General features: G+C 59.9%; 205 protein-coding genes, 1 tRNA gene, 1 other RNA gene and 2 pseudogenes (2 of these 209 only partly in view). 106 read left to right on the top strand and 103 right to left on the bottom strand.

Going from position 1 to position 229,897, the window contains the following annotated elements:
- Positions 1 to 517, bottom strand: the 5' portion of a protein-coding gene (locus ACK6BI_RS04420; RefSeq protein ID WP_409316126.1) for a penicillin-binding protein activator. The gene continues 1,295 nt to the left of window position 1, outside the view; the window shows 517 of its 1,812 coding nt (coding positions 1-517); its start codon is at positions 515 to 517; its stop codon lies off the left edge, out of view.
- Positions 518 to 694: 177 nt separating this feature from the next.
- Between ACK6BI_RS04420 and rsmI the strand changes: the two genes are divergently transcribed.
- The 18 genes from rsmI to lpxC all read left to right on the top strand — a co-directional run bounded on the left by rsmI (position 695) and on the right by lpxC (position 20,248).
- Positions 695 to 1,600: a 16S rRNA (cytidine(1402)-2'-O)-methyltransferase gene (gene rsmI / locus ACK6BI_RS04415; protein ID WP_409316147.1), complete on the top strand. Its 906-nt coding sequence runs from the start codon at positions 695 to 697 to the stop codon at positions 1,598 to 1,600.
- 73 nt (positions 1,601 to 1,673) lie between these two features.
- Positions 1,674 to 2,027: RNase P RNA component class A (gene rnpB, locus ACK6BI_RS04410), an RNA gene on the top strand.
- Between the two features lie 403 nt (positions 2,028 to 2,430).
- The gene (gene mraZ / locus ACK6BI_RS04405; RefSeq protein WP_003205355.1) at positions 2,431 to 2,886 is read left to right on the top strand and encodes a division/cell wall cluster transcriptional repressor MraZ; all 456 of its coding nucleotides are present in this window, start codon (positions 2,431 to 2,433) and stop codon (positions 2,884 to 2,886) included.
- On the top strand, positions 2,883 to 3,830 hold the full coding sequence (gene rsmH / locus ACK6BI_RS04400) for a 16S rRNA (cytosine(1402)-N(4))-methyltransferase RsmH (protein ID WP_409316125.1): 948 nt from the start codon (positions 2,883 to 2,885) through the stop codon (positions 3,828 to 3,830). Before mraZ ends, rsmH begins: the two co-directional genes overlap by 4 nt.
- A complete protein-coding gene (gene ftsL / locus ACK6BI_RS04395; protein WP_409316124.1) occupies positions 3,827 to 4,120 on the top strand; it encodes a cell division protein FtsL in 294 nt (97 codons plus the stop codon). The genes rsmH and ftsL overlap by 4 nt, the downstream gene beginning before the upstream one ends.
- Positions 4,120 to 5,859, top strand: a complete 1,740-nt coding sequence (locus ACK6BI_RS04390) for a peptidoglycan D,D-transpeptidase FtsI family protein (RefSeq protein WP_409316146.1) — start codon at positions 4,120 to 4,122, stop codon at positions 5,857 to 5,859. The genes ftsL and ACK6BI_RS04390 overlap by 1 nt, the downstream gene beginning before the upstream one ends.
- Positions 5,859 to 7,322, top strand: a complete 1,464-nt coding sequence (locus tag ACK6BI_RS04385; RefSeq protein WP_409316123.1) for a UDP-N-acetylmuramoyl-L-alanyl-D-glutamate--2,6-diaminopimelate ligase — start codon at positions 5,859 to 5,861, stop codon at positions 7,320 to 7,322. Before ACK6BI_RS04390 ends, ACK6BI_RS04385 begins: the two co-directional genes overlap by 1 nt.
- Positions 7,315 to 8,682: a UDP-N-acetylmuramoyl-tripeptide--D-alanyl-D-alanine ligase gene (murF, locus tag ACK6BI_RS04380; protein WP_409316122.1), complete on the top strand. Its 1,368-nt coding sequence runs from the start codon at positions 7,315 to 7,317 to the stop codon at positions 8,680 to 8,682. The genes ACK6BI_RS04385 and murF overlap by 8 nt, the downstream gene beginning before the upstream one ends.
- Positions 8,682 to 9,764 (top strand): phospho-N-acetylmuramoyl-pentapeptide-transferase, encoded by a 1,083-nt coding sequence (mraY, locus tag ACK6BI_RS04375; protein ID WP_015096766.1) that lies wholly within the window; start codon positions 8,682 to 8,684, stop codon positions 9,762 to 9,764. Before murF ends, mraY begins: the two co-directional genes overlap by 1 nt.
- A gap of 5 nt (positions 9,765 to 9,769) precedes the next feature.
- Positions 9,770 to 11,116: a UDP-N-acetylmuramoyl-L-alanine--D-glutamate ligase gene (gene murD, locus ACK6BI_RS04370; RefSeq protein ID WP_409316121.1), complete on the top strand. Its 1,347-nt coding sequence runs from the start codon at positions 9,770 to 9,772 to the stop codon at positions 11,114 to 11,116.
- Positions 11,113 to 12,330: a putative lipid II flippase FtsW gene (gene ftsW, locus ACK6BI_RS04365; protein WP_085709351.1), complete on the top strand. Its 1,218-nt coding sequence runs from the start codon at positions 11,113 to 11,115 to the stop codon at positions 12,328 to 12,330. Before murD ends, ftsW begins: the two co-directional genes overlap by 4 nt.
- Positions 12,320 to 13,390, top strand: coding sequence for an undecaprenyldiphospho-muramoylpentapeptide beta-N-acetylglucosaminyltransferase (gene murG / locus ACK6BI_RS04360; protein WP_409316120.1), 1,071 nt, complete (start codon positions 12,320 to 12,322; stop codon positions 13,388 to 13,390). The genes ftsW and murG overlap by 11 nt, the downstream gene beginning before the upstream one ends.
- Positions 13,383 to 14,843, top strand: coding sequence for a UDP-N-acetylmuramate--L-alanine ligase (gene murC, locus ACK6BI_RS04355; protein ID WP_409316119.1), 1,461 nt, complete (start codon positions 13,383 to 13,385; stop codon positions 14,841 to 14,843). Before murG ends, murC begins: the two co-directional genes overlap by 8 nt.
- The gene (locus ACK6BI_RS04350; protein WP_409316118.1) at positions 14,840 to 15,814 is read left to right on the top strand and encodes a D-alanine--D-alanine ligase; all 975 of its coding nucleotides are present in this window, start codon (positions 14,840 to 14,842) and stop codon (positions 15,812 to 15,814) included. Before murC ends, ACK6BI_RS04350 begins: the two co-directional genes overlap by 4 nt.
- A gap of 4 nt (positions 15,815 to 15,818) precedes the next feature.
- A complete protein-coding gene (locus tag ACK6BI_RS04345; RefSeq protein WP_169431854.1) occupies positions 15,819 to 16,685 on the top strand; it encodes a cell division protein FtsQ/DivIB in 867 nt (288 codons plus the stop codon).
- Positions 16,686 to 16,700: 15 nt separating this feature from the next.
- The gene (gene ftsA / locus ACK6BI_RS04340; protein ID WP_065261511.1) at positions 16,701 to 17,960 is read left to right on the top strand and encodes a cell division protein FtsA; all 1,260 of its coding nucleotides are present in this window, start codon (positions 16,701 to 16,703) and stop codon (positions 17,958 to 17,960) included.
- A gap of 67 nt (positions 17,961 to 18,027) precedes the next feature.
- Entirely contained in the window at positions 18,028 to 19,224 is a 1,197-nt protein-coding gene (gene ftsZ / locus ACK6BI_RS04335) for a cell division protein FtsZ (protein ID WP_409316117.1), read from the top strand.
- 112 nt (positions 19,225 to 19,336) lie between these two features.
- Positions 19,337 to 20,248 (top strand): UDP-3-O-acyl-N-acetylglucosamine deacetylase, encoded by a 912-nt coding sequence (gene lpxC, locus ACK6BI_RS04330; RefSeq protein ID WP_065261513.1) that lies wholly within the window; start codon positions 19,337 to 19,339, stop codon positions 20,246 to 20,248.
- Between the two features lie 90 nt (positions 20,249 to 20,338).
- Here the strand turns inward: lpxC and ACK6BI_RS04325 are convergent, their stop codons facing one another.
- The 7 genes from ACK6BI_RS04325 to ACK6BI_RS04295 all read right to left on the bottom strand — a co-directional run bounded on the left by ACK6BI_RS04325 (position 20,339) and on the right by ACK6BI_RS04295 (position 30,107).
- Positions 20,339 to 21,844, bottom strand: coding sequence for a sensor domain-containing diguanylate cyclase (locus ACK6BI_RS04325; protein WP_409316116.1), 1,506 nt, complete (start codon positions 21,842 to 21,844; stop codon positions 20,339 to 20,341).
- 110 nt (positions 21,845 to 21,954) lie between these two features.
- Entirely contained in the window at positions 21,955 to 23,271 is a 1,317-nt protein-coding gene (locus tag ACK6BI_RS04320; RefSeq protein ID WP_409316115.1) for an OprD family porin, read from the bottom strand.
- Between the two features lie 196 nt (positions 23,272 to 23,467).
- On the bottom strand, positions 23,468 to 23,689 hold the full coding sequence (locus ACK6BI_RS04315; protein WP_065261516.1) for a hypothetical protein: 222 nt from the start codon (positions 23,687 to 23,689) through the stop codon (positions 23,468 to 23,470).
- Positions 23,690 to 23,808: 119 nt separating this feature from the next.
- Positions 23,809 to 25,173: a heavy metal sensor histidine kinase gene (locus ACK6BI_RS04310; RefSeq protein WP_409316114.1), complete on the bottom strand. Its 1,365-nt coding sequence runs from the start codon at positions 25,171 to 25,173 to the stop codon at positions 23,809 to 23,811.
- Positions 25,163 to 25,840 (bottom strand): heavy metal response regulator transcription factor, encoded by a 678-nt coding sequence (locus ACK6BI_RS04305; RefSeq protein WP_065261356.1) that lies wholly within the window; start codon positions 25,838 to 25,840, stop codon positions 25,163 to 25,165. Before ACK6BI_RS04305 ends, ACK6BI_RS04310 begins: the two co-directional genes overlap by 11 nt.
- Before the next feature lie 8 nt (positions 25,841 to 25,848).
- Positions 25,849 to 28,950, bottom strand: coding sequence for a multidrug efflux RND transporter permease subunit (locus ACK6BI_RS04300; RefSeq protein ID WP_409316113.1), 3,102 nt, complete (start codon positions 28,948 to 28,950; stop codon positions 25,849 to 25,851).
- Positions 28,947 to 30,107, bottom strand: a complete 1,161-nt coding sequence (locus ACK6BI_RS04295; protein ID WP_409316112.1) for an efflux RND transporter periplasmic adaptor subunit — start codon at positions 30,105 to 30,107, stop codon at positions 28,947 to 28,949. The genes ACK6BI_RS04300 and ACK6BI_RS04295 overlap by 4 nt, the downstream gene beginning before the upstream one ends.
- Before the next feature lie 890 nt (positions 30,108 to 30,997).
- Between ACK6BI_RS04295 and ACK6BI_RS04290 the strand changes: the two genes are divergently transcribed.
- The 5 genes and pseudogenes from ACK6BI_RS04290 to ACK6BI_RS04270 form a co-directional block, all read left to right on the top strand.
- A complete protein-coding gene (locus ACK6BI_RS04290; protein ID WP_409316111.1) occupies positions 30,998 to 31,357 on the top strand; it encodes a DUF6124 family protein in 360 nt (119 codons plus the stop codon).
- A 157-nt stretch (positions 31,358 to 31,514) separates the two neighbouring features.
- Positions 31,515 to 31,820, top strand: a complete 306-nt coding sequence (locus tag ACK6BI_RS04285; RefSeq protein WP_409316110.1) for a type 1 fimbrial protein — start codon at positions 31,515 to 31,517, stop codon at positions 31,818 to 31,820.
- 111 nt (positions 31,821 to 31,931) lie between these two features.
- A complete protein-coding gene (locus ACK6BI_RS04280; protein WP_065261352.1) occupies positions 31,932 to 32,159 on the top strand; it encodes a hypothetical protein in 228 nt (75 codons plus the stop codon).
- 150 nt (positions 32,160 to 32,309) lie between these two features.
- Positions 32,310 to 32,591 (top strand): annotated as a pseudogene (locus ACK6BI_RS04275) (PAS domain-containing protein); the annotation flags it as partial.
- Positions 32,592 to 32,897: 306 nt separating this feature from the next.
- Positions 32,898 to 33,899: pseudogene (locus tag ACK6BI_RS04270) on the top strand (methyl-accepting chemotaxis protein); the annotation flags it as partial.
- Here the strand turns inward: ACK6BI_RS04270 and ACK6BI_RS04265 are convergent.
- The 5 genes from ACK6BI_RS04265 to norR all read right to left on the bottom strand — a co-directional run bounded on the left by ACK6BI_RS04265 (position 33,896) and on the right by norR (position 38,185).
- Positions 33,896 to 34,645, bottom strand: coding sequence for a YkgJ family cysteine cluster protein (locus tag ACK6BI_RS04265; protein WP_409316109.1), 750 nt, complete (start codon positions 34,643 to 34,645; stop codon positions 33,896 to 33,898). The pseudogene ACK6BI_RS04270 and the gene ACK6BI_RS04265 overlap by 4 nt on opposite strands.
- An 87-nt stretch (positions 34,646 to 34,732) precedes the next feature.
- Positions 34,733 to 35,050 (bottom strand): hypothetical protein, encoded by a 318-nt coding sequence (locus ACK6BI_RS04260; protein ID WP_409316108.1) that lies wholly within the window; start codon positions 35,048 to 35,050, stop codon positions 34,733 to 34,735.
- A gap of 61 nt (positions 35,051 to 35,111) precedes the next feature.
- Positions 35,112 to 35,570, bottom strand: a complete 459-nt coding sequence (locus tag ACK6BI_RS04255) for a GNAT family N-acetyltransferase (RefSeq protein ID WP_409316145.1) — start codon at positions 35,568 to 35,570, stop codon at positions 35,112 to 35,114.
- Positions 35,571 to 35,597: 27 nt separating this feature from the next.
- Positions 35,598 to 36,500 (bottom strand): chemotaxis protein CheV, encoded by a 903-nt coding sequence (locus tag ACK6BI_RS04250; RefSeq protein ID WP_065261347.1) that lies wholly within the window; start codon positions 36,498 to 36,500, stop codon positions 35,598 to 35,600.
- Between the two features lie 128 nt (positions 36,501 to 36,628).
- Positions 36,629 to 38,185, bottom strand: a complete 1,557-nt coding sequence (gene norR, locus ACK6BI_RS04245) for a nitric oxide reductase transcriptional regulator NorR (RefSeq protein ID WP_409316107.1) — start codon at positions 38,183 to 38,185, stop codon at positions 36,629 to 36,631.
- Between the two features lie 163 nt (positions 38,186 to 38,348).
- Between norR and hmpA the strand changes: the two genes are divergently transcribed.
- From hmpA to ACK6BI_RS04190, 11 genes are all read left to right on the top strand, one after another.
- Positions 38,349 to 39,530: an NO-inducible flavohemoprotein gene (gene hmpA / locus ACK6BI_RS04240; RefSeq protein WP_409316106.1), complete on the top strand. Its 1,182-nt coding sequence runs from the start codon at positions 38,349 to 38,351 to the stop codon at positions 39,528 to 39,530.
- A 236-nt stretch (positions 39,531 to 39,766) separates the two neighbouring features.
- Positions 39,767 to 40,327 (top strand): ester cyclase, encoded by a 561-nt coding sequence (locus ACK6BI_RS04235; RefSeq protein ID WP_409316105.1) that lies wholly within the window; start codon positions 39,767 to 39,769, stop codon positions 40,325 to 40,327.
- A 25-nt stretch (positions 40,328 to 40,352) separates the two neighbouring features.
- Entirely contained in the window at positions 40,353 to 40,862 is a 510-nt protein-coding gene (locus ACK6BI_RS04230) for a disulfide bond formation protein B (protein WP_065261343.1), read from the top strand.
- 823 nt (positions 40,863 to 41,685) lie between these two features.
- Positions 41,686 to 42,627, top strand: coding sequence for a ubiquinol oxidase subunit II (gene cyoA / locus ACK6BI_RS04225; protein WP_260520921.1), 942 nt, complete (start codon positions 41,686 to 41,688; stop codon positions 42,625 to 42,627).
- A gap of 3 nt (positions 42,628 to 42,630) precedes the next feature.
- A complete protein-coding gene (gene cyoB / locus ACK6BI_RS04220; protein ID WP_065261341.1) occupies positions 42,631 to 44,661 on the top strand; it encodes a cytochrome o ubiquinol oxidase subunit I in 2,031 nt (676 codons plus the stop codon).
- 3 nt (positions 44,662 to 44,664) lie between these two features.
- On the top strand, positions 44,665 to 45,291 hold the full coding sequence (locus ACK6BI_RS04215; protein ID WP_065261340.1) for a cytochrome o ubiquinol oxidase subunit III: 627 nt from the start codon (positions 44,665 to 44,667) through the stop codon (positions 45,289 to 45,291).
- A complete protein-coding gene (cyoD, locus tag ACK6BI_RS04210; protein WP_065261339.1) occupies positions 45,291 to 45,626 on the top strand; it encodes a cytochrome o ubiquinol oxidase subunit IV in 336 nt (111 codons plus the stop codon). Before ACK6BI_RS04215 ends, cyoD begins: the two co-directional genes overlap by 1 nt.
- Positions 45,627 to 45,636: 10 nt before the next feature.
- Positions 45,637 to 46,524 (top strand): heme o synthase, encoded by an 888-nt coding sequence (gene cyoE / locus ACK6BI_RS04205; protein WP_039765651.1) that lies wholly within the window; start codon positions 45,637 to 45,639, stop codon positions 46,522 to 46,524.
- A 125-nt stretch (positions 46,525 to 46,649) separates the two neighbouring features.
- On the top strand, positions 46,650 to 46,994 hold the full coding sequence (locus ACK6BI_RS04200) for a toxin (protein WP_065261338.1): 345 nt from the start codon (positions 46,650 to 46,652) through the stop codon (positions 46,992 to 46,994).
- Entirely contained in the window at positions 46,991 to 47,305 is a 315-nt protein-coding gene (locus tag ACK6BI_RS04195; protein WP_260520920.1) for a DNA-binding transcriptional regulator, read from the top strand. Before ACK6BI_RS04200 ends, ACK6BI_RS04195 begins: the two co-directional genes overlap by 4 nt.
- A gap of 199 nt (positions 47,306 to 47,504) precedes the next feature.
- The gene (locus ACK6BI_RS04190) at positions 47,505 to 47,996 is read left to right on the top strand and encodes a RidA family protein (protein WP_065261336.1); all 492 of its coding nucleotides are present in this window, start codon (positions 47,505 to 47,507) and stop codon (positions 47,994 to 47,996) included.
- 69 nt (positions 47,997 to 48,065) lie between these two features.
- On the opposite strand, the gene ACK6BI_RS04185 is transcribed toward ACK6BI_RS04190, so the two are convergent.
- The 3 genes from ACK6BI_RS04185 to ACK6BI_RS04175 all read right to left on the bottom strand — a co-directional run bounded on the left by ACK6BI_RS04185 (position 48,066) and on the right by ACK6BI_RS04175 (position 51,118).
- Positions 48,066 to 48,770 carry a hypothetical protein gene (locus ACK6BI_RS04185; RefSeq protein WP_409316104.1) on the bottom strand — a complete coding sequence of 235 codons (705 nt, stop codon included), beginning with the start codon at positions 48,768 to 48,770 and terminating at the stop codon, positions 48,066 to 48,068.
- Between the two features lie 114 nt (positions 48,771 to 48,884).
- Entirely contained in the window at positions 48,885 to 50,405 is a 1,521-nt protein-coding gene (locus ACK6BI_RS04180; RefSeq protein ID WP_409316103.1) for a sensor histidine kinase, read from the bottom strand.
- On the bottom strand, positions 50,402 to 51,118 hold the full coding sequence (locus ACK6BI_RS04175) for a response regulator transcription factor (RefSeq protein WP_409316102.1): 717 nt from the start codon (positions 51,116 to 51,118) through the stop codon (positions 50,402 to 50,404). Before ACK6BI_RS04175 ends, ACK6BI_RS04180 begins: the two co-directional genes overlap by 4 nt.
- A 151-nt stretch (positions 51,119 to 51,269) precedes the next feature.
- Here ACK6BI_RS04175 and msrB point away from each other — a divergent pair, with 151 nt between their 5' ends.
- Genes msrB through msrA form a run of 3 tightly spaced genes read left to right on the top strand, consistent with a single transcriptional unit; the run spans position 51,270 to position 54,360 of the window.
- Positions 51,270 to 51,788 (top strand): peptide-methionine (R)-S-oxide reductase MsrB, encoded by a 519-nt coding sequence (gene msrB, locus ACK6BI_RS04170; protein ID WP_409316101.1) that lies wholly within the window; start codon positions 51,270 to 51,272, stop codon positions 51,786 to 51,788.
- Positions 51,789 to 51,831: 43 nt separating this feature from the next.
- Positions 51,832 to 53,640, top strand: a complete 1,809-nt coding sequence (locus ACK6BI_RS04165; protein WP_409316100.1) for a cytochrome c biogenesis protein DipZ — start codon at positions 51,832 to 51,834, stop codon at positions 53,638 to 53,640.
- A 15-nt stretch (positions 53,641 to 53,655) separates the two neighbouring features.
- Positions 53,656 to 54,360, top strand: a complete 705-nt coding sequence (msrA, locus tag ACK6BI_RS04160) for a peptide-methionine (S)-S-oxide reductase MsrA (protein ID WP_409316099.1) — start codon at positions 53,656 to 53,658, stop codon at positions 54,358 to 54,360.
- Between the two features lie 18 nt (positions 54,361 to 54,378).
- Here the strand turns inward: msrA and ACK6BI_RS04155 are convergent, their stop codons facing one another.
- Both ACK6BI_RS04155 and ACK6BI_RS04150 read right to left on the bottom strand, forming a co-directional pair.
- Positions 54,379 to 54,894, bottom strand: coding sequence for a hypothetical protein (locus ACK6BI_RS04155; RefSeq protein WP_409316144.1), 516 nt, complete (start codon positions 54,892 to 54,894; stop codon positions 54,379 to 54,381).
- 85 nt (positions 54,895 to 54,979) lie between these two features.
- Positions 54,980 to 55,885 carry a LysR family transcriptional regulator gene (locus ACK6BI_RS04150; protein WP_409316098.1) on the bottom strand — a complete coding sequence of 302 codons (906 nt, stop codon included), beginning with the start codon at positions 55,883 to 55,885 and terminating at the stop codon, positions 54,980 to 54,982.
- A gap of 104 nt (positions 55,886 to 55,989) precedes the next feature.
- Between ACK6BI_RS04150 and ACK6BI_RS04145 the strand changes: the two genes are divergently transcribed.
- Complete coding sequence (locus ACK6BI_RS04145; RefSeq protein WP_409316097.1) at positions 55,990 to 57,162, top strand: aspartate aminotransferase family protein; 1,173 nt, start codon at positions 55,990 to 55,992, stop codon at positions 57,160 to 57,162.
- A gap of 89 nt (positions 57,163 to 57,251) precedes the next feature.
- On the opposite strand, the gene ACK6BI_RS04140 is transcribed toward ACK6BI_RS04145, so the two are convergent.
- From ACK6BI_RS04140 to ACK6BI_RS04130, 3 genes are all read right to left on the bottom strand, one after another.
- Entirely contained in the window at positions 57,252 to 59,171 is a 1,920-nt protein-coding gene (locus ACK6BI_RS04140) for an alkaline phosphatase D family protein (protein WP_409316096.1), read from the bottom strand.
- A 72-nt stretch (positions 59,172 to 59,243) separates the two neighbouring features.
- Positions 59,244 to 59,987, bottom strand: a complete 744-nt coding sequence (locus tag ACK6BI_RS04135; RefSeq protein WP_409316095.1) for a hypothetical protein — start codon at positions 59,985 to 59,987, stop codon at positions 59,244 to 59,246.
- A gap of 117 nt (positions 59,988 to 60,104) precedes the next feature.
- On the bottom strand, positions 60,105 to 60,572 hold the full coding sequence (locus tag ACK6BI_RS04130) for a hypothetical protein (protein WP_409316094.1): 468 nt from the start codon (positions 60,570 to 60,572) through the stop codon (positions 60,105 to 60,107).
- Between the two features lie 18 nt (positions 60,573 to 60,590).
- Between ACK6BI_RS04130 and ACK6BI_RS04125 the strand changes: the two genes are divergently transcribed.
- Positions 60,591 to 61,340 carry a hypothetical protein gene (locus ACK6BI_RS04125; RefSeq protein ID WP_409316093.1) on the top strand — a complete coding sequence of 250 codons (750 nt, stop codon included), beginning with the start codon at positions 60,591 to 60,593 and terminating at the stop codon, positions 61,338 to 61,340.
- Between the two features lie 34 nt (positions 61,341 to 61,374).
- Here ACK6BI_RS04125 and ACK6BI_RS04120 read toward each other — a convergent pair whose 3' ends face one another.
- The 3 genes from ACK6BI_RS04120 to ACK6BI_RS04110 form a co-directional block, all read right to left on the bottom strand.
- A complete protein-coding gene (locus ACK6BI_RS04120; protein WP_409316092.1) occupies positions 61,375 to 61,704 on the bottom strand; it encodes a hypothetical protein in 330 nt (109 codons plus the stop codon).
- A 198-nt stretch (positions 61,705 to 61,902) separates the two neighbouring features.
- Entirely contained in the window at positions 61,903 to 62,493 is a 591-nt protein-coding gene (locus tag ACK6BI_RS04115; RefSeq protein WP_409316091.1) for a hypothetical protein, read from the bottom strand.
- A 1,967-nt stretch (positions 62,494 to 64,460) separates the two neighbouring features.
- Complete coding sequence (locus ACK6BI_RS04110) at positions 64,461 to 64,679, bottom strand: hypothetical protein (protein ID WP_085655295.1); 219 nt, start codon at positions 64,677 to 64,679, stop codon at positions 64,461 to 64,463.
- A 600-nt stretch (positions 64,680 to 65,279) separates the two neighbouring features.
- On the opposite strand from ACK6BI_RS04110, the gene ACK6BI_RS04105 reads away from it, so the two are divergent.
- Complete coding sequence (locus ACK6BI_RS04105; protein WP_192562316.1) at positions 65,280 to 66,536, top strand: AAA family ATPase; 1,257 nt, start codon at positions 65,280 to 65,282, stop codon at positions 66,534 to 66,536.
- Positions 66,514 to 67,266, top strand: coding sequence for a hypothetical protein (locus ACK6BI_RS04100; RefSeq protein WP_192565074.1), 753 nt, complete (start codon positions 66,514 to 66,516; stop codon positions 67,264 to 67,266). The genes ACK6BI_RS04105 and ACK6BI_RS04100 overlap by 23 nt, the downstream gene beginning before the upstream one ends.
- Before the next feature lie 351 nt (positions 67,267 to 67,617).
- Here ACK6BI_RS04100 and ACK6BI_RS04095 read toward each other — a convergent pair whose 3' ends face one another.
- The 12 genes from ACK6BI_RS04095 to ACK6BI_RS04040 all read right to left on the bottom strand — a co-directional run bounded on the left by ACK6BI_RS04095 (position 67,618) and on the right by ACK6BI_RS04040 (position 78,289).
- Positions 67,618 to 68,937 carry a DUF5677 domain-containing protein gene (locus ACK6BI_RS04095; protein WP_192562315.1) on the bottom strand — a complete coding sequence of 440 codons (1,320 nt, stop codon included), beginning with the start codon at positions 68,935 to 68,937 and terminating at the stop codon, positions 67,618 to 67,620.
- A 419-nt stretch (positions 68,938 to 69,356) separates the two neighbouring features.
- A complete protein-coding gene (locus ACK6BI_RS04090) occupies positions 69,357 to 69,722 on the bottom strand; it encodes a histone-like nucleoid-structuring protein, MvaT/MvaU family (protein ID WP_409316090.1) in 366 nt (121 codons plus the stop codon).
- 62 nt (positions 69,723 to 69,784) lie between these two features.
- On the bottom strand, positions 69,785 to 69,973 hold the full coding sequence (locus tag ACK6BI_RS04085; RefSeq protein ID WP_169431796.1) for a hypothetical protein: 189 nt from the start codon (positions 69,971 to 69,973) through the stop codon (positions 69,785 to 69,787).
- Between the two features lie 54 nt (positions 69,974 to 70,027).
- Complete coding sequence (locus ACK6BI_RS04080) at positions 70,028 to 70,891, bottom strand: hypothetical protein (protein ID WP_244142225.1); 864 nt, start codon at positions 70,889 to 70,891, stop codon at positions 70,028 to 70,030.
- A gap of 88 nt (positions 70,892 to 70,979) precedes the next feature.
- A complete protein-coding gene (locus tag ACK6BI_RS04075; RefSeq protein WP_409316089.1) occupies positions 70,980 to 73,898 on the bottom strand; it encodes a DUF927 domain-containing protein in 2,919 nt (972 codons plus the stop codon).
- Entirely contained in the window at positions 73,895 to 74,167 is a 273-nt protein-coding gene (locus ACK6BI_RS04070; RefSeq protein WP_085655302.1) for a DUF3077 domain-containing protein, read from the bottom strand. Before ACK6BI_RS04070 ends, ACK6BI_RS04075 begins: the two co-directional genes overlap by 4 nt.
- Entirely contained in the window at positions 74,164 to 74,448 is a 285-nt protein-coding gene (locus ACK6BI_RS04065; RefSeq protein WP_085655303.1) for a hypothetical protein, read from the bottom strand. Before ACK6BI_RS04065 ends, ACK6BI_RS04070 begins: the two co-directional genes overlap by 4 nt.
- A gap of 528 nt (positions 74,449 to 74,976) precedes the next feature.
- Positions 74,977 to 75,282 carry a hypothetical protein gene (locus ACK6BI_RS04060; protein WP_409316088.1) on the bottom strand — a complete coding sequence of 102 codons (306 nt, stop codon included), beginning with the start codon at positions 75,280 to 75,282 and terminating at the stop codon, positions 74,977 to 74,979.
- Positions 75,279 to 75,545 (bottom strand): helix-turn-helix transcriptional regulator, encoded by a 267-nt coding sequence (locus ACK6BI_RS04055; RefSeq protein ID WP_409316087.1) that lies wholly within the window; start codon positions 75,543 to 75,545, stop codon positions 75,279 to 75,281. Before ACK6BI_RS04055 ends, ACK6BI_RS04060 begins: the two co-directional genes overlap by 4 nt.
- Positions 75,546 to 75,633: 88 nt before the next feature.
- Positions 75,634 to 76,554, bottom strand: a complete 921-nt coding sequence (locus ACK6BI_RS04050; RefSeq protein ID WP_409316086.1) for a hypothetical protein — start codon at positions 76,552 to 76,554, stop codon at positions 75,634 to 75,636.
- Between the two features lie 244 nt (positions 76,555 to 76,798).
- Positions 76,799 to 78,040, bottom strand: coding sequence for a tyrosine-type recombinase/integrase (locus ACK6BI_RS04045; RefSeq protein WP_409316085.1), 1,242 nt, complete (start codon positions 78,038 to 78,040; stop codon positions 76,799 to 76,801).
- Between the two features lie 164 nt (positions 78,041 to 78,204).
- Positions 78,205 to 78,289 (bottom strand) — tRNA-Leu (locus ACK6BI_RS04040).
- 108 nt (positions 78,290 to 78,397) lie between these two features.
- On the opposite strand from ACK6BI_RS04040, the gene queA reads away from it, so the two are divergent.
- The 6 genes from queA to ACK6BI_RS04010 all read left to right on the top strand — a co-directional run bounded on the left by queA (position 78,398) and on the right by ACK6BI_RS04010 (position 84,483).
- Positions 78,398 to 79,447 (top strand): tRNA preQ1(34) S-adenosylmethionine ribosyltransferase-isomerase QueA, encoded by a 1,050-nt coding sequence (gene queA, locus ACK6BI_RS04035; RefSeq protein WP_409316084.1) that lies wholly within the window; start codon positions 78,398 to 78,400, stop codon positions 79,445 to 79,447.
- 14 nt (positions 79,448 to 79,461) lie between these two features.
- Entirely contained in the window at positions 79,462 to 80,577 is a 1,116-nt protein-coding gene (gene tgt / locus ACK6BI_RS04030; RefSeq protein ID WP_409316143.1) for a tRNA guanosine(34) transglycosylase Tgt, read from the top strand.
- Positions 80,578 to 80,620: 43 nt separating this feature from the next.
- On the top strand, positions 80,621 to 80,956 hold the full coding sequence (yajC, locus tag ACK6BI_RS04025; RefSeq protein ID WP_065257675.1) for a preprotein translocase subunit YajC: 336 nt from the start codon (positions 80,621 to 80,623) through the stop codon (positions 80,954 to 80,956).
- Between the two features lie 64 nt (positions 80,957 to 81,020).
- Positions 81,021 to 82,889 carry a protein translocase subunit SecD gene (secD, locus tag ACK6BI_RS04020; protein WP_065257676.1) on the top strand — a complete coding sequence of 623 codons (1,869 nt, stop codon included), beginning with the start codon at positions 81,021 to 81,023 and terminating at the stop codon, positions 82,887 to 82,889.
- Positions 82,890 to 82,898: 9 nt separating this feature from the next.
- A complete protein-coding gene (gene secF, locus ACK6BI_RS04015) occupies positions 82,899 to 83,813 on the top strand; it encodes a protein translocase subunit SecF (RefSeq protein WP_065257677.1) in 915 nt (304 codons plus the stop codon).
- Between the two features lie 121 nt (positions 83,814 to 83,934).
- Positions 83,935 to 84,483 carry a glycine zipper 2TM domain-containing protein gene (locus ACK6BI_RS04010; RefSeq protein ID WP_065257678.1) on the top strand — a complete coding sequence of 183 codons (549 nt, stop codon included), beginning with the start codon at positions 83,935 to 83,937 and terminating at the stop codon, positions 84,481 to 84,483.
- A gap of 101 nt (positions 84,484 to 84,584) precedes the next feature.
- Here ACK6BI_RS04010 and suhB read toward each other — a convergent pair whose 3' ends face one another.
- The gene (suhB, locus tag ACK6BI_RS04005) at positions 84,585 to 85,403 is read right to left on the bottom strand and encodes an inositol-phosphate phosphatase (protein ID WP_085709393.1); all 819 of its coding nucleotides are present in this window, start codon (positions 85,401 to 85,403) and stop codon (positions 84,585 to 84,587) included.
- Between the two features lie 145 nt (positions 85,404 to 85,548).
- On the opposite strand from suhB, the gene trmJ reads away from it, so the two are divergent.
- From trmJ to ACK6BI_RS03900, 21 genes are all read left to right on the top strand, one after another.
- A complete protein-coding gene (gene trmJ / locus ACK6BI_RS04000) occupies positions 85,549 to 86,319 on the top strand; it encodes a tRNA (cytosine(32)/uridine(32)-2'-O)-methyltransferase TrmJ (RefSeq protein WP_409316083.1) in 771 nt (256 codons plus the stop codon).
- Positions 86,320 to 86,321: 2 nt separating this feature from the next.
- On the top strand, positions 86,322 to 87,098 hold the full coding sequence (gene cysE, locus ACK6BI_RS03995) for a serine O-acetyltransferase (RefSeq protein ID WP_409316142.1): 777 nt from the start codon (positions 86,322 to 86,324) through the stop codon (positions 87,096 to 87,098).
- A gap of 168 nt (positions 87,099 to 87,266) precedes the next feature.
- Positions 87,267 to 87,758 carry a Fe-S cluster assembly transcriptional regulator IscR gene (gene iscR / locus ACK6BI_RS03990; protein ID WP_007956690.1) on the top strand — a complete coding sequence of 164 codons (492 nt, stop codon included), beginning with the start codon at positions 87,267 to 87,269 and terminating at the stop codon, positions 87,756 to 87,758.
- A gap of 50 nt (positions 87,759 to 87,808) precedes the next feature.
- Positions 87,809 to 89,023 carry an IscS subfamily cysteine desulfurase gene (locus tag ACK6BI_RS03985; RefSeq protein WP_409316082.1) on the top strand — a complete coding sequence of 405 codons (1,215 nt, stop codon included), beginning with the start codon at positions 87,809 to 87,811 and terminating at the stop codon, positions 89,021 to 89,023.
- 101 nt (positions 89,024 to 89,124) lie between these two features.
- Entirely contained in the window at positions 89,125 to 89,511 is a 387-nt protein-coding gene (gene iscU, locus ACK6BI_RS03980; protein WP_003227907.1) for a Fe-S cluster assembly scaffold IscU, read from the top strand.
- Between the two features lie 28 nt (positions 89,512 to 89,539).
- Positions 89,540 to 89,863 carry an iron-sulfur cluster assembly protein IscA gene (gene iscA / locus ACK6BI_RS03975; RefSeq protein ID WP_017904917.1) on the top strand — a complete coding sequence of 108 codons (324 nt, stop codon included), beginning with the start codon at positions 89,540 to 89,542 and terminating at the stop codon, positions 89,861 to 89,863.
- A gap of 8 nt (positions 89,864 to 89,871) precedes the next feature.
- A complete protein-coding gene (hscB, locus tag ACK6BI_RS03970; protein WP_409316081.1) occupies positions 89,872 to 90,393 on the top strand; it encodes a co-chaperone HscB in 522 nt (173 codons plus the stop codon).
- Positions 90,394 to 90,444: 51 nt separating this feature from the next.
- Positions 90,445 to 92,310, top strand: a complete 1,866-nt coding sequence (gene hscA / locus ACK6BI_RS03965) for a Fe-S protein assembly chaperone HscA (RefSeq protein WP_409316080.1) — start codon at positions 90,445 to 90,447, stop codon at positions 92,308 to 92,310.
- The gene (gene fdx / locus ACK6BI_RS03960; RefSeq protein WP_041071821.1) at positions 92,310 to 92,651 is read left to right on the top strand and encodes an ISC system 2Fe-2S type ferredoxin; all 342 of its coding nucleotides are present in this window, start codon (positions 92,310 to 92,312) and stop codon (positions 92,649 to 92,651) included. Before hscA ends, fdx begins: the two co-directional genes overlap by 1 nt.
- Before the next feature lie 14 nt (positions 92,652 to 92,665).
- The gene (gene iscX / locus ACK6BI_RS03955; RefSeq protein WP_260520893.1) at positions 92,666 to 92,866 is read left to right on the top strand and encodes a Fe-S cluster assembly protein IscX; all 201 of its coding nucleotides are present in this window, start codon (positions 92,666 to 92,668) and stop codon (positions 92,864 to 92,866) included.
- A gap of 88 nt (positions 92,867 to 92,954) precedes the next feature.
- Positions 92,955 to 93,380, top strand: a complete 426-nt coding sequence (gene ndk, locus ACK6BI_RS03950; RefSeq protein ID WP_409316079.1) for a nucleoside-diphosphate kinase — start codon at positions 92,955 to 92,957, stop codon at positions 93,378 to 93,380.
- Positions 93,381 to 93,409: 29 nt separating this feature from the next.
- Positions 93,410 to 94,558 (top strand): 23S rRNA (adenine(2503)-C(2))-methyltransferase RlmN, encoded by a 1,149-nt coding sequence (gene rlmN, locus ACK6BI_RS03945; protein ID WP_065257688.1) that lies wholly within the window; start codon positions 93,410 to 93,412, stop codon positions 94,556 to 94,558.
- Positions 94,559 to 94,570: 12 nt separating this feature from the next.
- Positions 94,571 to 95,329: a type IV pilus biogenesis/stability protein PilW gene (gene pilW / locus ACK6BI_RS03940; RefSeq protein ID WP_065257689.1), complete on the top strand. Its 759-nt coding sequence runs from the start codon at positions 94,571 to 94,573 to the stop codon at positions 95,327 to 95,329.
- Entirely contained in the window at positions 95,329 to 96,360 is a 1,032-nt protein-coding gene (locus ACK6BI_RS03935; RefSeq protein ID WP_409316078.1) for a RodZ domain-containing protein, read from the top strand. The genes pilW and ACK6BI_RS03935 overlap by 1 nt, the downstream gene beginning before the upstream one ends.
- Before the next feature lie 3 nt (positions 96,361 to 96,363).
- On the top strand, positions 96,364 to 97,473 hold the full coding sequence (gene ispG, locus ACK6BI_RS03930; RefSeq protein WP_053152544.1) for a flavodoxin-dependent (E)-4-hydroxy-3-methylbut-2-enyl-diphosphate synthase: 1,110 nt from the start codon (positions 96,364 to 96,366) through the stop codon (positions 97,471 to 97,473).
- Positions 97,474 to 97,495: 22 nt separating this feature from the next.
- On the top strand, positions 97,496 to 98,785 hold the full coding sequence (gene hisS / locus ACK6BI_RS03925) for a histidine--tRNA ligase (protein ID WP_409316077.1): 1,290 nt from the start codon (positions 97,496 to 97,498) through the stop codon (positions 98,783 to 98,785).
- Between the two features lie 41 nt (positions 98,786 to 98,826).
- On the top strand, positions 98,827 to 99,468 hold the full coding sequence (locus ACK6BI_RS03920) for a tetratricopeptide repeat protein (protein WP_065257692.1): 642 nt from the start codon (positions 98,827 to 98,829) through the stop codon (positions 99,466 to 99,468).
- A complete protein-coding gene (gene bamB, locus ACK6BI_RS03915; protein WP_065257693.1) occupies positions 99,461 to 100,612 on the top strand; it encodes an outer membrane protein assembly factor BamB in 1,152 nt (383 codons plus the stop codon). The genes ACK6BI_RS03920 and bamB overlap by 8 nt, the downstream gene beginning before the upstream one ends.
- A 135-nt stretch (positions 100,613 to 100,747) precedes the next feature.
- Complete coding sequence (der, locus tag ACK6BI_RS03910) at positions 100,748 to 102,220, top strand: ribosome biogenesis GTPase Der (protein WP_409316076.1); 1,473 nt, start codon at positions 100,748 to 100,750, stop codon at positions 102,218 to 102,220.
- Positions 102,221 to 102,338: 118 nt separating this feature from the next.
- A complete protein-coding gene (locus ACK6BI_RS03905) occupies positions 102,339 to 103,487 on the top strand; it encodes a pyridoxal phosphate-dependent aminotransferase (RefSeq protein ID WP_409316075.1) in 1,149 nt (382 codons plus the stop codon).
- Complete coding sequence (locus ACK6BI_RS03900) at positions 103,475 to 104,266, top strand: amidohydrolase (protein WP_409316074.1); 792 nt, start codon at positions 103,475 to 103,477, stop codon at positions 104,264 to 104,266. Before ACK6BI_RS03905 ends, ACK6BI_RS03900 begins: the two co-directional genes overlap by 13 nt.
- 179 nt (positions 104,267 to 104,445) lie before the next feature.
- On the opposite strand, the gene leuA is transcribed toward ACK6BI_RS03900, so the two are convergent.
- From leuA to ACK6BI_RS03880, 4 genes are all read right to left on the bottom strand, one after another.
- The gene (gene leuA / locus ACK6BI_RS03895; protein WP_409316073.1) at positions 104,446 to 106,125 is read right to left on the bottom strand and encodes a 2-isopropylmalate synthase; all 1,680 of its coding nucleotides are present in this window, start codon (positions 106,123 to 106,125) and stop codon (positions 104,446 to 104,448) included.
- A gap of 343 nt (positions 106,126 to 106,468) precedes the next feature.
- The gene (locus tag ACK6BI_RS03890) at positions 106,469 to 107,290 is read right to left on the bottom strand and encodes a peptidoglycan DD-metalloendopeptidase family protein (RefSeq protein ID WP_409316072.1); all 822 of its coding nucleotides are present in this window, start codon (positions 107,288 to 107,290) and stop codon (positions 106,469 to 106,471) included.
- A 3-nt stretch (positions 107,291 to 107,293) separates the two neighbouring features.
- Entirely contained in the window at positions 107,294 to 108,673 is a 1,380-nt protein-coding gene (xseA, locus tag ACK6BI_RS03885) for an exodeoxyribonuclease VII large subunit (protein WP_409316071.1), read from the bottom strand.
- A gap of 10 nt (positions 108,674 to 108,683) precedes the next feature.
- Positions 108,684 to 109,571: a LysR family transcriptional regulator gene (locus ACK6BI_RS03880; RefSeq protein ID WP_409316070.1), complete on the bottom strand. Its 888-nt coding sequence runs from the start codon at positions 109,569 to 109,571 to the stop codon at positions 108,684 to 108,686.
- Positions 109,572 to 109,672: 101 nt separating this feature from the next.
- Between ACK6BI_RS03880 and ACK6BI_RS03875 the strand changes: the two genes are divergently transcribed.
- From ACK6BI_RS03875 to guaA, 4 genes are all read left to right on the top strand, one after another.
- The gene (locus ACK6BI_RS03875) at positions 109,673 to 110,440 is read left to right on the top strand and encodes a sulfite exporter TauE/SafE family protein (RefSeq protein ID WP_409316069.1); all 768 of its coding nucleotides are present in this window, start codon (positions 109,673 to 109,675) and stop codon (positions 110,438 to 110,440) included.
- 73 nt (positions 110,441 to 110,513) lie between these two features.
- Complete coding sequence (locus ACK6BI_RS03870) at positions 110,514 to 111,062, top strand: sugar ABC transporter ATPase (RefSeq protein ID WP_409316068.1); 549 nt, start codon at positions 110,514 to 110,516, stop codon at positions 111,060 to 111,062.
- 115 nt (positions 111,063 to 111,177) lie between these two features.
- Entirely contained in the window at positions 111,178 to 112,647 is a 1,470-nt protein-coding gene (guaB, locus tag ACK6BI_RS03865) for an IMP dehydrogenase (protein ID WP_409316067.1), read from the top strand.
- 99 nt (positions 112,648 to 112,746) lie between these two features.
- Positions 112,747 to 114,324, top strand: a complete 1,578-nt coding sequence (gene guaA, locus ACK6BI_RS03860) for a glutamine-hydrolyzing GMP synthase (protein WP_065260477.1) — start codon at positions 112,747 to 112,749, stop codon at positions 114,322 to 114,324.
- 130 nt (positions 114,325 to 114,454) lie between these two features.
- Here guaA and ACK6BI_RS03855 read toward each other — a convergent pair whose 3' ends face one another.
- Both ACK6BI_RS03855 and ACK6BI_RS03850 read right to left on the bottom strand, forming a co-directional pair.
- Positions 114,455 to 116,527, bottom strand: a complete 2,073-nt coding sequence (locus tag ACK6BI_RS03855; protein ID WP_409316066.1) for a TerD family protein — start codon at positions 116,525 to 116,527, stop codon at positions 114,455 to 114,457.
- A gap of 347 nt (positions 116,528 to 116,874) precedes the next feature.
- Positions 116,875 to 119,970 carry a membrane-targeted effector domain-containing toxin gene (locus ACK6BI_RS03850; protein ID WP_409316065.1) on the bottom strand — a complete coding sequence of 1,032 codons (3,096 nt, stop codon included), beginning with the start codon at positions 119,968 to 119,970 and terminating at the stop codon, positions 116,875 to 116,877.
- Between the two features lie 197 nt (positions 119,971 to 120,167).
- Here ACK6BI_RS03850 and ACK6BI_RS03845 point away from each other — a divergent pair, with 197 nt between their 5' ends.
- A complete protein-coding gene (locus ACK6BI_RS03845) occupies positions 120,168 to 121,544 on the top strand; it encodes a multicopper oxidase family protein (RefSeq protein ID WP_409316064.1) in 1,377 nt (458 codons plus the stop codon).
- On the top strand, positions 121,544 to 122,041 hold the full coding sequence (gene tadA / locus ACK6BI_RS03840; RefSeq protein ID WP_409316063.1) for a tRNA adenosine(34) deaminase TadA: 498 nt from the start codon (positions 121,544 to 121,546) through the stop codon (positions 122,039 to 122,041). The genes ACK6BI_RS03845 and tadA overlap by 1 nt, the downstream gene beginning before the upstream one ends.
- Positions 122,042 to 122,163: 122 nt before the next feature.
- Here tadA and cmoB read toward each other — a convergent pair whose 3' ends face one another.
- The 11 genes from cmoB to ACK6BI_RS03785 form a co-directional block, all read right to left on the bottom strand.
- On the bottom strand, positions 122,164 to 123,120 hold the full coding sequence (cmoB, locus tag ACK6BI_RS03835; RefSeq protein WP_409316062.1) for a tRNA 5-methoxyuridine(34)/uridine 5-oxyacetic acid(34) synthase CmoB: 957 nt from the start codon (positions 123,118 to 123,120) through the stop codon (positions 122,164 to 122,166).
- On the bottom strand, positions 123,117 to 123,824 hold the full coding sequence (cmoA, locus tag ACK6BI_RS03830; RefSeq protein ID WP_409316141.1) for a carboxy-S-adenosyl-L-methionine synthase CmoA: 708 nt from the start codon (positions 123,822 to 123,824) through the stop codon (positions 123,117 to 123,119). The genes cmoB and cmoA overlap by 4 nt, the downstream gene beginning before the upstream one ends.
- A 222-nt stretch (positions 123,825 to 124,046) precedes the next feature.
- Entirely contained in the window at positions 124,047 to 124,682 is a 636-nt protein-coding gene (locus ACK6BI_RS03825) for a lysoplasmalogenase (RefSeq protein ID WP_409316061.1), read from the bottom strand.
- Positions 124,683 to 124,684: 2 nt separating this feature from the next.
- Positions 124,685 to 125,077: a protease inhibitor I42 family protein gene (locus ACK6BI_RS03820; protein WP_409316060.1), complete on the bottom strand. Its 393-nt coding sequence runs from the start codon at positions 125,075 to 125,077 to the stop codon at positions 124,685 to 124,687.
- Positions 125,078 to 125,291: 214 nt separating this feature from the next.
- Positions 125,292 to 127,709 (bottom strand): endopeptidase La, encoded by a 2,418-nt coding sequence (lon, locus tag ACK6BI_RS03815; RefSeq protein ID WP_409316059.1) that lies wholly within the window; start codon positions 127,707 to 127,709, stop codon positions 125,292 to 125,294.
- 621 nt (positions 127,710 to 128,330) lie between these two features.
- On the bottom strand, positions 128,331 to 128,705 hold the full coding sequence (locus tag ACK6BI_RS03810) for a DUF6124 family protein (protein ID WP_065258705.1): 375 nt from the start codon (positions 128,703 to 128,705) through the stop codon (positions 128,331 to 128,333).
- Between the two features lie 315 nt (positions 128,706 to 129,020).
- Complete coding sequence (mvaD, locus tag ACK6BI_RS03805; RefSeq protein ID WP_409316058.1) at positions 129,021 to 130,022, bottom strand: diphosphomevalonate decarboxylase; 1,002 nt, start codon at positions 130,020 to 130,022, stop codon at positions 129,021 to 129,023.
- Positions 130,019 to 131,074: a mevalonate kinase gene (locus tag ACK6BI_RS03800; RefSeq protein WP_409316057.1), complete on the bottom strand. Its 1,056-nt coding sequence runs from the start codon at positions 131,072 to 131,074 to the stop codon at positions 130,019 to 130,021. Before ACK6BI_RS03800 ends, mvaD begins: the two co-directional genes overlap by 4 nt.
- Positions 131,075 to 131,076: 2 nt before the next feature.
- Entirely contained in the window at positions 131,077 to 132,303 is a 1,227-nt protein-coding gene (locus ACK6BI_RS03795; RefSeq protein WP_409316056.1) for a hydroxymethylglutaryl-CoA reductase, read from the bottom strand.
- Between the two features lie 167 nt (positions 132,304 to 132,470).
- Positions 132,471 to 134,882: a glucose/quinate/shikimate family membrane-bound PQQ-dependent dehydrogenase gene (locus ACK6BI_RS03790; protein ID WP_409316055.1), complete on the bottom strand. Its 2,412-nt coding sequence runs from the start codon at positions 134,880 to 134,882 to the stop codon at positions 132,471 to 132,473.
- 92 nt (positions 134,883 to 134,974) lie between these two features.
- On the bottom strand, positions 134,975 to 136,336 hold the full coding sequence (locus ACK6BI_RS03785) for a carbohydrate porin (protein WP_409316054.1): 1,362 nt from the start codon (positions 136,334 to 136,336) through the stop codon (positions 134,975 to 134,977).
- 300 nt (positions 136,337 to 136,636) lie between these two features.
- Between ACK6BI_RS03785 and ACK6BI_RS03780 the strand changes: the two genes are divergently transcribed.
- Both ACK6BI_RS03780 and ACK6BI_RS03775 read left to right on the top strand, forming a co-directional pair.
- Positions 136,637 to 136,867, top strand: a complete 231-nt coding sequence (locus tag ACK6BI_RS03780; RefSeq protein WP_065258699.1) for a VF530 family DNA-binding protein — start codon at positions 136,637 to 136,639, stop codon at positions 136,865 to 136,867.
- Between the two features lies 1 nt (position 136,868).
- Positions 136,869 to 137,513, top strand: coding sequence for a Pr6Pr family membrane protein (locus ACK6BI_RS03775; protein ID WP_409316053.1), 645 nt, complete (start codon positions 136,869 to 136,871; stop codon positions 137,511 to 137,513).
- Between the two features lie 151 nt (positions 137,514 to 137,664).
- Here ACK6BI_RS03775 and ACK6BI_RS03770 read toward each other — a convergent pair whose 3' ends face one another.
- Positions 137,665 to 138,450, bottom strand: a complete 786-nt coding sequence (locus tag ACK6BI_RS03770) for a siderophore-interacting protein (protein ID WP_409316052.1) — start codon at positions 138,448 to 138,450, stop codon at positions 137,665 to 137,667.
- Entirely contained in the window at positions 138,447 to 139,022 is a 576-nt protein-coding gene (locus ACK6BI_RS03765; protein ID WP_409316051.1) for a PadR family transcriptional regulator, read from the bottom strand. The genes ACK6BI_RS03770 and ACK6BI_RS03765 overlap by 4 nt, the downstream gene beginning before the upstream one ends.
- Before the next feature lie 504 nt (positions 139,023 to 139,526).
- On the opposite strand from ACK6BI_RS03765, the gene ACK6BI_RS03760 reads away from it, so the two are divergent.
- The 6 genes from ACK6BI_RS03760 to ACK6BI_RS03735 all read left to right on the top strand — a co-directional run bounded on the left by ACK6BI_RS03760 (position 139,527) and on the right by ACK6BI_RS03735 (position 146,454).
- A complete protein-coding gene (locus ACK6BI_RS03760) occupies positions 139,527 to 140,024 on the top strand; it encodes a CS1 type fimbrial major subunit (RefSeq protein ID WP_409316050.1) in 498 nt (165 codons plus the stop codon).
- A gap of 81 nt (positions 140,025 to 140,105) precedes the next feature.
- A complete protein-coding gene (locus ACK6BI_RS03755; RefSeq protein ID WP_409316049.1) occupies positions 140,106 to 142,628 on the top strand; it encodes a TcfC E-set like domain-containing protein in 2,523 nt (840 codons plus the stop codon).
- 3 nt (positions 142,629 to 142,631) lie between these two features.
- Positions 142,632 to 143,858, top strand: coding sequence for a hypothetical protein (locus ACK6BI_RS03750; RefSeq protein ID WP_409316048.1), 1,227 nt, complete (start codon positions 142,632 to 142,634; stop codon positions 143,856 to 143,858).
- Positions 143,859 to 143,898: 40 nt separating this feature from the next.
- Positions 143,899 to 144,639 carry a molecular chaperone gene (locus ACK6BI_RS03745; RefSeq protein ID WP_409316047.1) on the top strand — a complete coding sequence of 247 codons (741 nt, stop codon included), beginning with the start codon at positions 143,899 to 143,901 and terminating at the stop codon, positions 144,637 to 144,639.
- Between the two features lie 19 nt (positions 144,640 to 144,658).
- Positions 144,659 to 145,162, top strand: coding sequence for a CS1 type fimbrial major subunit (locus ACK6BI_RS03740; protein ID WP_409316046.1), 504 nt, complete (start codon positions 144,659 to 144,661; stop codon positions 145,160 to 145,162).
- A gap of 47 nt (positions 145,163 to 145,209) precedes the next feature.
- Positions 145,210 to 146,454 carry a hypothetical protein gene (locus tag ACK6BI_RS03735; RefSeq protein ID WP_409316045.1) on the top strand — a complete coding sequence of 415 codons (1,245 nt, stop codon included), beginning with the start codon at positions 145,210 to 145,212 and terminating at the stop codon, positions 146,452 to 146,454.
- A 15-nt stretch (positions 146,455 to 146,469) separates the two neighbouring features.
- Here the strand turns inward: ACK6BI_RS03735 and ACK6BI_RS03730 are convergent, their stop codons facing one another.
- Genes ACK6BI_RS03730 through ACK6BI_RS03720 form a run of 3 tightly spaced genes read right to left on the bottom strand, consistent with a single transcriptional unit; the run spans position 146,470 to position 150,049 of the window.
- Entirely contained in the window at positions 146,470 to 146,679 is a 210-nt protein-coding gene (locus tag ACK6BI_RS03730; RefSeq protein ID WP_409316044.1) for a hypothetical protein, read from the bottom strand.
- The gene (locus ACK6BI_RS03725) at positions 146,649 to 149,723 is read right to left on the bottom strand and encodes a transglycosylase domain-containing protein (RefSeq protein WP_409316140.1); all 3,075 of its coding nucleotides are present in this window, start codon (positions 149,721 to 149,723) and stop codon (positions 146,649 to 146,651) included. Before ACK6BI_RS03725 ends, ACK6BI_RS03730 begins: the two co-directional genes overlap by 31 nt.
- Complete coding sequence (locus ACK6BI_RS03720) at positions 149,630 to 150,049, bottom strand: hypothetical protein (protein WP_409316149.1); 420 nt, start codon at positions 150,047 to 150,049, stop codon at positions 149,630 to 149,632. Before ACK6BI_RS03720 ends, ACK6BI_RS03725 begins: the two co-directional genes overlap by 94 nt.
- A gap of 206 nt (positions 150,050 to 150,255) precedes the next feature.
- Here ACK6BI_RS03720 and ACK6BI_RS03715 point away from each other — a divergent pair, with 206 nt between their 5' ends.
- From ACK6BI_RS03715 to ACK6BI_RS03700, 4 genes are all read left to right on the top strand, one after another.
- The gene (locus ACK6BI_RS03715; RefSeq protein WP_409316043.1) at positions 150,256 to 151,674 is read left to right on the top strand and encodes an amino acid permease; all 1,419 of its coding nucleotides are present in this window, start codon (positions 150,256 to 150,258) and stop codon (positions 151,672 to 151,674) included.
- A 169-nt stretch (positions 151,675 to 151,843) separates the two neighbouring features.
- Positions 151,844 to 153,349, top strand: a complete 1,506-nt coding sequence (locus ACK6BI_RS03710) for a glucosyltransferase domain-containing protein (RefSeq protein WP_409316042.1) — start codon at positions 151,844 to 151,846, stop codon at positions 153,347 to 153,349.
- 105 nt (positions 153,350 to 153,454) lie between these two features.
- Entirely contained in the window at positions 153,455 to 153,829 is a 375-nt protein-coding gene (locus ACK6BI_RS03705; protein ID WP_409316041.1) for a GtrA family protein, read from the top strand.
- Complete coding sequence (locus tag ACK6BI_RS03700; RefSeq protein WP_409316040.1) at positions 153,826 to 155,541, top strand: glycosyltransferase family 39 protein; 1,716 nt, start codon at positions 153,826 to 153,828, stop codon at positions 155,539 to 155,541. The genes ACK6BI_RS03705 and ACK6BI_RS03700 overlap by 4 nt, the downstream gene beginning before the upstream one ends.
- Here the strand turns inward: ACK6BI_RS03700 and ACK6BI_RS03695 are convergent.
- Positions 155,450 to 157,069: an FMN-binding glutamate synthase family protein gene (locus ACK6BI_RS03695; protein ID WP_409316039.1), complete on the bottom strand. Its 1,620-nt coding sequence runs from the start codon at positions 157,067 to 157,069 to the stop codon at positions 155,450 to 155,452. The genes ACK6BI_RS03700 and ACK6BI_RS03695 overlap by 92 nt on opposite strands.
- Before the next feature lie 36 nt (positions 157,070 to 157,105).
- Complete coding sequence (locus ACK6BI_RS03690; protein ID WP_409316038.1) at positions 157,106 to 157,906, bottom strand: response regulator transcription factor; 801 nt, start codon at positions 157,904 to 157,906, stop codon at positions 157,106 to 157,108.
- 125 nt (positions 157,907 to 158,031) lie between these two features.
- Here ACK6BI_RS03690 and ACK6BI_RS03685 point away from each other — a divergent pair, with 125 nt between their 5' ends.
- On the top strand, positions 158,032 to 158,847 hold the full coding sequence (locus ACK6BI_RS03685) for a carbon-nitrogen hydrolase family protein (RefSeq protein WP_409316037.1): 816 nt from the start codon (positions 158,032 to 158,034) through the stop codon (positions 158,845 to 158,847).
- Between the two features lie 113 nt (positions 158,848 to 158,960).
- Positions 158,961 to 160,286 carry an APC family permease gene (locus ACK6BI_RS03680; RefSeq protein WP_409316036.1) on the top strand — a complete coding sequence of 442 codons (1,326 nt, stop codon included), beginning with the start codon at positions 158,961 to 158,963 and terminating at the stop codon, positions 160,284 to 160,286.
- 7 nt (positions 160,287 to 160,293) lie between these two features.
- Here ACK6BI_RS03680 and ACK6BI_RS03675 read toward each other — a convergent pair whose 3' ends face one another.
- From ACK6BI_RS03675 to ACK6BI_RS03655, 5 genes are read right to left on the bottom strand one after another with little or no spacing between them, the layout of a single operon-like run.
- Positions 160,294 to 161,697 carry an ATP-binding protein gene (locus ACK6BI_RS03675; protein ID WP_409316035.1) on the bottom strand — a complete coding sequence of 468 codons (1,404 nt, stop codon included), beginning with the start codon at positions 161,695 to 161,697 and terminating at the stop codon, positions 160,294 to 160,296.
- A complete protein-coding gene (locus ACK6BI_RS03670; protein ID WP_409316139.1) occupies positions 161,694 to 163,508 on the bottom strand; it encodes a DAHL domain-containing protein in 1,815 nt (604 codons plus the stop codon). The genes ACK6BI_RS03675 and ACK6BI_RS03670 overlap by 4 nt, the downstream gene beginning before the upstream one ends.
- Positions 163,508 to 164,431: a cytochrome-c peroxidase gene (locus ACK6BI_RS03665; RefSeq protein WP_409316138.1), complete on the bottom strand. Its 924-nt coding sequence runs from the start codon at positions 164,429 to 164,431 to the stop codon at positions 163,508 to 163,510. The genes ACK6BI_RS03670 and ACK6BI_RS03665 overlap by 1 nt, the downstream gene beginning before the upstream one ends.
- A gap of 41 nt (positions 164,432 to 164,472) precedes the next feature.
- On the bottom strand, positions 164,473 to 166,347 hold the full coding sequence (locus ACK6BI_RS03660; protein WP_409316034.1) for an EAL domain-containing protein: 1,875 nt from the start codon (positions 166,345 to 166,347) through the stop codon (positions 164,473 to 164,475).
- Positions 166,344 to 168,617, bottom strand: a complete 2,274-nt coding sequence (locus ACK6BI_RS03655) for an EAL domain-containing protein (RefSeq protein WP_409316033.1) — start codon at positions 168,615 to 168,617, stop codon at positions 166,344 to 166,346. Before ACK6BI_RS03655 ends, ACK6BI_RS03660 begins: the two co-directional genes overlap by 4 nt.
- Before the next feature lie 256 nt (positions 168,618 to 168,873).
- Here ACK6BI_RS03655 and ACK6BI_RS03650 point away from each other — a divergent pair, with 256 nt between their 5' ends.
- The 4 genes from ACK6BI_RS03650 to ACK6BI_RS03635 are packed head-to-tail and all read left to right on the top strand — an operon-like array spanning position 168,874 to position 171,891.
- Positions 168,874 to 170,235, top strand: a complete 1,362-nt coding sequence (locus tag ACK6BI_RS03650) for an HD domain-containing phosphohydrolase (RefSeq protein ID WP_409316032.1) — start codon at positions 168,874 to 168,876, stop codon at positions 170,233 to 170,235.
- A 56-nt stretch (positions 170,236 to 170,291) separates the two neighbouring features.
- Positions 170,292 to 170,726: an NUDIX hydrolase gene (locus ACK6BI_RS03645; RefSeq protein WP_409316031.1), complete on the top strand. Its 435-nt coding sequence runs from the start codon at positions 170,292 to 170,294 to the stop codon at positions 170,724 to 170,726.
- A gap of 23 nt (positions 170,727 to 170,749) precedes the next feature.
- The gene (locus ACK6BI_RS03640) at positions 170,750 to 171,388 is read left to right on the top strand and encodes a LysE family translocator (protein ID WP_409316030.1); all 639 of its coding nucleotides are present in this window, start codon (positions 170,750 to 170,752) and stop codon (positions 171,386 to 171,388) included.
- Between the two features lie 2 nt (positions 171,389 to 171,390).
- Positions 171,391 to 171,891, top strand: coding sequence for a GNAT family N-acetyltransferase (locus ACK6BI_RS03635; RefSeq protein ID WP_409316029.1), 501 nt, complete (start codon positions 171,391 to 171,393; stop codon positions 171,889 to 171,891).
- A 22-nt stretch (positions 171,892 to 171,913) separates the two neighbouring features.
- On the opposite strand, the gene metR is transcribed toward ACK6BI_RS03635, so the two are convergent.
- On the bottom strand, positions 171,914 to 172,831 hold the full coding sequence (gene metR, locus ACK6BI_RS03630; RefSeq protein ID WP_065258670.1) for a transcriptional regulator MetR: 918 nt from the start codon (positions 172,829 to 172,831) through the stop codon (positions 171,914 to 171,916).
- Positions 172,832 to 172,942: 111 nt separating this feature from the next.
- Here metR and metE point away from each other — a divergent pair, with 111 nt between their 5' ends.
- A complete protein-coding gene (metE, locus tag ACK6BI_RS03625; RefSeq protein ID WP_409316028.1) occupies positions 172,943 to 175,255 on the top strand; it encodes a 5-methyltetrahydropteroyltriglutamate--homocysteine S-methyltransferase in 2,313 nt (770 codons plus the stop codon).
- Between the two features lie 40 nt (positions 175,256 to 175,295).
- Here metE and ACK6BI_RS03620 read toward each other — a convergent pair whose 3' ends face one another.
- Positions 175,296 to 180,851, bottom strand: a complete 5,556-nt coding sequence (locus ACK6BI_RS03620) for a dermonecrotic toxin domain-containing protein (RefSeq protein WP_409316027.1) — start codon at positions 180,849 to 180,851, stop codon at positions 175,296 to 175,298.
- A 211-nt stretch (positions 180,852 to 181,062) separates the two neighbouring features.
- Here ACK6BI_RS03620 and ACK6BI_RS03615 point away from each other — a divergent pair, with 211 nt between their 5' ends.
- Positions 181,063 to 182,097, top strand: coding sequence for an alpha/beta fold hydrolase (locus ACK6BI_RS03615; protein WP_409316026.1), 1,035 nt, complete (start codon positions 181,063 to 181,065; stop codon positions 182,095 to 182,097).
- Positions 182,098 to 182,150: 53 nt separating this feature from the next.
- Here the strand turns inward: ACK6BI_RS03615 and ACK6BI_RS03610 are convergent, their stop codons facing one another.
- From ACK6BI_RS03610 to ACK6BI_RS03585, 6 genes are read right to left on the bottom strand one after another with little or no spacing between them, the layout of a single operon-like run.
- Positions 182,151 to 183,539 carry a sigma-54-dependent transcriptional regulator gene (locus tag ACK6BI_RS03610; protein ID WP_409316025.1) on the bottom strand — a complete coding sequence of 463 codons (1,389 nt, stop codon included), beginning with the start codon at positions 183,537 to 183,539 and terminating at the stop codon, positions 182,151 to 182,153.
- Positions 183,529 to 185,304, bottom strand: a complete 1,776-nt coding sequence (locus tag ACK6BI_RS03605) for an ATP-binding protein (protein ID WP_409316024.1) — start codon at positions 185,302 to 185,304, stop codon at positions 183,529 to 183,531. Before ACK6BI_RS03605 ends, ACK6BI_RS03610 begins: the two co-directional genes overlap by 11 nt.
- Before the next feature lie 6 nt (positions 185,305 to 185,310).
- Positions 185,311 to 186,438, bottom strand: a complete 1,128-nt coding sequence (locus tag ACK6BI_RS03600; protein WP_409316023.1) for a GNAT family N-acetyltransferase — start codon at positions 186,436 to 186,438, stop codon at positions 185,311 to 185,313.
- Between the two features lie 42 nt (positions 186,439 to 186,480).
- Complete coding sequence (locus tag ACK6BI_RS03595) at positions 186,481 to 187,362, bottom strand: alpha/beta hydrolase (protein ID WP_409316022.1); 882 nt, start codon at positions 187,360 to 187,362, stop codon at positions 186,481 to 186,483.
- Positions 187,359 to 188,753 (bottom strand): aspartate aminotransferase family protein, encoded by a 1,395-nt coding sequence (locus tag ACK6BI_RS03590; protein WP_065258662.1) that lies wholly within the window; start codon positions 188,751 to 188,753, stop codon positions 187,359 to 187,361. The genes ACK6BI_RS03595 and ACK6BI_RS03590 overlap by 4 nt, the downstream gene beginning before the upstream one ends.
- A complete protein-coding gene (locus tag ACK6BI_RS03585; protein WP_409316021.1) occupies positions 188,746 to 189,444 on the bottom strand; it encodes an HAD-IB family phosphatase in 699 nt (232 codons plus the stop codon). The genes ACK6BI_RS03590 and ACK6BI_RS03585 overlap by 8 nt, the downstream gene beginning before the upstream one ends.
- Before the next feature lie 217 nt (positions 189,445 to 189,661).
- Between ACK6BI_RS03585 and ACK6BI_RS03580 the strand changes: the two genes are divergently transcribed.
- A complete protein-coding gene (locus ACK6BI_RS03580) occupies positions 189,662 to 190,423 on the top strand; it encodes a MipA/OmpV family protein (protein WP_409316020.1) in 762 nt (253 codons plus the stop codon).
- Between the two features lie 67 nt (positions 190,424 to 190,490).
- Positions 190,491 to 191,357, top strand: coding sequence for a fatty acid desaturase family protein (locus ACK6BI_RS03575; protein ID WP_409316019.1), 867 nt, complete (start codon positions 190,491 to 190,493; stop codon positions 191,355 to 191,357).
- Positions 191,358 to 191,401: 44 nt separating this feature from the next.
- On the opposite strand, the gene ACK6BI_RS03570 is transcribed toward ACK6BI_RS03575, so the two are convergent.
- From ACK6BI_RS03570 to ACK6BI_RS03485, 18 genes are all read right to left on the bottom strand, one after another.
- Positions 191,402 to 191,785, bottom strand: coding sequence for an EamA family transporter (locus ACK6BI_RS03570; RefSeq protein WP_409316018.1), 384 nt, complete (start codon positions 191,783 to 191,785; stop codon positions 191,402 to 191,404).
- 31 nt (positions 191,786 to 191,816) lie between these two features.
- Complete coding sequence (locus ACK6BI_RS03565; protein ID WP_409316017.1) at positions 191,817 to 192,191, bottom strand: EamA family transporter; 375 nt, start codon at positions 192,189 to 192,191, stop codon at positions 191,817 to 191,819.
- The gene (locus tag ACK6BI_RS03560) at positions 192,188 to 193,108 is read right to left on the bottom strand and encodes an arginase (RefSeq protein WP_409316016.1); all 921 of its coding nucleotides are present in this window, start codon (positions 193,106 to 193,108) and stop codon (positions 192,188 to 192,190) included. Before ACK6BI_RS03560 ends, ACK6BI_RS03565 begins: the two co-directional genes overlap by 4 nt.
- A 111-nt stretch (positions 193,109 to 193,219) precedes the next feature.
- The gene (locus tag ACK6BI_RS03555) at positions 193,220 to 193,549 is read right to left on the bottom strand and encodes a GlpM family protein (RefSeq protein ID WP_409316137.1); all 330 of its coding nucleotides are present in this window, start codon (positions 193,547 to 193,549) and stop codon (positions 193,220 to 193,222) included.
- Between the two features lie 20 nt (positions 193,550 to 193,569).
- Positions 193,570 to 194,898 (bottom strand): sigma-54 dependent transcriptional regulator, encoded by a 1,329-nt coding sequence (locus ACK6BI_RS03550; RefSeq protein ID WP_065258654.1) that lies wholly within the window; start codon positions 194,896 to 194,898, stop codon positions 193,570 to 193,572.
- Positions 194,895 to 196,808, bottom strand: coding sequence for an ATP-binding protein (locus ACK6BI_RS03545; RefSeq protein ID WP_409316015.1), 1,914 nt, complete (start codon positions 196,806 to 196,808; stop codon positions 194,895 to 194,897). The genes ACK6BI_RS03550 and ACK6BI_RS03545 overlap by 4 nt, the downstream gene beginning before the upstream one ends.
- Positions 196,809 to 196,902: 94 nt before the next feature.
- Complete coding sequence (locus ACK6BI_RS03540) at positions 196,903 to 197,637, bottom strand: amino acid ABC transporter ATP-binding protein (RefSeq protein ID WP_065258652.1); 735 nt, start codon at positions 197,635 to 197,637, stop codon at positions 196,903 to 196,905.
- Complete coding sequence (locus tag ACK6BI_RS03535) at positions 197,634 to 198,305, bottom strand: amino acid ABC transporter permease (protein ID WP_409316136.1); 672 nt, start codon at positions 198,303 to 198,305, stop codon at positions 197,634 to 197,636. Before ACK6BI_RS03535 ends, ACK6BI_RS03540 begins: the two co-directional genes overlap by 4 nt.
- A complete protein-coding gene (locus ACK6BI_RS03530; RefSeq protein ID WP_065258650.1) occupies positions 198,305 to 199,051 on the bottom strand; it encodes an amino acid ABC transporter permease in 747 nt (248 codons plus the stop codon). Before ACK6BI_RS03530 ends, ACK6BI_RS03535 begins: the two co-directional genes overlap by 1 nt.
- 194 nt (positions 199,052 to 199,245) lie before the next feature.
- Positions 199,246 to 200,172 carry a glutamate/aspartate ABC transporter substrate-binding protein gene (locus ACK6BI_RS03525; protein ID WP_065258649.1) on the bottom strand — a complete coding sequence of 309 codons (927 nt, stop codon included), beginning with the start codon at positions 200,170 to 200,172 and terminating at the stop codon, positions 199,246 to 199,248.
- A gap of 264 nt (positions 200,173 to 200,436) precedes the next feature.
- Positions 200,437 to 201,705 carry a tryptophan permease gene (gene mtr / locus ACK6BI_RS03520; protein ID WP_409316014.1) on the bottom strand — a complete coding sequence of 423 codons (1,269 nt, stop codon included), beginning with the start codon at positions 201,703 to 201,705 and terminating at the stop codon, positions 200,437 to 200,439.
- Positions 201,706 to 201,773: 68 nt separating this feature from the next.
- A complete protein-coding gene (locus ACK6BI_RS03515) occupies positions 201,774 to 203,111 on the bottom strand; it encodes an amidase family protein (RefSeq protein WP_409316013.1) in 1,338 nt (445 codons plus the stop codon).
- A 31-nt stretch (positions 203,112 to 203,142) separates the two neighbouring features.
- Complete coding sequence (locus tag ACK6BI_RS03510; RefSeq protein WP_409316012.1) at positions 203,143 to 204,843, bottom strand: NAD(P)/FAD-dependent oxidoreductase; 1,701 nt, start codon at positions 204,841 to 204,843, stop codon at positions 203,143 to 203,145.
- Between the two features lie 28 nt (positions 204,844 to 204,871).
- Positions 204,872 to 205,354: an aromatic-ring-hydroxylating dioxygenase subunit beta gene (locus tag ACK6BI_RS03505; protein ID WP_409316011.1), complete on the bottom strand. Its 483-nt coding sequence runs from the start codon at positions 205,352 to 205,354 to the stop codon at positions 204,872 to 204,874.
- Entirely contained in the window at positions 205,335 to 206,609 is a 1,275-nt protein-coding gene (locus tag ACK6BI_RS03500) for an aromatic ring-hydroxylating dioxygenase subunit alpha (protein WP_409316010.1), read from the bottom strand. The genes ACK6BI_RS03505 and ACK6BI_RS03500 overlap by 20 nt, the downstream gene beginning before the upstream one ends.
- Before the next feature lie 41 nt (positions 206,610 to 206,650).
- Positions 206,651 to 207,583 carry a PDR/VanB family oxidoreductase gene (locus ACK6BI_RS03495; RefSeq protein ID WP_409316009.1) on the bottom strand — a complete coding sequence of 311 codons (933 nt, stop codon included), beginning with the start codon at positions 207,581 to 207,583 and terminating at the stop codon, positions 206,651 to 206,653.
- The gene (locus ACK6BI_RS03490; RefSeq protein WP_409316008.1) at positions 207,580 to 207,996 is read right to left on the bottom strand and encodes a DUF4440 domain-containing protein; all 417 of its coding nucleotides are present in this window, start codon (positions 207,994 to 207,996) and stop codon (positions 207,580 to 207,582) included. Before ACK6BI_RS03490 ends, ACK6BI_RS03495 begins: the two co-directional genes overlap by 4 nt.
- The gene (locus tag ACK6BI_RS03485) at positions 207,977 to 209,344 is read right to left on the bottom strand and encodes an MFS transporter (RefSeq protein ID WP_409316007.1); all 1,368 of its coding nucleotides are present in this window, start codon (positions 209,342 to 209,344) and stop codon (positions 207,977 to 207,979) included. The genes ACK6BI_RS03490 and ACK6BI_RS03485 overlap by 20 nt, the downstream gene beginning before the upstream one ends.
- Before the next feature lie 106 nt (positions 209,345 to 209,450).
- Between ACK6BI_RS03485 and ACK6BI_RS03480 the strand changes: the two genes are divergently transcribed.
- Positions 209,451 to 210,338 (top strand): LysR family transcriptional regulator, encoded by an 888-nt coding sequence (locus ACK6BI_RS03480; RefSeq protein WP_409316135.1) that lies wholly within the window; start codon positions 209,451 to 209,453, stop codon positions 210,336 to 210,338.
- Positions 210,339 to 210,393: 55 nt separating this feature from the next.
- Here ACK6BI_RS03480 and glpD read toward each other — a convergent pair whose 3' ends face one another.
- From glpD to ACK6BI_RS03460, 4 genes are all read right to left on the bottom strand, one after another.
- The gene (gene glpD, locus ACK6BI_RS03475; RefSeq protein ID WP_409316006.1) at positions 210,394 to 211,932 is read right to left on the bottom strand and encodes a glycerol-3-phosphate dehydrogenase; all 1,539 of its coding nucleotides are present in this window, start codon (positions 211,930 to 211,932) and stop codon (positions 210,394 to 210,396) included.
- A gap of 198 nt (positions 211,933 to 212,130) precedes the next feature.
- Complete coding sequence (locus ACK6BI_RS03470) at positions 212,131 to 212,886, bottom strand: DeoR/GlpR family transcriptional regulator (protein ID WP_065258639.1); 756 nt, start codon at positions 212,884 to 212,886, stop codon at positions 212,131 to 212,133.
- 95 nt (positions 212,887 to 212,981) lie between these two features.
- Positions 212,982 to 214,484, bottom strand: coding sequence for a glycerol kinase GlpK (gene glpK / locus ACK6BI_RS03465; protein ID WP_065258638.1), 1,503 nt, complete (start codon positions 214,482 to 214,484; stop codon positions 212,982 to 212,984).
- Between the two features lie 78 nt (positions 214,485 to 214,562).
- Positions 214,563 to 215,414 (bottom strand): MIP/aquaporin family protein, encoded by an 852-nt coding sequence (locus ACK6BI_RS03460; protein WP_134827960.1) that lies wholly within the window; start codon positions 215,412 to 215,414, stop codon positions 214,563 to 214,565.
- A 361-nt stretch (positions 215,415 to 215,775) separates the two neighbouring features.
- Here ACK6BI_RS03460 and ybaK point away from each other — a divergent pair, with 361 nt between their 5' ends.
- Both ybaK and ACK6BI_RS03450 read left to right on the top strand, forming a co-directional pair.
- Positions 215,776 to 216,246, top strand: a complete 471-nt coding sequence (gene ybaK / locus ACK6BI_RS03455) for a Cys-tRNA(Pro) deacylase (RefSeq protein WP_409316005.1) — start codon at positions 215,776 to 215,778, stop codon at positions 216,244 to 216,246.
- Between the two features lie 89 nt (positions 216,247 to 216,335).
- Complete coding sequence (locus tag ACK6BI_RS03450) at positions 216,336 to 217,118, top strand: PhzF family phenazine biosynthesis protein (RefSeq protein ID WP_409316004.1); 783 nt, start codon at positions 216,336 to 216,338, stop codon at positions 217,116 to 217,118.
- 46 nt (positions 217,119 to 217,164) lie between these two features.
- On the opposite strand, the gene ACK6BI_RS03445 is transcribed toward ACK6BI_RS03450, so the two are convergent.
- A complete protein-coding gene (locus ACK6BI_RS03445; protein WP_409316003.1) occupies positions 217,165 to 218,274 on the bottom strand; it encodes an ABC transporter ATP-binding protein in 1,110 nt (369 codons plus the stop codon).
- The gene (gene argF / locus ACK6BI_RS03440; RefSeq protein ID WP_065258634.1) at positions 218,271 to 219,191 is read right to left on the bottom strand and encodes an ornithine carbamoyltransferase; all 921 of its coding nucleotides are present in this window, start codon (positions 219,189 to 219,191) and stop codon (positions 218,271 to 218,273) included. The genes ACK6BI_RS03445 and argF overlap by 4 nt, the downstream gene beginning before the upstream one ends.
- Positions 219,192 to 219,583: 392 nt before the next feature.
- On the opposite strand from argF, the gene ACK6BI_RS03435 reads away from it, so the two are divergent.
- The 3 genes from ACK6BI_RS03435 (at position 219,584) to grxD (ending at position 222,553) form a co-directional block, all read left to right on the top strand.
- Complete coding sequence (locus ACK6BI_RS03435; protein WP_085730176.1) at positions 219,584 to 219,874, top strand: hypothetical protein; 291 nt, start codon at positions 219,584 to 219,586, stop codon at positions 219,872 to 219,874.
- 134 nt (positions 219,875 to 220,008) lie between these two features.
- On the top strand, positions 220,009 to 222,114 hold the full coding sequence (locus tag ACK6BI_RS03430; protein WP_409316002.1) for a molybdopterin oxidoreductase family protein: 2,106 nt from the start codon (positions 220,009 to 220,011) through the stop codon (positions 222,112 to 222,114).
- 97 nt (positions 222,115 to 222,211) lie between these two features.
- Positions 222,212 to 222,553 (top strand): Grx4 family monothiol glutaredoxin, encoded by a 342-nt coding sequence (gene grxD / locus ACK6BI_RS03425; protein ID WP_065258631.1) that lies wholly within the window; start codon positions 222,212 to 222,214, stop codon positions 222,551 to 222,553.
- 106 nt (positions 222,554 to 222,659) lie between these two features.
- Here grxD and bfr read toward each other — a convergent pair whose 3' ends face one another.
- Together bfr and ACK6BI_RS03415 are read right to left on the bottom strand one after the other, a co-directional pair.
- Positions 222,660 to 223,136: a bacterioferritin gene (bfr, locus tag ACK6BI_RS03420; RefSeq protein WP_065258630.1), complete on the bottom strand. Its 477-nt coding sequence runs from the start codon at positions 223,134 to 223,136 to the stop codon at positions 222,660 to 222,662.
- Between the two features lie 199 nt (positions 223,137 to 223,335).
- Entirely contained in the window at positions 223,336 to 223,554 is a 219-nt protein-coding gene (locus ACK6BI_RS03415; protein WP_003227725.1) for a bacterioferritin-associated ferredoxin, read from the bottom strand.
- A gap of 291 nt (positions 223,555 to 223,845) precedes the next feature.
- Here ACK6BI_RS03415 and ACK6BI_RS03410 point away from each other — a divergent pair, with 291 nt between their 5' ends.
- Positions 223,846 to 224,448, top strand: coding sequence for a peroxiredoxin (locus tag ACK6BI_RS03410; protein WP_085580234.1), 603 nt, complete (start codon positions 223,846 to 223,848; stop codon positions 224,446 to 224,448).
- A 74-nt stretch (positions 224,449 to 224,522) separates the two neighbouring features.
- Here the strand turns inward: ACK6BI_RS03410 and rnt are convergent, their stop codons facing one another.
- Both rnt and pyrC read right to left on the bottom strand, forming a co-directional pair.
- Positions 224,523 to 225,197 carry a ribonuclease T gene (rnt, locus tag ACK6BI_RS03405; RefSeq protein WP_085709496.1) on the bottom strand — a complete coding sequence of 225 codons (675 nt, stop codon included), beginning with the start codon at positions 225,195 to 225,197 and terminating at the stop codon, positions 224,523 to 224,525.
- Complete coding sequence (pyrC, locus tag ACK6BI_RS03400; RefSeq protein WP_409316001.1) at positions 225,194 to 226,240, bottom strand: dihydroorotase; 1,047 nt, start codon at positions 226,238 to 226,240, stop codon at positions 225,194 to 225,196. Before pyrC ends, rnt begins: the two co-directional genes overlap by 4 nt.
- A gap of 159 nt (positions 226,241 to 226,399) precedes the next feature.
- Here pyrC and ACK6BI_RS03395 point away from each other — a divergent pair, with 159 nt between their 5' ends.
- Positions 226,400 to 227,308 (top strand): flagellar protein MotY, encoded by a 909-nt coding sequence (locus tag ACK6BI_RS03395; protein WP_409316000.1) that lies wholly within the window; start codon positions 226,400 to 226,402, stop codon positions 227,306 to 227,308.
- 129 nt (positions 227,309 to 227,437) lie between these two features.
- The gene (locus ACK6BI_RS03390; protein WP_065258625.1) at positions 227,438 to 228,655 is read left to right on the top strand and encodes an argininosuccinate synthase; all 1,218 of its coding nucleotides are present in this window, start codon (positions 227,438 to 227,440) and stop codon (positions 228,653 to 228,655) included.
- A 160-nt stretch (positions 228,656 to 228,815) separates the two neighbouring features.
- On the opposite strand, the gene ACK6BI_RS03385 is transcribed toward ACK6BI_RS03390, so the two are convergent.
- A complete protein-coding gene (locus tag ACK6BI_RS03385; protein ID WP_409315999.1) occupies positions 228,816 to 229,400 on the bottom strand; it encodes a hypothetical protein in 585 nt (194 codons plus the stop codon).
- Positions 229,401 to 229,783: 383 nt separating this feature from the next.
- Here ACK6BI_RS03385 and ACK6BI_RS03380 point away from each other — a divergent pair, with 383 nt between their 5' ends.
- Positions 229,784 to 229,897, top strand: the beginning of a protein-coding gene (locus ACK6BI_RS03380) for a response regulator transcription factor (RefSeq protein ID WP_065258623.1). 513 nt of this gene lie beyond the right edge of the window; only the first 114 of its 627 coding nucleotides appear in the window; the start codon lies at positions 229,784 to 229,786; its stop codon lies beyond the right edge, outside the window.

Raw genomic sequence — 229,897 nt, 5'->3', positions numbered from 1 at the left:
CGTGGTTCTTGCTGGCAGCTTCGCCTTCGAGCATCGGTGCGATGAAGATGCGTTCGCGAGCGGCAGCTAGTGTCTGGCCATCGGCTTCGAGAGCACGGGCGTGAACCGTACCGGCGCGAACCTGCAGCGGAATCGACATTTCACTCAGGCGCTGCAGGCTTGGGTGATTCAAGGCTGTCAGCGCGGCTTTCGGCTGGTTGCGGGTCATGGCCAGTTCGGCGGACAGGGTGCTGGCGAAGGCCTGCTGACCTGGCTGGAGCTGCTCCATCGGCACTTGTTGCAGGATCTGCGCGGACTGTCCGGCATTGCCCTGGCGGTAAGCCAGGTCTGCGGCGCTCAGGCGCAGCAGTGCAGCCTTGTCCGGCGATTTGGCCTGGGCGGCCTGTTCGAGCAGTTGCTCGATGCTGGCATCCGGTGTCCGTGGAAGTTCGCCAAGGCTGGAGGAAGGGGAGCTGGCGCAGGCCGCCAGCAAGGCAGCGAGGCAGAGGGCAGTGAACAGCCGCAGGCAAGCGATCATGTAAGTGTTCCTGATACTCGATCAAATTAGCGTCGAATTGTACCCAAGCGCTGGCCGGGGCGCGATGTTACTGGTGTGAAACCGTCAATTTAGCTGATGTAAATGTTGCACGACCGCACAATGGTGCGACAAACCATGTCTGCCGCGACCGCATCGTCGGTCGCGCGACGCGCTACAATGGCGGCTTTTACCGATCATGAGGTGTGCGCTTTGACTGCTCCAGGTGCTTTGAATTCCGCTGCGGGCTCGCTTTATGTGGTGGCGACGCCCATCGGCAACCTGGATGACATCAGCGCCCGGGCGTTGAAGATTCTGCGAGAAGTGGCGCTGATTGCCGCCGAAGACACGCGCCACTCACAGCGACTGATGCAGCATTTCGGTATCAGCACGCCGCTTGCGGCCTGCCATGAGCACAACGAACGTGATGAAGGCAGTCGCTTCATCACTCGTCTGTTGGCTGGCGACAATGTGGCGCTGATCTCCGATGCCGGTACGCCGCTGATTTCAGATCCGGGTTATCACCTGGTGCGCCAGGCGCGTGCCGCCGGGATCAATGTGGTGCCGGTGCCGGGAGCCTGTGCATTGATCGCAGCGTTGTCGGCAGCGGGTCTGCCCTCTGACCGCTTCATCTTTGAAGGCTTTCTGCCGGCCAAGGCTGTTGGCCGCAAGGCGCGCCTGGAAGCCATCAAGGAAGAGCCGCGCACGCTGATCTTCTACGAGGCACCACATCGTATTCTCGAGTGCCTGCAGGATATGGAAACTGTGTTTGGTGCAGATCGCCCGGCATTGCTCGCCCGGGAAATCACCAAGACCTTTGAAACGCTCAAGGGCCTGCCGCTGGCCGAGTTGCGTGCGTTCGTCGAGGCGGATGGCAATCAGCAGCGTGGCGAGTGTGTGGTGGTGGTGGCTGGCTGGACCGCGCCGGAATCCGAAGACGCCGTCAGCAGCGAGGCGATGCGCATTCTTAATCTGTTGCTCGAAGAGATGCCGCTAAAGCGTGCGGCGGCGCTGGCGGCGCAAATCACCGGTGAGCGCAAAAACGTGTTGTATCAGGTTGCGCTGGATCAGCAAAAAGACACGTAACCGGTCGCGCAGAGCCGTTCGCGGGCTATTAGCGCTTGTTCTTCGGCCGCTCTGCCGTTAACCTGCGCGGCGGAGAGTCGATCGGACAGTCGCTGCCCTCTATGAAAATTAGGGGGGGGAGGAAAGTCCGGGCTCCATAGGGCGAAGTGCCAGGTAATGCCTGGGAGGCGTGAGCCTACGGAAAGTGCCACAGAAAATAACCGCCTAAGTGCTTCGGCACCGGTAAGGGTGAAAAGGTGCGGTAAGAGCGCACCGCACGTCTGGCAACAGTTCGTGGCTAGGTAAACCCCACTTGGAGCAAGACCAAATAGGGTCCCAAGGCGTGGCCCGCGCTGGGACCGGGTAGGTTGCTAAAGATGTCCAGTGATGGCCATCGTAGACGAATGACTGTTCAAGACAGAACCCGGCTTACAGATCGACTCTCCATCTTTTTCTTTTCCCTGCTTGAATTAAAGGCGACAGGGCTGTTTATTATCAGCAGGCCTGTGCTGGAAATCCGGCAGCGGCAACCGCAGTAATAGCCATTTCCCACCTTGCTTCAATCAACAGCAGAAGCGCTTTTGTAATACCGAAAAAATCTTACTCTTAACAAATTACTTTAACTTTCGAGCGCAGCTCTCAGTGCTGTCTCAAGTTATTGGATAAAAGCATCCGCCGGATTCTCGTTGCTCCTCCCTTTATGCTCCTAAATCTCCGTTCTGTAAGGGTTTTCCTTTGATCCGCGCCTTGACGGTGTGGTGGGCGCATTCCTATAGTGTGCGCAAGTGGCGGAAAGTGGCATGAAGTGGGTTTTTTGAGCTCAAAACGATAAAAATTGGAGAAACGCTGACGTGTTTCGCGGAGCTAACGCTATCAGTCTCGACGCAAAGGGCCGTCTCGCCATGCCGAGCCGGTACCGTGACGAGCTCGTTTCGCGTAGTTCCGGCCAGTTGATCGTGACCATCGATGCCGTTGATCCGTGTCTGTGTGTCTACCCGCTCGACGAGTGGGAAATTATTGAAACCAAGTTGCGCGCGCTTCCTTCGCTCCGTGAAGAGAACCGTCGTCTGCAGCGTTTATTGATTGGTAATGCCGTCGACCTCGAACTCGACGGCAGTGGTCGTTTTCTGGTGCCGCCGCGCCTGCGTGAATACGCAAAGCTGGACAAGCGCGCGATGCTCGTCGGCCAACTGAACAAGTTCCAGCTGTGGGACGAAGATGCCTGGAATGCGGTTTCTGCCGCTGACCTGGCTGCCATACAACAACCGGGCGCCATGCCTGACGAACTGCGTGATCTGATCCTGTGACTATTGATAGCGGCTTTAACCACATCACCGTACTGCTTGACGAAGCCGTCGAGGCTCTCGCCGTACGTCCTGATGGCTGCTATCTGGACGGTACGTTCGGACGCGGCGGGCACAGCCGGCTGATCCTCAGCAAGCTCGGACCGGATGGCCGGCTCATCGGATTCGACAAGGATCCTCAAGCGATTGCTACCGGGCAAACGCTAGCGGCCGAAGACGGCCGCTTTGTCGTTGTGCAGCGCAGCTTTGCCGAACTCGGCTCGGAAGTTGCCGAGCGCGGTCTGGCCGGCAAGGTCAGCGGCATTCTGCTCGATCTCGGCGTGTCTTCGCCGCAGCTTGACGATGCCGAGCGTGGTTTCAGTTTCCTCAATGACGGTCCGCTGGACATGCGCATGGATCCGTCTCGTGGGATCAGCGCAGCCGAGTTCGTCAATACCGCTCCGGTGGAAGAAATCGCCCGGGTATTCAAGGAATACGGTGAGGAGCGCTTCTCCGGTCGCATGGCCCGTGCCGTGGCCGAGCGCCGTGACATCACCCCGTTCGAGCGTACCGCCGACCTGGCTGAGGTCTTGAAAGTCGCCAACCCGGCGTGGGAAAAGGGCAAAAACCCGGCGACCCGTGCATTCCAGGGGCTACGCATTCACGTCAACAACGAGTTGGGCGATCTTGAGGCCGGCCTCGAAGCTGCACTTGAGTGCCTGGAGGTCGGTGGCCGTCTGGTCGTGATCAGCTTCCACTCGCTGGAAGACCGCATCGTCAAACTGTTCATGCGCAAGCTGGTGAAAGGCGAAGCCGACAACCTGCCTCGCAACCTGCCGGTTCGCCACGTTGCGTTCGAACCGAAAATCAAGATCCATGGCAAAGCGCAGACGGCCTCCGACGCCGAACTCAAGGCCAACCCTCGTTCTCGTAGCGCCGTCATGCGCGTCGCGGAGAAACTTCGGTGAGCAAGCTTTTCGCCAAGCCACTGCCCGGCGGCAGCTTCATCATGCTGCTGCTTTTCATCGGTGTGCTCGTGTCGGCCATCGGCGTTTCCTATAGCGCTCATTGGAGCCGGCAGTTGCTCAACACCCTTTACAACGAACTCAGCGTGCGCGACAAGGCGCAGGCCGAGTGGGGTCGCCTGATTCTCGAGCAAAGCACCTGGACCGCGCACAGCCGGATCGAAGTGCTGGCCACCGAACAACTGAAAATGCACATCCCCGGCGCGGCTGACGTGAAGATGGTGGCGCCATGATGAAACTCGAAGGGGCACTCTTCCCGTGGCGCTTCCGTCTGGTAGTCGCTCTGCTGGGCATGATGGTGGCCGCAATCTGCTGGCGGATCATCGATCTGCAAGTGATCGACCGTGACTTCCTCAAGGGCCAGGGCGATGCGCGCAGCGTTCGTCATATTCCGATTCCGGCGCACCGTGGCCTGATCACCGATCGCAATGGCGAGCCTCTGGCGGTGAGTACGCCAGTGACCACGCTGTGGGCCAACGCCAAGGAAATGCAACTGGCCAAGGAAAAATGGCCGGCACTGGCAGCCGCGCTGGGGCAGGATCCGAAAGCCCTGGCCGAACGTCTCGAAGCCCAGGCCAACAAGGAATTCATTTATCTGGTGCGCGGGCTGACCCCCGAGCAGGGTCAGGCCGTGCTCGACCTGAAAGTGCCGGGCGTCTATGGCATCGAAGAATTCCGCCGGTTTTATCCGGCCGGTGAGGTCACCGCGCACATGGTCGGGTTTACCGACATCGACGACCACGGCCGCGAAGGCGTCGAACTGGCCTATGACGAGTGGCTGGCCGGCGTACCCGGCAAGCGGCAGGTCATCAAGGATCGGCGCGGTCGGCTGATCAAGGATGTCCAGGTCACCAAGAACGCCAAGGCCGGCAAGCCCTTGGCGTTGTCCATTGACCTGCGCCTGCAATACCTGGCCAACCGCGAACTGCGCAACGCGATCATCGAGAACGGCGCGAAGGCCGGCAGTCTGGTGATCATGGATGTGAAGACCGGCGAGATCCTCGCCATGGTCAACCAGCCGACCTACAACCCGAACAACCGTCGCAACCTGCAGCCGGCGATGATGCGTAACCGCGCAATGATCGACGTGTTCGAGCCAGGCTCGACCATGAAGGCGATCTCGATGAGCGCCGCGATCGAGACCGGACGCTGGAAACCGAGCGACACCGTCGAGGTGTATCCGGGCTCCCTGCAGATCGGTAAATACACCATCAAGGACGTATCCAAGACCGAAGGTCCGGTGCTTGACCTGACCGGCATTCTGATCAATTCCAGTAACGTCGGCATGAGCAAGGTCGCGTTCGACATCGGCGGCGAAACCATTTTCCGTCTCGCGCAGAAAGTCGGGCTCGGGCAGGACACCGGTCTCGGTTTTCCGGGCGAGCGTGTCGGCAACCTGCCGAACTACCGCGAGTGGCGCAAGGCTGAAACCGCAACGCTGTCCTATGGCTATGGTGTTTCGGTAACCGCGATCCAGCTGGTGCACGCGTTCTCGGCGCTGGCCAACAACGGTCGTCTCGCGCCGCTGACCCTGATCAAAACCGACAAGGTGCCGCAGACCACCCAGGTCCTGCCGGAAGCTGTGGCGAAAACCATGCAAGGCATGCTGCAACAGGTGATCGAAGCCCCGCGCGGCGTATTCCGTGCTCAGGTGCCGGCCTATCACGTGGCCGGCAAGTCGGGTACGGCGCGCAAGACTTCGGTCGGCACCAAGGGCTATGCCGAAAACTCCTATCGCTCGCTGTTCGCCGGTTTCGGCCCGATGAGCGATCCGCGTTACGCCATCGTTGTTGTGATCGATGAGCCGACCAAGGCCGGTTACTTCGGTGGCCTGGTATCGGCACCGGTGTTCAGCCGTGTGATGTCCGGCACCCTGCGCCTGATGAATATCACCCCGGACAACCTGCCGACGACCCAACAAGCCAACGCCACCCCGGTTGTTCCGCTGAAAGCCAATGGAGGGCGCGGCTGATGTCTCTGAGTCTGAACAAGATTTTCCCTCACGCCGGCCACGATCTGCTGATCCGTGAATTGGCCCTCGACAGCCGCAATGTGCGCGCAGGTGACCTGTTTCTCGCTGTGCCGGGCGGCAAATTCGATGGCCGTGCCCACATTGCCGATGCACTGGCTCGTGGCGCAGCGGCGGTCGCTTATGAAGTGGAAGGCGCCACCGTGCTGCCGATTACTGATGTGCCGCTGATTCCGGTCAAGGGCCTGGCAGCGCAGCTGTCGGATATCGCCGGTCGTTTTTACGGTGAGCCCAGCCATCATCTGAACCTGGTGGGCGTGACCGGCACCAACGGCAAGACCAGCGTGACCCAATTGGTGGCTCAGGCGCTGGATCTTCTTGGTCAGCATTGCGGCATCGTCGGTACCCTCGGTTCCGGCTTTCATGGCTCGCTGCAGAGCGGAATGCACACCACACCGAATCCGATTGCCATGCAGGCCACGCTGGGCGACCTGAAAAAGGCCGGTGCCAAAGCCGTGGCCATGGAAGTCTCGTCCCACGGTCTGGATCAGGGGCGGGTCACCGCGCTGGCGTTTGATGTGGCGGTGATGACCAACCTGTCCCGTGATCACCTCGATTACCACGGCACCATGGAGGCGTACGCAGAGGCCAAGGCCAAGCTGTTTGCCTGGAATGACCTGAAGTGCCGCGTAGTCAATCTGGACGACGATTTCGGCCGGCAACTGGCCGCTGAAAAGCGTGAGTCGCGCCTGATCACTTACAGCCTGCTCGACAGCAGCGCCTATCTGTATGTCCGTGAGGCGCAGTTCGACGACCACGGCGTGCGTGCCACGCTGGTCACGCCTCAGGGCGAACATCATCTGCGCAGCACGCTGCTGGGGCGGTTCAACCTGAGCAACATACTGGCTGCTGTCGGTGCCTTGCTGGGGCTGGATTACGCTCTCGACGAAATCCTCGACGTGCTGCCGAAACTCGAAGGCCCGGCCGGACGCATGCAGCGTCTTGGCGGTGGCACACAACCTCTGGTAGTGGTCGATTACGCCCACACGCCGGATGCGCTGGAAAAAGTCCTGACCGCACTGCGCCCGCACGTCAAAGGCCGGTTGCTGTGCCTGTTCGGCTGTGGCGGTGATCGTGATCGCGGCAAGCGTCCGTTGATGGCCGAAGTGGTCGAGCGTCTGGCCGATCGCGTGCTGGTCACCGATGACAATCCACGTACCGAAGATCCAGCCGTCATTTTTGAAGACATCCGCGCCGGCTTCACGGCTGTGGATAACGTGACATTCATGGCCGGTCGTGGCCAGGCCATCGCGCAACTGATCGCCAGTGCATCGGCCGATGACGTGGTCGTCCTGGCCGGCAAGGGGCACGAGGACTATCAGGAAATCAACGGTGTTCGCCACGCCTTCTCTGATCTGGTCGAGGCCGATCATGCCCTGACCGCCTGGGAGGTGGCCCATGCTTAAGGCCCTGAAACTCAGTGAACTGACCAATGCTCTCGACGCACGACTGATCAGCGCGGACGCCAGTTTTGACGGTGTGAGCATCGACAGCCGTGCGATCAAGGCCGGCCAGCTGTTTATTGCCCTGACCGGCCCGCGTTTCGACGGTCATGATTATCTGAATGAAGTGGCCGCCAAAGGCGCGGTCGCTGCACTGGTCGAACGCGAAGTCGCCGACAGCGCGCTGCCGCAGCTGCTGGTCAAGGACACCCGTCAGGCCCTCGGCCAGCTGGGGGCGCTGAACCGCGCGGCGTTCACTCAGCCGGTCGCGGCCATCACCGGCTCCAGCGGCAAGACAACGGTCAAGGAAATGCTCGCCAGCATCCTGCGCACTCGTGGCGCCGTGCTCGCCACCCGTGGCAACCTGAACAACGATCTGGGCGCACCGTTGACCCTGCTCGAACTGGCCCCGGAACATACGGCGGCGGTGATCGAACTGGGCGCCTCGCGTCTGGGCGAAATCGCCTACACCGTCGGCCTGACCCGGCCGCACGTGGCGATTCTGAACAATGCCGGCACTGCACATGTCGGTGAGTTCGGCGGTCCGGAAAAAATCGTCGAGGCCAAAGGCGAGATCATCGATGGTCTGGCGGCGGATGGCATTGCCGTATTGAACCTGGACGACAAGGCCTTCGGTATCTGGAAGACCCGCGCCGGCGCACGCAAAGTGCTGACCTTCTCCCTGGGCAATCCCCAGGCAGATTTTTACGCCAGCGACCTGAGCACCGACGCCCGTGGTTGCCCGGCCTTCAACCTGCATACACCTGAAGGTGTCGAGCATGTTCAGTTGAACCTGCTCGGCACGCACAACGTTGCCAATGCCATGGCCGCCGCTGCAGCCGCTCACGCTCTGGGCGTGTCTCTGTTCGGCATCGCCACCGGGCTTGGCGCGGTCCAGCCGGTCAAGGGTCGCGCCGTCGCGCAACTGGCGAAAAACGGCATGCGCGTGATCGATGACACTTACAACGCGAACCCCACCTCCATGTGCGCGGCCGTTGATATACTCGCCGGCTTTTCCGGCCGCACCGTCCTGGTGCTCGGGGATATCGGCGAGTTGGGCGACTGGGCGGAGCAGGGGCACCGCGACGTGGGCGAATACGCCCGGGGCAAGGTTTCCGCGCTTTACGCCGTCGGGCCGAACATGGTCCACGCCGTGAACGCATTCGGTAACGAGGCGCATCACTTCGGCACACAGGCCGAACTGATCCAGGCCCTCGGCGCCGAGCAGGACAAAAACACCACCATTTTGATCAAGGGTTCGCGCAGCGCGGCGATGGAAAACATCGTTGCGGCCCTGTGCGGGTCCAGTCTGGAGAAACATTAATGCTGCTGCTGCTAGCGGAGTATCTGCAACAGTTCTACAAAGGCTTCGCGGTCTTCCAGTACCTGACCCTGCGCGGGATCCTCGGTGTGCTGACCGCGCTGGTCCTGTCGCTGTGCTACGGCCCGTGGATGATCCGCACCCTGCAGAACCGTCAGATCGGCCAATCGGTTCGTAACGATGGTCCGCAATCGCACTTGTCCAAATCCGGTACGCCGACCATGGGTGGCGCACTGATCCTGTCCTCCATCGGTGTCAGCACCCTGTTGTGGGCTGACCTGAGCAACCGTTACGTCTGGGTCGTGCTGCTGGTGACCCTGCTGTTCGGCGCCATCGGCTGGGTCGACGACTACCGCAAAGTGATCGAGAAGAACTCCCGTGGTCTGCCAAGTCGCTGGAAATATTTCTGGCAGTCGGTGTTCGGCCTCGGCGCGGCGATCTTCCTTTATATGACTGCCGCCACGCCGGTGGAAACCACCCTGATCCTGCCGATGCTCAAGGACTACAGCATTCCGCTGGGCGCCGGTTTCATCGTGCTGACCTACTTCGTGATCGTCGGCTCGAGCAACGCGGTCAACCTGACCGACGGCCTCGACGGTCTGGCGATCATGCCGACGGTGATGGTCGGCGGTGGCCTGGGCATTTTCTGCTACCTGTCGGGTAACGTGAAATTCGCTGAATACCTGTTGATCCCGTACGTCCCGGGTGCAGGCGAACTGATCGTGTTCTGCGGTGCGCTGATCGGCGCGGGTCTGGGCTTCCTGTGGTTCAACACCTACCCGGCGCAGGTCTTCATGGGCGACGTCGGCGCACTGGCGCTGGGCGCAGCCCTGGGCACCATCGCGGTGATCGTCCGTCAGGAAATCGTCCTGTTCATCATGGGCGGCGTGTTTGTGATGGAAACCCTGTCAGTCGTCATTCAGGTAGCGTCCTTCAAACTGACCGGTCGCCGTGTGTTCCGCATGGCGCCGATCCACCACCACTTTGAACTCAAGGGCTGGCCCGAGCCGCGCGTGATCGTCCGTTTCTGGATCATCACTGTGATTCTCGTGCTGATCGGCCTTGCCACCCTGAAGCTGAGGTAGAACGAGTGTCTCTGATCGCTTCTGACCACTTCCGCATCGTTGTCGGCCTCGGCAAGAGCGGCATGTCCCTGGTTCGCTTCCTGGCGAACCGGGGCGTGGCGTTTGCTGTGGCCGATACGCGGGAAAATCCACCGGAACTGGCCACGCTCCAGCGTGACTATCCGCACGTGGAAGTGCGTTGTGGCGAGCTGGACGTCGAGTTCCTGTGCCGTGCCGACGAGCTCTACGTGAGCCCCGGCCTGGCGCTGGCGACCCCGGCCCTGCAAGCCGCCGCGGCCCGTGGCGTGAAGCTGTCCGGCGACATCGAGCTGTTCGCGCGTAACGCGAAGGCGCCGATCGTGGCCATCAGCGGTTCCAACGCGAAAAGCACCGTCACCACCCTGGTCGGCGAGATGGCGGCTGCGGCCGGCAAGCGCGTGGCCGTGGGCGGCAACCTCGGTACGCCGGCGCTGGACCTGCTCAGCGATGACGTCGAGCTGTACGTGATGGAGCTGTCGAGTTTCCAGCTGGAAACCACCGATCAGCTCAACGCCGAAGTGGCGACCGTGCTCAACATCAGCGAAGACCACATGGATCGCTACAGCGGTCTGCCGGCCTATCACCTGGCCAAGCACCGGATCTTCCGTGGCGCGAAACAGTTCGTGGTCAACCGTCAGGATGCGTTGACCCGGCCGCTGATGGGCGAGGGCCAGCCATGCTGGACCTTCGGCCTGACCAAACCCGATTTCAAGGCGTTCGGCCTGCGCGAAGAGAACGGCGAGAAGTACCTGGCCTTCGAATTCCAGAACCTGATGCCGGTACGTGAACTGAAGATTCGCGGCGCCCACAACCAGTCCAATGCCCTGGCGGCGCTGGCGCTCGGGCATGCGGTCGGTCTGCCGTTCGACGCCATGCTCGCGGCCCTGCGCAACTTTGCCGGCCTCGAACATCGCTGCCAGTGGGTGCGTGACCTGGACGGCGTCGGCTACTACAACGATTCCAAAGCCACCAACGTTGGCGCCGCACTGGCCGCCATCGAAGGCCTGGGTGCGGACATCAGCGGCAAGGTCGTGCTGATCGCCGGTGGCGACGGCAAGGGTGCCGACTTCAAGGATCTGCGTGATCCGGCAGCGGCCCATTGCCGAGCCGTGATCCTGATGGGCCGCGATTCCGACAAGATCGGCGAGGCCATCGGCGATGCCGTGCCGCTGATTCGCGCCACTACACTGATCGACGCCGTCGAGAAATGCCGTGCCGCCGCCCAGCCGGGTGACGTGGTGCTGCTGTCGCCGGCCTGCGCCAGCTTCGACATGTTCAAGAATTACGAAGATCGTGGTCACCAGTTCGTCCGCGCCGTGGAGGATCTGGCATGAGCCTGCGAAACATCATCAAGCCGTATCCGTCGCCGATCATCACCGGGCGCGGGATCGACCTCGACTTCCCGATGCTCGCCGGTTGCCTGGCGCTGCTCGGCCTGGGCCTGATCATGATCGCCTCGGCATCCACCGAGGTGGGTGCAGTGCAGTCGGGCAGTGCTCTCTATTACATGACCCGTCACCTGATCTACGTGGTGCTGGGGCTGGGCGCGTGCATCGTCACCATGATGATTCCGATCGCCACCTGGCAGCGCCTGGGCTGGATGATGCTGATCGGTGCGTTCGGTCTGCTGGTGATGGTGATCGTCCCGGGGATCGGCCGTGAAGTGAACGGTTCGATGCGCTGGATCGGCTTCAGCTTCTTCAACGTGCAACCGTCCGAGATCGCCAAGGTGTTCGTGGTAATTTACCTCGCCGGTTATCTGGTGCGTCGCCAGAAGGAAGTGCGCGAAAGCTGGATGGGCTTCTTCAAGCCATTCATCGTGCTGCTGCCGATGGCCGGTCTGTTGCTGATGGAGCCGGACTTCGGTGCCACCGTTGTAATGATGGGCGCTGCGGCGGCGATGCTGTTCCTGGGCGGGGTCGGACTGTTCCGGTTCTCGCTGATGGTGGTGCTGGCGGTGGCGGCGGTGGTGTTGCTGATCCAGATGCAGCCGTACCGGATGGCGCGTCTGACCAACTTCGCCGACCCGTGGGCCGACCAGTTCGGCGCCGGTTATCAGTTGTCCCAGGCCTTGATCGCCTTCGGTCGTGGTGAGTGGCTGGGTGTCGGTCTGGGCAACAGCGTACAGAAGCAGTTCTACCTGCCGGAAGCCCACACCGACTTCGTGTTCTCGGTACTCGCTGAAGAACTGGGCGCGGTGGGTTCGCTGTGCACCGTGGCGCTGTTCGTGTTCGTGTGTATCCGCGGCATGTACATCGGTCTGTGGGCCGAAAAAGCCAAACAGTTTTTTGCCGCTTATGTTGCCTACGGTCTGTCGTTCCTGTGGATCGGTCAGTTTCTGATCAACATCGGCGTGAACGTCGGCCTGTTGCCGACCAAGGGCCTGACCCTGCCGTTCCTCAGTTATGGCGGCAGCTCCCTGGTGATCTGCTGCGCCTGCCTTGGCCTGTTGCTGAGGATCGAGTGGGAGAGCCGGACCCACCTGGGCAGTGAAGAGATGGAATTCCATGAGAGCGACTTCGCCGAGGAGCCGAACCATGGGCGCTAACGTATTGATCATGGCCGGTGGTACCGGTGGTCACGTGTTCCCGGCGCTGTCCTGTGCCCGTGAATTCCAGGCGCGCGGCTACACCGTGCACTGGCTCGGTACGCCACGGGGCATCGAGAACGATCTGGTGCCGGCCGCCGGCCTTGAACTGCATCGCATCAACGCCACCGGCCTGCGCGGCAAGGGCAAGCTGTCGTTGCTCAAGGCGCCGTTCATGCTGCTGAAGGCGGTGTGGCAGGCACGGGCGGTCATTCGCCGCCTGCGCCCGGTGTGCGTGGTCGGTTTCGGTGGCTATGTGACCGGTCCCGGCGGGATCGCCGCCAAACTGGCCGGTGTGCCGGTGATCGTTCACGAACAGAACGCCGTGGCCGGCACCGCCAATCGGTTGCTGGTGCCGTTCGCCGCCCGGGTGTGTGAAGCGTTCCCCGACACCTTTACCCTGTCGGACAGCCGCCGTACCACCGGTAACCCGGTGCGCAGCGAGCTGTTCCTCGAAACACCGCGTGCGGCACTGGCCGGACGCAAGGCGCGTTTGCTGATCCTGGGCGGAAGCCTGGGGGCAGAACCGTTGAACAAGTTGCTGCCTGAAGCCCTGTCGCAAGTCGCTGCCGACTTGCGCCCGGAAGTGTTTCATCAGGCTGGCAAAAATCACGATGAAGTGACTGCAGAGCGCTACCGCGCCGCTGGCGTGGATGCGCAGGTGCAGCCCTTCATCAAGGACATGGCTCAGGCCTATGGCTGGGCTGACATCGTGGTGTGCCGTGCAGGCGCATTGACCGTCAGCGAGCTGGCCGCCGCCGGTCTGCCGTCGATGCTGGTGCCCTTGCCCCACGCGATCGACGATCACCAGACCCGCAACGCCGATTATCTGGCCCGCGAAGGCGCTGCCTTCCTGATGCCGCAAAGAACGACTGGTGCCGCGGACCTTGCCGCGCGCCTGACAGAGGTCTTGATGCAACCGCAACGACTCGAAGAAATGGCCCGAGCGGCCCGCCGTCTGGCAAAACCCGAAGCCACCCGCAGCGTGGTCGATACCTGTCTGGAGGTGGCCCATGGTTGAGAATCAGAAAGCCATGCCGCAACCGGAAATGCGCCGCATCCGTCGCATCCACTTCGTCGGGATCGGCGGCGTGGGCATGTGTGGCATCGCGGAAGTGCTGCTGAACCTGGGTTATGCCGTGTCCGGCTCCGACCTCAAGGCGTCGCCGGTCACCGAGCGCCTGGAATCGTTCGGTGCGCAGATCTTCATCGGTCACCGTGCCGAGAACGCCGCTGCTGCCGACGTGCTGGTGGTGTCGAGTGCCGTGAACACTTCCAACCCGGAAGTCGCGACCGCCCTTGAGCGCCGCATTCCGGTGGTGCCGCGTGCCGAGATGCTCGCCGAGCTGATGCGCTACCGCCACGGCATCGCCGTCGCCGGTACGCACGGCAAGACCACCACCACCAGCCTGATCGCTTCGGTGTTCGCCGCCGGAGGCCTGGACCCGACCTTCGTCATCGGTGGCCGTCTGAATGCCGCAGGCACCAATGCCCAGCTCGGCACCAGCCGCTATCTGATCGCCGAGGCTGATGAAAGCGATGCCAGCTTCCTGCACCTGCAACCGCTGGTGGCCGTGGTGACCAACATCGACGCCGACCATATGGCGACCTACGACGGTGACTTCAACAAACTGAAGAAAACCTTTGTCGAGTTCCTGCACAACCTGCCGTTCTACGGTCTGGCGGTGATGTGCCTGGACGATCCGGTGGTGCGTGAAATCCTGCCGCAGGTGAAGCGTCCGACCGTGACCTACGGCTTCAGCGAAGACGCCGACGTGCGCGCCATCAATGTGCGCCAGCAGGGCATGCAGACCTTCTTCACCGTGCTGCGCCCTGATCGCGAGCCGCTGGATGTGTCCGTGAACATGCCGGGCAACCACAACGTGCTCAATTCCCTGGCGACCATCTGCATCGCCACCGACGAAGGCGTCAGCGATGAAGCCATCGTCCAGGGCCTGTCCGGGTTCCAGGGCGTCGGTCGTCGCTTCCAGGTCTACGGCGAACTGCCGGTGGACGGCGGCAAGGTGATGCTGGTCGACGACTACGGCCACCACCCGACCGAAGTCGCGGCCGTGATCAAGGCCGTGCGCGGCGGCTGGCCTGAGCGCCGTCTGGTGATGGTCTACCAGCCGCACCGCTACAGCCGCACCCGCGACCTGTACGACGATTTCGTCCAGGTGCTGGCCGACGCCAACGTGCTGCTGCTGATGGAAGTCTATCCGGCCGGCGAAGAGCCGATCCCGGGCGCCGACAGCCGCAAGCTGTGCAACAGCATCCGTCAGCGTGGTCAGCTGGACCCGATCTACATCGAGCGTGGTGTCGATCTGGCGCCGCTGGTCAAGCCGCTGCTGCGTGCCGGCGACATTCTGTTGTGCCAGGGCGCCGGTGATATCGGCGGTCTCGCACCGAAACTGTTGAAAAGCGAGTTGTTCGCCGGTGCCGTGGCGGCGCCGGTCGAGGGGAAGTTGAAATGACTGCTGCCTACGCCAACCTGTTCTCCACCATTGCCCCGAAAGACTTCGGCCGTGTCGCCGTGCTGTTCGGTGGCCTGAGTGCCGAACGTGAAGTCTCGCTGAAGTCCGGCAACGCCGTGCTCTCTGCGCTGCAAAGCGCCGGTGTGGATGCGTTCGGGATCGATGTCGGCGCCGATATCCTGCAGCGTTTGCTGAGCGAAAAGATCGACCGCGCCTTCATCATCCTCCACGGTCGTGGCGGTGAAGACGGCAGCATGCAGGGCCTGCTCGAAGTGGCCGGCATTCCGTACACCGGCAGCGGCATCCTGGCTTCGGCACTGGCCATGGACAAACTGCGCACCAAGCAGGTCTGGCACACGCTGGGGATTCCGACGCCGCGTCACGCCGTGCTGCGCAGCGAGGCCGATTGTATTTCGGCAGCGACGGAACTGGGCTTCCCTTTGATCGTCAAACCGGCGCATGAAGGTTCAAGTATCGGGATGGCCAAAGTGAGTTCCGCGTCCGAGTTGATCGACGCATGGAAAGCGGCCAGTACCTACGATTCGCAAGTGTTGGTCGAGCAATGGATCCAGGGTCCCGAGTTCACCATCGCCACCCTGCGTGACCAGGTGTTGCCTCCTATCGCCCTGGGTACGCCACACACGTTCTACGACTACGACGCCAAGTACATCGCCAACGATACCCAGTACCGGATTCCGTGCGGGCTCGATGCCGCCAAGGAAAAAGAACTCATGGACCTCACGGCGCAAGCCTGCGAGGCGCTGGGGATCGCCGGTTGGGGGCGGGCGGACGTGATGCAGGACGCCGACGGCAAATTCTGGTTCCTGGAAGTCAACACGGCTCCCGGCATGACTGACCACAGCCTGGTACCGATGGCGGCGAAAGCGGCCGGTCTGGATTTCCAGCAACTGGTCCTGGCCATCCTGGCCGCCAGTGTCGATACCGATGGCCAAAAAGAGGCGCGAGGTTAAGACCATGCAAGGCGCACAGCTCAGACATCAGCCACCTGCACCCGGCCGCAAGCCGGTGCCACGGGGTGCCAGCCGAATGGTGGCCAAAGAGCCGATGTCCGCGCGCCTGCCGAAAGCCAATTTCGGGTTCCTGAAAGGTCTGTTCTGGCCGGTGCTGCTGGTAGCGCTCGGTTTCGGCACCTACGAAGGCGCGCAACGTTTGCTGCCGTACGCCGACCGGCCGATCACCAAGATCGCCGTACAGGGTGACCTGAGCTATATCAGCCAGCAGGCGGTGCAGCAGCGGATCGCCCCATATGTGGCGTCCAGCTTCTTCACCATTGACCTGGCGAGCATGCGTTCGGAGCTGGAACAGATGCCCTGGATCGCCCATGCCGAAGTCCGTCGCGTGTGGCCGGACCAGGTGGTGATTCGCCTCGAAGAGCAACTGCCGGTGGCCCGTTGGGGGGACGAATCGCTGCTCAACAACCAGGGCCAGGCGTTCACGCCCAAGGAGCTGGCGAACTACGAACACCTGCCACAGCTGTTCGGCCCGCAGCGGGCCCAGCAGCAAGTGATGCAGCAGTATCAGGTGCTGAGCCAGATGCTCCGGCCGTTGGGCTTCTCGATCGCGCGCCTGGAACTGCGCGAACGTGGCAGCTGGTTCCTGACCACCGGTGCCGGCAGTTCCGGCCCCGGCATCGAGTTGCTGCTGGGACGCGGCAACCTGGTGGAAAAGATGCGCCGCTTCATTGCCATCTACGACAAGACGCTTAAAGACCAGATTACGAACATTGCGCGTATCGATCTGCGCTATGCCAACGGCCTCGCTGTTGGCTGGCGGGAACCCGTAGCGCCGACGACAGCCCAACCCGCTGTCGCAAAGAATTAAGAAGAGGCAGGACCCATGGCAAACGTGCAAAGCGGCAAAATGATCGTCGGTCTCGATATCGGCACCTCCAAGGTGGTGGCGCTGGTCGGCGAGGTTGCGGACGACGGCACGCTCGATATCGTCGGGATCGGCACTCATCCATCCCGCGGCCTGAAGAAAGGCGTGGTGGTGAACATCGAGTCCACCGTGCAATCGATCCAGCGCGCGATCGAAGAAGCCCAGTTGATGGCGGGCTGCCGCATTCACTCGGCGTTCGTCGGCGTGGCGGGCAACCACATCCGCAGCCTGAACTCCCACGGCATCGTGGCGATTCGTGATCGCGAAGTCAGCTCGGCCGACCTGGAGCGCGTACTCGACGCCGCCCAGGCCGTGGCGATCCCGGCTGACCAGCGAGTACTGCACACCCTGCCGCAGGACTACGTGATCGATAACCAGGAAGGCGTGCGCGAGCCGCTGGGCATGTCCGGCGTGCGTCTGGAGGCCAAGGTCCATGTGGTCACCTGCGCCGTCAACGCCGCACAGAACATTGAAAAATGCGTGCGTCGCTGTGGTCTGGAAATCGACGACATCATTCTCGAGCAATTGGCTTCGGCCTACTCGGTGCTGACCGACGACGAGAAAGAGCTCGGCGTGTGCCTGGTCGACATCGGCGGCGGCACCACCGACATCGCGATCTTCACCGAAGGCGCCATCCGTCACACGGCCGTGATTCCGATTGCCGGCGATCAGGTGACCAACGACATCGCCATGGCGTTGCGCACCCCGACCCAGTACGCCGAAGAGATCAAGATCCGCTACGCCTGTGCCTTGGCCAAACTGGCCGGTGCCGGCGAGACCATCAAGGTGCCGAGCGTCGGCGATCGCCCACCGCGCGAACTGTCCCGTCAGGCCCTGGCCGAAGTGGTCGAGCCGCGTTACGACGAACTGTTCACCCTGATCCAGGCCGAGCTGCGTCGCAGCGGCTACGAAGACCTGATCCCGGCCGGCATCGTGCTGACCGGCGGTACGTCGAAGATGGAAGGCGCCACCGAACTGGCCGAGGAAATCTTCCACATGCCGGTACGCCTCGGTGTGCCGCACGGCGTGAAGGGCCTGGATGACGTGGTGCGCAACCCGATCTATTCCACTGGCGTGGGCTTGTTGATGTACGGCCTGCAGAAGCAGTCCGACGGGATCTCGTTCTCGGGCATCGGCAGCCGCGACAGCTACAGCAACGATGAGCCTCAGGCGCCGTTGCTCGACCGTTTGAAGAAGTGGGTTCAAGGCAACTTCTAAAGCTTTACCGCAACACCGCAACAAAAAGCAGTAGGCGAAAAAACTAGAGAATGTAAGGAGAGGGAAAATGTTCGAACTCGTAGACAACATCCCCGCAAGCCCGGTAATCAAGGTTATCGGTGTTGGCGGTGGCGGCGGCAACGCTGTCAACCACATGGTCAAGAGCAACATCGAAGGCGTCGAGTTCATCTGCGCCAACACCGATGCTCAGGCGCTGAAAAACATCGGCGCGCGTACCATCCTGCAACTGGGCACCGGCGTGACCAAGGGCCTGGGCGCCGGCGCCAACCCGGAAGTCGGCCGTCAAGCTGCGCTGGAAGATCGCGAGCGCATCGCTGAAGTGCTGGCCGGCACCAACATGGTGTTCATCACCACCGGCATGGGCGGCGGTACCGGTACCGGTGCGGCGCCGATCATCGCCGAAGTGGCCAAGGAGCTGGGCATCCTGACCGTTGCGGTCGTGACCCGTCCGTTCCCGTTTGAAGGCCGCAAGCGCATGCAGATCGCTGACGAAGGCATCCGCATGCTTTCCGAAAGCGTCGACTCGTTGATCACCATTCCCAACGAGAAGCTGTTGACCATCCTCGGTAAAGACGCAAGCCTGCTGTCGGCTTTCGCCAAGGCTGACGATGTACTGGCCGGTGCCGTTCGCGGTATCTCCGACATCATCAAGCGTCCGGGCATGATCAACGTCGACTTCGCCGACGTACGCACCGTGATGAGCGAAATGGGCATGGCGATGATGGGCACCGGCTGCGCCAGCGGTCCGAACCGTGCACGTGAGGCCACCGAAGCGGCCATCCGCAACCCGCTGCTGGAAGACGTGAACCTGCAGGGCGCGCGCGGCATCCTGGTGAACATCACCGCCGGTCCTGACCTGTCCCTGGGCGAGTACTCCGACGTGGGTTCGATCATCGAAGCCTTCGCTTCCGAGCACGCGATGGTCAAGGTCGGTACCGTGATCGATCCGGACATGCGCGACGAGCTGCACGTAACCGTGGTCGCCACCGGTCTGGGCGCCAAAATCGAGAAGCCTGTGAAGGTCATCGACAACACCGTTCACACCACCATGGCTGCCGCTCCGGTGCAACAACAGGTGCCTGCGCGTCAGGAGCAACCTGCCGTGAACTACCGTGACCTGGACCGTCCGACCGTCATGCGCAACCAGGCTCAGGCCGGTGCTGCGACTGCCGCGAAGATGAATCCGCAAGATGACCTGGATTACCTGGACATCCCGGCTTTCCTGCGTCGTCAGGCTGATTGATGGAATGTATCAGGGCTATGAAGGTGATTGGTGTTCAGCAAAGGCTCGGTCTGATATTATCGCCAGCCTTTGTTGATACCAGTTCGCAATTTGCGCTGAAGCGGCCCAAGCCATGATTAAACAACGCACACTGAAAAATATTATCCGTGCCACAGGTGTAGGCCTGCACTCCGGGGAGAAGGTCTACCTGACCCTCAAGCCTGCGCCTGTCGACACTGGCATTGTGTTTTGTCGCGCTGACCTCGACCCTGTGGTGCAGATTCCTGCCCGCGCGGAAAACGTCGGTGAAACCACTATGTCGACGACGCTGATCAACGGCGACGTCAAAGTGGACACGGTAGAGCACTTGCTCTCGGCCATGGCTGGCCTGGGCATCGATAACGCCTACGTCGAGCTCTCCGCGTCCGAAGTCCCGATCATGGACGGTAGCGCAGGACCTTTCGTATTCCTGATTCAATCGGCAGGCCTGGAAGAACAGGACGCCGCCAAGAAATTCATCCGCATCCTGCGTGAAGTGACAGTGGAAGACGGCGACAAGCGCGCCACTTTCGTCCCTTTCGACGGATTCAAGGTGAGCTTCGAGATCGATTTCGATCACCCGGTATTCCGGGACCGCACCCAAAGTGCAAGCGTGGACTTTTCCAGCACTTCGTTCGTAAAAGAAGTCAGCCGCGCGCGTACTTTCGGTTTCATGAGTGACATCGAGTACCTGCGCAAGCACAACCTCGCACTCGGCGGCAGCGTTGAAAACGCGATCGTGGTCGATGCCGATGGCGTACTGAACGAAGACGGCCTTCGCTACGAAGACGAATTCGTGAAGCACAAGATCCTCGATGCCATTGGCGACCTGTACCTGCTGGGCAACAGCCTGATTGGTGAGTTCAAGGGCTTCAAGTCCGGCCACGCACTGAACAACCAGCTTCTGCGCAAACTGATTGAGCAGAAAGATGCCTGGGAAGTCGTGACGTTCGAAGACGCCAGCACTGCACCGATCTCTTACATGCGCCCGGTTGCGGCAGTGTAAGTAAAAAACCTCTCTAGTTTTTTGAAGGCCACCCTTGGGTGGCCTTTTTTTATGCCTGCAGGTTTTGTATTGGCTGTGCCGGCCCTGGCATCAAGCCATGACAACCCGGTTCCGGCCGCCTTCCTTGGCCTGATACAACGCCCGGTCCGCCGCGAACAACAGTTGCTCCAGACTGATTTCACTCGCCACCGTCCAGGTGCTGATACCGATGCTCACCGTCATCGGCATTTCATCGCCCGCCATCCGAGGCAATTGCTCGACAGCGGCCCGCACATGCTCGGCAATCTGCTGCGCGCCGGCGCTGTCGGTTTCCGCCAGGACCACCGAGAACTCTTCACCACCATAACGCGCCACCAGATCCGCCGGGCGTCGAACATTGGCGGTAATGACCCTGGCCAGTTCACGCAATGCCTGATCCCCGGCCTGATGGCCGTGCCGGTCGTTGAACGCCTTGAAATGATCGGCGTCGATCATCAGCAGCGACAAGGGTTTGCCCGAGCGCTGGGCACGAAACCATTCATGACGCAGCGACTGATCGAGCATGCGCCGGTTGGCGACACCGGTCAGGGCATCGGTGGCCGCCAGTTGCGCCAGCTCGTGTTCGGCCCGTTGCCGCAGGCGCAGCTCCCGGGCCAGCAGCCAGGTCAGCCATAGCAGACCCACACACAGCACGCCGGTGGCGCCGCTGATCAGGATGGCCGTGCGTCGCCAGGCACCGAACACCTCATCGCTCGACAGTGCAACGATCACCGTTAGCGGCAGGTTGCCGACCTGGGAATAGGTATACAGGCGTTGCTGATGATCCATGCTCGAAATGCTGTTGAAGCTGCCATTGCCGCTGCGGTCGCGCAGGATCCGCACCACGTTGGGGCGGTTGGCGAAGCTCTTGCCGATCGAATCGCTCTGCAGATAAGGCTTCTGGGCCAGCAGAATGCCGTCGTTGTTGATGATGTTCAGGGTGCTGTCGACACCGATGTCGAGGCTGTTGAACAACTGGTCGAAGTAGTCGAGCTTCATCGACGCCACGGCCACCCCCAGGAATTCGCCAGTGTCCGAGGAAATGCGCCGGCTGAAACTGATGCGCCACTGATCCGCGTCTTCGCAGTCGCAACGGGGTTTGAAGGGGCGGCTGATGAACATGCCGGTGTCGCGGTTGAAGGCATGGGCGAGAAAGTAATCGCGATCGGCGAAATTTCCCGGCAGCGGAGTGATCCGCGAGGAATCGGCAATGACCTCGCCGTGCTTGTCGAGCAGCAGGATGTCGCCCTTGAAACGCGCCGTGGTGGAGCGGTCGAACAGCGCCAGGTGGCGGATCTGCGGCGATACGTTTTTCAGGTCTTCGCGCTGGGCGGCGGCGATCAGCCCTTGCAAAGTCAGGTCGTACAGCTCGACGGTACGCAGCACGTCGGCATCGATGAGTTGGGCAATGGTGGTGGCGCTGCGGGTGGCCGATTCCTGAGCGTTGGCATGCTCGCGAATCAGCAGAAAAGTGACGATGCACACAATCGCGATCACGCTCAGCAGACTGCCGAGAATCAGCAGCCGCTCGGGACGTCCGGTGTTGCCCGCAGCAGGTGGGGTACGGCTCGCGATCATGGTTCGGTTATCGGTTGAAGATTCTTATAAGCGTAGTTCTACAAGCATCTCTGCCGCACGCAAGAAGAAGGCCAGCACTTTGGGCTGGCCTTCTTACTGTAGCGCCGATCTTAGAAGACGTTGATCGGGTAGTCGATGATCACTCGGTATTCATCTGTGTCGGTGTCCAGCGCGCCGTAGCCGTTGCCGCCACGGTTGGTGGCCCATTGCAGACGCACTGCGAGGTCTTTGGCCTGACCGCTCTGTACCACGTACTTGAGGTCGATATCGCGTTCCCAGTGCCTGGCGTTGCGGCCTTCGGCGCTATACCACGCGGCGTAGCCCTTGCTGTCCGGGTCGACTTTGGTCAGATCCAGCGTGCCGCGCGAGTAGGACACCGCCGAGGTCAGGCCCGGCAGGCCGATGCCAGCGAAGTCGTAGGCATACTTGAGTTTCCACGAGCGCTCGTTGGGGCCGTTGAAGTCCGAGTATTGCTGGGAGTTGTCGAGGTAGATGCTGTCGCCCTGGCTGATGTAGTCGAACGGCGTGTTGCCGTTGACTCGCTGGTAGGCGGCGGTGACGCTGTGATGGCCGATGCCGACGGTGAAATGCAGGCTGTAGGTGTTGTTGTCGATATTGCCCAGCAGCGCGTCGCCGGTGTCCTGGGTGTGATAGTAGTGCAGGCCCGGGTTGAGGGTCACCAGGTCGCTCAGCGCCCAGGTGTAGTCGAGGTCGTAGTAATACTGGTTCCAGATGTCCTTCAGTTCGGCCGCGTACAGGTTGCTGGTCAGGCCTTCGACGCCGCTCCAGGACACGCCGGCCCAGTTAAGGTGCTGGCTTTTATCGCCTTCGGCGAGTGTGCCGTAGGAGGTGCCGATGCGCTTGTGGCCGCTCTGGTTGTACGGTTTGGTGAAGCTGGCCTGGCCGCCCTCGATCATCCAGCCGTCGAAGCTGTGGTTGGTCAGGCTGACGCCGCGGAAAGTCTGCGGCAGCATGCGGCTTTCACCGCCGGCGATCACCGGGTTGGTGAGGAACAGGTCACCGGCCTTCAGCTCGGTATCGAACGCACGCATTTTCAAAGTACCGCCGGCCGTGGAGAACGATCCCGGCGCTTTGCCGTTGCCGTCGCTGACCGGCAGGATGCTGGAGTTGTCCGTCCCGCCACCGCCGTCGAGTTTCAGACCGAGCATGGCGTGGGCATCGATGCCGAAGCCGACCGTGCCTTCGGTGTAGCCCGACTGGAATTTGCCGAGGAAACCCTGGCCCCACTCGATGTTGTCGTCCGCGTGCTGCAGGCGGTTGCGATTCATGTAGTAGTTGCGGGCGTTGAGGTTGAGGCTGGAGCCTTCGACGAAGCCTTCTTTCTCGGCTTCAGCGGCGTGGGCAGCGGGGGCAATCGTTGCGGCAATTGCAATGAACAGCGGGGTGAAACGGACTGGGTAACGCACTTGCGGTAAAGCTCCTTGGGTCAACTGACACTTCAATGTCTTGAGGTGCTGGATGTTTCTAATTGTAAGAGACGAACCGGACCGCTTTCACACCACAACGAAAAAAGGCCACTGAACATCAGTGGCCTGGAAGGACGACGGTTGAACGGGAAGAGCCAAACAACCGCGTCGAGGGAAACGTTGCGCGGTGTGCGGCTCAGCTGTCTTTCTCGACGCTCTGAACCCGGGCGTTTGCGGCCTGAGGGGCTTGCGTGGCGTCCTGCGCCTTGGCCATCACTTCTGCCTGATGCTGTTCGAATGCCTGGGCGCGAGCGGCATTCTGCGCTACGAACGACTGCGATTCTTCAGCCATCGCCATCGGCGACAGGATCAATGAGGACAAAACGAAAGCGCTGGCAATACCCATACTGTTGGACATCTTGAAAACCTTCTTGCTTGGCAAGTGCTGTTTGGTGCGGGCAAAGATAAGGTCGCCGGGCGTCGGGAAACAGCGTGATTTTCATAAATGACTGTTACAGCGAGAGCAAAAGTCGTGCTTCAGACTGGTAAGTGCATTCCGAAGGTATTCATCCCCCGATCACTGCGCACGAACACATCGCCGCCATGCATCAGCGCGATCGCCTTGACGATCGCCAGCCCCAGGCCGTGGTTGTTGCCGCTGTTGCTGCGCGAGGCGTCGACCCGGTAGAAGCGCTCGAACAGCCGTGGCAAGTGCTCGCTGGCAATCGGGGCTCCGGGGTTGGCCACGCCGATGCTGACCTGATGCTCCTCGACCGTGATCTGCACTTCGATGACCTGGCCCGGTGCTGTGTGTTGCACGGCGTTGCTCAACAGATTGATCAATGCCCGGCGCAGATGGGCGATCTCGATCTGCACCTGGGCGTCGCCGCTCACGTGAACCTGAACCTGTGCGTCTTCAAGGATAAAGTCGAGGTATTCGAGCGTGGTCGCTACTTCGTCGGCCAGAGACGTCGACGTCAGTTTGGTGGCCTTGCTGCCCTGATCGGCGCTGGCCAGAAACAGCATGTCATTGATGATCGAGCGCAGGCGTTCCAGCTCTTCGAGGTTGGATTGCAGCACTTCGAAATAGTGTTCGGCGGAGCGCCCGCGAGTGAGCGCAACCTGGGTCTGGCCGATCAGGTTGGTCAGCGGCGAGCGCAGCTCATGGGCCACGTCGGCGTTGAACGATTCCAGCCGTGAATACGCCTGTTCGACTCGCTCCAGCGTCGAGTTGAACGAGTCGACAAACTGTTCCAGTTCCGGCGGCAGCGGCGACAGGCGCAAGCGTCCGGCCCGCAGTGGCGGCGCCAGGCGCCGGGCCTCCTGGGACAGTTTGATCAATGGTTTCAGGCCGATCCGCGCGACCCAATAACCCAAGGCCGATGCCAGCAACACGCCGACAATCGCCAGGCCGATCAAGGCGATCAGCAGTTTGTGCTGGGTCTGGTGAAAGGTTTCGGTATCAATGCCGATCATGAAACGCAGGGGCGGGCGCTGATCCCTGGCCGGCAGTTCGGTCAGCAGCACTCTCAGCGGGTCTTCATGACCGGGCAGTTGCAGGTCGCGCATGCCCAAGGGGCCTTGGGCAAAGGCGCGGATCAAGGCATCCGGCCGGCCATACTCATAACCCGGATCGCCGCTCACCACCCAGAAATGGATGCGTTTGTCTTCCTCGCCGAGCAGGTTCAGCTTGGCGTTGATCTTCACCCAGTGCTCGGGCGTGCCGAAGCGGTTGAGTGCCGACTCGAGCACGCTGTAACGCGCATCCAGCTCGGCTTCCGGCAACAGCCCCAGACCCTTGTCCACCTGTTGATACAGCGCGCCGCCGATCAACAGAAACACCAGCAACGCCACCAGCGTGAACATCCCGCTCAGGCGCAGCGCTATCGAGTTACTGGACACCACGGCTCTCCAGCACATACCCCATGCCACGGATGGTGTGCAGCAGTTTCTCGTCGAACGGCCCGTCGAGCTTGGCCCGCAGACGTTTGATCGCGACTTCGACCACATTGGCGTCGCTGTCGAAATTGATGTCCCAGACCATTTCCGCAATCGCGGTTTTCGACAGGATTTCACCCTGACGCCGGGCCAGCACGCTGAGCAGCGAAAACTCTTTCGCCGTCAGATCCAGCCGGGTGCCGGCCCGGGTGGCCTTGCGGCTGATCAGGTCGATCCACAGGTCGGCGATGCTCACTTGCACCGGTTCATGGCCACCGCTGCGCCGGGTCAGCGCTTGCAGCCGTGCCACCAGTTCGAGGAAGGAAAACGGTTTGCCGAGGTAATCGTCGGCGCCATCGCGCAAACCCCGGATCCGGTCTTCGACCCGTTCGCGGGCGGTGAGCATGATCACCGGCGTCTGCTTGCGCGCACGCAGGGCACGCAATACGCCGAAACCGTCGAGGCCCGGCAGCATGACGTCGAGGACGATCACCGCGTAGTCGCTTTCCAGCGCCAGGTGCAGGCCCTCGACGCCGTCGCGGGCCAGGTCCACGATGTAACCCTGCTCCGTCAGGCCGCGGTGCAGATAGTCCGCGGTTTTCTCTTCGTCTTCGATAATCAGGACGCGCATGACCCGCCTCAGTCTGTCGTTGCCAGCGCCGCGACGGGCGATGGTTTGGGCTTGTGGAACAGCCGCTCGAGCCACAAGTATATGACCGGCGTGGTGAACAGCGTCAGCATCTGGCTGACCAGCAAGCCGCCCACGACTGCAATCCCCAGCGGTTGGCGCAGTTCGGCGCCGGTGCCGTAGCCGAGCATCAGCGGCAATGCGCCGAGCAGGGCGGCGAGGGTGGTCATGATGATCGGCCGAAACCGCGTCAGGCACGCTTCGAAAATCGCATCCTGCGGCGCGAGTCCCCGCTGACGCTGGGCTTCCAGGGCGAAGTCGATCATCAGGATGCCGTTCTTTTTCACGATGCCGATCAGCAGCACCAATCCGATCAGCGCCATGATCGAAAAGTCCTGACCGCAGATCCACAGCATGATCACAGCGCCCAGCCCCGCCGCCGGCAGCGTCGAAATAATCGTCAGCGGATGGACGAAGCTTTCATAGAGCACACCGAGAATGATGTACACCGCCACCAGCGCTGCGAGAATCAGCCATGGTTGACTCTTCAGCGAACTCTGGAAGGCCTGCGCCGCGCCCTGGAAGTTGCCGCTGATTGCGGTCGGCATGCCGATCTCGGCCTTGGCCTGGTTCAGCAGGATGACCGCGTCGCCCAGTGCCACGCCGGGCGCCAGGTTGAACGACAGGTTGGCGGCCGGGAACATGCCGTCGTGAGCGATGGACAACGGGCCGATGGTCGGTGCATCGAACCGTGCCAGCGCCGACAGCGGCACCATTTCCCCGCTCAACGGCGAGCGCAGGTAGAAGTAATTGAGACTTTCGGCCTTGCCGCGTTGTGCGGTGTCCAGCTCCAGAATTACGTTGTACTGGTTGACCTGGGTCTGGAATTCGTTGATCTGCCGCTGGCCGAAGGCGTCGTACAGTGCCTCGTCGACATCGCTGGCGGTCAGGCCGAAACGCGCAGCGGCGCTGCGATCGATGCTGATGTGGGTGATGCTGCCGCCCAGTTGCAGGTCGTTGGAAATGTCGCGGAATGCCGGAATGCCGCGCAGTTTTTCGGTGAGTTTCTGGGTCCAGGTAGCCAGGGTCGCTCCGTCGTTGCTCTTGAGTACGTATTGATACTGCGCACGGCTCGGGCCGGAGCTGAGGTTGATGTCCTGACCGGCACGCAGGTAAAGCACGATGCCGGGGACTTTCATCAGTTGTGGCCGGATGCGGTCGATGAACTGACTGGCCGAAACGTCGCGCTCGCCGCGGGGCTTCAAGGCAATCCAGAAGCGACCATTGGCGATGGTCTGGTTACTGCCGGACACTCCCACCGAATGGGAAAACGCCTGCACGGCCGGGTCGGCAGCGACGATTTCTGCCATCGCCAGGTGCTTCTTCACCATGTCGCTATAGGAAATATCCGCAGCTGCTTCGGTGGTGCCGAGAACGAAACCGGTGTCCTGCACCGGGAAAAAACCCTTGGGGATAAAAATATAGCCGCCGATCGCCATCGCCACTGAAACACCGAACACCGCGATCATCAGTTTCTGGTGGGCAAGGGCCCGGCGCAGGCCTTTTTCATACCAGCCGAGCAGGCGTTCGCTGAAGCCCGTTTTATCGTGGGCGTGATGCACCGGTTTGCGCATGAACAGCGCGGCGAGGGTTGGCGCCAGCGTCAGCGACACCACCACGGAAATCAGGATGGTCGAGGTGGCTGTCAGGGCAAATTCCTTGAACAGACGCCCGACCACGCCGCCCATGAACAGCAGCGGTATGAACGCCGCCACCAGCGAGAAACTGATCGACACCACGGTGAAGCCGATCTCGCCGGCACCCTTGACCGCCGCTTCGCGCATGCTGTCGCCGGCCTCCAGATGGCGGTGAATGTTCTCCACTACCACGATCGCATCGTCGACCACGAAACCGACCGCCACGACGATGGCCACCAGCGTCAGATTGTTCAGGCTGAAACCGAGTAAATACATCAGGGCGAAACTGGCGGTCAGCGACACACCGAGCACCGCTGACACAATCATCGTCGCCGACAGCTGGCGCAGGAACAGCGCCATCACCGCCACCACCAGCAGGATCGCGATCAGCAGGGTGATCTCCACTTCATGCAGCGAGGCGCGGATGGTCTGGGTGCGGTCGATCAGCACCTTGACCTGCACCGAGGCCGGCAGCATGGCTTCGAGGCCGGGCAGGGCGGCCTGGATGCGATCCACGGTCTCGACAATGTTGGCCCCCGGCTGGCGGGAGATCACCAGATTCACCCCCGGTCGGTCGCCGGCCCAGGCCTGCACGTAGGCATCTTCCGAACCGTTGACGACTTTGGCGACATCCTTGAGGTGGACCGGGGCGCCGTCCTTGTAGGAAACGATGAGCTGGCTGTATTCCTCGGGGTGGAACAACTGGTCGTTGGTCGACAGCGTGGAAATGCTCGATTCGCCATACAGCGCACCTTTGGCGAGGTTGAGGCTGGTCTGCTGGATGGCCAGACGAATGTCGGCGAGGGTCAGGCCGATGGCCGCCAGTTTGTCCGCCGAAGCCTGCACGCGAATCGCCGGACGCTGCTGACCGGTGATGTTGATCTGGCCTACACCGTCGATCTGACTGATCTGACGGGCCAGCAGGGTTTCCACCAGGTCACTGAGTTCAGTGCCGGGCATCTGCGTGGAACTGACGCTGAGGATCAGCACCGGACTGTCGGCCGGGTTGACCTTCTTCCAGGTCGGCAGGGTCGGCATGTCTTTTGGCAGTTTGCCGGCGGCGGTGTTGATTGCGGCCTGCACTTCCTGGGCGGCGGTGTCGATGCTCTTGTCGAGGGTGAATTGCAGGGTCAGCAGGCTGGAGCCCAGCGCACTGCTGGACGTCATCTGGGTCATGCCGGGAATGGCGCTGAATTGCACCTCCAGCGGTGTGGCCACGGAGGACGCCATGGTGTCCGGGCTGGCGCCGGGCAGTTGGGCGGAGACCTGGATCGTCGGAAATTCCGCTTCCGGCAACGGCGCAATCGGCAGACGCGGGAAGGCAATCACCCCGACCAGCACCAGGGCGATGGTCAGCAGAATCGTCGCCACCGGGTGATCGATGCACCAGGTCGAAACGCCGTTGTGCTGTTTCATGGCCTGGACTCCGCTTGTACCACCTGCGGCGGCTCAGTCATGACCTGCACGGTGGAGCCAGGTTTGAGCCGCGATTGGCCATCGCTGACCAGTACGTCGCCGGGATTCACGCCCTTGATGATGTCCTGGCCGCTGCCCTGATAGACCATCTGCACTTGCACGGCTTCAACCTTGTCGCCGCTGACCCGGTACACGAAGTGTTGATCCAGGCCCCGCTGTACGACAGTGGGCGGAACCACCAGGGCATTTTTATCCAGTGCCGTCTGAATCTTTACCGTCACCAGCAGGCCGGGCCAGAGCTTCTGGTCGGGGTTGGCGAATTCGGCCTTGGCGCGGATGGTGCCGGTGTTGGCGTTGATCTGGTTGTCGATCAGGGTCAGGTGCCCTTCGCCGAGCAGGTTGGCGGTTTCGCCATCGGTGTCGGCGCCGATGTAGGCCTTGACCTGGGCGCGCTGCGGATCGCTGATCAGGCCTTGCAGGGTCGGCAGCATTTGCTGGGGCAGGGAGAACTCGACGGCGATCGGGTCGATCTGGGTCACGGTGAACAGACCCTGAGTGTCGCTCATGCGCAGGAAGTTGCCTTCGTCGACCGTACGAATCCCGACGCGACCGGTGACCGGGGAGCGAATCTGGGTGTAGGAAAGCTGCACCTGCGCCGCATCAATCGACGCCTGATTACCCTGGGCGGTGGCCTTGAGCTGATTGACCAGGGCCTGTTGCTGGTCGTAGGTCTGCTTCGAGACGCCGTCGTCGACGCTGAGCAGTTTGTAGCGTTTGAGGTTGACCAGTGCCACTTGCAGTTGCGCCTGGCTTTCCCCCAGTTGTGCACGGGCCTGGTCGAGAGTGGCACGGATCGAGCGGTCGTCGATGGTGGCGAGCAGGTCGCCCTGTTTGACCAGTTGACCCTCCTTGACCAGAAGCTTGGTGAGGATGCCGTCGATCTGTGGACGCACCACCACGCTGTGCAGCGAGAGGACCGAGCCGATGCCGCTGGTGTAGCGGGGGACGTCTTTTTCGCTGACGGCGACGACTCTGACCGGGATCGCCGTCGGGGCGGCAAGTCTGGCCGGTGCAGGCTTGATTGCATACCACAGGCCGGCGGCTGCGAGGGCGATCAGCAGGGTGGCCAGCAGGGCCTTGTTCTTCTGGATTTGCATGCTTGTGGGGCGCCGGGGGGACGGGGTTTGGGCAGGTTGGTTCTTTATAAACTTGTTTGGGGGTCAGGAGGGTGACGGCTAGCTGACGGCGCTGTCAGTTTCGGCTTTGACTTGGCGGCCTACGGGCCGACCATGTTGTGGGTGTTCTTTGTGAATATCCGTTTCTTCGGGTGTTGCGGCTGGCGGTTCCGCTCTTACAGCGGCTCACTTTTCCAAACGCCGAAAAGTAAGCAAAAGGCTTGGCCCCTGCGTTCGGCGCCTCGCTGTGGCTCGGCGTTCCTTCGCTCCGGGATTCATCCGGGGGCATCGCCTACGGTTTGCTTCGCTGCACCTCCTCTCGATGTGTTTGGCTTCGCCAAACGGTCGCTGCGCTCCCACCCCCGGATAAATCCCTCCACTCAGCCTTCCGATGGGGCCGGTACGTCAAAAGCGGTACTCGAGCTAACGCTCATCGTTTTGAGTGGTGGAAAGCGAAAAGCGAAAAGCGAGTGATAGGTGCGGTCTGCCTTTGATCGTTCCCACGCTCCGCGTGGGAATGCAGCCCGGGACGCTCCGCGTTCCATTTTCGGATGTTTAAAGATGTGTGGGATTCACTGAACCTTCCCACAAGGTTTTCAGGTTGTCCGTCGGAAGCACGCTCTCTAGTCTTTGGCTGTCGCAGAAAACTCTGTGATCGGGTGTGAGAACCCTTAGGAACTGTTAATCCATCATCAGTACCACCATAATTGCCGCCGGCTTATCTGCTGCTTGCAATGTTTTATGGCGGCTGTGTGCGGGCGGACTTCGGTCCGGCCGGATCTGTTCCTACCGGTTTCTCACTCCGCACATAGCTGCCACCACTTCGTCGCGTGAGAAACGACGAGTGCTGGCTATTGAACAGGAACATTGCAATGACGAAGCCCGTACCCGATCCACCCTACGAATCCCCCACCCCTCTCGAAGAGGCCATGCGCGCCGAAGACCTCGCCCGTAACCGCGAAGCCATCAAGCGCGCCCTCGACTATTACCTTTGCCCGAAGCCCTCGAAATCACGCCCGAGCACGATGTACATGGTCACTCCAGACGTCGATACCGAAAGCCTGTTGGTCAATGCCTGTGAATCCCTGGCCTCGGCCAGCACCATCGCCAGCAATTTCGCCAATGAACTCAGCGGCCCGCAGCGCAGTACGGCGCTCGGGATTCAGCAGATCATCATGCTGGCCGAGCTGGCGGTGAACAGGGCGCTGGATCGGGTTGATCCGCGGGCCTGATCCGGGTGTCGAAGAGTTCCGGGCAGGGCCTGACAAGCCAGAGACGGGACTCTTTTTTCTGCGCAACAACTACGCTCCTAAAGATCCACCTGCGTCAGCGGATATATGTTGTACAGCCCTGACGTTTATCGGGTGATCTCTCGGGAGTGTTCTCGCCATGAAGTTGAAAGCCGTCCTGTCGATTGTGCTTGTCCTGCTTCCGTTCAGCGCCTACGCCGCACCACAGATCGCGACCGGTGTCATCCGGTTTACCGGGCAGATTGTCGATCCCGGCTGTGCGGTCGGACGTGTCGGGACGTTGGGGGTGAAGGAGGCGCGGCCAGTGGAGGTCAGGCCGGGGCTGACGCTCGATGTCGATACGTATCGCAATGCGTGCAGCCGTAAGGCACTGCCGCTGTCCGTGTCTTATAAGGCGCTGAAAGCTACGACCGACATGGGTATTGTCACCGTCAGCTATCAGTAAGCCGTTCGGCGAGCGGAGCAAATCTACAGGTGCCGAACCGCGGCACGCAGGTATACTGCGCGCCTTCGCGGCTACCATCCCGGCCGGACTTTTTTGCTTCCCGGAGCTTTCATGACTTCCCCAATCGACAACGCCGTGAGCGATGTCCCGGCAGAGCTGGCCGAAGCCGGCGAATCCAAGCCGACCATTCCTGCCTTCAAGTTTCCGTTCAAGCCGGGTGAACTGGCCGCCGCCAAAGCCGCCAGACAGCCGCAGTTCAAGGGCAAGGGCGGTGATCGCCACGCCAAGACCCCGGGTGTGGCCCCGTCGGGTACTCGCCGTTCGATGGGCAAGCGCTGATTCCCTTCCTTTCTGCAGCCATCGTCTGTGATTTTCGGTCACAGTGATGGCTAAATGCTCAGATCCTGAGCCAGATCAACGTTCAGTCATTTAGTGCGCTTAGAGTCAGCAGCCCTGCCGACTCTTTCCAATAAAACGAGCGCGCTATCCATGAAGATCAATCTCCCGGTGACCGGGCGCAACGTTGATGTTGCGCCGGATGCGAACATTCTCTCGACCACCGATTTGACCAGCGCGATCACCTACGCCAACGACGACTTCATCAAGATCAGCGGTTACAGCCGTGACGAGCTGTTGGGTACGCCGCATAACCTGTTGCGCCATCCGGACATGCCCGCTCAGGCGTTTGCCCATATGTGGCAGACGCTCAAGCGCGGTCGGTCGTGGATGGGGCTGGTGAAGAATCGTTGCAAGAACGGTGATCACTACTGGGTCAGTGCCTATGTCACGCCAGTCACGCAGAACGGTGCGGCGGTGGAGTTTCAGTCGGTGCGTACGCGCCCGGATGCCCGGCAGATCGCTGCGGCGGAACGGGCCTACGCGCAATTGCGCGAGGGGCGGGTGTCGCGTTGGGGGCGGCTGCCGGTGTTGGGCTTGCGGGCGCGGATTGTGGCGTTGACCAGTTCGGTGCTGGCAGCGGTGCTGGGGATTGAAGCCTGGCTGCGGCCGGAGGCCATGGGTATCGAAGCCACTGCGTGGGTCGCCAGCAGTGGAGCGTGCGCGCTGGGTGTGGGTTGGTTGCTGCGTCCGCTGGCGCGACTGACCGAACGCGCGAAACTGATTGCCGACAATCCGTTGAGCCAGGGCATTTATACCGGGCGGCGGGATCAGTTCGGGCAGATCGAGTTCGCCTTGCAGATGCTCGAAGCCCAGGTTGGCGCGGTGGTCGGGCGGATCGGCGATGCGTCGCAACGGCTGGCCGGGCATGCGGCGCAACTGGTCGATCATCTGCACAGCAGTCATACCAGCACCCTGGCGCAGCAGGCGGAAACCGATCAGGTGGCGGCGGCGATTCATCAGATGGCGGCCAGTGTGGCCGAGGTCGCCAGCCATGCGCAGCAGGCGTCGGTGGCGGCGGATATGGCCGGGACGGAAACCCGAGAAGGTCATCTGCTGGTGGGCGAGAGTCGCAGTGCAGTGTTGAGACTGGCTGAGGAGTTGGGCCGGGCGACCGAGGTGATTCATCAACTGGAAGGCCACAGCAGCGAGATCTCCGGGGTGTTGGAGGTGATTCGCAGCATCGCCGAGCAGACCAACCTGCTGGCACTCAACGCCGCAATCGAAGCGGCCCGGGCCGGGGATGCCGGGCGTGGGTTTGCGGTGGTGGCCGATGAAGTGCGGGGGCTGGCCCAGCGCACCCAGCAGTCGACCAACGAGATTCAGCGGATGATCAGCACCCTGCAGAATGGCGCGCGGGATGCGGTGCTGGTGATGCAGCAGAGCAGCGAGCATGTGGATAACAGCGTCGAACAGGCCCAGCGTGCGGCCCGGGCACTGGACGGGATCAATGGGCGTGTCGAGCAGATCACCGAGATGAGCCTGCAGATTGCCGCAGCAGTCGAGGAGCAGAGCGCGGTGAGCGAGGACATCAACCGCAACATCGTCAGCATTCGCACGGCGTGTGAGCTGACGGTGGATGAGGGGCGCCAGAGCCAGCTCAACTCACAGGACGTGGCCGGGCTGGCGGGGGATCTGCGCTCGCTGGCGCAGGAGTTCTGGGGGCGGCGGCAGGGATCCTAGGCCGCGCGCAGGGAAATGAACGCGTAGGTCTGCGGCGGTTCGGTGACCACTTGTGCGCCGGCCGCCCGCACTTGCCCGGCCACATCATCACCAGACAGATGAAACAGCCATTCGCTGGAGGTTTCACTCAATGGCTGCGCGGTGATCTGATCGATCACCGACGCAAACACGCCCATATCCGGCAGATACGCGGTAAACCCATCGCCCTTGAGCGCGGTGGTACGAATCCCCAGTTGTCCACAGATCGCATCCTTGATCCGGATGTCGTCGCGATCCGCCTGACGGGAGCGCTGGATCAGCGTAACAAGTTCCTGATCCACCAGTTCGCCACCGACGATCAGCTCCGGCCCCTGTTCCCACGATTCCGGCGGGCAGTCCTTGGCGGCAGGATTCAGCGGGATGTGCGGATTGATTTCGGCGGGATAGATACGACACACCAGCGGCCGGCGTTCGTAGATGCGGCACCGCTTGTCTTCGTCAAGATTCCGGCAGGGGCCGACGTTGTAGGCGGCGAAGGTGATCGCCACATGGGCGTCGGACGTTCCGCTGCGTACCACCGCCGAGCGACGTTCTGCATGCTCACGCTGTTGCGCCGGCAAACCCAGGCCGTTGCCGAGAAACGCTTCCACCAACACGATCACCTGACCGCCGTCGGCCGCCCACATGCGGGTTTCGGCGAGGGTCAGGGGCACGTGGTGATCGGTACAGCACTTGCCGCAACCTACGCAGGAAAAGGTCGTATTCATTGAACGGGCAATCTTCAATCAGGGTGTGAATCGGCGACATAAAGCCGCCGTGCAGGTCCGGATTGAAGCAAGTTGTGCGCCATTCGTTCAGGGTCTGGCGGTCGGCCGGATCGAGTCCCACTCAGTGACGTACGCGGTTTTCGACTTCTTGTTGTACAGGCACAGCTCGGTACCTTGCTGGCCTTTCATGTGTTTTTGCGGGTATTGGCCTTGCAGCAACAGCGCGGTGTAGCCGACCCGGTCATCGAATTGCGCGGCGTTGCCGACCGGTTTGGCACCCTTCAGGCCGCTGGCCCTGGTGCAACCGGCGAGCACGGTTTTGTCGTAGGCGGCCCAGGCGTCGGGACTGGAGGCATGGGCGAGTGGAGCGATGAGGCACAGCACGGAGAGGGCGAGGCGTTTCATGGTCGGGGCTTCCCTGGAGGTTGATCGCCAGAGTTTGAGTATGCCGCAGGATTTTAGTTTGTCAGTCCGGCACCAATTCCCGGCGGACCACATACATTCCAGACTTTTCATACAAGTTCCGGGCCCGCAGGTTGTCCTCCAATACCTTCAGATCGACAAAGCCTTCGCGTCGATCCTGAAATACCTTGAAGGCGTGAAGCAATAACGCTTTACCCAGTCCGCGACCCTGCATCCGAGGATGCACCACGAGGTTCTTGATATATGAACTGGTCCAGCATTGCGCCACGCCGATGACGCCTTCGGCATCGCTGGCGATGAAGCACAGTGCCGGATCGTACTCCGGATCGTTTTCAAACTGCTGTTGCCAGAGGTCCAGCACCGGCACCCGACCGCCGCCTTCGCGGTAACCGGCCTGCATCAGTTCATGCACGGCGGCCGCCTGTTCGCGGCTGTACGTGGTGAGTTCGATGCCTTGCGGCCATTCGATGGCCGGCACGTCCTGGCTCAGGTCGCGCCGCATCAGATAGCAGAACGTCTCGCTCAAGATTCAGTAGCCCTGAGCGGCGACGTGTTTGGCCGCTTCGATCAGGCAGTGGGTCAACTCCGGCGAGGAGAACTTGGTCAGCACGCCGTTGGCCCCGGCGAGCCGGGCCTTTTCGCTGTTCATCGCGCTGTCCAGCGAGGTGTGCAGCAGCACGTAAAGGTGAGCGAAGTCCGGGGTCTCGCGCAGGGTCCGGGTGAAGGCGTAGCCGTCCATCTCGGACATTTCGATGTCGGAGACGATCAGGTTGATCTGCTGCGCCGTGCCTTGCAGGTCCAGCAGGCAGTCGATGGCCTCCTTGGCGCTGCGAGCGGTGTGGCATTCCAGGCCGAGGTTGCGCAGGGTGTGCACCGATTGCTGCAGGGCCACCTGGCTGTCGTCGACCACCAGAATCCGCGCGTTGCCCAGCACTTCGGCGTCTTCCATGCTCAGCTCGGTCGGGGCCATGTCGATCTGCGCCGGCGCGATGCCGTGGATGACTTTCTCGATGTCCAGCACTTGCACCAGCGTGCCGTCCACCGAGGTCACGCCGGTGATGTAGGCGCGGGAACCGCCAGAGCCGAACGGCGGCGGTTTGATGTCGGTGGTCAGGCAATGCACGATTTTGCTCACCGCCTGCACGTGCAGACCCTGCTTCGAACGGCTGACATCGGTGACGATCAGGCAGCCACCGTTCGGGTCTTCCAGCGGTCGTTCGCCGATGGCCCGGCTCAGATCGATCACCGACAGGGAGTTGCCGCGCAGGGTGGCGATCCCTTTGACGTGCGGGTGCGACTCCGGCAGCTTGGTCAGTGGCGGGCAGGGGATGATTTCACTGACTTTCAGCAGGTTGATCGCCATCAGCTTGCCGCTGCGCAAGGTAAACAGCAGAAGCGAAAGTGAATCTGCGCGGGCTTTGTTGGAAGACATAAAAACCTTCTGCGAAAAAAGGTGATGGGCGAGGGTGAAAATCGCCAGAAACGAGTGATGCCGGGTTATCGGCGTCAAAAGGTCGGGCTTTAGGTTAGTTGTCGGATGGCGTTCTGATGCCGGATCTTTCAGCTTTTCAGGCCAAGCCGCTTAGCCAGTCGCCCCAGATTCGCACGATCCAGCCCCAGTTCGCGGGCGGCGCTGGCCCAGTTGTCACGATTACGTTCAAGTGCAGCACTGATCAATTGCCGCTGATATTGCTCGGTGGCCGCGCGCAGATCCCCGGAGATCAACGGCATCGCGACGACGGTACTGGTGGGTTCCGGCGAGTTATCCACAACCTCGCGTGGCAGATCGAGATCCATCGCGCCCAGGCTGAGAATCTTCGGTCGTACCTTGCAGTTGCCCAGCGCTTTCAGTGCGCTGCGCCCGATCAGGTGTTCCAGTTCCCGCACGTTGCCCGGCCAGGTGTAGGCCAGCAGCGCTTCCTGGGCGTCACTGTTCAGGCGCAGGCTGTTGAGCCCCATGCGTGAGCGGTTCTGTTCAAGGAAAAAGCCGCTGAGCAGCAACACATCGCGACCCCGTTCCCGCAATGCCGGCACTCGCAACGGGTACACGCTCAGGCGATGGTAGAAGTCGGCGCGGTAGCGACCGCTGCGCACTTCCTCGGCCAGGTCGCGGTTGGTTGCGGCGATCAGGCGCACGTCGACCTGATGGTCCTTGTCCGACCCCAGACGCTGCAACTGGCCGCTCTGCAACACGCGCAGCAGCTTGGCCTGCACGGTGAGCGACAACTCGCCGACCTCGTCAAGAAACAGCGTACCGCCATTGGCCAGTTCGAACTTGCCGCGCCGGTCGCTGGTGGCACCGGTGAAGGCGCCGCGCACGTGGCCGAACAGTTCGCTTTCCACCAACGTGTCCGGCAGGGCCGCGCAATTGAGGCTGATGATCGGTTTGTCGGCACGCGGGGAGGCGGCGTGGATCGCCTGGGCCACCAACTCCTTGCCGACCCCGGTTTCCCCGGTGATCAACACAGTCAGGTCGCTGCCGCCCACCAGATTGATTTCTTCCACCAGTCGTTTATGGGCCTTGCTCTGGCCGATCATTTCGCGGTTCTGCTGGCCGCTGGCCTGGCGATAGACCTCGGCACGCTGGTGTTCGTCTTCGGCGCGGATCGCCAGACGCTCGATGCGTTCGGCGGCGTTGACCGTGGCCGAAGCCAGGCTGGCGAAGGCTTGCAGGGCGTCGAGTTCGATGGGCTCGAAGCGCTCGGGGTCGAGGGCGTCGAGGGTGATCAGGCCCCAGAGTTTTTCATCGACGAACAGCGGGCAGCCGAGGCAATCGTGGACTTCGAGGTGATCGTCGAGGCCGTCGACCAGTCCGTCATAGGGATCGGGCAATTCGCTGTCGGCAGCGAATCGGGTCGGCCCGGTGCCGGCCAGCAGCACTGCGAAGCGCGGATGCTCGCTGACCTTGAAGCGCCGGCCGAGGGTGTCGGTGCTCAACCCGTCCACCGCCAACGGCACCAGCCATTCGCCGTCGAGGCGCAGCAGCGCAGCGGCATCGCACGGTAGCAGGGCGCGCATGGCTTCGAGCAGGCGGCGGTAGCGCTCGCCTTCGGGCAATTCGCGGGAGAGGTCGGAAACCAGCGGCAGCAGAGCGGTCAGCAGGGATTTGGCGGACATGGGCTTGTAGTCAAAGGGACACGTTGTAGTCGAAGCGACTATAGAGGTGCTTGTGTCGATTTGACTACATAAATTTCAACTTGTTGATTTATATGGAAAATTTACTTGGCACGATAACTGAAAAGGTTAAGGCACTTTTAGAGAAAGCTCAGGAGTCACCCTTATGCTTAGCGTTCAGGATCGTGCCATCGTCAAATCCACAGTGCCGCTGCTCGAAAGCGGCGGTGAAGCGCTGATCACTCATTTCTACCGCATGATGCTCTCGGAGTACCCGCAAGTCCGCCCGCTGTTCAACCAGGCGCACCAGGCCAGCGGCGACCAGCCTCGCGCTCTGGCCAACGGTGTATTGATGTATGCCCGCCATATCGACCAGCTCGACCAGTTGGGTGATCTGGTGGCGAAGATCATCAACAAGCATGTGGCACTGCAGATTCTGCCGGAACATTACCCGATCGTCGGTACCTGCCTGCTGCGCGCCATTTCCGAAGTACTGGGCGATGAGATTGCCACGCCTGAAGTGATGAGCGCCTGGGGCGCGGCCTATGGCCAGTTGGCCGAGATTCTGATCGGTGCCGAAGCCGCCATCTACGACCAGAAAGAACAGGCCGTCGGCGGCTGGCGCGGTGCTCGGGAGTTCATCGTCGCGGCCAGGGTCGAGGAAAGTGCGGAAATCATTTCGTTCTACTTCGAGCCGGCGGACAAAGGTCCGATTCTCGCCGCCGAGCCGGGGCAGTACATCGGCATGAAGCTGGTGCTCGATGGCGAAGAAATCCGCCGTAACTACTCGCTTTCCGCTCTGGCCAACAAGGGCCAGTACCGAATCAGCGTCAAGCGTGAGCCGGGTGGTCGCGCCTCCAATTATCTGCACGATCAATTGCACGTCGGCGCCCGCATTCAGCTGTTCCCGCCGTCAGGTGAATTCACTCTGACGGCGAGCGACAAACCGCTGGTGCTGATCAGCGGCGGCGTTGGTATCACTCCAACCCTGGCGATGCTGGAAGCGGCGCTGGAAACCGAGCGTCCGGTGCATTTCATTCACTGTGCGCGCAATGGCAGCGTGCATGCGTTCCGTGACTGGGTCGACAGGCTGGCCGAGCGTCATCCGCAGCTCAAGCGTTTTTATTGCTACGCCGAAGATGATGGCGTGAGCCCGGCAGCGGACAAGGTCGGGCTGCTGAGCCAGGAACAACTGGGCGAGTGGCTGCCGGAACAGCGTGACGTGGACGCCTACTTCCTCGGGCCGAAAGGCTTCATGGCCGCGATCAAGCGTCATTTGAAGGTGCTGGGCGTGCCGGAGAAGCAGAGCCGGTATGAGTTCTTCGGGCCGGCGGCGGCTCTGGAATAATTCGGAACCGAGTCGCCTTCATTCGCGAGCAGGCTCGCTCTCACAGGTTTGGTGCTGTTCACAGATTTTGTGTACGACATCGATTCTGGTGGGAGCGAGCCTGCTCGCGATTGGCCGTTATACGGTCCTGATTCTTAAATTCTGTTTAAAGGTTAATCCTTTCTTAACCGGTTTATCGTTTATTCCCCGATGCTGATGATAGGCGCTCGTTCGTTTACTTGATCAGGATCGCCCCCATGTCGCACTTCGCTTCCACTCGCCGTATCAGCCTGGCCGCTTTGGGCCTGTCGGTTGCCTTGCTGTCCAGTCCATTTGCCTTTGCCGAGTCCACGTTGATCCAGCCGCAGAGCCTGATCGTCGATCAGAGCCTGCCCAAGGCCCAGCGTGATGCAATGGAACTGGCGGCGCGACGTTACGGCAGTTTCTGGAACAGTGGCGAGGAAGCGTTGGCCACCGCTGCCCTGTCGCCGCAGTTTGTCGACAAGACCCCGCCGGAAGGCCGGGTGCAAGGGCCGACGGGACCATTGCTGGCGTCGAAGTTCTTTCGCACGGCGGTGCCGGACCTGAGCTGCGAGATCGAGCAAATGATCGTCGCCGGTGATCGCGTGGTCGTGCATCTGCACTTTCGCGGGCATTTCACCGGTACGTTCAAGGCTCTCAAAGGGCAGGGCCAGCGTGTAGACTTCCGGGCAACCGATATCTATCAGATCGACAACGGTCGCATCGCGGCCAATTGGCATATCGAAGACAACATCAGCCTCATGGCGCAACTGCAAGCGCAGGCGCCGGCCAGCTGAACCATGGACTAGAAAGGGAAACGCGATGAGCGAGGAAACGATTCGATTGGGACGTGAGCGACGCTATCTGGTGTTGCTGGGCGTCATCTGCCTGGCGTTGATCGGGGGCGCGCTGTACATGCAGGTCGTGCTGGGCGAAGCACCGTGCCCGCTGTGCATCCTGCAGCGTTATGCCTTGCTGCTGATCGCACTGTTCGCGTTCATCGGTGCGGCCATGCGCACTCGCCGCAGCATCACCGTGTTCGAAGTGCTGGTGGTGATTTGTGCGATTGCCGGAGCCGGCGTCGCCGGGCATCACGTGTACACCCAGTTCTACCCGGCGGTGAGTTGCGGCATCGATGTGCTGCAACCGATCGTCGATGATCTGCCGTTGGCGAAGATCTTCCCGCTGGGCTTCCAGGTCGACGGTTTCTGCTCGACGCCGTACCCGCCGATCCTTGGCCTGTCGCTGGCGCAATGGGCACTGGTGGCCTTCGTGCTGGTGGTGATTCTGGTACCTCTGCTGACCTCGCGTAACCGAAAGGCATTGCGCTGAATCAACTTTTCGGACGATGCGCCGATATCAGGAACGCCCCGATTTGCCGTGATGGAAATCGGGGCGTTTCGCATTTCAGAGTCTTTGTGAAAACACCGTGACGAAGGGCAAGGGAGGGTGCGGCAGGTGTGCGACATGTTGTCACACACGATGCGTCGCAGTGCCTTTCGCGGGCCTGGATTGGAGTGTTGTTACAAAAAAGGATTGGTCTGTTTCAGGGTTTTTCGGTTTTCGCACGCTCGTGCCGGAACAGGCAGTTTTAACAACTGCTGGCAATTGGCCAAAGCCCTTGGGTTATCGGGGTTTAAGCGCTTCACGGTGTCAGAAAAAGTCTTCGGAACTGTCTGATCCGAGCCAGGTACACCTACATTTTTTGGTGTTTTTGTTGAGAATCGATTTCGATAACATGCGGAACTTTTGCAAAAACGGTGATGGATTGTTGCTCGGAGCGATAAAAATTATTTCGGGATAAGACATGGTGTCCAGGGCGCTACCTAACTACAATCGCCCGCACTGAATTCCCGGCACTGTTCAACCTTATTAAGGAACTGAGCAGGAAGTCGGGTGTCGAGGGGCCGAAAGGCCTGCGAGACACCCAGGTGTCGGTGCCTTCCAACTTTCCGCACCAAATGGAATTGGTCTGTAACAAGGCCTTTGACCACGAATTCGAATAAGAACTGACCGCTGTCCCAGGATTTGTCGAGCGTCTGACGCGCGACGGGCGGCCCTTATTCAATCCAAAGAAAATGCCAACCCTTGGCAGGGTGAAGTGTTGGCGATCAAAACCCAACTGCATTGCGCAAGCTGCTTTAGAGGTCGTGAGATGAGTAAAAACAGGTACCCCAGATTACTAGGCCTAGTGCCGCTGCTCGGCACGTTGTTGCTGGGAGGCTGCAACATGACCTTGCTCAATCCAACGGGCCAGGTCGGCCTGGAACAGCGCAACCTGATCATCACCGCCACGCTGCTGATGCTGTTGGTCGTTGTGCCGGTCATCGTCATGACCTTCCTGTTCGCCTGGAAGTACCGCGCCTCCAACAAGAACGCCGTCTACACCCCGAAATGGTCGCACTCGACCAAGATCGAAGTGGCCGTCTGGACCATCCCGGTCCTGATCATCATTGCCCTGGGTTACATCACCTACAAGTCGACCCACTCGCTGGATCCGTATCGTCCGATCGAATCCGACGTCAAGCCTGTGACCATCGAAGTGGTCGCGCTGGACTGGAAGTGGCTGTTCATCTACCCGGAACAAGGCATCGCCACGGTCAACAAGATCGTGTTCCCGGCGCACACGCCAGTCAACTTCCGGATCACTTCGGACGCGGTGATGAACTCGTTCTTCATCCCGGGTCTGGGCGGCCAGATCTACGCGATGGCGGGCATGACCACCAAGCTGCACCTGATCGCTGACCGCAACGCTGAAATGGACGGTATCTCCGCCAACTACAGCGGCGCTGGTTTCACCGGTATGAAATTCAAAGCGATCGCAACTTCTCAGGAAGATTTCGACGCCTGGGTAAGTGAAGTCAAAAAGGCACCTAAACAGCTTGAACAAGCTGAATACGCAGCCCTTGCCAAGCCAAGCCAGAACAATCCAGTCGAGCTCTACTCCTCGGTCGCGCCGAACCTGTTCCAGACCATCGTCGACAAGTACGAAGGCATGAAACCGGGCAAGCCGCTGAAGCACGAGAAGAAAGAGAAAGAAGTGGCGGCAACGGATATGGACTCGAATTCGCATTCAGCTGCCGGGGCAGAGGAGTAAACGATGTTTGGTAAATTAAGTTGGGAAGCGATCCCTTTCCACGAGCCGATCGTGATGGTCACCATCTCGATGATCGCGCTCGGTGGTCTGGCGTTGTTCGCTGCAATCACCTACTTCAAGAAGTGGACTTACTTGTGGACCGAGTGGCTGACGTCGGTCGACCACAAGAAAATCGGTGTGATGTACATCATCGTTGCCATGGTCATGCTGCTGCGTGGCTTTGCCGACGCCATCATGATGCGTACCCAGCTGGCCATGGCCACCGAGGGTTCGCCTGGCTACCTGCCACCTGAACACTATGACCAGATCTTCACCGCTCACGGTGTGATCATGATCATCTTCATGGCGATGCCATTCTTCACCGGCCTGATGAACCTTGCAGTGCCGCTGCAGATCGGTGCTCGCGACGTTGCGTTCCCGTTCCTGAACTCCCTGAGCTTCTGGCTGCTGGTGTCCGGCGTCGTGCTGATCAACGTTTCCCTGGGCGTCGGCGAATTCGCCAAGACCGGCTGGGTTGCCTATCCACCACTGTCGGGTCTGCAATACAGCCCTGGGGTGGGGGTGGACTACTACATCTGGGCGCTACAGCTATCCGGTCTCGGGACAACGTTAACGGGGGTCAACTTCCTCGCTACCGTGCTGAAAATGCGTACCCCTGGCATGAAACTGATGGACATGCCGATCTTCACCTGGACCTGCACCTGGGCAAACGTTCTGATCGTGGCTTCGTTCCCGATCCTGACCGCGACCCTGGCACTGCTGACCCTTGACCGTTACATGGATTTCCACATTTTCACCAATGAACTTGGTGGCAATCCAATGATGTACGTCAACCTGTTCTGGGCATGGGGCCACCCTGAGGTTTACATCCTGATCCTGCCGGCCTTCGGTATCTTCTCGGAAGTGGTCTCGGCCTTCACCGGCAAGAAACTGTTCGGCCACCACTCGATGATCTACGCTTCGGGCGCGATCTCGGTACTGGGCTTCATGGTTTGGCTGCACCACTTCTTCACCATGGGTTCGGGTGCCAGCGTCAACGCCTTCTTCGGTCTGGCGACGATGCTGATCTCCATCCCGACGGGTGTGAAACTGTTCAACTGGCTGTTCACCATCTACCAGGGCCGTCTGCGCTTCACCAGCCAGGTTCTGTGGACCCTGGGCTTCATGGTGACCTTCGCCATCGGCGGCATGACCGGCGTACTGCTGGCCATCCCGGGTGCCGACTTCGTTCTGCACAACAGCCTGTTCGTGATCGCGCACTTCCACAACGTGATCATCGGCGGCGCGGTATTCGGCTACATCGCAGGTTTTGGCTTCTACTTCCCGAAAGCGTTCGGCTTCAAGCTGCACGAAGGCTGGGGTAAAGCAGCGTTCTGGTTCTGGATTTCGGGCTTCTTCGTCGCGTTCATGCCGCTCTACGCTCTGGGCTTCATGGGCATGACCCGTCGTCTGAACGCCACCACCAACCCTGAGTGGGTACCGTACCTGTACGTTGCCATGTTCGGTGCGATCCTGATCGCCGTGGGTATCGCCTGCCAGCTGATCCAGCTGTACGTTTCGGTGCGTGACCGCAACAAGCCGGAAAACATGTGCGAACACGGTGACCCGTGGAACGGCCACACCCTGGAATGGTCGACCTCGTCGCCGCCTCCGTTCTACAACTTCGCCGTGCTGCCAAAGGCAGACTGCATCGACCCGTTCACCGAAGCCAAGGAAAACGGTACCGCGTACCAGACTCCGGCCAAGTACGAGCCGATCCACATGCCGAACAACACCGCCACTGGCGTGGTGATGGGCGCACTGCTGACCGTGTTCGGTTTCGCGATGATCTGGCACATCTGGTGGTTGGCGATCGCCAGCCTGGCCGGCACTGTCATCTACTTCGTGATTCACGCTGCACGTGACGATCAAGGCTACATGGTGCCGGTCGACGTGATCGAACGCATCGAAGCCGAGCAGCACAAGCGTCTGGTAGCGGCCGGGAAGATCCCTGCTTCCGCGACCCGTGTTGAAACCAAGTTGGAACAGGCTTAAACAATGTCGAACTTAGTGACCAATGCTGGACACGCCCATGGCCATGACCATGGGCATGACGACCATCACCACGACTCGGGCGAGATGACCGTATACGGTTTCTGGCTCTACCTGATGACCGACTGCATTCTGTTTGCGTCGATCTTCGCGGTGTACGCGGTACTGGTAAACAACGTTGCCGGTGGCCCGTCGGGCCACGACATCTTCGAACTGCCATACGTGCTGGGCGAAACCGCTCTGCTGTTGTTCAGCTCGATCACCTACGGCTTCGCCATGCTGGCGTTGTACAAAGGTAAAAAGCAGCAGGTTCTGGGCTGGCTGTTCCTGACCTTCCTGCTCGGCGCAGGCTTCATCGCCATGGAGATCAACGAGTTCCATCTGCTGATCTCCGAGGGCTTCGGTCCTAGCCGTTCGGGCTTCCTGTCGGCGTTCTTCACCCTGGTCGGTACCCACGGTCTGCACGTATCCGCAGGTCTGATCTGGATGGGCATCATGATGTACCAGGTCAACAAGCACGGCCTGACGGCGACCAACAAGACCCGTCTGAGCTGCCTGAGCCTGTTCTGGCACTTCCTGGACGTGGTGTGGATCTGCGTATTCACCGTTGTTTACCTGATGGGGACCCTGTAATGGCTAATGCACACTCCCATGACAGCCATGATGCTGGCCACGGCAGCGTAAAGTCGTACGCCATCGGCTTCATCCTGTCGGTGATCCTGACCGTCATCCCGTTCGGCCTGGTGATGTTCCCGACCCTGCCGAAGTCCACCACGCTGGCAATCGTCCTGCTGTTCGCAGTGATCCAGGTGATCGTTCACCTGTATTACTTCCTGCACCTGGACCGCTCCGTGGCTCAGCGTAACAACGTGATCGCGTTCGTCTTTACGGCCATCGTGATCCTGCTGCTGGTCGGCCTGTCGCTGTGGATCATGTTCAGCATCCATACGTTCATGATGGCGAAGTGAGGTAGACCCGATGTCGCTCAAGCACTTTATCCAAATCACCAAACCGGGGATCATTTTCGGTAACGTGCTTTCTGTGGCAGGCGGGTTCTTCCTGGCCTCGAAAGGGCATGTGGATCTGGCGGTGTTCCTGGCCGCCATGATCGGCACGTCCCTGGTCGTGGCCTCCGGTTGCGTGTTCAACAACTGCATCGACCGCGACATCGACCTGAAGATGGAGCGCACCAAAAACCGGGTGCTGGTCCAGGGCCTTATCTCCCTGAAACTGGCCCTGGTCTATGCGACCGTCCTGGGTGTCGCCGGCGTTGCGCTGCTGTACAAGGTGGCCAACCCGTTGGCTGCCCTGTTCGCCGTGATCGGCTTCATCATCTACGTCGGCTTCTACAGCCTGTACCTCAAGCGCAAGTCGGTTCACGGCACGCTGGTGGGCAGTCTGTCGGGCGCCATGCCGCCGGTGATCGGTTACGTGGCCGTGACCAACAGCTTCGACATGGCCGCGCTGACCCTGCTGGTGATGTTCAGCCTGTGGCAGATGCCGCATTCCTACGCCATCGCGATCTTCCGCTTCAACGATTACCTGGCCGCATCGATTCCGGTGCTGCCAGTGAAGCGCGGAATCCAGGTGGCCAAGAAGCACATCCTGTTCTACATCCTGGCCTTCCTCGTGGCGACCCTGATGTTGACCTTCAGCGGCTACGCCGGCATGAGCTACCTCGCCGTCGCCGCGGCCATGGGCATGTACTGGCTGTACATGGCCTGGACCGGCTACAAGGCGGTGGATGACACGGTCTGGGCACGCAAGCTGTTCGTGTTCTCGATCTTCACCATCACCGCGTTGAGCGTCATGATGTCCCTGGACTTCAAGGTGCCGACCGAGCTGCTGCTGACGTACGCGCCGTAAGGTTCGAACGCTGTACGAGAAACCCCGTTCATCGAGAGATGAGCGGGGTTTTTTGTTGAGAATTGTTTATTCGCCGCGAAAGGTGTTTATTGTTCAGCTATAGGCAATTTGCTTATAGTTTTTGAATGAGAACAGTATTCTTTGAAACCACACTATTCACCGCAAACCTGGGTCATTACCTCACGGACGACGAATATCGTGAGCTGCAGACCTACATGCAAAGCAATCCACATGCAGGCGATGTCATGCCACGAACAGGCGGCTTCCGAAAACTGCGTTGGGTTGATGTTCGTCGTGGCAAGGGTAGGCGAGGCGGCTTGCGAGTTATCTATTATTGGCTTATGAATGATGGCCAGTTCTGGATGTTTGCGATTTATGACAAAGATGAGCTTGAGAATTTGACCGCCGAGCAAGAGAAGGCGCTCAAGGGAGCTATAGAGAAAGAGTTGAAAACACGAGGTACCCCATGAAAAAACGCGACCTGTTTGCAGAGTTGATGCAGGGCGTTGATGAGATGGCGGCTCAACGCGAAGGAAAAATCACGCTACGTAATACGACACTTGAGGAGAAACCAGCTCCTGAAGTCGGTGCTCGGGAAATCGTAGCGTTACGGGAAAAACTGCACATGTCACAGGCCGTTTTTGCCAGACGAATCAGGACAAGTCCAAGCACCCTTAGAAACTGGGAACAGGAGAAATCCAAGCCCAACGCTCAAGCTGCCTTGCTGATCCGTTTGGTGGAAAAATTCCCTGATATGGTTGAGCGATTGAGCGCTGTTTAGAGTCGTTTCGAAGTCTGCGTAAAGCCCTGCACGCTTAATGTCGTGCGGGGCTTTTTTGTACAAGCCACCACAGGTTGCAGTGTTTCGGCAAAAGCCCTAGATTTGGATCCAAACCTGTCAGTTATGGCGCTATGCACTGCTCGGCGCCCGACTGTCGTAATCTGCAATTCTTCACGCATAGATCAAGAGGCTGGGCGAAATGACTGAGAGGATGACCTGCGACGAACGTTTCATTGCCCTGGCAAAAGAGCTGAATTACGACATCAATGGCGAGAACACCGTGGGCGGCAATTACTCGCCGTTGGTGCGTCATCACGATGAGCTGTACATCAGCGGTATGGTGCCGCGTACGGAAGGAAAGATTCAGTATCCCGGCCGGGTCGGGCTGGAGCTGACCCTTGAGGACGCCCAGGCTGCCGCGAGCATCAGCGCCATGCGCTGCCTGGCGTTCATTGTCGATGCGATCGGTTCGCTGGACAAGGTCAGGGCGCTGTTGCGGGTCACGGTCTATGTGAAGTCGACCCCGGACTTTGTTGACCTGAGCGAAGTGGCCAACGGAGCATCGGACGTTTTCAGTCATGTATTGGGTGATGCCGGGCGACACACGCGCACCACTGTCGGTGTCTATCAGTTACCGAAAAACGCGGCCATCGAAGTCGACATGATCGCAGCCGTGCATCCTTCGACGTAATCGCTGAAAGCCGAACAACAAAAAGCCCCGCCCGAGATTCAGAGCGGGGCTTTTTTGTCTGCGCCGGTTTTATTGCGCGGCGATGCTGTAACCGTCGAACGCGGTCTGCTGCTGCAGGGCGGTGATGATGTTCTTGCGGTTGATCGCGTGTTCGGTACCGCTGTTGTCGACGAAGGTTTCGCCCTCGATTTCCGCTTCTTCGCCTTCGCCGACAAAGGTGAAACCGAGGAATTCCAGTGCTTCGCGATCCACGCTCAGACGCGAACGCGGCGTGCGCATTGGCAGGGTCACGCTGATGCCGTCCTTGCTGATGCTGAACACTTCGACGTCTTTCCTGGCGCGGGCAGCCTTGCTCTTGCCGCCGCTCGGATTACTGATGGCCTGGTGGGTCTGGTTCAGTACCTTGAGGGCCAGACCGTAAACGATTTCCTGGAACGCCGGATCGTCCTTGAAACTGGAGAGGATGCGGCTGATCGGAAACTTGCTGCTCAGGTCTTCAAGCGCCGCAATGTCGGCTGCCTCGGCGTCCTTCAGGCGCTTGAGCTGGCCCATCAGCTCGTAGGCCTGGTCGTCATCGAAGCGGTCGTGAGCCTGACGGATCGCGGCACGCAGTTCGCGGATCTGCTCGCTCTCGCGGGTCGACTGGAATGCGTCGAGCACCATCTCGCTGATGATCTTCGCTTGTGGAATGTGTTGTGAAAGATTGATGGAGTTTTCGTATTCCGCTTTGGACGACAGGGTGACTACGGATTCAGCGGTGTTGAAATCGGACATTGAAATTTCACTACTTTTTAACTTGGGATAAGACGAGAAAGCATGGGGCTTTTTCAGGCCGACTAATTTAGGGGAGCGGGGCGGTGTTGTCACGGAGCAACGGCCCGATGGGGATCATTTGCCCGGCGAGTTCAGGTTCATCGAACGGATGATCCATTGTTCGGCGTCCTGTTGATCCACTGGCAGCGAGAAACGAAAGGTCGCCCCGCGCCCGGCGATATCCAGCAAGCGGATCTCGCTCCCGTGCAGTTGCAGGATCCGGTGCACGATCCGCAGGCCGAGTCCGCCATCCCGTCGCGCACCACCGATATTGAAAGGACGCAGGAACAAACCTTCACGCAACTCAGCGGCGATGCCGGGGCCGGTGTCGCTGACGGTGATTTCAACCCGTGACCCCTGGGGGCTCAGGCCGAGTCCGATTTCGCCCCCTGGCGGCGTATGACGCAAGGCGTTATCGACCAGGTTGGTCAGCACTCGTTCGATCAACCCCAGGTCGGCGCAGACGGTCGGCAGGTTGGCGCTGAAACTGGCCTTGAGTTCGACGTTCCGGGCTTCGGCGCCGAGTTCGAATTTCTGGAAGATGTCCTGGACCAGATCAGTCAGGGAAAATTTCTCCAGTATCGGCTGCACAAAACCATGTTCGAGGCGCACCAGTTCCAGCAATGACTGCGCGAGTCCGCCGACCTTGCGGCTCTGGTCCAGGGCGATCCCCAGATAACGACGGCGTTCTTCGGCAGACAGTGTGGCGTCCTTGAGCGACAGTGTTTCCAGATAACCGTGCAGCGAAGCCAACGGCGTGCGCAAGTCATGGGAAATGTTCGCCACCAGTTCCCGGCGTTCCTGGTCCTGGCGGGTCAATGAGCGCCACTGTTCGCCGAGGCGGTTTTGCATTTGTCGGAACGCCGCGTCGAGTACGGCGATTTCGTCCGGGTCGGCGGACTTGTCCACAGGCGTCGGCACGACTGGCAGTGATTGCGGTGCACCGTCGATATCGAACCGGCTCACGGTTTCGGTCAGCCGACGCAGCGGCCGGGTGATCAGGTTGAATGCTGTCAGACCGGCAATCAGGCACAGGAACGCCGCCAGCCCGATCGACAGCAGCGCCGTATTCAGCGCTGCGCTGGTGGCCCCGCGTTCGGCGAAGCGATCGTGGGCTTCACTGAGCAACACCACGTAAAGATACCCGGCCGGCTTGCCGTTGACCTGCAACGGCGCCGCGCTGAAGACCTTGCGGCCATCGGCGCTGCGCGGGTCGTCGCCGAGGATCGGCAGCGGTTGTTCGTCGAGCAGTCGCCGGATCGGTTGCAGATCGACGGACTGCCGGCGCAGGCGTCCTTCCGGCGCCGCGTTGCCGACGCTCCGGCCTTCGGTGTCGAGCAGGTACACCTCGACACTCGGGTTGACCAGCATCAACTGGCTGAACAGCTCCCGCACCGCGCCGGGCATCAGGCCGTTGCTGTCCATCAGCACCGTGTCGTGGGCGATGTGTTGCGCCAGATCACGGGACAGGCCCTGCACCACCTCCAGCTCGTGCATCTGGCTGGAGCGCACCTGCAACCATGCCGATGTGCCGCAGCACGCCAGCAGCAACACGGCGAATACCAGTGACAGGCGCTGCGTCAGGGTCAGTTTCATGGTTGTTCTGTACTCGTGCCGAATTTGTAGCCACGGCCCCACACCGTGAGGATGCGCACGGGCTGGGCCGGATCGGCCTCGATCTTCGCGCGCAGGCGATTGATGTGGGTGTTGACCGTGTGTTCGTAACCTTCGTGGCTGTAGCCCCAGACCGCGTTGAGCAGGTCCATGCGCGAGAACACCTTGCCCGGCTGGCGGGCGAAGAAGTAAAGCAAGTCGAATTCCCGCGGGGTGAGGTCCAGGCGTTGGCCGTTCAGGGCCACGTCACGAGTGATCGGGTCGATGGTCAGGCCGTCGAGGCTCAGGCTGCCGGCGTCCATCTTCAGGTTGCGGGCCATGGCGTCCACCCGGCGCAGCAGGGCTTTGACCCGGGCGACGAGTTCAAGCATCGAAAACGGTTTGGCGAGGTAATCGTCGGCGCCCAGTTCAAGGCCGAGGATGCGGTGCAGTTCGCTGGAGCGGGCGCTGGTGATGATGATCGGTGTGTAGCGCGCCATGGCCCGGGCGCGGCGGCAGATTTCCAGGCCATCCACCCCGGGCAGCATCAGGTCGAGGATGAGCGCATCCCAGTGGCCCTGCTGCAGCAGGCGCATGCCATCATCGCCGTCGGCGCTGTGGACCACCTCGAATTGCTCATCCCGCAGATGCAGGCAAATGAGGTCGGCGATGTGCAGGTCGTCCTCGACCACCAGGACGCGTTTGGTCTGTTCCATGAAGCTCAATCCTTCGGCGCAATGTGCACATTGTGCGGGTTTTCCTCCGGGCGAGTTATCACGAATTGTTTAACTTCCCGTGAGGATTTGGCGATCAACCCAAGCCTAGGCTGTGTTCCACGACAGGCATCTGGAATTTTGGGAGACGGCCATGTTTTCACGGCGACAGATTCTGGCAACGGGCGGTGGGCTGGGGCTTGCAGCACTGCTGGCCGGTGTATTGCCAAAGTTATCCACGGGTTCGGCGCTGGCCGCTGAGGCCTATGCAGACGAAGCTTTTGAAGTGACCCATAGCGACAGTGAATGGCACGCATTGCTCACTGACGAGCAATTCGACGTACTGCGCAATGAGGGCACCGAGCGCGCCTACAGCAGCCCGCTCAACAATGAACACCGGGCCGGCACGTTTGCCTGCGCCGGGTGCGAGCTGGCGCTGTTTTCGTCGGACACCAAGTTCGACAGCCGTACCGGCTGGCCGAGTTTCTGGGCGCCGCTGGAACACGCCGTGGCCACGCGCCAGGACCGCTCCTTCGGCATGACCCGAGAGGAAGTCCACTGCCGGCGTTGCGGCGGCCATCTCGGCCATGTGTTCGACGACGGCCCCAAGCCCACCGGCCTGCGTTACTGCATGAACGGCCTGGCCATGACCTTCAAACCCGTGGCGGTTTGAGTCGTGGCTCGCCCGCAATCTTCACTCACTACAGGACGACACCATGTGGCTCTTGGTTCTCGCTTATCTCGGCGGTGTGCTGACGATCGTCAGCCCGTGCATCCTGCCGGTACTGCCTTTTGTCTTCGCTCGCACCGGGCAGCCGTTTATCAAGAGTGGCTTGCCGCTGTTGGCCGGGATGGCACTGACCTTCGCCCTCGTCGCGACACTGGCGGCGGTGGGCGGCGGTTGGGTGGTGCAAGTCAATCAGTACGGTCGCTGGCTCGCGTTGCTGTTCGTTGCACTGTTCGGGCTGACCTTGCTGCTGCCGCGTCTGGCCGAGCGCCTGACCCGGCCGCTGGTGTCCGCCGGCAGTCGCCTGTCGGAGGCCGCCAGCCAGGACAATCGTCCGCGTCCCGGCGCGTCGTTTCTGATCGGTGTCGCCACGGGGCTGCTGTGGGCGCCGTGCGCCGGGCCCATCCTCGGACTGATTCTGACCGGTGCCGCACTGCAAGGGGCAAGCATCGCCACCACGCTGTTGTTGCTCGCTTACGCGGCGGGCGCGGCTACGTCGCTGGCGGCGGCGCTGCTGCTGGGCGGTAAGGTCTTTGCGCTGATGAAGCGTTCGATCGGCACCGGCGAGTGGATCCGTCGCGGGCTCGGTGCGGCGATGCTGGCTGGCGTGGCCGCCATTGCGCTGGGTCTCGATACCGGGATTCTGGCGCGGGTTTCGACGGCTTCAACGGGCGGGCTGGAGCAGGCCCTGGTCGGCAGGCTTTCGGGAAAATCCCCCCAGGGTAACGGCACGATGATGGCGCAGATTCCCACAGCGGATGACGCGGCGAACGGCAGCATGATGGCGGCTGGCGGTGCGATGAAAATGTCTGCGAAGGCACCGGGCTCATTGCCGGTCGAAGGCCAGTTGCCGCCGCTCGATGGCGCGGTGCAGTGGCTCAATTCCGCGCCGCTTGATACTCAGGCATTGAAGGGCAAGGTGGTGCTGGTGGATTTCTGGACCTACTCCTGCATCAACTGCCTGCGCACCTTGCCTTACGTCAAGGCCTGGGCCGAGAAGTACAAGGATCAGGGGCTGGTGGTGATCGGCGTGCATGCACCGGAATTTGCCTTCGAGCGTGATGTAGGCAATGTCACCAAAGCCATGAAGGAACTGGGCATCAACTACCCGGTGGCCATCGATAACGACTACAGGATCTGGCGTGCTTTCAGCAATGAATACTGGCCGGCGCATTACTTTGCCGACGCCCAGGGGCGCATTCGTTACCACCACTTTGGCGAAGGGGACTACGCCGAATCGGAACGGGTCATCCAGCAACTGCTGCGTGAGTCCGGTGCGAAAACTGTTGCCGACGGTCTGATCAATGCCGATGCCCAAGGTGTGCAACTGGCGCCGGACATGAATCAGGTGCTGTCGCCGGAAACCTACGTCGGCTACCAGCGTGCAGAACATTTCGTACCGGAAACCAGCCTCGTGCCTGACAAGGTGGCGGCTTATGCGGCGCCGACCAATCTGGCTCTGAATGACTGGAGCCTGGGCGGGCAATGGGCAGTCGGTGCCGAGCGCGCCACCGCCAGCGCGCCGGCCAGCCGTATCGTGTACCGCTTCCATGCCCGCGATCTGCATCTTGTGCTGGGTCCGGGAACGGACGGCAAACCGGTGCGCTTCAAAGTGACCATCGACGGTCAGGCGCCCGGCGACGCCCACGGAGTCGACGTGGCACCTGATGGCACTGGTCGCGTGACCGAGCAGCGTTTGTATCAACTGGTGCGGCAGACCAATGGGGTGAGGGACCGAACCTTCAGCATCGAGTTTCTCGACCCGGGCGTGTCGGCGTACGCCTTTACCTTCGGCTGATCAGGAGTCCACAGCATGAAAACTCAAACTATCTGGCGTCGTGTGCTGTTGGGGGCTGCGGCAGCCGGGGTTGTTGCGCAGTGCTCAGCGTTTTCCTTCGGTGCGCAAGAGGGGGTGGTCATCCCGCCGCCGGCACTCGACGAAAACACCCAGGCACACAGCGAAACCGCGGTGTTCGCTGGCGGATGTTTCTGGGGTGTGCAAGGGGTTTTCCAGCACGTCAAAGGGGTGCAGAAAGCCGTTTCCGGTTACGCCGGCGGCGCAGCGAATACGGCGGAATATGAACGGGTCAGCGAGGGTGACACCGGTCATGCCGAGTCGGTGCAGGTCACCTTCGACCCGACCCAGGTCAGTTACGGCAGTCTGTTGCAGATCTACTTCTCGGTTGCCCACAACCCGACCGAACTCAATCGTCAGGGACCGGACAGCGGCACCCAATATCGCTCGGCGCTGTTCCCGATCAATGCCGATCAGCAACGCGTTGCACAGGCCTATATCGCCCAGCTTGATGCGGCACATGCCTACAGCAAACCCATCGTGACCCGACTGGAAACCTTCAACGGCTTCTACCCGGCGGAGGACTATCACCAGGACTTCCTGACCGAACACCCGACCTATCCGTACATCGTGATCAACGATCTGCCTAAAGTGGCGCAGTTGAAGCAATTGTTCGCCGAACGTTATCAGGAGAAACCGGTGCTGGTGAAAAGCGGGTCGTGATCACCGGTTGTGCAATGGTTATTGTGCGGTCACCGGCGACTGTCGGGTGGCGAGAACTCGCAGTGTCCAGTAGAGCTTCAGCGAGCGGGTACTGATCAGGCCGCACATGAAACCCGACACCGTGGACTTGAGCAGCTGCATGTCTGCCGAGGCGTAAAGGTCCGGATGCGTGTTCTTTTGATATTCGAAGTAAAAGTTCGTGAAAAAAAACATCAGAAACATGATCAGGATCTTGATGGTGCCCGGCATGATCAGTCCTGTCGCGGAGTCGTCAAGTAACACACCATTGCGGGAAAAAACCAGCCAGGCCGAGAGGCTGCCCAGCAACAGCGCGCCGGACCAACTGCAAAAGAACAGGGTCGGGTCGATCGTCAAGTTAAGTGAGTAGATCGACCACGCCAGAAACGCCGGTGGCGTTATGAGCATCGAAAGACGGCTCTCACGGGTGGGAGAAAAAGCCTTGATACCGAAATAAACCACCAACAGAAAAATCACATAGGCCCGTATCGGGGTGTTTTGCAAAACTGTGAGCATTTCGCAGCATCCATGCTGAAAAGAGGAAGAGAGATAATAGCCGGGGGGCACGGTAACCATCGGTTATTTGTTGTGCCGGAGCAGGTCAGCTTTTCCCCCACGTCCTCATCGCAAACTCAACGAAGCGCCGAAGCTTCGGCAGTCGATAACGATCCTGTGCATAAAGCAGATGCAAAGGGCGGCTCGGGGGCTGGTAGTCGGGCATCACCGCCACCAGTTTGCCGTCACGCAGATCCTGCTCCACCAGCGCATCCGGCAACATCACGATACCCATGCCGGTACGCGCCGCCTGATGTAAACCGGCGGAAGTATTCATCAGCATCGGTCCGCTGACATCGACCATGATTTCTCCGTCCGGGCCGCGCAGGCGCCAGCGCTTTTCCACCGATTGCCAGTCATCGCCGGCCGGATAGGCAAACGAAAGGCAATCATGCTGTCGCAGATCTTCAGGCGTCAGAGGCATGCCGCGTCGGGCCACGTAATCCGGAGACGCGCACACGGTCAGGGTATAGTCGATCAGAGGGCGGGCGATCAGGTTCGATGGCTCGAAATGGCCGAGTCGAAACGCGACGTCGAGACCGCTTTCCAACAGATCCGGGCGGCTGTTGGTCAGTACGACATCCATACGCACCTGCGGATATTGCAGGGAAAACTCGCTGAGCGCCGGGGCCAGGCGTTCGACACCGAAGGTCAGCGGCGCGGTGATCCGCAGCAAGCCGCGAGGTTCATCCAGGGTCTGCTCGGCCAGTCGTTCGGAGTCTTGCACCAGGCCCAGCACCTCCAGACAGCGCTGGTAATAGACCGTGCCGAACTCGGTCAGCCGCTGACGGCGGGTGGTGCGTTGCAGCAGTTGCACGCCGAGGCGCTGTTCCAGTGCCCGCAAGTGATTGCCGACCATGGTCGTGGACATTTCGCACTGCAGGGCGGCGGCGGTCATGCTGCCGGCTTCCACGACCTTGACGTAGACGGTCATCGACTGGAACAGATCCATTATCAAGCCCTGCTTCTAAATGATTGAAGTTTTGCCGAGTTTATCCAGCTCTGATGGCTAACCATACTGCAAACACACCGACCTTCACTGGAGTTTTTGAAGTCATGAACGCCGCCCTTATGAACACGTACCAACCGTTAGCCCTGAGTTTCACCAAAGGCCTGGGCACCCGTTTGTGGGATCAGGCCGGTCGTGAATACCTGGATGCTGTCGCGGGTGTGGCGGTGACCAATGTCGGCCATTCGCATCCCCGGATTGTTTCGGCGATCAGCGAGCAGGCGGGGTTGCTGTTGCACACCTCCAACCTCTACAGCATCGACTGGCAGCAGCAACTGGCGCTCAAACTGACGCAGCTGTCGGGAATGGAGCGGGCGTTCTTCAACAACTCCGGTGCCGAGGCCAATGAAACCGCGCTGAAACTGGCGCGTCTGCACGGCTGGCGCAAGGGGATCGAGCAGCCGCTGGTGGTGGTCATGGCCAATGCGTTTCATGGCCGCACTCTCGGCACGTTGTCCGCCAGTGATGGCCCGGCGGTGCGCCTGGGATTCAACGAGCTGCCCGGGGATTTCGTCAAAGTGCCGTTTGGTGATCTTGAAGCGCTGGTGCAGGTGCAGCAGCAACATGGCGAGCGGATCGTGGCGATTCTTGTAGAGCCGATCCAGGGTGAAAGCGGCGTGCAACTGGCGCCGCCGGGTTACCTCAAAGCCCTGCGCGAACTCTGCAATCGCCACGCCTGGCTGCTGATGCTCGACGAGATCCAGACCGGTATCGGCCGCACCGGGCAGTGGTTCGCGTTTCAGCATGAAGGCATCGTCCCCGACGTCATGACCCTCGCCAAGGGCCTGGGTAACGGCGTACCGATCGGTGCCTGCCTGGCGCGGGGCAGAGCGGCGGAACTGTTTACGCCGGGCAGCCATGGCAGCACTTTCGGCGGCAACCCGCTGGCCTGCCGGGTGGGTTGCACCGTGCTGGACATCATCGAAGAACAGGGCCTGCTGGAGAATGCCCGGGTACAAGGCGAGCGTTTGCTAAGCCGCCTGCGGGCGGAACTGGTGGATAACCCGAATGTGCTGGCGATCCGTGGACTGGGGTTGATGATCGGCATCGAACTGAAGCAGCCGATCCGCGACCTGACCCTGATTGCCGCACGGGATCACGGGCTGCTGATCAACGTTACTCGCGGCAAGACGATCCGGCTGCTGCCGCCGCTGACGATCGATGAGCGGGAGGTGGGGATGATTGTAAGGGGAGTGGGGCGGATGCTTGAGGCAAACTGACCATCACGAGATCGCCTGAAGTGGCTGCCGATTTTTTCGGCGGCCATTTTTTCGTCCGGGTAAATCCACCGTCGAATATTGCCGCAATCCTAATCAGGATAATCCGTCAGATCCGGCGCCAGCATCCGGGTCTTCGGTGCGCCGTTCGCGTTGTGCTGAATGATGTCCCGGGGCTGTCCTTGCTCATTGAAAAACACCTGACCGATCCCCGCCGAATTCCATAGCCGTTCACCTGCTTCGGCATGTTCGGGAACGTACGGCACGATGCGCATCCGCCGGCGTTTGGTCAGCCAGTTCAGCGGCGAGCGGGGTGAGTAGAGCCAACGGTTGAGGCGGTCAAACCATTCGAGCAGGGTCGGTGGGAACTCGTTCTTGATGCCGCTGCTGGTGATCTGCCAGATACGTGGACCGGCCTTGCGGTGTCGGATAAGCACTTCGTAGACGAAGGAATAATGCACGTCACCCGACAGCACCACGTAACTGCCGGGTGTGCGGGTGTGTCGGAAAATGTTCAGGATCACCTGGGCGGCGCCGCGATGGGCCATCCAGTTTTCCGCGTCCACCAACAGGGGATAACCGCACCAGCTGAAGACCTTCTGCACGGTTTCGATCAGTTTCACACCGAAGACCGGTGCCGGCGAGACGATGATTGCCGACGGATGATCGAGCAGTTCCTGCTGCAGCTCGCAAAGGGCTTCCCAGTCGAGCAGACCGGAAGGTTGCTTGAGCGCCATTTCGCTGCGCCAGCGGCGGGTGCGGGTGTCGAGCACCACCAGGGCCGGGCTGGAGGGCAGAACGAAATGCCAATGTTGAAAGCGCAGCAGCTCATCAATCAGTTCGTCCTGTACCGGCGCGGCTAGATCGCAGTTAACACCGCTGTCACTCAGTCGACGGGTTGTCTCCATTAAATCGTTGAATGCATCCGGGTTGTTGCCCCAGCCCTGGCACAACATATAGGCGATCAGCGCATTGCCGATGATGCGCCTGGAGAACGGATGGCCATAGGCGGTTTCCTCCCATTGCGCAGAAAGATTCCAGTCATCGGTGATGTCGTGATCGTCGAAGATCATCAGGCTCGGCAAGTGCGTCAATGCCCGGGCGACATTGCCCAGCCCTGCCTTGAAGGCATCGATCCGGAGCTGCTCCAGTGCGTAACGCTGCTGGTGTTCGGGCGGCAGATTCGGGACTTGCGGATCGATCAGCGTCCATGGCGTTGGCGACCACACCAACAGGTACATGGCCATGACTTCGGCGAACGTCACCAGGTGATTGTCGGCGCTGCTGCTGGTGAAAATCGGCTTGCGTGCGCCACCGAAGAATCGCTCGCGCAAAGTCTCGTTGCTCTCGAGCGCCGGTAACAAATCTGCACGGCGGTAATAACTGGCCGGATGTTCGTAGAGTCGGGCGCTGTCGCGGACCACGGCGCCTTCGAGATGCTCGCCAAACAGTCCGAGCCGGTCGATCAAGGCATGAATCGCCCGCAGCATCGGACCGGCGACGTCATCGGCGTAAATCTGATCGCCGCTCATCATCAGCAGGGCCGGGCGTTGTTGTGGCTCGTTTTCAGCCGCCAGCAGTTGGTCGACACAGAGCAAACCGTCAGCCGCAGGGTGATGCGGTTTGCGGCACGAGCCGTGGAGCAGTTGATCGATCCGTGAGCGCACGACAAGGTTCGGGCACGTGGCTTTGCCGTACAGCAGATGCGGCGCCCAGTCGGCGACGGGATGTCGGCCATCGATCAACAAGTCGTAATCAACCTGTGTGTCAAACGGCAGGGGGCTGTCGAGCGTGACGTCAATCAAATGAATGAATGCATGAGTGCCCACAGGTATGACCGTGCAGTTCTCCGCATCCAATGGAGTGTCGTTTGTGCCCTGCAGGCGCAAGGTCAACGACAGCTCACGACTGCCGACCAGCCAAAGCACGATGCGCGTCGGTTCCAGTCGTCGCAAAAGCGGGCCGGCCAGTACAGGAGGCAGCGGAGACAGGTCAGCAGAAATTCGAGACATCGGAGGGCAAGACTCAGGTCGCACAGGCTGGCGATGATAGCTCAGCCCGTGCTTTCGACCCTTAAGCGAGGCTTAAGAGTCTGCCTTTTGCAGTTTCAGCGCCAACAGGCGCCATTCGGCAGGCTTTGTGTCGACGCTGGGTTGTTCCTGTACGGAGCAGTCGAAACGGTAAGTGACGTCGTCGCCATTCATGTTTCGCGCGGTGACGCTGTTGCTGAAGGTGTAGACCTGATCCTTGAAGCGTTGCGGCGTAATGCTTTTGCTGTCGGCAAACCGGGCAGAAGCGGGGAAGCGCAGGGCGCCGGTCACGAACGGGCTGCACATGACATACGCGAGCATCGACTTGTCAGCCTGCGCGTCGTTGCGCAGTTTTTTGTCGAGAGCGGTCAGGGCCTTGCGTCCCTGATCGTCACTCTGGTCGAGCACGGATTGCACCGACAGGGTTTTCGGCGCCCGACTGGCGTAGTTCGGCAGCAAGGCTGAATCCGGTGGAGAGGGTTTGTCGTCCGGTTCGATAGCGGCAAACACCGGCGCGGCTTTCAGAGTAGCCGGGCTTGCGGTCGACTCGGCTTCCGGCAGCAGGGAGGTTGGCTCTGGGTCCTGCGCCACGACGTTCTCAGACAGCGTGGCTTCGTAGTCATTCGCGGACGGGAACAGTGAAAGCGTGATCGACAACACCACCATCGCCACAATAAAGCCGCCCGCTGCGCCGACCAGGTTGCCGTAAAACAGATTCCAGCTGCCGCGGTTTTTCACCACCCAGCGCCACATGAAACCCCAGGCCGCGACAAATGCCAGAAAACGCAGAAACTCCATTCGATCCTTTCCTTGAACCTGCAAAAACCGTAAATCAGCGTCGCCCCGACGATGAGCGCTGAAGGTGGACGGCAAGATATCAAAATAGAAGCGTGATACCAGCGACGTAAGCGTTGTTCAGCGAAAGTTGAGCACGAAAAACATTAGCGTCGTGACGCCGGCAGTCATTCCGCACAGGCCTGCGAGCAGATGACGGGCCAGCGGTTGTTCGGGTTGCGGACGGCGGAGCATCCACATCCAGACTCCCGCGAGCGCTCCGGCGGTTGTCATCACCTCCAGCACGTCGCGGAGCAAATTTTCAGGGGAGGGCGGGATGGCTGAGGGGAAAAGACCGGAGCCTACAATCGAGAGGGTCAGCGCGACGAGGAAACCGCTGGCGGCGCCTGCCAGATTGGCCAGAAGCAGATTCCAGTTGCCACGCGTCTTCACGACACCAACCCACACGGCGGCCCAGGCGAAGAAGTAAAACAAGGCATACATGCGGTTCGTTCCTTGAATGCGATTTTGGAGTGAGGTGCTTTTGATGCGCTTGTCAGCAGTGGACGAGAAGATATCAAAATAGTAGCGTCGCGCCACTTTCTTCATCTGCGTAACGGACTACACATGCCTAGTGTTTCTGGTATCTCGCGCCTGCTCGGCGCTTTCCTCCTTGCAATCGTAATGACTCCAGCATTTGCCGCCGATACCGCGGAGGTCGCCTGGAAGGGATACCTCTCTGATTGTGATCGTTTTCAGCAACTGGTGAACAACGTTCAAAACGGGACCCTGACAGCCAGGGAAGCGATGCTCCGCATCGATAGCTTGATGCGACCCGTTTTTCTCCATCGCCAGCACCTCACCCAGGCAAACCTTGCCTCTGCCGACTATGCCCGTTGCGAAAACGTCATTGCCCAAGCGACCGAAATCTGGAACAACGAACATAACGTCCAGGACAAAGAGATCCTTCAAAAGGCCTTAAAGGCTGAGGCCGAGCATTTGGAGTCCCCGGAATACCGGCGCGCCCGCGCTCTGGGCTTTAGCGACGTGGGCGAACTGGGCAAGCTGCACGAGATCGCCGAGGATTCGGATATGGATGGCGAGGCATATCTGAAGACATTGATGATCACGGTCGACTGGGGTTGCGGCCGACATTTTCGTGCCGTGCGATACGTCAAACCCTATGTGATCTACAACACCCATCCCGATGAGGGCAGTTGCGCAATCTATAGAGAGGTCGCGGTGCTGGGGGGAGCCATGGTGGAGCGGGGCGATACCATCGATCGGGACGCGATTTTTCAATACGTGGGATGGAAGAGGCTGGAAGGGCCAGGCGGGTTCCCCGTCGACATTCAAGTGGTAAAAATACGCAAGTAATCCGAGGGGCTGTTTCTTCAGAGCGCGCGTCTGATTACAGAATGTCCTTCAAATAACCCTTGAGCGCGAGGAGCGGCTGATCCAGCTGCTCCAGCGACTGCGCCTGCCTGAGGTCGGTCGACAACTTGTGCAGTTCCCGCCCCATAGGTTTCTCGGCGCCACCCAAGGCATCCATCGCCAGTGCCAGGCACTCGCTCATCTTGAACTGGATCGCCTCGATTTCACCCCGGCGCACCAACAATTCGAACACGTCTTTCTGATAGTCGCCCATGACCAGATCATCCCGCAAAATCGGGCTCAGGCCTTCTTCCTCGTACGCGAGTTTCAGGGAGAAAAGGGCGACTGTTTCCAGTGACGTTTCCATGGGGGGAACCTGTGCGAGATCACGCCGGAGGGCCAGCGGCACTTTCCGGCAGGCGAAAAAAAAGGCCTTGCAAAGCAAGACCTTTTCTAATTTTGGTGCCCGAGGGAGACTGTCGGGTTCCATATAATACGTGGCTTGCAGGCTGATTATACAGTTTGGGATACAAGTCGGGATACACGCTCCGGCTCGCTGGCCCGCCTATCGTTCTGCCTGAGCCAAGCGATAGGTGTAAAAAGCGGTGCCGCCCATGACAATCGCACCCATCGTGCAGAAAAGAATAATACCTTGGATGCTGAGTAGAAATTTCAGGGTGTCATTAAGCTTTGGCTTTTTCTTTATTGCGCGCTCCATAACGCTCGCACGAAGCTTGGCCCCCAACTCAACCTTCATCGCGCTATAGGCGGCACGTCGGATGTTTTCTTCAACCCTGTTGTTGGGTATGTCGGTGATGGCGTCCTTGTAGAACGCAGTAGCGTCCTGGCAGTAGTAGTCCTTGTTCGGGTCATTGCTTTTCTGGGCATCTATGCAGATCTCGATGTAGTCCAGTGCTCGCTGATCAAAGGTATCCTGTTGCTGTATCAAATATTCGGCAAAGAATTCGTCTGTGTTCTTGCCGAACTCATCGACTAGCAACGTCATGTAGAAAGAAGTAGAACCCATCACAAGCACACCGACCGCCGCCATCAGCATCACCCTGGTCCAAGGGCGTTTTGCTGCCTTCAGAGCAATTGTTTTCGCCAGCCCGACGCCTTCGTTGAGGGTATCCATTGCTTCTTTAACCTGGCCCATCACTCCGTCTCCACTTAGGTAACGCCTGCAGAATCACCAGACGCTGGTGTGTTTGGGCAGGCAAATGATAGGGAAGGTATCGGCCGCTCCTACTGTTACCTGATCTTGATGTGCATCGAGTTGAGTTTGGTGAGGCGTAGCTGAGAGGCGCCGGGGACCCTGAGGTATTCCCTCTGGTACGGGGTCGGAAACCCGCAGGACTGTGTTAGTGGGAGGATTTCAAAGTTACTGAAATTTCAGGCATTGAAATCGAAAGAATTCTGCCGAAATAAGGCCATCGTTACCGCAGCGGTAACGATGGCCTTTTGTGTTGATGATTATGGACACCTTGGGCCGTCAACCAAGTCAACCTGTCAACCAATGTACAAAAATCAGCCACTGCCAAGATCACGCGGGTTTTATGCCCCGTGCCATTCAGAAATGCTCAGGGTCCCCGGCGACCTCTCAACACCTGTGCAATTGCACTGGTGAACTGTGTGTTCACCCGGTTCACCAGTTCACTAAGCTGCGCACCTGTTCGCTAACAAAGTCCGGCGGGTTTCCGACCCCGTGTCTCGAAGAAAACCTCAGGGGCCCCGGCACACTGCGGGAAATGCACCTGACGTTCGCTGGTGGGATTGATGCTTCCGGGGTGTCGGGGTATGCATACCTCCAAATGCGGTGTAACTCGTGTAACTGGTGTAACGAAGAATGGTAAGTAACTGTATTTATTGAATATTTCTAATGTTACATCGGCTTCGTACACCAACATTTAGACGTGTAACTCATCAATCTGGTGTAACGCTTCTGGTGCTTGCAAGAGGGACGGAGGAGGTCATGTCCATGTGCAGGAGACCAAGTCCTTCCTACTCCCAGTCTGCCCAATAGATGCGATTAACGGGCTGTCATCAGTTTGGCCGCTGTGCCAGAGATCAGTCAGCAGTCGCAACGGGCCGCTTTCGGCCAGAGGCGGACATCGCAAGCGACCGCTGTCGGCCAGAAACGGACATTCCCATGCGACCGCATACGGCCACACGCGGTCATCATTCGTCTATAAACTAAGGGCGATTCAGCTGGAATTTTCGACCCGCAAGACAACTGATCGGAAAAAACGTTAGCTTTTACATGGGATTCGCAAATCGCAGACAAAAAAAACCGCCTTAGGTAGGCGGTTTTTTCTGCCATTCCGGTTAGGGGCCGACATGGCTCGCTCACAGGGAACGCTTGGTGTGAAAGGAGCTTACACAGGTGGCACTACTGGTGGCAATAATTAACGATTGGCGGCCTGATGGCCGCCCGCCATCTTTGCGATGACAACGCGCAGAAGAGCCCGGCGGGTAAGGGCTGGCAGCTTTTTGTTTGTTTTTTGTCCAAAACTTATACCCGTGAAAAAAATATTTAAAAAACTAAACCCAGCCGAAGCCCCGTAAATCCTACCTTCGGACCAAAAAGCCTCTGGTGTTATGTCGAGTTGTGCGCCACTGCGCCCCCCGGAGCTGGAATAAATTGGTTAACATCGGGCCAGATTCGCGCACAGCCGACTGGGAGCTGCTAACCAGGACTGACGCGAGTTGCGACTCTCTACACGGGCCTAGGAATCCGTGCCGGATGTAACCGAGAGTTCAATGGCTTAGCCACCTCATAGGGAACGCTTGGTGTGTTCCGAAAAGCGTGCGTGTTCCGGGATAAGCGCGCTGGAGGCTGGCCCAACTACGGGAGGGCCAAGCATGTTCAAGTTCTTGAAACATGCGTGGGATGTCGTGGTGGTTTGTGCGCGTGTCTATCACGTCTATGAATTGCTGCGTGACCGCTTAGACGACCTGCCTTAAGGTCGAGCTGTGAACCGCCTTGGCTTCGGCAGGGGCGGTTTTTTTTCGACTAATGAAAGATTTGGTACTCGCTCTAGTCAAATAGACCATGAGTCGGTCCTTCTTCATTAGACACTTCGAAGAACTGCTTCTGGCCGATTGCTGCCAGTATCGGCGAGATTAGGATTGCCGTATTCGCATAATCGCATCTGTGATCGCTTTTGCATTTGTGTCCAAGGTCTCCATAGCCATCACAGCGTTATCTGCAACGACTGCTGCGCCACTGGCTGCAAGCCAAACGGCAACCTCCTCGATTGCCGCCGCCAGTGCATGCTGATTGTGCAGGAGCAATGTCAGGGCGTCAGCGGTGGCGATATTAGAAGCTGAGTTATTTGGCATGCGATCCATCCTGGAAATAAGGGTTTCGCAAAGCCTAGCTCATGCGGCCACAGCAGAGAGGCTTAGATACGGCATGCTTAAAAATTGCTTCGCCGCGCAGATGATTTGAGACTTTAGCCAATCAGTTGGGGTGGGGGAAGGCGGCTACTGCATCCAATCCATCATCGGGTCCAGCCAGCGGCCGCTTTCGGCCAGAAGCGGACGTTCGCAATCGACCGCTAACGGCCAAAGGCGGCCATTGGGATGTGTCTAGTCAATAAGGCGCAATTTGCCGGACCTTTGCTCTGATGCCGCTTTCGACACGGGACGAATTGTTAACCCTCCTCCATCTCTCTAGGTTAGCCGGGCAATCACGCGAGGGTTAGGATCCAGCAGGCAGCGCGTAGCTGATTGAAATCCACTAAAATCCGCCAATTTCATAGCTAGCGCTCCAGCCGGAAGCAACGAACTGCAGCCCTCCATCGAACCCTTTTTTGACGAACACCACGGATAGCCGACTATTTTTAATCAAAATGGACCTGAAAAAGCTGTATTTTTTATTTTTGGTGCTAGCATCCTCGTCGCAAGGATTGGAGAGGGCTGCACGATCTATGAGAGTTATTGTCGAAGCATGAAGAAACGGATCAGAGCAGAAATATGGCCATATTGCGGCAACTAGATATTAAAGGGTTCAAGTCCATCTGGCAGGATAGTTTGGACTTGGGACAGCTTAATGTTTTTATAGGAACCAACGGCGCTGGTAAAAGTAACTTGCTCGAAGCCATTGCTATGCTTTCCGCATCTTTAGAAGGTGGGATAGATTATGAGCGACTACAGCATAGAGGTGCTAGGCTTTCTTCGTCTGCGATATTTCGTAGTGCATTTAAGAATAAAAATCGCACAAGTATATTCAGGCTGGAAGCTCATTTTGACAATGATTTAAGTTATTCAATGAGTGTCAATGCTGTTGATGGTTTTCGCTATCACTCTGAGTCAGTAAAGGTCGAGGGTGCAACAATAGCCGGGCGCTCAAATAACGGGGCCACCCTCAATGGAAATTCGCTAAATTCCAAACTAGATAATCGGAAAGCTATATTCCCTTATCTGCAGGCGTTGAAAACTATTCAGAATGATACTAATTATTCTCAGGAAATAGAAATTCTCTCTGCGCTGACAAAATATGCAATTTACGCACCTGCAACACCTCTGCTTCGAGGCACTGAGACAGATTCTAGTGCTAAAGAACCTCTAGGATTGTACGGGGGACGCCTAGCAGATGCGTTAAATGAAGTTTTGAATGATAAGGAAGCCAGACCTCAGATTCAGCGTTTTTTTGAGCTCATCAATTGGGTTAAATCTGTAGGCACAACGAAACAAGTTAACCAAGAGCTTGTTTCAGGGCATATTAACCTTATTGGAGCGAAGGTTGTCTACAGCGACAAATACATGATAACCAACTTCAATAAGCTATACGGTTACGACGTGAGTGAAGGCGCGCTGTATATTTTATTCGCCCTCGTTCTACTGATTCATAAAAATTCTCCAAATATTTTTGCACTCGACAATGTTGACAACGCACTAAATCCCGGGCTGATTAGGGCGTTGATGAGTCAAATATCAGAAATACTAGAAAAAAACCCTGAAAAGCAGCTGTTTTTGACAACTCATAATCCAGCAGCGCTTGATGCAGTTGACTTGTTCAATTCTAAACATAGATTGTTTGTTGTTGAACGCGACGAAGATGGCCATACTAAATTCAGGAGAGTCTCTCCGCCGCAGGACACGACTAAGGAACAGTGGGAAGAACGATATTTCGGCATGAAGCTTTCCGAAATATGGATGTCAGGAGCAATAGGTGGCATGCCAGCAGGATTCTAAATTGGACAAATACTTACTCGTCTGCGAAGGCCCGACCGATACATATGTTATCAAGCGGTTAGCATCGAAAATCTACGAGGACCTTGGTAAGCCAGTAGAGATTATAGCGCTGGCTCCTCAAATTGATGCAACCACTGGGACTTGGGAGAGACATGGTTGGGGCGGGGTTAGAAACTGGTGTAAAAAATATGGAGTGAAAACCCCACAAGATATTGCAGCAGTACATCCAAATTTAAGGCCTTTACTCGCTAGGCAAAGCTGGCAAGCGCTAATGGCAATTCGAGGCGCTAAAGGGTTGATTATTCAAATTGACTCTGATATTGCTGAGCAAATAAAGGATATTCCGGCATTCAATCCAGCAGTCAAACATCGAAGGGATTACTGCGAAGAGGCCCTGCATCACTGGCTTAAGGAAAAGCCAAGTAAAGATATAGTCCACTTTGCAATCACCTCATTCGCGATAGAGACGTGGTTGCTGGCCACACTAGACCCTGCCAATATTGCTTTCGCTAGTTTGACCGCACCTTACAACCTCGAAGACCTAAGTGATTGGGAAGCTCGCCTTATAGCTGCTGGTTTCAAAGCGCATAATAAGGATGGGGCGATACGTTTACAAAAGAGTCCATCAGAGAGGTACGAGGCATATGGCGAACAGATTGCAAACAGTTCTGTTATTGTTAGGCAGAAGTGCGCATCAGCGGAATCCCTGTGCTCCTTTCTCGAACTTTAATAGAATTTAAATTATTAAGTTTGCTTTAGATGCCCCCCCTTTGTAGACGTGCTCGTATGCAGATATAGTTGTGCTAAAGTTAGCTAAGTAAACTTATAGGACGTTGACTGCCCGCTAATGGTAGGGCGCGGCTTGTACAGTGCGATGTTTGCACAGAAATGGAATCGCCCCGGATTTCGTAGACACTTCTAAGCCTCAACATAGACTTGCTAGGGCACCATTTGCAACAACTGCTTTGACAGCTAGCGCTCACTTGCAAGCGTCCGCATATGGCGAAAGCTGACGGCCACGGCGACCGCTATTGGCCGGATACGGTTGTTCCTGAGCGGCCCCCATCAGCCAAAAGCAGCGTCATTTCTTCTTTCCTTGCCTGGTATTTAAGAGTGAGTTTCGCGATTTCTTAAATTGAAACTTTGCACGAGGAGTAATGCGAGAAATGTTCTTTTTTGAGTTTTCAATATGGTTGTGCACGCTAGAAGAAAAATCCTGAATAACCATATTCATAATTAAAAGATCGGCGCTTTCTGTCTCTACGCAGAGTTCCGCAATCAATGTTGATAGAGATCCTGCTACATAGTCTATCGCTACTTCACATCCGAATGCAGGTGAAACTTCGCTAGCATATTCAATATCCATCCCTAAACTAATTCTCGTTAGGGCAGCTAGCGCGCCTCCGTGAGTTGCACTGTTAGCATGCTGATAGCCTTTCCTCAACATTCCCATTTCAACAAAATCTTCAAGCTCTCGAAAGGTCACTCTTGTGCGACCGAGCTCTACTGCTGCCCAGCCCAGGTCTTTAGCAAAAGATGGGCCGAATATTTCTACTAGTTGCGACTTCTGCTTTCTTAGCGAAATTAGATATTGTTGGTCAGCTTTATTGTTAGTTTTGTGAATCCCCTCCCTGCTACCTGACTCAACCAATCTTAACTCGTCAATTATGCTGTGTGCTAAGTACATTTGCGCACACCTATCAGATTGTTTGCTCAAGAAAATCGCGATAATACAAATTTCATGAATCGTTCGCCACCTCGCTAATGCACCATCAGCATACCCAGCTCGAGCCAGTGCGATGATTTCACCAACCACACTATACAATCGTAAAACTATTCTATTCAACGCGCGCGCGGTATTCACATTGGCGTATGGCCCGCTCTTAATTTCAAATGCAGCTCCGTCCCATTCAATAACTAAGTGTCTTAGCATGTCTAATTGATTTACAGCTTTATTCCAAAGTTTTTCAACTGTGCTTGCGCGCAACTCCTGAATTTTATCAAGATATTCAGTGTGCTCCGTTGCTTTGTTCAGTAGCTCTCCGCCAACTATATAGGCCATTTTTTCCAATGTAATCTGTACCGCCTGTGGCAAAGCTTCAGTTATCTCGGTCGAAACTTCTTTGATTGTAAATTTTAGATCGTCAAAAATCGTTGTGATCGTGGATTGTACGTCTTCCTTCGTCGTGCCAAATGAGCATGGGATGTCTAGATCAATATTAATCTCGCCATGCTTTGAATTAATAACGGCATTTATTAATTCCTTCAGATCTGACTCATCACAGTTCAAGCCCAGTCGTTCAACTGACCTAGACATAGCCAGCGGCAAAATATTCTCGGGAGCTACGGTTTGCTCTATCGCCTTATCAAATTCGTCCTGCATTCCAGACGGTTTTTTCATTGTTGACTTCCGTTTCAAATAAGAATAATTCATTGCCCCCAAACAAGCAGAAAGGGCGCACTCACCCGTAATAATGACGATAATGACGGTGAATAGTCCACGGCTATTGAAAATCCACGTCCACTATTGACCCGAAGGTTCAGCTCTCAAAGGTCCGCTTTTGGCCGAAAGCAGACGTTCGTGAGCGGCAGCTATTGGGCAGATGCGGTCGCTAAGAAAAAATCGTGGAGTGCAGCCAGGAGCAGCTCGATCAGGTTGGGAGGGCCGAGCAATACTTCAATGAAGGCTTCATCACCCGTGAGGAGCGCAGAGCTATGATCGAGAAGGCTACAGCGAACTACAGGAGAGCAGTTGAGGGCGTTGGACTTTGATTGTGATCAAAAAAAAAGGCCTCTGAGAGGCCTTTTATTCAAGCTGCGTTACTTCTTCACCCAGCTTTCAACTTCGTCGGCACCGTGCTTGGTTTTCCACTCCTTCAGCGTCTTGTGATTGCCGCCTTTGGTTTCGACCACTTCGCCGGTGTGCGGGTTCTTGTAGACCTTTAGATCGCGAGGCTTACGCTTGCCAGGTGCCGGCGCTGGTGTTGAAGCGCGTTTCGTGCTCTGCGGATCCAGCAGGTTGATGATGTGCTTGAGGCTGAAACCGTACTGATCGAGCAGCTCGCGTAGCTTGGTTTCGAACTCGATCTCTTTTTTCAATGCGCCATCGCTCTTCAGTGCTTCCAAAGCCTGAAGCTGTTCGGCGAGGTGTTTCTCAAGCTGGCGGTATTCGGCGAGTTTGGACATGTGAATTCCTTGTTGTGTTTTAGCGATATCTATCTGAAGTGTATTACAGCACGGAGTTCAGCTCACTTACGCCCTTTCAACTGGTCTTCGATGTAGCTCATTTCGTTCTTGATCAAGTTGACCGTCAGTGTCTGAACATTCGAGACCTTGCCCGTTTTGATGTCCACGATTTTCATCAGCGCGGTCAGGTGGTTTTTGCGTGCCTTCAAGGTGTCGGTCCAGTTCGCGCTGCTCAGTATTGGAGTGATCATGATCTTTGTCCTGATGGGGTTCTAAACAGCCCGCGTGAGCGGGCTGCTTCGGGTTCAAGCTGCCAGCAGATCCTCTGTGCTGATGGAGCGGGCTGCGGAGACTAGGTCTGAGTGACGAAGATCCGAATGGAAAGGTCCGAATTGAGGTACATCGAGCTTGGAGAAACCATATCCCGAGTACCCTCGGGCGTAGTCCGCCGCGAGTATCCGTGCGCCCAGGACTACCAAGTGTTCCGCAGCGGCGTTCCACTCTTCTTCCAGAGTCAGCTTTACAGCGCTCAGGGCCGATTCTTTTGCATCGTTCTCCCGCTGCTGTGCAGTGGCGATTTGCGTTTCAAGGGAGTCGAGCTCAGCCTGCAAGGCCTCCATGATGAGTTCCTGTCTTCTGACGTGCTCATCAGTGGCAGCGAGTTGTTTGGCCGCCTTCTGCATTTCACCATTAGCGGATTTCTCGCCGTCGCTATCGCCACTCGCCAAGCTGCGTGCATACAGGCTTGCTGCATCTCGTTCTGCCTGCTGTGCTTTCTCCAGCGATTGCTGCGCATCCGACTGAATGGTCTGAAGGCGTTGGCTCAGATGCGATTGTGTCTGCTTCAGCGCTTCGATTTCAGCGGCCGCTTCGGACATGGTTTGGATCGACTTTGCCCTGATTTCTTCGACGTGTTCAATGCGTTCCAAGTAAGCCATCTTTTCCTCGATACGGCTGATCGAGGATGGAATTGCCCTCAGGCGACATTCAGCACTTGAGTAACGATCCATGGCGGCACTTCTCTCAGGGCTTCCGATCATGTTGCCGATTGGACTGTAGTTGTTAGGCGCATTGCTCCATTCCGCGTGCAAGATGGGAAGACTGTTTTCAATTGCTTCTTTCTCGGCAATCAATTCGGCGAGTTGCTGTTTCAATTCATTCATTGTCATGTTCGTTGTCCTTGATGAGATTGATTTGAGTGATTCGGCTGGCGAGGCCGGGAATGAGCCGGCGTTACCTCGATCAGCAGAGTTGCCCTCAGGCAGCCCGTGCCTCGCCGTCATCCGTTCCCGGAATCACTTTCACGATGTAGCAGCGCTGCTGGCCCAGCCCGGGCAGACGCACCAAGCTCGACGCCTTACCGTCGCTGCTCGGTTCCAGCACACCGCGCTGCAGTAGCTCCTTGTTCACCGCCGTGAGGTTCATGCCTCGGAAGATCTCCGAGCGCCACGCCTCGGTCAGCACGTAATAGGTGTTGGTGGTGTGCATGGTGTCGCCCATGCCGTGTTCCAGCGTCTTGCGAAAGCCGAGGCGGTCGATGGTGCGTGGGCCGTGTTCGTCGATCTTCGCTGCCGCCGATTCCCATCGGGTGAAGCGGCTTTCACCAAAACGCTCGATGACCTGGCGCAGCCGCGCCAAGATCGCATCGCCCTCGAAGTTACCGGCGCCGCCACGCTCATGGAGCCATGCGTTCAAGCACACCCGAGCGGCAGTGGTGGCCGTGCCGTCCGGCCAACCGGTAATGCCCATCGCGGTGGCCAGCTCGCCAGCGGCCGCCGCGAGACCGAAGCGCGCCGCAGCACGGTGTGCTTGTCCACTGGCAGAGGCGGGGAGCGCTTTGGCTATAAAGCCTTCCAGCGTGCGGCGCAGGATTGCCGCCCAGCCGTGGCGCTTGCCGGGTTCACACAGCGCGGTCAAGAACGCGGTCAGCGGCGTGCCGTAGTAGTTCGCCACACGGGCCTTGAGTGCGTCGGATAGGGCGGCGGCATCCTCGAAACCATTGAGCGTGTCGAACATACCAAGGCCTTTGCTGGCATCGGCCGGGACGGCGAGCATCCTCACCTCCATACCGGCTTTCAGTTCCTTGTTGGCTTCGGCCATGTGTTGGGCCAAGGTCTTTTCACCGGTGGAGAGAAACAGCAGGCGCCATTCCTGCACCTGCCGGCCGGCTTGGCCTCGATCATTGGCGCGGGCCTTGCCGGTGCCGTTGCCGAGCATGTACACCGTCTCGCCGATGATGCGGGCATCACACATGCCGATTTCATCGAGCACCAGAAGCCCGTCGGAGTGAGCGGCAGCGATCGACTCCAGCGCGTTGTCGGTCGAGCGCCACGAGCGCACCAGACGCGGCCCGCCGTAGATTGAGGCGGCAACCTGCAGGTGCGTGGTCTTGCCGCCGGAGCTGTCGCCGTAAAGGTGAAAGCCGCCCGATTCGTGGCCAAGCATGTGCAGCAGGGGGCCGGCGAAGGCCACGCCGACGACAAACGCCAAACGATGGTTGCCGATGCACAGCGCGCCGATCTGCTGTTGCCACTGTTCCAACGTGCCCGCTTCGCTGATCGGCGGAAGTTGCGCGCCGGCCTCGTAGAAGTGCAGGTGTTCCACGTGCATGCCGACCTGCTGCTCGGGCAACAGAAAGGCGCTGTCATGCCAGCCCAAGCGGGTGACCAGTCGCGCTCGTTGCGCGCTGTCGAAGCCGCCCAGGTAACTTTGCAAATCGTTGCGAGCGTTGCGCCCCGAGCGGCTGCCGGCCAGACGCAACCCCATGTCCACCAACGGGCCGAGCACGTCCTTGCCGAAGTCGCCGGTCATGGTGCGTGCCGGGATGTTCCAGCGTTTCTTGGTGCCGTCGGGATCGTCGAACTCGACCAGCAAACCCCAGTTGTGGCCCTTCTCGTCACGGGTACGCGCAAGGATTGCCAGTGGCGAACACACCGGGCGTGCTTCACCGTCGTCGCCTGCGTAGAACACTCCCTCGGGCGTCAGGCGAAAGCCTCCCGGCATCAGGTCGTTTTTCGATTTTGCCGGGCGCTTGGCTGCTGCTTTGGGTTTCGCGTCCGGTTCCGGTTCCGGCGTGGGTTCTACCGGGGCAACTACCGGTTTTTCTTCGATCACGCCGAACAGCTCGCCGCTGCTTTCCAGCTCGGAAAAATGCGCAGCGGTCCAGCCTTTGCCGAGCGCATCGGCGGCATCGTCGCCGTCATCCCATTGACCACCTTTGGCGAACGCGGCGCGGTCGTTCTTCAGCGTCGGCTTTCGTTTGAACACCTCCAGCGCAATGACCCGGACCGAGGCCGCGCCGATTTCGCGCAGCTTTTCGGCAACGGTGGCCATGCAGGCTTTACCGCTGTCGTCGTTGTCCGGCCACAACACCACGTCGCGTCCCTTGAGCGGCGTCAGGTCGGCTTTGTGCCAGGAGTTGGAGCCGTTCGGCCAGCAGGTGGCCACGTAGTTCGGCAGTAGTTCGTTGGCAGCGTCGGCGGCTTTCTCGCCTTCGCACAAAACCACCGGCGTGTAAGCGCGCTGGGCCAGTTCATCAAGGCGCAGCAGTGGACGCGGATCCGGCAGACCCTGCCAGCGCCATTGTGTGGTTTGACCATCGGAGCGCTGACACCATGTCAGAGGCGCAAAGACCTTCTTCGGCTTGCCGTCTTCATCGGGGCCGAGGTCGAAGCGATACAGCGCCATGAGCGGCTGACCCTGCGCATCGCGATAGATCCAGACCTTGGACGGCACACCATGATCACGGTGCTTGGCCGGGCACTTGTTCATGGCCTCGGTCGGGATCGGCTGGATGGCGTTCCATGTCGGCGCCTTGGGCTTGGTCGGTGCTGCCATTGTCTTGGCGGCGCCCGGCGCAACGTTCAGCCAGTCGGCCAGTTTGTTGCAAGCCTCGACGTCGGTGCCGCCGTCCAGATAGCGCACCAGATCGATCAGGTCGCCGCCTTTGTCGCCGGTGGCAAAATCTGCCCAGGTGCCCTTGCTCAAGTTGACCTTGAGCGAACCTGCGCGCTTGTCGCTGCGGGTCGGATTTGGAGCGGTGTATTCCTTGCCGCCATCCACGCGCTTGCCGTTGGGCAGCCAGTGCGACAAGACACGATCAATGTCTTTGAACGCGGCGGCTTTCACGTCGGCGAAGCTTGGACGTTTCGCGGTGCTGTTCGGGCGTTGGCTCATGTGTCAGCCCTCGGCAGAAACAGCGCGTCGTTGATGTCGTCGATCAGCGCTTTTGCCATCTCGCCCAGGTACAGGGCGGGCCAACTGAAACGCTCGCCGTGGTCACTCATGGCCGCATCGAAATTGAGCTGGTTTGCGTGATGCTGCAGCAACGACACCATCTCCAGTGCGTCTTCGACGGGTACCCCGGCATTCACCCGAAACAGCTTCAGGTCGGTGGCATTAACGCGAGAAAAGGTGGCGTGGCCCGGTGTGGTGGAAATGCTCATAGCGCACCGCCTTTCTGCACCGCAGGGGCCGAAGTGTTGTCACCGTGCATGGCCAGCGTTTTGATCAAACCGAGGGTGCCGCGCACGTCCCAGAGGACGGCGGCGATGACGTGATTGGCAAGGCGTGAGGATTCGTTTTCGAAGTGATCTTCCAGCAGCGTGAGTACCGAGTCAGCGCGGTCGATGGCGCAGGTGATGGCGTCGATAGGTACGCCGGCTTCGGCGGTCGGATTCACACAGAGCAGGTCTTCGGGCAGGGCAAAACTCAGGGCGTTATTCATTGGGCACCCCCTGCGGTTTCGAGCGCGCGGGCTTTGGCCATGTGAGTGTTGTAGCGGGAGAGGCGTGTAGCGAGGCTGGAGTTGGCGTGTAAAGCGGCGAGAGCCATTGCACGGTGGGCAGCGGCGCGAATTTTGGACGGATTGAGGGCGTGCATCTGGCGAAGCTCCTATTGTTGAGGAGCTGCCACGTTCGTTACCAAGCGAATGGGTGGCAGCTGTGCGCAGGTTGGTAAACCGGGACAATAGGAACCCGGCAGACCCGAAGGTCTCCCACGCACAGCCGCCATAAAACGGATTCGCGGGCGCAAAAAAAGCGCCTGCAAAAGAGATATGGGCGCTGTTGCGCCTATTGTTCAACGGGTTACCAAGCCCGGTCGCTGAGTTTGCAGCGACGGCCAGAGAGTAACGTCCGTTTTTCGAAAGTGCAACTGCGCTGATGGCTTGCGAATTTTTCAGGTGCGGCATAGATTGTTTGGGCATGTAGATTGACCTCAACGCCTCCGGATCGCCCCCGGAGGCGTTTTCGTTTCAGGCAAGGGCTTCCCAGCGCAGGGATAGAAGAGGCAGGAAGCCGCCGCTGAGCATGGAGCGCGCGTCTTCGTAAGCGTCGACCTGCTGGCCTTCGTCGACGACAACAGCCCCGGTCTTTTCGCAATGGAGGGATAGGGCGCACCAAGTGCCGTCGGCCCAGCTGAGCACGCTGACCACGCGACCTAATTTGTCCTGCTTGCTGCGATAGCGCTCGAGGTGATGCATAAGGCGAGGTGAAAACCCGATTTGACGCAGCACTGAAAACGGATGCATCAAAGCTTTCTCTGCGATTTTGCGATTCATGCGGCCACCTGATCACGCGCCTCAATGCGGCTGCGTGCCCATGCTTGGATTTCGGAAAGAACCCACGCCACTGGCGCTCCGCGTGCGGTGCTTGTGCTCAGTTTTACCGGGCGTGGAAAGCTGCTCTTTGGGCACTGCATTAGCTTGTAAATAGTGGGGCGTGCCAGGCCAACGATAGCCATGACTTCGGCTATTCTGATCAAGGTTGTCGCGGGGTCGCGATAAGGAATTTGGTTGATTGTTGACGCGCGGGAGTTAGACATAGTCGTGCCTGTAAGGTGAGAGACAGGCGCAGACTAAAAGACGAAAAAAAAGCAAACATGGTTTGCTTTTCGTCGGTACAGCGAAATTTTATCTAGGGAGAAATTTACCTTTTCTCAGGTATTTTCTAACGGTCGGGGCTGATGCCTTGCCCAGGTCGACTAGCGCTTTGACTAATTCAGTTTCCGTTATGTTGGGGTTGGAAGAGATTTGGCTTTTTGCCGCTTTGCTTATGTCCTCAAAAAGCTTCTTGGTGTTCTCTTGTTTGATTGTGCCTGGCTTGGCGTTAGCCTTTCCGGCCGCTTTGCCCTTTTCCGACGCTTTTGCGGCAAAAGCCTTTTCCAGCGCTCTTCGCAGAAAACCTGATGCGCTAAAGTCATTGCGCGAAATGTCCGCCCAGTCCGCTTGTTGATAAAGTGAAGCAAGCATCAAAATCTTGGAGGCCTCGCCATTGAAATCAGCAAACTCCTCTCGTGCCTCGATTTCGAAGTCGCTCTTTCGCTTTCGTTCTCTCTGAATGAGGAGGAGGTATTGTTTGGGGTCGGTCTGTCTGATCTGCTCCACCAGATCTAGATCCAGATCGTAGAGGGAGCGTTCTAGGTCGAATAGCCAGTTCGCAAGGACTTCAACCGCCTGCACAGCTTGAATAAGCGCATAAGTCGCTACGAGTTGCGTGTCGCTTGCGGGATGATCAATGCCAAGGAAGCGGCGAACGACTCTGGGCAGTGAGGTCGGTTCGGAAAAGTAGAAATGCTCTTCAATAGGATCGCGAAGTCGAAACATTGTCTTTGTCGCTGATTCAGCACAGTCAGCGTATTGGCCGTCCTCGAGCCAGAAAGATGTTGCATTGTGGATGCAGGTAAACGCATTACGGAAGTGCTCGGAGAATTGGCTGTATAGCGCCAACTCACGGACAGCGAGTTCGACCTCATCAAGATCCCAAAGCAGGCAGCCAACGTCTACCCCGGCAATCTCAAGCTCTAAAGCTTCGGTTCCAAGATTCCTGTTCATTAAGATACCCCTCGCCCCGGACCGTGCGTACTGCCCCAGCGAGGTGTATCTGGCAAAACAGCTGCCAGCAGGGGGCTTGTGGTTCGATGACGGTTACACACGTCAGCAGCGTTACACGCGGAGTTTGTCGAGCTCGGATCCGGTGTAACTTTAAGAAAATCTAATATTTTCAATAGGTTGGGTTGGATCGTTACACGAGTAACACCCGTTACACCGGTTTTAGAGATAGTCTGGGTAAGTGATCTCATACCGCCTTTCCAAACTGGGCTTGCACTACATTGCCAGCTGCGAGTCCATCAAGATGATCGGCATACCACTGCATCATCGTTACGCGTTGTTCAAGGTATTGGGCCTTGTTGTATACCCCTGAGATGCCTTCCTCTTTGTGAGCCAGCTGCGCTTCAACATGCTCCTTCGGCCAGCCATGTTCTCGAAGCAACGTGCTTGCGGTGTGCCGAGTACCGTGTCCAACAAGGCGACCCTTGTAGCCGATGGTTGCAAAGACTTTGTTGATTGTGTTTTCACTAATAGTTGGGTTCTTGGCTCCTACGCCGGGGAAAAGCCAGCGACTCCGTCCTGTTAAGCAGTGCAGATCCTTCAGAGCGGTAACAGCTTGATGGGGAAGGGGGCATACAAAATCCCGACGCATTTTCATCTTGGCAGCGGGTGTCGTCCAAATAGCTTTCTCAAGGTCGAACTCTTTCCACTCAGCCAAGCGGACCATGCCAGGGCGCGATGCTGTCCAGACACAAAGCCAAGCGGCGGTGCGGGCTGTCAGTCTGCTTGGTGTGTTTTTGAGTGCGTGGAGGAATTCAGCCAGCTCAGGTTCCAGCAGGTGTGGATGCTGCTGAGTCTTGGGGGCTTGGGCTGCAATGTCACGGAGGCGACTACCCGGATCGTTTTCGGTGAGCCCTAAGCCGATGGCTCGGCCGAAGATCTGATTGATCCAGGTGCGACACTTTTCCGCCACGTTGTGTGCGTTTCGCGCTTCGAGGGACGCCTGGAGGTCTGCGCAGTCGGTACGGGTGATTTCGTCGAGGGGCTTATCTCCCAATGCCGGGAGGATGTCCTTATCGAGGTAAGTGCGGATTTTGTTAAGAGTGGAGGGAGCGAGGCCCTTTTCTTCTTTGGCCTTAAGCCAAGCTTCCGCAGCAGCTCGGAAGGTCCTAGTCCTGGCAGCGTCAATGGCAGCTTTGGCAGAGCGTTTTTGTTCGAGAGGATCGGCCCCGCTGCTAACTACCTTGCGTAGTTCGGTAGCTTTGTCCCGCGCCAACGCACCACTCACTTCCGGGTAACCCCCTAGTCCCATCCAAGCCCAATTGCCCGCCTGACGTTTGTAGCGGAGCTGCCAGGATTTACCACCATCAGGTTTAACCCTGAAGTAGAGGCCGTTTCCGTCCAGCTCCCGGTATTCCTTTGATTCCGGCTCCAATCCCGCAAGTGTCGTGTCAGCGAGAGGGCGGCGCTTGATGTCTGCGCGCTTCATCCTTGTATCCCAAAGTTAGGTATTTTTCTCAGGATACAAGCAGGGATACAGGGATACAACGGATAAGGGGAGACAGGGGTAGTCAGGCAGGCACAAAAAAACCGGCCAAATGGCCGGTTTCTTTGGGTCTGAGAGGCTGGTAGAGACTCTCAGATACTGCTATGTGGTGCCCCGAGGGAGACTCGAACTCCCACTCCTTTCGAAAACGGATTTTGAATCCGCCGCGTCTACCAATTCCGCCATCAGGGCTCAATGGCGGCGAAGTATAGAGAGGTGCCTACCGTTGGTCAATCACGTTTCATGGTCAATTTTCGATATTTCCGCTAGACTTTCCGGCCCTGCTAGACGAACCCCATCATGCGCGTTGCTGACTTTACCTTCGAGCTTCCTGATTCGCTGATCGCCCGCCATCCTCTGGCCGAGCGTCGCGGTAGTCGCCTGTTGACCCTGGATGGGGTCAGCGGCACCCTGGCACACCGTCAATTCACTGATCTGCTGGAGCATTTGCGCCCGGGCGATCTGATGGTGTTCAACAATACCCGGGTGATTCCGGCGCGGCTGTTCGGGCAGAAAGCCTCCGGCGGCAAGCTGGAAATCCTCATTGAGCGGGTGCTCGATACGCACCGCGTGCTGGCCCATGTGCGCTCCAGCAAGTCGCCGAAACCGGGTTCAAAGATCCTCATTGACGGTGGCGGTGAAGCCGAGATGCTGGCGCGTCACGATGCGCTGTTCGAGTTGGGTTTTGCCGAAGAAGTGCTGCCGTTGCTCGACCGGGTCGGGCACATGCCGTTGCCTCCCTATATCGATCGCCCGGACGAAGGTTCGGACCGTGAGCGTTATCAGACTGTGTATGCCGAGAAGCTGGGTGCGGTGGCTGCACCGACCGCCGGGCTGCACTTCGACCAGACGCTGATGGAAGCGATCGCCGCCAAGGGCGTCGAGACCGCATTCGTGACGCTGCACGTTGGCGCCGGCACCTTCCAGCCAGTGCGCGTCGAGAAAATCGAAGACCACCACATGCACACCGAATGGCTCGAAGTCGGCCAGGATGTGGTCGATGCCGTTGCGGCCTGCCGCGCCCGGGGTGGCCGGGTGATTGCCGTGGGCACCACCAGCGTGCGTTCGCTGGAAAGCGCCGCCCGCGATGGCGTGCTCAAGCCGTTCAGTGGCGACACCGACATCTTTATCTACCCGGGGCGGCCGTTCCATGTGGTCGATGCCCTGGTGACCAACTTCCATTTGCCAGAATCCACGCTGCTGATGCTGGTTTCGGCATTCGCCGGTTATCCGGAAACCATGGCGGCCTATAAAGCCGCCGTGGACAACAAATACCGCTTTTTCAGCTACGGTGATGCGATGTTCATTACCCGTAATCCCGCACCGCGTGGCCCTGAGGAAACACTATGAGTCGCCAATGCCGTATGTCGTTTGAGCTGCTTGCCACCGATGGCAAGGCTCGTCGTGGTCGCCTGACCTTTCCCCGTGGCACCGTCGAGACGCCGGCCTTCATGCCGGTGGGCACCTACGGCACGGTCAAGGGCATGCTGCCGCGGGATATCGAGGCGATCGGTGCGGAAATCATTCTGGGCAACACCTTTCACCTGTGGCTGCGACCTGGCACCGAAGTGATCAAGGAGCACGGCGACCTGCACGATTTCATGCAGTGGAAAGGCCCGATCCTGACCGACTCCGGCGGTTTCCAGGTGTTCAGCCTGGGCGCCATGCGCAAGATCAAGGAAGAGGGCGTGACTTTCGCTTCTCCGGTCGACGGCTCGAAAGTGTTCATGGGGCCGGAAGAGTCGATGCAGGTCCAGCGCGATCTGGGTTCGGACATCGTGATGATTTTCGACGAATGCACCCCGTACCCGGCTGACGAAGACGTCGCCCGTGTGTCCATGGAGCTGTCGCTGCGCTGGGCGCAACGTTCGAAGAATGCCCATGGCGACAATACGGCGGCGCTGTTCGGCATCGTTCAGGGCGGCATGCATCAGAATCTGCGCATGCGCTCGCTGGAAGGCCTGGAGAAGATCGGCTTCGATGGCCTGGCCATCGGCGGTCTGTCGGTGGGCGAGCCGAAGCATGAAATGATCAAGGTGCTGGATTACCTGCCGGACATGATGCCGGCTGACAAACCTCGTTACCTTATGGGCGTTGGCAAACCGGAAGATCTGGTTGAGGGTGTGCGCCGCGGTGTGGACATGTTCGATTGCGTGATGCCAACCCGTAATGCCCGCAACGGGCATCTGTTCATTGATACAGGCGTGCTGAAGATCCGTAACGCGTTCCATCGCCATGATGATTCGCCGCTGGATCCGACCTGCGATTGCTATACCTGCCAGAACTTCTCCCGCGCTTATCTGCATCACCTGGACAAGTGCGGCGAAATGCTGGGAAGCATGCTCAATACCATCCATAACTTGCGTCATTATCAGGTGCTGATGGCTGGTTTGCGTGAGGCTATTCAACAGGGTACATTGGCCGCCTTTGTCGATGCCTTCTACGCCAAACGCGGGCTCCCCGTTCCGCCTTTGGACTGAGTTTTCTGACCCCAAGATTCAACATTTGCAACTGGAGTGCTAAATGAGCTTTTTTATCTCTAACGCCATGGCTGACGCGGCCGCACCGGCTGCAGCGCCTATGGGCGGCGGCTTCGAGTGGATTTTCCTGGTCGGCTTCCTGGTCATCTTCTACCTGATGATCTGGCGTCCACAGGCCAAGCGCGCCAAAGAGCAGAAGAACCTGCTGAACAGCCTGCAGAAGGGTGACGAAGTGGTCACCACCGGCGGCATCGCCGGCAAGATCACCAAAGTGGCCGATGACTTCGTGGTTCTGGAAGTTTCCGACACCGTGGAAATGAAGTTCCAGAAGGGCGCCATCGCCGCCACGCTGCCAAAAGGCACGCTGAAAGCGATCTAAGGTTCCAACTTCTACTCAATCGACGGGGCGCGCAAGGCGCCCCGCGTTCATAACGGGCGGCGTGATGCTGAACAAATATCCTCTGTGGAAATACATTCTGATCCTGGCGGTGCTGGCGATCGGTCTGATTTATTCCGCTCCCAATCTGTACCCCGATGACCCGGCCATTCAGATCAGCGGCGCCAGCACGGCCCTGCAGGTCAATCAGGCCGACCTGGACCGCGCGAGCACCGCGCTCAGGGAGTCCGGGATCAACGTCAAGGCTTCGAATCTGGCAGCGAACGGCAAGGGCGGTCTGATCCGTCTGACCAAGGCAGAAGACCAGTTGCCGGCCAAAGACGTTGTGCGCAAGGCATTGGGTGATGACTACGTCGTTGCGCTGAACCTGGCACAGACCACTCCGCAATGGCTGCGCAATCTGGCCGCGCACCCGATGAAGCTGGGTCTGGACCTGTCCGGTGGCGTGCACTTCCTGCTGGAAGTGGACATGGAAAAAGCCCTCGATGCACGCCTGAAAGTCTATGAAGGCGACGTCAAGAGCCTGCTGCGCAAAGAGAAGGTGCGTTACCGCAGCCTGCCGCAGCTCAACGGCGCCATTCAGCTGGGTTTCAGCGATGCTGACTCCCGCGAGCAGGCCCGTGCGCTGATCCGCAAGAACTTCAACGATTTCGACATTGTTCCGGCCGATCTCAACGATCAACCGGTGCTGCGTCTGGCGATGACCCCGGCCAAGCTGGCGGAAATCCGTGAATACTCCATCAAGCAGAACCTGACCACGGTCCGCAACCGTGTCAACGAGCTGGGTGTTGCCGAGCCTCTCGTCCAGCGTCAGGGCGCCAACCGTATCGTGGTTGAGCTGCCGGGCGTGCAGGACACTGCCGAAGCCAAGCGTATCCTCGGCAAGACCGCCAACCTCGAGTTCCGTCTGGCTGCCGAACCGGGTGCTTCGAAAGCAACCTCCGAGACTTTCGAGTTCCGTGAAGGCAAGCGTCCTCCGGCGCAGATCGAGCGTAGCCTGATCATCACCGGTGACCAGGTGACCGATGCCAAGGCCGGCTTCGGCGAGCACGGCACCCCTGAAGTGAACATCCGTCTGGATGGTCACGGTGGCGAGCTGATGAGCCGCGCGACCCGCAGCAACGTCGGTCGCAGCATGGCGGTGATCTTCATCGAGCAGCGTCCGGTGACCACCTACGTCAAGCAGATGGTCGACGGCGTCGAGAAAGACGTACCGGTGCAGAGCTTCAAGGAAGAGAAGAAGATCATCAGTCTGGCGACCATTCAGTCGCCGCTGGGTGCTCAGTTCCGCATCACTGGCCTTAACGGCCAGGGCGAGTCCTCCGAGCTGGCGCTGCTGCTGCGTGCCGGTGGTCTGGCGGCTCCGATGTACTTCGCTGAGGAACGTACCATCGGTCCGAGCCTGGGTGCGGACAACATCACCAAGGGTATCGATGCATCGCTGTGGGGCATGCTGTTCGTTTCGCTGTTCATCATCGCCATCTACCGCTTCTTCGGTCTGATCGCCACTGTCGCACTGGCGGTGAACATGGTGCTGCTGCTGGCGCTGATGTCGCTGCTGGGGGCAACCCTGACCCTGCCGGGTATCGCCGGTATCGTGCTGACCATGGGTATGGCGGTCGACGCCAACGTGCTGATCTTCTCGCGGATCCGTGAAGAGATCGCCGCCGGCATGACCGTGCAGCGTGCAATCAACGAAGGCTTCGGCCGGGCATTCACCGCGATTCTCGACGCCAACCTGACCACCCTGCTGGTCGGCGGCATCCTCTTCGCCATGGGCACCGGCCCGGTGAAGGGCTTCGCAGTGACCATGTCCCTCGGGATCTTTACCTCGATGTTCACGGCCATCATGGTGACCCGCGCGATGGTCAACCTGATCTTCGGCGGTCGTGACTTCAAGAAGTTGTGGATTTAAGGGGCTGCCATGTTACGTACAATCAACTTCATGGGCGTTCGCAACTTCGCGTTCGGCGTCACATTGTTCCTTACCGTGCTGGCTCTGTTCAGCGTGTTCCACAAGGGCATGAACTGGGGTCTGGACTTCACCGGCGGTACGCTCATCGAGCTGACCTACGAGCGTCCGGCGGATGTCACCAAGGTGCGTGAGCAACTGGTTACCGCCGGTTATCACGAAGCCATCGTGCAGAACTTCGGTGCGACCACCGACCTGCTGGTGCGCATGCCGGGTGAAGACCCGCAGTTGGGCCATCAGGTGGCGGATGCGCTGCAGAAGGTTGGCGGCGAAAACCCGGCGACGGTCAAGCGAGTCGAGTTCGTCGGCCCGCAGGTCGGTGAAGAACTGCGCGACCAGGGCGGCCTCGGCATGCTGCTGGCGCTCGGCGGCATCCTGATCTACCTGGCTTTCCGCTTTCAGTGGAAATTCGCGGTCGGCGCCATCGTTTCGCTGGTTCACGACGTGATCGTGACCGTGGGTATCCTGTCGTTCTTCCAGATCACCTTCGACCTGACGGTGCTGGCGGCGGTACTGGCGATCATTGGTTACTCGCTCAACGACACCATCGTCGTGTTCGACCGGGTGCGTGAGAACTTCCGCGTACTGCGCAAGGCTTCGCTGATCGAGAACATCAACATCTCGACCACGCAGACCCTGCTGCGGACCATGGCCACCTCGATCTCCACCTTGCTGGCGATCGCGGCGCTGCTGTTCTTCGGTGGCGACAACCTGTTCGGCTTCTCCATCGCCCTGTTCATCGGTGTTCTGGCGGGGACTTACTCGTCGATCTACATCGCCAACGTGGTGCTGATCTGGCTGAACCTGTCTTCGGAAGACCTGATTCCGCCGGCCAATACCGAGAAGGAAATCGACGACCGCCCATAACGGCCTTCGTTTTCCCGGTTGTCGGTCAAAAAAAGGCGCGAGTTGAACTCGCGCCTTTTTTATTGCTCCAAGGCTGGGAGAAGCGCGGGCGCGTCCCGCAAGTGACGGTCAGGAGGTTCATGTGAACAAGTCGATGCTGGTTGGTGCGGTATTGGGTGCTGTCGGTGTGACTGCCGGTGGTGCGGTCGCCACCTACAGCCTGGTGAAAAGCGGCCCGGAGTATGCGCAGGTTCTGGCCGTTGAACCGGTCAAGACGCAGATCAAGACGCCACGTGAAGTATGCAAGGATGTCACGGTGACCCGGCAGGCGCCGGTCAAGGATCAACACCAGATTCTCGGTACCGCCATCGGTGCCGTGGCGGGTGGTTTGCTGGGTAACCAGATCGGCGGCGGCACCGGCAAGAAGATTGCCACGGTGGCCGGTGCGGTCGGTGGTGGTTATGCCGGCAACAAGGTGCAGGAAGGCATGCAGAATCGCGATACCTACACCACTACCCAGACTCGCTGTAATACGGTGAATGACATCAGCGACAAGGTCGTAGGCTATGACGTCCGCTACTCGCTGGACGGCAAGGAAGGCAAGGTGAGGATGGATCGTGATCCGGGCAACCAGATTCCGGTCGACAAGGAAGGCAGGCTGATCCTGTCGCAGAATCAGCCGGGCCAGTGATTGGCGGGTAGCGTATACGAAGAAGCACCCTTCGGGGTGCTTTTTCATGCCCATAAAAAAACACCCCGAAGGGTGTTTTTTTATGGGGGGCAGCGAAGCGCTTAACGCTTCAGCGAAGCCGGCAGGTGCGGCTGGATTGCCGTCAGAACTGCCTTGAAGCATTTGGTGTTGCCGGCTACGACGTGGCCTTTTTCAAGGAAGTCGTGGCCGCCGGTGAAGTCGCTCACCAGACCGCCGGCTTCCTGAATCAGCAGGGCGCCGGCGGCCATGTCCCACTCGGACAGGCCCGACTCCCAGAACGCATCGAAACGACCGGCGGCGACGTAGGCCAGGTCCAGGCTTGCCGAACCGGCGCGGCGGATGCCGGCAGTCTGGCCAACCAGGGCGCGGAACATGCCCAGGTAGTTGTCGAGGTTGTCCATCTGGTCGTCACGGAACGGGAAACCGGTACCCAGCAGGGCGCCGTCCAGGCTGGTGCGACCGCTGACGCGCAGGCGACGACCGTTCAGTTGAGCGCCGCGGCCACGGCTGGCGGTGAATTCTTCCTGACGAACCGGATCCAGAACAACGGCGTGTTCCAGGCGACCACGGTATTTGCAAGCAATGCTGACAGCGAAGTGAGGGATGCCGCGCAGGAAGTTGGTGGTGCCGTCCAGCGGATCGATGATCCACAGGTATTCTTCGCCTTCGATACCGCTGCCGGCGTGCATGCCGGTCTCTTCACCCATGATCGAATGATTCGGGTAAGCCTTGCGCAGGGCGTCGATGATTTTCTGTTCGGCGGCGCGATCCACCTCGGATACATAATCCTTGGCGTCTTTTTCGTCGACCTTGATGGTATCCAGGCGCTCGATGGAGCGGAAGATCAGTTCACTGGCGCTGCGGGCGGCGCGCAGCGCGATATTCAGCATTGGCTGCATGGATGTGTCACCTAAGGTTGTTAAAGAAAGCCGCGCATTCTATCAGAACTTTTCTTCAGGTGAAGGTCGCTGTTCGCTTTCATAGCTTAACGGTAGGCTGTTCTGTAAGATTTGCACCCCTTTGCCAAGTCCGAGAGCGCCTGCCGTGCTGCAAAACATTCGTGTCGTCCTGGTCAATACCAGCCACCCGGGAAACATCGGCGGGACCGCGCGTGCCATGAAAAACATGGGGTTGTCGCGACTGGTGCTGGTCGATCCGCGAGCCTTTCCGCATCACGAAGCCGACGCTCGTGCCTCGGGTGCCGGTGACATCCTTGAAAACGCACAAGTCGTCGCTACTTTGGAGGATGCCCTGGTCGGCTGTAATCTGGTGCTTGGTACCAGTGCTCGCGACCGGCGTATTCCCTGGCCGCTGCTGGATCCGCGCGAATGTGGGGTCAAAGTGGTCGAGGAGGCCGGGCAGGGTGCAGAAATCGCGCTGGTATTCGGGCGTGAAGATTCTGGCCTGACCAACGACGAGCTGCAGCGATGTCATTTTCACGTGCACATACCTTCCGATCCTCAATTCAGTTCGCTGAATCTCGGGGCGGCGGTGCAGGTGCTGAGTTATGAAGTGCGCATGGCCTGGCTGGCCGCGCAAGGGCAGCCGACCCGGATCGAGAAGGAAGAAGTGGCCTCCGTGAAAAGCGTGGAGCTGGCGACCATGGATGAGCTGGAGCGATTCTATGAGCATCTGGAGCAGACCCTGGTGGCCATTGAATTCCTCGATCCGGAAAAACCACGGCACCTCATGGCGCGCCTGCGTCGGTTGTACGGACGCAGCTCGGTCAGCCGGGCGGAAATGAATATTTTGCGTGGCATCCTCACGGAAACCCAGAAAGCGGCCCGTGGCGAGCTCCTTAAGCGGAAGGATTAATGATGTTCGAGCGTTTGCGTGAAGATATCCAGAGCGTATTCCACCGAGACCCGGCGGCGCGTAACGCTTTTGAAGTCCTGACCTGTTACCCCGGCATGCATGCGATCTGGATTCATCGATTGGCCGGCATGCTCTGGCGCAACGATCTGAAATGGCTGGCGCGGCTGGTATCGAATTTCGGTCGCTGGCTGACCGGGATCGAGATTCATCCGGGTGCCAAAGTGGGTCGACGTTTCTTCATCGACCATGGGATGGGCATCGTGATCGGCGAAACCGCTGAAATCGGCGATGACGTGACGATCTATCAGGGTGTGACCCTTGGTGGCACCAGTTGGAACAAAGGCAAGCGTCACCCGACCCTGGGTGATGGCGTGGTCGTGGGGGCGGGCGCGAAGGTGCTCGGGCCGTTCACGGTCGGTGCCGGTGCCAAGGTCGGCTCCAACGCTGTAGTGACCAAGGAAGTGCCACCGGGTGCCACGGTGGTGGGGATTCCCGGACGAATCATCGTCAAATCCGATGGTGAGGCTGATGCCAAGCGCAAAGCCATGGCCGAGAAGATCGGTTTCGATGCCTATGGCGTGAGCGGGGATATGCCGGATCCGGTGGCGCGCGCCATCGGTCAACTGCTGGATCATCTGCAGGCGGTGGACGGTCGTCTGGAGGGGATGTGTGGGGCATTGAAGGATCTGGGCAGCAATTATTGCGCGAAAGATCTGCCCGAACTACGTGAAGAAGACTTCGCCTGTGTAAAAGGCAAGGACGAAACCGCGACCCACTGAAGCTATTGCAGGGCTGTTGCCGGCCGGTGTGCCATTAAGCCGCAGACCCTGCTATCATTCGCGCGCTCTTTTGCGGGTAAACCCGACTAAAGCACTAGGTCTTATAGTTGACTTAAATGCTCGGGAATTGCATACTCCCGCCCATTCCGAACTCCGTGGTAATTGTCCATGCGACTGACTACAAAAGGCCGATACGCCGTGACCGCCATGCTTGACCTGGCGTTGCACGCGCAGCACGGGCCGGTGTCCCTGGCCGATATCTCCGAGCGCCAAGGCATCTCCCTGTCCTATCTCGAACAGCTTTTCGCCAAGCTGCGCCGCAGTAATCTGGTTTCCAGTGTGCGCGGTCCGGGTGGTGGCTACCAGTTGTCCCGCGACATGCAGGGCATCCAGGTCGCCCAGGTGATCGATGCGGTGAACGAATCGGTCGATGCCACAAAATGCCAGGGCCAGGGTGACTGCCATTCCGGCGACACCTGCCTGACCCATCACCTGTGGTGCGACCTGAGCCTGCAGATTCACGAATTTCTCAGCGGTATCAGCTTGGCCGACCTCGTAACTCGCCGTGAGGTGCAGGAAGTGGCCCAGCGTCAGGATCAGCGTCGTTGCAATGGCAAGGCGCCGCGCCTGGACAAGATTGAAGCGTCCGCCGTCGAATGACAGCCAGAGAGCCAGCGGCACGCCAGCCAGCCTGATTTAGGAGATAGTCCATGAAATTGCCGATTTACCTTGATTACTCTGCGACCACCCCGGTCGATCCGCGCGTTGCGCAAAAGATGAGTGAATGCCTGCTGGTCGACGGGAACTTCGGTAACCCGGCGTCCCGTTCCCACGTGTTCGGCTGGAAAGCCGAGGAGGCCGTCGAAAACGCCCGTCGTCAGGTGGCCGATCTGGTCAACGCCGACCCGCGCGAAATCGTCTGGACCTCCGGTGCCACCGAGTCCGACAACCTGGCAATCAAAGGCGCGGCACATTTCTACGCCTCCAAGGGCAAGCACCTGATCACCTCCAAGATCGAGCACAAGGCTGTCCTGGACACCATGCGCCAGCTGGAGCGTGAAGGTTTCGAAGTCACCTACCTCGAGCCGACCGAAGACGGTCTGATCACGCCGGCCATGGTCGAAGCGGCGCTGCGCGAAGACACCATCCTGGTGTCGGTGATGCACGTGAACAACGAAATCGGCACGGTCAACGACATCGCCGCCATCGGCGAACTGACCCGTTCCAAGGGCATTCTGTTCCATGTCGACGCCGCTCAGTCCACCGGCAAGGTCGAAATCGACCTGCAGAAACTGAAAGTCGACATGATGTCGTTCTCTGCCCACAAGACCTACGGTCCGAAAGGCATCGGCGCGCTGTACGTCAGCCGCAAGCCGCGTGTTCGCATCGAAGCGACCATGCACGGCGGTGGTCACGAGCGCGGCATGCGTTCCGGCACCCTGGCGACCCACCAGATCGTCGGCATGGGTGAGGCATTCCGTGTGGCCAAGGAAGACATGGCTGCCGAAAACGTTCGCATCAAGGCGTTGAGCGATCGCTTCTATAAGCAGGTCGAGCACCTGGAAGAGCTGTACGTCAACGGCAGCCTGACCGCCCGCGTTCCGCACAACCTGAACCTGAGCTTCAACTACGTTGAAGGCGAGTCGCTGATCATGGCGCTCAAGGATCTGGCGGTTTCGTCCGGTTCGGCCTGCACCTCCGCCTCTCTGGAGCCTTCGTACGTACTGCGTGCCCTGGGTCGCAACGACGAACTGGCGCACAGCTCGATCCGCTTCACCTTCGGCCGCTTCACCACCGAAGAAGAAATCGATTATGCCGCGCAGAAAGTCTGCGAGGCCGTTACCAAGCTGCGCGCACTGTCGCCGCTGTGGGACATGTACAAAGACGGCGTCGATATCTCGAAGATCGAGTGGGCGGCACACTAAACATAGAAGCCGCCGGATACGGAACCTGTAGCGACGCGGCGATTTGCGCAGCGTTGCTGCAGGGCCTCAAGAGCGGCCCTGATGAGTGAGGATTGAGAATCATGGCTTACAGCGAAAAGGTCATCGACCACTACGAAAACCCGCGTAACGTCGGCAAGATGAATGCCGAAGATCCGGATGTCGGCACCGGCATGGTCGGCGCCCCGGCGTGCGGCGACGTGATGCGCCTGCAGATCAAGGTCAACGACCAGGGCGTTATCGAAGACGCCAAGTTCAAGACCTACGGCTGCGGTTCGGCTATCGCTTCCAGCTCCCTCGCCACCGAGTGGATGAAGGGCAAGACCCTGGACGAAGCTGAAACCATCAAGAACACCCAGCTGGCCGAAGAACTGGCCCTGCCGCCAGTGAAAATCCACTGCTCGGTACTCGCTGAAGACGCCATCAAGGCGGCCGTTCGCGACTACAAGCAGAAGAAAGGCTTGATCTAAGCATTGGGCGACGAGTAAGGAGTCAACGATGGCTATCAGCATGACAGAAGCGGCTGCTCGACACGTGCGACGCTCCCTGGACGGGCGCGGCAAGGGTGAAGGGATTCGTCTGGGTGTTCGCACCACAGGCTGTTCCGGCCTTGCCTACGTGCTGGAGTTTGTCGACGAGGTGGTTGCAGAAGATCAGGTGTTCGAGAGTCACGGCGAAAAAGTGATCATCGATCCCAAGAGCCTGGCTTACCTCGACGGCACCGAGCTCGATTTCGTCAAGGAAGGGTTGAACGAAGGCTTCAAGTTCAACAACCCCAACGTACGCGGTGAGTGTGGCTGCGGCGAAAGCTTCAACGTCTGAGGCCGGTCGTGGGTATTCCTTGTCATTTCGCTTTATTCGAGTTGCAGCCTGGTTTTCGTCTGGATCTCGAGCAGTTGGCCACGCGCTATCGCGAGTTGGCGCGCGGCGTTCATCCGGATCGTTTCGCCGACGCTTCCGAGCGTGAACAGCGTTCGGCGCTTGAGCAGTCCGCGCGGCTCAACGATGCCTATCAGACGCTCAAAAGCCCGGCCCGGCGTGCGCGCTACCTGCTGACCATCAGCGGACATGAAGTGCCGATGGAAGTCACGGTCCACGATCCCGAGTTTCTGTTGCAGCAGATGCAATGGCGCGAAGAACTCGAAGATCTGCAGGACAGTGCCGATATGGATGGTGTCGCCGCCTTCAAGCGTCGTCTGAAAGCCGCCCAGGAACAGCTGAACGAAAGCTTCGCAGCCTGTTGGGATGATGCTGCACAACGCGAACAGGCCGAGCGCCTGATGCGGCGCATGCAGTTCCTCGACAAGCTCACCTACGAAGTGCGCCAGTTAGAAGAGCGCCTCGACGATTAACCCAGTGCCGCTCCGGTCGCACGCCTGATATACAGATAAGTCCTGATCACGATGGCCCTACTGCAGATCGCCGAACCCGGCCAAAGTCCTCAACCGCACCAGCGTCGTCTGGCTGTGGGGATCGACCTGGGTACCACCAATTCGCTGGTCGCTGCGTTGCGCAGTGGTCTTTCCGAGCCGCTGGCCGATGCCGAAGGGCGAGTCATCCTGCCTTCCGCGGTGCGTTATCACGCCGATCGCGTCGAAGTCGGCGAGTCGGCCAAACTGGCTGCGTCCTCCGACCCCCTGAATACCGTGCTGTCGGTCAAGCGCCTGATGGGCCGTGGTCTGTCCGACGTCAAGCAACTGGGCGATCAACTGCCGTATCGCTTTGTCGGCGGCGAATCGCACATGCCGTTCATCGACACCGTTCAGGGCCCGAAAAGCCCGGTCGAGGTCTCTGCCGATATCCTGAAAGTGCTGCGCCAGCGCGCAGAGGCGACCTTGGGCGGCGAACTGGTCGGCGCGGTGATTACCGTTCCGGCCTATTTCGACGATGCTCAGCGCCAGGCAACCAAGGATGCGGCGAAGCTTGCCGGTCTGAACGTGCTGCGCCTGCTCAACGAACCGACCGCAGCTGCAGTGGCCTACGGCCTGGACCAGCATGCCGAAGGCCTGGTCGCCATTTATGACCTGGGTGGCGGTACTTTCGATATTTCGATTCTGCGCTTGACTGGCGGCGTCTTCGAGGTCCTGGCAACCGGTGGCGACAGTGCCTTGGGCGGTGACGATTTCGACCACGCGATCGCCGGCTGGATCATCGAGCGCGCGGGCCTGTCCGCCGATCTGGATCCGGGGGCACAGCGCAATCTGCTGCAAACCGCCTGTGCGGCCAAAGAAGCCCTGACGAACGCGGACAGCGTTGAAGTCGCTTATGACGGCTGGAAAGCGCAACTGACCCGCGAAGCCTTCGATGCGCTGATCGAGCCGATGGTGGCCCGCAGCCTGAAAGCCTGTCGTCGTGCCGTTCGTGATTCCGGTGTCGAGCTGGAAGACATGCACGCCGTGGTCATGGTCGGTGGTTCGACCCGTGTCCCACGTGTTCGCGAAGCCGTCGCCGAAGCCTTCGGTCGTCAGCCGTTGACCGAAATCGACCCGGATCAGGTGGTGGCCATCGGGGCTGCGATCCAGGCCGATACGCTGGCTGGCAACAAGCGCGATGGCGGTGAACTGCTGCTGCTCGACGTGATTCCGCTGTCCCTGGGGCTGGAAACCATGGGCGGCCTGATGGAAAAGGTGATTCCACGCAACACCACCATCCCGGTCGCTCGCGCCCAGGATTTCACCACTTATAAAGACGGCCAGTCGGCCATGGCCATTCACGTGTTGCAGGGCGAGCGCGAACTGATCAGTGACTGCCGTTCCCTGGCGCGTTTCGAATTGCGCGGCATTCCGGCAATGGTCGCCGGTGCAGCCAAGATCCGCGTGACGTTCCAGGTCGACGCCGACGGTCTGCTCAGCGTTTCTGCCCGTGAGCTGGGTTCGGGCGTCGAGGCCAGCATCCAGGTCAAGCCGTCCTACGGACTGACCGACGGCGAAATCGCCAGGATGCTCAAGGACTCGTTCCAGCACGCCAATGACGACAAGGTCGCCCGCGTTCTGCGTGAGCAGCAAGTCGATGCCCAACGCCTGATAGAGGCGGTGCAGGGTGCTCTGGAGGCGGATGGCGAGCGTTTGCTCGACGCCGAAGAGCGCATGGTCATCGATCTGCAGGTGCAGGAACTGACCGAACTGATGAAAGGTACCGATGGCCATGCCATCGAGCAGCAGACCAAGCGTCTGTCGCAAGTGACCGATGCCTTTGCTGCCCGCCGCATGGATCAGACGGTGAAAGCCGCTCTGTCGGGGCGCAACCTGAATGAAATCGAGGATATCTGATGCCGCAGGTCATTTTTCTGCCCCACGAGAAGTTCTGCCCTGAAGGCATGGTGGTCGAGGCCGAGCCCGGCACATCGATTCTCGAGCTGGCCCACGAACACCATATCGAGATGGAAAGTGCCTGCGGTGGCGTCTGCGCCTGCACCACCTGTCACTGCATCATCCGCGAGGGTTTCGATTCGCTGGAAGAAGCTGACGAACTGGAGGAAGATTTCCTCGATCGGGCCTGGGGTCTTGAAGCGCAATCGCGTCTGGCCTGTCAGGCTATCGTCGGTGAGGAAGACCTCACCGTCGAAATTCCGAAATATTCGCTTAACCATGCGGCCGAAGCGCCGCACTGACTGGTAAGACTGTCATGAGCTACGGTTGGAATGATGTTCAACGTATTGCAGAAGAGCTGGCCGAGGCCAGACCGGGTGTAGATCCGTATTCTGTCAATTTCGTCGAGTTGCAGCAGTGGATCAAGGAGCTGCCTGGCTTCGACGCCACCTCTGGCCGGGTCGGCGAGAAGGTGCTGGAGGCGGTTCAGCAGCTCTGGAATGATGAAATAGACTGATCGTCCTTGCAGGTTAGGCAATACCCAAGAACCCGCGTATAATTCGCGGGTTTAATTTTTCGCAAATTACCGTTTCTGGAGTTACACCATGGCTGTTCAACGTACTTTCTCCATCATCAAGCCTGACGCCGTTGCAAAAGGCGCTGCCGGCGAAATCGTTACCCGTTTCGAAAAGGCTGGTCTGAAAGTGGTCGCTTCGAAAATGAAGCAACTGTCCAAAGCCGAAGCCGAAGGCTTCTACGCTGAGCACAAAGAGCGCGGTTTCTTCGGTGACCTGGTTGCTTTCATGATCTCCGGTCCGGTTATTGTTCAGGTTCTGGAAGGCGAAAACGCCATCGCTCGCAACCGTGAGCTGATGGGCGCCACCAACCCTAAAGAAGCTGCTCCAGGCACCATCCGTGCCGACTTCGCCGAGTCGATCGACGCCAACGCCGTTCACGGTTCGGACTCCGAAGCCGCTGCCGCTCGCGAAATCTCGTACTTCTTCGCAGCTACTGAAGTAACCACTCGCTAAGCATTGGCTTAAAGAGTGAAGGTGAATCCATGACTACATCGACTGTTAAAACAAACCTGCTGGGTCTCACCCAGCCGGAAATGGAAAAGTTCTTCGACTCAATCGGGGAGAAGCGTTTCCGTGCCGGTCAGGTAATGAAATGGATTCACCACTTTGGCGTGGATGATTTCGACGCCATGACGAACGTCAGCAAGGCCTTGCGCGAAAAGCTCAAGGCCGTTGCTGAAGTTCGCGGTCCCGAAGTGGTCAGCGAGGACATCTCCAGCGACGGCACCCGCAAATGGGTGGTGCGCGTGGCGTCCGGCAGTTGTGTCGAGACCGTTTACATTCCCCAGGGCAAGCGCGGTACGTTGTGCGTTTCGTCCCAGGCAGGCTGTGCCCTGGACTGCAGTTTCTGCTCCACCGGCAAGCAAGGCTTCAACAGCAACCTCACCGCCGCCGAAGTCATCGGCCAGGTGTGGATTGCCAACAAATCCTTCGGCAGTGTTCCGGCTACCATCGACCGCGCCATCACCAACGTGGTGATGATGGGCATGGGCGAACCGCTGCTGAACTTCGACAACGTCGTGGCCGCCATGCATCTGATGATGGATGATCTGGGCTACGGGATCTCCAAGCGCCGCGTGACCCTGTCCACGTCGGGTGTAGTGCCGATGATCGATGAGCTGGCCAAGCACATCGATGTCTCCCTGGCGTTGTCCCTTCACGCACCGAATGACGCATTGCGTAACCAATTGGTGCCGATCAACAAGAAATATCCGCTTAAGATGCTCCTCGACTCGTGTGTCCGCTACATGTCCGCCCTCGGCGAGAAGCGCGTGCTGACCATCGAGTACACCTTGCTCAAGGACGTCAACGACAAGCTTGAACACGCCGTGGAAATGATCGAGCTGCTCAAGGATATTCCCTGCAAGATCAACCTGATTCCGTTCAACCCGTTCCCGCATTCCGGCTATGAGCGGCCGAGCAACAACGCCATCCGCCGGTTCCAGGATCAGCTTCACCAGGCAGGTTTCAACGTCACCGTCCGCACCACCCGTGGTGAAGACATCGACGCGGCTTGCGGTCAATTGGTCGGGCAGGTGATGGATCGCACCCGTCGCAGCGAACGTTACATCGCCGTGCGCGAACTGAGCGCCGACAGCGATCTGGCACAGAACGCCGCGAACCCTAACTAAGAGAGGATCTCTATGTCCCTGCGCTTTGCGCTGCTGTTGCTGTTGGCCAGCCTGAGTGCTGGTTGTGTCCTGTCGGGTGATTACAACCCGATGAAGACCAGCAAAGGCCGCGATGAGGCGCGGGTTGCCTACGTGCAGCTGGGACTGGGATATCTGCAGCAGGGAATGACCGAGCGAGCCAAGGTGCCGTTGAAGAAGGCCCTTGAGCTGGATGGTTCTGATCCTGACGCCAACGCTGCCCTCGGGCTGGTGTTCCAGGCGGAGATGGAGCCGAAGCTGGCCGACGAGCACTTTCGCAAGGCGTTGTCATCCCGTCCCGCCGACGCCCGCATCCTGAACAACTACGGCAGTTTTCTCTACGAAGAGCAGCGTTACAAGGAAGCCTACGAGCGTTTTGAACAGGCCGCCGCCGATACCCTGTATCCTGAGCGTTCACGCGTGTTCGAGAACCTCGGCATGACGGCATCAAAGCTGGGGCAGCGTGAGCTGGCGCAGCAGCAACTGGAAAAGGCCCTGCGTTTGAACCAGCAACAACCCCGGGCGTTGCTGGAAATGGCTGAGTTGTCCTACGAAGACAGGCATTATGTGCCGGCGCGTGACTATTACGACCGTTTCAGCCAGCTGTCCGAGCAGAATGCACGTAGTCTGTTGCTCGCCGTTCGGTTGGCGAAAGTATTTGAAGATCGCGACAAGGCCGCCAGTGCAGGCCTGCAATTAAAACGACTCTATCCCGGTACGCCGGAATATCAGCAATACCTGTCGGAGCAATGATGAAAGCGGCGCATCCCGAAGTTGTAGCAGCGACTCGCGTTAACCCCGGTGAGACCTTGCGCCAGGCCCGCGAAAGCAATGGCTGGTCGCTGGCCGAAGTGGCCCTCAAGCTCAACCTTACCGTGACCTCCCTGACCAACCTCGAAGCCGGCGACTTCGACAAGCTGCCGGGGCATACCTTTGCTCGCGGTTATATTCGCGCCTATGCCAAATTGCTCGGGATGGATCAAGCGGTCCTGGTCCAGCAGTTCGACCAGTCCACCGGCACCGATTCCCAGGGCAGCAATGTCCATGCCCTTGGCCGGATCGAAGAGCCGGTCCGGGTTTCCCACACCATTTTGCGAATTGTCAGCCTGCTGTTGCTGATTGCAGTCATCGGCGGCGGTTTTGTCTGGTGGCAGGATCAGACCTCGCTGCGGACCAAGGATCTGACCACGCTGGCTCCCGAGCACGTCGAGGTCGAAGGCGCTGACGGTACCACGCAGATTCATCCGATCGATGAACCGGAAGACCAGGCCGTTGCCGAAGGTCAGACCGAGGGCGCAACTGCGCTGGCACTGCCTCAATCGGAAACCGCTGCAGAATCGACCGGTGCCGAGCCAGTGGCACCGGCAACTGCACCGACAGCCCCGGCGGCGCCAGTTGCTCCGGCACATGCCCCAGCCCCGGTTGTCGCCACTCCGGCCGCACCTGCTGCCAATGTTCCTGCCACTCCGGCACCGACCGTTACTGCGCCAGTCACTCCTGCCGCCCCGGCACCAACGGCGGAAGTCGCCGCTCCGGTTGCCGGGGAAGGCCAGGTGCAACTGCAGTTCACCGGCGATTGCTGGGCGCAGGTCACTGATGGTCGCGGCAAGGTTCTGTTCAGCGGTCTCAAACACAAAGGCGACAGTGTTTCCGTGGCCGGCAAGCCACCGCTGGCCGTGCGTCTGGGTGTTGCCCGGGCGGCGCAGGTCAGCTACAACGGCCAGCCGGTCGATGTCGCTCCGTTCACCAGTGGCGAGACTGCTCGCCTGAAGTTGGGTCAATAAGTCATGCACGGCGAATCTCCAATCAAACGTCGCGAATCGCGCAAGATCTGGGTCGGTAACGTGCCTGTGGGCGGCGATGCACCAATCGCGGTGCAGAGCATGACCAACAGCGACACCAACGACGTCGCGGCCACCGTGGCCCAGATCAATCGTCTGGAAGCCGCAGGTGTTGACATCGTTCGCGTGTCGGTGCCGGACATGGACGCCGCCGAGGCGTTCGGCAAGATCAAGCAACTGGTCAAGGTGCCGCTGGTTGCCGATATCCACTTCGACTACCGGATCGCTCTGCGTGTGGCCGAACTGGGTGTGGACTGCCTGCGTATCAACCCGGGCAACATCGGTCGCGAAGACCGCGTGCGCGCCGTGGTCGATGCCGCCCGTGACCGCGGGATTCCGATCCGCATCGGTGTCAACGCCGGTTCGCTGGAAAAGGATCTGCAGAAGAAATACGGCGAACCGACTCCGGCTGCACTGGTCGAGTCGGCGCTGCGTCACGTCGAACACCTCGAACGCCTGAACTTTCAGGACTTCAAGGTCAGCGTGAAGGCTTCCGACGTGTTCATGGCCGTCGAAGCCTACCGCCTGCTGGCCAAGGAAATTGTCCAGCCGCTGCACCTGGGCATCACCGAAGCCGGTGGATTGCGCTCCGGTACGGTGAAATCTGCCGTGGGCCTAGGTATGCTGCTCGCCGAGGGGATTGGCGATACCATCCGCATCTCGCTGGCGGCCGATCCGGTCGAGGAAGTGAAGGTCGGTTACGACATTCTCAAGTCTTTGCATTTGCGTTCCCGTGGCATCAACTTCATCGCCTGCCCGAGCTGCTCGCGGCAGAACTTCGATGTGGTCAAGACCATGAACGAGCTGGAAGGGCGCCTTGAAGACCTGCTGGTACCGCTGGACGTCGCGGTGATCGGTTGCGTGGTCAACGGCCCCGGCGAAGCCAAGGAAGCCCATATCGGCTTGACCGGCGGTACGCCGAACCTGATTTACATCGACGGTAAACCGTCGCAGAAACTGACGAATGACAATCTGGTGGACGAGCTGGAAAAGCTGATCCGCGAGAAGGCGGCCGAGAAGGTCGAAGCCGACGCAGCGGTCATCGCGCGCGGCTGATCGAACGAATTAAGGAATTTCTGTGAGCAAGTCCCTGCAAGCCATTCGTGGCATGAACGACATCCTGCCGGAGCAGACCCCGGTATGGCGCTACTTCGAAGGCACCGTTTCGCGTTTGCTGGATAACTACGGTTACAAGCAGATCCGCATGCCGATCGTCGAGTTCACCGAGCTGTTCAAACGCTCGATCGGTGAAGTGACCGATATCGTCGAAAAAGAGATGTACACCTTCGACGACCGCAACGGCGACTCCTTGACCCTGCGCCCGGAAGGCACTGCGGCTTGCGTGCGTGCGGTACTCGAGCACGGCATCACCGGCGGTGGTCAGGTACAGAAACTCTGGTACATCGGCCCGATGTTCCGTCACGAGCGTCCGCAGAAGGGCCGTTATCGCCAGTTCCACCAGATCGGTCTGGAAGTCTTCAACCTCGACGGTCCGGACATCGACGCCGAGCTGATCATCATGACCTGGCGCCTGTGGGGCGAGCTGGGTATCCGTGATGCGGTCAAGCTCGAACTCAACAGCCTGGGCACCAGCGAATCCCGTGGCCGTTATCGTGAAGCGCTGGTCGAATACCTCTCGGCGCACCACGACAAACTGGACGAAGACAGCCAGCGTCGTCTGAAGACCAACCCGCTGCGCGTGCTCGACACCAAGAACGCCGATACGCAGGCCGTCCTGGTCAATGCACCGAAGATGGCGGACTACCTGGATGACGAATCCCGTGCCCACTTCGAAGGCCTGAAGGCCCGTCTGGATGCCGTCGGCATTCCTTACGTGCTCAACCCGAAACTGGTACGCGGCCTCGATTACTACAGCAAAACCGTTTTCGAATGGGTCACCGACAAACTCGGCGCCCAGGGTACCGTGTGCGCGGGCGGCCGTTACGACGGACTGGTCGAGCAGATGGGCGGCAAGCCGACCCCAGGCGTAGGTTTCGCCATGGGTATCGAGCGCCTGGTGCTGATGCTGGAAACCCTGGAGCAGATCCCGCAAGAGCTCTCCCGTCAGGTCGACGTCTACCTCTGCGCCTTCGGCGAAGCGGCAGAACTGGCCGGTCTGGCCCTGGCCGAGCGTGTACGCGACCAGTTGCCGAACCTGCGCCTGCAGGTCAATGCCGGTGCCGGCAGCTTCAAGAGCCAGTTCAAGAAGGCCGACAAGAGCGGTGCGCTGTATGCACTGATCCTCGGTGACGACGAAATGGCCCAGCAAGTGGTAGGTTTCAAACCCCTGCGTGGCCAGGGCGAACAACAAAACATTGCCTGGGATGCGCTTGCCGCTCACCTGGCCACCTGCGTCGTGCAGGGTTGAAGCTGTCCTAACAGCCGATTTAGCGATTAAGGAGTATTGGGGTGTCGAGTACCGAAGACGAACAGTTGGCGGATTTGAAGGACTGGTGGGCACGCAACGGCAAACCTCTGGTCACCGGCGGCCTGTTGGCGCTGGTCATCGTGTTCGGCTGGCAGGCTTTCCACAAGTATCAGAGCAATCAGGCGCAAGGCGCCTCCGTGCTCTATCAGCAATTGCTGGAAACCACGCTGACCCCGGATGGCAAGCCTGACGCCGCGCGCGTCGCGGATCTGGCCGGCAAGCTCAACAGCGAATTCGGCGGGACTGCCTATGCGCAGTACGGCAGCCTGTTCGTGGCCAAGGTCGCGGTCGACAGCGGCAAGCTCGACGATGCCGCCACCGAACTGAAGGCCATCGTCGCCAAGCCTGCCAACGCAGCGCTGGGTGAAATCGCCCGTCAGCGCCTGGCGCAGGTGCTGGGGGCACAGAACAAGGCTGACGAGGCCCTGAAACTGCTTGAAGGCGATGCCGACAAGTCGTTCCTGGCCACTCGTGAAGAACTCAAGGGCGACCTGCTGGTACAGCTGGGCCGCACTGACGAAGCGAACGCGGCGTATCAAAAAGCCAAGGCGGCACTGTCGGATGAAGCGGCAGTCGGCGGCCTTCAAATCAAGCTGGACGACCTGGCCAAAGGGGATGCGTGACGTGATCGGTTGGAAGCATGCAGCATTGCTGGCTCTGGCCATTCTGGCCACGGGTTGCAGCAGCAACAGCACCAAGGAATTGCCACCGGCCGAGCTGACTTCCTTCAAGGAAGAAGTGGTTCTGCACAAAGTGTGGAGTCGTTCGATCGGTGACGGTCAAGGTGAAACCTATAACATGCTGGTACCGGCAATCGATGGTGACACCATCTACGCCGCCGACGTGACCGGCATCGTGATGGCCATGGATCGCAGCAACGGTGACGTGAAGTGGAAAAAGGAACTCGATCTGCCTGTCTCCGGCGCTGTCGGCGTGGGTTACGGTCTGGTCCTGGTCGGCACATTGCGTGGCGATGTCATCGCCCTCGACACCCTCAACGGTGAAGAGAAATGGCGCGCCCGAGTGACCAGCGAAGTGCTGGCGCCTCCTGCCAGCAACGGTGACATCGTGGTCGTGCAGACCCAGGACGATCGTCTGATCGGTCTGGATGCTTCCTCCGGTCAGCAACGCTGGGTGTATGACAGCACCCCGGCCGTACTGACCCTGCGTGGCACCAGTGCGCCGCTCGCCACCAACCGCCTTGCGGTGGCTGGTCTGTCGACCGGTAAAGTGGTCGCTCTGGACATCTCCAACGGTGTGCCGGTCTGGGAACAACGGATCGCTATTCCTCAGGGGCGTTCGGAACTGGAGCGTGTGGTCGACATCGACGGCGGTCTGCTGTTGTCCGGCGGTACGCTGTACGTCGCCAGCTATCAGGGTCGCGTTGCGGCACTGGACCTGGAAAGCGGTCGTCAACTCTGGCAGCGCGATGCGTCGAGCTATGCCGGTATCGCCCAGGGCTTCGGCAACGTCTACGTAAGCCTGTCTTCGGGCACCGTTGAAGGTGTCGACGAGCGCTCGACCACTGCACTGTGGAGCAATGATTCGCTGGCCCGCCGTCAACTGTCGGCTCCGGAAGTGTTCTCCAGCTACGTTGCAGTCGGTGACCTGGAAGGTTACCTGCATCTGCTGAGTCAGGTGGACGGTCGTTTCGTCGGCCGTGAGCGCATCGACAGCGACGGACTGCGTGCCCGTCCGCTGGTAGTGGGCGACACCATCTACGTCTATGGCAACAGCGGCAAACTGGAAGCCCTGACCATCAAGTAACAACTATGCTTGGGGTTAACACCCCAGGCGGCCTTGTTTCACAAGGCTTGCAGCGCTTTCAGGCGTTGCCCCGAGCACCAGCCGCTGCCTCGCAGCGGCTTTTGTATTTTCTGAAATAACGAAGTGGAGAGCCGCATGGTTCCCGTAATCGCCCTGGTGGGCCGACCGAACGTCGGCAAGTCCACCTTGTTCAACCGCCTGACCAGGACCCGTGACGCCATCGTCGGCGACCTGTCCGGTCTGACCCGTGATCGCCAGTACGGTGAGGCCAAGTGGCAAGGGCGTTCCTACATTCTGATCGACACCGGCGGTATCTCCGGTGACGAGCATGGTATGGACGAAAAAATGGCCGAGCAGTCGCTGCTGGCCATTGAAGAAGCGGATGTCGTTCTGTTCCTGGTAGATGCCAAGGCCGGTTTCACCGCCGCCGACCAGATGATCGGCGAACACCTGCGCAAGCGTAACAAGCGTTCCTACGTGGTCGCCAACAAGGTCGACAATATCGATCCGGAAATGGCCCGCGCCGAATTCGCGCCGATGGGCATGGGCGATGCAATCCCGATTGCCGGCGCTCATGGTCGCGGCATCAGCAATCTGCTGGAAACCGCCTTGAGCGAGTTCCCGAAGGATGCAGAAGAGCCGCAGGAAGGCGAAGAGCAGGAAGAGGTCGCCGAAGGCGAGGAAGCCAAGCGCATTCCGGGCCCGAGCGAAAAGGACGGCATCAAGATCGCCATCATCGGCCGGCCGAACGTCGGCAAGTCGACGCTGGTCAACCGCATGCTGGGTGAAGAGCGGGTGATCGTCTACGACCAGCCTGGTACCACCCGCGACAGCATCTACATCCCGTTCGAGCGTAACGACGAGAAGTACACGCTGATCGACACTGCGGGTGTGCGCAAGCGCGGCAAGATCCACGAAGAAGTCGAAAAATTCTCCGTGGTCAAAACCCTGCAGGCGATCAAGGACGCCAACGTGGTGATCTTCGTCATGGACGCCCGCGAAGGTGTGGTCGATCACGACCTCAACCTGCTGGGCTTCGCGCTCGAAGCGGGTCGTGCAATGGTCATCGCGCTGAACAAGTGGGACGGCATGACCCCGGGCGAGCGTGACTATGTGAAGACCGAACTGGAACGCCGGCTGTTCTTCGTCGACTTCGCCGACATCCACTTCATTTCGGCGCTGCACGGTACCGGCGTGGGCAACCTCTACGCGTCGGTGCAGAACTCGTTCAAGTCGGCGGTCACCCGCTGGCCGACCAGCCGTCTGACCCAGATCCTCGAAGATGCGGTCAGCGAGCACCAGCCACCGATGGTCAACGGCCGCCGGATCAAGTTGCGTTATGCCCACCTCGGTGGTGCCAACCCGCCGCTGATCGTGATCCATGGCAACCAGATCGAGAAAGTGCCGAATTCGTACGTGCGCTATCTGGAAAACACTTACCGCCGTGTGCTCAAGCTGGTCGGTACGCCGATCCGTATCGAGTTCAAGGGCGGCGAGAACCCGTACGAAGGCAACAAGAACACGCTCACCGACCGCCAGGTCAACAAGAAGCGTCGCTTGATGTCGCACCACAAGAAGGCTGAGAAGAAGCGTCGCGACAAGCGCTGATTCAGGTCATCAAGAGAGAAGGGCGCCGTCTGGCGCCCTTTTTTTATGGACGCCGGATGGGCTATTCTCGGGCTCTCCCGCGCCGTCGTCAGAGCCGGGGCAGAGCAGGGAACCCCCGATGATTACCAGCAAGTTGCCGAATGTCGGCATCACGATTTTCACTCAGATGTCCCAGCTCGCGGCGCAGACCGGAGCCATCAACCTGTCCCAGGGTTTTCCCGATTTCGACGGCCCGCAGTCGTTGCGCGACGCGGTCGGTCGGCACATCGCCAGCGGCCATAACCAGTATTCACCGATGACCGGCCTGCCGGCCCTGCGTCAACAGATTGCAGCGAAGATCGCCCGCAGCTACGGCGTCCATGTCGATGCCGATCATGAGGTGACCGTCACCCCCGGCGCGACCCAGGCAATCTTCTGTGCGATTCAGGCGGTTATCCACAGTGGCGATGAAGTCATCGTGTTCGATCCAGCCTACGACAGCTACGAGCCTTCGGTAGAGCTGGCCGGCGGGCGCTGCGTGCATGTGCAGCTGGGGCTGGATGATTTCTCCATCGACTTCGACAAGCTCAGTGCAGCGCTGAGCCCGCGCACGCGGATGATCATCCTCAACACCCCGCACAACCCCAGCGGCGCCTTGATCAGTCGCGCAGAGCTGGACCAATTGGCGGCGCTGATCCGCGATCGCGACATCTATGTGATCAGCGACGAAGTCTACGAACACCTGGTGTACGACGGCGTTCCGCATGTGAGCGTGCTGGCCCATGAAGAGCTGTATCAGCGTGCGTTCGTGGTCAGCTCGTTCGGCAAGACCTATCACGTCACCGGCTGGAAAACCGGCTACGTGGTGGCGCCGCCAGCGCTGACCGCCGAGCTGCGCAAGGTGCACCAATACGTCAGTTTCTGCGGCGTGACACCGCTGCAATATGCGCTGGCCGATTACATGGCCGAGCATCCGGAACACGTCGAGGAGTTGCCCGGTTTCTATCAGGCCAAGCGCGATCTGTTCTGTGATCTGCTGGCGCCGTCGCGATTCAGCTTCACCCGGGTCACCGGCACCTATTTCCAGCTGGTCGACTACTCGCAGATTCGTCCCGACCTGAACGATGTCGAGATGGCGATGTGGATGACACGCGAACATGGTGTGGCGAGTATCCCGGTGTCGGTGTTCTACCGCAATCCACCCGAAGGCCAGCGCCTGGTGCGCCTGTGCTTCGCCAAACGCGAGGAGACGCTGCGGGAAGCAGCGGCAAAACTATGCGTGATCTGAGTGCTTTGCCCGATCTCAACCTGGCGCTGATCCAGACCAGCCTGGCCTGGCATGATCGCCAGGCTAACCTCGAGCACTTCGACGTCTTGTTGGAGCAGGCCCGGGGCGCCGATTTGATTATCCTGCCGGAAATGTTCACCACCGGCTTTTCCATGGAGTCCGAAACCCTGGCCGAAACCGAAAACGGTCCGACCAGCAAATGGATGAAGGCTCAGGCAGCGAAACTCAATGCGGTGATCACCGGCAGCGTGATCATTCAGGCGGCTGACGGCAGCCATCGAAATCGCTTGCTCTGGGCGCGCCCCGACGGTGAAGTGTGGCATTACGACAAGCGCCATCTGTTCCGTATGGCCGGTGAGCACAATCACTACACCCCTGGCGAGCGTCAGGTGCAGTTCGAACTCAAGGGCTGGCGCATTCGGCCGCTGATTTGCTACGACTTGCGCTTCCCGGTGTGGAGCCGTGATGCGCAAGACACCGATCTGCTGCTGTATACCGCCAACTGGCCGGGGGCACGGCGTCTGCACTGGAACCGTCTGTTGCCGGCGCGGGCGATTGAAAACCTGTGCTACGTGGCGGCCGTGAATCGCATCGGCACCGACGGCAAAGGGTTTGCTTACACCGGTGACAGTCAGGTGCTGGATTTCCAGGGCGAGAGCTTGCTGACGGCGGGAGAGGCTGACGGGGTATTCAAAGTAGTAGTGGAAGCGGCACCACTGGCGGCATACCGCGAGCGCTTTCCGGCGAATCTGGATGCGGACACCTTCGAGTTCACTTGATATTGACGCGGTGACGAGCAGGCTGCTTTCGCGAGCTGGCTCGCTCCCACACCCGGAATGCGATCCCCTGTGGGAGCGAGCCTGCTCGCGAAGGGGCCATATCGAACGCCGCAAAAGCCAGCAGGCATGAAAAAGGCCCCGGAGTTCGCACTCGGGGCCTTTTTCATGTTGGCGAAGGCTTAAGCCGCTTTCGCTTCCGGCTGGCTCAGCGAGCGGTTCAGCGCGCTGAACAGTGCCTTGAAGCTGGCGGTGGTGATGTTCTCATCGATACCCACGCCGTGTACCGCACGTTCGCCGTTCACACGCAGTTCGATGTATGCCGCCGCCTTGGCGTTGGTGCCCGCGCCGATGGCGTGTTCGTTGTAGTCCATGATCTCCACCGGAATCGGCAGGCCGGCCACCAGTGCTTCCAGCGCACCGTTGCCCTTGCCGCGCCAGTGCAGGTTGGTTTCGCCCTGGCCCTTGCTCGCCACTTCCACTTCGACGGCGCTGTGACCGTTTTCTTCCTGCAGGCGGTGGCTGACCAGCGCATACGGGGTGTTGGCTTGCAGGTACTCGGTGTGCAGCAGCGAGTGAATCTGTTGGGCGGTCATTTCCAGGCCCAGACGATCGGTTTCGCGCTGTACGACCTGGCTGAACTCGATCTGCATGCGACGTGGCAGGCTGATGCCGTATTCCTGCTCCAGCAGGTAGGCGATGCCGCCCTTGCCCGACTGGCTATTGACACGGATCACCGCCTCGTAGCTGCGGCCGATGTCGGCCGGGTCGATCGGCAGATACGGTACTTCCCACAGTGCATCGGATTTCTGCTGAGCGAAGCCCTTGCGGATCGCGTCCTGGTGGGAGCCGGAGAACGCGGTGTGCACCAGGTCGCCGACGTACGGATGACGCGGGTGAACCTGGATCTGGTTGCACTCTTCGACGACCTTGCGCACGCCGTCGATGTCGGAGAAGTCCAGCTGTGGGTCGAGGCCCTGGGTGTACATGTTCAGTGCCACGGTGACGAGATCGACGTTGCCGGTACGCTCGCCGTTACCGAACAGGCAGCCTTCGACGCGGTCGGCGCCGGCCATCAGGCCCAGCTCGGTGGCGGCCACGCCGGTGCCGCGGTCGTTGTGGGTATGCAGGCTGATGATCACGCTGTCACGACGGTTGATGTTGCGGTGGAACCACTCGATCTGGTCGGCGTAGACATTCGGGGTCGCGCATTCAACGGTGGCCGGCAGGTTGAGGATGATCTTGTGCTCGGGCGTCGGATTCCAGACCTCGATCACGGCATCACAGACTTCCTTGGCGAATTCCAGCTCGGTGGCGCTGAAGGTTTCCGGCGAGTACTCGAAGGTCCACTCGGTGTCCGGCTGCATGGCTGCGTATTTGACGAACAGCTTGGCAGCGTTCACCGCGATGGCCTTGATCCCGTCCTTGTCCTGATTGAACACGATGCGGCGGAAAGACGGCGAGGTGGCGTTGTACAGGTGAACGATGGCTTTCTTTGCCCCGCGCAGGGATTCGAAGGTGCGCTCGATCAGGTCTTCACGGCCCTGGGTCAGCACCTGGATGGTGGTGTCGTCCGGGATGTGGCCGTCTTCGATCAGCGTGCGCACGAAGTCGAAGTCCGTCTGCGACGCGGCAGGGAACGACGCCTCGATTTCCTTCACGCCCACCTGCACCAGGGTTTTCCAGAAACGCAGCTTTTTCACCGAATCCATTGGCTCGATCAGCGACTGGTTGCCGTCACGCAGGTCGGAACTGCACCAGATCGGCGCGGCATCGATGGTTTTTGATGGCCAGGTACGATCAGGCAGATTGATCACAGGAAATGGGCGGTATTTCGAAGACGGGTCTTTGAGCATGCTCATCGGGAAATTCCTTATTGTCTGGGCCGAAAAGAGGCGGCCTGCCGGTGGAACGAACGTTCTTGGAAAAGCGTGGGACGAGGCGCAGCGATTCAGCCCGGCAGTCGTGCGCTGACGAGGCACAGACTGCGGTGCTGGCGAAGCTGAATAAGGGTGTGAGAGGTTTTCATGCATTCAACCCTAACCGCGGGGAATGAGGATGGCAAGCAGTCGAAAAAAATTGAGAGGAATACCCTAAAAGCGGGTTTTCCCGAGATTTTATTCTTGTAATGGCGGTTATTGTTTACGGGAATTGCGCATGCCATTCCTCATGCGCAATCCTCGTTGACGGGTGTTCAGCCTGGAATCAGGGCTGGAACGCACCAATGAAAATCGCCGGATCGACTCGCGCATCGTTCAGGCTGACGTTCCAGTGCATGTGTGGCCCGGTGGCCCGGCCAGTGGCGCCGACCTTGCCAACCACCGCGCCGCGAGCCAGCTGCTGGCCGTTCTGCACATCGATCTTCGACATGTGGCAGAACATGCTGATGAAACCCTGGCCGTGGTCGACGAACACGGTGTTGCCATTGAAGAAGTAGTTGCCGATCAGGATCACCTTGCCCGCCGCCGGGGTCTTGATCGGTGTGCCCGCTGGCACTGCGAAGTCCAGGCCCGCATGGGGATTGCGCTCTTCGCCGTTGAAGAAGCGGCGCACGCCAAACTTGCTCGACAGCGGTCCGTTGACCGGTTTGTCCAGCAGCAGGTTGCTCGGCGTGTTCGGGCTGAAACTGCGATAGGCCTTGATCTGCTCGGCCAGCTCGCCTTCGATGCGCTTGAGGTTGGCCGGGTTCGGATTGACCTGTTGCGTATTCTTCAGCGTGATGTGCTGTTCCGGATACTTTTTGTTGCCGACGGTGAAGTTCAGGTTTCGGCCGCCGCTGCTGATTTGCTGAACGCCGGGTTTGACGGTCAACGGAACGCCGACAACCGCCAGCCAGTTGTTCTGCTCCTTGACCACCAATACCGGCTTGCCCTGATACGTGGCTTTCGGCGCCTGCGCGGCGGTGCCCAGATCGACGACCGCCACGCCGCCCGGCACCGGCTTGTTCAGCAGCCGGGTGATGTAGCTGTCGGCGTGGGCGTTGAAGGTCAGGCACAGCAATAACAGCGGAGCGAGAAAGCGCGGCATGGATCAGTCCAGTAAAGAAAGGGTGACGGGCGTCAGGTGATTGTCCTCGACGCGTACTTGCAGTTCGCCTTCGCCCAGTCTGGCCTTCAGGCGCTGCCCGGTTTGGGTTTGTGCCGCGCTGCGAATCGCGTTGCCACGCTCGTCGAGCAGAATGCTGTAGCCACGGCCGAGGGTGGCCAGCGGGCTGACCACATGCAGCGTCTGCATCTGGCTGTGCAATAGCAGGCGGCGGTTTTTCAGGCCTTCGCGCATGGCGCGGGGCAGGCGTTCGGCAAGGCTGTCGAGGCGCTGGCGCAACAGGGCCAATTGCCGTCCGGGATGCTGTCCGGCGAGGCGGGTTTCCAGGCGGATCAGGCGTTCGCGGCGGGTATTGAGCTGGCGTTCGAACGCCCGGCGCAGGCGCATGTCCAGATCATCCAGGCGCTGTGCCTGCTGACGCAGTCGTTCACCGGGATGGCGCAGGCGGCGGGTCATGCCTTCAAGCCGCAGACGATCACGCATCAAACGGTCACGCATGCGCATCACCAGTCGACGATGCAGGCTTTCGACCTGACGGACCAGATGGCTGGAGTCCGGAGCAAGCAGTTCGGCGGCCGCGGACGGTGTCGGCGCACGCACGTCCGCCACGAAATCGCTGATCGACACATCGGTTTCATGGCCGACTGCGCTGACGATCGGCGTGACGCAGGCATCCACCGCCCGGGCCACGGCTTCTTCGTTGAAGCACCACAGGTCCTCCAGCGAACCGCCGCCACGGGCCAGGATCAGTGCGTCGAAGCCCCGGGCATCCGCGAGTTTCAGGGCGCGGACGATCTGCGCCGTGGCTTCCCGACCCTGAACGGCCGTCGGGATCAGCGTGAGTCTGACCTGCGGTGCCCGGCGACGGAACACGCTGATGATGTCGCGGATCACCGCGCCGGTCGGCGAACTGATGATGCCGATGTGCTGAGGATGGGACGGCAGCGGCACCTTGCGCTCGGCACTGAACAGGCCTTCGGCGCTGAGCTTTTCCTTCAGTGCATCGAACGCCAGACGCAGGGCGCCGTCGCCGGCCGGCTCCACGGTGTCGAGGATCAGCTGGTAGTCGCCACGGCCTTCGAACAGCGAAACCTTGCCCCGCACCTTGACCGCCAAGCCGTCCTGCAGTGCCTGACGCACGCGCACGGCGTTCTGCCGGAACAGCGCGCAACGTACCTGCGCACCGCTGTCCTTGAGTGTGAAGTACACGTGGCCGGACGCCGGACGGGCGAGGTTGGAGATTTCACCTTCGACCCAGATGTTGCTGAACACGTCTTCGAGCAACACCCGCGCACGGCCGTTGAGCTGGCTGACGGTCAGGATCTCGCGGTCCAGGCCGAGTCTTGCAAAGGGATCTTTAATCATGGGGCGCAGTTTAAAGGCTTTCGCCGGTGAATGTCTGGAGGAAGTGTTGCACCAGTGGCGTGGGATTTTGCCGAAAGGCGAGGGCGACAGTACTCTGACAATCCCCCGTCAGCGGCACAAATCGCACGCCGGGCGCAGTGATGTCCTGCATCGATTCCGGCAGCAGAGCGATGCCGAATCCGGCCTGGATCAACTGCAGCTGCGTGGTTTTGCGCGACATCACCCGCGCTGCCTGAGGGAAGAACCCGTGACGCATGCACAGGTCCGCGCACAAGTAACTCAATCCGCCGCGCTGCGGATGCGGAATGGAAATGAACGCTTCGTCCTTCAATTGCGCCAGTGCAACCGAATCCTCTTGCGCCAGTCGATGGTCTGGCGGGACTGCAAGCAGCAAGCGCTCGGTGTAGAGCGGTACAACCTGAACACGCTCGCGCTGGCGCAACACCGGCAGGCGCAACAATCCAATGTCGAGCCGACCCTCGGCCAGCTCTTCAAGTTGTGCCTCGGAGGAGAGCGTGCCGATATCCAGCGAGACACCGGGCTGCTGTTCCAGATAGGCGCTCATGTCGCGCAGTAGCCTGCCACTGATCGGTACGGTACTGGAATGGGACAGGCGCAAGGTGCCGCGCAGGCCATGACCGATTTCCGTGGCCAGGGTGCTGGCCTTGTTCAATTCGTTGAGCAGGCTTCTGGCTCGTGGCAAAAACGCTTCGCCGGCAGCGGTGAGGCGGGGCTGGCGGGCGGTGCGTTCGAACAGCGGCGTTTGCAGGCGGTGCTCCATGTCCTTGATTTGCCTGCTCAACGCCGATTGAGCGATGAACAGTCGTTCGGCAGCAGCGCTGAAGCTACCGTTTTCGGCGATTTCCACGAAGTAACGCAATTGACGGGTTGAAAGCACGAGGGATGCCTTTTCGAGATGGCTTTGCGGTTTTGATGATATTAGTCGCATCCCTCGGCGCTGGCTAAAGTCATGGCTGGCTTATTAAAGGAAGCAGGCGAATGAGTGTGGCGGGGTTGTTGAGCGAATGGTCGTGGGGCTTCGGAGGTTGGGCGGTTGTCGGGCTGGGTGTCGCGCTGGCTTATATCGTGTTCGGCATTGCCGGTTTCGGTACGGCCCTGGTGGCGGGCCCGATCCTGATCCTGTTCCTGCCACTGTCGAAGATCGTGCCGTTGTTGGTGCTGCTGGATTTCATCGCGGCGTTCGGCAATCTGCTGCCGTCGCGGCGTGATGTGGCGAAGCCGGAGTTGCTGCGGTTGCTGCCGTGCATGGCAGTGGGGTGCACGCTTGGGGTGATTTTCTTGCTCAACCTCAAATCCGATCTGCTGTTGTTGCTGATGGGGCTGTTCATCAGTGTCTACGCGGTTTACAGCTTGTGGATAAAGGCGCGGCCGACGCGCTTGTCTGCCGGGTGGGCGTTGCCCATGGGCACGGTGGGCGGACTGTTCGGCGCATTGTTCGGCAGTGGCGGCTTTCTTTATGCGATCTACCTCAACAGCCGATTGTCCAAGGATTCGGCACGAGCCACGCAAAGTGCGCTGATCAGTTGCAGCACGGTGGTGCGGTTGAGCCTGTTCGCTGTCGCCGGGGTGTATGCCGAGCTACCCTTGTTGATGCTTGCGCTGTGCCTGTTGCCGGCCATGGCACTGGGTTTGTGGATTGGACGGCGGCTGACGATGCGATTGTCCCGCGAGGCCTTTGTGCGTCTGGTGACGTGGCTGGTGCTGGCGAGCGGCCTGGCGCTGATCGGCCGCTATTTAAGCACTTGACCGGATTGCCTCAGGGATTAAGCTGCCGGCCGCGTTCGTCGCAGAACATCCTTTGACGCAGCAGGCTTGCACCATGAACTCCCAAAGCATCATCGTCCCGAAAATCTCCAGCCTGCCGGTGCACGAGCCCCGGGCCCGGGCGATTCTGCGCTGGCTGGTGCGCAAGAACATCGTCAAGGAAGAGTTGAGCACCTGCGGACGCACCGGCAATCGCATGGCCTACGCCATCGCCGATGGCGCCCGCGCGGTGGTGCTGCATCCGGAGGCGCTGCCGTTCGGTGAGCCGATCAATGGCCTTGAGGTCATTACCAAGCGGTGCATCTATACCCCGGCCAAGGGCTTTCTCGAAGAGGCCGGTTGCGCCGAGTGCCGTCAGGAAATCGGTGAAGCGCTGTTCGAAAGCCTTGAAGACTGGATGCCGGGGCGCACCGACAACTTCACGTGCCCGGAATGCGGGCATGAAGATGACATAAACGGCTTTCTGTATTTGCAGGAGTGCGGGTTTTCCAACCTCGGTTTCATCTTCAACAACTGGCTGGAAGCGGGGTTCAAGCAGAGTTTTATCGACGAATTCGCCGACTGGCTGGATCAACCGGTGAGCTGGGTCAAGGTGGAGCTTTAGGGGGCGCTTTTTCCGTACATCAGCAACATTGATATAAGACAAGTTTTGCATTGAACCCGAGGGGGTGTCTGACTATAATGGCGCGCTTCCATTTTCCCGCCCGGGAGCCCCCGCGATGCTGCGTATCAGCCAAGAAGCTCTGACATTCGACGACATTCTCCTAGTGCCCGGTTATTCCGAGGTGCTTCCTAACGAAGTCAGTCTGAAGACCCGCCTTACCCGTGGCATCGAGCTGAACATTCCTCTGGTTTCTGCCGCCATGGACACCGTCACCGAAGCCCGTCTGGCAATTGCCATGGCTCAGGAAGGTGGCATCGGCATTATCCACAAGAACATGACCATCGAGCAGCAAGCTGCCGAAGTTCGCAAGGTCAAGAAGTTCGAAGCCGGTGTGGTCAAGGACCCGATCACCATCGAGGCTGACGCCACGGTACGTGATCTGTTCGAACTGACCCGCATGCACAACATTTCCGGCGTTCCGGTGCTGCACGATGGCGACCTGGTCGGCATCGTCACCTCCCGTGACGTGCGTTTCGAAACCCGTCTGGATGCCACCGTCCGTGAAGTGATGACGCCGAAAGAGCGTCTGGTCACTGTCCGCGAAGGCGCCGACAAGAACGAAGTCCGCGAGCTGCTGCACAAGCACCGTCTGGAAAAAGTCCTGATCGTCGATGACAAGTTCGCCCTCAAGGGCATGATGACCGTCAAGGACATCGAAAAGTCCAAGGCCTACCCGCTGGCCAGCAAGGACGACCAGGGTCGTCTGCGTGTCGGCGCTGCAGTCGGTACCGGCAAAGACACCGGTGACCGCGTTGCCGCCCTGGTCAATGCCGGCGTGGACGTGGTGGTGGTCGACACCGCTCACGGTCACTCCAAGGGTGTGATCGACCGCGTTCGCTGGGTCAAGGAGAATTTCCCTGAAGTGCAGGTGATCGGCGGCAACATCGCCACCGGCGCAGCCGCCAAGGCTCTGGCCGAAGCCGGCGCCGATGCCGTCAAGGTCGGTATCGGCCCGGGCTCGATCTGCACCACTCGTATCGTCGCCGGTGTCGGCGTTCCGCAAATCAGTGCCATCGCCAACGTTGCCGCTGCCCTTGAAGGCACCGGTGTTCCATTGATCGCAGACGGCGGCATCCGTTTCTCCGGTGACCTGTCCAAGGCCATCGTGGCCGGTGCGTCCTGCGTGATGATGGGTTCGATGTTCGCCGGTACCGAAGAGGCGCCGGGCGAGATCGAACTGTTCCAGGGGCGTTCCTACAAGGCTTACCGCGGCATGGGTTCGCTGGGCGCCATGTCTCAGGCTCAAGGCTCCTCCGACCGTTACTTCCAGGACTCCTCGGCCGGTGCCGAGAAGCTGGTTCCGGAAGGGATCGAGGGCCGTGTTGCTTACAAGGGCAGCCTGAGCGCGATCATTCACCAGTTGATGGGCGGTCTGCGTTCCTCGATGGGCTATACCGGCAGCGCCAACATCGAAGAGATGCGCACCAAACCCGAGTTTGTGCGGATCACCGGCGCCGGCATGGCCGAATCCCACGTCCATGACGTGCAGATCACCAAGGAAGCGCCAAACTACCGCGTAGGTTGAGGCTTCAAGCAAAACGCTAAATGACCGGGGCTGTTTTATTCAGCCCCGAGTTGTTTCTGAATCAAGACTGTTTCTGAATTACTTAGACGAGACTGAATCATGGCCCTCGACATTCACGCTCACCGCATCCTGATCCTCGACTTCGGTTCGCAATACACCCAACTGATCGCCCGCCGCGTGCGCGAGATCGGTGTGTACTGCGAACTGCACCCGTTCGACATGGACGAGGATGCGATCCGCGAATTCGCTCCAAAAGGCGTGATCCTCGCCGGCGGTCCCGAGTCCGTGCACGAAGCCAACAGCCCGCGCTGCCCGCAAGCGGTGTTCGATCTGGGCGTACCGGTCTTCGGTATCTGCTACGGCATGCAGACCATGGCCGAGCAACTGGGTGGCAAGGTTGAAGGCTCCGAGCTGCGTGAGTTCGGTTATGCCCGTGTTGACGTGGTCGGCAAGAGCCGCCTGCTCGACGGCATCGAAGACCACATCGACGCCGACGGCCTGTTCGGCCTTGATGTGTGGATGAGCCACGGTGACAAGGTCACCAAAATGCCGGGTGATTTCCATATCCTGGCCAGCACCCCGAGCTGCCCGATTGCCGGCATGTTCAATGACGAACGCGCTTACTACGGCGTGCAGTTCCACCCGGAAGTGACGCACACCAAGCAGGGCGGTCGCATCCTGTCGCGCTTCGTCCTCGACATCTGCGGCTGTGAAGCCCTGTGGACTCCGTCGAAGATCGCCGAAGACGCGATTGCCAACATCCGCGCCCAGGTCGGTACCGACAACGTGTTGCTGGGGCTGTCCGGCGGTGTGGACTCCTCGGTAGTTGCGGCACTGTTGCACAAGGCTATTGGCGATCAACTGACCTGCGTCTTCGTCGACAACGGCCTGCTGCGTCTGCATGAAGGCGACCAGGTGATGGCCATGTTCGCCGAGAACATGGGCGTCAAGGTGATCCGCGCCAACGCTGAGGACCAGTTCCTGAACAACCTGGCCGGCGAAGCCGACCCTGAGAAGAAGCGCAAGATCATCGGCCGCACCTTCATCGACGTGTTCGATGCCGAGTCCTGCAAGCTGAACAACATCAAGTACCTCGCCCAGGGCACCATCTACCCGGACGTGATCGAGTCGGCCGGCGCCAAGAGCGGCAAGGCCCACGTCATCAAGTCGCACCACAACGTGGGCGGCCTGCCGGAAGAGATGAACCTGAAACTGGTCGAGCCATTGCGCGAACTGTTCAAGGACGAAGTCCGCCGTCTGGGCCTGGAACTGGGCCTGCCGTACGACATGGTCTACCGTCACCCGTTCCCGGGCCCGGGCCTGGGAGTGCGGATCCTCGGTGAAGTGAAGAAGGAATACGCCGACCTGCTGCGTCGCGCCGACCACATCTTCATCGAAGAACTGCGCAAGGCCGACTGGTACCACAAGGTCAGCCAGGCCTTCGTCGTGTTCCAGCCGGTGAAATCGGTTGGCGTGGTCGGCGACGGCCGTCGTTACGCTTGGGTCGTTGCCCTGCGTGCCGTGGAAACCATCGACTTCATGACCGCTCGTTGGGCACACCTGCCTTACGAACTGCTGGAAACCGTGTCCGGCCGCATCATCAATGAAATCGAAGGCATCTCCCGCGTTACTTACGACGTATCGAGCAAGCCACCGGCGACGATTGAGTGGGAATGATCCCGAGCCGCGCTGTCTAGAGTTCGAGGTTGAATTCGCAGAGGCGCAAAAGGGGTTATAGAAAATGCCAGTCAGTTAATCTGACTGGCATTTTTTTTGGGGCGGGAAGTGGCGAGGCGGGCGCAGGTATTTAAAGGAACTGTGACCGAATCAAATCCGTATCGAACGGCGTTATCCCTTGATCAGGTGCAAACACCGCTTGTGCCTGCTGCGGCGAAGCCACTCGTTCGCCTCGTGCTCGTACATGCAAATCGAACAATGTCTCCAGATCAGGCCGTGGTGTATGCACCAAAGCCCGCAGCATCAACGATATTCCGCTGAGGTTGTTCCCGACATTGTTCCACCGAGGAGCTGCGGTCAGTCCCAGGTCGGCCCAGATCACGCGCTGCTCCTGCAAGTCCATCACGAATGGCAGGCAGATTTGTGTATCGGATGCGATATCGATACGATCGAACACGGTTCGCGGTTCGAATACTTCGCCCGATGCCGTATCGGTGCGGGCCATCCAGCCAGCGAAGCATTCTGGAAGATCGCAGTACGGTTGTTGGGTGTACGAGTTGATGGATGTGACGACATAACGGATACCCTTCTCGACGAGGACTTCAAGGTCCAGGTCGATGAATTCCGAAGCCCCTTCGGGCGCGTCGACGATGTCGCCGCTGTGGCAGCCGCCGTAGTCTCTCAGGTTGTAGTACGCAACCGTTTCTCTGAACACGAAGTTGGCATCGAAAAAAGCGGCGGACAAATCGATGTCCGTGCGTGAACGACCGTTTTTCCACCAAAGGAACAGACGGATGAAACGTGTGTCAGGCATCGGCAATCGGCTGCCCCGCACCAGTGTACGTAGCGATTTCGAAGACGCGCGTTGTGCCAACGGTACCCTGAATTCGCTTAATTCCGGATCGATGTAACAGCGACCCAATGGCGGTAGTGTCGCAAAACGCGATACCAGAGCGTCCTCGCAGATTCGGGCTGCACGAGCCAGCACCTCGGATGCGAGAGGCTCTCGATCATCCTTGATGCCATAGACTTTGGCGAAGGAACCTTTCGGTGTGAACGCCCGAAGAGGCAAGGGGCGCGGCGCACGTGACTGGGCCAGCAACTGCAGCAGGACAGGCGAGGACACTTGTGCCGCAACAGACTCGAACGCATCGAGGACCGGCTCTGGTTCCGTCGCGCGCCGTAGGGTCGCGTCCAGCCGTCGTGCGAACTCACCGGGACGACTCTGCAGCAAGGGCACAAGCTCGGCAATATCACGCTGGGCGAACAGTGTTTCGACCCGTGAACCAAACGAAGCTGGCGCTTCATTGCGACGTGCTGCGGTGATGGCGGCCAGCGCTCTTGGGTATTTATCGGCGTAATCGCCCGGATGAAGTACTTCAGCCAGGCGTTTCCATCGCTCGGCTTGCCGCATCACGTCTTCTATAGCGTTGGGTATTCGATCGAGCAGTCTCAGAAGTAGACGGCGCATCGAACGCTTCATCGCTTTGAAACGTGTCGTAGCGGTCGCCAGTGACACGTCTCCTCCTTTCAACGCGACTGCGAGTCGTAATACGTCGGTTGCCGTCTCCACATTTCGCTCCAGGAATGCGTTCACCCGTGCATCACCGGGTACATGCTGGATCAGTGCCCCGCCGACCTGTGCCCGGATCTCCCGGAACGGGATGGCTTCAGGTAGCAGACGGAACACATCACCTTTGTACTCACGGATGAACCAGATGACATCGGCCGCTTCCTCTTCGGAGAGCGAGGTGCGTGATGAAACCAGCGGCTCAAGCAGTGACTCGAACTCAGGGAGATGTCCCGGTTCGATAACCCAAGGTATGAAGTTGCCTTCAAGCAGTGGAGGCCGAGATCCTTCAGTCGCTGGTAAACGTCGAAGCGTGAGGTAATGCAGGACAGCGTTCAGGTACAGATCGGCCTCCGAGGCCGTCAGAACCTGCTCTGGAAAGTCGGGATAAAACGGTCGGTGGTGCACATGAGCGCCACTCCTGCGCCGAAGAACTCCAACAATGTCACACAACCAATACTTGAGTTCTGTCGCCGACAACAGGCCGATTTGTTCAATCAGAGGCTCTGACAGTACGCACCGGAACGCTGCGATTTCCCGGACAGCCGACGCGACCTGAGCGCGGGTGGCACCGCCAGTGCCCATCGGGACGTGAACTTTGCTACGGCGACGCAGGAACAGCTCCTGATTCATGCTTGATTTTCTCCTTTGGTCGTCGTCGTGAGCGAGCTGCAGCATCGTGTCTACAGCGGATATGAAAACGCCTGCTGGGAGCAGGCGCGGTGTGGAGAGCGGAACCCCTAGTTCATAGGGTTTAGAAGGAAGGTGTTCCATAGCCACGCCGGCATTCTACGTAAGGTTTTTGTTTTTTGTCAGTTGCTTTGCATTTGAAAGGTAACAAGCTGCTTCACCCGGTATAAAGGACAATGTTGAGTATGGGCCACCATTGAGTGGGAATGATCCCTCCATACAGGATGCATTGACACAGTCAAAAACCCTGGCTTCGGCCAGGGTTTTTTTTCGTCTGCCTGGAGGACAGATCAAGCAGGAAGTCGACTTTGCAACTGCAGTCCGAGCTGCTTCAGTGCGCTGGACAATTGCTCAAGGCTCTCGAAGGGGACGCGGTGTACCGAACCCCAGGATGGACGGTCGATGTAATAGCGGCCATCGGCGAACGTCTGGACAGGGGTCTGTACAATCTCGCCGTTGACACTCCGGTGAAATAATCGAAAGGCGCCTTGTGAACGCTCGAATACATACATGCCTGCGCGATAAAGCAGTCGGTGTATTTGCAGCTCGGTGCGGCTGACCGGTGCTGCTTCCATTTGCAGAAGCACATCGGCGTAGAGGGTTTCGAGCATCCCTTGTTGTGTGAGCGTCTGTGAATGGGGACCCCGTTCGATGTCGATACCCGGGTCGGTTGTCAAACGTTCTCCATGGCCGGGGTCGACCTCTTCAATCCGCAGGCCGATACCGCCTTCCAGTTCGCTGATGCCCGCGACGCCTCTGAACGTATTGGTATTTTCCACCCCTGTCAGTACCACCCATTTGCCGACATCGTTCATGGTTTTATCCAGGAACATGATGTCGGCTGTCAGGTGATTGGTGATGATCTGCTCCTCGGGCAGCGTGAGTGAAACAGGCTTTTTGTAGGTTGCCGCACAATCGGTGGCCTGAATTCGAATACCGTTTTGCCTGGCGCTTTTCACCAGCGCCAGTTCATCAAACTGTTCGGCCGGATCCGTGCCGAGTCGACTCAGATATTGCTGCAGGTCATCGGACATGACACCGGATCTGAAGTAGGCATTGAGGTCGGCCTGGGCAAAGTCGCTGAGCAGTCGGCGCACATATAGCGTTCTGACGCCCTGGCGTGCCAGGGCGGGCATGTTTTCAATCATCAGTCGCATGCTGGTGATACGGCCCGGCGTTTCGCCGATGACCAGCCCGCGCGCTTGCTCGAGAGCCTGGGCTGTGAAGTCCGTGAAACTAGTTGATGAGCTGAGCGCAGGAATCTGCGGACGCGGCGGCAGGTTCTCCCAGGGTAGATTCTTGTAGAAGCGTCTGGCGGAGAGCTGAAGGGCGCGGGACTTCTCGGCGAAATAGAGTGCATAACGATCCGGAGCGACCAGGCTGCCGTCGGGCCCCACTCGCAGTTGAATGTGGGTTTCACGAAGATTCAGGGCCCATCGCCGCAGTTCGAGCTCACGTTGCGGGTCTACTGCGTAAGGTGTTCTGATCAGGCGAATGGCGTTCGATGTCGAGGGCTGAGGTTCGGCCGGCAAAGGGGGGGACGGTTCAGGTGGCGTGACGGGGTGTTCCTGCTCTTGGGGCGATGGCGTGCGTGTCTCAGGCTCAAGTGCCACATCTACAGCGCATTGTCTGCCCAGGCACTGACCACCCCCCTTCAGGCCCAATCGGGTCATGCGCTCCCAGATGCCTTCACTGTTCAATCGCACGGGTATTGCGTGGATCAGTTGATTGGGTTTTGCCGGATCGATGATCGCCCAGAATCCACCACCCCGGGACTCGCTGAAGTAGCGCACGTAATAGGCTGTGTCATTCATCAGGATGGCGAAGGGCGGGTCGGTGTTCAGTCTGTAGATTCCCTGATATTTGCCGGGCTCGGAAACCGGATCCATCGCGTCCAGTATTTCGTTGGACTGAAAGTGTGGCGGGATCTCTCGGACCTGCACGGTTTCGGAGATCGCCGGGGGCAACTCCTGCGCAACAGGCAGAATCTCGTTCGGTTCCTCTGATTCGACCTCTGCCGGGGCCGCGGTTTCTGCCAGTCCGTCTGTCTCGGCGGCCTCGGAAGGCACATCAAGCTCTGGCAGTGCAGTAGAGACCATCAGAAACGGAATGTTGAACAGCGCGTCGATACCGCTGAGGATGGCTCCCAAAATGCCTTCCTTGCGCTCCTCGGAAGTCTTGCCATTGACCGCCTTGTCAATGTTCAGTCCCATATCGGCGAAGCTGGCGCCAATCACCGGCAATGCCACCGGCCAGCCCACGACGGCCATCGGCCCGAACACCTTCAGGCCAACGCTCAGGTAGCCGATCCAGAGTTTCTTGCGCAGAGCGCCATTGGAGGTCAAGGCCAGATCGGCTTCGGCGAACATCGCGTGGCGAACGGATTCGCGTAACCAACTGAAAATATCCGTCGTGACCGCATGGCTGGTTTGATTGACCAGAGAATGATCGGAATGCCCCCAGGTACTGACCAGCCGATTCATCAGGCCGCTGATGTTCTCGGCCATCGATTGTCGATCAGCCAGCGAGAAATGCTGGAGGAACAGTTCGCGAGGCGCTTTTTCGTTCAGCTGCTGCAATGCCCACCAATGCAGGTCGGTGGGTGTGTCCAACACATGAAACGCTTCGCTGTCGCCAGGTATGTAAACGATTTGCCGCCCGCTCGGGGTCACGAAACGCAGGATGTCCGTGGCAATGTGCCCGTCGATTTCCAGGGCGTACACGCGAATGTCCTGTCCGATTTCGGATTCGCTCTGCAGGGTGTGCAGGTCGATGGGCCAGGTCAACGGCCCGACGATCGCATTGATCGTCGTCCGAAAATCCTCATCGCTCAGGTGCCCGTGTTCCCTGGCTTCGATGGCTTTGGAGAGAAAGTTGGATTTTGCCAGGCTGCGAAACTGGCTGGCGTAACGGTCCCAGAATGTTTGCAGTTCGTTGCGATAACGTTCGCTGAAATTGATATTCCAGAAGTCATTCAGCACCTCATTGCCATGCAGTCGTACTTCATTGGTGGCATCGAAGTTTTCGGCATCCGGTCCTGCGGTATAGAAGCCCCCGTACAGATCCAGCAGGTCGGCATTGTCCTGGTCGGTGACGCGAAACCGGTGAATCACCAACTGCGTGAGTGTCAGGCTTTCGTAGGGTTTCTCATGGTAATGCTGCCATCCGGTGAAGGACACCGACAGGCTTTGAGCAGCCTTGAACCGGTGATAGTAGACGTGATCGGGGTCGAGGCCGATTACACCATGCTTGTGGAGTATTTCAGTGGCGACCCGGCGGGCCGAATCATTCAGGCTGGGACAGGTATTCACCACCTCAGTGGCCATGGTCTCCAGGGCAGCCTTGTCGGCTGAATTGGGCAGTGGTCGGTTTTCTGTCGGACTCATATGCTCTGATCCTTGAGTGAGAGCACAGGAGAATGAGCCATCGTCCAATGGGCGGTGTGGTAATCAATGACTACCCGACGCCCTGGAATCTGCGGCCATCCGCCGCGCTGCCCTTACTGTTTCGCAATCGCAGGTGTATCGTATTCGCCTTTTGCGGGCGTACTGGCCCGTGGCTGATACGTGAGGTAGTTGTGTCCATGTCCTTTACCCGTCGACAAATTCTCGGTGGCCTGGCCGGTCTTGCAGTGGTGGGCGCGGGAGCCGGTGGTGCGACGCGGTACTGGCTGGGCAAGGTGGCTGATGCCAATGCCGGGCATGACTACGAGTTGATCGCCGCACCGCTGGACGTCGAGCTGGTGCCAGGACACAAGACTGAAGCCTGGGCGTTCGGTCCCTCGGCGCCAGGCACCGAATTGCGGGTGCGTCAGGGCGAATGGCTGCGGGTGCGTTTCATCAACCACTTGCCGGTGGCGACGACCATTCACTGGCACGGCATCCGCCTGCCGCTGGAGATGGACGGCGTACCTTACGTCTCGCAACTGCCGGTGCTGCCGGGTGAATATTTCGATTACAAGTTCCGTGTGCCGGACGCCGGCAGCTACTGGTATCACCCGCACGTCAGCAGCAGCGAAGAACTCGGGCGCGGGCTGGTCGGGCCGTTGATCGTCGAGGAGCGCGAGCCGACCGGGTTCAAGTACGAAAAGACCCTGAGCCTGAAGAGCTGGCACGTCGATGAAGAAGGCAACTTCGTCGAATTCAGCATTCCGCGCGAAGCGGCCCGTGGCGGTACGGCGGGGCGGCTGGCGACCATCAATGGCGTGCCGTCGCCGGTGATCGAGTTGCCGGCCGGGCAGATCACCCGGGTGCGTTTGCTCAACCTCGACAACACCTTGACCTATCGCATCAACATTCCCGGCGTCGAAGCGCAGATCTACGCGCTGGACGGCAACCCGGTCGAACCCCGGCCATTGGGCAAGGAATACTGGCTCGGCCCGGGCATGCGGATTTGCCTGGCGATCAAGGCGCCGCCGGCGGGTGAAGAGCTTTCGCTGCGCAATGGCCCTGTGCGTCTGGGCACCTTGCGTTCGGTGGCCAACACCGACGCGCCAACAGAGTGGCCGAAGGCTTTGCCGGCCAACCCGGTGGCCGAGCCGGATCTGGCCAATGCCGAGAAACTCAACTTCAATTTCGAATGGGTCGGCTCGGTGTCGGTGAATGTCGACAACGGCAAGCCGCCGAGCCTGTGGCAGATCAACGGCAAGGCCTGGGACATCACCGACAAGACCTGCGCCGATCGGCCGATCGCCAGCCTGAAACTGGGCCAGAGTTACATTTTCGAACTGAAGAACATGACTCAGTACCAGCACCCGATTCACCTGCACGGCATGAGTTTCAAGGTGATTGCCTCGAACCGGCACAAGATCGTGCCGTATTTCACCGACACTTACCTGCTGGGCAAGAACGAGCGTGCGCAAGTGGCGCTGGTGGCGGATAACCCGGGGGTGTGGATGTTCCACTGCCACGTGATCGACCACATGGAAACCGGCCTGATGGCCGCCATCGAGGTGAAGTGATGCGCCAGATTCGCCCCGCGGCGATCATCGACCGCAGCCGTGACCGCGATTTCATGCGCGAAGCCCTGACCCTGGCTGCGCAAGGTGCCGCCCTCGGCGAGGTGCCGGTGGGCGCTGTGCTGGTGCAGGACGGCGAAATCATCGGTCGTGGTTTCAATTGCCCGATCAGTACCAGCGACCCGAGCGCACACGCAGAAATGGTTGCGATCCGTGCCGCTGCGCAAACGGTGGATAACTATCGTCTGCCGGGCAGCACGCTGTACGTGACCCTCGAACCCTGCAGCATGTGCGCCGGACTGATCGTGCATTCGCGGGTTGCTCGCGTGGTGTACGGCGCGCTGGAGCCCAAGGCCGGGATTGTGCAGAGTCAGGGGCAGTTCTTCACTCAGGGCTTTCTCAACCATCGAGTGTTGTATGAAGGCGGGGTGCTGGCGCAGGAGTGCGGGGCGGTGTTGACCGAGTTCTTCCGGGCACGGCGTGCAAAACCCGCAGACTGAATACAAAACCAATGTGGGAGCGAGCCTGCTCGCGATCGCGGTCTGAGATTCAATACTTCGGTGTCTGTCAGATCCAATCGCGAGCAGGCTCGCTCCCACAGTTTTTTGAGTGTTCGGAGAAATTATTTCTTCGCGACAATTACGGCCCGCATCGGCGCCGGCAGCCCTTCGATGGTCTTGCTGTGATCTGCCGGATCCAGAAAGTCACTCAGCGACTGATACTTCATCCACTCGGTACTGCGCTGTTCCTTAACCGTGGTGAAACTCACGTCCACGCAACGCACATCGCTGAAACCGGCGCGTCGCAGCCACAACTCCAGCGCCGGCACCGACGGCAGGAACCACACGTTGCGCATCTGCGCGTAACGGTCTTCCGGCACCAGCACCTGATGCCTGTCGCCTTCGACCACCAGCGTCTCCAGCACCAGTTCGCCGCCCTTCACCAGGCAATCCTTCAGTGCCAGCAAATGTTCGATTGGCGAGCGACGGTGATAGAACACACCCATGGAAAACACCGTGTCGAAGCCTTCCAGATTCGGCGGCAGGTCTTCGAACGGGAACGGCAAATGCCAGGCATTCGGCTCCGACAGATAGCGCTGCACCGCCTGGAACTGGCAGAAGAACAGCCAGTTCGGATCGACGCCAATCACACTGTCGGCACCGGCGCCGAGCATGCGCCACATGTAGTAGCCGTTGCCGCACCCGACATCGAGAATGCGCTTGCCCTTCAGATCCAGATGCGGAGAAACCCGCGACCACTTCCAGTCCGAGCGCCACTCGGTGTCGACGTGCACACCGAACAGGTCGAACGGCCCCTTGCGCCAAGGCGATAAACCCATCAGCGCGGTGCGCATCTGTGCGCGGGTTTCGGCGTCGCAATCGGTGTCGAGTTTCAGGCCGTCGAGCAGGTCGACTTCGGTCGGCTGGATCTTCGGCAAAGCGTCCAGCGCACTTTGCCAGCGCTCCAGATCGCCGTGGCCCTTCTCCATTTTCCGGTCGAGCTGCACTTGCAGGGTGCTGGCCCACTCGGCCAGCGGTGTGCCGGCCAAGCGGCGGGCGAGGGGGGACAGATCAATCATGGTAAGGCAATCAACGAGGCAAAGTTAAGGCACTGGAACCACGGCACGACTTTCGAGAACCCGGCAGCCAGCAGGCGCTCGCGGTGTTCTTCGAGGCTGTCGGGCTTCATGACGTTTTCGATGGCGCTGCGCTTCTGGGCGATTTCCAGTTCGCTGTAACCGTTGGCGCGTTTGAACGCGACGTGCAGGTCGGTCAGCAGTGCGTGTTCATCGGCATCGTTGAAGCGCAGCTTCTCCGACAGGATCAGCGCGCCGCCCGGCAACAACGACTGGCGAATGCGCGACAGCAACGCCGTGCGCTGCTCCGGGGCAATGAATTGCAGGGTGAAGTTCATCGCCACCACCGAGGCCGGTTTGAAGTCGAGGGCGAGGATGTCGCCTTCGATCACCTCGACCGGCAGCAACTCCTGGAACATCGAGTCCTGACCGTTGAGGTACTCGCGGCAGCGCTCGACCATCGCCGCCGAGTTGTCCACCGCGATCACCCGGCAACCGTCGGTACGCACATGGCGACGCAGGGCCTGGGTAACGGCCCCCAGCGAGGCACCGAGGTCATAGAGCACGCTGTTCGGCTGGGCAAACTGCGCCGCGAGCACGCCGAGGTTCTCGACGATGGTCGGGTAACCTGGCACCGAACGCTTGATCATGTCCGGGAACACCCGCACCACGTCCTCGTTGAAGGCGAAGTCAGGCACCTGGGCCATCGGCTGGGCGAAAATGCGATCGGGTTCTTTGCTCACGGCGGTTCCGGCGGTGTCGATGAAAAGGCCGGCATTTTAGCCAAACTGGCGCGCAGATGCGCGGCTTGTCTGATAAACCGGAGCGTTGCCGGAATCTGCCTTGACAGGCACATGGCCTTCGCGAGCAGGCTCGCTCCCACAGGGGATCGCGGTCTACCTGTGGGAGCGAGCCTGCTCGCGAATAATTCAGCGCGGTTTCTGAGAGAACGACGAAGCAGCAATGCCCCACTGCCCGAGCCAGTAGCTGAGAATGATGACGTACGGTGCGGCGTGGAACGGTGCGACAAACCGGTCGATGCCGATCACGCTGTCAGAGAACACGAACGCCACCGCACCACCGGCCGCGAGCAACGCCGATCGCTGCGGTACACCACTGCCGAGGCGAGCCAGGGCGCGCCAGAGCATGGCGCTGATGGCGGTGCCGTAGACGATCACCGGTACGGTCAACGGCCCGAGTCCGCTGCTGATCAATATGCCCAACAGCACGGCGCCAACGCCAAGCGCAAGCACCAGCGGCAACACGGCCAGACGCCGGCAATCGCTCAGGTATGCCTTGAGATACGCAAGATGCGCCACCAGAAACGCACCCAGGCCAAACACGAACAGATCCCCCGGCCACGCCAGCAGCACATCGCCGAGCAAAGAGAAAATCAGGCCCAGACTGATCCAGCGGCGATAGTCACTCGGCGGCGCATCATGCAGCCAGCCCAGCAGCGCCAATACCGGCAGTGGCTTCACCAGCAGACAAAGCAGCGCCGCATGAGTGCTGACGCCGTATAGAAAAGTCGCTGCGCCCATCAGCGCGAGGATCAGCCAGCCCACGATCAGTTCACCGAGATCGCGCAGTCGAAGGTTTCCACCGGCTCGACTTCAGGCTCCCAGGGTTGCTGCGATGTCAGGCGCAGGCGCCCCGTGCCGGTGGCAAAGGCCTGGAAGCGCCAGGTGGAGAAACCGCCTGAGCCGACCATGCCGGAGTCTTTCGGACTGCTGTAAACCTCGGGGCTCAGTGCACGCAGTACGCCGCCGGCCGAGTCTTGAATGGCCCAGCGGTAGCCGGTGGTGGGGTTGCTTGGCAGCATGACGGTGAGGTTTTGCCCGTTGGTCAGCCGCACCGGACATTCGCTCTGTTTTTCCACGGTCACGTTGGTTTTCGGTTGCGTGGCGCAGGCGGCCAGCAGGGCGAGGGACAGGGGGACAAACAGGCGAGTGGGGGACATGGATTCAGTGGCTCCGGCGTTGGCGACGAACGGCGAGCATAACTGAAGATGAGACAAAGTGTGACAGCCGGGGAGGCGTCGTTTGTGACGACGCCTTCGCGAGCAGGCTCGATCCCACAATGGTCCGTGACGAACACATACCTTGTGCTGCTCGCCAAAAAACTGTGGGAGCGAGCCTGCTCGCGAAAGCGGTGGTCCAGGCGCTACCGAGCTGTCAGAAAAGCACCTTCGCCACATCCGCAAACTTCTTGGCGAAATGTACGGTGATGCCTTCCTTCAAGTAATCCGGCAGCTCTTCGAAGTTGCCGCGATTCGCCTCCGGCAAAATCAGCTCGAAAATCTTCTGCCGCCGCGCCGCAATCACCTTCTCGCGCACGCCGCCAATCGGCAGCACGTGCCCGGTCAGTGTCAGCTCACCGGTCATGGCCACACCTTTTTTCGGCGGCTGATTACGCGCCAGCGAGAGCAGGGCACTGGCCATGGTCACCCCGGCGCTCGGGCCGTCTTTCGGCGTTGCGCCTTCCGGCACATGCAGATGGACGAAGGCTTCGTCGAAGAACTTCGGATCGCCACCAAAGGATTTGAGGTGCGAACTGACGTAGCTGTAGGCGATCTCCGCCGACTCTTTCATCACATCGCCCAGTTGCCCGGTGAGTTTGAAACCGCGATTGAACGTGTGAATCCGCGTGGCTTCGATCGGCAGGGTCGCGCCGCCCATGCTGGTCCAGGCCAGACCGGTGATCACACCGGTGCCGGACAGCACTTGTTCGTTGCGGAACACCGGATGACCGAGGGACGCTTCGAGGTCTTTCGGCCCGAGCTTGATCACCGCTTTCGGATCGTCGATCAGTTTCATGACTGCCTTGCGCACCAGTTTGCCCAGCTGCTTTTCCAGCTGACGCACGCCGGCTTCACGGGCGTAGCCGTCGATCAGCGCCTTGAGCGCGCTGTCGCTGATGCTCAGGCTGCCCTTGGACACGCCGGCCTTTTCCAGCAGTTTCGGCCACAGGTGACGCTTGGCGATGGCGACTTTTTCTTCAGTGATATAGCCCGACAGGCGAATCACTTCCATCCGGTCCAGCAACGGGCCGGGAATCGAATCCAGGGTGTTGGCGGTGCAGACGAACAGGACTTTCGACAGGTCCATCCGCAGGTCGAGGTAGTGGTCGAGAAATTCGACGTTCTGTTCCGGGTCGAGAGTTTCCAGCAGCGCCGAGGCCGGGTCGCCCTGGTAGCTCTGGCCCATCTTGTCGATCTCGTCGAGCATGATCACCGGGTTCATCACTTCGACATCTTTCAGCGCCTGCACGAGTTTGCCCGGCTGCGCACCGATGTAGGTGCGGCGGTGGCCCTTGATTTCGGCTTCGTCACGCATGCCGCCGACGCTGAAGCGGTAGAACGGCCGGCCGAGGGATTCGGCGATGGACTTGCCGACACTGGTCTTGCCCACGCCCGGCGGGCCGACCAGCAGCACGATGGAACCGCTGATCTCGCCTTTGTAGGCGCCGACGGCGAGGAATTCGAGGATCCGGTCCTTGATGTCGTCGAGGCCGGCGTGGTGTTTGTCCAGCACCTTGCGCGCGTGCTTGAGGTCGATCTTGTCTTCGCCGTACACGCCCCACGGCACCGAGGTCGCCCAGTCGAGGTAGTTGCGGGTGACCGCGTACTCCGGCGATCCGGTCTCGAGGATCGACAGCTTGTTCATCTCTTCTTCGAGGCGCTTCTGCACCTGCGTCGGCAGGACCTTGCCTTCCAGACGCTGCTCGAACTGTTCGAGGTCGGCACTGCGGTCGTCCTTGGTCAGGCCCAGCTCCTGCTGGATGACCTTGAGCTGCTCCTTGAGGAAGAACTCGCGCTGATGCTCGCCGATCTTGCGGTTCACTTCGGCGGAGATCTCTTTTTGCAGGCGCGCGACTTCGACTTCCTTGCGCAGCATCGGCAGGACTTTTTCCATGCGCTTGAGCATCGGCACGCAGTCGAGCACTTCCTGCAGTTCATTGCCGGTCGCCGACGTGAGGGCGGCGGCGAAGTCGGTCAGCGGCGACGGATCGTTGGGGCTGAAGCGGTTGAGGTAGTTCTTCAGCTCTTCGCTGTACAGCGGGTTGAGCGGCAGCAGTTCCTTGATTGCGTTGATCAGCGCCATGCCGTAGGCCTTGACTTCGTCGGTCGGCTCGGTGGGCTGGTGCGGGTATTCGACTTCCACCAAGTACGGCGGACGATGGTGCTTGAGCCAGGTCTTGATGCGCACACGGCTCAGGCCCTGGGCGACGAATTGCAGTTTGCCGTTTTCGCGGCTGGCGTGGTGCACCTTGACCAGGGTGCCGTACTGCGGCAATGCCTTGGTGTCGAAGTGGCGCGGATCTTCCTGGGGCGTGTCCATGAAAAACAGGGCCAGGGAGTGGTGTTCGGATTTGCTGACCAGTTCGAGGGTTTCGGCCCAGGGTTCTTCGTTGACGATGACCGGCAGCACTTGCGCGGGAAAGAACGGGCGGTTGTGGATCGGGATGATGTAGACCTTGTCCGGCAGGTTCTGGCCGGGCAGGGCCAGGCCCTTGCCGGGGACGTGATGTTCGATGTGGTCGGTTTCGGTGTAGTCGTCGGGGTTCTCGGGGAATTCTTGCTGGTCGCTCATGGGGCACCTGCGCAATGGGGTATGGGTCTTAGATGGGGCAGGGTTTTGCTGGTTTCAATGGGGGTGGGTGTTTCTGGTTGTGTGTTCAGGGTTTTGACAGGGTTTTGGGGGTTGGCCTTGGCGGCCTTTGGGCCGACCAGGCTGTTTGGGTTTTGGGTGAATATCCGTTTCTGCGGGTGTTGCGGCCGGCGGTTTCGCCCTTACGGCGAGTCCCTTTTGGCAAACGCCCCAAAAGGAACCAAAAGGTCTGAGCCCCAACGTTCGGCACCTCGCTGTGGCTCGGTGTTCCTTCGTTCCGGGATTCATCCGGGGGCATCGCCTACGGTTTGCTTCGCTGCACCTCCTCTCGATGCATGCGGCTGCGCCGCACGGTCGCTGCGCTCCCACCCCCGGATAAATCCCTCCACTCAGCCTGCCGACGGGGCCAGCACGTCAAAAGCGGTACTTGAGCTAACGCTCATCGTGTTGAGTGGTGAGATGCGAAAGGCGAAGGGCGACGGAGTGCTTTTGCTTTGATCGTTCCCACGCTCCGCGTGGGAATGCAGCCCGGGACGCTCCGCGTCCCAATCGATCTGCCAGCGAATGCGTCTGTCGCTGGCAGGTCGGTTTCTTCTGGGCGGCTCAGCTGTGTGTTGGGTAACGCTGTACTTCGACGTTATCCAGCACCCGATTCACCGCCAGCTCAGCCAGCATGATGATTTGCTGAATGGCCAGAATCGTCCGCCGTTGCGGGAGGTCGATGTGTGCGGCGATGTCGCTGGTCATGAGGTTGGCCTGTGCCAGTGATTCGCAGGCGTGGACCAGCAGGCTTTCGCTGTCCTGATCGGGTGCGACCTGGAACATGGTGCTGGGTTTATGGAAGCGCAGGGTGGTGGCGTTGGGTTTCAGGTAGTGGTCGAGGGCGCGTTCGGCGGCTTCGTGGAGTTTTTTGGAATCTGGCGATTCGTAGGGCGATGCGTCGTTTGATTCGGGGGGATTGGGTGTTGGTTTTTTCATTTTTTACTCCTCAGGAATGGGTCCATTCCTCTAATTGCCGCGACGCAAAAAGAGGGGTGGCAGCTGTACGCGGGTTCGCGGACCGACCTGAGGCATTCGGCATACCCGAAGGTATCCCGCGCACAGCCACCATAAACAAGCACTTGAGGTGCTGCTGTTAAGCGGCGGCAATTATGCCTCAGAAGTCGGGCCGCGACGCCCCATCGCTGAATTTGCAGCGACCCCAAAAGCCTATCCACCCCGTTTCCTAGGGACAACCGACGCGCCTTGTCGGAATCGTCCCCCGAAAAACACCCCGTCTGTAGGACGCACGCATCAAAACAGATGCTGCTCCAGTCGCCGTGGCCCGTCGCCCGCTCTATCGAGTATCCAGCGCTGGATGTCAGGCAGTTTGCGCAGTTCGGCGAAGACCCTGGGGGAATGTTGCGGCGTGCACAGCACGTGTACGTTAGGCCCGGCGTCGAGGGTGGCGCAGACGTCCAGGCCTTCCTGGCGCAACTGGCGGACCCGTTCCAGCACGGTCAGGGTCGCGGGTCGCCAATAGAAAACCGGTGGTTGCGACGTCATGGCGACCAGGTGCAGTTCGATGGCTTCGCGTTCCACGGCGTCGGCCAGTCGGGAGAAGTCACGTTCGAAAATGGCTTGGCGAACGTGTTCCAGACGCTGCGGCAGCAGCTTCAGGCGGGTCGGGTAAAACTCGCTGCTGTGGGCGAGCAAATGACCCTGGCGGGAGCTGACGGTTTTGTGTCGGGCGTCGGCCACGGCGATCAGGTCGTGCAGCGGCCAGTGGCGTGCCGGGGCGATTTGCAGGGCCGGCGCCGAGAGCAGCCGCGCGTTGCCGGGCCACTGCACGAAGCCACCGCAGACCGAGCGTGCCGCCGAGCCTGAGCCGGAGAGGCGCGCCAGATCGCTGAGGACGGGATGGCTCAGCGATTGCCCGCAATGCAGGGCAAACGCCGCCGCCAGGGCGCTGAAGCCGGAGGCCGATGACGCGATTCCGGCTCCGGTCGGGAAACTGTTGGTGGTGGCGATGCGCAGCGGTTGCCAGTGATCGAAGTGTTCGCGCAAGGCCTGCAGGTGATGTTCGATCCCGGCTCGCAGGGTGGGGTCGGCCGGCACCAGTGCACCGCGCGCGGTTTTCCACAGAATTTCGTCGGTCGTGCCATTGGCAAGCGGGGCCAATGTGCAGAGGCTGACACAACGGTTGAGGGTCATCGAAAGCGAGGCGTTGTTGGGCAACGTGTTCAGCGCATCGCGCATGCCCCAGTACTTGATCAGCGCGATGTTGGCGGGGGACGAGACGCTGGTGCGATTCATGACCGGGTGATCTCTAGGCCTGCCACCGCGAGAGGGGCGTCGAGTTGCCGGTAGCGCGCTAGCTCCAGCAGATTCGTTGCACCCAGTACCAGCAGCGCGCCGGCCTGATCCCCGGTCAATGCTCCGGCGCCGCAGATCTTGGCTGCACCGCCAGCCTTTTCTACCGCGCGAATCACTTGTGCGACGGCATCGGGGACGACGCCCAGGGCTTCAAGATCGGCTTCGTAATCGCGTATCACCGTGCGAAAGGTTTCCGGCATCGGACGTGTCTGGCGCAGCAAGGCACTGAAACGCTCAGTGTTACGCCGCATGCTGGCCAACAGCGGATTGTCGGGGCCTTCGAGTCGATGGCGGGTGGCGGCAATGACCTGGCCGGTGCTCTCGCGGGCGGTGCCGGTGTTGAAGAGGCGCAGGGTATCGGGCAGCAGTTCCGAGGTGATGACGGGTAGCACGTGCACGTCGAACTCGCCTTCTGCGTTGCGTCTGCCTTCGACGATCGATCCCAGCAGGCTGGTGTTGTGATCGATGCCCGAAGGTTCGCCGTGCTGATAGCGTTCAATCGACAGGGCCAGGGGTTCCAGCGGGCAATCGTTTTCTGTCAGCCCGAACAATTGCATCAGTGCAGACGAGAGAGAAACGGCAAGCGCACCCGAGCTGCCGAAACCGGCACCCGGCGGAATCTGCGATTGCACTCGCAAGGTAAAACCACGCCAGTGCTGCGGTGCAAGTCGCAGGAGAAGTTCACCGATGGCGCATTTGACCAGGTGATCGTGGCCAGCGTTGGCCAGGGCGGCGAAGGTCTGTGCGCCTGGCGTGGCCTGATATCGCTTCAGGGCCATGCGCATGCTTACGGTGTAGTCGATCAATTGCTTGGCTGAATACGTCTGCTGCAGCATCAGATCGGGCAATCGCAGTTCAATCTCGCCGTCCTGTCGCGGCGTGAGCCACACATTGCAGTAAAGCCCCACGGAACAGGCGATCACCGGGCATCCGTGCAGCGCCGCATGTTCGCCCATGAGGATGATTTTGCCGGGGGCTCTGGCGTGGATCATGATCAGCGTCCCAGCCGCTGATGGGCCGATACCAGTTGATGCGCGGCCTGGGCGGCCATGATCGACAGTTCGCCGGCGAGCACCGTTGCGCCGAGAATCTCCGCCAGGCGCCGGGTGTCCTTTCCCGGTTTCTTGCTGCCCGGGATGATTCCCATCAAGGCCAGGGCTTCGCGTTGCGTACAAAGAGAGGTGCCGCCGCCGACGGTGCCCAGCGGCACGTCCGGCATTGTGACCGAGGCATAGATGGCATCGTGTTCACAGGCTTCGAAGCAGGTAATGCCGATGGCACTTTCCGCCACTTGAGCGACGTCCTGACCGGTGGCCATGAAGAACGCAGCGAGGATGTTGGCATGATGGGCATTGCAGCCGATGGCGCCGGCCATGGCCGAACCCATGAGGTTTTTCCGGTACTGCAGCTCGCAAAGTGCTCCGGCGTCGGTCTTGAGAATGTCGCGGAGTATGTCTTTGCTCAGACGGACTTCGGCGTTGATCCGCTGGCCGCGTCCGTTGATGAAGTTGACCATCGCCGGTTTCTTGTCCGTGCAGTAGTTGCCCGAAATGCTGAGGCACGAGACGCCGGTTGCGGGGGTGATCAACTCACGGATGACCCGGTCACAGGCAATGCTTGCCATGTTCATGCCCATCGCGTCCTCGGTACGGAAACGAAAGCGCAGATAGATCGTGGTACCGACCACCGCAGGCTGGATGTCTCGCAGATGCAGATGAGCGCTGCCCTGTTCACAGGCCTGCCGGATCTGCTGGAGGTTGTCGCGGATCCAGGCCAGAAAGGTCTCGGTCTGCTGGATACCGGTGGAGCGAAACACCGGCGCACGGGTAATGCCCACCTCTTCGACCCGAACCACTGCGCCGCCGGCGGCGTGCAATGCCCGGCATCCACGGGAGGTACTGGCGATCAGCGCGCCTTCGGTGGTCGCCAGAGGGACGTAGACCGGCTCCTGGGCCGTGATGGCCTGGCCCTTGACGAGCAAGGGGCCGGCGATGCCCAGCGGAATCTGGACGGAGCCGATCCGGTTCTCGCAGTGGGCCGGCTGCGGTTCGCGGGTGTAATCGCCAATGCTGCGCAGCGAGGTACCGCTGATGTGTTGCAGGGCTTCACGGCGAATCAGGGCCGCTTCATTGTGATCAAGATCGGCGGGCAACTGGTGAAAGCGTGCCTGTCCTTTGGTCAGTGCTTCGATCCAGTGATTGCCAAAGCGTGTATCTGCCATTGGGGGCTCCATGATTCAACCGCTGCATGAGGTTGATGATCGGAGCAAACGGGAATAACCGCGCCTGTCAGAGTTGACAGTCTTTTATATCGATTGGCGATTGGCGCGCAGAAAAAAAGGCGATGCCCTCACAGGACATCGCCTTTCCTTTTTACTGCCGTTAACGATTAATCCGGCAGTTTGTACGCAATCACATAGTCGCCCATTTTGGTGCCCAGCGAACCGTGACCGCCGACAACCAGCAAGACGTATTGCTTGCCGTCCTTGCCGGTGTAGGTCATCGGAGTGGCCTGGCCGCCCGCAGGCAGACGGGATTTCCACAGCTCTTTACCGGTGTTCACGTCATAGGCGCGCAGGTACTGGTCGAGGGTGCCGCTGAGGAAGCCGACGCCGCCGGCAGTGACGATCGAGCCGCCCATGCTTGGCACACCCAGAGTGAAGCCGATCGGGATCGGCGAGCTGTCGCGGCTGGTGCCGTTCTTGCGTTTCCACACGACTTTGCCGGTGGTCAGGTCGATACCGGCGACGTAGCCCCAGGCCGGGGCCTGGCACGGTACGCCGAAGGGCGACATGAACGGATGCATGATCACCGCATAAGGCGCGCCGGTGTTCGGTTGCACGCCAGCGGTTTCGCTCTCGCGCTTGCTGCCGGCGGCGACTTTTTCGCGCGGCACCATTTTCGAGACGAAGGCCATGTAGTTCGGGCTGGTGAACAGCATCTGGCGAACCGGGTCGACCGATACGCCACCCCAGTTGAACACGCCGACGTTACCCGGATAGATCAGGCTGCCCTGTTCCGACGGAGGCGTGTACTGGCCTTCGTAGCGCAGTTCCTTGAACTGGATGCGGCACAGCATCTGGTCGAACGGGCTGGCGCCCCACATGGCTTTTTCGGTCAGTTCCGGAGCCAGCAGGTTCAGGTCCGAGCGGGCCTGGGTCGGGGCGGTGTGGTCGCCTTTCACGGCGCCTTGCGGCACCGGGATCTCGCGGATCGGGATGATCGGCGTGCCGTCACGACGGTCGAGCACGTACAGGCTGCCCTGTTTGGTCGGGGCGATCAGCGCAGGCTTGATGCCGTCGGCGGTTTTCATGTCCAGCAGGGTTGGCTGGCTGCCGACGTCCATGTCCCACAGGTCGTGGTGGGTGAACTGGTAGTTCCAGCGCACTTTGCCGGTGGCCAGGTCCAGCGCGACGATGCCGGCGCTGAATTTCTCGGCGCCCGGGGTGCGGTCGGCGCCCCACTGGTCTGGAGTCTGGTTACCGAGTGGCAGGTAAACCATGCCGAGTTTTTCATCGACGCTGGCCAACGACCACATGTTGGCCGAGTTGCGGCTGTAGATCTGGCCCGGGGCCAAAGGCTCGGTGGCGTCCGGCTTGTCGCTGTCCCAGTTCCACACCAGGTGACCGTCGCGCACGTCGAAGGCGCGGATCACGCCCGATGGCTCGTTGGTCGATTCGTTGTCGGTGACGTGACCGCCCATGATCACCAGATCACGCGTGATCGCGGCTGGCGAAGTGGAGTAGTAACCACCGGCGGTGAACGGGCCGATGCCTTGGGTCAGGTCGACCACGCCTTTGTTGCCGAAGCCTTCGCAGATCTTGCCGGTGTCGGCGTTCAGTGCGATCAGGCGGGCATCGGCGGTCGGCAGGTACAGGCGACGCGGGCAGGCCTGGGCGACGGCTTTGCCGGCTTCGGAGATGACGGCGGAGGCTGCGTTTTCAGACTTGGCGTAAGCGGCTTCGTCGTAGTACGACACGCCACGGCAAGTCATGTGGGCGAAGCCCTTGAAGCCGACCGGGCTCTTGATCTGTGGGTCGAAGCGCCACAGCTCCTTGCCGGTGTCCGGATCCAGCGCCAGCACTTTGCTGTGGGCGGTGCAGGCGTACAGCATGCCGTTGGCTTTCAGCGGGGTGTTTTCGTTGGTCAGCTCCACCGGGTCATCGGCGGTCGGCAGGTCGCCGGTGCGGATGCGCCAGGCTTCCTGCAGTTTGCCGACGTTGGCCGGGGTGATCTGCTTCAGTGGCGAGTAACGGTCACCGAACTCGGTGCGGCCATAGGCCTGCCAGTCGCCATCGGGCATCTGCGGCGCGGTGCTGGTGGTGTCGGCGGTTTCGCGACCCAGTTCGCCGAAGGTCTCGCCCGGGTGGGTGAACAGGCTGGCCAGGGCGGTGACGCCGGCCAGAATCACGGCGACGGTCAGACCGCCGGTGCCCATCGGCGCAGGGCCGTTGAGCAACAGCGGGCGACGGAACCACGGCAGCAGCATCACGAAGCCGAGGACGAACCACAGGGCCAGACGCGGCACCAGTTGCCACCAGTCCAGACCGACTTCCCACAGCGCCCAGACGGTGCTGGCGAACAGCACGATGGCGTACAGGCCCAGCGCTGCGCGGCGACGCATCAGCAGCAGGATGCCGGTCAGCGCGATGCCGATACCGGCCAGCAGGTAGTACAGCGAGCCGCCGAGCGTGCTCAGCTTGATTCCCCCGGCCAGCATGGCCAGGCCCATCAGTAGAAGCAGAATGCCGAGCAGGCTCGGTAGCAGACGGCCTCGACCCGAAGCACTTTCGGTGCTCATAGTGTGGTTCTCCGTGACGTTTCAAGTAGTCCCGCGCTTAAGTCACTTTAGATGACGATCAGGCGCGGGCATGGTTCATTGCAAAATTGAAATCAGAACGACGACTGGATCTTGATCCCGCCGATCAGTGCGTCGTCGACCTTGTCCACACCGCCCGGATGGCGGATGTATTGCAGGTTCGGGCGCACGGTCAGCCAGTTCGTGACGTGCACGCCGTAATAGAGTTCGGCGCTGTATTCGGTGTCCTGCGGCGGCAGGTAGGACGGATCGTCGTAGTCGTAGACGGCGCGGGCCTGGTTGGTCGCTTCGGCGTTCTTGCGGTAGGCCGGGTTGACGTGGACACGGGCGAGGGCGAAGCCGATGTCGTCTTTGGCGCGAGCGTCGAACAGGCCTTTGTAGACCAGGCCGGCCTGGACATAGTTGTCCACGGCGTTGGTCTTCTTGTCGTGCATCGTGCCGTTGGCGAACAGGCTCAGACCGCGGGAATTGTCGCTGGCGACGCTGGTGATCTGCTGCTGCACACCCAGCCACACACCATGCTTGCTCGAAGCGCTGCGATAGGCTTCACCGCTCAGGGCTGCCGGCTGGCCGTTGCTGTCCTTATAGGCGTCGGTGGCCTTGGCGTTGCTGTAGTAGTAACCGGCACGGTATTCGCCCGGCAGGCCGTTGAGCTTCGGTGTCCACACCAGCTCAACTGGCAGGATCGCACCCTGGGTGCCGCTGCCGCTGAGTTTGAAGCCGTTGCCGCGATCGAGGTTCGACGGGTTCTGCTCATAGGCGCCGACTTGTGCGTACAGCTCCGGCGTCAGGTGATATTTGACCCGCAGCGCCCATTGGCTGACCGGCCAGTTGTACCAGATGCCGCCGACCCAGTTGCCGACCTGGGATCCGCAGAACGCCAGGTTCTGGAAGTCGCACGGGAAGCTGTTGAAGTCTTCGCCTTCGCCGAATCGGCCGACCTTGATGTCGAGTTTCCGGTCGAAGAATTTTTGCTGGTACCACATTTGCGTCAGGCGCGTGGTCTGGCCACGGCCCCAGACTTCCTGCGCGGAGGTGAAACCACCGACGCGCGGGTCGTTGATGCGATCGTTGCTGATGTTGTTGCCGCTGCGTTTGGTCACGGTCAACTGAAATTCGGCGTCGTTCCAGCCCAGCAGTTTTTGCAGGTCCAGATGGGTGCCCAGGCCCCACTGGTCGCTGTAGCGCGCAGCGCGGTCATGGTCGTAGCCGCCGTGCAGGTTGCTGCCCATTTCGCCGGTGTAATCGAGTTTGAAGTCGATGCCTTTTTCCGAGAGTTCGCTGCGGGTGCCGTTCCAGTCACCGAGCATGTACGGTGATTCACCGTCGAAGGCCGGAGCGGCCTGGGTGCAGGTGGCGAGGCCAAGGGCGGTGCAGCCGCCGATCAGGCGCAGGGTTGAGATAGCGCTGTCTCGGAAGAACGGAAAATCGGGCATTGAGTAGGTCTTTCTTGATCTTTTTGGGGGATGGGCTGACCGCTACGATTTGACGCAGGCAGTGAAGCGATTCAGCGGAAGGGCGGCAGGATAATGTCCAGTTACAAAAACACAAAGTGCTTTTGCAGACATGAACCCTTTCGGATTCGGTAACAGTGCGGCAATCGATCACATTGCCGGTGTCGACGGAGCCTGCGATCGTGCACGGTTCACCTACAGTTGAAGGAAGGCCTTCCACCGGCCCGGCCCCTCGGCTAAGGTGCGCGGCTTCTGCATTTTCACTTCGCTCAAAGGCCCGGCATGAACGAACACAATCCCGATCCGCTGCACGGCGTGACCCTCGAACAGATCCTCAATGCACTGGTGACCCATTACGAGTGGTCGGGTCTGGCCGAGCGCATCGACATCCGTTGCTTCAAGAGCGATCCGACCATCAAGTCGAGCCTGACCTTTTTGCGCAAGACGCCCTGGGCACGGGAGAAAGTCGAACGCCTGTACGTGAAACTGATGCGCACCAAGCGTCCGCTCTGAAATGAACGCGCTGTTGCGGCGACGCCTGGTCACTTCGGTTGCGGTGCTGGGCTGGGTCGGGCTGGGGATTCAGCTGTACCTGATTTTCTTCGCGCGGTTGAGCATTGGCGCCAGTCTGTTGGGCGGGCTGGTGAGTTTTTTCAGTTACTTCACCGTGATCACCAACACCCTGGTGGCGGTGGTGCTGACTTGCGCGGTGACGGATCGCGAATCCGCTGCTCGCCGCTGGTTTCTGCAACCCTGGGTCAGCAGCGGCATCGCGGTGAGCATTGCCGTGGTGGCCCTGGCGTACAGCATTCTGCTGCGGCACTTGTGGCATCCTCAGGGCTGGCAGTTCATCGCCGACGAATTGCTCCACGACGTGATGCCGCTGCTGTTTCTGGCCTATTGGTGGTTGTGCGTGCCCAAGGGCACCTTGCGCCTGAAGCATCTGCCGTTGTGGCTGATCTATCCGCTGGTGTACTTCGTTTATGCGCTGCTGCGCGGGCATCTGCTGGGGGCTTACGCGTATCCGTTCATTGACGTGGCGCTGCTGGGTTATCCACAGGTGTTCGTCAATGCCGGGGGGATTCTGGTGGGGTTTGTGCTGATTGCGTTGCTCTTTATCGGCCTTGACCGCGGGTTTCCCTCTAAACGGCACGAGTGAGCAAACCCTGTGGCGAGGGAGCTTGCTCCCGTTCGGCTGTGCGGCAGTCGTAAACCCTGCGATTGCGTTTTACCTGATACAACGCGGTTGCAGGATCGGGGCCGCTTCGCAGCCCAGCGGGAGCAACCTCCCTCGCCACCAATGTATGCAGTTACTCTTCTTCGGAGCCTTCGGCGCGCCAGTAACCGACGGCTTTGACGAACTGCTCGTCCAGCCCGTGCTCATCGAGCAGCACCCGGCGGATCTGCCGCGAGACTTTCGTTTCCGTCGCGACCCACGCATACAGATTGCCCTTGGGCACCTGCAACTGCTTCACGGTGGTCAGCAGACTGTCCTTGTTCGCGCCGCGCAACACCCAGATCACGTTGACCTGCGCCGCGCTTTCCAGCGCTTGCTGCTCCTTGCCGTTTTCCACTTCGACCACCACCAGCGCCTTGCGATTGGCCGCCAGGCCTTCGAGGCGGCGGGCGATGGCGGGCAGGGCGGTTTCGTCGCCGATCAGCAGGTAGCTGTCGAAGATATCCGGCACGATCATCGAGCCACGCGGGCCGCCGATGTGCAGATACTGCCCGGGTTTGGCCTGTTCGGCCCAGGTCGAGGCCGGGCCGTCGCCGTGGAGGACGAAATCGATGTCCAGTTCAAGCTTGTCGAGGTCGTAGCGGCGCGGGGTGTAGTCGCGCATCTCCGGCATCGGAACGTCGCTCTTGCCGGCACCGAGCACCAGGGTTTCCAGCGCGGCGGCCTGTTCGGCGTTCTGCGGGAACAGCAGTTTGACGTGGTCGTCAGTGCCGAGGCTGACGAACCCGGCCAGTTCCGGCCCGCCGAGGGTGATGCGGCGCATGCGCGGGGTCAGGTCGACCACGCGCAAGACTTCGAGTCGGCGGCGTTTGATTTCATGCATCACACGGTGGATGCCTTGGGTCTGGACTTCAGTCATTCGGCGTTCTCCGGAGCAGGTTGAACGGCAGGGCCGTCGACGATGGCTTTGGCGGTGTCGTTGAGCAGGTCGCGAACCCGCAGGATTTCTTCCGGGCTCCAGCGCCCGTGGTGCATTTGCAGGGCGTGGCGCAGGTTGTGCACCGCTTCATGGATTTCCGGCGGCCGGTCGTGGCCGCGCAACGAACGTTTGCTGACATCGATACGCATGCGTACCCCGTCCAGTGCCACGGCCTGTTCGCCGAGGGACTGACGGCCGGCATCGGTGACCGCATAGCGTTTTTTGCCGCCCTCGGCATCGCCTGTGATCATCTCGCTCTCTTCGAGAAACGTCAGGGTCGGGTAGATCACGCCGGGGCTGGGGCTGTAGGCGCCGTCGAACATGGTTTCGATCTGGCGGATCAGGTCATAGCCGTGGCACGGCTGCTCGGCAATCAATGCCAGTAACAGCAATTTCAGGTCGCCGGGGGCGAATACCCGTGGGCCGCGTCCGCCGCGTTCGCGGCCGTGGCGTTTTTCGAAGCCGTCACGGCTGTCGCCATGGTCTCGGTGATGGGGATGATGGTCTCTCATTTCAGTCTTCTCTCGTCGTGTTTAGATACAACGTAAGATATATCTTTTGTAGGTGGCAAGGCATTTTTTCCCGAAAGGGAACGGCAGCGGACGAATGGTCAACCGGGCGAGAAGGGAGAATCACCGCGTGCAGGGGTTATTTGATCGTCCGGAAAAGAATGACCATGAAGTTAAAGCTGTCGCTCTATTGATAGTTGAGCTTATATTCTAAATATCAAAAGAAGTGCCGCGAAGTATTGGCCAAAGTGCTGTAATGTTTTTTTCAGTTCAACTGTGGGTAGGGCATGGCTTACAGTTGTTTTTGTATATTTTCGGGTTTTGATGTTTTTTCTTTCAAGTTGCGAGGTTGTTGAGCTACAAGTTCGTGGGAAGTTGCCTGCTTACATTCATTTAACAAGCGTTGATCATGCCCCGGCGTTGAACTTCCATGTTTCATGGCTATATTGGCTGGAGTGGCGGGAAGTTCAATGTTTCGATTCCTTAATAGAAAACAGGTACTGACCGATGTTCAAGAAAATCGCTTTCGCTGCCCCGCTGGCCGTTCTGGCTTTGAGCTCTTCCGCGGTATTCGCCGCCGGTGAGGCACGACACTCCATCAGTCTGGTGGCGCATGTACCGACCAATGGTTTCTATGTGGTGCCGACGGACCCGGATCTGGTCAACAAGGACCAGGACATGAGCTTCAGCCCGATCACCGGCACCATGAAACCGGTGGAAGGCTTCTTTGATGTGCGCAACAACAACGGATCGGTTCACGGCTCACTGGAGGGCGTTCCGAAGCTGATCGGCGGTTCGAGCATCATCGACCTCAAAGTCGAGTTCAATGGCAAGGTGCTGACCCAGACTCCGCAAATGGTCGTAGGGGAGTCGGAGTCGGATGTGAACTACCGTGCACCGGTGCGCATTACCGCGACCGGCACCGACTTCACGCCGGGCGACTACACCGGCGCAGTGACCATGATGTTCGACGCGGTTCCACCGGTCGGTGGCAGCACGCTCTAATCCGTGAAGTAACAAAGCCGGCTGGCTGACGCATGCGTCAGTCGGCCGGACTTTATCCGTTCGCATTCAGAGTTCGTTTTCATGTTCCCGATGACTTCCATCGCGACTGCACTTGCGTTGCTGTTTTGTGCCGGTGCGGCAGCAGCTGCCGAATCGGCCGGTACAACGCCGCGCAGTTTGCTGGCGCAGGCCAAAGGCTTGCCGAAAGACTTTGAAGAACACTTTTTCGATGTTCCTCTGGCTGTACGGGTGGAACTCGATCAGCAACCGTTGGGCGAAGCGATGATCGTGCTGACCCGCGATGATCGCATCACGCTGCTTGATTTCACTGATACCAGTGAAAACCGTTTCGGCGCCGCCGAACGGGAAAAATGGGCCGGCTATCTCAAGCCTGGCGTACCGCTGGGTGGTTGTAGCGGTCAATGCCCGGAGCAAATGCTCGCCGTGCACTACAACCTGGAAAACTCGCTGGTATCGATCGTCACCGAGAATGCCGAGCGAGACAGCGAAACCCCTCGTTTCTACGAGCAGCCCCAGGACGGCAGCACCGGCCTTATCGTGCGCAACCAGCTCAACCTGAACGGCGGTCAGGATCAGGATCTGGGCGGCCGCTATGGCCTTGAAGCCAATGGCAGCCTGGGTAACTGGACGCAGACTTTCAACATGCAACTGGCCCGTCTGGGCGGACCGGACGACAAGCTCTATCACGCGGTGTACGAACTGCACACCCAGCGCGAACTGCAAGGCAGCTTTCTGCGCATGGGCTATTTCACGCCGACTTCAGAAGGCCTGACCCGGCAGCCTCGCTCTTTCGGCAACAGCCCCGACACGACGGTCGGCGTGATGTACGGCAGTTCCGACAGCCTGGCAGTGGATCTGCAGAATCCCAGCGTCTACCCGATCTATGTCACGGCCAACCGTCAGGCCTCGGTGGAGATCTTTCGCGATGGGCTGTTGATCAACACCCAATCCGTGCCTGCCGGTTTGCAGACCCTCGACACACGGCCATTGCCCGGGGGCATTTATGAAGTGGAAGTGCGACTGATCGAGGACGGCCAGATCACCTCGACCACTCAGGAGCTGGTGTACAAGCCGAGCAACTGGCGTAACCCCGAAGAGCGCTGGCGCTACAACGTATTTGCCGGCCAGGAAACCAAACTGCTCAGCAATTGGGACCGCCAGGCCAGCGGTGACGCCACGGCCGGTGCGTCGCTCAACTATCTGTTGCACCCCCGTGTGATCCTCGGTCTGTCGGCCCGGCAGGTTCGCGAGAAACTGCAGTACGGCACCTCGATCGACTGGACCCTCGCCAACAGCGTGAGCATGTTCGCCAACGTCTACACGACCAAAGACCATGGCACCGGACTGGATCTGCAAGGCCTGTACAACTATGGGGCCGGTAGCCTGGTGGTGAGTCACAACCGCAGCTGGCTCGACACCACCGACATTTACGACACGCTGCCAGACGGCACCCGCATCCGTCAGCGCAATGTTTTCACCGGGCAGACCAGCAACTCCTCGCTGGCGCTCAATCACCGGGTCAGCCGCAACAGCTCGCTCAATGCCCGGGTTTCCCACAGTGAGGGCAACGTAGAAGGCGTCGGCCTCGATCTGGGCTGGACCCAGCGCACCACGTTGTTTGGCAGTGACTCCAACTGGCGGCTGTCGCTGTTCGACCGGCCCGGCAGCTACAGCAGCGGTGATGCGCGAAACCGGGGCGTGGATCTGAGCCTCAACGTCGCGTTGGGCGGTCCGGGCCAGCAGGTCTCCGGCAGCATCGGTACGCGTACGGCACGGGACGGCAGCCGGGACAACAACGGCTCGCTGGGTTACCGCAAGAACTTCGACGACCACGTGCTGCAAAGCGTGATGGCGACCGTGCTCACGGACACTTACGGAATCGGCCTGAATGGCCAGGCCAACTTCAGCACCGACATCGCCAATGGCGATGGCTTCATCCAGCGCTCCTCCTATAACGGCAACTACACCGGCGGCCTGAACCTGGACAGCACGGTGGCCGTCGGTGGGCAGGCCATAGTCATGACCAGCCAGCCTCAGGGCCGGGGGGCGGGGATGATCGTGGATGTCGAGTCCGACATCGACGGCATCGCCCTGCGCGCCGATGACTTGAGCGGTGGCAGCGCAGCTCTGCGGCCAGGGCGCAACTTCATTCCGATCACGGCTTACAGGAACAGCTCGGTGAGCTTCGACTTTGTCGGCAACGATGTGCCGGCGGCGTCCATCGAACCGGCGCGAACCCGGTATCACATGAACAAGGGCGGCGTGGAATACCGCAAGGTGCGCGTGATGAAAACCTTCACGGTGCTGGGCCGTCTGCTCGATCCCCAGGGACGGCCGCTCAAGGGCCATCACGTGATCAATCACGCCAGCCGTGGGGTGAGCGAAGTGGACGGATTCTTCTCCATGGAAATGCACGCCGGTTCGCCGACCCTGGAAGTGCGGTTTGCCGATCAGTTGCTGTGCCAGTTCCGTCTCGATCCGCAGCAGGGGCGAGTGGAAAACAATGTGTTGATGATCGGCGATCTGCGGTGCAGTCCGGACACATTGGCCGATGCAACTGTTTTCGATCAGAAGGCAGGTTGAGTCATGAAAAAACTGAAGCATTGGCTGACACCGCTCATGTTACTCGGTGTGTCACAAGCACAAGGGGCGAATCAGGAGATCAAGGCATTGTTCCAGCCAGATCCTTCGATGCCGTGGAAGAACGAGTTCATCAACCAGACCCCGAACAGCGGTTACTGCGCCATTTACCCGGAACAATGCAGTGATAACAAAACGTTCAGCATCCAGATGCCGATACGCTTTCACACAATCACCCCGATGTCATTGAATGAAGGCGTCTGGATCAAGGCACCTGCCCAATGGCGTAGTTTGACTGTCACCAATCCTGAAACTCAGCAAACCAGTACCGTGGAAGTGCGCATCTCAGGCATAGGCTCGGTCTTTCGCCTCAGCAGGCCGGTCACTGAATTGACGGGGATAGCCGACATTCTGGAAGCGCACCGTAAACTGTGGACCACCAGTTCCTGGGTCAATGCCCCGCCTCCTTGCCAATACAGCGGTGTGGGTGCTTACACGCCGAGTACCTATCGTTTTTTCTGGAAGACACCTCAGTCGGGAAGCTGCAACAAGATTGCGGCATTCAATGTGGGGCATATGTCTTTCGAGCATCTCGATGTTGCTTATGAATTGCGGACACCGAACCCTTTGGCCATGTCTGCCGGCGTGTATAGAGGGTCGCTGACTTACAGCGTTGGCAGAGTCGCCGCCGATTTCAATATGGGGCCACTGTTCGATTCGGATGACGCCAACCTGACGCTGGATTTCGTTCTGGACGTTCAGCACACCCTCAAAGTCGACCTGCCACCCGGAGGCAATCGCATTGCGCTGGAGCCCGAAGGCGGATGGCAACCATGGCTCAATACCCGACGCATTCCCGAACGGTTGTACCGCGATCAGACGTTCCACATCTCGGCCAGTTCGCGCTTCAAGATGTATCTGGACTGTGGCGGAACGGCCACCAGCGAGTATTGCTTCCTGTACAACGATAACCAGTCAAGTTATGCCGCGATGGGTGTCAGCGTCACTCTGCCAGGTGGCCTGACCGATACCGGTGGCAGGCCGGTCCGACGGCAGCGGCTTCGCCCTCATGAAGTCAATGCCGTGGTGTTTCAGCCAGGCATTTACGTTGACCGGCAGCAGGGAACCCTGCATTTCGATGTCGAGAAAAATTCCATTGCGAGAATACTGACAGCGGACAAGGGCAATAAATATTCGCAGACGGTCATTGTTGTTTTCGACTCAGAGATCTGACCGTTTTTTGATTGTGGGTCTTCCATTGGAGCGTGTGTGCATGAAGCAATTACTTGTCCTGTTAGTCGTGAGCCTGTTTTATCCCTCTGCTCAGGCCGGTCCGAACATCAACATCGGCGTGGTCTACGACTATCTGGCCGGCGATAAAAGTACGTACTTGAAACGCGTCTACAACAGCGGTGACAGCACCGCGTTCGTCAAGATCAACGTCCTGGAAATCATCTACAACGCCGACGGCACCTCCACCGAAGTTCCGGTCAAGACGCAGTCCGATGCAGGCGCCCGTGACGGCGTGATGGCCAGTCCCGCACGCTTGATCATCCCCGCCCAGGGCATGCAGGGCACTCGTTTGCTGTTCATGGGCGAACGTGACAAAGAGCGTTACTTCCGTGTGCGGTTCGTCCCGGTGGTGCCGGAGAAGGAGGACGAGTTCGCGGTTTCCAGCGAAGAGCGGGAGGAATACAAGAAGACCCTGACAGCTGGCGTCAACGTCATGGCCGGTTTCGGCACGATCTTTTTCGTACGTCCGCTTAATGCCCGATTCGATACGGTGATCGACGACAAAACGGGCACTTACAAGGTGCGCAACAACGGCAACACCGTGGTGGTGATCGACGAATTCAAGAGCTGTTCGAAGTCTGACGAGACCGAATGCGACGCCACCACCAAACACCACGTCATGGCCGGCAAGACCTTCGAGTTCGAGAAAAAACCGGGACGCGAATATCGCTTCATCCTGGTCGAAGGCGACAGCAAAAAGAACCTGAAAACCGCCGGTTGACCCTCAGGGAAAATGAAAAATGATCAAACAATGGATGGCCCTGACGGCGGCCGCCGGACTGGGATTGATGAGCGCCTGGGCGTTCGCGGCGCGGGAAGAGCTGGAGTTTCATGTATCGGTGCACATTCCGACGCTGCAGTTTTACGTCATACCCAGCGAACCGGACTGGATTCATCGCGAACAACGCCTGCCCTGGGATGTGAACACCTCGACCCTCGGCAGCCTGCGCAGACACTTCGACGTCCGGCATGACAGCAGCGCCATTGAGGCACGCCTTGAGAGCTTTCCCTACTTGACCAACGGGAGAGATCCGAATGCGCACATCCTTTTAAGGGTGTTCTTCAATGGCAAGTTGCTCAGCCACGACCCGGTTCCCCAGCAAGTGGTCACCGCTGAGGAAGCGCGCAACGGGGCCCGGGTGCTGTTGGAAATCCAGCCGGTTGAGCAGTTCGACGGCTACAAGCCAGGAGACTATTTCGGCACCGTCAACCTCATGTTCAATGCGGCCGCTCCTCAGGGTTAGACATGGACCGGACATAAGACATCGCTATTCAGTGCAAGGACGTGGCAATGATTTTCAGGTTCCGTAAAAACAGGATGTTCGCGTGCGCGGTCGGCATATTGTTTTGTGCCTCCGTGCAAGCCGTCACTCAAGAGATGCGTGCCAGTTTCATACCCGATCCGTCGAAACCGCAGAACAATGCGTTCATCGATCAGACGGTACAAGGTGGTTATTGCGGAACGTACGTCGCTGACTGCAAAGCCTACAACCTGTCTGGCGTGCGCCTGCCATTACGCTTTGCTTCTGTCCGTTCGATCGAGCCAGGGGCGACGGTGCGCAATGGTGCGATGTTGAGGATCCCCAATCAATGGCGCAGTCTGACCATCAGAAATGTTGTAAACGGGGAAACCGCCACGGTAGAAATGCGAATCGGCGGGTTGGGTACTCAGTATGTTTTGAGCGACACGGCGAAGAGCCTGACAGGGGCCGCTACCGATCAACAGGCACATGACGATCTGTGGGGTGGTCGAGGCTGGTGGTTTCCCTCCAAACCTTGTGAGTCTGGAGCGATGTCCGCGTTTACGCCGAACGCGTATCGATCCTTCTGGCGCGGCCCCTCGGAAACGGACTGCAGCAAGGAGGCCGCATTCCGGATACCGTGGATTACCTACGACTACCTGGATGTGGGCTACGAACTTCGTACACCCAGCCCGTTCACGATGTCGGCCGGGATTTATACCGGTGAGCTGATCTATGGCGTGGGGCCGGGGCTGGACATTGATGCGGGCGATAATCTGTTGCCGGACAATGCCGTCGTCACGTTCAGATTCGTGCTCGATGTGCAGCATTTGCTCAAGGTCGACTTGCCGCCGGGTGGCAACAGGATTGAACTGGTGCCGCAGGGCGGCTGGCAAGCCTGGTTGCAGGAGGGGCGAAGACCGGTCCGGTTGCTCAAGGATCAGACATTCAACATTTCCGCTTCTTCACGATTTCGGATGTCCATCGAATGCCAGTACGGCGGCATTGGCGCCTGCTCGTTACGCGACGTCGAATCCGGCAGTACCTTTCCCCAGGTCTATATGAGCGTGAGCCTGCCCCATGGAATCACTGACGCGGCAGGCCGGCCGGTGAAGCACCAGCGCCTCACGGAACGCCCGACCGATACCTTGTTTCAACCAGGAATTTTCGTCGATCGGGCACCCGGCACCCTGCACTTCGAAGTTCCGAGCCATTACATGGAGCAGATGCTGCAACCCGGTCAGGCGAAGCAGTATGCCGGTAATGTCACGGTAATCTGGGACTCTGAGGTTTGATGGCCTTTCCTGGCTTCAGGTCGGCATGGGCAGCAGACCATGCCGACGCATGGCTGTGACGGTCAGCGAACGTCCCGGCCCCTGTCGTCGGTAGGCCAGTTCAGTGAGCTCGCGTACGTATTCCTCATCACTGACCGGCGCAGCCGGGCCGGGTGAGTGCCGTTGTTCAAGTCGGGAAAATGACGCGCCGCCCTTCAGCGGCGGGTAACCTCCAAGGGCTGACATTGTGTATGGCTACCCGGTTGCAGATAGTTGTTGAGAATCGGCGCCATCCCCTTGAGTACCTGCACCGGCAACGCCGAGGTGAATTTGAAGTTCTCCGCCGAACGGCCGGGAACGTACGCGGTGAGTGTGCCGAAATGGCTGTCGCCGATGTAGAACACAAACGTCGCGGTACGGTTGATCGATTTGGAACTGAGGATTCGTCCGCCGGAACCGATGGCTTCGATCCGGTTGTCACCGGTACCGGTCTTGCCGCCCATGATCAGTGGTCGGCCATCGGCCATCTTGAAACTGCCGGAAACACGTTTGGCAGTCCCCGAATCCACCACCTGGGAGAGTGCCTCGCGCATGGCCGTGGCGACTTCGGACGGCATCACCCGTTTACCGACATGAGGATCATTGACCAGTTTCGTTTCGTAAGGCGTGCCGGCGGCAAAATGCAGGCTGTCGATGCGCAGGGTCGGCATGCGCACCCCATCGTTGAGGATGGTGCCGATCAACTCGGCCAGCGCGGCGGGACGGTCGCCGGAGCTGCCGATGGCGGTGGCCAGCGACGGCACCAGATGATCGAACGGGTAACCGACTTTTTGCCAGCGCTGATGGATGTCGAGGAAAGCTTCGATCTCGAGCATGGTGCGGATACGACTGTCACGGGCGCCCTTGTGTTTGCTCTTGAACAGCCAGCTGTAGACTTCCTGGCGCTCGAATTGACTGGCCTTGACGATCTGGCTCCAGGTCGCGTCCGGGTGATTGAGCAGGTAGCCGATCAGCCACAGGTCCAGCGGATGGACTTTGGCGATGAAGCCCTGGTCCGGCAGGTCATAGGTGCCGGGACCGTAGGCCAGATAAAGCCGTTCGAGGCGCTCGTCGGTGAGTTTTTCAGTCAGTTTCACGCCCTTGAGATGCGAGCGGACAAAGGTGTTGAAGTCTTCCTGACTGGCGTCGGGCAGCAGATAGCGATGCACCGCGGCCATGCGGATCGGGGTCGGGCGCATGCTGTCGAGGAAGGTGTCGAGGCGGGCCTGGGTGTCCTTGTTCCGGTACTTTTTCCAGAACTTGAGCAGGAACGAAGTGCCCTCGCGGTCGGCGAACGAGGCGAGGTATTCCTGGCGCCGCGGGTCGCGGTCGTCCTTGAGCAGTTCGGCGCTGTTGTTGGGGCCGGAGTAGGTGGTGTAGCGCACCAGGTCGCGCATCAGGCGAATGAACGGCAGGTTGATCGACTCGCGCAGGGCGTCGCGCAGGGTCGGCATGCGGCCGTTGTCTTCCTTGCGGAAGTTGTGGAAAACATGCAGCCCGCCGCCGGTGAAAAACGCCTCGCCGGGGCTGGCGGAATATTTGCGGTCGAGGGCCGCGGAAAGCATCTTCGACAGGTCGTGATCCTTGTTCTGGATCAGGTAGTCGATCACCCACTGGGTCAGGCGATCCTGATCCGGCACCTCGACCTTTTTCAATTCCGGCACAGACATGGCGCCGTACTTGTCATGCAGTTCGGAGATGATTTGCAGGTAGGTGGTCAGCACCCGCATCTTCGCCGTGGAGCCCAGCTCCAGCTTGCTGCCCTCGTTGATGTCGAACGGCTGGTCGGTGCTGTCGGTCTGCACCCGCACACGCGAGCCATCCGGGGTCAGTTCGAACAGGGTGAAGCTGTAACGCACTTGCGTGGTGCTGGTGGGCGTCAGCAGGCGCTCGCCGAGCAGGCCGATTTCAGCGGCGTAAGCCGGGTCGGCGAGTTTTTTCAGGTAGGCGGTGGCCTGGGTCTGCAGCTCCCCTTGCAGGGTGCTGGTGGCGGAGAGGTCGAGGCGGTCGAGGTCGTACAGCGGGCGATTGAGCATCGAAGCCAGACGGCTGCGGGCGACGCTGATGCCTTTGTTGGTCTCGATCGGCTGAATCGTCGGCTGGGTCTGCCAGTCGCGATAGGTGACCTTGCTCGCGAGGGCGGCATCGGCCAGCGCGGTGTCGATCACGCCGTTCTGCTTGAGCAGGCGCAGGTGACTGTCGGTGAGATCGGCCAGCTCTTCCCGGCCCTTGGTCAGGTAGTGAGACGGACGGCGCTGGGCGATCATCAGCGAGAGCATTTCCCGCAGGGCCAGACCCTTGTCGGCCATGGTCTGCGGATCGGTCGCGGTACTGGTCAGTTTTTTGTTGGCTTCATTGAAATCGGCGCCATACCAGACCCGCAAGCCTTCGGCCATGCCGTGGACTTCGCCGTGCCCCGGCACCGCTGACAGCGGCACACTGTTCAGGTAATCGCGAATGATGTTGCGCCGCGCCGGCAGGGTGTCCGGGCCGGCCTGATAGGCGCGCACACTGGCGGAAATCATCTGGCGGATTTTCTCGGCACCGTTCACCGTCAGCCCATCCGGCGAGTGGCGATATTTTTCCAGCTGCGTGGCCAGCGTGCTGCCGCCCGCCGACTGCCCCGGCAAGTGCAGCAGCTTGGCGACCTGCGACCACGCCGCCATGCCGAAGCGCGGCCAGTCCACCGCCGGGTTGGCCAGCGGTTGTTTCGGGTCGAGCAGAAAGCGGTTTTCGATGAACAGCAGGCTGTTGACCACCACCGGTGGAATCGACTCGAAACTCGAATACAGCTGCTGCGGATAGTTGTACTGATACAGCGGCGCGGCACGGCAATCGGTGATCGACAGCCCGGCCTGGATTTTTTCGGAGTAGGGCACGAACAGGCCCTTGTCGGTGTAGCCGAGCAACGCTGGCGAAAAGCGTGTCTGTTCGGTGATCACATAATTGCGCTTGAGCAATCGCGGCAGGAATTCATCCAGCGAGCTGTAACCCAGACGCAGATCAAAAGGCCCGTTGCCCGGATAACGAATGGCTTCGCTGGGGCCCGGTTGCAGTTCATAGGTCAATCTGGCGGCGTACTGGCTGACCTCGCGGGACTGAAAACGCGAAGTGCGCATTTCCTTCATGGCGGCCAGCCCCACGACCACCGCAATGATCAACACCAACAGCCAGAAAGCCTTCCACCCATGCCGGTTGCGACGGGGTTTTTCAGGGGCAGGCGCTTGATCCACACGTTCAGTCGGAACCACTTTTTCACTCGAATCGGTTTGCCACAAAGCGCCCATAGTCGATTGATCCATTCACGCAGATTGATCGGACTTGACTGAAGCTTAGTCGGTGGTTGGGCGGGATGAAAAAATTGTGAAGCGGTGACCCTGAACAAATCTGCACGGAAGGCAATCCGTCGGCAGCGCGTGTGCAGGTCTCGGGAAAGGGCAGAACAGAGCGGTTCGCGGGTAAATACGACTTGGGTAGGGGCATGACGCTGCACCGTTGCTGTGCAATACTCGGCGCCCACTTCGGCAGTGAATAATCCGGTTTTTTCAGGAGTGTTTGTCTCGAAATCCCGCTTCATAACGATGCTTGTCGCTGAATAAGACGGTTTTTAGAGTGAAATATCCTGCTGGAAGCTTTTTATACTGCCAGCCCCGCTGATCCTCAGGCCCGGAGCCGGAGGACGCGTCAGCCCACGAGGTCGACGCGGTGTCGGGAAGCCACGGCTTATCGGTCGACGCTTCGACACTCGGTGGTCTATCCAATAACAAGACGAGGAAGTCCCCCATGCCAGTCGGCAATCACCCGCCCCATGGCGAGACCGCGAACGGCGGTCCACTCAAACGCGAACTCGGCGAACGGCATATCCGCCTGATGGCGCTCGGCGCCTGTATCGGTGTCGGTCTGTTCCTGGGGTCGGCCAAGGCCATCGAAATGGCCGGCCCGGCGATCATGCTGTCCTACATCATTGGTGGTCTGGCGATTCTGGTGATCATGCGTGCCCTCGGCGAAATGGCCGTGCACAACCCGGTGGCCGGTTCCTTCAGCCGTTACGCACAGGATTATCTCGGCCCGTTGGCAGGGTTTCTCACCGGCTGGAACTACTGGTTCCTGTGGCTGGTGACCTGCGTCGCGGAAATCACCGCGGTAGCCGTGTACATGGGCATCTGGTTCCCCGATGTGCCGCGCTGGATCTGGGCGCTGGCGGCACTGGTCAGCATGGGCTCGATCAACCTGATTGCGGTCAAGGCCTTCGGTGAGTTCGAGTTCTGGTTCGCCCTGATCAAGATCGTCACCATCATCGCCATGGTGCTCGGCGGCATCGGCATCATCGCCTTCGGTTTCGGCAACGACGGTGTGGCGCTGGGGATTTCCAATCTGTGGACCCATGGCGGCTTCATGCCCAACGGCGTGACGGGCGTGTTGATGTCCCTGCAAATGGTGATGTTCGCTTACCTGGGTGTAGAGATGATCGGCCTGACCGCCGGTGAAGCGAAGAACCCGCAGAAAACCATTCCGGGTGCCATCGGCTCGGTGTTCTGGCGGATCCTGCTGTTCTATGTCGGCGCGTTGTTCGTGATCCTGTCGATCTACCCGTGGAATGAAATCGGCACTCAGGGCAGTCCGTTCGTGATGACCTTCGAGCGTCTGGGCATCAAGACTGCCGCCGGTATCATCAACTTCGTGGTGATCACCGCCGCGCTGTCATCCTGCAACGGCGGCATCTTCAGCACCGGGCGCATGCTCTACAGCCTGGCGCAGAACGGCCAGGCGCCTGCCGCCTTTGCCAAGACCTCCAGCGGCGTGCCGCGCCGGGCGTTGCTACTGTCGATCTTCGCCCTGTTGCTGGGTGTGCTGCTGAATTACCTGGTACCGGAAAAAGTCTTCGTCTGGGTCACCTCGATCGCCACCTTCGGCGCGATCTGGACCTGGGTGATGATCCTGCTGGCCCAGCTGAAATTCCGCAAAGGCCTGAGCGCCAGCGAACGGGCGGGTCTGAAGTACAAGATGTGGCTGTATCCGGTCAGCTCCTACCTGGCGCTGGCGTTTCTGGTGCTGGTGGTGGGCCTGATGGCTTACTTCCCGGACACCCGCGTGGCGCTCTATGTCGGCCCGGCGTTCCTGGTGCTGCTGACCGTCCTGTTCTACGTGTTCAAGCTGCAACCGACCGATGCGTCGCAAGGCGCGGTGCGTTCGGCGTCGTAATTCGTCAGTGGTGCAACTGAAAGCCCCGGTCGATTGGCCGGGGCTTTTTTGTGGGCGGGAACTTGAAGCCGCTGGTCTGAAAACAGCGTAGAAACCGACCTCTGACTCGTCCCATGTTCCAAGCTTTATAGACGCAGTTTCCCGTGCGGCAGTGAACAGAGGCGCCGGTATGAGGATGAGCGATTTTCTCGTGCGAGAACTCGGCCGCCGTCAGGTTGTGCTGTTTTTCCTGCTCGCTACGATGCTGTACATCCTGCCGCTGATCCTCGCCGACTTCCCTTATATCGACGACAACTGGCGTTCTCTGGCCGCTGGCGATGCCTGGGCCGGGCAGGGGCGTTTGTTCATGGACTGGTTGTATAAAGCGCTGACCTTCACTGGCGCTGCACCAAACATCTTTCCCTTGCCGTTGTTGACCGCCACGCTGGCGATGGCATTGGCCCTGACCCGACTGACCTTTCATTACTTTCCCGAGCCGACGCTGACCAGTTGTCTGGTGCCGTTGCCGCTCTGGTACAACCCGTTCCTGTTGCAGAACCTGTCCTATCAATACGACGGCCCGGGTATGGCCCTGAGTCTGGTAGCCGTGATTTACGCGATCACGTTCGGCGGTTCGACGCGAATACAACGATGGCTGGTGCCTTCGGTGTTGTTGGCGCTGGCGATCGGGCTGTATCAGATCAGTCTCAATGTGTTTCTCGGGCTTTGTGGTGTGGAGTTGCTGAGGCATGTCCACCGGGGAGCACCGTGGTCAGAGCTTCGGCGTCTGGCTGGCTGGAAGCTGGCTCAACTGGTGCTGGGAATATCGATCTACGCGGTCACGGCCTATCCGTTCACGAATGCCACGCGTACGGAATTGCTCAGCTATAGTGCTGATCCACTGTTGCAGATCGGCACCCGTATCGCTTGGGTCGCGGAGAAGGTAGCGCTGCTGTTTCACGGCGGCTACAGCACGGTGTTCGTTGTGTTGATGGCGTGTGCGCTGATCGGTGGCGCAGGGTTCGTACGGCAGATTCGCTTGCGTAATGAGCCACCTGCAAAACGTTGGCTCCTGGGGGGCATCTGCCTGCTGATGGTGCCGTTGATTGTGCTGCTGTTGCCGGGCATGACCCTGTTGTTTCGCGATTTCAATGAAGGTGCACGCACCCTGATGGGATTCGGTGTGCTGCTGTTGTTGCTTTTCTATCTGGCTTATCTGGGGTTGGTGCCGTTGCATCGGCGACTGCCCCTGATACTGGCGGTTCCGCTTCTGGCTACGCTGTCGCTCTCCTTTGCCTATGGCCGGGTGCTGACTATGGAAAAAACCCTCGCCAACAGCGCCTTGCACAGCCTCAGCCACGACATTGCCTCCCATCGAGAATTGCGCGAAGCCAAGCGGATTTATATGTCGGTCACTTACTCCGATCGCTGGCTTGCAGGCGCGACCGGCACGTTCAAACAGTTGCCGGTGCTGCGTTACCTGCTGAACATCGACTATTTCATGCTCGCGGAAAACCTGCCCTCGGCCGGCATCACCAACGTCGTCGCCGAACGTGAACGGCGCAATGCCACCCGCGTCGGCTATCAGGGGTTTCCAGCCCTGGTGGACAGTCTCTATTACCGCATCTATCTGATCGGTGATTACGGTTTCATCGTCATGAAAGAGCCGCCCCATGGCCGGTTGCTGCAATGGTGACCGTTGGTCTGAAACCGCATCCGACCTGTAATTTCTGACAGTAGACCGCTCCCACACCTTGCCCTAGCTTGAAAGCCCGTCCATCGCAGACAGCAAGGATTGACGATGAGGATCTTGTGGAAAGGGTTTTCTGCGCAAACAGCCATCGGCCTGGCGGGGACGTTGATTCACTGGCAGCTCTTTTTCGTCTTGATCGGCGCCGTTCAGGCGACGCAGTCAGCGAGCAACTTCGTCGCATTCTGCATCGCCGCCGCCACCTCGTTTTATATGAATGCTCTCTACACGTTCGAGACCGGAACGTCTGTGTTGGCGTACCTGGGGTTCATGGGCGTGATGGGTGTTTTGAGCTATGGCACAGGTGTGGTCGGTGATGCGCGGAGTTTGCCGGCACTGGCGACGGTGTCTATGTTTTCGCTGTTGAATCTGTTGCTGGGGTACTGCTTTTTTCGGTTTGTATTGTTTCGCAGAAACCAGTCATGAACTCTTTCTCGAGAGTTCCCTTGCTCGCTGAATCATACATTTCGATGGTTGATCGGCTAGCGCTTGTGACAGTACTGATCATCGCGTTGGCTTTGCGCTTCTATGGCTTGGAGCGACCTTTTTTCTGGGCTGATGAAGCATTCAGCCTGCGCCTTGGCTCCTTGCCAATTGACCAGATCTGGTACTTCTCAGGTCGTGATGTTCACCCTCCCTTTTATTATTTCGTTTTGCACATCTGGAGTTTGATCTGGGGGGAGAGCCAGTACGCTGCGCGAGCACTGAGCGCAGTTTGCGGTTCTATGGCGGTCGTCTGCAGTGCTTGTTTGGTACGAACCGTTGCAGGGGCGAGGGGAGGTCTTGTTTGCGGTATTCTCTCCGCATTTTTGCCAATAGCCATTCGTTATAGCCAAGAAGCCAGGATGTATGCATTGCTGTCGCTCCTCGTCGTAGCATCAACGCTTGCCTTGGCGGCCTGGGTGAAGAAACCAGAACGTAAAAGATACCTTTGCTGTTATGTTTTTTTTGCAGTGTTATCGATCTATACGCACTATTTTTCTGTATTGGCGATTTTATCTAATTGGATGTTTCTGTGTTGGTTGAGTGGCGGGAGGACTAGTAAGCATAACTATATGATGTATCCAGCCTGGTGGGTGGCTAACGTCTGTATTCTGATTTTTTATATTCCATGGAGTTTACAGCTGCTGCATCTGGTGCATGCGTTTGATCTGATAGGCAGTCATGGCGCATTCAGTTGGATACCAAAAATAACTTTTCAAACGATTCCGTCATTGTTCTGGAGCTTTATTACTCTCCATGACGTGCGAGCGGTAGAGGTTCCAGTCTCCTGGACTCTAACCGTGTTAATACTGTCGCTGTCCTGGTTTATTGTTGTGCGGGACAAGAAACCATTTGCGCTTGGGACCCTGGTTGTAGCGTGTGGTTGGATTCCAGTAGTCGTCTCATTGGTCATCTCAGTCGTGGTTCCTGTATTAACTGCTCGCTATTTGGCCTTTTGTGCCATGTTTTTACCAATGATTGTTGCCGTTGCCATCACTTATTCGAATTTGCGTCATGCGATTGTGGTTGTGGTAGCAGTCGTCGTGGTGTTGATTCAGCTTCCAGGTGTAATCAGTGTTTATCAACAAAGTGATGATTTGAATTTTTCCCGTAACTCAAAAGATTTCCCGATGGAGAGGGTGGCTGAAAAACTAAAGAGTTCAACTGTTTCGGGGGATAGGGTAGTTGTTGGCGGATTGCTGTGGTACTACCCCTTGTGGGCGTATGGGATTACTGATCGAACGACGATGTTGTATGAGCAGGATTGGGTAAATGACACGGCTTCTCGTCCGACAGGTTATGGGCTCCTTTCGTTACTCGATCCTGTGCGTGATGATGTTTTTTTGTACAGTCTTGCCAAACTTTCAAGTGAGGTAAAAAGAGTCTGGTGGATGACTGGGCGTGCGAGTGAAACTTACAATGAAAGCAGTGCAGTTTTTCCAGAGAACTGGGTTCAGGAAGGCGAATGGAAATTTGGTAAGTTGAGACTTCGGCTTTTCAATATAAAAGCACCGCCTGATGAAAGGCGTCAGCCATCAACTGATACTGACGCCTTTCGATACTTTACGCAGCCACCCCATCCTGCGGCTCAAAACTGTCCGCTCGCGCCATCTGCCACATCCGCGAATAGAACTCGCCGTTCACTTCCCCGGTGAGCAACTCTCCCGGTTTCAGGAACACATGCAGCTGCGAGAACAGCTTGATCTCGGTGGCCGACATGCGCCGTACCAGATGCTTGGCCGAGAGTTGCGACGGGTGATCGAGGCCGGCGGCGGCGAGCATTTCCGCCAGTGCCTTGAGCGTATTGCGGTGGAAGTTGTAGACCCGCTGGGCCTTGTCCGGCACCACCAGCGCGCGCTGGCGCAGGGCGTCCTGGGTGGCGACGCCGGTCGGGCATTTGTTGGTGTGGCAGCTTTGCGACTGGATGCAGCCGATGGCGAACATGAAACCCCGCGCCGAGTTGGCCCAGTCGGCGCCGATGGCCAGCACGCTGGCGATGTCGAAGGCACTGACGATCTTGCCGCTGGCACCGAGCTTGATCTTGTCCCGCAGGTTCAGGCCCACCAGCGTGTTGTGCACGAACAGCAGACCTTCGCGCATCGGCACGCCGATATGGTCGGTGAACTCCACCGGCGCGGCGCCGGTGCCGCCTTCCTTGCCGTCGACCACGATGAAGTCCGGCAGAATGCCGGTTTCCAGCATGGCCTTGGCGATGCCCATGAACTCCCATGGATGGCCGAGGCAGAACTTGAAGCCCACCGGTTTTCCGCCGGACAGTTCGCGCAGTTGCCGGATGAAATGCATCATCTCGATCGGCGTGGAAAACGCGCTGTGGCGAGACGGCGAGATGCAGTCCTCGCCCATCAGGATGCCGCGGGTGTCGGCGATTTCCTGGGTGACCTTGTGCTTGGGCAAAATCCCGCCATGGCCGGGTTTGGCGCCCTGGCTCATCTTGATTTCGATCATCCGCACCTGCGGGTTCTGCGCCTGGGCGGCGAAACGTTCCGGGTCGAAACGGCCGTCGCTGGTGCGGCAGCCGAAGTAGCCGCTGCCCAGCTCCCAGGTCAGGTCGCCACCGTGTTCGCGGTGGTAAGGGCTGATGCTGCCTTCGCCGGTGTCGTGGGCGAAATTGCCGAGTTTCGCACCCTGGTTCAGCGCGCGGATCGCGTTGGCGCTGAGGGAGCCGAAACTCATGGCCGAGATGTTGAACACCGACGCCGAGTACGGCTGGGTGCACTGCGGGCCGCCAACGGTGACGCGAAAGCTGTTCGGATCGCTCAACGGCGCTGGGCGCATCGAGTGGCCGATGAACTCGAAGCCGGACTGATACACGTCGATCAGGGTGCCGAACGGTTTGTCGGCGCTTTCGTTCTTGGCTCGCGAGTACACCAGCGAACGCTGGGCGCGGGAAAAGGGCAGGGCGTCGCTGTCGGACTCCAGCAGGTACTGACGGATTTCCGGGCGGATGCCTTCGACCAGATAGCGGATGTTGCCCAGGATCGGGTAGTTGCGGCGCACCGCGTGAGGGCTTTGCATCAGGTCGAACAGACCGAGCAGGCTCAGCACCCCGGTGACGGCAGTGATCGGCCACAGCCAGTCATGGTCGAGAAAGGGCAGGCTGGCGAGAGTGAAAATCACGCAGACGGCAAAGAAGGCGTAGCGGCTCAGGAGTGACAGGCTCATACGGTTTCCTTGGTTCGGACAGATTTTTTGCGGCAGTCAGGCGTTCTGCGCCTGCAGGAAGATCGAAAACAGCTCCGACTGGGATTTGATTCCCAGCTTGCTGTACATGTGTTTCTTATGGACTTTCACGGTTTCAACAGAGATTTCCAGCTTACGGGCGATTTCTTTACTGGAGCAACCGCTGAGCATCAAACGCCCGACATCCAGCTCCCGGGCAGTCAGCTGCGCGCCCTTGAGCTGCTGCACCGACGCTTCGAGCTGTACACGCCAGTCCGGTTGCGCCGGTGACGGGGCTAGGGCGACGATTTCATTGATTTCGTAGGGCAGGCGCTGGCGCAACAGGCCCAGCACCCACGGCTGGATCAATGACAGCAAGGCGATCTGCTCGCCGCTGAAACGCTGCTTGCTGCCCAGTGACAGGCACAGCGTGCGGTCACCTTCGAGCTGGCAATTGAACTGGATTTCGTCGGCCACCACATTCAGACGAAAGTATCGCTGGTAATACTCGGTCAGCTCGAAGTGCTCCGGCGCCACCTCCGACAGGCGATACAACCCGGTGCGCGACTGCTCGCGACAGGCGATGTAGAACGGGTCGAGCAGGTACAGACCGCGCAGATAATCCTGAAACAACTGATCGGGACTGCCGTCTTCGCCGGGGCATTCGGCGAACACCTGCGGGTGGCGGTCGGCGCTGAACAGCAGCGCGACCCAGCTATCGAACGTGACGTACTGGTTCAGCAGGCGCACCAGTTGCGCCCAGAAATTCGGCCTGTCGAGGGCGTCGATCAACTGCCCGACGGCACGGTGCCAGGTGATGTCGTCAAACGAAACGGTCATGCCTCTACCCCTATCGGGTTACCCCGGCCGCGTGATTCCCCGGCCGGTCGAATGGAAAGCATACTGGCCCACAGACAGCCGCCGGGCAATCTTTCCGCCCTTGGCGCTCATCACAAGGACTCCCCATGAAAGTCGAACTCGCCCAACTGGCGGGCCGTGACAAAGACACGGCGTACAACCTCGAACGCGCCCTCGCCGCGATTGCGGCCTGCGCCACCGATACGCAACTGATCGTGTTCCCCGAAACCCACCTGATGGGCTTTCCCACCGCCGACACCGTGGCGCAGATCGCCGAACCGGTCGACGGCCCGACCGTCAGCGCGGTGCAGGCCGCTGCCCGCGAACGCAACCTCGCCGTGGTGATCGGCATGGCCGAAAACGACAACGGCCGCTTCTACAACACCACGCTGCTGGTCACCCCCGAAGGCATCGCCCTGAAATACCGCAAGACCCATCTCTGGGCCTCGGATCGCGGTGTGTTCGAGGCCGGCGACCGTTATGCCACGTGTTTGTGGAATGGCGTGCGGGTCGGTCTGCTGATCTGCTACGACATCGAGTTTCCGGAGTCCGCCCGCGCCCTGGCGCAACTGGGTGCGGAGTTGTTGATCGTGACCAACGGCAACATGGACCCGTACGGCCCGACCCACCGCACCGCAATCATGGCCCGGGCCCAGGAAAACCAGGCATTCGCGCTGATGGTCAATCGCGTGGAAGCGGGGGATGACGGGCTGATGTTCGCCGGCGGCAGTGCGCTGGTGGACCCTTTGGGCACGGTGCTGTTCGAGGCTGGGCGTGAGGAAGGACGGTTCAGTGTCGAGCTGGATTTCGGTCAGCTGGCGCTGGCGCGCAAGGATTATCGTTATCTGGATGATCAGCGGTTGAAGTTGCCGGGGGAGGTGGTTGAACACGCCTCGGGAGTACGTGAGCTGCTGATCCCTTGACCCGTTGTACCTGATCGTTCCCACGCGGAGCGTGGGAACGATCAGCAACACCCAAAACACTCGCCGAACTCGGCCTCTGCCATAAATCCAATAAAATCCGGAGTAAGTCGCCCATGGCTCGTTTGCAACGCACCCTTTCGCTGGGGGCGGTGGTGCTGTTCGGCATCGCCTACATGACGCCGATCATTGTCCTCGGCACGTTCGGCATCCTCGCCCAATCCACCGCCGGCATGGTGCCCGCCGCGTATCTGGCGGCGCTGGCGGCGATGTTCTTCACCGCCATGAGCTATGGCCGCATGGCGGCTGCATTCCCGGTGGCGGGCTCGGCCTACAGCTACGTGCGCAAGGCCATCAGCCCGAAACTCGGATTCATCGCCGGTTGGGCCGTGCTGCTCGATTACCTGTTTCTGCCGATGGCGATCTGGCTGATCGGCGCCGCGTACCTCGCTTCGGCGTTCCCGTTTATCCCGCAGTGGATCTGGGTGCTGGCCTTTATCGGCATCACCAGCGCGATCAACATCATCGGCCTGAAACTGGCCAACGGCATCAACGCCTTGCTGATGCTGGTGCAGTTTCTGGTGCTGGTCGCCTTCGTCGCCCTGTGCGTGCATTACCTCAGTGGCGACGCCGGCACGCCGTTGTGGTCGATCAAACCGTTTTTCAACGGCGACATGCAGATGCCATTGATCATGAGCGGCGCCGCCATCGCCTGTTATTCGTTCCTCGGTTTCGATGCGGTCAGCACCTTGACCGAAGAAACCCGTGATGCACGCCGCACCATCCCCCGGGCGATCATGCTGATCACGCTGATCGGCGGGCTGATTTTCGTCGCTGTGTCGTACTTCGTGCAGGTCGCCCATCCGTCGTTTCAATTCGATAACGTCGACTCGGCGGCCTACGAAATTGCGCGCAACATCGGGGGTGACCTGTTCGTGTCGATCTTCCTGATCGGCCTGATCGTCGGTCAGTTCGCCTCGGGTCTGTCTGCCCAGGCCAGTGGCTCGCGGCTGCTGTTCGCCATGGGCCGTGACGGCGTGTTGCCCAAGTCGTTCTTCGGTACTTTGCACGAGCGTTTCGGCACGCCGGTCAACAGCATTCTGCTGTGCGCCGTGGTGGCCTTGCTGGCGCTGAAACTCGACGTGACCACCTCGACTTCGTTCATCAATTTCGGCGCGTTCCTGGCGTTCAGCCTGGTCAACCTGTCAGTCATCTTTCATTACTGGATCGGTGGCGAGAAGAAAGGCCCGCGCGAATTGATGCTGTTTCTGGTGTTCCCGTTCATCGGCCTGGCGGCGGACCTATGGCTGATGGTCAGTCTCGATCACCTGGCGGTTTACCTGGGCCTGAGCTGGCTGACGATTGGCGTGGTGTATCTGGCAATGCTCACGGGTGGTTTCCGCCGCCAGCCGCCGGAGATGGATTTCCAGGAAGCGAGCTGACCTGACATCACGCCGCAGGCCGGGTCTGGCGCAACGGCAGTTGCACGCGAAACGTGGTGCCGACCCCTGGCGTGCTGCTGACGGAAATGTCCCCGCCGTGCTTTTTCACGATGCCGTAAGACAGGGACAGGCCCAGTCCTGTCCCTTGGCCTACGGGTTTGGTGGTGAAGAAGGGGTCGAAGATTTTCTGCAGGGTGTCGGGCGCGATGCCCGAGCCGTTGTCGGCCACTTCGATGATCGCCGACTCCCCTTGCACAGCGGTGCGCAGGGTAATGGTGCCGCGTTCGGCGCCCATGGCCTGCGCCGCGTTGACCACCAGGTTCATGATGACCTGATTGATCTGCGAGGGCAGGCATTCTACCTCCGGAATGTCCTGATATTCCTTGACCACATCGGCCTTGTACTTGAGTTCGCTGGCGACGATGTTGAGCGTCGAATCGATACCCTGTTGCAGGTTCGCCCATTGCCATTGCTGTCGGGTGTCGACCCGGGAAAAGTCCTTCAGATCCTTGACGATCTGCCCGACCCGGCTGATGCCTTCCTTGGATTCCCGGATCAGCACCGGAATGTCTTCCAGCAGAAAATCCACTTCGAGGTGTTCACGCAGTTGCTGCAGTTGCGCGGCCAGTTCGGCGGGAAGGCTCTGTTCGGCGGTCCGACAGGCGCCGAGCAGGGTCAGCAGTTGCTGAAAGTAGCCGTCGAGGGTGCCGAGGTTGGAAGAAACGAATCCGATCGGGTTATTGATTTCATGGGCGACGCCGGCGGCCAGTTGCCCCAGCGAGGCGAGTTTCTCCGATTGCACCAGTTGGCCTTCCAGTTGCTTGCGTTCGTCGATTTCCCGCTGCAGGGCCTCGCTGGCCTGGCGGAACTGGGCGGTGCGCTGGTCCACCAGGTGTTCCAGATGATGCATTTGCAGCGACGCGCGTTCGGTCATCTGCCATTTGGTCAGCAGGGTGTTGGCCATCTGCTGGACTTCGATGTTGTCGAAGGGCTTTTTCAGGATCAGCAGCCGGTCATGGGCGTGCAGGCGATCGAGCAATTCGTCCCAGGAATAGTCGGAATAGGCGGTGCACACCACCACCTGCAGTTGCGGATCCTGCAGCCACAGTTGCTCGATGGTCTTTGCCCCGTCCCAGCCATCGGGCATGCGCATGTCGACGAAGGCCAGGGCGTAGGGGCATTGCTCCTGCAAGGCCAGGTTGAGTTTGGCCAGGCCTTCTTCGCCGCCATAGGCCGAGTCCAGCTCGAATGCGTCCCGTCGGGGACGGGCGGGAGCACCGAACAGGGCCGCTTCCATTTCATCCAGTTCCACCGACTGCGCCCGGTTGGGCGTCAGGATCTTGCGAAAGTCTTCGTGGATCGACGGCATGTCGTCGATCAGCAGGATGCGGCGGTTCGACAGTTCGCTCATGCGTGCTCCGTTACCTTGATCAGCGGAATCTGCAAGGTGAACAGGGCGCCCAGCCCGGGCCCGTCGCTGTGGGCGGTGAGGTGCCCGTTCATCTCGATGGCCGCCAGGGCGCAACTGTGCAGACCGAAGCCGTGGCCATCCTTGCGGGTGGTGAAACCGTGGGCAAAGATCCGCGTCATGTTCTCCGGGGCGATGCCTTCGCCATCGTCCCTGACGCTGATTTCCAGGAACCCTTCATCGACGATCTTCACCCCCAGGGTAATGGTCCGTGGGCGGTTGCTGAGGTCGGCCATCGCGTACTTGGCGTTGCTGATCAGGTTGATCAGGATCAGCAGCAGGCGGTGCTTGTCACCCATCACCTGGGGCACGTCGGCGTATTCCTTGACGACCGTGACGTGATGCCGGGTGAGCGCCCCGGCATTCATGCGCAGCGCGTCTTCGAGCAGTTCGTTGATGTACAGCGGCTCGGTCATGCTGTTGGCCCCGGCATAGGATTGCTGGGTGGCGACGATGTCCTTGATGTGATCGACGCTCTTGTTCATCTGGGCCAGTTCGTCGGCCATTTCCTGCTGTTCCAGGGCGATGGCGCCTACCAGTTGATTGAGGTAGCCGGGCAAAAGCTTGCCTTTGGCGTCCTCGGTCAGGAACGATCCGAGGTCATGCGGATGTTCGTTGATCAGTTGCATCGCCTTGCCCAGCCCCAGGGCCTTGCTGCTGTGCAGTTTGCGCGAGATCAGATCGGATGAGATGTTCACGCTGTTGAGCACGTTGCCGACGTTGTGCAACACGTTGGTGGCAATCTCCGCCATGCCGGCCTGGCGTGCGGCGTCGAGCAGTTCGCTCTGCGCGCTCTTCAGTTCGCGAGTCCGCTCGTCGACCCGTTGTTCGAGCACATCATTGGCCGTCTGCAACGCCGCATTGACCCGGTTGATCTCGGCGAAGCTGCGAATCAGGCGGATGGCCAGCCACAGCAGCGACAGCATCAGCAGGACAGAAAACAGCAGCAGAAAGAAATGGTACTTCTGGTCGGTTCGTTCGGCCTGCTGCTGATCCAGGTCGAGCATGTTGGTGATGGTGTCCAGGCGCTCGGCCACGGGTATCGCCTCGATCTGATCGAGCAGGTGGTTGACGATCGGTTGTTCGCGCAGGATCAGGGCGATGTGTTCGCTCAGAATCCTGATCGGCATTTGAAAGTTCACCGGCAGGCGTTGCGCATTCACCGCCAGTTTGTTCAAGCCCACTTCAATGTCCGAGGCCTTGTCGTCGGAGGCGACCTGAGCGAACTCCAGGGCGCTGAGCAACAGGTCATAAGTGTCGGTGACAATGTTCTGCAACTGGATCTTGTCGAGGTCGGACAGATTGGCCAGTTGCGCCTGAATGTCATCCTCGGCGCTCGGCAGAAACGCCAGGGAGTTGCGCAACAGCGCGTTGTGCGACTTGAACTGTTCCACCAGTCGGGTCTTTTCCTGCATGGCGTCCAGAAAGCGTCCGCGGGCATGGTCCCATTGCCCGGATTCGTTACTCTGCTGTCCGGGCTCCATGGATTCAAAGCGTGCCCACAGGCGATTGATCTCGTTCATGGGTGAGACCAGCGGGTCGTAATTGTGGGTGATTGCCACCCGGGCCTTGAGGACTTCACTTTCCCACTGCGAATCCTGTTGCTTGATCTGACGGATCAGGTCCCGGGATTCGGTGTAGGTGCCGGTCTGCCCGGAGGTGGATTTAAGGTAGAGAAACACCAGGATCGAGGCCAGCAATACGGCCAGGAGACTGAGCAACAGCAGGCTGCGCCGCCCCGCGACGGTGGTCATCATGGCTGGCCCTCCCAGTGTCCGGTCAGGGTCTTGAGAAATTCGATGATCAGCGCCTTGTCTTCCTCGCTCGGCATGCGCCCCAGCTGATACTGGAACATCACGTCCACGGCCCGTTCCAGAGTGGGCGCCGAACCGTCGTGAAAGTACGGCGCGGTCAATGCGACGTTGCGCAGGCTCGGCACCTTGAACACGGCCCGATCGGTTTGGTCTCCGGTCACGTTGAAGCGGCCCTGGTCGGCCTCCGTCGGTTGGCCACGGTCGGCGATGTAATCGCCGAATACCCCGAACTTCTGATACATGTTGCCGCCGATGTTCACGCCCTGATGGCAGGCGATACAGCCGTAGTCCTTGAAGCGCTGATAGCCGTATTTTTCATCGAGGGTCAGGATGTCGGTGTTGCCTTGCAGGTACTGATCGAAACGCGAACCCGGTGTCAGCAATGTGCGTTCGAAGCTTGTCAGGGCGTTCTGGATATTGGCTTTCGTCACGGCGTCCGGATAGGCGGCGCTGAACGAGCGCTGATAGTCAGGATCGCCGGCAATCCGCTGCACGACGGTGTTCCAGTCGTTGCCCATCTCGTGGGGACTGGTGATGACGACATTGCTTTGTTCCTCCAGCGTCTCCACGCGCCCGTCCCAGAACTGGCGGAAGTTGAGGCTGGCATTGAATACGGTCGGGGTATTGACCGCCACCGGCCGGCCATCGAACCCGAGGGACAGGGCCCGGCTGTCGGCACCGTTTTTATCCAGTTGATGGCAACTGGCGCAGGACAGGCTGTTGTTCACCGACAGCCGTGGGTCGTGGAACAGCCGGCGCCCCAGTTCGACCCGTTCCGGATCCTGCCGCGGTATGTCGGGCAAGGGTTTGAGGGGTTCGTCCAGCGGCGCGGCACCGATGCCGGTGCAGCAAGCGAAAAGCATCAGGCATAGAACACGGCGTGACCGGTACGTCGCCGGCGTGTTCATGTCGCGCTCCATGGGCCGGGCAAGCCGGCAACCAGCAGGCGGGCGAAAGCATCCGCCGGCAGGGCTTTGCTGAAGTGAAAGCCCTGGCCCTCCTCGCAATGGTGCGCTCTGAGAAAGGCCAGCTGTTGTGCGGTCTCCACGCCTTCGGCGATGACGTTCAGGTTCAGGCTCTTGCCCAGGCTGATGATCGCGCCGACCAGCGCGGCGTCGTTGCTGTCATGGCTCAGGCCGCGAATGAACGACTGATCGATCTTCAGGACATCGATGGGGAAGCGTCGCAGATAACTCAGGCTGGAATATCCGGTGCCGAAGTCATCGATGGCCAGCCTGACGCCCAGCACTTTCAAGCGATTCAGAGCGCGCATGGTGGCGTCGACGTTCTGCATCAGTACGCTTTCGGTGATTTCCAGCTCCAGCAGACGGGGATCCAGCCCGGTCTGTGCCAGCACCTGTTCGATGCCCTCGACGAAAAGGCGCTGGCGAAAGTCGATGGCCGAGGTATTGACCGACATGCGGATCGGCGGCAAGCCCGCTGTCTGCCATTCACGGGTCTGTCGACACGCCTCTCCCAGCACCCACTTGCTCAATGGCACGATCAGGCCGCTGTCTTCGGCCACGGGGATGAACTCTGACGGAAACACCCAGCCTTGTCCCGGCTTCTGCCAGCGCACCAAGGCTTCGGCACCCACCACGCGACCGCTGGCCAGATCGATTTTCGGCTGATAGTGCAGGACAAATTCGTGCCGTTGCAGCGCCTGACGAATGCCTGTTTCGATACCTTGCTGTTCCCTGGCGCGCTGGTTCATGGCTTCGATGAAGAAGCTGATCTCGTTCGGGCCGTTTTCCTTGGCGCTGCGCATGGCCGTTTCAGCTTTTTTGATCAGCTCGATGGCCTCCAGACCGTCGTCGGGATAGAGGCTGATGCCCAGGCTGGCGGTGACGCTGAGGTCATGGCCGAGGATCGTTTGCGGAATACGGATGGCCGCCAGCAGTTTTTCGGCGATGCCGTGAGTCTGGTGGGGGTGATCGATGTCGCTGAGAATCACCACGAACTCGTCGGAGCCGTAGCGAAACACCGAGTCGGATTCGCGCACGGTGTTCAACAGTTGCTGGCCGACCCGTTTGAGCATTTCGTCGCCAGCGGGGTGCCCCAGCGCATTGTTGATACGCTTGAAGCGATCCATGCCGAGAAACATCACCACCAGTTGTTTGTCGTGACGCCGGCAGACCGCCAGCGACTGACTCAGGCGGTCCCCCAGCAAGGTGCTGTTGGGCAGGCCTGTGAGGCTGTCGTATTGCAGCAGGTGCGAGACCTTGAGCAATTCATGCACCCGCGCCTCGATGGTTTTTTCGAGGTTGAGCATTTTCAGTGCGGCGTCCTGGGCCAACTGCCATTTCCAGGTCAGGGCATTGGCCATCTGGCGGATTTCCAGTGAATCGAACGGTTTTTTCAGGATCAGCAGTTGATCGCCGAATTCCAGGCGTTCGGCCATGGCCTCCCAGCTGTAGTCGGAGTAGGCGGTGCACAGGGCGATTTGCAGGTTCGGATCGATCGCCCAGAGTTTTTCGACAGTTTCCAGGCCGTCCCAGCCTGGGGGCATGCGCATGTCGGTGAAGGCCAGGGCATAGGGACGGCCTTCGTTCAGCGCGTCCTGCACCAGTTTCAGGGCTTCCTGCCCCTGGTAGGCCGAGTCGAGCTGGAAGGTCAGGTGCGGCGTTTGCCGTGTGCCGAAGAGCGTCTGTTCGAGGCCGCTCAGATCCTTGTCGCTCTCGGTGTCGGGACAGAGGATCTTGCGGAAGTCGGCATGGATCGCCGGCGTGTCGTCGACGATCAGGATCCGCCGGTTGGTCTGGGGAAAAGGCGCTTTCATCCGTCGTCCTCCCCGGGAAACGGGGTGCTCGCGCTCCCGGCCTTCAACAAGCGGGCTGCCTGCTCGGGACTGACGGCTGCACTGAGGCACAAGCCCTGTACGTTTTTCAACGTTGCGCTGGATGCAAGGAGCGCGCCCTGATCCGAAGACTGGATGCCCTCGGCGCTGATGTCGATCGCCAGATCCCGGGCGAAATTGACGATCGCCCGCAATCTGCTGGCCCCCTCATCGTCCTGGGCCGCATTGTCGATCAGGGATTGGGAAAGCTTGAGGTGATTGACCCGGTAGGTCTTCAGGTAATCGAACGATGAATATTCAGTGCCGAAGTCATCGATGGCGATGGTCACACCCAGTTCGCGCAGGCGTGGCAGCGCATCGTTGTGGGTCCATTGGGTCTGGGCCAGTGTGGCTTCGGTGACATCGAAGCGCAGATCCCATGGCGCCAGCTCCCAGCGGGCCGCGATGCGCAGCACGTCATAGATGAGTTCGGGCCCGCTCTTGAGCTGCGCCAGGGAAATCTTGATCGCCATCACCGGCGGTGCCACGCCCTCGTTCTGCCACTGGCGCATCTGCCAGCAGGCCTGATTCAGGATCCAGCGCCCCAGTGGAATGATCGCGCCGGTCTTTTCCGCCGCCGGCACGAAGGCCGATGCCGGCAGCAGGCCGAGCCTGGGATGCTGCCAGCTGACCTGCGCGGCCATGCCCAGAATCCTGCCGCTGTGCAGGTCCACTTCCGGCAGGTAGTCGAGTTTCAGGCCACCCCCGGTGAGGGCCGTCAGCAGTTCCTCGGTCAGGGTCATGCGTTCGGCCACTTCCCGGGTGATTTCCTCGGAATAGAACTGATACTGGTTGCGCCCCGTCTCTTTGGCGCGGTACAGCGCCATGTCGGCGCCGGCCAGCAGACTGTCCGCATCCAGACTGGCGGAGCGGTAAAGGCAGATGCCGATACTGACGGAGATGTGCACGGCGTTGCCCGCCAGGTGATAAGGCTCCAGCAGCGCATCGCGGATCTTGGCAGCAATGGCGGCGGACTGGGTCGGATCACTGACGTCCAGTTGCAGGATCGCGAATTCATCGCCCCCCAGGCGCGCCACCACGTCGTTTTCCCGAACGTTGGACTTGATCCGCCGCGCCACCTCCTGCAAAAGCAGATCGCCGACCGGATGACCGAGGGTGTCGTTGATCCGTTTGAAGTGATCCAGATCCAGATAGAACACCGCGAAGGGCGCCGCTCCCCGGCGGGCAGCGGCAAAGGCCTGGTGCAGGCGCTCGATCAGCGTGGCACGGTTGGCCAGCCCGGTGAGGCCGTCCGTGCGGGCCAGATGGGCCATTTTCTCCTCGGCCAACCGGCGTTCGGTGATGTCGAGGATGATCCCTTCGACTTCCAGCAGGCGGCCATCCTGATCACGCACCGGCACGTAGCGGTTCTCCACCCAGCGCCAGGAGCCGTCACCGGTGCGCAGGCGAAACTCGATCGAAGCGCCCACGGCATCGCGCTCCAGCACCCGGGCCATGGCGGCGTCGACACTGGCCTGATCGTCGGGGTGGATCAGCTTTCGCGCCCAGTTTTGCACCCCCACCAGATCGGCCGCCGCGTGCCCGTAGCGGGTGATGTTGTGGGACATGTACATCAGCGGAAACGACGGCTCGCCGCGCAGCCGGTAGAGGATGGTCGGGCTGTTCTGCACGATGATGTTGGCATCGGACAGCTCGCGCGTGCGTTCCTGCACAGCCTGCTCCAGCAGATTCATCTTCAGCGCGGCGTCTTCGGTCATTTGCCATTTGACGGTCAGGGCACTGGCCATCTGACGGATTTCGATCGCATCGAACGGCTTTTTCAGGATCAGCAGGCGATCGTTCAAGGGCAGCCTGCGGTCGATCTCTTCGAGTGCATGATCGGAATAGGCGGTGCACAGAACCACTTGCAGCTTGGGATCGACCTGCCAGAGCCGCTCGATGGTTTCCAGGCCATCCCAACCCGGCGGCATGCGCATGTCGATGAAAGCCATGGCATAGGGACGAACGGCGGCCAGGGCGGCTTCGGTCTTGTCCAGCGCTTCCCGGCCCTGAAAGGCCGAGTCCAGTTCAAAGGGGGCTATGGATGAGTCCGCCGCGCTGGACGGGGTGCCGAACAGCAGGCTCTCGGTTTCGTCCAGATTGCCGTCCGCAACGCTGGATGGTTTGAGGATTTTTGCATAATCGTCGTGGATCGACGGCGTATCGTCGACGATCAGCACACGGCGATTGACCGGGCCGGGCTGTGCGCTCATGACGCGATGCCTGCGGGTTCACGCACTTTCGTCATCGGGAGCATCCTTTTCCCCTCACTTCAAGCCTGCGCACTGGCCGATGGTGTTGTTCGGTGACTTGAGCATAGTTGTCCGGACGCGACTTCGCCTGCCGTGTTGTAAACGAGGATTTACAGGTCCGCCGCGAAAAATCATCTAGCCTTTCATGCAGGCGCGGGCAAGCGGGGCGGTCTGTCGGTGCGTCATCCTTATCCACCGTTTTGCGCGAGGCCTCGCCATGGAAGAGCAACCCGTCCCGACTTCGGCCCGACGACCTGCGGTTCTGCTCGTCGATGACGAGGAACCGATCCTCAACAGCCTGCGTCGTCTGCTGCGTGGCCAGCCTTACGACGTCTTGCTTGCCACCAGCGGTGCCCAGGCGCTGGAAATACTGGCGCAACGCCCGGTCGATCTGGTGATGAGCGACGCGCGGATGCCCAACATGGATGGCGCCACGCTGCTGGCTCAGGTTCACCGGCTCTATCCGGCGACCACGCGGATCATGCTCACCGGCTATGCCGACCCGTCGGCGATCATCAAGGCCATCAATGAAGGCCAGATCGACCGTTACATCAGCAAACCCTGGAACGATGAGGAAATGCTCCTGGTTCTGCGCCAGGCGCTGGAACACCAGCATCTGGAGCGTGAGCGCCAGCGCCTGGAACAACTGACACAGGTACAGAACGAACAATTGAGGTTGCTCAACAGCACCCTGGAAAAACATGTCGCCGCCCGCACCGCCGAACTGCAGCAGACCGCCGACATGCTCGACCTGGCCTACGAGGAGCTCAAGCACAGTTACGTGACCGGCACCGAAGTGTTCTCGCTGCTGGCCAATCTGCGCCTGCCCCCGGCCAAGCAGACCAACCGGCAGATCATCGAACTGGTGCGCGCCTACTGCAAGGCGCATGGCCTGGACGAAGCTGCCAGCCGCGACCTGACCATGGCTGCGGCGCTGTACAACATCGGCAAGCTGAGCTGGACCGACGGCATGATGACCACGCCTTCCGACCTGCTGCACAGCACTGACCGCGACCGTTATCGGGCCTACCCGAAACAGAGCGAGTCGCTGCTGATGACCCTCGATCCGATGAAGGATGCGGCGCGTCTGATCCTGCATCATCAGGAGCGCTGGGACGGCAGCGGTTTTCCCGACCGGCTCAAGGGCGAGGCCATCCCTTTCGGCTCGCGCCTGTTGAAGCTGGCGGTGGATTTCGTCGAGTTGCAGCGCGGGCTGATTCTGGAGCGGCAGATGAACAGCGACGAAGCCTTGCTGTACCTGCGCCAGTACGCCGGCAGGTTGTACGATCCTGACCTGATCGAAGACTTCATCCAGGTCTGCGCGGCGTTCCTCAACGATGTCGTGCTGGCCGACCCGAACGTCAAGGTGCTGGGCACACGGGAACTGGCGGCGGGGATGATCCTGGCGCGCAATCTCAATGCCGACAACGGCATGTTGCTGCTCAATGCAGGCAAGGTCTTGAGCGCTCTGCTGGTGGACAAACTGATCAGCTTCGAAGCCATGGAAGGTGCAAGGTACAAGGTGTTCGTCAAGGTCCCGGACGACCTGGAACCGGCGCTCGAAGCCCGGGGTGGATGACGTCGCTGTCATCGGCATGGGATCCTTGCGGTTTTATCGACGCCAGTGACTGACCCATGACTTCTGCATCGACTGTAACCCCACGCATCATTCGCATTGCCGCCGCCTTGCTGATCGGCCCCGATGGCCGGACCCTGCTGGTGCGCAAGCGTGGCACCACGGCGTTCATGCAGCCCGGCGGCAAGATCGAGCCTCACGAGTTGCCGGTGCATGCCCTGGCCCGTGAGCTGGAGGAAGAGCTGGGGCTGGTGATCGATCCGGCGCAGGCGAGTTTTCTCGGGCAGTTTTCGGCACCGGCCGCCAACGAGCCGGGGTTTGTCGTGCAGGCCGATATCTTTCAACTGCACATCGACGCTGAAGTGTCGCCGGCGGCCGAGATCGAAGAGGTGATCTGGATCGACCCGGCCATCGACGGCGATGTGGTTCTCGCCCCGTTGACACGGGACCTGATCCTGCCGTTCCATCGAGCCTCGCTGACTGCGACCGCCTGATCATTCACGCCAAGGACTTCGCCATGATCCCGTTGCCGGACCTGTTGATTTTTGCCGCCGCGGCACTGCTGATGGTCCTGACGCCGGGGCCGAACATGATCTACCTGATTTCCCGTTCGATCTGTCAGGGACGCAAGGCCGGGGTCACGTCGCTGCTGGGAGTGGTGGCCGGGTTCTTCGTGCATATGTTTGCGGCGGCGGCCGGTCTGACGGCGGTGTTTCTTGCGGTGCCGATGGCCTATGAAGTGCTGAAGTGGGCCGGTGCGCTGTACCTGCTGTGGCTGGCCTGGCAAGCGGTGAAACCCGGCGCACGCTCGCCGTTCGAAGTGCAGGCGCTACCGGCGGACTCCTCGCGCAAACTGATCACCATGGGTTTTCTCACCAGCGCCCTGAACCCGAAGATCGCGGTGTTCTATCTTTCGGTTTTCCCACAGTTCATTACCCCGGAGCACGGCTCGGTGTTCAGTCAGAGCATCATTCTCGGCCTGACCCAGATCAGCGTCAGCTTCAGCGTCAACCTGCTGATCGCCCTGTCGGCGGCGGGAATCGCCTCGTGGTTCGCCAGCAACCCGACCTGGCTGGCGGCGCAGCGCTATTTCATGGGTTTTGTACTCGGCGGTCTGGCGGTGCGACTGATGCTTGAGCAACGCAAGGCAGCCTGAACATGTGGATCGAGCGGCTCGACGCCAGCCATGCGCTGGCCTATCGGGAGTTGATGCTGGAGGCTTACGACCGGCATCCGCAGGCGTTCACTTCCAGTGTGCGCGAGCGGGCAGCGATGCCGCTGAGCTGGTGGGAATCGCGCCTGACCGGCAAGCTCGACGTGGTGTTCGGTGCGTTCGAAGCCGGTCGGTTGGCGGGGATCGTCGGTCTGGCGTTCGAACCTCGGGAAAAGGCCCGGCACAAGGCAACGGTCTTCGGTATGTATGTGTCGGCCGAGTTCCGTCAGCAAGGATTGGGCCTGAAACTGATGGAGGCGGTGCTGGACGAAGCGCAGCAGCATCCGGCGCTGAAAGTCATTCAACTGACCGTCACCGCCGGCAATGACGCGGCGTTCAATCTGTACCAGCGCTGCGGCTTCATCCAGTTCGGTCTGGAACCGATGGCGGTGCGGGTCGGCGAGGATTACTTCGACAAGATCCATATGTGGCGCGAACTTCGATAACACCCATGACCCTGTGGAACCGTCAACGAGCCGCGCTGACCCCATCCAGTGTCGAGAACGAGGTGTCCTTGGCCGTCAGCAGGAAGTCGCGCATGTAAGGCGCGTCCAGCATGTCGGCACGGATCGCCGCGTACAGGGTCGCGAACAGGCCTTTCTCCCCCAGCCGCTTGGCCTTCACGTAGCCCCGCGAACTGTATTCATGCAGTGCCCAGTGCGGCATGCCGCACACGCCCCGGCCGCTGGCCACCAGTTGCATCATCATGACCGTCAGTTCTGAAGTGCGCACTTGCGCGGGCTCGATGTCGGCGGGTTCGAGGAAACGGGTGAAAATGTCCAGCCGGTCGCGCTCGACCGGATAGGTGATCAGGGTCTCGCTCAGCAGGTCTTCGGGAACAATGTAGGGCTTGCTCGCCAAGGCATGCTGGTTGGCCACTGCGAGCATCGCCTCGTAGGTGAACAGCGGCACATAGGTGATGCCGGCGATTTCCAGCGGGTCGGAGGTCACCACCAGGTCCAGATCGCCCCGGGCCAGGGCCGGCAGCGGGGCGAAGGAGAAACCCGAGGCCAGGTCGAGTTCGACTTCCGGCCACGCATCACGGAACTGGTCGATGGTCGGCATCAGCCACTGAAAGCAACTGTGGCATTCGATGGCCATGTGCAGACGCCCGGCGGTGCCCCCGGCCAGACGCCCGATGTCCCGTTCGGCGGCGCGCAGCAGCGGCAGGGTCGCGTCGGCCAGTTGCAGCAGGCGCAGGCCGGCGCTGGTGAACCGCACCGGTTTGGTCTTGCGCACGAACAACGGCATGCCCATGCGTTCTTCCAGTTCCTTGAACTGGTGGGACAGCGCCGACTGGGTCAGGTGCAGGCGATCGGCTGCATCCACCAGGCTGTCGGCTTCGCGCAGGGCATGCAGGGTTTTCAGGTGACGGATTTCAAGCACCACTGGCTCCATGAGGGAAATTTGTGATCAACACGAAAAGGTTGAGTTTGTCTCATGTTGTCCTGGCTGTCGACAATGGCGCCATCTTTTACCCAATGGAGAACACTCGACATGGCCGTGGCCCACACCCTTGGTTTCCCGCGCATCGGCGCCGACCGCGAACTGAAAAAAGCCCTGGAGGCCTATTGGAAGGGCGATCTCGATCAGCCGGCCCTGAATCAGGTCGGCCGCGAGCTGCGCGCCAGGCACTGGCAACTGCAGAAGGACACCGGCATCGAGCTGTTGCCGGTCGGCGATTTCGCCTGGTACGACCAGGTGCTGACCCACTCGCTGACCTTCGGTGTGATTCCCGAGCGCTTCAACGGTGTGCGCGACGAACGCGGTCTGCCGACCCTCGACACTCTGTTTGCCATGGCCCGTGGTGCCACGACGTCCTGCTGCGGCGGCGAGCCCGCCAAGACTCAATACGCACAGGAGCTGACCAAGTGGTTCGACACCAATTACCACTACCTGGTCCCGGAATTCACCGCTGATCAACAGTTCAAGCTGAGCTGGGAACAGCTGTTCGATGAAGTCGAAGAAGCCAAAGTGCTGGGGCACAACGTCAAACCGGTGATCATCGGCCCGTTGACTTATCTGTGGCTGGGCAAGGCGAAAGGTAATGACTTCGACAAGCTCGACCTGCTGGAGCGCCTGCTGCCGGTGTACAACGAAATCCTCGGTCGCCTTGCTGCACAAGACGTGGAGTGGGTGCAGATCGACGAACCGATCCTCACCCTCGATCTGCCGCAAGCGTGGAAAAACGCCTTCGAACGCGCCTATCACATCCTTCAGTATTCGCCGTTGAAGAAGCTGGTGGCGACCTATTTCAGTGGCCTTCAAGACAACCTTGGCCTCGCCGTCGGCCTGCCGGTGCAAGGCCTGCACATCGATGCCGTGCGCGCACCGGAGCAACTTGGCCAGGTGCTGGATCGGCTGCCGACCTACAAGATCCTCTCGGTGGGGCTGGTCAATGGTCGCAATGTCTGGCGCTGCGAACTGGAACAGGCACTGGCGCAGTTGCAACCGGCTCAGGAGCGTTTCGGCGACAACCTGTGGGTCAGCAGTTCCTGTTCGTTGCTGCACAGCCCGGTGGATGTCGAGCGTGAAGACAAGCTCGATCCGGAACTGAAAAGCTGGCTGGCCTTCGCCGTGCAGAAGTGCAGCGAAATCGCCGTGCTGCGTGATGCGTTGAACGATCCACAAGCGCCGAAAGTGCAAAGCGCTCTGGCGCAAAGCCGCGCCATTCAGGAAAGCCGTGCCCGCTCGCCGCGTATCCACAAGGCTGAAGTACAGGCGCGGATCGAAGCGATCAATGCCGGCGACAGCCAACGCCAGTCGCCGTTCGCCAAACGCATCGTCGCGCAACAGGCACGTTTGAAGTTGCCGACGTTTCCGACCACCACCATCGGCTCGTTCCCGCAGACCGGCTCGATTCGTCTGGCCCGTCAGGCGTTCAGGCAAGGCAAGCTGTCGGCCAACGACTACCATGACGCCATGCGCAGCGAAATTCGCCACGCGGTGCAAGTCCAGGAACGTCTGGGCCTGGATGTGCTGGTGCACGGTGAAGCCGAGCGCAACGACATGGTCGAGTACTTCGCCGAGCAACTGGACGGCTACCTGTTCACCCGTTTCGGCTGGGTTCAGAGCTATGGCTCGCGCTGCGTGAAGCCCGCTGTGATATACGGTGACCTGAGCCGCCCGAACGCCATGACCGTGGACTGGATCACCTACGCCCAGAGCCTGACCGACAAGGTCATGAAAGGCATGCTCACCGGCCCGGTGACCATGCTGATGTGGTCGTTCCCCCGCGAGGACGTGTCGCGCAAGGTCCAGGCGCAACAACTGGCGCTGGCCCTGCGTGATGAGGTGACGGATCTGGAACGTGCCGGGATCAAAATCGTGCAGATCGACGAAGCGGCGTTTCGCGAAGGCCTGCCGCTGCGCCGCGAGCAATGGCAGGAATACCTCGACTGGGCCGTGGAAGCGTTCCGCCTGACGGCCTCGGGCGTGAAGGATGAAACCCAGATTCACACCCACATGTGCTACAGCGAATTCAACGACGTGATCAAGGCTATCGCCGACATGGACGCCGACGTGATCACCATCGAAACCTCGCGCTCGGACATGGAATTGCTTGAAGCCTTCGAAGCGTTCGATTACCCGAACGACATCGGGCCGGGCGTCTACGACATCCATTCGCCACGGGTGCCGGACACGGCGCAAATGGTCAAGCTGATAAGCAAGGCCGTGAAACGGATTCCGGCAGAGCGGTTGTGGGTCAACCCCGATTGCGGCCTGAAAACCCGCGCCTGGCCGGAGACCGAAGCGGCGCTGGTGAACATGGTGGCGGCGGCACGCCAGTTGCGCAGTCAGCTGGCCTGATGAGACGGGGGAGCGGAGTGGGCCGCTCCCCCGTCTGTTTTCACAGGTTCTCGAAATGGACCAGAACTGACGAGCGCTTGCCAATGTCGGCATAGGGCAGGGAAGGATCGTCGGCGTGGGTCAGAGACCGGTGTTCGGGTAGTTTCAAATGGGCCTTTTCGAAATCGTGAAAGCCGGGGGTTGCCTTTGAGTAGTGGAAGTGGGCGTACCACAGCAGTTTTGGCGGTGCCTGGGTCAGGTCACGGATTTCGTATTCCTGCAGATAATCGATGCGGCCGTCCCTGCGTTTGCCAAGGTTCTTCAACGGTGCGATTTTGCGGATGTCCGCCGCGTTCTGCCCGATCAGATCGTCGAGCATGCCATCGGTAGGATGTTTGCTGTTCAGTGACTGACGGGTGCGTATTTGGCGCCCGCGGATCCGCAGTTCGGTGGCTTTGCCGCGCAGAGTGGCGATGATCGGGTTCTGCGTATCGATCTGCTCGATCTTTTGGGCCCGGTGAATCAGCTCGTCAGCTTCGCTGACCATCATGTGCTCAAGATCGATCGGCAACATGTCCTGCCTGGCATGGGCGTTTACCTTGATCTCATAGGCAGGCAATCGTTCCAGCCGGGTGCGGGCCTCCGCCAGCAGTGCGCCCGGATTCTGCTCCATGGGCGACGATGGTCGGGCAGGCGCATTCAGCAGGTGATACTTGCCGTTGCTGCCCTGTTCCCAGATCTCCTGGACACCGCCCTTGCCGGTCAGGTGATAGCGACGCGTCCGGGTGGTCGACTCCCAATGTTCGACACCGATCAGCAACTGATTGTCTTCGGTGGTAAAGATCTTTTTGCTGCTGCGCCCCTTGGCAGCGGTAACCGTTGGCAACTCCAGTGTCTTGCGTGCCCGCTCGGCCATTTTTTCGATGCCCGCCAGCAGGGCCGGGACGTTATCCATGTAGAAGTGTTGGGAGTAGCTGGCCGTCCATACGGTCATGGCCCGCCGGAACTGCGCATAGGTGTTGAGGCAGTCCTGCAGGATCTGGTTGCGTTGGCCCCGGGTCGCGCCGGTCTCTGGCAGGCTGAACTGGGTGTAGAGGGCCCGATCCATTCTGGCGCGCAGATCCCGTGCCTGGTTTTGCAGAAAGTGCCAGGACACTTCGCCGAGATTGTCGTGACACTGGACGATTTCGAGCAGGCTGCCGGTTCTGAGGTAGAGCAGGTTGCCTTCACTCAGGCGTGTGTTCAAAGCCTCGACTTCGGTTCGTATGTGGGCCTTGTCACGGGGCAGACTGATGCGTTCGTACCAGCGGTTGAGATCACGCATCAGGCTTTCGATCTCTTCAGTCCTCTGCAGCATTTCCAGGCGCAATACGCGAATTTCCCGGTGAAGGGAGATGTGTTCGCTGAGCAAGTTTCCCGGAAACTCGATCAGGCGTTCGATCAGTGGGTCGATCCGGTCCAACAGCGGGCTGACCTGATGATTGATGTGATGAACGCGCAATTGAAGACGGTCGGCCACCTTCCAGGCATCGAGGCTCATGCATTCGATGACCTTGCGTCGTTTGTTGCCATGGGTCAGCGGCAGCAGATCGTTCATCAGTCGGTAACGTCGGCTGGCCAACTCGATATCGCCGATACAGGCTGCATCGGCGGCGGCCCGCAAGGCCGGGCGTTGGTCGAGAGGCGCGTTGTTGTAGCGGTTGATGGTGACGTAGCTTGCGGCGAATCGGTTGTCGATCTGCCTTGCCAGGTCATCGGTCATCTGGGTCAATTGTTGTTGACGTCGAAAAACACGATCCCCCCACCAGCGAGGCAATCGCTGGCGGATGCTCGCGGGCCAGATGGGATCCAGCGCATCGGCCAGATGCCCGACGACATTGCCGCCGCCCGCTCCGCCTCCCTCGAATGCTGTTCCGTACACGCCGAAATAAGTGTCCCAGTTACCCGCCTCATCCAGGGCGATCGGTTGCTTGTAGGTTTTCTGCGCGTTGCCTGCCAGGCGCCAGCCTCGTGAGTCCTTGCTCAGTTCAACTTTATAGACCTGTCCCTGACGTACCACGAAATCGCCGTCAGCGTGTCGATAGACATTGCGAAACAGCCCGGCACTGGCCGGTTGCAGGCCGCTCAGGAAAACAGGCTGTGGGTATTCGTAGCCGGCGAATCGTGCCCTCAGGTGTCTCGCCTTTCGCCCGGCGCTTGCCTGCAACGCGGCGGGGCTGCCGGCCAGTTTGCGCAATTGGCGTGTGCTGGTCAGCGAAGCGGCGCCGGTGGCTGCGCCTATGGTGGGCAAGATATCCATCGCGGCGTCGATCAGCGCCAACAGCAACGCTTCGATTTCGGCCAGCCCATCCCCCGCAGCACCGCGCAAAAAAGCTGCCACCGCCTGATTGGCGCTGTTCCAGGTGTCATACAGGCCGATGGCCGTACCGACAAACGGCACAAGCCCCAAGGCCATTTTGATGCAGGTAAACAGATGTGTGCCGCTGCGCGCAGCACGCTCCATGTACAAGTCGGCATTGGAGCGAGAGGTACTGCGATGGGCCTGGATCAGCCGCCCCATTTGCGCATCGAGCAAGTGCGCGGCGAGTGAAGTGGTTGCCGGCCAGCGTTCACCCACGCCGATCAAGGCATCAAAGTGCTTGAGCACGGCCTGACCGATACGCCGCTCGTGGGCCTGTGCATCGCCTTGTACAGCCCGACCGGCCAGCCAGCGAGACCATTTTTCCTGCACACAGAGATTGAACAGCGCCTTGCGCGCCGCTTCCAGACTGTCATAGCGGCGCAGGCATTGCCCATCGGGACTGTCGGTCAGGTACAGCAACGTCGTTGCGCTGACCTGTTCCTCGATGAAGCTCACACCGGACAGCGTGACCGGCCCTTGGTTGGGTGTGTCCTTGCCGCCGGAGGCGAGCAGGGCCGGCAGCAAGACGATTTGCCGGTTGTTCGCGCGCCAGGCAGACGGGGTGTCGGCATCGATGGCGACCTCAAGGATCTGCTGATCCAGTGCGCCGATCCGGTTTTGCAGGCGAGCGCATTCGCCTTGCAGCCTGAGCATCAATCGCCACGGCTCCAGCAGGCATTCGCGGCGATGATCATTGACGAACGGCGGTTCATCGGTCGAGCCCATGAATACCTTGCGAATCAGGGTTTCGTAGGCATTGGGCAGATCCAGCTCCGGCAGGGTCCTGCGCAGATAGTCCCTGGTGATGCCGGCTTTCAGGATCTGACGTTCTTTCTCGTCGCTCGCGCTCACTTGCACGGTCATGAAACCCAGGCGCAGCAACAGCGGTTCCAGGCTCATCGACGGCGTTCTGTCGATGTTGTGTTGAGCCAGGTCTTCGAGGGACATCATGCTGCGCGCCTTGCTCGGAACCAGTTCGAGTTTCTGGGGGGTGCCGGGGGCTCCGGGTGCCTTGATCGTGTGCTTTTCCATCGACACCGAGTCAGGCAGGTCCAGTCGAACGGTGAAATGACCTTTGACCGAAAAGTCCTTGCGCAGGCGCGCATGCAAGTGCTGTCGGGTGAATTCCTCACGGGGCGGCAGGGCGGTCGACATCAACATCTGGCCCTGCTGCATGGCCTTGATGTACGCCTCGATCTGCCACCTGAGTCGGCTTCGGTCAGGGCCGGACAGATCGCTCAACCAGTCCGGCAGGACGCTGGCCAGGGAGGTGCTGCTGCGTTGCTCTCGCAAGTGGCTGGCGGCCAGACGCCGTGCAGCGTTTACGGGAACCTGCAGTGCAGACCGATATTTCAGGCGCACGGCTTCCAGTCGTTCGGCCCGCTGCGTCGAGATTGATTGAACGAGTTGCTGCCGTAGCGTGCCGGCCTGTTCCTCGAACTCATGGGTCACCTGATTCAGGGCGTGTTGCAGGGGATCACCGGAGATTCGCTTCAGGTGCAGGGTCAGCTCCGCGTCCTGTTCCGGAATCTTGAACAGCTCACGCTCCATCTCGCGGCGATTGTCGAACTGTCGCAGGCCGCCGCCGGTTCCGGGCCAGTACAACAACAGGCTGTGTGGCGCGTTCGACTCCGACAGAACCCTCGAAGGATTGAAGACCAACGGACCGCCGAGTGTTTGTTCTCGGGTCGATGAACCCGGCTGCCCGTGCAGCACCAGCGAGATTTCGGCTGCGTACGGACCGGTCTGGTTTTCACCGGTGTTTTCCAGTATCGATTCGAGTGCCCGCCATTGAACCTCGCTCAGTTGCCCGAGTGTGCACTGCAGAGCGGCCTCGGCAAGCAGAGCGGTTTTATGCGCCTGATGAAGCAGGGTGAACTCGCGATTGAATGCAACGGTGTCCAACACCCGTTCACGGTAGACCAACGCTTGAGCGGCCCCGTCCGCCATGCGCTCGGCATCTTCCATACGCTGGAGAAGATCCTCGAGCGCCCGTTGCTCTTTTTCGCCGGCCCTGCTCGACCAGGCTTGCAGCGCGTTCTGTTGTCGCAGCAATGCCGTCTGGCGCACTTCCCAGGGAATGTCGGCGAACAGTGCACCAAACAGAGGTGATTCATCCCCGTGCAACGAAGGCGTCGGTGTCGTCAAGGGAGGAGGTGACGCCAGTACACCGGTGCTGCTGTTCTGGTGATCCACGCGATCGGCCGGAACCAGAGCCCGGATGGCCTGTTCAACCAGATCCGGCAAGTCGTCCGGGCTCTGGCGCAAGGCATTGAGTCGAGCCTCCTGCATCCGGGTCAACCATTCACTCATGCCGTGGGTCAATGGCAGAGCGCCGGCGCTGTATTCAAAGTGAATCCCCGAGGCTGACAATTCCTTTGCAATGAAGGGCTGGGCGCGCAGCCATGACTCCATGTCGTTGCGGTTGGCGAAGGACTGCAAGGGCAGCGGTCGATGAGGCAGATACAGCAATTGTTGCGCGGATTGTCGCTCGCCGACGCTGATCACCCATGCGCCGGGAAAACGGCTCCGGCATTGGTTGGCGAATACCAGTTCCAGTCGCTCACCGTGTATCGGTTGATTCTCCAGACGCGGTTCAGGGGAAGTGTCGTCCAACAGCCGCCACAATGGCCGTAGCTGGTCCACGGTCAGGGAGCGCCGAGCCAGTGCGACCTGCGCTGTTGCCTCCAGATGGACGAGGTACAACCGTGCGGCGTGCTCCCGGCGCGAGAGCGGCGTGCCGGGGGCGCGTGCAGCCCAATATGAACTCCAGCGTCGGTCGAGTTCTTTCGATGGATCGAGTCTTTTGATTCGCGTCAGCAATTGCTGTGGTGCAAGGGCATTCAACGGGTGGCTTGCGTCCAGACCGACCACCTCAACGTGGCGGTCCGGTGTCAATTCAGCTCGGTTTCTCTGATGGATGAGCGCGAGGAGTGATGCAAACCCGACAAATTGTTCGGGGTGCGCTTCTGTTGCCGAAAAACGCAGGCCTGCACCCGACTCTCCCAGATCCAGTTCGCGTTCGAGCAGATCGGTCAGCGAAGTGCGAATGGAAGGCACACCAGCCAACAACTCACGCAACGACTGACTGGCGTTGCGCCAACGTGTGGTGGCGTCCTGCAGCAGGGCGCTGTCCACGTTCTGCGGCAAGGGTTCTGAATCCGGCCACACTTGCGGCGCCGGCGTGATGAGGTCGGTAAACAGGCTTTCGGACATGGTCGGCAGGCTCGCGATGAGGAGCGGGAGATCCGCTCCAACTGCCGATCATTGAAAGAAGAAAGCCGCAGCCGTCGGTGTTACATGGTTATCGCGAGCCTCGGTGACCGCTCGGCACTCTTCATCAAACTGTCATCGAACTGTGGCAGCGCGCTTGAACAAACTTCATCAGACTCGCGCTCTACTGGGGTTCTGCGTTTCGGTGTTTTTCATGTTCAAAGGAATTTTTGCAATCGCGGCGTTGTTGGCCGCGGTTTTTTTCGGGCAGGTGTCTTTAGCGGCGTCGCGTTGCGACGTCAATGTACCGACCGAACGGGTCGATCTGGAACAGGTGAGCCTGGCGTACCAGAGCATCGGTCGTGCATCGGATCCGGCGTTGCTGCTGGTGATGGGCCTGGGCGGGCAGTTGATCCACTGGCCGGACGAAGTGGTGGTCGCGCTCTGTCAGCAGGGTTTCCGGGTGATCCGCTATGACAACCGCGATGTCGGGCTGTCGACCTGGCGCCAGGTACCGGCCGAGGCCAACCTGACGTTCGAGGTGTTGCGCTACAAGCTCGGCCTGCCGGTGGCGGCGCCTTACAGCCTGACCGACATGGCCGACGATGCGCTGGGCCTGATGGATGCGTTGCATGTCGAGCAATTCCATGTACTCGGCGCGAGCATGGGCGGGATGATTGCCCAGCATCTGGCGGCCATGGCGCCGCAACGGGTCGAGAGCTTGACGCTGATCATGACCAGCTCCGGCGCCGAAGGTTTGCCGGCACCGAGCGCGGCGCTGGTGCAGCTGTTGTCGCGGCGCGGAGCACCCAATCGCGAAGTGGCGCTGGAGCAACAGGCCGATCTGCTGGCGGCGCTGGGGAGCCCGATGGTGACCGATGATCGCCAGGTGCTGTTGCATCAGGCGGCGGTGGCCTATGACCGGGCGTTCAACCCTGAAGGCGTGAAACGCCAGATTATGGCGATCCTCGCCGAACCGAGCCGGGTGGCGCTGCTCAACCAATTGCGGGTGCCGACCCTGGTGGTGCACGGCACGGCGGATCCGTTGCTGCCGGTGATGCACGGCGTGCATCTGGCGGCGCATATTCGTGGCAGTCAGTTGAAGCTGATTCCGGGCCTGGCCCATCGCTTTCAGGAGGCGTTCAAGGCGCCGTTGCTGGCGGCGGTGCTGCCGTATCTGCAGCAGCACCGTGAAGACACCTCGCACTGGGCGCAGATCGAACCGGTGGGCGAGCGCAACTTGCTCTAGCGGGGGATCGTGCAGATCATGAGCGAGTTCCGGGGTGGCACCGTGAACTGAATTCAGCGCACGATCTTGTCCACATGAATGCCCAGTTTCTTCAACCGGTACCAGAAGCTGCGCTCGGAAATCCCGATCAGCTGCGCTGCCGCAGCCTGCACACCGTTGCTCTGCGCCAGCGCGGCGAGGATATAGGCTTTTTCCACCTCTGCCAGCGCCGCTTCAAGATCGGCCGGCACGCTGCCTTCGGCGATCGGGGCACCGGGCTCGGTCGGTTGTGAGGCAAACAGGTACGCCGGCAGGTCCTGCTCTTCGATTTGCGCGCCGGAGGCAACGATGGTTGCGCGCTCGACGCAGTTCTGCAGTTCACGAATGTTTCCCGGCCACGAATAACGGGCCATCGCCTGCAACGCCTCGGCACTGAAACCGCTGAAGCGTTTGCCCGCTGCAGCGCCCAGGGTGTGGGCGAAATGCCGGGCCAGCGGGGCAATGTCTTCGACCCGGTCACGCAAGGCCGGCAACGGAATCGGGAACACGTTGAGGCGGTAATACAGGTCTTCGCGAAACTCCTTGTTGGCCACCGCGTCCAGCAGGTTCTTGTTGGTCGCGGCGATGACTCGCACATCGACCTTGCGCTCGCGCGGATCGCCCACCGGTTCGATGACGCGTTCCTGCAGGGCACGCAGGATCTTCGCCTGCAACGCCAGGGGCATCTCACCGATTTCATCGAGAAACAGCGTGCCCTTGTCCGCTTGCTGGAAGCGCCCGATCCGGTCCGATACCGCGCCAGTGAACGCGCCTTTGCGGTGGCCGAACATTTCGCTTTCCAGCAGTCCTTCCGGGATCGCTGCGCAGTTGACCGCGACAAACGGCTTGTCGGCGCGATTGCCGTGCTTGTGGATGGCCCGGGCGACCATTTCCTTGCCGGTGCCGCTTTCGCCGGTCAGCAGGATGGTGGCGTTGCTTTCGCGCACCGAGTCGATCGCGCTCAGGACCCGGCGAAAGCTCGGGCTGTCGCCCACCAGACTGTCGATCTGCTGGTGCTCGTCGAGTTCGGCGCGCATGCGCAGGTTGTCTTTGAGGATGTCGCGAAATTGCAGGGCCTTGCTGACGGTGATGTCCAGCTCATCGATGTCGAAGGGTTTGGCGATGTAATCGAAGGCGCCGTTGCGCATTGACTGCACGGCGTTTTTCACCGTGCTGTAGGCGGTCATCACGATCACCGGCAACTGTGGGTAGCGGGTCTTGATTTCCGCCAGCAACTGCGGGCCGTCCATGCCGGGCATGCGCCAGTCGCTGATCACCAGATCGATGTCTTCGGACTCCAGCACCTTGAGCGCATGCAGGCCGTTACCGGCGGTGAACACCGCAATGTCGTTCTGACTCAGGGCCGATGCCAGCAGGTCGCAGAGCTTGGGCTCGTCGTCCACCACCAGTACGTTATGCGTCATCGCTGTCCTCGTCGTAATCTTCACCGTTGGCCGGAATGTACAGGCTGAAGGTGGCTCCGGCATCTTTTTCGCTGACGCACTCGATGCGCCCGTCATGGTTTTCCATGATCGAGAAGACTTTGGCCAGACCGAGCCCGGTGCCGGACGCCTTGGTGGTGACGAACGGTGTGAAGATCCGCTCGAGCATGTCGGCTTCGATGCCCTGGCCCGTGTCGCTGACACTGATGACCGTATTGTTTTCGTCGGTGTGAATGCCCAGGGTCAGGCGACCGCCGTCGGGCATGGCGTCGATGGCGTTGACGATCAGGTTCAGGCCCGCCTGTTTGAGTTGCTTTGCATCGGCGTACAAGGTCGCACCCGGCGCGCGGTCGTCGATCTGCACATCGATCTTGTGGCTGGCCAGCTCCGGCGCGCAGAAACCCACCAGATCATCCACCAGGGGCCGTGCCAGTTGGGTCGAACGCAGTGGCGCACTGGGTTTGGCGAAGTCGAGAAACTCGGTGATCAGGTCGTTGATGCGGCTGACCTCACTGACCACGTATTCCAGATGGCGCTTGTCGGTCTCCGGCAGGTCGGCGCGCCGGTGCAACAGTTGTGTGGCCGTCTTGATGATGCCCAGCGGGTTGCGGATTTCATGGGCCAGGCCCATCGCCACTTCGCCCAGCGCGTGCAGACGGTCACGGCGCCGCAGTTGCGACTCCAGATGCTGCAGCTCGCCCAGGCGTTCGCTCATGTGGTTGAAGATGCTGCTCAGTTCCGCCAGTTCATCGCCGCCGGTGACCGGCAGGCGTTGCCGGTAATCCCCGGCGATCACCGCCTGTACGCCTTTGGCCAGCCCCCGCAGCGGCTTGGTCAGGCGTTCCGACACCAGCCAGCCCACCGCCAGCGAAGCCGCCGAACTGAGAATGAAGATGAGGATGAACAGGTTGCTCTGATTGACCAGTCCCACCAGGGTGGTGTGGCGCAGCAGACCGCTGAATACCACGCCTTGCAGCTCGCCGTTTTCGTTGAGAATCGGTCGGTAGATGCCGCTGTAACGGTTGGTCGACTGCTCGATCGGCTGCCGGGTGCTGCGCAGTTGCTGCTCGATGTTTTCCGGCACGATCACTGGATGATCTTCGAAGCGCTGAGTGGAAAAGATCTCGGAGAAATCCGCGTCCCTGGCCAGGTACAGGCGCAGGTCCAGGGAGTGCACGTCGGCAACGCTGGTGAGGAAACTGTTGTCGAGGTAGGTCACCACGATCAGTTTGTAGTCGGTGCCGTCCTGCTCGGACTCGAAGGTCGAGACCACGGCGCCGGTCGCCACGCCGCCGACCTGCAATGTCTGCAACACGGCTTTGGGCGCGGTGCTGATCTGCCGCACGATGTCATCGGCGGCGGTGCTGAACACCACTTTGTGATCGCTGTTGCGCATGAGTGCGACCACGTCGATACCCATGGAGTCAGCGATGTCGGCGGTGAGCTTGTCACGTCTGGACGACTGCCGGTCCGTAGGCGGGCGGGTATAGCGCAGGAACAGCTGCGCGGCCCGGGCATTGTCGCGCACGATCTCGCGGATTTCGTCCTCGACGATCTTGGTCGATTCCTGCAGCCAGATACGCACGTTGCTGTCGAAAATCTGCGACAGGGTGGTGGCCGCCAGTTCGGCGGCGATCATGGTCGGAACCACGCTGACCAGCCAGAACGCCAGCACCAGTTTGCGTTGCAGGCTCCAGCCGGAGAGGGCGAAGGGTCGGGCGGTGGCGCGTCGGTCTTTGCTCATCATGCTCGCTTATTGTTGTTCGCTTATCGCGGTCGCCATGGCCGGATCGGTGCGGTCCGGGCGGATGAAAATCTTCACCAGCCGCAGCAGGTGATTGAGTACGGGATGGCGATGGCGGAAAAACACCGTATTGCCGATGAACGAACAGCCCAGGCGCAGCTTACTGGCATAACCGGCCTGGCCGCACGCGTAGATCGGAATCCGGTGTTCAATACAGTAGCCGACATTCGCCAGCCAGCTGCGCATGTACAGCTTGTGCTCGCGGGTGCGGGCCAGATCGTGGGCGAAGAACTTGTCCACCAGACGTTGTTCGTCCAGCAGCACCAGGTTGAACGCAACCAACTCATCGCCGACCCAGTACAGGACACAAGCGGCGCGTTCGTCGAGGTGTTCCAGCACCTGGCGGAAGTAGGCCGCCGGCAGGCATTCGAAGGCCAGGTCGCTGCGCGCCAGTGTGGCTTCGTAGAGCCGCATCATGGTCGGCAGGAGGTCGTCCACCGAACGCCGCCATTCGATGCGCGGGCCGGTTCCGCGCAGGGTCCGGCGCAGCTCCTTGCGGGTGGATTTACCCAGGGTACCGAGGTAGGCGTCGACCGAGGCGAAGGTGATCGGCAGCTCGGCACCGGGCAGTCCCGGCATGCTTTGCAAACCTGCCTCGCGGCAGGCCTGGAGCCATTGTGGATTGCGGTGGGAAGCATCCTTGACCGCCAGCAGGCCGATCCCGGCCTGATCCGCATCCTCGCGGGCCAGTTTCAGCAGGCATGCGAACAGCGATGGCAAACGGGCCGGATCGAGTGACGGGAGCGTGCCGACATGGCATTGCTCGGCCACCGGCGAACCGAGGGCGTACAGACGAATGTCGAACAGCCCCGGCCATTGCCGGCGCAGCCACTGGCTGACACGTTTGCCGGTGCCTTGCAGGGTGGTGTCCAGCGAATACGCGGTGGTAAACGCCACGACCCCCGCAATCAGGCGCTGCTCTTCGAACAACGCCAGGTAGCGCCACTGAAAGCCCTCGATGCCGGCCCGTTCAATGGCGCGATAGTAGGCCCAGTCTTCGAGTTCCTCGGGAAAGCAGGCATTCCAAGCGTCGCGATCAATCGCTTCGATGGTTGAAAAGGCTTGGGCCGTGATCACGTCGTTTCCTTAACCGGCAGGGCATGTCGTTTTGCAGTCGCTTCACGCTCGCTGCCGGTATTGCTCGGTGGGCAGGGAATGAGCGGAGGGCGCAAGGTCGGTGCGGTACTTGTCGATGAATTGCACGCTCAGTTCCACGACACGTCGGTATTGCAGGTCGACGGTGATCATGTGATAGCAGTCGTCCAGCAGGATCTTCACCACTTCGCCGCCGAGTTTGCGTTCCACGTAATCGGCGTTCCAGCGGCTGGTGATGTCGTCCTCGATGGAGTGCAGCACCAGTGCCGGCACAGTGATGGAAGGCATGCGCTTGCGCACCACGGCGTTCATCCGGTGCAGTTCGCGCACGGTCACGCCTTCCATGGTCAAAAGGCCGGCCTCACTGCTTTGGCCTTCCTTCATCTGCCGTTCGACGATGGCCCGCAGGCGTTCGTTCTTGATGCCGTAGGGCGGTTTCTCCTCGAACTTGCAGATGTGCACACCGAACGGGATTTTCATCAGCAACGGCGTCAGGAATGCCAGTTTGTGAATGCTCCAGCCGTCGTACTTGAGCGTCGTGGAATACATCAACAACCCGGCCACCTGACCCGGATGTTCGGACGCCACGTACATGGACATCACCGCGCCCATCGACAGGCCGCCGACGAATACCTTGCTGTGCTGGCGACGGATGCCGACGAAGGTCTTGCGCACGCCTTCGTACCAGTCACGCCAGCCGGTGGCCTGCAGGTCGGCGTTGCCGCCACAGTGCCCGGCCAGGGTCGGCACGTACACCGTGCAACCGGCCTTGGCCAGTCCCACGGCGACCCGACGCAACTCCGTCGGGGTGCCGGTGAGGCCGTGGATCAACAACACCCCGACCTCCCCTGTGCCGAGAACGAAACCGGCGTCACCTTCGCCCAGATCGATCCCGGCCGCGTTCATCGCTTCATCGCCCGGGCCAGCAGACGGTCGAGCAGGGCGAGACCCAGGTCGATTTCCGGGTAGCTGATTTCCAGCGAAGGCGCGAGGGTGATCACGTTCTTGTAGTAACCGCCCACATCGAGGATCAGGCCCAGTTTGCGCCCGTCGATTTCGATGTCGCCCTTCATGCCTTCCTCGACCATGAAGTCCAGGGTGGCCTTGTCCGGGGTGAAACCGTCCGGGGCGCAGATTTCGCAGCGCAGCGCCAGACCCAGGCCATCGACGTCGCCGATGATCGGGTAGCGCTTCTGCAGATCCTGCAGGCCTTCGAGGAAGTATTTGCCCTTGGCCATGACCATCGCGCCGTAGTCGACTTCGCTGGTCATCTTGAACATTTCCAGGCCCACGGCGGTGCCCAGCGGGTTGGAGGCGAAGGTCGAATGGGTCGAGCCAGGCGGGAAGACTTTCGGGTTGATCAGCTCTTCCTTCGCCCAGATGCCGCCCAGCGGGTTGAGGCCGTTGGTCAGCGCCTTGCCGAAGACGATCACGTCCGGTTTGACGTCAAAGTGTTCGATCGACCACAGCTTGCCGGTGCGATAGAAGCCCATCTGGATTTCGTCGACTACCAGCAGGATGCCGTGCTGGTCCAGCACATGCTTGAGTTCGCTGTAGAAATTCATCGGCGGGATCACATAGCCGCCGGTGCCCTGGATCGGCTCGACGTAGAACGCGGCGTATTCGCTGGCGCCGACTTTCGGGTCCCAGACACCGTTGTATTCAGTCTCGAACAGGCGGGCGAACTGCTGCACGCAATGGCTGCCGTATTCTTCCTTGGTCATGCCTTTCGGGCCGCGGAAGTGGTACGGGAACGGGATGAAGTTGGCGCGTTCGCCGAAGTGGCCGTAGCGGCGGCGATAGCGGTAGCTGGAGGTGATCGACGAGGCGCCGAGGGTACGACCGTGGTAACCGCCTTCGAAGGCGAACATCAGGCTCTTGCCGTTGCTGGCGTTACGCACGACTTTCAGCGAATCCTCGATCGACTGCGAACCGCCGACGTTGAAGTGCACGCGACCGTCGAGGCCGAACTTGTTCTTCGCGTCCACGGCGATCATTTCCGACAGCTCGATCTTGCCCTTGTGCAGGTATTGGCTGGCGATCTGCGGCAGGGTGTCGATCTGCTGTTTCAGCGCATTGTTCAGGCGCGGGTTGGCGTAACCGAAGTTGACCGCCGAGTACCACATCTGCAGGTCGAGGTAGGCCTGGTCTTCGGTGTCCCAGACATAGGAGCCTTCGCAGCGGCTGAAGATGCGCGGCGGTTCGATGTAGTGAACGGTGTCGCCGTAGGAGCAGTATTTGGCTTCTTTTTCCAGAAGGATCTGGTCTTCCTGGGTAGCGATTCGAATATCAGACATGGTGGAAGAGTTCCTGGGTTTCCGGGTTGAAAGTGGTGGCGTTGGCGGCGCTGGCTTTTGGCAGCAGGGCCAGCAGCGCCGGCAGTTCGGCGAAGCTGTAGAAGCGGGCGTAAGGGATCGCGTGGCGCTCGCAGTAATCGGCAAGGCGACCCTTGGCGAAGACGAAGTCGGCGGTGGAGGACACGCACATGTCGGACTGGCCGTCGCCGATCACCAGCACCCGTTTGTTGCCGGGCGTGGACTTGCATTTGCAGTTGCCGGAGGCTGCGCGGCAGGCATCGCTGGAATGCGGGAAGTCGATGCGCCAGCTCTCGTGATCGAGTTGTCGCAGACGGTTGGCGAGGATCGGCAGCAGGGTCACGTAGTTGCGCGAAAGAATTCGCGCGATGCCTTGCTCGATGCCGTCGCTGACCACTTCGAACGAGGCGCCCAGGCCGATGGCGTGATCGACGAAGTCGGGGAAGTCCGGATCGATCTCGATGCTGTCGAAGAACTCCAGCAATTGGCCGGGCGTGGCCTTGACCAGCGAGAGCTGGCGGCTGAGGCATTCACGGGAACCGATTTCACCGGCCAGCCACTGGTTTTCGATCGTTTCCCAACTCGGGTCGGCGAAGCGTTCGAGAATGCTGTCGATCACGTCGGTGCGGGTGATGGTCCCGTCGAAATCACACACGATATGCCAGTCAATCATCTGCATTACCTATTGGTCAGAGCGCGTTGTGTGCGCTTGCCGGGGGGTAGAGCAGGGACTGTGCCAAGTGCCGGGAGCCCTTGCGGGCGGGGCCGATGAGGCACTTTGGCCATTCGAAGCTACAATTTTTGTAGCTTGCTACAAACAACATGAGTGCTTGCGTGGCGGGTGGCATCCGGGGGTTGATGCGCGCATGTTCAATTAAAGGAATGGCCTCATGAAGAGGAAGACACTGTTTTTACTTGTGGCGCTGAGCGCTTTTTCGGCCAGCGCATTCGCGGACAGGATTACCGGCGAGGCCGGTGTGGGCCTGGGTTATCAGCCTCACGACCCGAGTGGCAGCCGTTATGAAACCCGTCCGTTGCCGTATCTGGATCTGGACTGGGGCGATGTCAGCCTCAGTACCGACGACGGCCTGACCTGGAGTGCGTTGAAGACCAATGGTTTCAGTGCCGGGCCCTACCTGAATTACCTGCCGGGCCGCACGTCCAACGGCGAACTGCGCGGCTTGCGCGATGTGCCGGACATGGCCGAGGCCGGTGGTTTCGTACAGTACGCGCCGGCTGACTTCTGGCGGGTTTTCGCGTCCGTTGGCCAGGCCATCGGCGGTAATGGCGGTCAGGGCGGCGTGCTTGGTCGGGTCGGCGGCGAAATCGGATATCCACTGGGCGGCGGCGTGATCGGCAGCAGCAACCTGACTGCGCATTTCGCCAACGCCCGGCAGAACAATACGTTCTTCGGTGTCAGCGACAAGGAAGCCCTGGCGTCCGGCATCCGTGCCTATAACGCCGGTGGCGGCCTGCAGAACATCGCGCTGACCCAGAGTTTCGAGTTTCCGCTTGGGCCGCAATGGTCGCTGGTGACCAGTGCGAGCTGGATTCACCTGACCGGTTCGGCGGCGGACAGCAGCATCGTCAAGAGCATCGGCGATACCAATCAGGGCGAGGTGCAGATGGCGATCGCCTATAAATTCAAATGACCCCGGCGGGAACTGGTCTGGCCTTTGCAGACAGCCGTGACGAACCCATTGTTTCAGGATGTTCTTCATGGCTCGCCCTGCTTACCGTCTGCTGGCCCATTCGTTGTGGGACCTGATTCCCGTCACCCTCGGCCTGGCCCACTTTGCCTTCGTGGTGTGGCTGGTCCTGGCCTTTCATGCGCTGTCCTGGTGGGCGCTGGTGCCACTGGCGCTGGGCTATGCGGTGAGCCTGTCATGGAGCATCAACAGCATTTCCCACAACCAGATCCACAACGCCTACTTCACCCCGGCGTGGCTCAACCGCGCCTTTGATCTGCTGCTGTCGGTGACCATCGGTTTTTCCCAGACCCTCTACCGCGATATCCACAACCGCCATCACCGGGGCAACTCGGACCGGCCGGGGGCGGATGGCAAGACCATCGATCCGCTGTCGATCTATCAGCGCGGCAAGGACGGCCAACCCGAGAATCCCTGGGCCTACACCTTTCTGAGTTTCTTTCGCGACGACCCCAAGCCGATCTACGACGAGATGCGGCGCAAGCGTCCTGCCGATGCGCGTTGGGTCAAGGTGGAAATCGCTGTGACGCTGGCGTTCTACGCCGGGCTGGCAATCTGTGACTGGCGGGCGGTGCTGGTGCTGTTGCCGTTCTGGTATCTGGGCCAGGCGCTGTCTTCGCTCAACGGTTACTACGAGCATTTTGGCGGTAACCCGGATTCGCCCATCGCCTGGGGCGTCAGCGCCTACAGTCCGCTCTATAACCTGTTGTGGATGAACAACGGCTACCACGCCGAGCATCACTACCGGCCGAAAATGCACTGGACCCGGGTCAAGGCGTTTCACCGGGAGATCGCCGGGCAGCAGCGGGAGGCGGGGGTGAAGGACATTCCGGTGGCCCATGGCCTCGGCTTTCTGGTGGCTCATCGCAAGGATTGAACCGTAAAAAAGTGGGAGCCCGCAGGCTCCCACGACCGTTCACCTCAGTTTTCCTCGCCCTCGGCCAGCAGCGCAATGCCGCCCATGATCACGGCCACCCCCAGCCAGTGCAGCAGGCTGATCTGTTCACCCAGCCCCACCCACGACCCCAGCAGCACGCCGACGAACACCAGCGAACTGAGCGGGAATGCCAGGGACAGGCTGCTGCGCCGCAGAATCAGCATCCAGACAAAGAATGCGCCGATGTAGCAGGCAATCGCCACCAGCACCCCCGGCGCCTGGGCGACGTTGAGCAGCCATTGCAGGGTGAAGTCCATTTGCCCCAGTTGATCGCCGCCGACCTTGGTCGCGATCTGCCCGCCACTTTCCAGAATGATCAGCAACGCCCAGAGCACCACGGTGCCGAGGCGGCCGTGCAGCCAATCCATCGAGCCATTCCTTTTGAGTATCAGTTGAGAATCAGGCATGGCCGACACACACGAGCATCACGCCCGCCGTAATCACCAGAGTGCCCAGCCAGCGCCGGCGGCTGACGGTTTCGCCGAGCAACAGCTTGCCGGCCAGTACCACGCCGCAATAGGCCAGCGCGGCGGCGGGGAACAACAGGCTCAGCGGCGCCCGGGACAGCGCTTCGAGCCAGACGAAAAACTCGATCACGTAGGCGCCGATCCCGCACCACAGCAGCGGCGCATTGAACACCTGGCCCCAGAACGCGCCGAGCCGAAAACCGCCGTCCAGTTCCGGCAGACGGTCCAGGCCGAGCTTGAAACAGAGCTGGCCGATCACGTCCAGCACGATGGAAAACCCCACCAACAGAATCACGGTCAAGGTCATGGAAACAGCTCCTCGAACAACTCGATCAGCGCCTGATTGGTCGCCGAGTTGCGCAGCAGATCGGTCTCGCTCCAGCGTTCGGCCGGCGGCTGGTCGGACTTGGCTTCCCAGCGCTTGAACGCGTTGCTGAAGGCCGGACGGGCGAATTCGCCGCAGATGTCGATGCCGATCACGCGCTTGCTGGCCGCCAGGCTGCGAATGGCCTGGAGCAAGTGGCTCAGACGCATCTGGCCCTGATCCCAATTGGTCGCGGCGTCTTCGCTGGCCAGCACGTCCTTGTCGATGGTGATCCACACGGCTTTGGTCGGAAGACTGGCGATCATCCGGTCGAGAAATGCCGACCAGTCCTGATCGGCCAGATTGTGCCAGTGCAGCAGGTTTTCCTGTTGCTGATGGCCGGCACCGTCACCGACCCGACCCCAGACTTTCGACGGCGGGTGCTGCCACGGAAACAGCTGCAACACCCCGCGTTTGAGCGCTCCGAGATTGCCGCCCTTGAGCTGTGGGTTGCTCAGGTCGTCACTGCACGGGCCGAGGGTGACGATGCGTTCGATGTTCGGCAGTTTCAGCGCCTGGTTGACCCACGAGCCGCAGTGGCGACGGGGCGCGAAGTGCACCCAGTCGGGATGGTTGTCGAAGTGGATCAGGCTCACCGGCTCCGGCAGGTCAGTCAGGAACGCGGGCGTCAGATGGTGGTAGTCGCCGGAGCCGACGAAAAAGATTTCCGGTGCAGGGCCGCTGTGCCGGGGCTGCTCGCGCAGGCGTTCGGCAAAACGACGGAAGGTGCGTTCGCTGGACCAGAGCCGCAGTTTCGGGCCGAGGTCGAGCAGGTCCAGGCGTCGGGCACGGCCACTGTCGAGCAGCCGCGCGATGGACGCCTGAGCGGTCAGGCTGTGGTCGAGATCTAAAATGTTCAAGGTCGCAATTCACCCTTGGCAGACCCTCCCAGACACCGGCCTCATCGAACATGAGCGCCGGCCGGACGGGCTTTCGGGGTAAATGCAAGGGACGGGCCAGCCTTTCGGGAATCAGGCGTGCAGGCGTACCCAGACGCTGACCAGCACGGTCGCTGCCATCAGCCATGCCAATGCGGCAACGGCCAGCGAAGCTTCAAGGCGCAGCCGGTCGACCATCACGTACAACGTCGCGAGATACACGAAGTACGGAATGATCGACCACATGCCGAACACGATGGTGGTTTTCAGATCATCGACCGAGCGACCCTTGCCGACGATGTAGTGGGCGATCAGGGCAAAGGTCGGAAACAGCGGCACCAGACCGGCGATGTAATAGTTTTTGGTCTTGGCCAGCATGGCGAGGATCACCACCACCGCCGCACCGAGAAAGGCTTTGAAGATCAGATCCACATCGTTCTCGCTTAATGGCTCAGGCCGTATTTTTTCACTTTGTCGAACAGCGTGGTCTTGGCCATGCCCAGCTCCAGACTGGCCTGGGTCAGGTTGCCGCCGCTGCGCTGCAGGGCATCGCTGAGCAGGTTGCGTTCGAAGGCTTCCACCGCTTCGGCGAATGCCAGACCCTGCCCGCCGCTGCCGGCACCGGACTTCTTGAACGCCGGCAGACCGAGGGCGAAGCGCTCGGCGACGTTGCGCAACTCGCGCACGTTGCCCGGCCAGTCGTGGCTCATCAGGCTGGACAGGGTCTGGTTGTCCAGCTCCGGCAAGGTGCGATCGAAGCGCAGGGCCGACTGCTGGGTGAAGTGTTCGAACAGTTGCAGGATGTCTTCGCGGCGCTCGCGCAGCGGTGGCAGTTCCAGCGTCACCACGTTGAGACGGTAATACAGGTCACTGCGAAACTCCCCGGCCTTGCTCGATTCGTCGAGATCGGACTTGGTCGCCGCGATCACCCGGCAATCCACCGCCACGCTCTGGTTCGAGCCGAGGCGTTCGAGGGTGCGCTCCTGCAACACCCGCAGCAGTTTGATCTGCAACGGCAGCGGCATGCTTTCCACTTCATCGAGGAACAGCGTGCCGCCGTCGGCGTGTTCGATCTTGCCGATGCGCCGCTTGCCGGCGCCGGTGAAGGCGTTGGCCTCGTGGCCGAAGATTTCGCTTTCGAACAGGTTCTCCGGCAGACCGCCGCAGTTCAGGGCGACAAACTGTTTGCCGTGGCGGCGGCTGAAGTCGTGCAGACAACGGGCGACCAGTTCCTTGCCGGTGCCGGTTTCGCCTTCGATCAGTACGTTGGCCGACGTGTCCGCGACGTTGGCGATCAGTTCGCGCAGGTTCTGCATGGCCGGCGAGCGCCCGATGATCCGTCCTTCAAGGGAGTCGCGTTCGGCCAGTTGCCGACGCAGGGACGAGACTTCGCGGGCCAGGCTGCGTTGCTCCAGCGCACGCCGGGCGACGTCCACCAGCCGTTCCGGAGAGAACGGTTTTTCCATGAAGTCATAGGCGCCTTTCTGCATCGCGCCGACGGCCATGGAGATGTCGCCGTGACCGGTGATCAACACCACCGGCAGGCTGCGGTCCCGTTGCTTGAGGCGGGTCAGCAGTTCCAGGCCATCGATGCCGGGCAGGCGAATGTCGCTGATGACGATGCCGGCGAAGTTGTCACCGACCTGCTCCAGCGCTTCCTCGGCACTGCCGACGCCGATGCAGGGGATGTCTTCCAGGGCCAGTGCCTGCTGGCAGCCGAGCAGCACATGGGGATCGTCTTCGACGATCAGCACACTAAGGTCGTTGTTCATATTGGCTCGGCAGGGTCAGGGCTTACCAACGGTAAACTGAGGACGAAAGTAGTGCCACCGCCGGCCGGGTGTTCGACACCCAGATGCCCGCCGGTGGCGGCGGCCAGACTGGCGGAGAGGGTCAGGCCGAGGCCCAGGCCCTGTTCGCCGGGTTTGGTGGTGAAGAACGGCTCGAACAGATGCTTGCGCGCTTCGGCGTCGATGCCGTGACCGTTGTCGCGCACCCGCAGGCGATATTTGCCGTCGAAGGCTTCGCCTTCCAGCCACAGTTCCGGCAACGGTTGCGCCTGCATGGCGTCGAGGGCGTTGCCGATCAGGTTGACCAGAATCTGTTCCAGCCGTGTCTGGTCGATCTGCACCTGGACGTCGTCGAACTGGCGATGAATCTGCAGGGCAGCGTGCTCGACCCGTGCGCCCAGCACTTGCAGCGCGGCGTCCACCGCTTTGCCAAGGCTGGCGCGGCCCTTGTCGTCGCCGCGTCGGGCGAACGAGCGCAGGCTGGCGGTGATCCGGCCCATGCGGTCGATCAGGTCGTTGATGGTTTTGAGATTGGTGCTGGCGACGTCGAGCTGGCCGCGCTCCAGAAAACGCACGGTGTTGCCCGACAGCGTGCGCATCGCCGCCAGCGGCTGGTTGAGTTCGTGGGCGATGCTGGTGGACATCTGGCCGATGGCCGCGAGTTTGCCGGCCTGCACCAGTTCGTCCTGAGCGCGGCGCAGGGTTTCCTCGGCCTGGCGGCGTTCGCGGATCTGGCTCTTGAGCCGTTCGTTGCTGGCGCGCAGGTCGGCGGTGCGTTCGGTAATCCGACGTTCCAGCTGATTGTTGGCTTCCTGCAGGGCCTCGCGGGCAGCGAGCCGGGTGGCGATGACCTTGCGCCGCTCGTTCCAGGCAATCAGCAGGAAGGCCACGAGTGCGAAGGCGACCGCCACCAGAATCCCCTGATTGATCGCTTCACGCCGCAGGTCCTGCAACGGCGTGAGCAGGGTGAAATTCCACGGGGTGTCACTCAGCGGCCGGGTTTGCGCCAGGTAGCTGATGTTCTCTTCATCGGGGTTCTGTTTCGGCAGCACTTCGCTGTTGGCCGGGAAGGTGAGTTTTTCCACGCCTTCGGCCAGGGTTTCCCGGGCCAGCGGTTGCAGTTCGTTGAGCGGGAACCAGTAATACTGCAGGCTGCGGGCAAGTTTTTCCTTGGTCTCGTCGCTCAGCGGTACCACGGATTTCAGGCGCCGGGCCGGATCGCTGGAGAGAATGATGATGCCGTTCTCGTCACTGACGAAGGCTTCCAGGCGTGCCCGTTGCCAGCGCTCTTCCATGGCCTCCATGCGCACTTTGACCACTGCGACACCGATGATCTTGCCGTGTTCTTCCAGGCCGTGGGCCAGGTAATAGCCGGGTTCACCATTGGTGCTGCCGATCCCGTAGAAACGTCCGGGCTGGCCGCGCACCGCGTTCTGGAAATAGGCACGGAACGACAGATCTTCGCCAAGGTAGCTGTCGACATCGCGCCAGTTGCTGGTGGCCATGACCCGGCCGGTGGTGTCCATGACGTAGATGGCCCGACTGCGGCTGCGCCGGTTCAGGCCTTCAAGGTAATCGTTGACCGTTTGCCGGTGCTCCGGGGTCGGGTCGTCGAGCAACTGCGAAACGCTGGATTCGAGTTCCAGCAGGCTGGGCAGGTAGGTGTATTTGCTGATTTCGCTTTCGACGGCACGGGCGTTGAGTTCGAGCTGGCGCTGGCCGTTTTCGCTGAGGCTGCGAATGCCGAAGTGTTCACTGACCCAGAAGCCGGCATACCCCAGACCGACCATCAAAACGATGATCAGCGGCGGCAGGAACAGATGGCGGATCAGACGGGGTTTCACGGCAAGTGATGGCGTGGTTGCGCGATAGAGATTGGGGTCGCATTTCATCACAGATGCCTTGGGTCAACCACAACACTTACCTGAAAGCTGCCACTGCCCCTGTGGGAGCGGGCAAGCCCGCTCCCACAGGGATCGCAGTGTTTTAATGCTGCAGGATTTTCTCGAGGAAATGCTGCGCGCGTTCGGAGCGTTGGCTGATGTCGCCGAAGAACTCTTCCTTCTTGCAGTCTTCGATGATCTGGCCCTTGTCCATGAAGATCACCCGATCCGCCACCTTGCGGGCAAAGCCCATTTCGTGGGTCACGCACATCATGGTCATGCCTTCGTGGGCCAGTTGCACCATCACGTCCAGCACTTCGTTGACCATTTCCGGGTCCAGCGCCGAGGTCGGCTCGTCGAACAGCATGACGATCGGGTCCATCGCCAGTGCACGGGCAATCGCCACACGCTGCTGCTGGCCGCCGGACAGCTGGCCCGGGTGTTTGTGGGCATGCGCCGACAGGCCGACGCGCTCCAGCAATTGCAGGCCTTTTTTGGTCGCTTCTTCCTTGCTGCGGCCCAGCACCTTGATCTGCGCGATGGTCAGGTTCTCGGTGATGGTCAGGTGCGGGAACAGTTCGAAATGCTGGAAGACCATGCCCACGCGCGAACGCAGTTTCGGCAGGTCGGTCTTCGGATCGGCAATCGAGGTGCCATCGACCACGATGTCGCCTTTCTGGAACGGCTCAAGGGCGTTGACGCATTTGATCAGGGTCGACTTGCCCGAACCGGACGGACCGCAGACCACGATCACTTCACCTTTCTTGACCTCGGTGCTGCAATTGGTCAGCACCTGGAAGTCCCCATACCACTTGTTGATGTTCTTGATAGAGATCATACGGCGAACCTTTTTTGCAGACGCTTGACCAGCTGCGAGGCGGCAAAGCTGATGATGAAGTACACGAGACCTGCGAAGATCAGGAACTCATTCGAACGGCCAATAATGTCGCCACTGGCGCGCGAGGCGTTGAGGAAGTCCACCAGACCCACGGTGTAGACCAGCGAGGTGTCCTGGAACAGGATGATGCTCTGCTGCAGCAGCAGCGGGGTCATCTTGCGGAACGCCTGGGGCAGGATGATCAGGCGCATCATCTGGCCGTAGTTCATGCCCAGTGCCTGGGCGGCACCCATCTGGCCTTTGGGGATCGACTGCACGCCGGCCCGGACGATTTCGCAGAAGTACGCCGCTTCGAACATCATGAAGGCCACGATGCACGAGGTGAACGCGCCGATCGGGGTGTCTTCGCCGGTGATCCAGCGCAGCACGAACGGCACCGCCAGGTAGAACCAGGTGATCACCAGCAGCAGCGGGATCGAGCGGAAATAGTTGACGTAGGCGCCGGCGAGGTTCGACAGCAGTTTGTTATGGGACAGACGGCACAACGCGAGGAGGGTGCCGAGGATGATCCCGCCGACCACGCCCAGCGCCATCAGCTTGAGGGTCATCAGCATGCCGTTCCACAGGCCGGGAATGGCCGGGACGATGCCACTGAAATCGAATTCCATCATTTACCCCCCACGGAGATCAGGCCGGGCACGGCGACTTTCTTCTCGACCATGCGCATCAGCAGCATCAGGCTCATGTTCAGGGTGAAATAGATCAGGGTCGCCAGGGTGAACGCCTCGAACAGGTTGGCCGAGAACTCGGCGGTCTGTTTGGTTTGCGCCAGCAGTTCCATCAGACCGATCAGCGAGGCCACGGAGGAGTTCTTGAACACGTTCAAAAATTCCGAGGTGAGCGGCGGAATGATGATCCGGTAGGCCTGGGGCAGCAGCACGTTCCAGTAGATCTGCGGCAGCTTGAAACCCATGGCGCGGGCGGCGGATTCCTGGCCGCGTGGCAGCGCCTGGATACCGGTGCGTACCTGTTCGCAGACCCGGGCGGCGGTGAACAGGCCCAGACAGACGACGACGCTCAGGTAGGCCGAGGTGGTCGGGTTCAGGTCCTGCTTGTACCACTCCTGCAGGTTTTCCGGCAGCAGATCGGGCACCAGGAAGTACCAGATGAACAGCTGAACCAGCAGCGGCACGTTGCGGAACAGTTCGACGTAGCAGGTCGCGATGCCCGATACGATGCGGTTCGGCACGGTGCGCATGATGCCCAGCAGCGAGCCGAGTATCAGGGCGATGATCCAGGCCACGATGGCGATGGCGATGGTCCAGCCCAGGCCGGAGATGAACCAGTCGAGATAGGTCTCGCTGCCCACACCGGTGGACTTGAAGAACACGCCCCAGTCCCAGTTGTAATTCATTAGGGTCTCCCCTCGATTCGATCGATGTACAAGTGCCCGCCTGGGGAAGATCCTTTCCCGCCCTGATTGTGAAAATCAGGCACACGCGATCGGCTCGAAAACCACCGGGTCGAGTGTTCCAGTTGAAACCAGCAGGTATTGACTGTCGCCCGAGGGAGGGTTGGCTCCCTCAGGCAACAAGGTTAGATCAGGTATCAGATCTTGACGTCGGGTGCAGGCTTGTCGCTCGGATTGGCGATCAGCTCTTTAACCTTGTCGCTCATCGGGAAGTTCAGGTTCAGACCTTTCGGCGGGATCGGGCTTTCGAACCACTTGCTGTAGATCTTGTTGATCTCGCCGGACTTGTAGAGCGCGACGATGGCGTCGTCTACCGCCTTCTTGAAGGCCGGATCGTCCTTGCGGACCATGCACGCGTAGGCTTCGAAGGACTGCGGGGTGCCGGTGATGACCCAGTCGTCCGGCTTCTTGGCCTTGGCTTCTTCGCCGGCCAGCAGGGCGTCGTCCATCATGAAGGCGACGGCGCGGCCGCTTTCCAGCATGTTGAAGGCTTCGCCATGGTCCTTGGCGGAGATGACGTTCATGCCCATCTGCTTGTCGGCGTTCATCGCCTTGATGATACGCTCGGAAGTGGTGCCGGCGGTGGTCACGACGTTCTTGCCTTTCAGATCGGCAAAGTCGGCATAGGAAGGCTTGCCTTCCTTGTCTTTCTTGACCAGCAGACGGGTGCCGATTTCGAAGATGTTGTTGGTGAAGGCGACCTGCTGGGCGCGTTCGGCGTTGTTGGTGGTGGAACCGCACTCGATGTCCACGGTGCCGTTCTGCACCAGCGGAATACGGGTCTGCGAGGTCACCAGGTTGTATTTGACGTTCAGGTCGGGCTTGTTCAGGTCCTTTTTCAGGGCTTCGACGATAGCGACCTGAATGTCGTGGGAGTAGCCCACGGGTTTGCCCGAAGCATCGGCGAGGTAGGAGAACGGAATGGAGCTGTCACGATGTCCGAGGGTGATGGTGCCGGAATCGTTGATCTTCTTAAGGGTGCCGGTGAGCTCGGCAGCGAAAACTGGTGTGCTGATCAGAGCGGCAGCAATGGCTGCGCCCAGGATATGGGGAACGATGCGCATCAAATTTTCCTCGACATTGTTTTTTTTATGGAGCCGGTTGAGCGGGCCCTTTTGTACTTCGAATGCCTGACGGCTCCTGTTGTGCTGGGGCAACAGGCATTCGTCGAAGGAGTGTAGAGCATGAGTCGTGCCAGACCAGTTGCGACAGGTTAACTGATTGATTTTTATGATGAATAAAGTTTTGTGATGGCTTTTTTGCAGGTTTCTGATCCGGTTATCCGAACCGACCGACAGGTCGCGTTCGGAAAACCGAATGCCGACGGCTCAGCGCCAGACGGGCAGCAGGTCCAGGGTGAACAGCAGGTGCGAGACCGCGCAGATCACCCCGAAAAACAGCACCAGTGCGATCATGGGCGTGCCGCCCCAGACCCGGTAATGCGGGCTGCCAAAGCGAGTGCGCGAGGCCCGGGCCAGCAAGGCCGGGGTGATCACGGCCCAGAGCGTGGCGGCCAGCCCGGCAAAGCCGATGGCATGAATGAAGCCTTCCGGCCAGAGGAACCCGCAGATCATCGGTGGCAGAAAGGTGGCGGCAGCCGTTCGCAGGCGGCCCATGGGCTGATCGTCGAAGCCGAGTACATCGGCCAGATAATCGAACAGGCCCAGGGTCACGCCGAGAAACGAGCAGGCCACGGCGAAATTGGAGAAGAAGGTCAGCAACAGGTCGACATGGGCGCTGTCCAGGCGCGAACCGAGAGCGCTGATCAGCACATCAATGTTGCCGCCGCGCCGGGCGATGTCCTTGAAGGCTTCGCGGGGAATATTGCCCATGCTGCACAGCATCCACACCAGATACAGGCCCAGCGCGATCAGCGTCCCGCCCAGCAGGCAGGCGCGGATTCGCCGAGGGTCCTTGCCGAAATGCTTCATCAGGCTCGGCACATTGCCGTGGAAACCGAACGAGGTCAGGCAGAAGGGCAGGGTCACCAGCAGGTAGGGCCAGTAATGGCTGTCGCCGCCGTTGAGGTCGAGCAGCGTGGCCGGTTGTACATGGCCGAGCAGACCGCCGAAGGTCAGGAAAAACGCCAGAATCTTCGCGCCGAACACCACAGTGGTCATCCGGCTCACCGCCGAGGTGCTGAGCCAGACGATGAACGCCACCAGCACGGTGAATCCCAGCCCGCCGAGGCGCGGCGACAGCGAGATGCCCATGGATTGCACGGTGTGATGGATCACTGAACCACTGGCGGAAATGTAGGCGTAGGTCAGGGTATAGAGCACGAAGACGATGCTCAGACCGTTGATCCGGCTCCAGGCATGCCCCAGCAGATCACGGGTGATGGTCGAGAAACTCGCCCCTTCGTGGTAGTTGAGGTTGGCCTCGAGAATCATCAGGCCCGAATGCAGGGTGCAGAACCAGGCAAACACCAGCACCGCGACCGAACCGTAGAACCACAGCCCGGACATGATGACCGGCAGGGAAAACATTCCCGCGCCGACGATGGTGCCGCCGATGATCATGGCGCCGCCCAGGATCGAGGGCGGCCGTTCGAGGACGGAAGATGAAGCGGGTGAATCGAGTGAGGTGGCACGCATGGCAGGGCCTGCATAGATATTGTTATGAAGGATTCGCTCCAGCTCGCCCCTCTCGGGGCGAGCGGCGCTCATCGGATGTTCAGCAGTGCTGACAGCCGGCTCACGGCCTGCAACAGGAAACGGTCCTGCCCCGGCAGTGCATCGAACGACAGGCCCACCGGCAGAGCACCCGGCGCCGCTACCGGCACGGTGATGCTCGGCGCTGCCAGGTTGCTGGCCGGGTCGGTATTGCGCACGAACCGCTCGAAATGGCTTTCATCCGCGCAATCGGTCAGCAATGGCGCGCTGCAACTGACCGTCGGGTAGGCCATCAAGTCCAGTTGGTGATGCTCGAACAGTTGCCGGTACTCCTGCTCCAGCCGGACTTTGCTCATCAATGCCTGCACATAATCGGTGTAGGAAATTGCCGGGCTTTCCAGTTGTGTGGTGAGGATTTTCTTGATGCCGGGGTCTGCGATTTGCGCCAGGACGTCGAGAAAATCCCCGCCCCGGCCTTCCTTCATCAGAAAGCGTGGGAAATCGATGAAGAATTCGTAGATCGGCAGCGGGAACTGGATGTATTCGTTGATCTCACCGATCACCGCGTCGTCGATCGGTACGATCTCCACACCGTTGCTGGCGAGTGCATCGATGGCGACGCGGCAGTCACGGCTGACGTTGTCGTCCAGATCGGCCCAGAGAAAGCGTTCGGGCAGGCCGATGCACAGCGGACGATCCTCGGGCAGCGGCGTGGCGTGCTGGCCGGTCAGGTGGCCGTGGACGAACCGACAGTCTTCCACCGTGCGTGTCAGCAGGCCCGGGGTGTCCTTGGTCTGCGAGACCGGGACGATGCCGTCGGCCGGATACTCGCCGGTGGTCGGGCGCAGGCCGACGATCCCACAGAAGGCCGCCGGAATGCGCACCGAACCGCCGGTGTCGGTTCCCACCGCGCACGGCACCAGCCCGGCGGCGACGGCGGCGGCACAGCCACCGCTGCTGCCCCCGGCGCTGTGACGTTCGTTCGCCGGGTTGATGACCCTGCCGTGGCTGTGGTTGGCCGAGGTCACGCCGAACGACAGTTCGTGCATGTTGTTCTTGCCCACCACGCGCGCGCCCAATTGCTTGAAGCGCGCCACGATGCCGGCATCGTTCTGCGGCCGGTAATCGGCCAGGCCGGGCGTGCCGGCGGTGGTCGGCATGCCGCGCACATTGATGTTGTCCTTGAAGGACACCGGCAGCCCGTACAGCGGCGCCAGGCGATCGGCATCCGGGGCATAGCCCAGCGCTGTCGGATCGAAGGTGATGAAACTGTTCAGATGCTGCGTTTTTTCGTGGCGCTCGCGCAGGGCTTGCTGACAGGTGTCGAGGCAGAGCTCGCCACGGCGCAATCCGTTGACGAGCTGTTCGATGGAAAACTGACTGTACATGGAAGGTCTCGGCGAAAAGAGGAGGGCGCCATCAGCAGTAGCGGTATTGCGGGACCAGACCGTCGAGCGGATTGCCGTCGATCAGGTCGCCACCCAGGCTGCTGATGACCGAACACGCTGCGTTCAGGGCCGTCTGGATCGAGCCTTCGGCCCAGCCGCCGGTGAACGATGCGCCGCAGCCCGCCAGATAAAGCCCGGTGTCCTGGCGCGGGTCGAGGGCGGTGCGGAACTGATAGAACAGCCGTTCGGAATAGATGTCGTCGCCGGGGAAATTCAGCTTGAAGGCGCCGAGGGCGTGCTTGTCGGTCAGCCAGTCGTATTCGAGCACGTAGCGCTGATAATCGCCGTCGAGCGGAACCAGGTGGCGGGCGAATTCCGGGGCACTCATCGCCAGTTCATCCACCAGCCGCAGGCAGCGCTGTACCTTGTCGGTCATGGAGACCATCTTGTGCGAGTCGTCTTCCCAGGTGTAACTGATCAGCACCACGCCCCAGGAATCCGGATCCTGCGGGGCGTAATCCAGGCAGTACACGCCCTTGACCAGGGTGTCGGTCTGGATGTTCTGCGCCAGGCCATGTTTGAGCCAGAACTTGTCTTTGGTCAGGATGAACAGCTTGGACGAGCCGACCATGTGGGTTTCGTTGATCGCCCGGGCCACGTCACGGTTCACGAATGCCTGGTTCTGCGTCAGCTTGAGATTGACCTGCAAGGCGCGGGTCGTCGTGGTGGTGATCACCCGGTCGCAGGCATAGGTTTCGCCGTTGCTGCCGGCCAGCAGGATTTGCCCGTCGGCGCCCTTGTTGATCGATTCGATGCGCGTGCGGCAAATCATGTCGCGCAGTTGCATGCCGTTGAAGCGTGTGTCGGCGATCAGTTCTGCCAGCGAAGAAATACCGTTCGGTACCAGTCGCTGATTGACCTCCAGCGCATTGACCACCAGCCGCAGGATTTCGGTGAACGAGGCGCGATAGACCGACTGGAAACCACCGGAGCCGATGCCCAGCGAGCCGAACAGGTGGAAGTCTTCCGGTTTGCGCCAGGCCTTGCCGCCCGGCGGGTTCTGGCTGGTGAAGATGCGCACCATGGCCGAGTAGAACGAGCTGTCGCCGAAGCAATCCAGATAGCGTTGCCACTCCGGCTGCACTTCACGGAAATTGTGTTGCTTGAGCAAGTCGGTCAGCAGCAGCGGCGGGGCAAGGCAGGTGCCGTCGTCCAGCACGGCACCTTCGCGCAGAAAGGCATTCCAGCCCTGGTGCACGGTACTGAACAACGCCGGCGGCGGCTGCATCGCGGGCCAGTGGTGGGTTTCGCCGCGGTAATGCAGTTCGGTATCGACCACCCCCGGATCGGGAAAGGCTTCGGTGGTCTGGATGCCGAATCGGTTGAGGTAGTGGAACAGTCCGACCTCGCTCGGCGGAAAGCGCATGGCGCCCATTTCCGCGATGAACTGCGGTTGTTCTGCATCGAAGCACTGGGTCAGCAAGCGACCGCCAATATGGCTTTCTTCGGCCTCGAACAGGGTCACGCGGCGGGCACCGGCACGCAGCAGTTCATAGGCCGCCACCAGTCCGGTCAGACCGGCGCCGACGATGCCGATGTGTTTTTCCGCAGTGTGCGCCGGCAGGCAGCCGATGGCCTGGTCGGCGTTGCGCAGGAACTGACCGTAATCGTAAAGCAGGTCGACATAGGGGAAAGACAGGCACGCGGTAGCCTGGCTGGCAGGATTGTTCATGGAGTTCACAGGGGTAATTCTCGGTCGGTCAGATGATGAGCTGCAGGCTTTCGAGGGCGCGGTCGGGATTGAGCAAGAGGATTTTCTTGCCCTGGATTTTCCACTCGCCGTCGAGGTTGATCAGACGATGTTCGACGGTGGCCGGGTAATGCCATTCGCGGTCGCCACGGGCTTCGCAATACAGCAGGTTGCTGCTGGCGACGGCGCTGTACGACGGCTCTTCAATCGTGATCCGTGGTCGCTGGGCAATGTGCAGGCAGCGGCTTTTCGGCTGCTGGGAAAAGTTGCGGGCATTGGCCAGACGGTTGATGCGCAGGGTGGTCAGGAAGCGGTCTTCATACACCAGCGAGGATTCGAGCAGCGGGCTGCGCTGTTGGCGGGTCATCGGAATCCAGTAGGTGTAGTCGTCGCTCAGCAATTGTTGCCAGGCTTCAAAATCCTGTTGGTCGAGCAGGTGCATTTCGGTCTCGAGCAAACGCTCGATGGCCCGTTCAGTTTGATCGTGGTGCATGGTCGTTCCGCATCAGGTTTTGCCAGGTGTCGTAGAAGTTGCGCATCGCCAGTTCACTGGTGCCGGACACCACGCGCGTCTGGTCGTGGGTCTCGCCCGGTTCGAACAGGCGGGCGACGTTGACCCATTCGTTGGCATCGCTGTGCAGACCTTCCGTGGCCCGCTCGTACATTTCCACGTCGTCATGGGCGACCATCGAGCACGGCGAGTTGATCAGGTTGTTGTACTGCACGGTCCGCTCCAGCAACTGCACCGGGGCGCCTTGCAGTTCGAAGATCCACGACTCGACGATGGTTTCCTGCGCACTCACCGGGCGGATCACCCGCAGGGTCTGGATCGGGCCCTTGACCATCAGGTTGGGGAAATACACGGTGTTGTGACGGGTGTCGTCGAGAATGGCCCGGGCCTGGTCCTCGCCGTAGCTTTCCACCATCAGTTCCCAATAACCGGGAATGCTCGTGTAGGCCTTGTGGATCGAGTTGCTGACCCCGGTGTGTCCGTGGCCGTTGGGCCAGACGCGGATGCCCATGCCGGCGAAGAATTCGTACGAGCCCATGAACGGTGAGAACAACTCCACGGCCATCGGCGCAGGCCGGCTCTGGTCGCCGGTTTCCTTCCACAGGCGGATGGCTTCGCCCGCCGAGGATTCGTGGGCGATCATCGGGTGGCAGGTGTCGGTCTGGTTGTCGACCACCATCTTCCAGTTGCAGCGATGCCTGTGCAGCAGCGGTTGACCGACCACTCGCAACTGACCTTGCGGAGAGCGCATGACCATGTTGTCCAGTGTCGACAGCGACTCGCCGAAAAACTCGTCGAAGCCCATACCGGTTTCACTCAGGCGCACGAACACGAAGCCGCGATAGTTGCGCACCGCCGCGACAGGTTGCATGCCCTTGTGGGCCGAGCAACTGCTCAGGTCGCAGTCGTCGTATTCCTTTTTCACCGGGATGCTCAGCAGTTCACCGTCGGTCTTGAACGTCCAGGCGTGATAGGGGCAACGCATGAAACGGCCCACATTGCCACGCGCTTCGGCCAGCACTTTCACACCTTTGTGCGGGCAGCGGTTGTGCAGCACCACGATGTCACCGTTCTTCTGACGCACCATTGCCAGCGGCCGGCCGGCGAGGGTGGCGGTGAAATAGTCGCCGGTCTCGGGGATCAGGCTGTCGTGGCCCAGATAGCACCAGCTGGCGGCAAAGACACGCTGCTGCTCCTGTTCGAACAGTTGTTGATCAAGGAACAGAGATTTGTGCACTTCTCTGCCATTGAAATAGTTGTCCAACGGGGGAGTCCTCTTCAGATCGCCAGCTTCAGGCGCTGGCTTTTCGCCCGGGAAACGCAAGGGTAGATCCGTGCGCTGCAGGCTGCTTCTTGTTCGCTCATGATGAAATCCCGGTGCTCGACGTCGCCTTCCAGCACATCCAGCGCGCAGACACCGCACTCGCCGCGACGACAGTCGGAGATCGGGTCGAGGCCGGCGGCTTCGAGGGCTTCGAGCAAGCTCTGGTCGGGGCTGACCTCGATGCTCACGCCGGAATCTGCCGCCTCCACCGTGAAGCCTTTAGCGCTTTCGTCCGTAGCGACGTTGAACACTTCCAGATGGATGCGATCGCGGGGCAGTCCGGCGGATTCGGCATGGCTCAGGATGTCGTTGAGCATCGCTGCCGGGCCGCAGACGTAGAGCCGGTCTTCGGGGCTCAGGTCGGCGAGCACCTGGTGAATCGCCGGGCGTTGACCGGACAGGTGCAGGCTCATCCGTTCCTGCAGCAGTGCGCGCAGCTCTTCGGCATAGGCCGCATCGTCAGCGCTGCGGGCGAAGTAATGCAGGTGTGCCGAACGCTCCAGCGCTGTCAGATGGCGCAGGATGCCGGTCAACGGAGTGATGCCGATGCCGCCAGCGATGGCGATGTCGCGGCCGGTCCGGCTGTCGAGCGGGTAGTTGAAGGTGTTGAACGGGCCCTCGAGCTGCACCTGATCCCCGACCACCAGCGAGCGCAGGTAGTGGCTGCTGGCGGATTCGTCACTGAGACGGATGGCGAAGGTGAATTGACCTTCGGCGCAATCGCCCAGCTCTACGGTGGAGTAATGACGCCATTCGCCCGAAGGCGCTATCAGCCATTTGAAGTGCGCCCCGGCGTGGGCCGATTCCGTAGCGGCGGGGGCGCCGCTGACGGTGATTTCCTTGATCGATGCCGACAGCATCCGGCAATGGGTAACGGTGTAATTCATGCCGGGGTTTCCTGGGGCAGCGGCGTTTCGTGCAGGTACAGCCAGCGGGTGCTGTGCTGATGCACGCGCAGGATCGCCACGGAAATGCGCGAAGTCTCGCGCTGGTTCTGGCGATGGGTTTCCTTGTAGCGCAGGGCGACGGTCGGGCCCTCGTGCCAGATCGTGTGCAGGTCGCTGATATCGATCTCAAGGCCTGGTCGGGCACCGACCGCGCCTTTGAACAGTTGCTCGACCTGGGCCCGACCGACCACGGCGGCCGAGGTGGTAACCATGCTGAAGTCTTCGCTGAAGACATCCATCAGCGGCGCGATGGCGGATTCGCCGGCACCGTCGGCATTGGTGAAGACACGATGAATCAGCTCATGCACGTGGTGGATGCTGTGGCGTGCTTGTTCAACCGGGTTGTTGTTCATGGCATTCCTTTGGAGGGTTCAGTTGACTCATTTGAAACAGCGGGAACAGTCCGACCAGCGCGGCAATCGCGAATGTGGCGTGATAGGCCGGGGTCGAGTCGAACTGTTTGAGCAGCAGGTTGTAGATCATCAGAAACAGGGCCGCGCCAACGCTGAACGACATCTGCCGGTTGATGTTCCAGATCACGCTGGCCTTGTGCGTTTCACCGCCCTTGAAGTCCATCAGCGAGGTGGTTTGCGCGGTGTTGGCGCCGATTCCGCCGCCGATGCCCATCAGGCTGTAGGCGATCACGATGACCCCGATATCGGTCGGTGCATCCACCAGCATCAGGGTGGCGATGCCGGCGCTGTGCAGCAGCATGCCGAGGGTGAACAGGCGTCGGGCGCCGATTCTGTTGTAGACCCGGCCGCAGATCAGCATCGCGATGAATGCGCCGATGGCGTAGAGGATCATGAACATGCCGGTCAGGCGTGCGCTGAAGTGCAGGGTGTTCTGTAGAAAGAAGATGCTCATCAGGTTGACCCCGGTGAACACGCCGGGAATCGCGTAATAGATGAAGATCGAGGTGCTGAGTTTTTTGCTCTTGAGCAGGCTCAGGTCAATGATCGCGTCGCTTTTGCGACGGTAGTGCAGAAGGTACAGCGCCACGAACATCAGGCCTGCCGCGACACAGGCGATGGCTTCGATGGCAGGATAGTCGCCGCCGTACAGCGACATGCCCATCAGCAGGCTGCCCAGGGCGGCGCTGACCAATAGCAGACCGAGGATGTCCGGGCGTGGCAGGCTGGTGGGGCGGGCTTCGCGGATCCAGAACCACGATAGTCCTGCGGCAATCAGCGAAAACGGAATGTTGCTGTAAAACACCCAGCGCCACGAACTGCTGTCGACGATGATGCCGCCGACGGTCGGCGAAATCGCCGGGGCGATCAGGGCCACGGCCATCACCAGCGTGGAGATTTTCGCCCGTTGCTCACCCTGGAACAGGTTGAAGGTCAGCGCCTGGCCCACCGGAATCAGCAAACCGCCGCCGATGCCCTGGACGAATCGCCAGATCACCAGCTCATGGAAGCTGTCAGCCAGGCCGCACATCCACACGGACCCGGTAAACACCAGCATCGAGGCGGTGAGAATCTCGCGGCTGCCGAAGCGCCCGGCCAGCCAGGTGCTGACAGGAATGATCAGCGTCAGACCGAGAATGTAGGCATTGGCCACCCAGGCCACCGAAGAACTGCTTACTTGCAATGTTGCCGAGATACTTGGCAATGCCACGGCAGACATGAATATGTTTATGCAGTCAATAAAAAAGCCGATCAGAAAGATCAGTGCGATCTTGTAGCGATAGTTCATTGTTGTTTCCTCTTTGTCGCAAAGCATAGGGGCGATGGACTTGGAGTGTCGATACGACTATCCTTGAAACAATGTTTGAAGGAATTAAACAGTGAACGCTACCGCCATGCATGCTCATCTGAATCGGGTTCAGACATTTCTTGCCGTAGTCGACTTCGGTTCTTACACCAAGGCCGCGAACTATCTGAGTATCAGCAAAGCCATGGCCAGCCTGCATGTCAAGGCGCTGGAAGAAGTTCTTTCGGCGACACTGCTGATCCGCAACACCCGAAACATATCGCTGACTGAAATAGGTCAGGACTTCTATGAAGAGTTCAAGGGCATTGTCGCGGATATCGATAATGCCTTTGATAATGTGCTCAAGGGTAATAACCGGGTTTCCGGAAAGTTACGAATCAGTTCAACCAGTGAGTACGGCGAGAAGTTCATTCTTCCGTTGATTCCATTGTTCAACGAGCGTTATCCGGAAATCCGACTGAGCTACAACTTCAACTCGTCGTTGAATGATCTGGTGGCGGAAAAACTGGATCTGGTAGTGCGTCTTGGCAATCTGGCGGATTCGGCCTTCAAGAGTCGCAAGCTGGCGGATTATCAGATCGTGCTGGTGGCGACTCCGGCATTTCTCGAACGTCACCCGGTGGCACAGCCGCAGGATCTGAACGGTGTGCCATGGATTGCCAACAGCAATCTGCAGGCGCCTACGCAATGGGTTTTGCGCGATGATCAGGGGCGTGCGGTGGAGGTCAATGGCACCAGCCATTTCGAATCCAATTCCTCGACGGCGATTCGTTCGATGACCTTGTCGTCGCTCGGCGTCTCGGTACTGCCGGGCTGGGTGGTCGAGGATGATATCGCCAGCGGACGGCTGATTCGCCTGTTGCCGGCCTATGCGTTGCCATCGCAGTCGATCAACGTCGTCTTCCCCAACACTGCGCATCTGCCGCACAAATCCCGGGCGTTCATCGATTTCCTCCTGCTGCATCTGGCGCAGTAACGCAAAAGCCCCTGAATCTCGCGATTCAGGGGCTTTCGTTTGAGCGGCTTGAAGATCAGGCCGCTTCGATCTTGTTGCGGTTCTGCTCGACCTGGTTCAGGTAGGCCGCCAGTTTTTCCTGCTCGGCCGGGGTGGTGAACAGGCCCAGTTTGCTGCGGCGCCACAGGATGTCATGGGCTGTGGTTGCCCATTCTTCGGCGCACAGGTAATCGACTTCACGGGTGTAGAGACCGCCGCCGATGTGTTCGCCCATGTCGGCGAGGGTGTCCACGCCTTCGAGCATGCGCCAGGTACGGCTGCCGTAGGTGGTGGCCCAGCGGCGGGCAATTTCGCTTGGAACGAAGTCGAACTTGTCGCGGATCAGCGCACTCAGGGCCTGCGGCGTGGTCATGTCTTCACCACCCGGCAGGGTGGCGGTGGCCGTCCAGCTCGGGCGCATCTGGGTGAAGTACGGCATCAACTGCGCCATCGCCGACTCGGCGAGTTTGCGATAGGTGGTCAGCTTGCCGCCAAACACCGACAGCAGCGGCGCTTCTTCGGTGCTGCCGGACAGCGCGAGGGTGTAGTCGCGGGTCACGGCCGACGGGTTGTCGGACTCGTCGTTGCACAGCGGGCGTACGCCCGAGTAGGTGTGCAGGATGTCGTCACGGCTGATCTGCTTCTTGAAGTGAGCGTTGACCACGTTCAGCAGGTAATCGGTTTCGCCGTCGGTGATCGCCACTTTGGCCGGGTCGCCGGTGTATTCGCGGTCGGTGGTGCCGATCAGCGTCAGGTTGTTCAGGTACGGAATGGTGAAAACGATGCGCTGATCTTCATTCTGCAGAATGTGCGCGTGATCACCTTCGTACAGCTTCGGCACGATGATGTGGCTGCCCTGGATCAGGCGGATGCCGTACGGCGACTCCATCTTCAGGTCGTCGCGGATGAACTTGGCGACCCACGGGCCGGCGGCGTTCACCAGCGCCTTGGCGGTGATCGAAAACAGGCTGCCGTCGGCGCGTTCCAGGTTCAGGTGCCACAGGCCTTTGGCACGGCGGGCGCTGACGCAACGGGTCTGGGTGTGGATGTGCGCGCCTTTCTCGCGGGCAGCCATGGCGTTCAATACGACGAGGCGGGCGTCGTCGACCCAGCAGTCGGAGTATTCGAAGCCTTTGCTGATTTCGCTTTTCAGCGCGCTGTCGGCGCCGAACTTCAGGCTTTTCGAACCGGCGAGTTTTTCGCGCTTGCCGAGGTTGTCATACAGGAACAGGCCGGCGCGGATCATCCATGCCGGACGCAGATGCGGACGGTGCGGCAGCACGAAACGCATTGGCTTGACGATATGCGGGGCCTTGGCCAGCAACACTTCACGCTCGGCCAGGGCTTCACGCACCAGGCGGAATTCGTAATGTTCGAGGTAGCGCAGGCCACCATGGATCAGCTTGCTGCTGGCCGACGAGGTGTGGCTGGCCAGATCGTCCTTTTCGCAAAGGAACACCGAGAGACCGCGACCGGCGGCATCCGCTGCGATCCCCACGCCATTGATCCCGCCGCCGATGACGGCAATATCGTAGATCTCGGAGATAGGGGGCGTACGCAAGGTAGAGGTGGACATCGGCTGGCCTCGGGCTCTTTTGATTTTCTGTCTTGGAAATCGAACATAAATGTTCATTTGCGAAAATGGTAGCCCATTAAGATGCGCACAGCCAGTCAACTTCGATTGAAAAAACTCATCGAAGGGCGGTGAAAGGAAAATATTCGAACATCAGATGCGCACAAGGCGCCCATGAAGGCGCCTTGTGCGGGAGGAGGGCTAAACGACTTCGAGACGAATCTTGTGCTGACTCAGCAGTTGCGCCAGGGCCGGTACCGGTTGCTGATCGGTGACCAGGCAATCGATCAGGCTGATCGGGCCGAGACGGATCATCGCGTTGCGCCCGAACTTGCTGGAGTCCGCTGCCAGAATCACCTGTCGCGCATTGGCAATGATCGCCTGGGATACCCGTACTTCCTGGTAATCGAAGTCGAGCAGGCTGCCGTCTTCGTCGATACCGCTGATGCCCACCAGCGCGAAATCCACCTTGAACTGATTGATGAAGTCCACGCTCGCCTGACCTACCACGCCACCGTCGCGACGTACGTTACCGCCCGTCAGCAGCACATCGAAATCATCCTTGGCGCTGAGCATCGAGGCGACGTGCAGGTTGTTGGTGATGATTTTCAGGTGGCTATGGTTGAGCAGGGCGCGGGCAATGGATTCGGTGGTGGTGCCGATGTTGATGAACAGCGAGGCGTGATCGGGAATCTGTGCGGCTACGGCTTCACCGATGCGTTGTTTCTCATCGCGCATCTGATCGGCGCGCATCGCGTAGGCGGTGTTCTCGACGCTGGAATCATAGGCGGCGCCGCCGTGGTAGCGACGCAGCAGATTGGCTTCCGCGAGCTGATTGATGTCGCGGCGGATGGTTTGCGGGGTAACAACGAACAACGTGGCCATTTCCTCGATGCTCACATAGCCGCGTTCGCGGACCAGTTCGAGGATTTGCTGCTGACGGGGAGGCAGATTCATGGGGCTTCCTTTGGGCTGCCGTGCAAAATTTGCCCATGATGCCGCAGGAATCTCCTCCCTACCAGTTACATACGGATACGAGTCCGGTTCGTGGCTTATTCGGCGTCTTCACGTTCCCAGTCACGGGTACGGCTGACGGCTTTTTTCCAGCCTTTATACAGCTTCTCTTTTGCCGCTTCGTCCAGACTCGGTGCGAATTCGCGCTCGATCACCGCCTTGCCGCGCAGTTCTTCCAGGCTGCCCCAGAAACCGCACGCCAGGCCGGCCAGATAGGCAGCGCCCAATGCGGTGGTTTCGCGCATTTGCGGACGCTCGACCTGAGTACCGAGGATGTCGGCCTGGAATTGCATGAGGAAGTTGTTCGCCACCGCACCGCCGTCCACGCGCAGGGCCTTCAGGCGTTCGCCGGAGTCCTGTTGCATGGCGTCGAGGACGTCGCGGGTCTGGTAGGCGATCGATTCCAGGGCCGCGCGAATGATGTGATCCACACGTACGCCACGAGTCAGACCGAACAGCGCGCCACGGGCATACGGGTCCCAGTAGGGGGCGCCCAGACCGGTGAAGGCTGGCACCAGATAGACGCCGTTGCTGTCCTTCACCTTATTGGCGAAATATTCGGTGTCGTGGGCGTCGTTGACGATTTTCAGTTCATCACGCAGCCACTGCACGGTCGAACCGCCGTTGAACACCGCGCCTTCCAGCGCGTAAGCCACTTCGCCGCGCGGGCCGCACGCGATGGTAGTGAGCATGCCGTGTTGCGATTTCACCGCTTTGTCGCCGGTGTTCATCAGCAGGAAGCAACCGGTGCCGTAGGTGTTTTTCGCCTGGCCCGGCTCCACGCACATCTGGCCGAACAGTGCAGCCTGCTGGTCACCGGCTATACCGCCGATGGCGATGCCGCTCTTGGTGCGACCGTAGATTTCCGAGGACGCTTTGACTTCCGGCAGCATTTCGCGAGGGATGTCGAGGATTTCCAGCATCTTCGAATCCCACTCAAGCGTATGGATGTTGAAGAGCATGGTGCGCGAGGCGTTGGTGTAGTCGGTGACGTGCACCTTGCCGCCGGTGAATTTCCAGATCAGCCAGCTGTCGACGGTGCCGAACAGCAGCTCGCCGTTGCGTGCACGTTCGCGGCTGCCTTCGACGTTGTCGAGAATCCACTTCAGTTTGGTGCCGGAGAAGTACGGGTCGGTGACCAGGCCGGTGTTGTCGCGGATGTAGTCTTCATGACCGTCGCGCTTGAGCTGCTGGCAGATCTCGGTGCTGCGGCGGCATTGCCAGACAATCGCGTTATAGACCGGGCGGCCAGTGGTCTTGTCCCAGACCACGGTGGTTTCCCGCTGGTTGGTGATGCCGATCGCGGCCACCTGGTCGTGATGCAGCCCGGCCTGGGCCAGGGCTTCGACCATCACCGCGCTCTGGGTGGCGAAGATTTCCATCGGGTCGTGTTCGACCCAGCCGGCTTGCGGGTAATGCTGGGCGAATTCGCGCTGTGCGGTGCAGACCACGTTCGCATCGCGGTCGAAAATGATTGCGCGGGAACTGGTCGTACCCTGATCGAGGGCAATGATGTAGTTCTTGTTCTGAATGTCGGTCATGTCGATTGCCTTGGACGAAATAAGGGAGAGTGGGCCGTGACGCGGGCTCGATATGGGCAGGAACCCGCGCCGACTGTTTCAAGAAGTTCTTGGTTTGCCGTCAATGGCCGGTTCTGCATCCTTTGTAGCAGGTGTGGCGCCGGTCAGGTGACGGGCAATCAGCCCGCGATACCCGGCAGCGCCGAGGCAGGCACCGACAATCGGTGCAAAAATCGGAATCAGGAAGTACGGGATTTCACGGGCGCCGGTGAAGGAAATTTCACCCCAGCCTGCGAAGAAAGTCATCAGTTTCGGACCGAAGTCACGGGCCGGGTTCATCGCGAAACCGGTCAGCGGGCCCATCGAACTGCCGATCACGGCGATCAGCAGACCGATCAGCAGCGGCGCCAGCGGACCTTTCGGCAGGCCGTTGTTATCGTCGGTCAGGGACATGATCACACCCATCAGGATCGCGGTGATGATCACCTCGACCAGGAATGCCTGGGCGGTCGACAGGGCAGGGTTCGGGAAGGTGGAGAACACCGACGCCAACTCCAGGCTGGCGGCCGAGCCACGCACCATATGGTGCGTCTGTTCGAAATCGAAGAACAGGTTGCTGTACAGCGTGTAAACCAGCAATGCGCCGCAGAAGGCGCCGGCGACCTGGGAAAGAATGTAGAACGGCAGTTTGCGCTTTTCGAAGTCGGCGAAAATGCTCAGGGCGATACTGACGGCCGGGTTCAGATGCGCGCCGGAAACACCGGCGGTGAGGTAGATCGCCATGCTCACGCCGACGCCCCAGATGATGCTGATTTCCCACAGGCCGAAACTCGCACCCGCGACCTTGAGCGCGGCGACGCAGCCCGTACCGAAAAAGATCAGCAGTGCAGTACCCAGAAACTCGGCCAGGCACTGGCTCGAGAGCGATGGTTGCTGTAACGCAGTTGTCATTGAAAACCTCGGTTTTTGTTGTTGTCTGGCGCGTTTGCCAATAGGGCAAGGCGCGATTTTCGCCGGGGCAGGATCCCCATCCTGATCCCGGTTTACTGCTGGGTGCTGCGATGTCGATAATTCTTACATTATTCAGATTCGAAAAAATATAGACAAGAAACAAAGCTGTCAAAGGTCGAAAGTGAACCATCGGTCACAAATAAACTATCAGTCAGATGAATGATCCTGCGGGTCATCGCACCGACGATCCTGTTGTCGGCCTGCAAGCCACGGGAAACGTGGCGCGCAGTAGAGCCTTTTACGTGGCGATGGCCTAGAATCCGGCACAGGATCTTTTGCCACTGCCGAGCCTGGAGCTGCCATGACCCCTGCGTTGGACTTGTTGAAAAAAGTTCGTGCCGAACATCGCGTGCACAGTTACGAACATGACCCCAAGGCTGCGTCCTACGGACTGGAGGCCGCGGAAAAACTGGGGCTGGAGCCGGCTCAGGTGTTCAAGACGCTGCTGGCGGCCAGTGAAAAAGGTGAATTGCTGGTGGCGGTAGTGCCGGTCGTCGGAAGCCTCGACCTCAAGGGGCTCGCCCATGCCGCTGGAGTGAAAAAAGTTGAAATGGCCGACCCGGCCGCGGCGCAGCGTTCCACGGGTTATCTGCTGGGCGGCATCAGTCCGCTGGGGCAGAAAAAACGTCTGCGGACCTTTATCGATCATTCCGCCGAGGGCTTTGCGACCATCTATGTCAGTGCCGGGCGACGTGGGCTGGAAGTCGAACTGGCGCCCGCTGTCCTGGCCGAGCACACCCAGGCGAAGTTCGCTGAAATCGGTCGTGCCTGATCTCTGTATGAAGAAAATTGTCCGGTTCTGTCACTGGCGCTGATTTTTCCTGCGATACATGCTCTTTCGACTGACACAGGGAGAAGGTTATGCAGCTCGAGTTTCATCAGGTCGACGCATTCAGTGATCGACCCTTCAGTGGCAACCCGGCGATGGTTTATCGCCTCGACGCCTGGCTGGCGGACGACTTGATGCAGAAGATCGCCGCCGAGCACAATCTGGCGGAAACCGCGTTTCTGGTGCGCGAAGGCCAGGCCTGGCATATCCGCTGGTTCACGCCCACCACGGAAGTGCCGTTGTGCGGTCACGCCACGTTGGCCAGTGCTTATGTGTTGTACGAGATCTACAAGGAAACAGCCGAGCGTCTGGATTTCACCTGCAAGTCCGGGCCGTTGAGTGTCAGCCGCGAAGGCGGCCGGTTGTGGCTGGATTTCCCGGCCATCGAGGCAGTAGAGAAAGGCGTCACCGTGGAGATCGAGCGAGCGCTGAATGTTCAGGCGGTGGATGTACTGAGTTCCAACGAGCTGTTTGTTGTACTGGATTCGGAGCAGGCTGTGCTCGATTGCGTGCCGGACATGGCTGCTCTGGCCAAACTGCCCTGGCTGGGCGCCATCGTCACGGCCCGGGGCAATCAGCATGATTTCGTCTCGCGCTACTTTGCACCGGCCATCGGCATCAATGAAGACCCGGTGACCGGCTCGACCCATTGCAGTCTGATTCCGTATTGGTCAAAACGTCTGGGTAAAACCAGCCTGACCGCGTGCCAGCGTTCGGCGCGGGGCGGGGAGCTGTTCTGTCGGCTGGAGGGCGAGCGGGTGAAGATCGGCGGCAATGCGACGCTCGTTGCGACCGGCACCTTGATGTTGGGTTGAGGCAAAAAAGAGAGGGAGCCATCAGGCTCCCTCTTATTTATGTGGATCAGAGTGCGGTGCTGAAGCGGCGAACACCGTTCTCCACGGCCGGGATGTGTGCGGCTGTGCTGCCGGACGCCTGGAACAGCACCAGATGTTCCGCCGCCACACGAATCCCGACATCCACACCGACCTGATGGTCAGCATGGCTCGGGAAGATCGATTCCAGTTGCGCGCCGGTTGGCAGTTGCAGGCGGTACAGCGTCGAGGCACCGAGGAAGGTCTTGCCGACGATCCGTGCTTTGAGCGCACTGTCCGGCGCATAAACAATGTCATCCGGGCGCAGCAGCACATCTACGGCGCCGCCGGTCGGCCAGGTGTAGGCGCGATTGCCGCGCAGTTCGCCGAGTTCGGTGTGCACCGATTCCGGGCTGCCGAGCTGACCGCGAATGAAGTAACCCTGACCGATGAAACTGGCAACAAAGGGCGTTGCCGGTTCGTGGTAGAGGTTGTACGGCGTGTCCCACTGTTCCAATCGGCCTTCCTTGAACACGCCGACGTGATCGCTGACGGCGAAGGCTTCTTCCTGATCGTGAGTCACCAGAATCGCACTGGTGCCTCGGGCCTTGAGGATGTCACGTACTTCATGGCTGAGCTTGCGCCGCAGTTCTCCATCGAGGTTGGAAAACGGCTCGTCGAGCAGCAGCAGTTGCGGCTCCGGCGCCAGGGCGCGGGCGAGGGCGACACGTTGTTGCTGGCCACCGGACAGTTCGTGCGGGAAGCGCTTGCCGAGGTTCTTCAGGTTGACCAGCTCCAGCATTTCTTCGACGACACGCTCCCTGTTCGGATGTTTGCGAATGCCGAAGGCGATGTTATCGGCAACACTCAGGTGCGGGAACAGCGCGTAATCCTGGAACACCATGCCGATCCGGCGTTTTTCCGGGGCGAGGGTGAAGCCGGCGCTGGAGATGATTTCACCGCCGAGCTGGATTTCCCCTTCGTGCACCGGTTCGAAACCGGCGATGGCGCGCAGGGTGGTGGTCTTGCCGCAACCGGACGAGCCGAGCAGGCAACCGATGTCACCGGCGTTGAGGTGCAGATTGAGGTTCTGCACCACACGTTGATCTTGATAGCCGCAAGCGAGGTTGCGCAGGTTCAGCAGTAATTCATGACTCATGCGTGGTGATATGCCGGTTCGACAAGGAACTCGAGCAGGGCCTTCTGTGCGTGGAGACGGTTTTCTGCCTGATCCCAGGCGACGGAGCGCGGATCATCGAGCAGGTCGAGGCTGATTTCCTCACCGCGGTGAGCGGGCAGGCAGTGCATGAATAGCACGTCCTCGGCAGCCAGGTCGAGCAGAGCGCGATTGACCTGGAAAGGCGCGAACAGCTGGAGACGCTTGGCGGTTTCTTCTTCCTGACCCATGGAGGTCCAGACGTCGGTGCTCACCAGGTGCGCGCCGCGCACAGCGTCTTTCGGATCGCGGACGATGGTCACCCGGTCGCCGGCCTTTGCCACGAACTCGGGGTTTGGCTCATAGCCTTCAGGGCAGGCGACTCGCAACTGGAAGTCGAACTGGATCGCCGCTTCTATATAACTGTTGCACATGTTGTTGCCGTCGCCGATCCACGCCACGGTCTTGCCCTGGATCGAGCCACGGTGTTCAAGGAAGGTCTGCATGTCGGCCAGCAACTGGCACGGGTGCAAGTCATCGGACAAGCCGTTGATCACCGGTACGCGGGAGTTGGCGGCAAATTCGGTCAGGGTGCTGTGGGCAAAGGTACGGATCATCACCGCATCGAGCATGCTCGACATGACGATGGCGCAGTCGCCGATGGGCTCTCCGCGGCCCAGTTGGGTATCGCGCGGCGAAAGAAAGATCGCCTGGCCACCGAGCTGGATCATGCCGGCCTCGAAGGAGATCCGGGTACGGGTCGAGGATTTCTCGAAGATCATCCCCAGGACGCGGTTTTTCAGAGGCTCGAACAGTACGCCGCGGTTACGCAGGTCCTTGAGCTCAACGCCTCGACGGATCACGCTGACCAGCTCTTCGGGCGTGCAATCCATCAGGGAGAGAAAGTGCCTTGCGCTCATCATTGACTACCTTTTTGTTACAAACCGCAGATGCTCAAAGCCTTGTTTTTCGGAACAACGGGCGAGACCTGCGGCGTAAGCCGCACGGGGCGACGAAATAGGGGGAGGCGCGATATTGACACTAAATGTCGCGTTTTTCCAATAGGCTGCGATTCTTGCGGATTGTGCGGCGGTGAAGACGTCGCTCGAAGTGTCGGTTGGGAGGTGGATTCCGGACCTTTGTACACTGGCGCCGCCGGGCTTGGCAATCAGGCAGGGCGGTGATGGAGCAGGCCTGGTCGGTTTGCGACCGGTCGGCCATGGATTCGCTGGTCGGATGTCAGACCTGAAACATTTGCTAAAGCAAAGTGCTGGGTTATAAATAACTCACGAGCGACGCAGGAAGCCTCCGCATGGAATCGAAAGAAAAACTGTTAATGGAATTGCTGGGCCACACGGCTCGCTCACTGACTCATCTGACCGCATCGGTCACCTCCTTGTCCTTCGAACTGCTGCGCAGTGAAGACGAAGTGGTCAAGACTGCCGGGCGCCACATGATCGATCGCATGGCGACCATCAGCACCGGGCTCGACGAGCACTGGCGGCTGATCGGCGAACTCACCGGAGTGCACGTCGCCCACGAGCAGATCGAAACCATTCAGGAAATCCAGCTGGCGGCGCCACCCCAGTTGCCCTCCAGTTGATTTCGCCGGGCTATCGGCACGCCTGATGGTCGTCGATTCACAAGACGAACGTCGCTGGCGCCGCGCGCGGCCACGCGCCATAGTTTTGTTCCCGCAGGCGTTATTGCCTGCCCAGAACAAGACAGAGACTGGCCATGACCAAGACTCTCCATCACCGCGCCTGCCACCTGTGCGAAGCCATCTGCGGCCTGAGTATCGAAACCACCGAAACCGACGGCCATGTGCAGATCACCTCGATCAAGGGTGACGCACTGGATACCTTCAGTCGCGGGCACATCTGCCCCAAAGCCGTGGCGTTGCAAGACATCCAGAACGATCCGGATCGCCTGCGCCAGCCCATGCGTCGGGTCGGCAGTGAATGGTTGCCGATCGAGTGGGAGGAGGCCTTTGAGCTGGTGGCAGAAAAGCTGTCGGCGATTCAGGCGCAACACGGGCAGAACGCGGTCGCCGTGTATCAGGGCAATCCAAGCGTGCACAACTACGGGCTGATGACCCACAGCAATTACTTTCTGGGCCTGCTGAAAACCCGCAATCGTTACTCGGCAACTTCCGTCGACCAATTGCCTCATCACCTGACCAGTTATCTGATGTACGGCCACGGTTTGCTGCTGCCGATCCCGGACATCGATCACACTGATTTCATGCTGATCCTGGGCGGCAACCCGCTGGCGTCCAATGGCAGCATCATGACCGTGCCAGACGTGGAAAAGCGCCTGAAGGCGATTCAGGCACGAGGCGGCAAAGTGGTGGTGGTCGATCCGCGACGCAGCGAGACGGCAGCGATGGCCGATCAGCATCTGTTCGTGCGTCCCGGCGGCGATGCGGCCTTGTTGTTTGGTGTGCTCAATACCTTGTTCAGCGAGGGCCTGACCCGCGCCAGCCATTTGCCGGTGGACGGCCTGGACGACGTGCGTGCAGCGGTGGCGGGGTTCACCGCTGAAGCGATGAGCCCGTTGTGTGCCGTACCGGCCGATCAGATCCGCCAACTCGCCAGGGATTTCGCCGCTGCGCCAAGCGCGGTCTGCTACGGGCGGATGGGTGTTTCCACCCAGGCCTTCGGCACGTTATGCCATTGGGTGGTGCAATTGATCAATCTGGTGACCGGCAATCTCGACCGCGTTGGCGGTGCTCTGTGCACCGAGCCGGCGGTGGATCTGGTCGCGTCCACCTCGGGCGGGCATTTCAACAAATGGCAAAGTCGTGTCTCGGGACGTCCGGAATACGGTGGTGAGCTGCCGGTCTCGGCGTTGGCCGAAGAGATGCTCACCGAAGGTGAAGGGCAGATCCGTGCGTTGATCACCGTCGCCGGCAATCCGGTGCTGTCCACGCCCAATGGCCGGCAACTGGAACAGGCACTGGACGGGTTGGAGTTCATGGTCAGCGTCGACCTGTACATCAACGAAACCACCCGTTATGCCGACCTGATCCTGCCGTCAACCTCGGCGCTGGAGAACGATCATTACGACACGACGTTCAACCTGTTCGCCGTGCGCAATGTCACCCGTTTCAACCGGGCGATCCTCGCCAGACCTGAAGGGGCGCTGCACGACTGGGAAATATTCGTCGGCCTGGCCGAAGCCTTTGCGGCGAAGACCGACAAGGAACTGAAGCCGACGCTGCCGCCGGCGAAGATGATCGACATGGGCCTGCGCATGGGTTTGTACGGCGATGCGTCCGAGCACAAATTGTCGCTGGCGACGCTGTTCGATCATCCGCACGGCGTTGATCTGGGGGCGCTGAAGCCCAACCTGGCACCGCGATTGAAGACCGCCAACCAACGAGTCCAGGCAGCGCCGCCGGAAATTCTTGCCGACCTGGCGCGTTTCTCCGCCTTGCAGGCGCCGGCTGCCGGTGAGCTGCTGATGATTGGCCGACGTCACGTACGCAGCAATAACTCCTGGATGCACAACTATCATCGACTGGTGAAGGGAAAGCCGCGTCATCAGTTGTTGATGCATCCGGAGGATCTTGCCAGTCGCGGGCTCAGTGACGGACAGCTGGTGCGGGTCAGTTCACGGGTCGGCCAGGTCGAGGTCGAAGTGCTCGGCAGTGCGGACATGATGCCGGGTGTGGTCAGTCTGCCCCACGGCTGGGGTCATGCGCGGCCGGGTGTGCAGATGGCGATTGCCAGCGGACAACCCGGTTCCAGCGCCAACGACCTGACCGATGAATGCCGGCTCGACGAGCTGTCGGGCAATGCGGCGCTCAACGGTGTACCGGTGACCGTGGTGGCGGCTTGAGCAAGTCTGTCGGGGAGACCGAGCAGGGTGCTCGGGATTCCGTTACAATGCGCCACCGTGCCGACCCACGAGTCGGAAAGTTCAGCCGAGGTGCTCCATGGATATCATCGAAACGATTAAAGAGCAGATTGCCAACAACACCATTCTGCTTTACATGAAAGGCTCGCCGAATGCCCCGCAGTGTGGCTTCTCCGCGAAAGCTGCGCAGGCTGTAATGGGCTGTGGCGAGAAGTTCGCCTACGTCGACATCCTGCAGAACCCGGAAATCCGTGCCAACCTGCCGAAGTACGCCAACTGGCCGACTTTCCCGCAACTGTGGGTGGCCGGTGAACTGGTCGGCGGCAGCGACATCATGGCTGAAATGTTCGCCAACGGTGAGCTGCAGACCCTGATCAAGGATGCCTCCGCCAAGGCGGCTGCGGCCAAGTCCGAAGCTTGATTGGTTTCAGCCCGGATTTCGGCGAGTCTGAAGTCCGGGCAATAAAAAGCCCCGCCTCTCGAAAGAGGGCGGGGCTTTTTAGTGTCTCGGGTTTGGCGCTTGCTGATTACTCGTCGTCGCCCATCTGCGATTGCAGATAGTTTTCGAGACCGACTTTATCGATCAGGCCCAGCTGGGTTTCCAGCCAGTCGATGTGTTCTTCTTCGGATTCGAGAATGTCTTCAAGCAGTTCGCGGCTGCCGAAGTCGCCAACGGATTCGCAGTGAGCGATGGCGGCCTTCAGGTCTGCATGACCAGTGCGCTCGATACGCAGGTCGCACTCCAGCATTTCCCGGGTGTGCTCGCCGATATGCAGCTTGCCCAGGTCCTGCACGTTCGGCAGGCCTTCGAGGAACAGGATGCGCTTGATCAGCTTGTCCGCGTGTTTCATCTCGTCGATGGATTCGTGATATTCGTGCTTGCCCAGCTTGTTCAGGCCCCAATCTTCGTACATGCGCGCATGCAGGAAGTACTGATTGATCGCGACCAGCTCATTGGCAAGGATCTTGTTGAGATGCTGGATGACTGTAACGTCGCCTTTCATGATGGGAGTCCTGCCCTAAGTTGCGGTATATAAGGCGGAGTTTGAGCCTGGCAATTATAAGTGTCAAACCTAAGTTATTGAATAATATATGAAAATTAATCGGAATAAGAATGTTTGTGTTCCGCGTCTAATCCCTAAGCAATTGATTTTCAGGCATAAAAAAACCGGACAATCGTCCGGTTCTTCGAATTCGGGGCAATTACGCGGCGGTAAATTCCACCGGGTAGGGGATCGCGGCCTGGGCGGTTTGCAGCTTGGTGAGGGTTTCGCGCACCACTTCCTTCGCGAGGCAGGCACATTTGCCGCATTGGCTGGCTACGCCGGTGGCCTGACGGACTTCTTTATAGCTGCAGCAACCTTCATAGATCGCTTCGCGGATCTGTCCGTCGGTGACGCCAGTGCAGAGGCAAACATACATAAGTGAGAACCGTCGCTGGTTGTGGCTCAATTGCGATGGATCTTAATGTTAACGAGAATGATTGTCAAAGTGCTTTCCCAACGGTTTTCATCGCCAACGGCTGTGACTGACGAACGGTGGTCCATGGCTGAATGCCGGCCAGGAATTCGCGAAAAACCTTTGAGGACAGTCCAAACACGCAGTGTATGATGGTCGGCCCTTGCGAAGAGGGTTTGTGTCACAGGGCTGTCGCCTGAGGGTGACAGGCTGATGCGAACCACGAACTTCAAGTTTCTACACCAGGAGATATCAATGAGCGTACTCGTAGGCAAACAAGCCCCTGACTTCACCGTCCCGGCCGTACTCGGCAATGGCGAGATCGTTGACAGCTTCACCCTGTCCTCGGCCATCAAAGGCAAATACGGCCTGGTGTTCTTCTACCCGCTGGACTTCACCTTCGTCTGCCCGTCCGAGCTGATCGCTCTGGACAACCGCATGGCCGACTTCAAGGCACGCAACGTCGAAGTGGTCGCCGTTTCGATCGACTCGCACTTCACCCACAACGCCTGGCGCAACACCCCGGTCAACAATGGCGGCATCGGCCAGGTGAAATACACCATGGCTGCCGACATGAAGCACGAAATCGCCAAGGCCTACGACGTTGAGTCGGAAGGCGGCGTGGCGTTCCGTGGCGCGTTTCTGATCGACGACAAGGGCGTTGTCCGCTCGCAGATCGTCAACGACCTGCCGCTGGGCCGTAACATGGAAGAGCTGATCCGTCTGGTCGACGCGCTGCAATTCCACGAAGAGCACGGCGAAGTCTGCCCTGCCAACTGGAAAAAAGGCGACAAAGGCATGAATGCTTCGCCAGAAGGCGTTGCGGCTTACCTGACCGAGAACGCTGCCGCCCTGTAAGGCGCTACGTCGAGGTACAAAAAAACCGGCTCTTGAGCCGGTTTTTTCATGTGCGGGGTTTAACCCGACGATCATCAGTCGTCAAAGTCTTCCCAACCGCCCATCTGTTTCCAGCGGTTGACGATGCCGCAGAACAGCTCGGCGGTCTTTTCGGTGTCGTAACGCGCAGAGTGCGCTTCACGGCCGTCGAAATCGATGTCCGCTGCCTGGCAGGCTTTCGCCAGCACGGTCTGACCGTAGGCCAGACCCGCGAGGGTCGCGGTGTCAAAGCTGGAGAACGGGTGGAAAGGATTGCGCTTCATGTCCAGCCGCGCGACGGCAGCGTTGAGGAAGCCCAGATCGAAGCTGCTGTTATGGCCGACCAGAATCGCTCGCTTGCAGCCGTTGGCCTTCAAGGCCTTGCGCACGCCACGGAAGATGTCGGTCAGGGCCGTTTCTTCGCTGACCGCCATGCGCAACGGGTGATCGAGCTTGATCCCTGTGAACTCCAGGGCAGCCGCTTCGATATTGGCGCCTTCGAACGGCTCTACACGGAAGAAATAAGTGTGATCCGGGTAGACGAATCCCTTTTCATCCATGGCGATGGTGGTCGCGGCAATCTCCAGTAATGCGTCGGTGGCCGAGTTGAAACCGCCGGTCTCTACGTCGACGACAACCGGCAGGTAGCCGCGAAAGCGTGCCGCCATCGGATGGCGGGAACCACCGCCACCTTGACCGTCCAGTTCGTCGTCGAAATGGTCTTCACTCACGCGTGTTCCTCCAGCAGGCGCCAGCGCAGTTTTTCACCGGCGCGCAGCGGGATGACGTTCAGCTCGCCGAATGGCAGGCTGGTCGGGGCGGTCCATTCTTCACGAACCAGAGTAATGCGATCGGTATTGGCCGGCAGGCCATAGAAACGCGGGCCGTTGAGGCTGGCGAATCCTTCAAGCTTGTCCAGCGCATTGCGCTGTTCGAAGGCTTCGGCGTACAGCTCGATGGCGGCATACGCGGTGTAGCAGCCGGCGCAGCCGCAGGCGGCTTCCTTGGCGTGCTGGGCATGGGGGGCCGAGTCGGTGCCGAGAAAGAACTTCGCGCTGCCGCTGGTGGCTGCATCGAGCAGCGCTTCCTGATGGGTATTACGCTTGAGGATAGGCAGGCAGTAGAAGTGCGGCCGGATCCCGCCCACCAGCATGTGGTTGCGGTTGTACAGCAGGTGATGCGCGGTGATGGTCGCGCCGACGTTGGCCGAGGCCTCGTTGACGAACTGCACGGCATCGCCAGTGGTGATGTGCTCGAACACGACCTTGAGCGTCGGGAAGCGCTCGACCACACGGCGCATGTGTTCATCGATGAAGATTTTCTCGCGGTCGAACACGTCGACGTCGCCACGGGTGACCTCGCCGTGGATCAGCAGCGGCATGCCGACTTCGGCCATGGCTTCCAGTACCGGGAAGATCTTGTCGATGCTGGTGACCCCGGAATCGGAGTTGGTGGTCGCGCCGGCCGGGTACAGCTTGGCGGCGTGCACGAAGCCGCTGGTCCTGGCCTCACGGATTTCTTCGGGCCGGGTGCGGTCGGTGAGGTAGAGCACCATCAGCGGCTCGAAACGACTGCCGGCCGGTCGGGCAGCGAGAATCCGCTGGCGATAGCCGTCGGCTTCAGCGGCGTTGCGCACCGGAGGTACCAGGTTGGGCATGATGATGGCGCGACCAAAGGTGCGCGCAACATCTGCAACGGTGTTGGTCAGCACGGCACCATCGCGAAGATGAATGTGCCAGTCGTCGGGACGCAGCAGGGTCAGGCGGTCGGACATGAGGGGATTCCAGGCGGGTCAAACTGAGGCGAATGCTACCGGAAAAGACTCTTGCAGGCACTCGCTATCAAGTTTTGCGACGCGTGTCCGATATCCTGTAGGTATGCCGTAAACATGTATGTATCGGTCTTTTTGTTGTAGAAGCCAATGGAGCCTCCCGTGCGCCAGCGTTATTTAGCCTTGCTCAGTGTGTTTGCCAGTCTCCCCGCGATGGCACTGACCTACCAGACCCGTCTGGAGAACATTGAGTGGACGGTGGAAGGCGACAAGTTCGAATGCCGCCTGACGCAGCCGATCACCGACTTCGGCTCGGGCCAGTTCGTGCGCAAGGCGGGCGAGCAGGCGATCTTTCGTCTGAACGCCTACAACGCGATGCTCGGCGGTGGTTCTGCGACGTTGCTTGCAGCGGCAGCACCCTGGCAGCCGGGACGCAATGACATCAATCTGGGCAGCGTCAGAATCGGCACCGGCAACGTGTTGTTCAACAGTTCGCAAGCGCAGGCCGGCGGGTTGATCAGCGGTTTGCTGGAAGGTCGCAGCCCGGTGGTGCGGCGTGCCTCGGGCGATGGTCGGGTGTCCGAAGTGCGTCTGCTGCCGGTCAAGTTCAGCAAGGCGTTCAACGACTATCAGACCTGTGTGGCGAAATTGCTCCCGCAGAATTTCGATCAAGTCAAAAACTCGCAGGTTGGCTTTCCGGGCGAAGGCACCGATCTTGACGCCGCCGCGAAAGCCAGATTGCAAGTCATGCTCGAGTTCATGAAGGCCGATCCCACGGTCAACCACATCGAGCTCGATGGATATTCCGATAACAGCGGCAATCGCCTGACCAATCGCGAGTTGTCGCGCCGCCGGGCGCTGGCGGTGGTTGATTTCTTCAAGGCCAACGGCATCGCCGAATCGCAGATCACTGTGCGCTTCCACGGCGAGCAATACCCGCTGGTACCGAACACCAATGCCGCCAACCGGGCGAAGAACCGTCGGGTCACCGTCAAGCTGGCCCGTGTGGCACCGGTGACTGCTCCTGCACCGCAAGCCAGCGCCCCGGCCAATGCGGCGGCAACATCATGACTGGAGGGTCACTTGCGTCCGCATGATGGAATGTGTCGCTTTGTCGTCTCAAGCTGTCGCGCCTCTGTAAATTATCGCGTTTGAACGGTAGACTCCCCGGCTTTCCGTAGAACCCCGTGGAGTGATGGCATGGCGGACGTAAACAAGGTCGTTCTGGCGTATTCGGGCGGCCTGGACACTTCGGTGATCCTGAAGTGGCTGCAGGATACTTATAACTGTGAAGTCGTGACCTTCACCGCTGACCTGGGTCAGGGCGAAGAGGTCGAACCGGCTCGCGCCAAAGCGCAGGCCATGGGCGTCACAGAAATCTACATCGACGACCTGCGCGAAGAATTCGTGCGTGACTTCGTGTTCCCGATGTTCCGCGCCAACACCGTTTACGAAGGTGAGTACCTGCTGGGTACTTCCATTGCACGCCCTCTGATCGCCAAGCGTCTGATCGAAATCGCCAACGAAACCGGCGCTGATGCCATTTCTCACGGCGCCACCGGCAAGGGCAACGACCAGGTGCGTTTCGAACTGGGTGCCTACGCACTCAAGCCTGGCGTGAAAGTGATCGCCCCGTGGCGCGAGTGGGACCTGTTGTCCCGCGAGAAGCTGATGGACTACGCCGAGAAACATGCGATCCCGATCGAGCGTCACGGCAAGAAGAAGTCCCCGTACTCGATGGATGCCAACCTGCTGCACATTTCCTATGAAGGCGGCGTGCTGGAGGATACCTGGACCGAGCACGAAGAAGACATGTGGCGCTGGACCGTCTCTCCGGAAAACGCACCTGACAAGCCGCAATACCTGGAACTGACCTACCGCAACGGCGACATCGTTGCACTGGACGGCGTCGAAATGTCTCCGGCCACTGTGCTTGCAACGCTGAACAGGATCGGCGGAGCCCATGGCATCGGTCGTCTCGACATCGTTGAAAACCGTTATGTCGGCATGAAATCCCGTGGCTGCTATGAAACTCCGGGTGGCACCATCATGCTACGGGCTCACCGCGCCATCGAATCGATCACCCTGGACCGGGAAGTCGCGCATCTCAAGGACGAACTGATGGCGAAGTACGCCAGCCTGATCTACACCGGCTACTGGTGGAGCCCGGAGCGCCTGATGTTGCAACAGATGATCGACGCTTCTCAGGTCAATGTGAACGGCGTTGTACGCCTGAAACTCTACAAGGGCAATGTGATCGTGACTGGCCGCAAGTCGGACGATTCACTGTTCGATGCCAACATTGCGACTTTCGAAGAAGACGGCGGCGCTTATAACCAGGCCGACGCGGCGGGCTTCATCAAGCTCAACGCGCTGCGCATGCGCATTGCTGCCAACAAGGGGCGCAAGCTGTTCTGAGGTCCTGGGGACCGATGTGAAATGGCGGCCTTGTCGTTATGACAAGGCCGTCATGCTGTAAACCCTCCTGTCTACCTGATCGATGTCGGTCAGCGTTCCTGCTTCCATTCACTGTGTTTCGCATGTTGTACAAAAGTACAGTGTGTATCTATTGATCAATTCATATTTTCCCCGATGCGGTAATGCGCAGTGAGTGAGCGTCGTAAATTATCCAGTAGGTAGTTCCCACCGGCTTTTTATCCTGTTTAAGCGATTTCAGTATGGCTTCTTCAGGTGAGGGTTCTGGCTTGCCATGGGTTAATACAAGGATTATTCCAGGCAAGTGCCTGGCGGACTTCTGGATTTGTTTGAGTAGCAGATGTGCTGTTAAATCGATATTCGCTTCGCGAACATCAATGATGCATAGGGTGCTCAAAGGTTTCGGGAATTTTAAAATAGGTATCTTGAGTGTTTCCGGGTTCGATGATTCCTTGGGTGAAGGTGGCGATGTTTCTTCAAATGCCTTCAGGAAGTTTTTGTCGCTATTGAAGTCGAAAGGCGCATAAAGAGATCGGTAGTTGAAGTTCAGGGTTATGAAGAAAAGAAATAACAGATAGAACGGGAAGCAGATCAGGAACCAGATGTAAATTTCCCGTTCGTCATTGTCAAGGAAGGGCAGGGATACCGCTGCGGATGTTTCTGAGATGAAGGCGAATACGGCAATTATATTGATCGGATTGGCTGATTTTCTGTTGATCTTTAACATGTTTCTTACTCATGACTATGGTCTTTCTCGTGAGGTTGTTGGGTTTTATTGGGCGAGGGAATGATTTCAATTCTTGTTGTTTGGTATTTACATTAAAAATAATCGGATCGATATCGGTATGTTGTTTCCTTTCTTTTTCATGTGGAAGATTTTTCGCAGGTGTCACTGTTCGGCTTTTCGCTACTGGATGTCTGGTTTTGAATGATTCACGTGGGCTGAGCTGTCGTCTCTATACTCATGGGAGATTTTTGTAGGATAAATCTCTATTGCCTGTAAGAGTCGTCTTTCGCTGCCAGTAGAAGTGAACTTCACTATGCCAAGGGTGAAATGACTACGTTATTGTGCCGGTTCTAAAAAATCGAACAGCGAAACTGGACTTGCCCATGAATAAAGTGCTGATCGTGGATGATCATCCCGTCATTCGCCTTGCTGTGCGTATGCTGATGGAGCGTCATGGCTACGAAGTCATTGCAGAAACGGACAACGGAGTGGATGCA

The sequence above is a fragment of the Pseudomonas sp. KCJK9016 genome (assembly GCF_046231795.1).
Classification (GTDB): Bacteria; Pseudomonadota; Gammaproteobacteria; order Pseudomonadales; family Pseudomonadaceae; genus Aquipseudomonas; species Aquipseudomonas bananamidigenes.
This window is presented reverse-complemented; position numbering and strand designations above follow the sequence as displayed.

Coding starts and splice junctions, on each gene's coding strand:
- ACK6BI_RS03820 (WP_409316060.1), bottom strand. CDS start 125,077: ATGTCCCCCACTCGCCTGTTTGTCCCCCTGTCCCTCGCCCTGCTGGCC.
- ACK6BI_RS03675 (WP_409316035.1), bottom strand. CDS start 161,697: ATGAGCGAACTGTCGAACCGCCGCATCCTGCTGATCGACGACATGCCG.
- ACK6BI_RS04130 (WP_409316094.1), bottom strand. CDS start 60,572: ATGAAGAAAGTGGCGCGACGCTACTATTTTGATATCTTCTCGTCCACT.
- queA (WP_409316084.1), top strand. CDS start 78,398: ATGCGCGTTGCTGACTTTACCTTCGAGCTTCCTGATTCGCTGATCGCC.
- ACK6BI_RS03610 (WP_409316025.1), bottom strand. CDS start 183,539: ATGACGCATAACGTACTGGTGGTGGACGACGAGCCCAAGCTCTGCGAC.
- ispG (WP_053152544.1), top strand. CDS start 96,364: ATGCACGGCGAATCTCCAATCAAACGTCGCGAATCGCGCAAGATCTGG.
- ACK6BI_RS04090 (WP_409316090.1), bottom strand. CDS start 69,722: ATGTCCAAACTCGCCGAATACCGCCAGCTTGAGAAACACCTCGCCGAA.
- ACK6BI_RS03875 (WP_409316069.1), top strand. CDS start 109,673: ATGAGTGTGGCGGGGTTGTTGAGCGAATGGTCGTGGGGCTTCGGAGGT.
- ACK6BI_RS03540 (WP_065258652.1), bottom strand. CDS start 197,637: ATGATCTCTATCAAGAACATCAACAAGTGGTATGGGGACTTCCAGGTG.
- secF (WP_065257677.1), top strand. CDS start 82,899: ATGTTACGTACAATCAACTTCATGGGCGTTCGCAACTTCGCGTTCGGC.
- ACK6BI_RS03480 (WP_409316135.1), top strand. CDS start 209,451: ATGCATGCTCATCTGAATCGGGTTCAGACATTTCTTGCCGTAGTCGAC.
- ACK6BI_RS03795 (WP_409316056.1), bottom strand. CDS start 132,303: ATGGCAGATACACGCTTTGGCAATCACTGGATCGAAGCACTGACCAAA.
- ACK6BI_RS04285 (WP_409316110.1), top strand. CDS start 31,515: ATGAAGTTGAAAGCCGTCCTGTCGATTGTGCTTGTCCTGCTTCCGTTC.
- ACK6BI_RS03550 (WP_065258654.1), bottom strand. CDS start 194,898: ATGAACAACGACCTTAGTGTGCTGATCGTCGAAGACGATCCCCATGTG.
- ACK6BI_RS04135 (WP_409316095.1), bottom strand. CDS start 59,987: ATGGAGTTTCTGCGTTTTCTGGCATTTGTCGCGGCCTGGGGTTTCATG.
- ACK6BI_RS03450 (WP_409316004.1), top strand. CDS start 216,336: ATGCAGCTCGAGTTTCATCAGGTCGACGCATTCAGTGATCGACCCTTC.
- ACK6BI_RS04305 (WP_065261356.1), bottom strand. CDS start 25,840: ATGCGCGTCCTGATTATCGAAGACGAAGAGAAAACCGCGGACTATCTG.
- glpD (WP_409316006.1), bottom strand. CDS start 211,932: ATGTCCACCTCTACCTTGCGTACGCCCCCTATCTCCGAGATCTACGAT.
- ACK6BI_RS03695 (WP_409316039.1), bottom strand. CDS start 157,069: ATGAGCCTGTCACTCCTGAGCCGCTACGCCTTCTTTGCCGTCTGCGTG.
- ACK6BI_RS03585 (WP_409316021.1), bottom strand. CDS start 189,444: ATGATTGACTGGCATATCGTGTGTGATTTCGACGGGACCATCACCCGC.
- leuA (WP_409316073.1), bottom strand. CDS start 106,125: ATGAGCATGCTCAAAGACCCGTCTTCGAAATACCGCCCATTTCCTGTG.
- ACK6BI_RS03445 (WP_409316003.1), bottom strand. CDS start 218,274: ATGAGTCATGAATTACTGCTGAACCTGCGCAACCTCGCTTGCGGCTAT.
- ACK6BI_RS04085 (WP_169431796.1), bottom strand. CDS start 69,973: ATGATCACTCCAATACTGAGCAGCGCGAACTGGACCGACACCTTGAAG.
- ACK6BI_RS04265 (WP_409316109.1), bottom strand. CDS start 34,645: ATGAATACGACCTTTTCCTGCGTAGGTTGCGGCAAGTGCTGTACCGAT.
- ACK6BI_RS03535 (WP_409316136.1), bottom strand. CDS start 198,305: ATGGAATTCGATTTCAGTGGCATCGTCCCGGCCATTCCCGGCCTGTGG.
- murG (WP_409316120.1), top strand. CDS start 12,320: ATGGGCGCTAACGTATTGATCATGGCCGGTGGTACCGGTGGTCACGTG.
- lpxC (WP_065261513.1), top strand. CDS start 19,337: ATGATTAAACAACGCACACTGAAAAATATTATCCGTGCCACAGGTGTA.
- ACK6BI_RS03855 (WP_409316066.1), bottom strand. CDS start 116,527: ATGAATCAGGAGCTGTTCCTGCGTCGCCGTAGCAAAGTTCACGTCCCG.
- ACK6BI_RS03620 (WP_409316027.1), bottom strand. CDS start 180,851: ATGTCCGAAAGCCTGTTTACCGACCTCATCACGCCGGCGCCGCAAGTG.
- ACK6BI_RS04300 (WP_409316113.1), bottom strand. CDS start 28,950: ATGAAACAGCACAACGGCGTTTCGACCTGGTGCATCGATCACCCGGTG.
- msrA (WP_409316099.1), top strand. CDS start 53,656: ATGAAAACTCAAACTATCTGGCGTCGTGTGCTGTTGGGGGCTGCGGCA.
- secD (WP_065257676.1), top strand. CDS start 81,021: ATGCTGAACAAATATCCTCTGTGGAAATACATTCTGATCCTGGCGGTG.
- ACK6BI_RS03495 (WP_409316009.1), bottom strand. CDS start 207,583: ATGAATTACACCGTTACCCATTGCCGGATGCTGTCGGCATCGATCAAG.
- ACK6BI_RS03645 (WP_409316031.1), top strand. CDS start 170,292: ATGACTTCTGCATCGACTGTAACCCCACGCATCATTCGCATTGCCGCC.
- ACK6BI_RS03790 (WP_409316055.1), bottom strand. CDS start 134,882: ATGAGCACCGAAAGTGCTTCGGGTCGAGGCCGTCTGCTACCGAGCCTG.
- ACK6BI_RS04260 (WP_409316108.1), bottom strand. CDS start 35,050: ATGAAACGCCTCGCCCTCTCCGTGCTGTGCCTCATCGCTCCACTCGCC.
- ACK6BI_RS04080 (WP_244142225.1), bottom strand. CDS start 70,891: ATGACAATGAATGAATTGAAACAGCAACTCGCCGAATTGATTGCCGAG.
- ACK6BI_RS04045 (WP_409316085.1), bottom strand. CDS start 78,040: ATGAAGCGCGCAGACATCAAGCGCCGCCCTCTCGCTGACACGACACTT.
- ACK6BI_RS04110 (WP_085655295.1), bottom strand. CDS start 64,679: ATGCCAAATAACTCAGCTTCTAATATCGCCACCGCTGACGCCCTGACA.
- hscA (WP_409316080.1), top strand. CDS start 90,445: ATGGCCCTACTGCAGATCGCCGAACCCGGCCAAAGTCCTCAACCGCAC.
- tgt (WP_409316143.1), top strand. CDS start 79,462: ATGTCGTTTGAGCTGCTTGCCACCGATGGCAAGGCTCGTCGTGGTCGC.
- ACK6BI_RS03665 (WP_409316138.1), bottom strand. CDS start 164,431: ATGCTTTTCGCTTGCTGCACCGGCATCGGTGCCGCGCCGCTGGACGAA.
- der (WP_409316076.1), top strand. CDS start 100,748: ATGGTTCCCGTAATCGCCCTGGTGGGCCGACCGAACGTCGGCAAGTCC.
- ndk (WP_409316079.1), top strand. CDS start 92,955: ATGGCTGTTCAACGTACTTTCTCCATCATCAAGCCTGACGCCGTTGCA.
- ACK6BI_RS04180 (WP_409316103.1), bottom strand. CDS start 50,405: ATGAAACTGACCCTGACGCAGCGCCTGTCACTGGTATTCGCCGTGTTG.
- ACK6BI_RS04235 (WP_409316105.1), top strand. CDS start 39,767: ATGTCGCACTTCGCTTCCACTCGCCGTATCAGCCTGGCCGCTTTGGGC.
- ACK6BI_RS04120 (WP_409316092.1), bottom strand. CDS start 61,704: ATGGAAACGTCACTGGAAACAGTCGCCCTTTTCTCCCTGAAACTCGCG.
- ACK6BI_RS03685 (WP_409316037.1), top strand. CDS start 158,032: ATGAAAGTCGAACTCGCCCAACTGGCGGGCCGTGACAAAGACACGGCG.
- metE (WP_409316028.1), top strand. CDS start 172,943: ATGGCCGTGGCCCACACCCTTGGTTTCCCGCGCATCGGCGCCGACCGC.
- ACK6BI_RS03510 (WP_409316012.1), bottom strand. CDS start 204,843: ATGAACAATCCTGCCAGCCAGGCTACCGCGTGCCTGTCTTTCCCCTAT.
- ACK6BI_RS03800 (WP_409316057.1), bottom strand. CDS start 131,074: ATGATCCACGCCAGAGCCCCCGGCAAAATCATCCTCATGGGCGAACAT.
- ACK6BI_RS03740 (WP_409316046.1), top strand. CDS start 144,659: ATGATCAAACAATGGATGGCCCTGACGGCGGCCGCCGGACTGGGATTG.
- suhB (WP_085709393.1), bottom strand. CDS start 85,403: ATGCAGCCAATGCTGAATATCGCGCTGCGCGCCGCCCGCAGCGCCAGT.
- norR (WP_409316107.1), bottom strand. CDS start 38,185: ATGTCCGCCAAATCCCTGCTGACCGCTCTGCTGCCGCTGGTTTCCGAC.
- ACK6BI_RS03490 (WP_409316008.1), bottom strand. CDS start 207,996: ATGAACAACAACCCGGTTGAACAAGCACGCCACAGCATCCACCACGTG.
- ACK6BI_RS04075 (WP_409316089.1), bottom strand. CDS start 73,898: ATGAGCCAACGCCCGAACAGCACCGCGAAACGTCCAAGCTTCGCCGAC.
- ACK6BI_RS03435 (WP_085730176.1), top strand. CDS start 219,584: ATGGAATCGAAAGAAAAACTGTTAATGGAATTGCTGGGCCACACGGCT.
- ACK6BI_RS04250 (WP_065261347.1), bottom strand. CDS start 36,500: ATGTCTTCCAACAAAGCCCGCGCAGATTCACTTTCGCTTCTGCTGTTT.
- bfr (WP_065258630.1), bottom strand. CDS start 223,136: ATGAAAGGCGACGTTACAGTCATCCAGCATCTCAACAAGATCCTTGCC.
- mraY (WP_015096766.1), top strand. CDS start 8,682: ATGCTGCTGCTGCTAGCGGAGTATCTGCAACAGTTCTACAAAGGCTTC.
- ACK6BI_RS04200 (WP_065261338.1), top strand. CDS start 46,650: ATGAGAACAGTATTCTTTGAAACCACACTATTCACCGCAAACCTGGGT.
- ACK6BI_RS03775 (WP_409316053.1), top strand. CDS start 136,869: ATGAACGCGCTGTTGCGGCGACGCCTGGTCACTTCGGTTGCGGTGCTG.
- ACK6BI_RS04155 (WP_409316144.1), bottom strand. CDS start 54,894: ATGCTCACAGTTTTGCAAAACACCCCGATACGGGCCTATGTGATTTTT.
- ACK6BI_RS03580 (WP_409316020.1), top strand. CDS start 189,662: ATGAAGAGGAAGACACTGTTTTTACTTGTGGCGCTGAGCGCTTTTTCG.
- ACK6BI_RS03750 (WP_409316048.1), top strand. CDS start 142,632: ATGAAAAAACTGAAGCATTGGCTGACACCGCTCATGTTACTCGGTGTG.
- ACK6BI_RS03565 (WP_409316017.1), bottom strand. CDS start 192,191: ATGACCTTGACCGTGATTCTGTTGGTGGGGTTTTCCATCGTGCTGGAC.
- ACK6BI_RS04125 (WP_409316093.1), top strand. CDS start 60,591: ATGCCTAGTGTTTCTGGTATCTCGCGCCTGCTCGGCGCTTTCCTCCTT.
- ACK6BI_RS03670 (WP_409316139.1), bottom strand. CDS start 163,508: ATGACCACCGTCGCGGGGCGGCGCAGCCTGCTGTTGCTCAGTCTCCTG.
- ACK6BI_RS03525 (WP_065258649.1), bottom strand. CDS start 200,172: ATGCGCATCGTTCCCCATATCCTGGGCGCAGCCATTGCTGCCGCTCTG.
- ACK6BI_RS03785 (WP_409316054.1), bottom strand. CDS start 136,336: ATGCCCGATTTTCCGTTCTTCCGAGACAGCGCTATCTCAACCCTGCGC.
- ACK6BI_RS03650 (WP_409316032.1), top strand. CDS start 168,874: ATGGAAGAGCAACCCGTCCCGACTTCGGCCCGACGACCTGCGGTTCTG.
- cyoD (WP_065261339.1), top strand. CDS start 45,291: ATGGCTAATGCACACTCCCATGACAGCCATGATGCTGGCCACGGCAGC.
- cmoA (WP_409316141.1), bottom strand. CDS start 123,824: ATGGCCCAGGTGCCTGACTTCGCCTTCAACGAGGACGTGGTGCGGGTG.
- ACK6BI_RS04095 (WP_192562315.1), bottom strand. CDS start 68,937: ATGAAAAAACCGTCTGGAATGCAGGACGAATTTGATAAGGCGATAGAG.
- ftsZ (WP_409316117.1), top strand. CDS start 18,028: ATGTTCGAACTCGTAGACAACATCCCCGCAAGCCCGGTAATCAAGGTT.
- ACK6BI_RS03415 (WP_003227725.1), bottom strand. CDS start 223,554: ATGTATGTTTGCCTCTGCACTGGCGTCACCGACGGACAGATCCGCGAA.
- ACK6BI_RS03755 (WP_409316049.1), top strand. CDS start 140,106: ATGTTCCCGATGACTTCCATCGCGACTGCACTTGCGTTGCTGTTTTGT.
- ACK6BI_RS03515 (WP_409316013.1), bottom strand. CDS start 203,111: ATGTACAGTCAGTTTTCCATCGAACAGCTCGTCAACGGATTGCGCCGT.
- ACK6BI_RS04255 (WP_409316145.1), bottom strand. CDS start 35,570: ATGCGGCGCGACCTGAGCCAGGACGTGCCGGCCATCGAATGGCCGCAA.
- ACK6BI_RS04070 (WP_085655302.1), bottom strand. CDS start 74,167: ATGAGCATTTCCACCACACCGGGCCACGCCACCTTTTCTCGCGTTAAT.
- ACK6BI_RS03890 (WP_409316072.1), bottom strand. CDS start 107,290: ATGCCGCGCTTTCTCGCTCCGCTGTTATTGCTGTGCCTGACCTTCAAC.
- ACK6BI_RS03660 (WP_409316034.1), bottom strand. CDS start 166,347: ATGAAAGCGCCTTTTCCCCAGACCAACCGGCGGATCCTGATCGTCGAC.
- lon (WP_409316059.1), bottom strand. CDS start 127,709: ATGAGCGACCAGCAAGAATTCCCCGAGAACCCCGACGACTACACCGAA.
- ACK6BI_RS03705 (WP_409316041.1), top strand. CDS start 153,455: ATGAGGATCTTGTGGAAAGGGTTTTCTGCGCAAACAGCCATCGGCCTG.
- ACK6BI_RS04325 (WP_409316116.1), bottom strand. CDS start 21,844: ATGATCGCGAGCCGTACCCCACCTGCTGCGGGCAACACCGGACGTCCC.
- ACK6BI_RS04280 (WP_065261352.1), top strand. CDS start 31,932: ATGACTTCCCCAATCGACAACGCCGTGAGCGATGTCCCGGCAGAGCTG.
- ACK6BI_RS03545 (WP_409316015.1), bottom strand. CDS start 196,808: ATGAAATGCGACCCCAATCTCTATCGCGCAACCACGCCATCACTTGCC.
- ACK6BI_RS03410 (WP_085580234.1), top strand. CDS start 223,846: ATGAGCGTACTCGTAGGCAAACAAGCCCCTGACTTCACCGTCCCGGCC.
- ACK6BI_RS03655 (WP_409316033.1), bottom strand. CDS start 168,617: ATGAGCGCACAGCCCGGCCCGGTCAATCGCCGTGTGCTGATCGTCGAC.
- ACK6BI_RS03765 (WP_409316051.1), bottom strand. CDS start 139,022: ATGAGAGACCATCATCCCCATCACCGAGACCATGGCGACAGCCGTGAC.
- murC (WP_409316119.1), top strand. CDS start 13,383: ATGGTTGAGAATCAGAAAGCCATGCCGCAACCGGAAATGCGCCGCATC.
- rsmI (WP_409316147.1), top strand. CDS start 695: ATGGCGGCTTTTACCGATCATGAGGTGTGCGCTTTGACTGCTCCAGGT.
- ACK6BI_RS03680 (WP_409316036.1), top strand. CDS start 158,961: ATGGCTCGTTTGCAACGCACCCTTTCGCTGGGGGCGGTGGTGCTGTTC.
- ACK6BI_RS03810 (WP_065258705.1), bottom strand. CDS start 128,705: ATGAAAAAACCAACACCCAATCCCCCCGAATCAAACGACGCATCGCCC.
- iscU (WP_003227907.1), top strand. CDS start 89,125: ATGGCTTACAGCGAAAAGGTCATCGACCACTACGAAAACCCGCGTAAC.
- grxD (WP_065258631.1), top strand. CDS start 222,212: ATGGATATCATCGAAACGATTAAAGAGCAGATTGCCAACAACACCATT.
- ACK6BI_RS03385 (WP_409315999.1), bottom strand. CDS start 229,400: ATGTTAAAGATCAACAGAAAATCAGCCAATCCGATCAATATAATTGCC.
- ACK6BI_RS03530 (WP_065258650.1), bottom strand. CDS start 199,051: ATGAATTACAACTGGGACTGGGGCGTGTTCTTCAAGTCCACCGGTGTG.
- ACK6BI_RS04185 (WP_409316104.1), bottom strand. CDS start 48,770: ATGTCCGATTTCAACACCGCTGAATCCGTAGTCACCCTGTCGTCCAAA.
- guaA (WP_065260477.1), top strand. CDS start 112,747: ATGGCCCTCGACATTCACGCTCACCGCATCCTGATCCTCGACTTCGGT.
- xseA (WP_409316071.1), bottom strand. CDS start 108,673: ATGATTAAAGATCCCTTTGCAAGACTCGGCCTGGACCGCGAGATCCTG.
- ACK6BI_RS03430 (WP_409316002.1), top strand. CDS start 220,009: ATGACCAAGACTCTCCATCACCGCGCCTGCCACCTGTGCGAAGCCATC.
- ACK6BI_RS04390 (WP_409316146.1), top strand. CDS start 4,120: ATGAAACTCGAAGGGGCACTCTTCCCGTGGCGCTTCCGTCTGGTAGTC.
- ACK6BI_RS03720 (WP_409316149.1), bottom strand. CDS start 150,049: ATGAAGCGGGATTTCGAGACAAACACTCCTGAAAAAACCGGATTATTC.
- ACK6BI_RS03470 (WP_065258639.1), bottom strand. CDS start 212,886: ATGAATCTGCCTCCCCGTCAGCAGCAAATCCTCGAACTGGTCCGCGAA.
- ACK6BI_RS03605 (WP_409316024.1), bottom strand. CDS start 185,304: ATGATGAGCAAAGACCGACGCGCCACCGCCCGACCCTTCGCCCTCTCC.
- pilW (WP_065257689.1), top strand. CDS start 94,571: ATGTCCCTGCGCTTTGCGCTGCTGTTGCTGTTGGCCAGCCTGAGTGCT.
- ACK6BI_RS03985 (WP_409316082.1), top strand. CDS start 87,809: ATGAAATTGCCGATTTACCTTGATTACTCTGCGACCACCCCGGTCGAT.
- ACK6BI_RS03715 (WP_409316043.1), top strand. CDS start 150,256: ATGCCAGTCGGCAATCACCCGCCCCATGGCGAGACCGCGAACGGCGGT.
- ACK6BI_RS03590 (WP_065258662.1), bottom strand. CDS start 188,753: ATGTCTGATATTCGAATCGCTACCCAGGAAGACCAGATCCTTCTGGAA.
- ACK6BI_RS03390 (WP_065258625.1), top strand. CDS start 227,438: ATGGCGGACGTAAACAAGGTCGTTCTGGCGTATTCGGGCGGCCTGGAC.
- guaB (WP_409316067.1), top strand. CDS start 111,178: ATGCTGCGTATCAGCCAAGAAGCTCTGACATTCGACGACATTCTCCTA.
- iscA (WP_017904917.1), top strand. CDS start 89,540: ATGGCTATCAGCATGACAGAAGCGGCTGCTCGACACGTGCGACGCTCC.
- ACK6BI_RS03870 (WP_409316068.1), top strand. CDS start 110,514: ATGAACTCCCAAAGCATCATCGTCCCGAAAATCTCCAGCCTGCCGGTG.
- ACK6BI_RS03905 (WP_409316075.1), top strand. CDS start 102,339: ATGATTACCAGCAAGTTGCCGAATGTCGGCATCACGATTTTCACTCAG.
- ACK6BI_RS04315 (WP_065261516.1), bottom strand. CDS start 23,689: ATGTCCAACAGTATGGGTATTGCCAGCGCTTTCGTTTTGTCCTCATTG.
- yajC (WP_065257675.1), top strand. CDS start 80,621: ATGAGCTTTTTTATCTCTAACGCCATGGCTGACGCGGCCGCACCGGCT.
- ACK6BI_RS03900 (WP_409316074.1), top strand. CDS start 103,475: ATGCGTGATCTGAGTGCTTTGCCCGATCTCAACCTGGCGCTGATCCAG.
- ACK6BI_RS04215 (WP_065261340.1), top strand. CDS start 44,665: ATGTCGAACTTAGTGACCAATGCTGGACACGCCCATGGCCATGACCAT.
- ftsA (WP_065261511.1), top strand. CDS start 16,701: ATGGCAAACGTGCAAAGCGGCAAAATGATCGTCGGTCTCGATATCGGC.
- ACK6BI_RS03780 (WP_065258699.1), top strand. CDS start 136,637: ATGAACGAACACAATCCCGATCCGCTGCACGGCGTGACCCTCGAACAG.
- ACK6BI_RS04175 (WP_409316102.1), bottom strand. CDS start 51,118: ATGGAACAGACCAAACGCGTCCTGGTGGTCGAGGACGACCTGCACATC.
- ACK6BI_RS03635 (WP_409316029.1), top strand. CDS start 171,391: ATGTGGATCGAGCGGCTCGACGCCAGCCATGCGCTGGCCTATCGGGAG.
- ACK6BI_RS04165 (WP_409316100.1), top strand. CDS start 51,832: ATGTGGCTCTTGGTTCTCGCTTATCTCGGCGGTGTGCTGACGATCGTC.
- ACK6BI_RS03575 (WP_409316019.1), top strand. CDS start 190,491: ATGGCTCGCCCTGCTTACCGTCTGCTGGCCCATTCGTTGTGGGACCTG.
- ACK6BI_RS03770 (WP_409316052.1), bottom strand. CDS start 138,450: ATGACTGAAGTCCAGACCCAAGGCATCCACCGTGTGATGCATGAAATC.
- ACK6BI_RS04145 (WP_409316097.1), top strand. CDS start 55,990: ATGAACGCCGCCCTTATGAACACGTACCAACCGTTAGCCCTGAGTTTC.
- ACK6BI_RS04065 (WP_085655303.1), bottom strand. CDS start 74,448: ATGAATAACGCCCTGAGTTTTGCCCTGCCCGAAGACCTGCTCTGTGTG.
- ACK6BI_RS03570 (WP_409316018.1), bottom strand. CDS start 191,785: ATGGATTGGCTGCACGGCCGCCTCGGCACCGTGGTGCTCTGGGCGTTG.
- ACK6BI_RS03615 (WP_409316026.1), top strand. CDS start 181,063: ATGTTCAAAGGAATTTTTGCAATCGCGGCGTTGTTGGCCGCGGTTTTT.
- mtr (WP_409316014.1), bottom strand. CDS start 201,705: ATGCGTGCCACCTCACTCGATTCACCCGCTTCATCTTCCGTCCTCGAA.
- ACK6BI_RS04385 (WP_409316123.1), top strand. CDS start 5,859: ATGTCTCTGAGTCTGAACAAGATTTTCCCTCACGCCGGCCACGATCTG.
- bamB (WP_065257693.1), top strand. CDS start 99,461: ATGCGTGACGTGATCGGTTGGAAGCATGCAGCATTGCTGGCTCTGGCC.
- ACK6BI_RS04190 (WP_065261336.1), top strand. CDS start 47,505: ATGACTGAGAGGATGACCTGCGACGAACGTTTCATTGCCCTGGCAAAA.
- rlmN (WP_065257688.1), top strand. CDS start 93,410: ATGACTACATCGACTGTTAAAACAAACCTGCTGGGTCTCACCCAGCCG.
- ACK6BI_RS03640 (WP_409316030.1), top strand. CDS start 170,750: ATGATCCCGTTGCCGGACCTGTTGATTTTTGCCGCCGCGGCACTGCTG.
- mvaD (WP_409316058.1), bottom strand. CDS start 130,022: ATGAATCGCACCAGCGTCTCGTCCCCCGCCAACATCGCGCTGATCAAG.
- ACK6BI_RS03460 (WP_134827960.1), bottom strand. CDS start 215,414: ATGACAACTGCGTTACAGCAACCATCGCTCTCGAGCCAGTGCCTGGCC.
- ACK6BI_RS03700 (WP_409316040.1), top strand. CDS start 153,826: ATGAACTCTTTCTCGAGAGTTCCCTTGCTCGCTGAATCATACATTTCG.
- murF (WP_409316122.1), top strand. CDS start 7,315: ATGCTTAAGGCCCTGAAACTCAGTGAACTGACCAATGCTCTCGACGCA.
- cysE (WP_409316142.1), top strand. CDS start 86,322: ATGTTCGAGCGTTTGCGTGAAGATATCCAGAGCGTATTCCACCGAGAC.
- ACK6BI_RS04060 (WP_409316088.1), bottom strand. CDS start 75,282: ATGAATCGCAAAATCGCAGAGAAAGCTTTGATGCATCCGTTTTCAGTG.
- cyoA (WP_260520921.1), top strand. CDS start 41,686: ATGAGTAAAAACAGGTACCCCAGATTACTAGGCCTAGTGCCGCTGCTC.
- ACK6BI_RS03735 (WP_409316045.1), top strand. CDS start 145,210: ATGATTTTCAGGTTCCGTAAAAACAGGATGTTCGCGTGCGCGGTCGGC.
- iscR (WP_007956690.1), top strand. CDS start 87,267: ATGCGACTGACTACAAAAGGCCGATACGCCGTGACCGCCATGCTTGAC.
- glpK (WP_065258638.1), bottom strand. CDS start 214,484: ATGACCGACATTCAGAACAAGAACTACATCATTGCCCTCGATCAGGGT.
- ACK6BI_RS03690 (WP_409316038.1), bottom strand. CDS start 157,906: ATGACCGTTTCGTTTGACGACATCACCTGGCACCGTGCCGTCGGGCAG.
- ybaK (WP_409316005.1), top strand. CDS start 215,776: ATGACCCCTGCGTTGGACTTGTTGAAAAAAGTTCGTGCCGAACATCGC.
- ACK6BI_RS04230 (WP_065261343.1), top strand. CDS start 40,353: ATGAGCGAGGAAACGATTCGATTGGGACGTGAGCGACGCTATCTGGTG.
- ftsW (WP_085709351.1), top strand. CDS start 11,113: ATGAGCCTGCGAAACATCATCAAGCCGTATCCGTCGCCGATCATCACC.
- tadA (WP_409316063.1), top strand. CDS start 121,544: ATGCGCCAGATTCGCCCCGCGGCGATCATCGACCGCAGCCGTGACCGC.
- ACK6BI_RS03935 (WP_409316078.1), top strand. CDS start 95,329: ATGAAAGCGGCGCATCCCGAAGTTGTAGCAGCGACTCGCGTTAACCCC.
- ACK6BI_RS04295 (WP_409316112.1), bottom strand. CDS start 30,107: ATGCAAATCCAGAAGAACAAGGCCCTGCTGGCCACCCTGCTGATCGCC.
- ACK6BI_RS03505 (WP_409316011.1), bottom strand. CDS start 205,354: ATGCACCACGATCAAACTGAACGGGCCATCGAGCGTTTGCTCGAGACC.
- cmoB (WP_409316062.1), bottom strand. CDS start 123,120: ATGATTGATCTGTCCCCCCTCGCCCGCCGCTTGGCCGGCACACCGCTG.
- iscX (WP_260520893.1), top strand. CDS start 92,666: ATGAGCTACGGTTGGAATGATGTTCAACGTATTGCAGAAGAGCTGGCC.
- ACK6BI_RS04290 (WP_409316111.1), top strand. CDS start 30,998: ATGACGAAGCCCGTACCCGATCCACCCTACGAATCCCCCACCCCTCTC.
- ACK6BI_RS04195 (WP_260520920.1), top strand. CDS start 46,991: ATGAAAAAACGCGACCTGTTTGCAGAGTTGATGCAGGGCGTTGATGAG.
- ACK6BI_RS03845 (WP_409316064.1), top strand. CDS start 120,168: ATGTCCTTTACCCGTCGACAAATTCTCGGTGGCCTGGCCGGTCTTGCA.
- ACK6BI_RS04150 (WP_409316098.1), bottom strand. CDS start 55,885: ATGGATCTGTTCCAGTCGATGACCGTCTACGTCAAGGTCGTGGAAGCC.
- fdx (WP_041071821.1), top strand. CDS start 92,310: ATGCCGCAGGTCATTTTTCTGCCCCACGAGAAGTTCTGCCCTGAAGGC.
- ACK6BI_RS04050 (WP_409316086.1), bottom strand. CDS start 76,554: ATGAACAGGAATCTTGGAACCGAAGCTTTAGAGCTTGAGATTGCCGGG.
- hmpA (WP_409316106.1), top strand. CDS start 38,349: ATGCTTAGCGTTCAGGATCGTGCCATCGTCAAATCCACAGTGCCGCTG.
- cyoE (WP_039765651.1), top strand. CDS start 45,637: ATGTCGCTCAAGCACTTTATCCAAATCACCAAACCGGGGATCATTTTC.
- msrB (WP_409316101.1), top strand. CDS start 51,270: ATGTTTTCACGGCGACAGATTCTGGCAACGGGCGGTGGGCTGGGGCTT.
- ACK6BI_RS03595 (WP_409316022.1), bottom strand. CDS start 187,362: ATGAACGCGGCCGGGATCGATCTGGGCGAAGGTGACGCCGGTTTCGTT.
- ACK6BI_RS03850 (WP_409316065.1), bottom strand. CDS start 119,970: ATGAGTCCGACAGAAAACCGACCACTGCCCAATTCAGCCGACAAGGCT.
- pyrC (WP_409316001.1), bottom strand. CDS start 226,240: ATGTCCGACCGCCTGACCCTGCTGCGTCCCGACGACTGGCACATTCAT.
- argF (WP_065258634.1), bottom strand. CDS start 219,191: ATGAGCGCAAGGCACTTTCTCTCCCTGATGGATTGCACGCCCGAAGAG.
- ACK6BI_RS03745 (WP_409316047.1), top strand. CDS start 143,899: ATGAAGCAATTACTTGTCCTGTTAGTCGTGAGCCTGTTTTATCCCTCT.
- ACK6BI_RS04115 (WP_409316091.1), bottom strand. CDS start 62,493: ATGGGCCAGGTTAAAGAAGCAATGGATACCCTCAACGAAGGCGTCGGG.
- ACK6BI_RS04345 (WP_169431854.1), top strand. CDS start 15,819: ATGCAAGGCGCACAGCTCAGACATCAGCCACCTGCACCCGGCCGCAAG.
- ACK6BI_RS03485 (WP_409316007.1), bottom strand. CDS start 209,344: ATGAACTATCGCTACAAGATCGCACTGATCTTTCTGATCGGCTTTTTT.
- ACK6BI_RS04140 (WP_409316096.1), bottom strand. CDS start 59,171: ATGTCTCGAATTTCTGCTGACCTGTCTCCGCTGCCTCCTGTACTGGCC.
- ACK6BI_RS03730 (WP_409316044.1), bottom strand. CDS start 146,679: ATGTCAGCCCTTGGAGGTTACCCGCCGCTGAAGGGCGGCGCGTCATTT.
- cyoB (WP_065261341.1), top strand. CDS start 42,631: ATGTTTGGTAAATTAAGTTGGGAAGCGATCCCTTTCCACGAGCCGATC.
- ACK6BI_RS03710 (WP_409316042.1), top strand. CDS start 151,844: ATGAGGATGAGCGATTTTCTCGTGCGAGAACTCGGCCGCCGTCAGGTT.
- ACK6BI_RS04055 (WP_409316087.1), bottom strand. CDS start 75,545: ATGTCTAACTCCCGCGCGTCAACAATCAACCAAATTCCTTATCGCGAC.
- ACK6BI_RS03760 (WP_409316050.1), top strand. CDS start 139,527: ATGTTCAAGAAAATCGCTTTCGCTGCCCCGCTGGCCGTTCTGGCTTTG.
- ACK6BI_RS04350 (WP_409316118.1), top strand. CDS start 14,840: ATGACTGCTGCCTACGCCAACCTGTTCTCCACCATTGCCCCGAAAGAC.